Source organism: Rhodococcus sp. IEGM 1307 (assembly GCF_030056915.1).
GTDB lineage: Bacteria > Actinomycetota > Actinomycetes > Mycobacteriales > Mycobacteriaceae > Rhodococcus_F > Rhodococcus_F opacus_D.
In genome coordinates this window covers 1-229,782 of the sequence record NZ_JASHKW010000003.1, presented here as the reverse complement: position 1 = coordinate 229,782, position 229,782 = coordinate 1, and the positions used below count along the sequence as shown (strand labels likewise).

The 229,782-nt window shown below is 67.4% G+C and carries 221 protein-coding genes, 2 tRNA genes and 4 pseudogenes (1 of these 227 only partly in view); 139 read left to right on the top strand and 88 right to left on the bottom strand.

Annotated features, from left to right (window positions below):
* From mfd to QM841_RS07260, 13 genes are all read left to right on the top strand, one after another.
* On the top strand, positions 1-173 hold the end of the coding sequence (gene mfd / locus QM841_RS07320; RefSeq protein WP_283331448.1) for a transcription-repair coupling factor. 3,475 nt of this gene lie to the left of the window's left edge; 173 of the gene's 3,648 nt are visible here — the last part of the coding sequence; its start codon lies beyond the left edge, outside the window; the stop codon is at positions 171-173.
* Positions 174-177: 4 nt separating this feature from the next.
* Complete coding sequence (locus tag QM841_RS07315; RefSeq protein WP_283331447.1) at positions 178-1,044, top strand: nucleoside triphosphate pyrophosphohydrolase; 867 nt, start codon at positions 178-180, stop codon at positions 1,042-1,044.
* A 289-nt stretch (positions 1,045-1,333) separates the two neighbouring features.
* Entirely contained in the window at positions 1,334-2,179 is an 846-nt protein-coding gene (locus QM841_RS07310) for a glycosyltransferase family 2 protein (RefSeq protein WP_283331446.1), read from the top strand.
* A 6-nt stretch (positions 2,180-2,185) separates the two neighbouring features.
* Positions 2,186-3,136 carry a glycosyltransferase family 2 protein gene (locus QM841_RS07305; RefSeq protein ID WP_283331445.1) on the top strand — a complete coding sequence of 317 codons (951 nt, stop codon included), beginning with the start codon at positions 2,186-2,188 and terminating at the stop codon, positions 3,134-3,136.
* Entirely contained in the window at positions 3,133-4,443 is a 1,311-nt protein-coding gene (locus tag QM841_RS07300; RefSeq protein WP_283331444.1) for a glycosyltransferase family 2 protein, read from the top strand. The genes QM841_RS07305 and QM841_RS07300 overlap by 4 nt, the downstream gene beginning before the upstream one ends.
* On the top strand, positions 4,427-6,202 hold the full coding sequence (locus tag QM841_RS07295) for an alpha/beta fold hydrolase (RefSeq protein ID WP_283331443.1): 1,776 nt from the start codon (positions 4,427-4,429) through the stop codon (positions 6,200-6,202). Before QM841_RS07300 ends, QM841_RS07295 begins: the two co-directional genes overlap by 17 nt.
* A 2-nt stretch (positions 6,203-6,204) precedes the next feature.
* Complete coding sequence (locus QM841_RS07290) at positions 6,205-7,578, top strand: lipopolysaccharide biosynthesis protein (protein ID WP_283331442.1); 1,374 nt, start codon at positions 6,205-6,207, stop codon at positions 7,576-7,578.
* On the top strand, positions 7,565-8,809 hold the full coding sequence (locus QM841_RS07285) for a hypothetical protein (RefSeq protein WP_283331441.1): 1,245 nt from the start codon (positions 7,565-7,567) through the stop codon (positions 8,807-8,809). The genes QM841_RS07290 and QM841_RS07285 overlap by 14 nt, the downstream gene beginning before the upstream one ends.
* Before the next feature lie 2 nt (positions 8,810-8,811).
* Positions 8,812-9,483 (top strand): DUF998 domain-containing protein, encoded by a 672-nt coding sequence (locus QM841_RS07280; RefSeq protein ID WP_283331440.1) that lies wholly within the window; start codon positions 8,812-8,814, stop codon positions 9,481-9,483.
* A 31-nt stretch (positions 9,484-9,514) separates the two neighbouring features.
* Positions 9,515-10,312: a glycoside hydrolase family 16 protein gene (locus QM841_RS07275; protein WP_283331439.1), complete on the top strand. Its 798-nt coding sequence runs from the start codon at positions 9,515-9,517 to the stop codon at positions 10,310-10,312.
* Positions 10,305-12,413 (top strand): hypothetical protein, encoded by a 2,109-nt coding sequence (locus QM841_RS07270; RefSeq protein ID WP_283331438.1) that lies wholly within the window; start codon positions 10,305-10,307, stop codon positions 12,411-12,413. Before QM841_RS07275 ends, QM841_RS07270 begins: the two co-directional genes overlap by 8 nt.
* Positions 12,414-12,468: 55 nt before the next feature.
* Positions 12,469-13,308, top strand: a complete 840-nt coding sequence (locus QM841_RS07265) for a glycoside hydrolase family 16 protein (RefSeq protein ID WP_283331437.1) — start codon at positions 12,469-12,471, stop codon at positions 13,306-13,308.
* A 395-nt stretch (positions 13,309-13,703) separates the two neighbouring features.
* Complete coding sequence (locus QM841_RS07260; RefSeq protein ID WP_283331436.1) at positions 13,704-17,660, top strand: diguanylate cyclase domain-containing protein; 3,957 nt, start codon at positions 13,704-13,706, stop codon at positions 17,658-17,660.
* Between the two features lie 37 nt (positions 17,661-17,697).
* Here the strand turns inward: QM841_RS07260 and efeB are convergent, their stop codons facing one another.
* Genes efeB through efeU form a run of 3 tightly spaced genes read right to left on the bottom strand, consistent with a single transcriptional unit; the run spans position 17,698 to position 21,063 of the window.
* Positions 17,698-18,978: an iron uptake transporter deferrochelatase/peroxidase subunit gene (efeB, locus tag QM841_RS07255; RefSeq protein ID WP_283331435.1), complete on the bottom strand. Its 1,281-nt coding sequence runs from the start codon at positions 18,976-18,978 to the stop codon at positions 17,698-17,700.
* 2 nt (positions 18,979-18,980) lie between these two features.
* Positions 18,981-20,120, bottom strand: a complete 1,140-nt coding sequence (efeO, locus tag QM841_RS07250; RefSeq protein ID WP_280781462.1) for an iron uptake system protein EfeO — start codon at positions 20,118-20,120, stop codon at positions 18,981-18,983.
* A 16-nt stretch (positions 20,121-20,136) separates the two neighbouring features.
* Positions 20,137-21,063: an iron uptake transporter permease EfeU gene (efeU, locus tag QM841_RS07245; protein WP_283331434.1), complete on the bottom strand. Its 927-nt coding sequence runs from the start codon at positions 21,061-21,063 to the stop codon at positions 20,137-20,139.
* Positions 21,064-21,307: 244 nt separating this feature from the next.
* Between efeU and QM841_RS07240 the strand changes: the two genes are divergently transcribed.
* From QM841_RS07240 to QM841_RS07210, 7 genes are all read left to right on the top strand, one after another.
* Positions 21,308-22,078 (top strand): lytic transglycosylase domain-containing protein, encoded by a 771-nt coding sequence (locus tag QM841_RS07240; protein ID WP_280781464.1) that lies wholly within the window; start codon positions 21,308-21,310, stop codon positions 22,076-22,078.
* Between the two features lie 196 nt (positions 22,079-22,274).
* Positions 22,275-23,561 (top strand): phosphopyruvate hydratase, encoded by a 1,287-nt coding sequence (eno, locus tag QM841_RS07235; RefSeq protein ID WP_164059063.1) that lies wholly within the window; start codon positions 22,275-22,277, stop codon positions 23,559-23,561.
* 33 nt (positions 23,562-23,594) lie between these two features.
* On the top strand, positions 23,595-24,320 hold the full coding sequence (locus QM841_RS07230; protein ID WP_280781466.1) for an FtsB family cell division protein: 726 nt from the start codon (positions 23,595-23,597) through the stop codon (positions 24,318-24,320).
* A complete protein-coding gene (locus QM841_RS07225; protein ID WP_280781467.1) occupies positions 24,317-24,871 on the top strand; it encodes a DUF501 domain-containing protein in 555 nt (184 codons plus the stop codon). The genes QM841_RS07230 and QM841_RS07225 overlap by 4 nt, the downstream gene beginning before the upstream one ends.
* Positions 24,868-25,812, top strand: coding sequence for a Ppx/GppA phosphatase family protein (locus QM841_RS07220; protein ID WP_280781468.1), 945 nt, complete (start codon positions 24,868-24,870; stop codon positions 25,810-25,812). The genes QM841_RS07225 and QM841_RS07220 overlap by 4 nt, the downstream gene beginning before the upstream one ends.
* A 50-nt stretch (positions 25,813-25,862) precedes the next feature.
* A tRNA-Leu gene (locus QM841_RS07215) sits at positions 25,863-25,936 on the top strand.
* A gap of 152 nt (positions 25,937-26,088) precedes the next feature.
* Complete coding sequence (locus tag QM841_RS07210; protein ID WP_283331431.1) at positions 26,089-26,214, top strand: hypothetical protein; 126 nt, start codon at positions 26,089-26,091, stop codon at positions 26,212-26,214.
* Positions 26,215-26,259: 45 nt separating this feature from the next.
* Here the strand turns inward: QM841_RS07210 and QM841_RS07205 are convergent, their stop codons facing one another.
* Complete coding sequence (locus QM841_RS07205; protein WP_283331430.1) at positions 26,260-27,621, bottom strand: glycosyltransferase family 39 protein; 1,362 nt, start codon at positions 27,619-27,621, stop codon at positions 26,260-26,262.
* A gap of 551 nt (positions 27,622-28,172) precedes the next feature.
* Here QM841_RS07205 and QM841_RS07200 point away from each other — a divergent pair.
* Entirely contained in the window at positions 28,173-28,460 is a 288-nt protein-coding gene (locus tag QM841_RS07200; RefSeq protein ID WP_283331429.1) for a hypothetical protein, read from the top strand.
* A 14-nt stretch (positions 28,461-28,474) separates the two neighbouring features.
* Here QM841_RS07200 and QM841_RS43360 read toward each other — a convergent pair.
* The 6 genes and pseudogenes from QM841_RS43360 to QM841_RS07185 all read right to left on the bottom strand — a co-directional run.
* Positions 28,475-28,570: pseudogene (locus QM841_RS43360) on the bottom strand (DUF2510 domain-containing protein); the annotation flags it as partial.
* A gap of 101 nt (positions 28,571-28,671) precedes the next feature.
* On the bottom strand, positions 28,672-29,628 hold the full coding sequence (locus QM841_RS07195; RefSeq protein WP_283331428.1) for a restriction endonuclease: 957 nt from the start codon (positions 29,626-29,628) through the stop codon (positions 28,672-28,674).
* Between the two features lie 9 nt (positions 29,629-29,637).
* Positions 29,638-29,727: pseudogene (locus QM841_RS43355) on the bottom strand (hypothetical protein); the annotation flags it as partial.
* Positions 29,728-30,163: 436 nt separating this feature from the next.
* Positions 30,164-30,730 (bottom strand): DUF4352 domain-containing protein, encoded by a 567-nt coding sequence (locus QM841_RS07190; RefSeq protein ID WP_283331427.1) that lies wholly within the window; start codon positions 30,728-30,730, stop codon positions 30,164-30,166.
* An 81-nt stretch (positions 30,731-30,811) separates the two neighbouring features.
* A pseudogene (locus QM841_RS43350) lies at positions 30,812-30,910 on the bottom strand (DUF2510 domain-containing protein); the annotation flags it as partial.
* Positions 30,911-30,994: 84 nt separating this feature from the next.
* The gene (locus QM841_RS07185) at positions 30,995-31,552 is read right to left on the bottom strand and encodes a hypothetical protein (RefSeq protein WP_283331426.1); all 558 of its coding nucleotides are present in this window, start codon (positions 31,550-31,552) and stop codon (positions 30,995-30,997) included.
* A 146-nt stretch (positions 31,553-31,698) separates the two neighbouring features.
* Here QM841_RS07185 and QM841_RS07180 point away from each other — a divergent pair, with 146 nt between their 5' ends.
* On the top strand, positions 31,699-32,046 hold the full coding sequence (locus QM841_RS07180) for a hypothetical protein (RefSeq protein WP_283331425.1): 348 nt from the start codon (positions 31,699-31,701) through the stop codon (positions 32,044-32,046).
* Between the two features lie 104 nt (positions 32,047-32,150).
* Here the strand turns inward: QM841_RS07180 and QM841_RS07175 are convergent, their stop codons facing one another.
* A complete protein-coding gene (locus tag QM841_RS07175) occupies positions 32,151-33,083 on the bottom strand; it encodes a restriction endonuclease (RefSeq protein ID WP_283331424.1) in 933 nt (310 codons plus the stop codon).
* Between the two features lie 478 nt (positions 33,084-33,561).
* Entirely contained in the window at positions 33,562-34,038 is a 477-nt protein-coding gene (locus QM841_RS07170; RefSeq protein ID WP_283331423.1) for a DUF2637 domain-containing protein, read from the bottom strand.
* A gap of 205 nt (positions 34,039-34,243) precedes the next feature.
* On the opposite strand from QM841_RS07170, the gene QM841_RS07165 reads away from it, so the two are divergent.
* Positions 34,244-34,301 (top strand) — tRNA-Ser (locus QM841_RS07165).
* Positions 34,302-35,022: 721 nt separating this feature from the next.
* Here QM841_RS07165 and QM841_RS07160 read toward each other — a convergent pair.
* The 8 genes from QM841_RS07160 to QM841_RS07125 form a co-directional block, all read right to left on the bottom strand.
* On the bottom strand, positions 35,023-35,811 hold the full coding sequence (locus QM841_RS07160) for a 2-keto-4-pentenoate hydratase (RefSeq protein WP_283331422.1): 789 nt from the start codon (positions 35,809-35,811) through the stop codon (positions 35,023-35,025).
* Between the two features lie 169 nt (positions 35,812-35,980).
* Entirely contained in the window at positions 35,981-37,006 is a 1,026-nt protein-coding gene (locus QM841_RS07155) for a VOC family protein (RefSeq protein WP_283331421.1), read from the bottom strand.
* 116 nt (positions 37,007-37,122) lie between these two features.
* Positions 37,123-38,733 (bottom strand): fatty acyl-CoA synthetase, encoded by a 1,611-nt coding sequence (locus QM841_RS07150; RefSeq protein ID WP_283331420.1) that lies wholly within the window; start codon positions 38,731-38,733, stop codon positions 37,123-37,125.
* A 100-nt stretch (positions 38,734-38,833) separates the two neighbouring features.
* A complete protein-coding gene (locus tag QM841_RS07145) occupies positions 38,834-39,793 on the bottom strand; it encodes a PDR/VanB family oxidoreductase (protein WP_349307392.1) in 960 nt (319 codons plus the stop codon).
* A gap of 221 nt (positions 39,794-40,014) precedes the next feature.
* Entirely contained in the window at positions 40,015-40,515 is a 501-nt protein-coding gene (locus tag QM841_RS07140) for a hypothetical protein (protein ID WP_283331419.1), read from the bottom strand.
* Positions 40,516-40,517: 2 nt separating this feature from the next.
* The gene (locus QM841_RS07135) at positions 40,518-41,258 is read right to left on the bottom strand and encodes a dienelactone hydrolase family protein (RefSeq protein ID WP_283331418.1); all 741 of its coding nucleotides are present in this window, start codon (positions 41,256-41,258) and stop codon (positions 40,518-40,520) included.
* A 140-nt stretch (positions 41,259-41,398) separates the two neighbouring features.
* Positions 41,399-41,893, bottom strand: a complete 495-nt coding sequence (locus QM841_RS07130; RefSeq protein WP_283331417.1) for an aromatic-ring-hydroxylating dioxygenase subunit beta — start codon at positions 41,891-41,893, stop codon at positions 41,399-41,401.
* Between the two features lie 16 nt (positions 41,894-41,909).
* On the bottom strand, positions 41,910-43,094 hold the full coding sequence (locus tag QM841_RS07125; RefSeq protein WP_283331416.1) for an aromatic ring-hydroxylating oxygenase subunit alpha: 1,185 nt from the start codon (positions 43,092-43,094) through the stop codon (positions 41,910-41,912).
* Between the two features lie 332 nt (positions 43,095-43,426).
* On the opposite strand from QM841_RS07125, the gene QM841_RS07120 reads away from it, so the two are divergent.
* The 4 genes from QM841_RS07120 to QM841_RS07105 all read left to right on the top strand — a co-directional run bounded on the left by QM841_RS07120 (position 43,427) and on the right by QM841_RS07105 (position 48,171).
* Positions 43,427-44,215 (top strand): SDR family oxidoreductase, encoded by a 789-nt coding sequence (locus tag QM841_RS07120; protein WP_283331415.1) that lies wholly within the window; start codon positions 43,427-43,429, stop codon positions 44,213-44,215.
* Between the two features lie 81 nt (positions 44,216-44,296).
* Positions 44,297-45,550, top strand: coding sequence for a styrene monooxygenase/indole monooxygenase family protein (locus QM841_RS07115; protein ID WP_283331414.1), 1,254 nt, complete (start codon positions 44,297-44,299; stop codon positions 45,548-45,550).
* A complete protein-coding gene (locus QM841_RS07110; protein WP_283331413.1) occupies positions 45,547-47,247 on the top strand; it encodes a flavin reductase in 1,701 nt (566 codons plus the stop codon). The genes QM841_RS07115 and QM841_RS07110 overlap by 4 nt, the downstream gene beginning before the upstream one ends.
* Before the next feature lie 72 nt (positions 47,248-47,319).
* Positions 47,320-48,171: an alpha/beta fold hydrolase gene (locus QM841_RS07105; RefSeq protein WP_283331412.1), complete on the top strand. Its 852-nt coding sequence runs from the start codon at positions 47,320-47,322 to the stop codon at positions 48,169-48,171.
* 75 nt (positions 48,172-48,246) lie between these two features.
* Here the strand turns inward: QM841_RS07105 and QM841_RS07100 are convergent, their stop codons facing one another.
* Positions 48,247-49,104, bottom strand: a complete 858-nt coding sequence (locus QM841_RS07100) for an AraC family transcriptional regulator (protein WP_283331411.1) — start codon at positions 49,102-49,104, stop codon at positions 48,247-48,249.
* Between the two features lie 318 nt (positions 49,105-49,422).
* Complete coding sequence (locus QM841_RS07095) at positions 49,423-50,166, bottom strand: IclR family transcriptional regulator (protein WP_283331599.1); 744 nt, start codon at positions 50,164-50,166, stop codon at positions 49,423-49,425.
* A gap of 62 nt (positions 50,167-50,228) precedes the next feature.
* On the opposite strand from QM841_RS07095, the gene QM841_RS07090 reads away from it, so the two are divergent.
* Genes QM841_RS07090 through dmpG (QM841_RS07080) form a run of 3 tightly spaced genes read left to right on the top strand, consistent with a single transcriptional unit; the run spans position 50,229 to position 53,054 of the window.
* Positions 50,229-51,068 (top strand): 2-keto-4-pentenoate hydratase, encoded by an 840-nt coding sequence (locus tag QM841_RS07090; RefSeq protein ID WP_283331410.1) that lies wholly within the window; start codon positions 50,229-50,231, stop codon positions 51,066-51,068.
* Positions 51,061-52,008, top strand: coding sequence for an acetaldehyde dehydrogenase (acetylating) (locus tag QM841_RS07085; RefSeq protein WP_283331409.1), 948 nt, complete (start codon positions 51,061-51,063; stop codon positions 52,006-52,008). The genes QM841_RS07090 and QM841_RS07085 overlap by 8 nt, the downstream gene beginning before the upstream one ends.
* Entirely contained in the window at positions 52,005-53,054 is a 1,050-nt protein-coding gene (dmpG, locus tag QM841_RS07080; RefSeq protein ID WP_283331408.1) for a 4-hydroxy-2-oxovalerate aldolase, read from the top strand. The genes QM841_RS07085 and dmpG (QM841_RS07080) overlap by 4 nt, the downstream gene beginning before the upstream one ends.
* 323 nt (positions 53,055-53,377) lie before the next feature.
* Here dmpG (QM841_RS07080) and QM841_RS07075 read toward each other — a convergent pair whose 3' ends face one another.
* From QM841_RS07075 to QM841_RS07065, 3 genes are all read right to left on the bottom strand, one after another.
* Entirely contained in the window at positions 53,378-54,154 is a 777-nt protein-coding gene (locus tag QM841_RS07075) for a class I SAM-dependent methyltransferase (RefSeq protein ID WP_283331407.1), read from the bottom strand.
* Positions 54,155-54,175: 21 nt separating this feature from the next.
* Positions 54,176-54,547 carry a hypothetical protein gene (locus QM841_RS07070; protein WP_280781470.1) on the bottom strand — a complete coding sequence of 124 codons (372 nt, stop codon included), beginning with the start codon at positions 54,545-54,547 and terminating at the stop codon, positions 54,176-54,178.
* 154 nt (positions 54,548-54,701) lie between these two features.
* Positions 54,702-55,145 (bottom strand): hypothetical protein, encoded by a 444-nt coding sequence (locus tag QM841_RS07065; protein WP_280781471.1) that lies wholly within the window; start codon positions 55,143-55,145, stop codon positions 54,702-54,704.
* 167 nt (positions 55,146-55,312) lie between these two features.
* Here QM841_RS07065 and QM841_RS07060 point away from each other — a divergent pair, with 167 nt between their 5' ends.
* Positions 55,313-55,747, top strand: a complete 435-nt coding sequence (locus QM841_RS07060; RefSeq protein ID WP_283331406.1) for a hypothetical protein — start codon at positions 55,313-55,315, stop codon at positions 55,745-55,747.
* On the top strand, positions 55,744-56,346 hold the full coding sequence (locus QM841_RS07055; RefSeq protein WP_283331405.1) for a metallophosphoesterase: 603 nt from the start codon (positions 55,744-55,746) through the stop codon (positions 56,344-56,346). Before QM841_RS07060 ends, QM841_RS07055 begins: the two co-directional genes overlap by 4 nt.
* Here QM841_RS07055 and QM841_RS07050 read toward each other — a convergent pair.
* From QM841_RS07050 to QM841_RS07030, 5 genes are all read right to left on the bottom strand, one after another.
* On the bottom strand, positions 56,318-57,304 hold the full coding sequence (locus tag QM841_RS07050) for an AraC-like ligand-binding domain-containing protein (RefSeq protein WP_280781475.1): 987 nt from the start codon (positions 57,302-57,304) through the stop codon (positions 56,318-56,320). The two genes, QM841_RS07055 and QM841_RS07050, sit on opposite strands and share 29 nt — an antisense overlap.
* 8 nt (positions 57,305-57,312) lie before the next feature.
* Positions 57,313-57,852 (bottom strand): MarR family winged helix-turn-helix transcriptional regulator, encoded by a 540-nt coding sequence (locus QM841_RS07045; protein WP_280781476.1) that lies wholly within the window; start codon positions 57,850-57,852, stop codon positions 57,313-57,315.
* Positions 57,853-57,942: 90 nt separating this feature from the next.
* On the bottom strand, positions 57,943-58,776 hold the full coding sequence (locus tag QM841_RS07040) for a mycofactocin-coupled SDR family oxidoreductase (RefSeq protein WP_283331404.1): 834 nt from the start codon (positions 58,774-58,776) through the stop codon (positions 57,943-57,945).
* A gap of 23 nt (positions 58,777-58,799) precedes the next feature.
* Positions 58,800-59,543, bottom strand: a complete 744-nt coding sequence (locus QM841_RS07035) for an SDR family NAD(P)-dependent oxidoreductase (protein ID WP_283331403.1) — start codon at positions 59,541-59,543, stop codon at positions 58,800-58,802.
* Between the two features lie 25 nt (positions 59,544-59,568).
* Positions 59,569-60,504 carry a 3-oxoacyl-ACP reductase gene (locus QM841_RS07030; RefSeq protein ID WP_283331402.1) on the bottom strand — a complete coding sequence of 312 codons (936 nt, stop codon included), beginning with the start codon at positions 60,502-60,504 and terminating at the stop codon, positions 59,569-59,571.
* Between the two features lie 244 nt (positions 60,505-60,748).
* Between QM841_RS07030 and QM841_RS07025 the strand changes: the two genes are divergently transcribed.
* The gene (locus QM841_RS07025) at positions 60,749-62,212 is read left to right on the top strand and encodes an MFS transporter (protein ID WP_280781480.1); all 1,464 of its coding nucleotides are present in this window, start codon (positions 60,749-60,751) and stop codon (positions 62,210-62,212) included.
* 69 nt (positions 62,213-62,281) lie between these two features.
* On the opposite strand, the gene QM841_RS07020 is transcribed toward QM841_RS07025, so the two are convergent.
* Together QM841_RS07020 and QM841_RS07015 are read right to left on the bottom strand one after the other, a co-directional pair.
* Positions 62,282-62,764, bottom strand: coding sequence for a nuclear transport factor 2 family protein (locus QM841_RS07020; RefSeq protein WP_128639302.1), 483 nt, complete (start codon positions 62,762-62,764; stop codon positions 62,282-62,284).
* Positions 62,761-63,657, bottom strand: a complete 897-nt coding sequence (locus tag QM841_RS07015) for a TIGR03619 family F420-dependent LLM class oxidoreductase (protein ID WP_283331401.1) — start codon at positions 63,655-63,657, stop codon at positions 62,761-62,763. The genes QM841_RS07020 and QM841_RS07015 overlap by 4 nt, the downstream gene beginning before the upstream one ends.
* Before the next feature lie 202 nt (positions 63,658-63,859).
* Here QM841_RS07015 and QM841_RS07010 point away from each other — a divergent pair, with 202 nt between their 5' ends.
* Entirely contained in the window at positions 63,860-64,753 is an 894-nt protein-coding gene (locus QM841_RS07010; RefSeq protein ID WP_280781481.1) for an IclR family transcriptional regulator, read from the top strand.
* A 33-nt stretch (positions 64,754-64,786) separates the two neighbouring features.
* On the opposite strand, the gene QM841_RS07005 is transcribed toward QM841_RS07010, so the two are convergent.
* Positions 64,787-65,323, bottom strand: coding sequence for a flavin reductase family protein (locus tag QM841_RS07005; RefSeq protein WP_283331400.1), 537 nt, complete (start codon positions 65,321-65,323; stop codon positions 64,787-64,789).
* A gap of 197 nt (positions 65,324-65,520) precedes the next feature.
* Here QM841_RS07005 and QM841_RS07000 point away from each other — a divergent pair, with 197 nt between their 5' ends.
* The 12 genes from QM841_RS07000 to QM841_RS06945 all read left to right on the top strand — a co-directional run bounded on the left by QM841_RS07000 (position 65,521) and on the right by QM841_RS06945 (position 77,272).
* Positions 65,521-66,396 carry an alpha/beta fold hydrolase gene (locus QM841_RS07000; protein WP_283331399.1) on the top strand — a complete coding sequence of 292 codons (876 nt, stop codon included), beginning with the start codon at positions 65,521-65,523 and terminating at the stop codon, positions 66,394-66,396.
* Positions 66,393-68,105 (top strand): FAD-binding protein, encoded by a 1,713-nt coding sequence (locus QM841_RS06995; protein ID WP_283331398.1) that lies wholly within the window; start codon positions 66,393-66,395, stop codon positions 68,103-68,105. Before QM841_RS07000 ends, QM841_RS06995 begins: the two co-directional genes overlap by 4 nt.
* Positions 68,105-68,890 (top strand): 2-keto-4-pentenoate hydratase, encoded by a 786-nt coding sequence (locus tag QM841_RS06990; RefSeq protein ID WP_280781485.1) that lies wholly within the window; start codon positions 68,105-68,107, stop codon positions 68,888-68,890. Before QM841_RS06995 ends, QM841_RS06990 begins: the two co-directional genes overlap by 1 nt.
* A gap of 11 nt (positions 68,891-68,901) precedes the next feature.
* On the top strand, positions 68,902-69,804 hold the full coding sequence (locus QM841_RS06985; RefSeq protein ID WP_283331397.1) for an acetaldehyde dehydrogenase (acetylating): 903 nt from the start codon (positions 68,902-68,904) through the stop codon (positions 69,802-69,804).
* Between the two features lie 35 nt (positions 69,805-69,839).
* On the top strand, positions 69,840-70,898 hold the full coding sequence (gene dmpG, locus QM841_RS06980; RefSeq protein WP_280781487.1) for a 4-hydroxy-2-oxovalerate aldolase: 1,059 nt from the start codon (positions 69,840-69,842) through the stop codon (positions 70,896-70,898).
* 40 nt (positions 70,899-70,938) lie between these two features.
* A complete protein-coding gene (locus tag QM841_RS06975; protein WP_283331396.1) occupies positions 70,939-72,117 on the top strand; it encodes an acyl-CoA dehydrogenase family protein in 1,179 nt (392 codons plus the stop codon).
* Positions 72,118-72,205: 88 nt separating this feature from the next.
* Entirely contained in the window at positions 72,206-73,117 is a 912-nt protein-coding gene (gene bphC, locus QM841_RS06970; protein ID WP_283331395.1) for a biphenyl-2,3-diol 1,2-dioxygenase, read from the top strand.
* Positions 73,114-74,268 (top strand): alpha/beta hydrolase family protein, encoded by a 1,155-nt coding sequence (locus tag QM841_RS06965; protein WP_283331394.1) that lies wholly within the window; start codon positions 73,114-73,116, stop codon positions 74,266-74,268. Before bphC ends, QM841_RS06965 begins: the two co-directional genes overlap by 4 nt.
* Positions 74,269-74,346: 78 nt before the next feature.
* Positions 74,347-74,733: a hypothetical protein gene (locus QM841_RS06960; protein ID WP_283331393.1), complete on the top strand. Its 387-nt coding sequence runs from the start codon at positions 74,347-74,349 to the stop codon at positions 74,731-74,733.
* A gap of 2 nt (positions 74,734-74,735) precedes the next feature.
* Positions 74,736-75,812 (top strand): PEP/pyruvate-binding domain-containing protein, encoded by a 1,077-nt coding sequence (locus tag QM841_RS06955; RefSeq protein ID WP_283331392.1) that lies wholly within the window; start codon positions 74,736-74,738, stop codon positions 75,810-75,812.
* Positions 75,812-76,411: a hypothetical protein gene (locus QM841_RS06950; protein ID WP_283331391.1), complete on the top strand. Its 600-nt coding sequence runs from the start codon at positions 75,812-75,814 to the stop codon at positions 76,409-76,411. Before QM841_RS06955 ends, QM841_RS06950 begins: the two co-directional genes overlap by 1 nt.
* Positions 76,412-76,429: 18 nt before the next feature.
* Positions 76,430-77,272, top strand: coding sequence for a DUF427 domain-containing protein (locus tag QM841_RS06945; protein WP_283331390.1), 843 nt, complete (start codon positions 76,430-76,432; stop codon positions 77,270-77,272).
* Here the strand turns inward: QM841_RS06945 and QM841_RS06940 are convergent.
* Together QM841_RS06940 and QM841_RS06935 are read right to left on the bottom strand one after the other, a co-directional pair.
* On the bottom strand, positions 77,269-78,504 hold the full coding sequence (locus QM841_RS06940) for a low temperature requirement protein A (RefSeq protein ID WP_283331598.1): 1,236 nt from the start codon (positions 78,502-78,504) through the stop codon (positions 77,269-77,271). The genes QM841_RS06945 and QM841_RS06940 overlap by 4 nt on opposite strands.
* 69 nt (positions 78,505-78,573) lie before the next feature.
* Positions 78,574-79,389, bottom strand: a complete 816-nt coding sequence (locus QM841_RS06935; RefSeq protein WP_283331389.1) for an alpha/beta hydrolase — start codon at positions 79,387-79,389, stop codon at positions 78,574-78,576.
* Positions 79,390-79,619: 230 nt separating this feature from the next.
* Here QM841_RS06935 and QM841_RS06930 point away from each other — a divergent pair, with 230 nt between their 5' ends.
* Positions 79,620-80,405: an SDR family NAD(P)-dependent oxidoreductase gene (locus QM841_RS06930; protein ID WP_283331388.1), complete on the top strand. Its 786-nt coding sequence runs from the start codon at positions 79,620-79,622 to the stop codon at positions 80,403-80,405.
* 9 nt (positions 80,406-80,414) lie between these two features.
* Here QM841_RS06930 and QM841_RS06925 read toward each other — a convergent pair whose 3' ends face one another.
* From QM841_RS06925 to QM841_RS06915, 3 genes are read right to left on the bottom strand one after another with little or no spacing between them, the layout of a single operon-like run.
* A complete protein-coding gene (locus tag QM841_RS06925) occupies positions 80,415-81,206 on the bottom strand; it encodes an SDR family NAD(P)-dependent oxidoreductase (RefSeq protein ID WP_283331387.1) in 792 nt (263 codons plus the stop codon).
* A 22-nt stretch (positions 81,207-81,228) separates the two neighbouring features.
* Positions 81,229-81,483, bottom strand: coding sequence for a hypothetical protein (locus tag QM841_RS06920; RefSeq protein WP_280781498.1), 255 nt, complete (start codon positions 81,481-81,483; stop codon positions 81,229-81,231).
* Entirely contained in the window at positions 81,461-82,624 is a 1,164-nt protein-coding gene (locus tag QM841_RS06915) for a 3-ketosteroid-9-alpha-monooxygenase, oxygenase component (RefSeq protein ID WP_283331386.1), read from the bottom strand. Before QM841_RS06915 ends, QM841_RS06920 begins: the two co-directional genes overlap by 23 nt.
* Before the next feature lie 167 nt (positions 82,625-82,791).
* Here QM841_RS06915 and hsaA point away from each other — a divergent pair, with 167 nt between their 5' ends.
* Positions 82,792-83,958: a 3-hydroxy-9,10-secoandrosta-1,3,5(10)-triene-9,17-dione monooxygenase oxygenase subunit gene (hsaA, locus tag QM841_RS06910; RefSeq protein ID WP_283331385.1), complete on the top strand. Its 1,167-nt coding sequence runs from the start codon at positions 82,792-82,794 to the stop codon at positions 83,956-83,958.
* On the opposite strand, the gene QM841_RS06905 is transcribed toward hsaA, so the two are convergent.
* Positions 83,959-85,497 carry an FAD-dependent oxidoreductase gene (locus QM841_RS06905; protein ID WP_283331384.1) on the bottom strand — a complete coding sequence of 513 codons (1,539 nt, stop codon included), beginning with the start codon at positions 85,495-85,497 and terminating at the stop codon, positions 83,959-83,961.
* 184 nt (positions 85,498-85,681) lie between these two features.
* Here QM841_RS06905 and QM841_RS06900 point away from each other — a divergent pair, with 184 nt between their 5' ends.
* From QM841_RS06900 to QM841_RS06875, 6 genes are all read left to right on the top strand, one after another.
* Complete coding sequence (locus tag QM841_RS06900) at positions 85,682-86,293, top strand: TetR/AcrR family transcriptional regulator (RefSeq protein ID WP_011597920.1); 612 nt, start codon at positions 85,682-85,684, stop codon at positions 86,291-86,293.
* Positions 86,294-86,475: 182 nt separating this feature from the next.
* A complete protein-coding gene (locus QM841_RS06895; protein WP_283331383.1) occupies positions 86,476-87,639 on the top strand; it encodes a steroid 3-ketoacyl-CoA thiolase in 1,164 nt (387 codons plus the stop codon).
* Between the two features lie 24 nt (positions 87,640-87,663).
* Positions 87,664-89,892: an acyl-CoA dehydrogenase family protein gene (locus QM841_RS06890; protein ID WP_283331382.1), complete on the top strand. Its 2,229-nt coding sequence runs from the start codon at positions 87,664-87,666 to the stop codon at positions 89,890-89,892.
* 6 nt (positions 89,893-89,898) lie between these two features.
* Positions 89,899-90,771 carry a MaoC/PaaZ C-terminal domain-containing protein gene (locus QM841_RS06885; protein ID WP_283331381.1) on the top strand — a complete coding sequence of 291 codons (873 nt, stop codon included), beginning with the start codon at positions 89,899-89,901 and terminating at the stop codon, positions 90,769-90,771.
* Positions 90,768-91,418, top strand: coding sequence for a PaaI family thioesterase (locus QM841_RS06880; RefSeq protein WP_283331380.1), 651 nt, complete (start codon positions 90,768-90,770; stop codon positions 91,416-91,418). The genes QM841_RS06885 and QM841_RS06880 overlap by 4 nt, the downstream gene beginning before the upstream one ends.
* 19 nt (positions 91,419-91,437) lie before the next feature.
* The gene (locus tag QM841_RS06875) at positions 91,438-92,253 is read left to right on the top strand and encodes a mycofactocin-coupled SDR family oxidoreductase (protein WP_283331379.1); all 816 of its coding nucleotides are present in this window, start codon (positions 91,438-91,440) and stop codon (positions 92,251-92,253) included.
* 82 nt (positions 92,254-92,335) lie between these two features.
* Here the strand turns inward: QM841_RS06875 and casG are convergent, their stop codons facing one another.
* On the bottom strand, positions 92,336-93,997 hold the full coding sequence (casG, locus tag QM841_RS06870; protein ID WP_283331378.1) for a steroid-24-oyl-CoA synthetase: 1,662 nt from the start codon (positions 93,995-93,997) through the stop codon (positions 92,336-92,338).
* Positions 93,998-94,151: 154 nt separating this feature from the next.
* On the opposite strand from casG, the gene QM841_RS06865 reads away from it, so the two are divergent.
* The 3 genes from QM841_RS06865 to QM841_RS06855 are packed head-to-tail and all read left to right on the top strand — an operon-like array spanning position 94,152 to position 97,940.
* Entirely contained in the window at positions 94,152-95,345 is a 1,194-nt protein-coding gene (locus QM841_RS06865; RefSeq protein WP_283331377.1) for an NADH:flavin oxidoreductase, read from the top strand.
* A 26-nt stretch (positions 95,346-95,371) separates the two neighbouring features.
* Positions 95,372-97,039 carry a steroid-22-oyl-CoA synthetase gene (gene casI, locus QM841_RS06860; protein WP_283331597.1) on the top strand — a complete coding sequence of 556 codons (1,668 nt, stop codon included), beginning with the start codon at positions 95,372-95,374 and terminating at the stop codon, positions 97,037-97,039.
* Positions 97,040-97,052: 13 nt separating this feature from the next.
* Positions 97,053-97,940: an LLM class F420-dependent oxidoreductase gene (locus tag QM841_RS06855; protein ID WP_283331376.1), complete on the top strand. Its 888-nt coding sequence runs from the start codon at positions 97,053-97,055 to the stop codon at positions 97,938-97,940.
* Here QM841_RS06855 and QM841_RS06850 read toward each other — a convergent pair.
* A complete protein-coding gene (locus QM841_RS06850; protein ID WP_283331375.1) occupies positions 97,924-98,364 on the bottom strand; it encodes a nuclear transport factor 2 family protein in 441 nt (146 codons plus the stop codon). The genes QM841_RS06855 and QM841_RS06850 overlap by 17 nt on opposite strands.
* A 139-nt stretch (positions 98,365-98,503) precedes the next feature.
* Between QM841_RS06850 and QM841_RS06845 the strand changes: the two genes are divergently transcribed.
* From QM841_RS06845 to QM841_RS06820, 6 genes are read left to right on the top strand one after another with little or no spacing between them, the layout of a single operon-like run.
* A complete protein-coding gene (locus tag QM841_RS06845) occupies positions 98,504-99,670 on the top strand; it encodes an acyl-CoA dehydrogenase family protein (protein WP_283331374.1) in 1,167 nt (388 codons plus the stop codon).
* On the top strand, positions 99,667-100,605 hold the full coding sequence (locus QM841_RS06840; protein WP_283331373.1) for a bifunctional MaoC family dehydratase N-terminal/OB-fold nucleic acid binding domain-containing protein: 939 nt from the start codon (positions 99,667-99,669) through the stop codon (positions 100,603-100,605). Before QM841_RS06845 ends, QM841_RS06840 begins: the two co-directional genes overlap by 4 nt.
* Positions 100,605-101,717 carry an acyl-CoA dehydrogenase family protein gene (locus tag QM841_RS06835; protein WP_283331372.1) on the top strand — a complete coding sequence of 371 codons (1,113 nt, stop codon included), beginning with the start codon at positions 100,605-100,607 and terminating at the stop codon, positions 101,715-101,717. The genes QM841_RS06840 and QM841_RS06835 overlap by 1 nt, the downstream gene beginning before the upstream one ends.
* Positions 101,714-102,145 (top strand): MaoC family dehydratase, encoded by a 432-nt coding sequence (locus QM841_RS06830; RefSeq protein WP_283331371.1) that lies wholly within the window; start codon positions 101,714-101,716, stop codon positions 102,143-102,145. Before QM841_RS06835 ends, QM841_RS06830 begins: the two co-directional genes overlap by 4 nt.
* Positions 102,142-103,320 carry a lipid-transfer protein gene (locus QM841_RS06825; RefSeq protein ID WP_283331370.1) on the top strand — a complete coding sequence of 393 codons (1,179 nt, stop codon included), beginning with the start codon at positions 102,142-102,144 and terminating at the stop codon, positions 103,318-103,320. The genes QM841_RS06830 and QM841_RS06825 overlap by 4 nt, the downstream gene beginning before the upstream one ends.
* 2 nt (positions 103,321-103,322) lie before the next feature.
* On the top strand, positions 103,323-104,135 hold the full coding sequence (locus QM841_RS06820) for a MaoC/PaaZ C-terminal domain-containing protein (RefSeq protein ID WP_283331369.1): 813 nt from the start codon (positions 103,323-103,325) through the stop codon (positions 104,133-104,135).
* A 77-nt stretch (positions 104,136-104,212) separates the two neighbouring features.
* Here QM841_RS06820 and QM841_RS06815 read toward each other — a convergent pair whose 3' ends face one another.
* A complete protein-coding gene (locus QM841_RS06815; RefSeq protein ID WP_283331368.1) occupies positions 104,213-104,986 on the bottom strand; it encodes an SDR family oxidoreductase in 774 nt (257 codons plus the stop codon).
* A 120-nt stretch (positions 104,987-105,106) separates the two neighbouring features.
* Here QM841_RS06815 and QM841_RS06810 point away from each other — a divergent pair, with 120 nt between their 5' ends.
* Together QM841_RS06810 and QM841_RS06805 are read left to right on the top strand one after the other, a co-directional pair.
* A complete protein-coding gene (locus QM841_RS06810) occupies positions 105,107-105,868 on the top strand; it encodes an SDR family NAD(P)-dependent oxidoreductase (protein ID WP_283331366.1) in 762 nt (253 codons plus the stop codon).
* Positions 105,869-105,974: 106 nt separating this feature from the next.
* Positions 105,975-107,027 (top strand): ferredoxin--NADP reductase, encoded by a 1,053-nt coding sequence (locus QM841_RS06805; RefSeq protein ID WP_283331365.1) that lies wholly within the window; start codon positions 105,975-105,977, stop codon positions 107,025-107,027.
* Between the two features lie 12 nt (positions 107,028-107,039).
* Here the strand turns inward: QM841_RS06805 and QM841_RS06800 are convergent, their stop codons facing one another.
* From QM841_RS06800 to QM841_RS06785, 4 genes are all read right to left on the bottom strand, one after another.
* Complete coding sequence (locus QM841_RS06800) at positions 107,040-107,909, bottom strand: class II glutamine amidotransferase (protein WP_280781519.1); 870 nt, start codon at positions 107,907-107,909, stop codon at positions 107,040-107,042.
* A 24-nt stretch (positions 107,910-107,933) separates the two neighbouring features.
* Positions 107,934-108,665, bottom strand: a complete 732-nt coding sequence (locus QM841_RS06795) for a flavodoxin family protein (RefSeq protein WP_283331364.1) — start codon at positions 108,663-108,665, stop codon at positions 107,934-107,936.
* Between the two features lie 115 nt (positions 108,666-108,780).
* The gene (locus QM841_RS06790; RefSeq protein WP_283331363.1) at positions 108,781-110,244 is read right to left on the bottom strand and encodes a catalase; all 1,464 of its coding nucleotides are present in this window, start codon (positions 110,242-110,244) and stop codon (positions 108,781-108,783) included.
* 200 nt (positions 110,245-110,444) lie between these two features.
* Positions 110,445-113,942: a serine/threonine-protein kinase gene (locus QM841_RS06785; RefSeq protein ID WP_283331596.1), complete on the bottom strand. Its 3,498-nt coding sequence runs from the start codon at positions 113,940-113,942 to the stop codon at positions 110,445-110,447.
* Positions 113,943-114,045: 103 nt separating this feature from the next.
* On the opposite strand from QM841_RS06785, the gene QM841_RS06780 reads away from it, so the two are divergent.
* From QM841_RS06780 to QM841_RS06765, 4 genes are all read left to right on the top strand, one after another.
* A complete protein-coding gene (locus tag QM841_RS06780; protein WP_280781522.1) occupies positions 114,046-114,753 on the top strand; it encodes a nitroreductase in 708 nt (235 codons plus the stop codon).
* Between the two features lies 1 nt (position 114,754).
* Positions 114,755-115,897: a class I SAM-dependent methyltransferase gene (locus QM841_RS06775; RefSeq protein WP_283331362.1), complete on the top strand. Its 1,143-nt coding sequence runs from the start codon at positions 114,755-114,757 to the stop codon at positions 115,895-115,897.
* Between the two features lie 165 nt (positions 115,898-116,062).
* Entirely contained in the window at positions 116,063-116,917 is an 855-nt protein-coding gene (locus QM841_RS06770) for a Bax inhibitor-1/YccA family protein (protein ID WP_280781524.1), read from the top strand.
* Positions 116,918-117,066: 149 nt separating this feature from the next.
* Positions 117,067-117,387: a DUF1330 domain-containing protein gene (locus QM841_RS06765; protein WP_280781525.1), complete on the top strand. Its 321-nt coding sequence runs from the start codon at positions 117,067-117,069 to the stop codon at positions 117,385-117,387.
* 66 nt (positions 117,388-117,453) lie between these two features.
* Here the strand turns inward: QM841_RS06765 and QM841_RS06760 are convergent, their stop codons facing one another.
* On the bottom strand, positions 117,454-118,671 hold the full coding sequence (locus QM841_RS06760; protein WP_283331361.1) for an acetyl-CoA C-acetyltransferase: 1,218 nt from the start codon (positions 118,669-118,671) through the stop codon (positions 117,454-117,456).
* A gap of 107 nt (positions 118,672-118,778) precedes the next feature.
* Positions 118,779-119,801, bottom strand: coding sequence for an SGNH/GDSL hydrolase family protein (locus tag QM841_RS06755; protein ID WP_283331360.1), 1,023 nt, complete (start codon positions 119,799-119,801; stop codon positions 118,779-118,781).
* Between the two features lie 135 nt (positions 119,802-119,936).
* Between QM841_RS06755 and QM841_RS06750 the strand changes: the two genes are divergently transcribed.
* From QM841_RS06750 to ilvA, 4 genes are all read left to right on the top strand, one after another.
* Positions 119,937-121,322, top strand: coding sequence for a cystathionine beta-synthase (locus QM841_RS06750; RefSeq protein ID WP_280781528.1), 1,386 nt, complete (start codon positions 119,937-119,939; stop codon positions 121,320-121,322).
* 79 nt (positions 121,323-121,401) lie between these two features.
* On the top strand, positions 121,402-121,926 hold the full coding sequence (locus QM841_RS06745; protein WP_280781529.1) for a hypothetical protein: 525 nt from the start codon (positions 121,402-121,404) through the stop codon (positions 121,924-121,926).
* Between the two features lie 21 nt (positions 121,927-121,947).
* Positions 121,948-123,120: a cystathionine gamma-synthase gene (locus QM841_RS06740; RefSeq protein ID WP_283331359.1), complete on the top strand. Its 1,173-nt coding sequence runs from the start codon at positions 121,948-121,950 to the stop codon at positions 123,118-123,120.
* Positions 123,121-123,192: 72 nt separating this feature from the next.
* The gene (gene ilvA, locus QM841_RS06735) at positions 123,193-124,425 is read left to right on the top strand and encodes a threonine ammonia-lyase (RefSeq protein ID WP_280781531.1); all 1,233 of its coding nucleotides are present in this window, start codon (positions 123,193-123,195) and stop codon (positions 124,423-124,425) included.
* A 6-nt stretch (positions 124,426-124,431) separates the two neighbouring features.
* On the opposite strand, the gene QM841_RS06730 is transcribed toward ilvA, so the two are convergent.
* Together QM841_RS06730 and QM841_RS06725 are read right to left on the bottom strand one after the other, a co-directional pair.
* A complete protein-coding gene (locus QM841_RS06730; RefSeq protein WP_280781532.1) occupies positions 124,432-125,202 on the bottom strand; it encodes an FAD:protein FMN transferase in 771 nt (256 codons plus the stop codon).
* Positions 125,203-125,227: 25 nt separating this feature from the next.
* Positions 125,228-125,419: a hypothetical protein gene (locus QM841_RS06725; RefSeq protein ID WP_164059019.1), complete on the bottom strand. Its 192-nt coding sequence runs from the start codon at positions 125,417-125,419 to the stop codon at positions 125,228-125,230.
* A 294-nt stretch (positions 125,420-125,713) separates the two neighbouring features.
* Here QM841_RS06725 and QM841_RS43345 point away from each other — a divergent pair.
* From QM841_RS43345 to QM841_RS06715, 3 genes and pseudogenes are all read left to right on the top strand, one after another.
* Positions 125,714-126,016, top strand: a pseudogene (locus tag QM841_RS43345) (hypothetical protein); the annotation flags it as partial.
* A gap of 42 nt (positions 126,017-126,058) precedes the next feature.
* Positions 126,059-126,619, top strand: coding sequence for a hypothetical protein (locus QM841_RS06720; RefSeq protein ID WP_280781534.1), 561 nt, complete (start codon positions 126,059-126,061; stop codon positions 126,617-126,619).
* Between the two features lie 146 nt (positions 126,620-126,765).
* On the top strand, positions 126,766-128,115 hold the full coding sequence (locus QM841_RS06715) for a C40 family peptidase (RefSeq protein ID WP_105421467.1): 1,350 nt from the start codon (positions 126,766-126,768) through the stop codon (positions 128,113-128,115).
* 80 nt (positions 128,116-128,195) lie between these two features.
* Here the strand turns inward: QM841_RS06715 and greA are convergent, their stop codons facing one another.
* Together greA and QM841_RS06705 are read right to left on the bottom strand one after the other, a co-directional pair.
* The gene (gene greA / locus QM841_RS06710) at positions 128,196-128,690 is read right to left on the bottom strand and encodes a transcription elongation factor GreA (protein ID WP_005238978.1); all 495 of its coding nucleotides are present in this window, start codon (positions 128,688-128,690) and stop codon (positions 128,196-128,198) included.
* Between the two features lie 227 nt (positions 128,691-128,917).
* A complete protein-coding gene (locus QM841_RS06705; protein ID WP_105421465.1) occupies positions 128,918-129,343 on the bottom strand; it encodes a DUF4307 domain-containing protein in 426 nt (141 codons plus the stop codon).
* Positions 129,344-129,534: 191 nt separating this feature from the next.
* Between QM841_RS06705 and mca the strand changes: the two genes are divergently transcribed.
* The 3 genes from mca to QM841_RS06690 are packed head-to-tail and all read left to right on the top strand — an operon-like array spanning position 129,535 to position 132,763.
* Complete coding sequence (gene mca / locus QM841_RS06700; protein ID WP_011597950.1) at positions 129,535-130,413, top strand: mycothiol conjugate amidase Mca; 879 nt, start codon at positions 129,535-129,537, stop codon at positions 130,411-130,413.
* A complete protein-coding gene (locus QM841_RS06695; protein ID WP_009479102.1) occupies positions 130,410-130,730 on the top strand; it encodes a hypothetical protein in 321 nt (106 codons plus the stop codon). The genes mca and QM841_RS06695 overlap by 4 nt, the downstream gene beginning before the upstream one ends.
* Positions 130,731-130,747: 17 nt before the next feature.
* Positions 130,748-132,763, top strand: coding sequence for a thioredoxin domain-containing protein (locus tag QM841_RS06690; protein ID WP_283331358.1), 2,016 nt, complete (start codon positions 130,748-130,750; stop codon positions 132,761-132,763).
* Between the two features lie 6 nt (positions 132,764-132,769).
* Here QM841_RS06690 and trhA read toward each other — a convergent pair whose 3' ends face one another.
* The gene (gene trhA, locus QM841_RS06685) at positions 132,770-133,438 is read right to left on the bottom strand and encodes a PAQR family membrane homeostasis protein TrhA (protein ID WP_283331357.1); all 669 of its coding nucleotides are present in this window, start codon (positions 133,436-133,438) and stop codon (positions 132,770-132,772) included.
* A gap of 161 nt (positions 133,439-133,599) precedes the next feature.
* Here trhA and QM841_RS06680 point away from each other — a divergent pair, with 161 nt between their 5' ends.
* Entirely contained in the window at positions 133,600-134,367 is a 768-nt protein-coding gene (locus tag QM841_RS06680) for an isoprenyl transferase (RefSeq protein ID WP_283331356.1), read from the top strand.
* A gap of 41 nt (positions 134,368-134,408) precedes the next feature.
* Here QM841_RS06680 and coaA read toward each other — a convergent pair whose 3' ends face one another.
* Entirely contained in the window at positions 134,409-135,341 is a 933-nt protein-coding gene (gene coaA / locus QM841_RS06675; protein ID WP_009479106.1) for a type I pantothenate kinase, read from the bottom strand.
* A 169-nt stretch (positions 135,342-135,510) separates the two neighbouring features.
* Between coaA and QM841_RS06670 the strand changes: the two genes are divergently transcribed.
* The 3 genes from QM841_RS06670 to phoH2 all read left to right on the top strand — a co-directional run bounded on the left by QM841_RS06670 (position 135,511) and on the right by phoH2 (position 139,769).
* A complete protein-coding gene (locus QM841_RS06670; RefSeq protein WP_280781539.1) occupies positions 135,511-136,731 on the top strand; it encodes a DUF885 domain-containing protein in 1,221 nt (406 codons plus the stop codon).
* Positions 136,732-136,797: 66 nt separating this feature from the next.
* Positions 136,798-138,093 (top strand): serine hydroxymethyltransferase, encoded by a 1,296-nt coding sequence (glyA, locus tag QM841_RS06665; RefSeq protein WP_005253714.1) that lies wholly within the window; start codon positions 136,798-136,800, stop codon positions 138,091-138,093.
* 308 nt (positions 138,094-138,401) lie between these two features.
* Positions 138,402-139,769 carry an RNA 5'-3' helicase PhoH2 gene (phoH2, locus tag QM841_RS06660; protein ID WP_025432159.1) on the top strand — a complete coding sequence of 456 codons (1,368 nt, stop codon included), beginning with the start codon at positions 138,402-138,404 and terminating at the stop codon, positions 139,767-139,769.
* A 63-nt stretch (positions 139,770-139,832) separates the two neighbouring features.
* Here phoH2 and QM841_RS06655 read toward each other — a convergent pair whose 3' ends face one another.
* Both QM841_RS06655 and QM841_RS06650 read right to left on the bottom strand, forming a co-directional pair.
* On the bottom strand, positions 139,833-140,264 hold the full coding sequence (locus tag QM841_RS06655) for a limonene-1,2-epoxide hydrolase family protein (protein WP_105421450.1): 432 nt from the start codon (positions 140,262-140,264) through the stop codon (positions 139,833-139,835).
* A gap of 26 nt (positions 140,265-140,290) precedes the next feature.
* Entirely contained in the window at positions 140,291-141,898 is a 1,608-nt protein-coding gene (locus QM841_RS06650; protein WP_283331354.1) for a serine hydrolase, read from the bottom strand.
* 156 nt (positions 141,899-142,054) lie between these two features.
* Here QM841_RS06650 and QM841_RS06645 point away from each other — a divergent pair, with 156 nt between their 5' ends.
* Complete coding sequence (locus QM841_RS06645) at positions 142,055-142,912, top strand: acyl-ACP desaturase (protein WP_011597957.1); 858 nt, start codon at positions 142,055-142,057, stop codon at positions 142,910-142,912.
* Between the two features lie 58 nt (positions 142,913-142,970).
* Here the strand turns inward: QM841_RS06645 and QM841_RS06640 are convergent, their stop codons facing one another.
* Together QM841_RS06640 and glpX are read right to left on the bottom strand one after the other, a co-directional pair.
* Complete coding sequence (locus QM841_RS06640; protein ID WP_283331353.1) at positions 142,971-144,374, bottom strand: class II fumarate hydratase; 1,404 nt, start codon at positions 144,372-144,374, stop codon at positions 142,971-142,973.
* A gap of 98 nt (positions 144,375-144,472) precedes the next feature.
* The gene (glpX, locus tag QM841_RS06635; RefSeq protein WP_280781545.1) at positions 144,473-145,513 is read right to left on the bottom strand and encodes a class II fructose-bisphosphatase; all 1,041 of its coding nucleotides are present in this window, start codon (positions 145,511-145,513) and stop codon (positions 144,473-144,475) included.
* A 190-nt stretch (positions 145,514-145,703) separates the two neighbouring features.
* Between glpX and QM841_RS06630 the strand changes: the two genes are divergently transcribed.
* Positions 145,704-146,273, top strand: a complete 570-nt coding sequence (locus QM841_RS06630) for a DUF4245 domain-containing protein (protein WP_009479114.1) — start codon at positions 145,704-145,706, stop codon at positions 146,271-146,273.
* 14 nt (positions 146,274-146,287) lie between these two features.
* Here the strand turns inward: QM841_RS06630 and QM841_RS06625 are convergent, their stop codons facing one another.
* From QM841_RS06625 to QM841_RS06615, 3 genes are read right to left on the bottom strand one after another with little or no spacing between them, the layout of a single operon-like run.
* A complete protein-coding gene (locus QM841_RS06625) occupies positions 146,288-146,518 on the bottom strand; it encodes an exodeoxyribonuclease VII small subunit (RefSeq protein WP_280781546.1) in 231 nt (76 codons plus the stop codon).
* Positions 146,519-146,521: 3 nt separating this feature from the next.
* Entirely contained in the window at positions 146,522-147,778 is a 1,257-nt protein-coding gene (gene xseA / locus QM841_RS06620; RefSeq protein WP_283331352.1) for an exodeoxyribonuclease VII large subunit, read from the bottom strand.
* Positions 147,775-148,410 carry a lipid droplet-associated protein gene (locus QM841_RS06615; protein WP_283331351.1) on the bottom strand — a complete coding sequence of 212 codons (636 nt, stop codon included), beginning with the start codon at positions 148,408-148,410 and terminating at the stop codon, positions 147,775-147,777. The genes xseA and QM841_RS06615 overlap by 4 nt, the downstream gene beginning before the upstream one ends.
* Positions 148,411-148,552: 142 nt before the next feature.
* Between QM841_RS06615 and QM841_RS06610 the strand changes: the two genes are divergently transcribed.
* A complete protein-coding gene (locus tag QM841_RS06610) occupies positions 148,553-149,563 on the top strand; it encodes a 4-hydroxy-3-methylbut-2-enyl diphosphate reductase (RefSeq protein ID WP_280781549.1) in 1,011 nt (336 codons plus the stop codon).
* Between the two features lie 28 nt (positions 149,564-149,591).
* Here the strand turns inward: QM841_RS06610 and QM841_RS06605 are convergent, their stop codons facing one another.
* Positions 149,592-150,434, bottom strand: a complete 843-nt coding sequence (locus QM841_RS06605) for a DUF6542 domain-containing protein (protein ID WP_283331350.1) — start codon at positions 150,432-150,434, stop codon at positions 149,592-149,594.
* A 23-nt stretch (positions 150,435-150,457) separates the two neighbouring features.
* Positions 150,458-151,621 (bottom strand): DNA recombination protein RmuC, encoded by a 1,164-nt coding sequence (locus QM841_RS06600; protein ID WP_283331348.1) that lies wholly within the window; start codon positions 151,619-151,621, stop codon positions 150,458-150,460.
* 101 nt (positions 151,622-151,722) lie between these two features.
* On the opposite strand from QM841_RS06600, the gene QM841_RS06595 reads away from it, so the two are divergent.
* Positions 151,723-152,907 carry an exonuclease SbcCD subunit D gene (locus QM841_RS06595; RefSeq protein ID WP_283331347.1) on the top strand — a complete coding sequence of 395 codons (1,185 nt, stop codon included), beginning with the start codon at positions 151,723-151,725 and terminating at the stop codon, positions 152,905-152,907.
* Positions 152,904-155,885, top strand: a complete 2,982-nt coding sequence (locus QM841_RS06590; RefSeq protein WP_283331346.1) for an AAA family ATPase — start codon at positions 152,904-152,906, stop codon at positions 155,883-155,885. Before QM841_RS06595 ends, QM841_RS06590 begins: the two co-directional genes overlap by 4 nt.
* A gap of 7 nt (positions 155,886-155,892) precedes the next feature.
* Here the strand turns inward: QM841_RS06590 and QM841_RS06585 are convergent, their stop codons facing one another.
* The 4 genes from QM841_RS06585 to QM841_RS06570 form a co-directional block, all read right to left on the bottom strand.
* The gene (locus QM841_RS06585; RefSeq protein ID WP_009479123.1) at positions 155,893-157,104 is read right to left on the bottom strand and encodes an AI-2E family transporter; all 1,212 of its coding nucleotides are present in this window, start codon (positions 157,102-157,104) and stop codon (positions 155,893-155,895) included.
* 77 nt (positions 157,105-157,181) lie between these two features.
* Positions 157,182-157,373 (bottom strand): YbdD/YjiX family protein, encoded by a 192-nt coding sequence (locus tag QM841_RS06580; RefSeq protein WP_005239019.1) that lies wholly within the window; start codon positions 157,371-157,373, stop codon positions 157,182-157,184.
* Positions 157,366-159,669 carry a carbon starvation CstA family protein gene (locus QM841_RS06575; protein WP_283331345.1) on the bottom strand — a complete coding sequence of 768 codons (2,304 nt, stop codon included), beginning with the start codon at positions 159,667-159,669 and terminating at the stop codon, positions 157,366-157,368. Before QM841_RS06575 ends, QM841_RS06580 begins: the two co-directional genes overlap by 8 nt.
* 126 nt (positions 159,670-159,795) lie before the next feature.
* A complete protein-coding gene (locus QM841_RS06570) occupies positions 159,796-161,373 on the bottom strand; it encodes an FMN-binding glutamate synthase family protein (RefSeq protein WP_283331344.1) in 1,578 nt (525 codons plus the stop codon).
* A 120-nt stretch (positions 161,374-161,493) separates the two neighbouring features.
* Between QM841_RS06570 and QM841_RS06565 the strand changes: the two genes are divergently transcribed.
* Both QM841_RS06565 and ychF read left to right on the top strand, forming a co-directional pair.
* Entirely contained in the window at positions 161,494-161,904 is a 411-nt protein-coding gene (locus QM841_RS06565) for a CD225/dispanin family protein (RefSeq protein WP_283331343.1), read from the top strand.
* Positions 161,905-161,951: 47 nt separating this feature from the next.
* On the top strand, positions 161,952-163,031 hold the full coding sequence (gene ychF / locus QM841_RS06560) for a redox-regulated ATPase YchF (protein ID WP_105421424.1): 1,080 nt from the start codon (positions 161,952-161,954) through the stop codon (positions 163,029-163,031).
* Here ychF and QM841_RS06555 read toward each other — a convergent pair.
* Positions 163,028-163,774, bottom strand: a complete 747-nt coding sequence (locus QM841_RS06555) for a tyrosine-type recombinase/integrase (protein WP_283331342.1) — start codon at positions 163,772-163,774, stop codon at positions 163,028-163,030. The two genes, ychF and QM841_RS06555, sit on opposite strands and share 4 nt — an antisense overlap.
* A 5-nt stretch (positions 163,775-163,779) precedes the next feature.
* On the opposite strand from QM841_RS06555, the gene QM841_RS06550 reads away from it, so the two are divergent.
* Positions 163,780-164,415, top strand: a complete 636-nt coding sequence (locus QM841_RS06550; protein WP_283331341.1) for an aggregation-promoting factor C-terminal-like domain-containing protein — start codon at positions 163,780-163,782, stop codon at positions 164,413-164,415.
* A gap of 113 nt (positions 164,416-164,528) precedes the next feature.
* Entirely contained in the window at positions 164,529-165,104 is a 576-nt protein-coding gene (locus tag QM841_RS06545; protein ID WP_283331340.1) for a hypothetical protein, read from the top strand.
* A gap of 541 nt (positions 165,105-165,645) precedes the next feature.
* On the opposite strand, the gene QM841_RS06540 is transcribed toward QM841_RS06545, so the two are convergent.
* Positions 165,646-167,046: an MFS transporter gene (locus QM841_RS06540; RefSeq protein WP_283331339.1), complete on the bottom strand. Its 1,401-nt coding sequence runs from the start codon at positions 167,044-167,046 to the stop codon at positions 165,646-165,648.
* Between the two features lie 55 nt (positions 167,047-167,101).
* Between QM841_RS06540 and QM841_RS06535 the strand changes: the two genes are divergently transcribed.
* Positions 167,102-167,638, top strand: a complete 537-nt coding sequence (locus QM841_RS06535; RefSeq protein ID WP_283331338.1) for a winged helix-turn-helix transcriptional regulator — start codon at positions 167,102-167,104, stop codon at positions 167,636-167,638.
* 12 nt (positions 167,639-167,650) lie between these two features.
* Here QM841_RS06535 and QM841_RS06530 read toward each other — a convergent pair whose 3' ends face one another.
* The 3 genes from QM841_RS06530 to QM841_RS06520 form a co-directional block, all read right to left on the bottom strand.
* The gene (locus tag QM841_RS06530; RefSeq protein ID WP_280781560.1) at positions 167,651-168,520 is read right to left on the bottom strand and encodes a cutinase family protein; all 870 of its coding nucleotides are present in this window, start codon (positions 168,518-168,520) and stop codon (positions 167,651-167,653) included.
* Between the two features lie 68 nt (positions 168,521-168,588).
* Positions 168,589-168,993 carry a DUF1304 domain-containing protein gene (locus QM841_RS06525; protein WP_283331337.1) on the bottom strand — a complete coding sequence of 135 codons (405 nt, stop codon included), beginning with the start codon at positions 168,991-168,993 and terminating at the stop codon, positions 168,589-168,591.
* On the bottom strand, positions 168,990-169,457 hold the full coding sequence (locus tag QM841_RS06520) for a cupin domain-containing protein (RefSeq protein ID WP_283331336.1): 468 nt from the start codon (positions 169,455-169,457) through the stop codon (positions 168,990-168,992). Before QM841_RS06520 ends, QM841_RS06525 begins: the two co-directional genes overlap by 4 nt.
* Positions 169,458-169,543: 86 nt before the next feature.
* On the opposite strand from QM841_RS06520, the gene QM841_RS06515 reads away from it, so the two are divergent.
* Positions 169,544-170,587: a helix-turn-helix transcriptional regulator gene (locus QM841_RS06515; RefSeq protein ID WP_283331335.1), complete on the top strand. Its 1,044-nt coding sequence runs from the start codon at positions 169,544-169,546 to the stop codon at positions 170,585-170,587.
* A 37-nt stretch (positions 170,588-170,624) separates the two neighbouring features.
* On the opposite strand, the gene QM841_RS06510 is transcribed toward QM841_RS06515, so the two are convergent.
* A complete protein-coding gene (locus QM841_RS06510) occupies positions 170,625-172,652 on the bottom strand; it encodes an elongation factor G (protein ID WP_280781564.1) in 2,028 nt (675 codons plus the stop codon).
* 138 nt (positions 172,653-172,790) lie between these two features.
* Between QM841_RS06510 and QM841_RS06505 the strand changes: the two genes are divergently transcribed.
* A complete protein-coding gene (locus QM841_RS06505; RefSeq protein ID WP_283331334.1) occupies positions 172,791-173,261 on the top strand; it encodes an SRPBCC family protein in 471 nt (156 codons plus the stop codon).
* Here QM841_RS06505 and QM841_RS06500 read toward each other — a convergent pair.
* Positions 173,255-174,910: an alkaline phosphatase D family protein gene (locus QM841_RS06500; protein WP_283331333.1), complete on the bottom strand. Its 1,656-nt coding sequence runs from the start codon at positions 174,908-174,910 to the stop codon at positions 173,255-173,257. The genes QM841_RS06505 and QM841_RS06500 overlap by 7 nt on opposite strands.
* A gap of 174 nt (positions 174,911-175,084) precedes the next feature.
* Between QM841_RS06500 and QM841_RS06495 the strand changes: the two genes are divergently transcribed.
* The 7 genes from QM841_RS06495 (at position 175,085) to QM841_RS06465 (ending at position 179,956) form a co-directional block, all read left to right on the top strand.
* Entirely contained in the window at positions 175,085-175,288 is a 204-nt protein-coding gene (locus tag QM841_RS06495) for a CopG family transcriptional regulator (RefSeq protein WP_095867225.1), read from the top strand.
* On the top strand, positions 175,285-175,659 hold the full coding sequence (locus tag QM841_RS06490; protein ID WP_283331332.1) for a type II toxin-antitoxin system death-on-curing family toxin: 375 nt from the start codon (positions 175,285-175,287) through the stop codon (positions 175,657-175,659). Before QM841_RS06495 ends, QM841_RS06490 begins: the two co-directional genes overlap by 4 nt.
* Positions 175,660-175,725: 66 nt before the next feature.
* On the top strand, positions 175,726-175,938 hold the full coding sequence (locus QM841_RS06485) for a DUF4287 domain-containing protein (RefSeq protein WP_087556750.1): 213 nt from the start codon (positions 175,726-175,728) through the stop codon (positions 175,936-175,938).
* Positions 175,939-176,089: 151 nt separating this feature from the next.
* The gene (gene htpG, locus QM841_RS06480; RefSeq protein ID WP_283331331.1) at positions 176,090-178,018 is read left to right on the top strand and encodes a molecular chaperone HtpG; all 1,929 of its coding nucleotides are present in this window, start codon (positions 176,090-176,092) and stop codon (positions 178,016-178,018) included.
* A 6-nt stretch (positions 178,019-178,024) separates the two neighbouring features.
* Positions 178,025-179,014 carry an SDR family NAD(P)-dependent oxidoreductase gene (locus QM841_RS06475; RefSeq protein ID WP_283331330.1) on the top strand — a complete coding sequence of 330 codons (990 nt, stop codon included), beginning with the start codon at positions 178,025-178,027 and terminating at the stop codon, positions 179,012-179,014.
* Positions 179,011-179,580: a mismatch-specific DNA-glycosylase gene (locus QM841_RS06470; RefSeq protein ID WP_280781570.1), complete on the top strand. Its 570-nt coding sequence runs from the start codon at positions 179,011-179,013 to the stop codon at positions 179,578-179,580. The genes QM841_RS06475 and QM841_RS06470 overlap by 4 nt, the downstream gene beginning before the upstream one ends.
* A 25-nt stretch (positions 179,581-179,605) precedes the next feature.
* Entirely contained in the window at positions 179,606-179,956 is a 351-nt protein-coding gene (locus QM841_RS06465; RefSeq protein ID WP_280781571.1) for a hypothetical protein, read from the top strand.
* A 13-nt stretch (positions 179,957-179,969) separates the two neighbouring features.
* Here the strand turns inward: QM841_RS06465 and QM841_RS06460 are convergent, their stop codons facing one another.
* Positions 179,970-181,364, bottom strand: a complete 1,395-nt coding sequence (locus tag QM841_RS06460; protein WP_283331329.1) for an acyl-CoA dehydrogenase family protein — start codon at positions 181,362-181,364, stop codon at positions 179,970-179,972.
* A gap of 131 nt (positions 181,365-181,495) precedes the next feature.
* On the opposite strand from QM841_RS06460, the gene QM841_RS06455 reads away from it, so the two are divergent.
* Positions 181,496-182,305, top strand: a complete 810-nt coding sequence (locus tag QM841_RS06455; RefSeq protein WP_283331328.1) for a class I SAM-dependent methyltransferase — start codon at positions 181,496-181,498, stop codon at positions 182,303-182,305.
* A gap of 53 nt (positions 182,306-182,358) precedes the next feature.
* Entirely contained in the window at positions 182,359-183,027 is a 669-nt protein-coding gene (locus tag QM841_RS06450; protein ID WP_283331327.1) for a L,D-transpeptidase family protein, read from the top strand.
* Between the two features lie 60 nt (positions 183,028-183,087).
* Here the strand turns inward: QM841_RS06450 and QM841_RS06445 are convergent, their stop codons facing one another.
* Positions 183,088-184,785: a fumarate hydratase gene (locus tag QM841_RS06445; RefSeq protein WP_005239073.1), complete on the bottom strand. Its 1,698-nt coding sequence runs from the start codon at positions 184,783-184,785 to the stop codon at positions 183,088-183,090.
* 177 nt (positions 184,786-184,962) lie between these two features.
* Here QM841_RS06445 and QM841_RS06440 point away from each other — a divergent pair, with 177 nt between their 5' ends.
* Positions 184,963-185,733, top strand: coding sequence for a CPBP family intramembrane glutamic endopeptidase (locus QM841_RS06440; protein WP_283331326.1), 771 nt, complete (start codon positions 184,963-184,965; stop codon positions 185,731-185,733).
* A 9-nt stretch (positions 185,734-185,742) separates the two neighbouring features.
* On the opposite strand, the gene QM841_RS06435 is transcribed toward QM841_RS06440, so the two are convergent.
* On the bottom strand, positions 185,743-186,987 hold the full coding sequence (locus tag QM841_RS06435; protein ID WP_283331325.1) for an esterase/lipase family protein: 1,245 nt from the start codon (positions 186,985-186,987) through the stop codon (positions 185,743-185,745).
* 324 nt (positions 186,988-187,311) lie between these two features.
* Positions 187,312-187,449 carry a hypothetical protein gene (locus tag QM841_RS06430; protein ID WP_280781578.1) on the bottom strand — a complete coding sequence of 46 codons (138 nt, stop codon included), beginning with the start codon at positions 187,447-187,449 and terminating at the stop codon, positions 187,312-187,314.
* 304 nt (positions 187,450-187,753) lie between these two features.
* Here QM841_RS06430 and QM841_RS06425 point away from each other — a divergent pair, with 304 nt between their 5' ends.
* A complete protein-coding gene (locus tag QM841_RS06425; protein ID WP_280781579.1) occupies positions 187,754-188,272 on the top strand; it encodes an OmpA family protein in 519 nt (172 codons plus the stop codon).
* A gap of 9 nt (positions 188,273-188,281) precedes the next feature.
* Here QM841_RS06425 and QM841_RS06420 read toward each other — a convergent pair whose 3' ends face one another.
* On the bottom strand, positions 188,282-189,412 hold the full coding sequence (locus QM841_RS06420) for an NADH:flavin oxidoreductase (RefSeq protein ID WP_280781580.1): 1,131 nt from the start codon (positions 189,410-189,412) through the stop codon (positions 188,282-188,284).
* 138 nt (positions 189,413-189,550) lie between these two features.
* Between QM841_RS06420 and QM841_RS06415 the strand changes: the two genes are divergently transcribed.
* The 20 genes from QM841_RS06415 (at position 189,551) to QM841_RS06320 (ending at position 212,777) form a co-directional block, all read left to right on the top strand.
* On the top strand, positions 189,551-191,182 hold the full coding sequence (locus QM841_RS06415; RefSeq protein ID WP_283331324.1) for an amidohydrolase: 1,632 nt from the start codon (positions 189,551-189,553) through the stop codon (positions 191,180-191,182).
* Positions 191,179-192,582, top strand: a complete 1,404-nt coding sequence (locus QM841_RS06410) for a chloride channel protein (RefSeq protein WP_280781582.1) — start codon at positions 191,179-191,181, stop codon at positions 192,580-192,582. The genes QM841_RS06415 and QM841_RS06410 overlap by 4 nt, the downstream gene beginning before the upstream one ends.
* Before the next feature lie 42 nt (positions 192,583-192,624).
* Positions 192,625-193,524 (top strand): restriction endonuclease, encoded by a 900-nt coding sequence (locus QM841_RS06405; protein WP_005253670.1) that lies wholly within the window; start codon positions 192,625-192,627, stop codon positions 193,522-193,524.
* A gap of 166 nt (positions 193,525-193,690) precedes the next feature.
* The gene (locus QM841_RS06400) at positions 193,691-194,899 is read left to right on the top strand and encodes a serine hydrolase domain-containing protein (RefSeq protein WP_280781583.1); all 1,209 of its coding nucleotides are present in this window, start codon (positions 193,691-193,693) and stop codon (positions 194,897-194,899) included.
* A 106-nt stretch (positions 194,900-195,005) separates the two neighbouring features.
* On the top strand, positions 195,006-195,428 hold the full coding sequence (locus tag QM841_RS06395) for an Rv3143 family two-component system response regulator (protein ID WP_280781584.1): 423 nt from the start codon (positions 195,006-195,008) through the stop codon (positions 195,426-195,428).
* A gap of 218 nt (positions 195,429-195,646) precedes the next feature.
* Positions 195,647-196,006 (top strand): NADH-quinone oxidoreductase subunit A, encoded by a 360-nt coding sequence (locus tag QM841_RS06390; protein WP_005239104.1) that lies wholly within the window; start codon positions 195,647-195,649, stop codon positions 196,004-196,006.
* A gap of 49 nt (positions 196,007-196,055) precedes the next feature.
* On the top strand, positions 196,056-196,610 hold the full coding sequence (locus QM841_RS06385) for a NuoB/complex I 20 kDa subunit family protein (RefSeq protein ID WP_005239105.1): 555 nt from the start codon (positions 196,056-196,058) through the stop codon (positions 196,608-196,610).
* A 132-nt stretch (positions 196,611-196,742) separates the two neighbouring features.
* Positions 196,743-197,465, top strand: coding sequence for an NADH-quinone oxidoreductase subunit C (locus QM841_RS06380; protein ID WP_418342158.1), 723 nt, complete (start codon positions 196,743-196,745; stop codon positions 197,463-197,465).
* Positions 197,465-198,781, top strand: a complete 1,317-nt coding sequence (nuoD, locus tag QM841_RS06375; protein WP_280781585.1) for an NADH dehydrogenase (quinone) subunit D — start codon at positions 197,465-197,467, stop codon at positions 198,779-198,781. The genes QM841_RS06380 and nuoD overlap by 1 nt, the downstream gene beginning before the upstream one ends.
* 67 nt (positions 198,782-198,848) lie before the next feature.
* The gene (gene nuoE, locus QM841_RS06370) at positions 198,849-199,808 is read left to right on the top strand and encodes an NADH-quinone oxidoreductase subunit NuoE (protein ID WP_418342157.1); all 960 of its coding nucleotides are present in this window, start codon (positions 198,849-198,851) and stop codon (positions 199,806-199,808) included.
* 1 nt (position 199,809) lies between these two features.
* Entirely contained in the window at positions 199,810-201,108 is a 1,299-nt protein-coding gene (gene nuoF / locus QM841_RS06365) for an NADH-quinone oxidoreductase subunit NuoF (protein WP_280781586.1), read from the top strand.
* 76 nt (positions 201,109-201,184) lie between these two features.
* Entirely contained in the window at positions 201,185-203,650 is a 2,466-nt protein-coding gene (locus QM841_RS06360; RefSeq protein WP_283331323.1) for an NADH-quinone oxidoreductase subunit G, read from the top strand.
* The gene (nuoH, locus tag QM841_RS06355; protein ID WP_283331322.1) at positions 203,647-204,999 is read left to right on the top strand and encodes an NADH-quinone oxidoreductase subunit NuoH; all 1,353 of its coding nucleotides are present in this window, start codon (positions 203,647-203,649) and stop codon (positions 204,997-204,999) included. The genes QM841_RS06360 and nuoH overlap by 4 nt, the downstream gene beginning before the upstream one ends.
* The gene (gene nuoI, locus QM841_RS06350; RefSeq protein WP_164061114.1) at positions 204,992-205,558 is read left to right on the top strand and encodes an NADH-quinone oxidoreductase subunit NuoI; all 567 of its coding nucleotides are present in this window, start codon (positions 204,992-204,994) and stop codon (positions 205,556-205,558) included. The genes nuoH and nuoI overlap by 8 nt, the downstream gene beginning before the upstream one ends.
* A gap of 19 nt (positions 205,559-205,577) precedes the next feature.
* Positions 205,578-206,399 carry an NADH-quinone oxidoreductase subunit J gene (locus QM841_RS06345; protein ID WP_283331321.1) on the top strand — a complete coding sequence of 274 codons (822 nt, stop codon included), beginning with the start codon at positions 205,578-205,580 and terminating at the stop codon, positions 206,397-206,399.
* Positions 206,396-206,695 carry an NADH-quinone oxidoreductase subunit NuoK gene (nuoK, locus tag QM841_RS06340; protein ID WP_005239116.1) on the top strand — a complete coding sequence of 100 codons (300 nt, stop codon included), beginning with the start codon at positions 206,396-206,398 and terminating at the stop codon, positions 206,693-206,695. Before QM841_RS06345 ends, nuoK begins: the two co-directional genes overlap by 4 nt.
* A gap of 72 nt (positions 206,696-206,767) precedes the next feature.
* Positions 206,768-208,690 (top strand): NADH-quinone oxidoreductase subunit L, encoded by a 1,923-nt coding sequence (gene nuoL, locus QM841_RS06335; protein WP_280781590.1) that lies wholly within the window; start codon positions 206,768-206,770, stop codon positions 208,688-208,690.
* Positions 208,687-210,258, top strand: coding sequence for an NADH-quinone oxidoreductase subunit M (locus tag QM841_RS06330; protein WP_280781591.1), 1,572 nt, complete (start codon positions 208,687-208,689; stop codon positions 210,256-210,258). Before nuoL ends, QM841_RS06330 begins: the two co-directional genes overlap by 4 nt.
* A complete protein-coding gene (nuoN, locus tag QM841_RS06325; RefSeq protein ID WP_283331320.1) occupies positions 210,255-211,877 on the top strand; it encodes an NADH-quinone oxidoreductase subunit NuoN in 1,623 nt (540 codons plus the stop codon). The genes QM841_RS06330 and nuoN overlap by 4 nt, the downstream gene beginning before the upstream one ends.
* A gap of 165 nt (positions 211,878-212,042) precedes the next feature.
* The gene (locus QM841_RS06320; protein WP_280781593.1) at positions 212,043-212,777 is read left to right on the top strand and encodes a DUF1906 domain-containing protein; all 735 of its coding nucleotides are present in this window, start codon (positions 212,043-212,045) and stop codon (positions 212,775-212,777) included.
* Between the two features lie 3 nt (positions 212,778-212,780).
* Here QM841_RS06320 and QM841_RS06315 read toward each other — a convergent pair whose 3' ends face one another.
* The gene (locus QM841_RS06315; RefSeq protein ID WP_283331319.1) at positions 212,781-213,284 is read right to left on the bottom strand and encodes a nuclear transport factor 2 family protein; all 504 of its coding nucleotides are present in this window, start codon (positions 213,282-213,284) and stop codon (positions 212,781-212,783) included.
* A gap of 103 nt (positions 213,285-213,387) precedes the next feature.
* Between QM841_RS06315 and QM841_RS06310 the strand changes: the two genes are divergently transcribed.
* Both QM841_RS06310 and QM841_RS06305 read left to right on the top strand, forming a co-directional pair.
* Positions 213,388-213,534, top strand: a complete 147-nt coding sequence (locus tag QM841_RS06310; RefSeq protein WP_009479175.1) for a hypothetical protein — start codon at positions 213,388-213,390, stop codon at positions 213,532-213,534.
* A 75-nt stretch (positions 213,535-213,609) separates the two neighbouring features.
* Entirely contained in the window at positions 213,610-214,080 is a 471-nt protein-coding gene (locus QM841_RS06305) for a MarR family winged helix-turn-helix transcriptional regulator (RefSeq protein ID WP_280781595.1), read from the top strand.
* 10 nt (positions 214,081-214,090) lie between these two features.
* On the opposite strand, the gene QM841_RS06300 is transcribed toward QM841_RS06305, so the two are convergent.
* Positions 214,091-214,441 carry a hypothetical protein gene (locus QM841_RS06300; RefSeq protein ID WP_280781596.1) on the bottom strand — a complete coding sequence of 117 codons (351 nt, stop codon included), beginning with the start codon at positions 214,439-214,441 and terminating at the stop codon, positions 214,091-214,093.
* A gap of 110 nt (positions 214,442-214,551) precedes the next feature.
* Positions 214,552-215,334, bottom strand: a complete 783-nt coding sequence (locus tag QM841_RS06295; protein ID WP_198602241.1) for an Rv1157c family protein — start codon at positions 215,332-215,334, stop codon at positions 214,552-214,554.
* Between the two features lie 318 nt (positions 215,335-215,652).
* Here QM841_RS06295 and QM841_RS06290 point away from each other — a divergent pair, with 318 nt between their 5' ends.
* Complete coding sequence (locus QM841_RS06290) at positions 215,653-216,984, top strand: mannosyltransferase (RefSeq protein ID WP_280781597.1); 1,332 nt, start codon at positions 215,653-215,655, stop codon at positions 216,982-216,984.
* Here the strand turns inward: QM841_RS06290 and QM841_RS06285 are convergent.
* Positions 216,932-217,216 (bottom strand): 4a-hydroxytetrahydrobiopterin dehydratase, encoded by a 285-nt coding sequence (locus QM841_RS06285; protein WP_005239148.1) that lies wholly within the window; start codon positions 217,214-217,216, stop codon positions 216,932-216,934. The two genes, QM841_RS06290 and QM841_RS06285, sit on opposite strands and share 53 nt — an antisense overlap.
* Positions 217,217-217,274: 58 nt before the next feature.
* On the opposite strand from QM841_RS06285, the gene QM841_RS06280 reads away from it, so the two are divergent.
* Positions 217,275-217,655, top strand: a complete 381-nt coding sequence (locus QM841_RS06280; RefSeq protein WP_280781620.1) for a (deoxy)nucleoside triphosphate pyrophosphohydrolase — start codon at positions 217,275-217,277, stop codon at positions 217,653-217,655.
* 2 nt (positions 217,656-217,657) lie between these two features.
* Here QM841_RS06280 and QM841_RS06275 read toward each other — a convergent pair whose 3' ends face one another.
* Positions 217,658-217,825: a hypothetical protein gene (locus tag QM841_RS06275; protein WP_162130660.1), complete on the bottom strand. Its 168-nt coding sequence runs from the start codon at positions 217,823-217,825 to the stop codon at positions 217,658-217,660.
* A 342-nt stretch (positions 217,826-218,167) separates the two neighbouring features.
* On the opposite strand from QM841_RS06275, the gene typA reads away from it, so the two are divergent.
* From typA to QM841_RS06245, 6 genes are all read left to right on the top strand, one after another.
* Positions 218,168-220,075, top strand: a complete 1,908-nt coding sequence (gene typA / locus QM841_RS06270) for a translational GTPase TypA (protein ID WP_009479182.1) — start codon at positions 218,168-218,170, stop codon at positions 220,073-220,075.
* A gap of 122 nt (positions 220,076-220,197) precedes the next feature.
* Complete coding sequence (locus tag QM841_RS06265) at positions 220,198-222,018, top strand: ABC transporter family substrate-binding protein (RefSeq protein ID WP_283331318.1); 1,821 nt, start codon at positions 220,198-220,200, stop codon at positions 222,016-222,018.
* A complete protein-coding gene (gene mshB / locus QM841_RS06260) occupies positions 222,015-222,893 on the top strand; it encodes an N-acetyl-1-D-myo-inositol-2-amino-2-deoxy-alpha-D-glucopyranoside deacetylase (RefSeq protein WP_283331317.1) in 879 nt (292 codons plus the stop codon). Before QM841_RS06265 ends, mshB begins: the two co-directional genes overlap by 4 nt.
* Positions 222,894-222,992: 99 nt before the next feature.
* Entirely contained in the window at positions 222,993-223,151 is a 159-nt protein-coding gene (locus QM841_RS06255; RefSeq protein WP_005239161.1) for a hypothetical protein, read from the top strand.
* A gap of 14 nt (positions 223,152-223,165) precedes the next feature.
* Positions 223,166-223,594 carry a hypothetical protein gene (locus QM841_RS06250; RefSeq protein WP_283331316.1) on the top strand — a complete coding sequence of 143 codons (429 nt, stop codon included), beginning with the start codon at positions 223,166-223,168 and terminating at the stop codon, positions 223,592-223,594.
* 30 nt (positions 223,595-223,624) lie between these two features.
* Positions 223,625-225,142: a catalase gene (locus QM841_RS06245; protein ID WP_280781601.1), complete on the top strand. Its 1,518-nt coding sequence runs from the start codon at positions 223,625-223,627 to the stop codon at positions 225,140-225,142.
* Here QM841_RS06245 and QM841_RS06240 read toward each other — a convergent pair.
* Positions 225,139-225,516, bottom strand: a complete 378-nt coding sequence (locus tag QM841_RS06240) for a VOC family protein (protein ID WP_280781602.1) — start codon at positions 225,514-225,516, stop codon at positions 225,139-225,141. The genes QM841_RS06245 and QM841_RS06240 overlap by 4 nt on opposite strands.
* A 39-nt stretch (positions 225,517-225,555) precedes the next feature.
* On the opposite strand from QM841_RS06240, the gene QM841_RS06235 reads away from it, so the two are divergent.
* Positions 225,556-226,389 carry a uroporphyrinogen-III synthase gene (locus QM841_RS06235; protein ID WP_283331315.1) on the top strand — a complete coding sequence of 278 codons (834 nt, stop codon included), beginning with the start codon at positions 225,556-225,558 and terminating at the stop codon, positions 226,387-226,389.
* 66 nt (positions 226,390-226,455) lie between these two features.
* Here the strand turns inward: QM841_RS06235 and QM841_RS06230 are convergent, their stop codons facing one another.
* The 3 genes from QM841_RS06230 to QM841_RS06220 are packed head-to-tail and all read right to left on the bottom strand — an operon-like array spanning position 226,456 to position 229,192.
* Positions 226,456-227,169 (bottom strand): uracil-DNA glycosylase, encoded by a 714-nt coding sequence (locus QM841_RS06230; protein ID WP_283331314.1) that lies wholly within the window; start codon positions 227,167-227,169, stop codon positions 226,456-226,458.
* Entirely contained in the window at positions 227,154-228,695 is a 1,542-nt protein-coding gene (locus QM841_RS06225; protein ID WP_283331313.1) for a PH domain-containing protein, read from the bottom strand. The genes QM841_RS06230 and QM841_RS06225 overlap by 16 nt, the downstream gene beginning before the upstream one ends.
* A complete protein-coding gene (locus QM841_RS06220; RefSeq protein ID WP_283331312.1) occupies positions 228,692-229,192 on the bottom strand; it encodes a PH domain-containing protein in 501 nt (166 codons plus the stop codon). The genes QM841_RS06225 and QM841_RS06220 overlap by 4 nt, the downstream gene beginning before the upstream one ends.
* Before the next feature lie 83 nt (positions 229,193-229,275).
* Here QM841_RS06220 and QM841_RS06215 point away from each other — a divergent pair, with 83 nt between their 5' ends.
* Positions 229,276-229,461, top strand: coding sequence for an Rv3202a family protein (locus QM841_RS06215; protein WP_005566848.1), 186 nt, complete (start codon positions 229,276-229,278; stop codon positions 229,459-229,461).
* 100 nt (positions 229,462-229,561) lie between these two features.
* Positions 229,562-229,782, top strand: a 221-nt coding sequence (locus QM841_RS06210) for a hypothetical protein (protein WP_283331595.1), incomplete at its 3' end; no start/stop codon positions are given.

Genomic DNA, 229,782 nt, shown 5'->3' with positions numbered 1-229,782 from the left:
CGAGCGCGCAGTACCGTGCCACCACCGGAATGGTGCAGCTGCCGCTGCCCCGGGCGGGGTCGGGCGGAATCGGCGCGGAGCGGGTGCGTGACGTGGAGTTGCTGCAGTACATCGCCGACTTCGTGGTCGCGCTGGACGGCAAGGCCGCCGGGTCCGTGGTGATGGAGGCCTGACCCGATGACGGTGGTCCTGCTCGACCCGTTGCGGCCCACGACGATCCCGATGGAGGCCGTCGGGGTGGTCGGTGACGGGGTGGAGTTCACCGACGAGGTACCCGACGGCGTGCGGACCCTGCTGACCGAAGCACCCGGGGCCGCCGTCCTGGTCAGTACCGACCCCGACCACCCCACGGTGCGCGAGTGGGTCGCGTCGGGGTCACGCGTCATCGCGGCACCGAAGGTCCCGGGCGACAATCTCGTCGAGGCCGCCGAGGTGATGGACCGATTGTGGAGTTACGGCGGCTGGGAAGTGACGCAGACGCACCGCACCCTGTCGCACTACCTCGTCGAGGAGACGTACGAGGTTCTCGACGCGATCGAGTCGTCCGAACCCGGCGATCTGCGTGAAGAGCTCGGAGACCTGCTGCTGCAGGTCCTTTTCCACTCACGCATCGCCTCGGCGTCGGGCAATTTCGACGTCGACGACGTGGCCGCGACCCTGGTGGCCAAACTCGTGCACCGCAGTCCCCACCTCGGGGAGGACGTCGTGGGACCGATCGACATCGCGGAGCAGGAACGGGCATGGGAGATCCGGAAGGCGGCGGAGAAGGCGCGGAGTTCCTGCCTCGACGGCGTCGCGATGAGTCAGCCCGCGGCGTCCCTCGCGGCGAAGGTGATCGCCCGCGCGAGCAAGGCCGGCCTGCCGCCGGAGCTCGTGCCCGTGGAGATCGAGTCCGGGCTGGTAGCTGAGGCGGAAGCCGAGACGAGACTCCGGGCGGCGGCGCACGCGTTCATCACCCGGATCCGGGCAGCCGAGAATGCGGCGCGTGCGCAGGGCAAGTCCTCGCTCGGAGCAGCGGACTGGGTGGGTCACTGGCCGTCGTGAGAACGTCTGGTCCGCGCGATCGCTTCGGTTTGCCAAAATGTAACTGAGTTTTAAATCACTTCGCGTTAACTGGTGCGCAAGAAACAAACTTGAGATAGGTTTACCCCTGCAAAGAAGACCGATAGTCGAAAACATTGATGTTTTCTGAACTGCGGGGGTTCGAACGGTCTCTGCTTCCTTTGCACGCTGCACGTGGTGAGGACATCACTCCAGACACGGGGTGGTCAGTGCTCGCATGGGACGACTGTGATGCTGCCGGGCCATTCGCCCGACGAGGAAAGACGGACAAATGAGCCTCTACACGCCTGATCGCCTGGAACCCTCCGACGGTACCGACGTCGTAGGCGTCGACCAACGCAAAGGCGAAGACAACGGTCGCAACGACGTGGACGGGTCGCAGCGGCCGACGGTCACGGTCGTCGTGCCTGCCATGAACGAAGCCAAGAACCTCCCGCACGTTGCCGCGCGAATGCCGGCCGACATCGACGAGATCGTTTTCGTCGACGGACATTCCGTCGACGACACGGTCGAGGTGGCCAAGAGTCTCTGGCCCGACGCCACGGTCGTGACGCAAAGCCGAAAAGGCAAGGGCAATGCCTTGGCGTGCGGGTTCCTCGCTTCCACGTCGGACATCATCGTGATGATCGACGCCGACGGATCCACGGACCCGGCCGAGATCCCGCTGTTCGTCGGGGCACTCGTGGCAGGCGCGGACTTCGCGAAGGGCACGCGCTTCGCCGCCGGCGGCGGAAGCTCGGACATCACGTTCAGCAGGAAGCTCGGAAACAAGGCGTTGAACGCCATCGTCAACCTCAAGTTCGGGGCGTCGTTCAGCGATTTGTGCTACGGCTACAACGCATTCTGGCGCCGCCACGTCCCGGTGATGGCATTGCCGTCCGTCGACGCGACCGAGGCGCAGTGGGGCGACGGCTTCGAGATCGAGACACTCATCAACGTGCGGGTCGCCAACGCGGGCCTGAAGATCACCGAGGTGCCGAGTTTCGAACAGGACCGCATCCATGGCGAGAGCAATCTCAACGCGGTACGTGACGGGCTCCGGGTGCTGCGCACCATCAGGAGCGAACAGCGCACCTCCGCACCGGACGTGTCCCCGACTCCCGTCGCGCGAGGCTGAGCAACCATGACGGTGTCCACCCTCGTGTCCTGCTCCGTCGTGATCTGCGCCTACACCACCGAACGGTGGACCGACCTGTGCGCCGCAGTCGACTCGGTGCTCACCCAGAACGTGCCCGTGCTCGAGGTGCTGGTGGTGATCGACCACTCCGAGGAGCTGTTCTCGCGTGCCGAACGGCACTTCGCCGGGCCGACCCGGGTGACCGTGCTGCGTAACTCCGGATCGAAGGGGCTCTCCGGAGCCCGCAACACGGGTGTGCGCGCGGCGCGTGGCGACATGATCGCGTTCCTCGACGACGATGCGCGCGCCGAACCCGACTGGTACCGCGTGTCCGCCGCCCACTATTCCGACCCCGACGTGCTCGGCGTGGGGGGATTCGCCAGTCCCGTGTGGCCCGCGGACCGCCCCGTGTGGATGCCCGCCGAGTTCGACTGGGTGGTCGGCTGCAGCTACGTCGGCCAACCGACGCGTATCGAGCCGGTGCGGAACTTCATCGGCTGCAATATGTCTCTGCGGCGCACGGTGTTCGACGCCGTCCACGGATTCAGCGACGGGATCGGCCGGGTCGGCAAGACACCGGTCGGGTGCGAGGAGACCGAACTCTGCATCCGGATCCGCGCCCACCAGCCCTCTGCGCAACTGCTGTTCGACCCCGCGATGAGGGTGGAGCACCGCGTCAGCGACGACCGCGCCACGTTCCGATACTTCCTCTCGCGGTGCTTCCACGAGGGCGTGTCGAAAGCGCTGGTCTCCGATCTCGTCGGGGCCGGCGACGCGCTCAGCAGCGAGCGGGCGTACACCGCACGCGTTCTCCCGCGAGCTGTCGTCACGGGGATCGCATCCCCGCGGCACGGCGGGCTGGCCCGGGCCGGTGCCGTGGTCGCGGGGCTCACGGCGACCACCGCCGGCTACGTCCGCGGTCTCGTCGGTCTGCGATCGAAGCGGGTGACGGCATGACCGGAACGCTCGATCGCCGGATCGACCTGGTGCCTGCTCTCGTCAGCGATCACGCGCCGACGTGGGACGGGGCCGTCTGGGTCGGCGAACTGCGCGGTCCCGTGCGAGACGACACCGAATACCGGCTGGAGCGTGCCGAGGGGTATCAGCGTGCCCGGCTGCTCGTGCGGGAAGACCGCACCCTGCTGGGATTCGTCGAAGTGGACATCGAGGACGGCCGACTCGAGGCCGGCGCACTGCGGCGCGCACTGGACGGGCTCCTGCCGGGAGCGGTGGCCGAAAGCGCCGCCGCCACCGCCGCATCCGGCCCGTCCGTCACCGTGGTGGTGTGTACCCGGGACCGGGTCGACAGCCTGAAGGTCGCCCTCGAATCGATCCTGTCGCTCGATCATCCCGATTACCAGGTGATCGTGGTCGACAACGCATCCCGCACGGACGCCACGCAGCGGTACGTCGCCGAACTCGGTGACCCCCGTGTACGCGTCGTGACCGAGCCCCGCCCGGGCCTGTCCCGGGCGCGCAATGCGGGCGTCCGCGCGGCGAACACGGAGATCGTCGCGTTCACCGACGACGACGTCGTCGTCGACCCGCACTGGCTCACCGAACTCGTCGCCGGCTTCGGCGCCGGCAATGCGGTGGCGTGCGTGTGCGGAATCGTCCCGAGCGGGGAGATCCGCACACCCGCACAGGCCTACTTCGATCAGCGGGTGGGATGGGCGAGTTCCTGTGTCCCACGGTTGTTCGACCTCGCGCACCCGCCCGCCGACGTGCCGCTCTTCCCGTTCCAGGTCGGCGTCTACGGCACCGGTGCGAATTTCGCGGTCGATCGGCAGGCCGTGTTCGCGCTGGGTGGTTTCGACGAGGCGCTCGGGGCGGGAGCCCCTACCGACGGTGGCGAAGACCTCGACATGTTCTTCCGCGTGCTGCACTCCGGGCGGCAGCTGGCGTACCGGCCCGGGGCGGTCGTGTGGCATCGGCACCGGGCGGACAACGAGGCGCTCGCCGTCCAGGCGCGCGGCTACGGGCTCGGACTCGGCGCGTGGCTGGCCAAGATCGCCGTCGACCCCCGCACCGCCTGGCTCGCCGCGCGCATCGCCGTGCGGCAGGCGCCGACGTTTCTTCATCTGTCGCGGAAGATGTCCCGCGTCGCCACCCCTCCGGACGGTCTCGCCGACGACCTTCCCGTGGGGATCGGGGCCACCGAACTGCGGTCCATCGCGCGTGGCCCGTTCGCCTATCTGAAGGCCCGCGTGGAGGGCCGGGATCCGGCGCCGATGAGAGGGATGACCCATGACAGCCCATCCTGATCTCGCCGGCCGCAGCGACGGCACCCGGTTCGCCACCTGGTTCGGACCGGAGGACGCGCCGCTGTTCGGCGTCGTCGACCTTCCAGCCGACGGCCGCTGCCGCGGTGCCGTCGTCCTGTGCCCGCCGATCGGCAAGGAACAGGTCGACTCGTATCGCGGAATGGTCTACCTCGCCCAGCAGTTGCGGGCCCGGGGGCTTCTGGTGTTGCGGTTCGACTACCGCGGCACCGGTGACTCGCCGGGCGCCCAGGACGAGTCCGACGCGGTCGCCGGATGGCTCGACAGCATCCGGACGGCCGTCGACTTCGTGCGCAGCTGCGGCATCACTGACATCGGGCTGGTCGGCCTCCGGGTAGGCGCCCTGCTCGCCGCGCAGGTCGCCGCGACGTGCGGTCCGGTGCGGGCCGTGACCCTGTGGGATCCGGTGGTGCGCGGCCGCGCCTACCTGCGCAAGCAGACCGCGCTCCACCAGATGGTGGTCGGTCCCGAGGACGCGGACGATCCGCGGGTCACCCTCATCGGTGCGGTGCTCGCACCGGCCGCGGCTACGGCCCTGTCGGCGATGAGTCTGCGAACCGCCACTCCGCCGCCGGGCGCGAAGGTCCTGATGGCGTTGCGGGACAGCGAGGTCGACTCCGTCGGGATGCGTGAGGCCGTCGCGGCCTGGACCGCCGAGCACTTCACAGTTCAGGACTACGAATCGTTCCTCGAGCCGGCGGACTTCGTGGTCCGGCTCCCGTTCGGCGACATCGACCGGATCGCCGACTGGATGTCCGCGTCCTTCGGCAACCACCACACCGGTGCCACACTCGATCTCCGCGCCACCGCCGTCGTGGATCGGACCGTCGACGGCAGGCAGGTCACCGAGACTCTGGGCTTCGAGGGGGCGTCCGAACTCTTCACGATCCGCACGTCCGTCGCGGCCGAGCGGGATGCGGCGCACACCCCTGCGGCGCCGACGGTGATCTTCCACGGCACCGCCGGCGAGCACCGCGTCGGGCCCGTCCGGCTGTGGGCCGAGACTGCCCGCGAACTCGCGGCCCACGGGATCGTCAGCGTTCGCTTCGATCGCCGCGGCACCGGCGACACCGGCACGGTGCAGCACGGAGAATCCACCACCATCTACACGGACGAATCCCGGGACGACGCCGTCGACATCATCTCCGTCAGCGGTGCGCAGCCCGAATCGGCTGTGCTCGTGGGCATGTGTTCGGGGGCGTGGAACTCGAGTTACGCCGCCCTCCGCCGTCCGGTCCGGGCGGTGGTCCTGGTCAACATGGCGGACTGGACCATTACCCGTAAAGCCTTCGTGAAGCAGTCGACGATGGACGCCGGCCAGGGTTCCCTGAAGGGTGCCGCGCTCGCGCTACTCCACCGGCACGCGGCGACGGCGAAACAGTACCTGCGGGTGTGGATGCCGTACCGCGGCTGGTTGTGGCTGGGCCGGGCCGGGTTGCTGCAGGTGCCGGAGGTCATGCTCGCTCCGCTGAACGACCGTGGCGTGCACACCACCGTCCTCCTCTCACCGATCGACTACGCCGCGTTCGTCGAGAACCAGGGAGAGCGCAGCCTTCGCCGGCTCCGGCGCGCCGGGTGGAACGGACGCCTGGTGACATACCCGTCCGGCGATCACTCGCTGTACAGCACCGCCCTGCGGGACAGGGTCCTGCGGGACGTCCTCGCCACCGCGCTCGGTGAATTGACCGTGGACAGCGTCGACGACGCCCGTGACGATTCCCGGCCGGAGTTGGTCGGGTAATCATGGGATCCCCGACAGCGACGCAGTCGCACCTACGCGCGAAGCACCGTGCCGAGCAGCCACCGCGCTCCGCGGGGCGGAATCTGCAACTCAACTCGATGGCACTGATGCTGTCGAGTGTCGTCACCGGTGTACTCGGCCTCGCCTTCTGGGGTGCGGCCGCGCGATTGTTCCCCGCCGATCAGGTGGGCGTGGCGTCCGCACTCATCTCGACGGCGATCATGCTGTCGACGCTGTCGAATCTCAGCCTGGGCTCGATGTTCGAGCGCTTCCTGCCCGTGGCGGGCCACCGCGCGGGACCGTTGCTGGTCAAGGGTTTCGCCGCCGTCGCCACGCTGGCCTTCGTGTCGGCAGTCGGACTCATCGTCCTCGGTCCGCGGGACACGCTGTTCGAGAACAACCTGGAAATCGCGATCTATCCGGTGTTCGTCGTCGTGCTCGCGCTCTTCGCCCTGCAGGATCAGACCGTCTCCGGGCTGGGTGTGGCCCGCTGGGCGGCGTCGAAGAACGTCTTCCACGCGCTGGCCAAACTTCTCGCGGTCGTGGTGCTCGCGGCGTCGGGGTCGGCGCTCGCCATCGTCGCGTCCTGGGGGGTCACCGCGGCGATCGCCGTTGTGGTCGTATTGACGTCGATGGGCCTGCGCATCCGGTCCGACCCTCGATACCGGCAGGTGCCCGCTCTGCCCTCCAACAAGGAACTCGGTGTGTACTTCGGTTCCTCGTACGGCATTTCGGCGCTCGGGGCCATCGCCCCGCTCGTCGTCCCGCTGATCGTCGTCACCCGGGTCGGCACCGCGGCTAACGCGTACTTCGCAGTGACGTGGTCGATCGTCAGCGCCCTCTACATCATGGTGAACCTCATGGTGGGCCCGTTCGTCGCCGAAGCCGCCGCGCATCCGGACAAGATCGTCAGCCTGTCCCGCCGGTTCGTCCGCACCATTGCCGTGGTCGCGGTGGTGGGCGGATTCGGGCTGGCCTTCGTCGCGCCACCGGCGCTCGGATTCATCGGCGACGAATACCGTGCGGAAGGAACGCCTCTGCTCCATCTCGCCGCGGTGTTCGTGCCTCTCACCGTCATCGGTGCCGTCTACGACGGTCTCGCGCGGGTGTACCGCCGGCTGACCCTCGCCGTCGTCACCCAGTGCCTGGCCACGGTGGTCATCATCGTCGGCAGCCTGGTCTTCAGCGCGTCGATCGGGGTCGCGGGGGTGGGCTGGGCGTATCTTGCCGCGGAGACGCTCACCGCCGTGATCCTCGCCGGACCGCTCATCTCCTGGCTCCGCCGACTCCAGAACCGTTCCAAGTGGGAGCGGTGGCTGGCGAAGAAGAGCATGAACCAGAAACCGATGTGGCAGGTGTCCGATGTCGACGCATAGAGCAAGTTCCCGCGACCTGATGCGCAGCGGGAGCCGGATGATCACCGCGATCGGTCCCGTCCGACTGCCGAGCGTCGGCGAGATCCGGGACACGCTGACGCTGCTCGCGCACGCGGGCGGGCGGCACACCCCGATCGGCCTCGTCCCGACCACCGAGTCACGCCGGTGGGAGCACCGACCGCAGGACTTCCTCGGGCAGGTACGGGAACTCGGACCCTGTACCCGGGAGGAGGTGCCGCAGCTGCTGACCCGGCTGGCACGGTCGGGTGCGTCCGCATACCCGCTGAACGTCGCGGTCGCGGGCGATTTTCTCCTGCTCGACATTTCCCACGGACTCGGCGATGGCAGGCTCGCGCTGTCACTCGTCCGTGCCGTTGCCGGTGGACGCATGGGGACGCCGGTTCCGGAATGGGCGCGGACACGCGACAGCGCTCTGCCGCTCGCGTGCGCCCTGGCCCGGACCTTCGCGTCGTCCCCCACGCGTGTCGCGAGGCTCCTCGAATCCCGGCCCGCTGCCGCGCACGGTTCCGGATCGGCCGAGGTGGTCGTGCCGTGGCACGGCGCGCCCACCGCGGTCATCGCGTCGACAGCGCCCGGCACCACCGCAGAACTGCGTCGCTGGCGGGATCGGGAAATGCCCCGGGCGTCGGTGTCGTCGTTGCTGTTCGCGGCCGTCTCGCGGGCGATGCGCAGTTGTGGCCTGGCGATCGACGACGAGGTCGACGTTCTCTTCGACTGCCGCCGGTACCTCCCGGAGGCGGCGACGGTGAACGGCAACTTCGCAGCCCTGGTGCGGTTCTCACTGTCGGACCCGGGTGATGCCGCCGAGATGAGTGCGGCGATCGCGCAGGCCACGGCGTCGGGCCGGCCGCTGGCCTCGCTCGCACTCAGCACCGCCACGTTCCGCAGGCGGGTGCGTGCCGGTGTTGCGCACGCGCGGGCCACTCACGTCGCCGCGGACCCCCGGGCGAGGCTCGTGTACTCCGACATGGGACAGGCCGCGCTGCTGGCCGATCTCGACTGGACCGACGGGCCCGGCCGGCGTCTCGTCACCGCGCTGAGCGAACCGGCCGACCCTGCGTCGATCGTCTTCACCGCGGTGCGCCACGGTCCCGACCTGGACGTGTCGGCGTCGCTGCACGACAACGTTTTCGACCCCGAACTCGTCCGCAGCGCCCTCTCGGACGCACTGTGCGACCCACTGTCTCTACTGTCTCGAAGGATGTTCTGACCATGCCCTCACACGTCCTCGAGACCTCGAAGCGGACTCCGCTGTACCTCACCGTTGCCGTACTGCAGTTCTTCGTCGTCGAATTCCTCGTCGCCGGCACGTGGCGCGGTCACTACAGCTACTCTGCCAATTTCGTCAGCGACCTCGGCGTCCCGTTCTGCGGCACGGACGGAAACGCGCCGTGCAGCAAGACATCCCTGCTGATGGACGCGTCGTTCGTGGTGACCGGACTCGCCTATGTGGTGGCCGCCGTCCTGTGGCACCGCATCGAACGGGTGCTGCCGCCGGCCCCCGTCGTCTTCCTGGTGGTGGCCGGGATCGGCGGAACAGTGGTCGGTCTCGCGCCGTCGAACACGCACTGGGAAGTGCATTCGCTCGGTGCCACGCTGTTCCTGATCTTCGGCAGTCTCTTCACGCTCACGACGGCACTCACCGTCTGGCCTCAGATGTCCGGACCGGCAACGTACGTCGCCCTCGCACTGGGGGTGCTCGGACTGGTGGGGTACTTCTGCTTCACCTACTCCTGGGACCTCGGTCTCGGCGTGGGCGGTATCGAACGGGTTGCGGCCTACTCGGCGATCCTCGGGTTCGTCGTGTGCGTCCACCTCGTGACGCAGCTGCAGTCGGTTCGACGTTCGGCTGTCGTCCCGGTCGGAGACGGTGCCGGTGCATAGGCAGCTGAACCGTCCACGCAGGATCCGCGCCGTGTCTGCGGTGACGGTGTTCCTCGCGCTCGTCTGCATCGGCGCCACCGGGTGGTACGCGTCGAGCGATGTCGCGCAGGCGTCGAGGAAGGGTGAGTCGGTGCTCATGTTCGACGATTTCGTCGGGCCCGCCGGAACCTCGCCCGACCCCCGCTACTGGGGACACGCGGTCGGGGGAGGCGGCTGGGGTAACGACGAGGCGCAGGTGTACACGGACGATCCCGTCAATTCCAGGCTCGACGGTGAGGGCAACCTCGTGATCGAAGCCCGTCCCGACGGATCGGGGTACACGTCCGCCCGGCTTGTCACCCTCGACCGCTTCGCATTCCAGTACGGACGGGCCGAGGCCCGCATCAAGCTGCCGAGCGGACAGGGCCTGCACCCGGCGTTCTGGTTGATGGGCACGGACGTCAACCGTGTGGGCTGGCCGCAGTCGGGGGAGATCGACGTGATCGAGACCATCAACGACGCGTCGTTCTATCACAGTGCGCTGCACGGCCCGTCCGCGGACGGCACACCCTGGGAGGTGAAAGCCGAAGGCAGCGGAACCATGTCGGACGATTTCCACGACTACTGGGTGGAGCGGTCGCCGGACCGGATCACGTTCGGCATCGACGACGCGGTGACGGGCGAGTTCTCGCGTGCCGACGTGGACCCGGGGCAGGAGTGGGTGTTCGACAAGCCGTTCTTCCTGTTGCTGAATGTCGCCGTCGGTGGACGGTGGCCGGGCGACGTCGGAGCCGACACAACGTTTCCGGCCGCGATGCTCGTCGACTGGGTGCGGGTGACCGATGAGTGATCTCCTCACTGCGGAGCGACTCGACGCGAGGGCTCCGGAGCTGACCCGGTACTACGACGTCGCCGCGCTGGCCTCGGCGGTCGCGGGACTGACGTCCCTGGCGCCGCTTCCGTCGTCGGTGAATGCGGTACTGCTGACGGTATTCGTGTTGATCGGACCGGGGCTCGCGATCGTGACGTGGTTGCGGATACCGCTTGCCGCAGCCGTCGCGGCCGTCCCCGTTCTCGGGCTGTCTGTGGTGACTGCGGCCACGACCGTCCTGGCCTGGTTCTACCGATGGCCCGCGACGGGTCTGCTGCTGGTGATGGTCCTGGCCGTCGTCGCGTCCGCGCTGCGGCATCGCTGGCAGGACACCGGCGCAGAGCCGGTTCGCGCGGTGACCGTGCAGCAGGTGTCGTTCCGTCTGTCGCAATGGTGGTATGCCGCTCGCCGAAACCGGCCGCTGATCCTCGTTGCCGTGGCCCTTGCCGCGTGGGTGGTGGTGCTCTTCGGTCTCGGCTCCACCGCGTATTCACAGTTCGGTCTGCTGTTCGTCGGAAGTGGGCCCGGCCTCGTGGTGTGCGCCGTGATGATGCTCGGCGCGTTCGGCTGGGCTCTTCGCGAGAGGGCTGTCGGGACCGCTGCCGTTGCCGTGCTGGGCGTGATCGGGGTGGAACGGCTCACCCCGACCCTCGTCACCGACGTTCCCATCTACGGGTGGACGTACAAGCACCTCGGCGTGGTCGACTACATCCAGCAGTTCCAGACACTGCCGCCGAAGGGCGTCGACATCTACGGCGAGTGGCCGGGCTTCTTCACCGCATTCGCGTGGTTCGGCGACATCACATCCGTGGACATGATGTCGATCGCCCACTGGTTCGCGCCGGTGATCCACGTGCTGCTGGCCGTCGTGATCGCCGCGATCGCCCGGCTCCTCGGGTTCGGCATGCGGGTGGCACTGACGGCCGCGATGGTGGCGGAACTCGCCAACTGGGTGGGGCAGGACTACTTCTCGCCGCAGGCTGTCGCCCTCGTCATGGCATTGGGTGTGGTGGCACTGCTCGTGGTGTCGACGGAGCACCGCTCTGCGGCGTACCTGTCGATCCTCGTGTTCGCTGCCCTGGTGCCCACCCATCAGCTGACCCCGTACTGGCTGTTCGGCGTGACGGTTGCCCTGGCGGTGACGCGGAAGATCCGCCCGTGGTGGCTCCCCGTTCCCTACTTCGCGATCCTCGTCACCTATCTCGTTCCCCGGCTGGACATCGTGGCACCGTACGGGTTGCTGTCCGGTTTCAACCCGGTCGACAACGCCGCCAGCAACGTGACCGCCGTCGGCACGTTCGGGAAGATCTTCACCTCCGCCGTGTGCCGCTCCCTGTCCGCGGGCATCATCCTGCTCGCCGTGGTCTGTGCGATCCTCCTCTGGCGTCGCAAGCGTTCCGCCTGGGTCGGGACCGTCATGGCGTTCAGTTCTTTCGCGCTGCTGGCCGGTCAGAGCTACGGCGGTGAGGCGATCTTCCGGGTCTATCTCTACGCCGTGCCCGGGTGCGCGATTCTCATCGCGCCGATCCTCGTGGACGCTCTCACGGTCAGGTTCCGGTCCGGAGTGCTTCGCCGAGTCGTCCCGGTCGGACTCGCGAGCGGACTGGCCTACGTGACGTTCGCCGGCCTGCAAGGCTATTTCGGGTTGTGGTCGCTCGTCATCGGCTATCAGTCCCAGGTGACGTTCGCGAAGGACATCCTCGCGAACGAGAAGCCGCCGGTGACGATCATGTCCCTCTATCCCGCCGGCCTCCCCACCCGGATCAGCGCCGACTACATCAAATTCGCCGTCGTCGACAAGGATTTCGATCAGCCCTTGCTGGCCTTGCCCCCGGCCGTGCTGGAGGGCTTCCCGCACGGGGGCCAGATCGAGATGCTCACCGCGGATGCGGCGGAACGCGACGGCGACACGTATCTCGTGTTCAACACGCAGGGCACTGCCGCCATCCGCTATTACGGTTATCTGCCGGACGGATCCGTCGAGAACTTCGAGGACCAGATGCGGTCCAGCCCCGACTGGTCCGTGTACGCGCAGGACGACAACAGCACGATCTTCCGTTACACGGGGCCGCGCCGGTAACGGCCACGTCGCGTATTCGGTCACGACCGATCGCGGCGACACTTAGTATCGGCACATGCAGCGGATGCGCTCGGCCCTGGTCGAGATTGCGTTGACGTGCTCGGTGGCGCTGTGCGCGCTGTCCCTCACCCCGGCTGCTGCCGCTGCCGCGCCCGGCGGTGGAGGCGTCCGGACCGCCTACCCCGGATACACCGTGATCGGCAGCGACGAATTCGACGGACCCGCAAACGCGGCGCCCAATCCACTGTTCTGGGGTTACGACCTCGGCGGCGGTGGGTGGGGCAACAACGAGAAGCAGGTGTACACCGACTCCCGCCAGAATTCGCGACTCGACGGTAACGGTCGTCTCGTCGTCGAGGCCCGCAGAAACGGTGGCGGCTTCACGTCGGCTCGGCTGGTGACGCGTGGAAAGTTCGAATTCACGTACGGGGTGATCGAGGCCCGGATTCAGGTACCGTCCGGCCCGGGAATCCATCCCGCGTTCTGGACGCTCGGGAGCAACATCACCAGCGTCGGGTGGCCTGCCTGCGGGGAGATCGACATCCTCGAGGTGGTCGGGGACGGTTCCCGATACCACGCGGGAGTGCACGGCCCGACCGTCGGCGGCGGACACTGGGAACGCTCGACGGACGGTTCGATCGGTGCGAACCTCAGCGCGGGTTTCCACGACTACGCCCTGATCAAAGCGCCCGGCCGCATCTCGGTGGGCATCGACGGGAACATCGTCGGCACGGTCACCACAGCGGATCTGCGACCCGAGGAACGCTGGGTGTTCGACTCCCCGGCGTACCTGCTGCTCGATGTGGCCGTCGGCGGGAACTGGCCAGGCCCGGTCACGTCGTCGACACGCTTTCCGGCCACCATGCTGGTGGACTGGGTGAGGTTCTCCCAGTGACGTCCGGGACGAGTTTCGGGTGTGAATAGAATCAGGTTCATGGCCGTGTCGAAGTCAGAGTGCCGCTGCGGCCACCCATTCGCCGCTCACGAGCATTACCGCCAGGGCACGTCCTGTGCTCTCTGCGACTGTCCGCGGTTTCGGCGGCGCCTTCCCCGGTTGATCCGGAAACTCGTGGGCCGCTGACCGATCTCGAACGCGCGCCGGCTGGAGTTCGGGATTCGGCAGCGTTGAACGTGCGTGCGGAGTGACGAGTACCGGCATAGGGCAGCCCATAAACAAACCATAGGTTTGTTTATGGGCTATATTTCAGTATGCATGTCGTGCAAAGATGGACTTCTGGAAACTTTGAATCCAATTCTTCCTGACGGCAGGCGGCAGTTCGGGTGGTGGCGATGGAACATCGGACAGCCGCGCGGGTGGGGACGTCGTCAAGCGCCGAGGCCCTCTGGAAAGGCGGTCTGTGGGCGATCGCGGTCGTATTCATCGTCCCAGCGCTGCTGTTCGCGCTGGCGCTGTGGCGAGGGTGGGGTGGCACGTTTACGACCACGGTGGTTGTCGACGTGGGCCTGCTGGTGTTCGCTCTCGTCGCGACCGGGTGTACCGCGTGGGCTGCCTGGAGAGGACGCGGCAGCCGCCGCCGCAGCTGGCTGGCGTTGGCGGGTGGGCTGGCGGCCTGGTCGGCCGGCCAAGCCATCTGGTGCTACTACGTGGTGTGGCAGGGAAGTGATCAGATACCGTTTCCTTCCTCGGCGGCTGCTGCGTACCTGCTGTTTCCGGTCGGCGCATGCGCGGCGCTGTTGCTGTTCCCGACCGGCGACAGCGGACAGTCCCGTACCCGGCTGATTCTGGACGGAATCATCGTGGCCGGTTCACTGTTCGTGATGTCGTGGGTGAGCGTGCTCGGCAGCGTCTACCGCGCGGGGAGCGCCACACCGGTCTCCCTCGTGTTATCCCTCGCCTATCCTGTCGCGGACCTGGTGATTGCGACGATGGCGATTGTGGTGCTGACCCGAGCGCGGGCCGGGCAACGCTTGACCATGGGACTGCTGTGCATCGGGATCATTCTGATGGCGTTGTCGGCCAGCGCAGTCTCGTACCTGACCGCGCTGGGCACGTATCACAACGGCGGCGTTACCGACCTGGGCTGGGTGGCCGCCTTCGCCGCGATTGGTCTGGCGGCGCTGTCGAGCACCCGCGAGCCGTCACCCGAACCGGTTCCGGCCCAGATTCCGTCTCGAACACGGTTGTGGTTGCCGTACCTTCCGTTGCTGCTGGCCGCCGCCGTCGGCCTACAGCAGGAGCTGCCCAGCCTGGGCTCCGGGCCGATTCCCGCTGCGATCATCGTCCTGGTGATCGCCTTGCTGGCACGGCAGTTCATCGTCTTGGCCGAGAACCGACGGTTGTTGCTCACCGTGGCCCGGCAGGCCTTCCGCGACCGACTGACCGGACTGGCGAACCGTGCCTTGTTTCTCGACCGGCTCGACCAAGCAGTGCAGCGCCAGCGCCGGGAACTCACCCCGATCGTGGTGCTCTGTGTGGATCTCGACGATTTCAAAACTGTCAACGACAGCCTCGGCCATCCCGCCGGGGACGAGCTGTTGATCCGCGTCGCCGAACGGCTCACCGGGTGCATGCGGAGCACCGACACCGTCGCCCGGCTCGGAGGCGACGAGTTCGCGGCACTGGTCGAAGGCAGCGTCCAAGATGCCCTGTCGGCCGCGGATCGGGTACTGGAGGCATTCACCCCGCCGTTCATCATCGACGGTGTCGTGCTCTCCATCCGCCCCAGCATCGGGCTCACCATTTCCACTGTCGCCGGCGCGACGACCGAGAGCCTGCTCAAACAGGCAGATCTGGCAATGTACGCGGCCAAGCGCTGCGGTGGTGGTTGCCTGCGCAGTTACGTGCCGGACCCGGCCGACTCCGACGCGAAGGACGCGCTGACCTGCGACGACAATCCGACTCGCAGCCTCGGACCCGGGGAAGCCACGAACACACCGCGACACGCACGACCCGTGACGGATCAGGTTGTAGCGGGAGGGGACGTCGTGTCGGTGCCGAGGTCTGCACACAACCGACACCGACCGGCTCGGGTGAGCTGGGTGTCGCCATCCGATCGGGCGCGGCGTGGCGTCATGGCGGGGCTGGGGATTCTGCTGATCGGTGTGGTCCTGTTCGGGATCGTGCTGGGGGCAGGTGATCAAGCGGGTTGGATCGTGCTGCACGGAGTGCTCTACAACGGACTGGCTTTGTCGGCCGCCTTTCTGGTTGCGGCTCGCGCGTGGTGTATTCCGACCGAGCGGCGGGCGTGGTGGCTGATCGCGCTGGGAATGACCAGCTGGTGTGTGGGCGATGTCGTGTCGATGTCGTGGCTGCCTGACGGCCAGTCACCATCGGTGGCCGATCTGCTGAAACTGGCGTTCTACCCACTTGTGTACGCCGGGTTGGTGGTGCTCCTGCGCTCGCGAGCGCGGCGGTTGCCGACCGAGATCTGGTTGGACGCCATCACCGCAGGGTTGACGCTGGCGGCGCTGGCAACGGCCGTCGCATTCGGTCCGATCGACTCGGCCGCCGAAAGATCACCCGCGGCGGTGATCGTCGGGTTGGCCTACCCGGCGGGAGACGTGCTGCTGTTGGCACTCGCGGTCGGGGCACTCGCGGTGCTGGGGTGGCGGGCCGAGCCGCGGTGGGTGCTGCTGGTCGCGGGGTTCGTGCTGTTCGCGGTGGCCGACACTGTCAACCTGTTCCGCACTGCTGCCGGTCACGTGGAGGTCACGTGGATCGATGCGCTCCCGTACGCCGCCGCGATGCTCGTGGCCGTGGCCAGTTGGCGAGCCCCCGGCCGAAGACAGTCCGGTCAGCTACCGGGACTGGGTATCTGGGTACCTCCACTGGTGTGCACTGCCGCTTCGGTGGGGCTGCTGGTCCTCGACCACGATGCACGGTTGCCTGGGCTCGCGGTGGTGCTCGCCGCGCTCAGCCTCGTCACGGTTGCAGCCCGATTCGCGGTGACGTTCCGGGAAGTCGTCGTCCTGGCCGACAGCCACCGCCAGGCGAGCACCGATGACCTCACCGACCTGGCCAATCGTCGGGCGATCATGGCGGCGCTGACGGCCGCATACTTCGACCAGGCGGCACAGCCTGGGACGGGGCAGGGGCCGGGGCCGGGCCTGCTGCTGATGGATGTGGACCGCTTCAAGGAGATCAACGACTCGTTCGGACGTAACGTGGGCGATCAATTGCTGTGCCAGATTGCCGACCGGCTGGCTCGGTCCGTGCGACCGGGTGATCTGCCGGCACGCCTCGACGGAGACGCCTTCGCGGTCCTGCTGCCGGCAGGGATCGACCTCACGGACGCCCGGGCACTGGCCGGTCAGCTCCTCGAGGCAGTAAACGAGCCTTTCGACCTCGACGAGGTCACGGTGCGCGTCGAGGCGCGGATCGGGATCGCCCTCTGCCCCCAACACTGCACAAACCCTCAGGATCTGCTGCAGTGCGCCGGAGTGGCTGTGTATCGCGCCAAGTCCACCCGCCGCACGATCGCGGTGTACGACACCGCCGAGTACCAGCGCAGCATCGAGGAGAGGCAGACCATCGACGAGCTGCGCACGGCGATCGATGGTGGCGAGCTCACGTGCTACTACCAGCCGAAGGTCAGTGCCTGCGACGACCAGGTGCACGGCGTCGAGGCTCTCGTTCGGTGGGAGCATCCCCTCCGCGGCTTACTCCTACCCGATCAATTCCTTCCTCAGGCCGAGCAGTCAGGATTGATGCGTCCACTGACAGCGAGAGTGCTGGAGCTTGCGCTGGGTCAGGCGCGGAGCTGGCTCGATCACGGTATATCGCTGACCGTCGCAGTGAACCTGTCGGTCACGAATCTGCTCGACGCAGACCTGGTCGCGGAGATCGACCGACTCCTGGACGACCTTCGGTTACCCGCCGACACGTTGATCCTCGAGATCACCGAAAGCGTCCTGATGACCGACTACCGGCGCGCCAGAAGGGTGGTCGAGGCGCTGCAGGGTCTGGGAATCGGATTGTCGATCGACGACTACGGCACCGGCTGGTCCTCTCTTGCCTATCTGCAGGACCTCGCCGTCGATGAGCTCAAACTCGACAGGGTCTTCGTCGCCCGCCTCGCCAGCGATCCTCGATCGGTCGCGATCGTCCGATCGACCGTGGAGCTCGCACACAGCCTGGGCGCGTCTCTGGTCGCGGAAGGCGTCGAAGACGAAGACACCCTGCGTGCCTTGCGTCGATACGGCTGCGACGTCACCCAGGGGCATTACCACGGCCGCCCTCTGCCCCCCGACCAGCTCGACCTTCGGTTGCTCGGCCGACACCGTTGATGCATACGCGGTGTCAGGTGCGCGGGATCGGGAGGCTCTACGTGAACAGGCCCTGACCCCAGTACTGCCCCTCGGCGAGGCCGGGCGGGCAGGCGAAGAGGGCGGAACCGACGTGCTGGATGTACTCGTTCATCGCGTCGGTCCTGGACAGGTTGAGCTGCATCGGCACGAACTGTTCCTGCGGGTTGCGGCAGTAGGCGATGAAGAAGAGTCCGGCGTCGAGGTGGCCGAAACCATCGGAGCCGTCGGTGAAGTTGTATCCGCGACGCAGGATCTGGATGCCGCCGAGTTCCTGAGCGGACGCCAGTCGCACGTGCGCGTCGACGTCGATCACCGGGTCGTGACCCTTCTTGGAATCGAGGTCGAGTTCGTCGAATTCCGCCTTGCCGCTCAGGGGGGCGCCGGTGCCCTTGGACCGTCCGATCACTCGTTCCTGCTCGCCGAGCACGGTGCGGTCCCACTGCTCGATGAGCATGCGGATCCGCCGCGCCACGAGGTATGCGCCGCCGCCCATCCACGCCTGGTCGTCGCCGGAGCCCACCCAGACGTGCTGGTCGAGGACGCCGGGTTCCTCGGCCTTGATGTTGTTCGTTCCGTCCTTGAACCCGAACAGGTTTCGCGGCGTGTCCTGGGTGGTCGAGGTCGACGAGGTGCGGCCGAACCCCAGCTGCGACCACCGGACCGAAGCCGTGCCGAACGCGACGCGCGCCAGGTTGCGGATGGCGTGCACGGCCACCTGCGGGTCGTTGGCACACGCCTGGATCGCGATGTCGCCGCCGCTGCGCGCCGGGTCCAGGTTGTCCGCCCGGAAGTGCGGAAGGTCGACGAGCGCGGCAGGCTTCTTGGCCGCGAAGCCGAACCGGTCGTCGAACAGTGAGGGCCCGAATCCGATGGTGAGGGTCAGCTGGGACGCCGGCAGGCCGAGCGCCTCCCCGGTGTCGCTGGGCGGAACGTAGATGCCGTCGCCGATGGCACCGTCCGGGGTGGCCTCCTCGCCGGCGGTCATCCGCTCGGCCATCACGGTCCACTTCTTCAGCAGCGCTTCGAGTTCCTCACGGGACTTCGTGGTGACGTCGAACGCCACGAAGTGCATCCGGTCCTGCGCGGGCGTCACGATGCCCGCCTGGTGTTCGCCCCGGAAGGCGACGACGTCGGCGTGCGAGAACGGGGGTTCGGCGGCGGTGGCTCGCCCGACCAGTGCACCGGCGCCGGCGAGGGCGGCTCCCGCCCCGACGGCGCCGAACAGACGTCGTCGGGACATTCCCTTGCGCTCGTCCGCCGAGGTGGTCGTGTCGGTCGTACCGGTTGGATCAGTCATGATTATGCGCCTGCTACCACGCCTTGAACCTGGCTGACCTCGGCCGAGAGGGCGTCGATCTTGCGCGACAGTTCCTGGCGCTGTTGTTCGTTGACGGTGTCGTAGAAGACGAACCCGTCACCCTGGCGGTATTGAGCGAGTTCGGCATCGAGGTCCGCGAAACGCTGGGTGATGTTCGCGGCCAATTCGGGATTGCGTTCGTCGATAATCGGCTGCAGTGCGGCGACCGCGGCCTGCGAGCCGTCGACGTTGGCCTGGAAGTCCCACAGGTCGGTGTGCGAGAAGATGTCTTCCTCACCCGTGATCTTCGACGTGGAGATCTCGTCGAGCAGCCCCTGCGCGTCGCCGGCGATCTTGGTGGGGTCGATCGTGTAGTCCTCGGCGTTCACCTGGTCGGCGAGGTACTGGACGTCGACGACGAGTTGGTCGGCGATCGCGTTGGTGTCGGGTTGGGGACCGGTGACCCACAGATCCTTCTCGAGCCGGTGGAAGCCCGTCCATTCCTGCCCGGGTTCGAGGTCGGCCTCCCGCAGGTCGAGCTTGGGGTCGAGTTCGCCGAAGCTCTCCGCCTCGGGCTCGATGCGCTCGTAGTAGGTGCGGGAGACGGGGAAGAGTGCCTTGGCCTGCTCGACGTTGCCCGCCTTGACGGCGTCGACGAACTGCTGCGTCGTGTCCTGCAGGGCGACGACCTGGCTGCGGATGTAGCGGCGGTAGCCGTCGGCGGCCTCGGCGAGCTGTCCGCTCTCGTCGGACGCGCTCATCGAGTCGCCGGTGACGGTGAAGTCCTGACGGATGCCGTTGCCGACCATGCCGGGCTTGCACGCGAGCTGGTAGGTGCCTGCGTCGGGCAGCGACACGATGAGCTGGCGGGTGAGCCCGGGACCGATGTTCTCGACCTCACCCATCGCACGGTCGCCCTCGGCGAATACGTAGAACTCGGTGACCTTGCTGCCGTTGTTCGTGACTTGGAACGTGCTGTTCCCGGTGGTTCCGGAGTCGGCGCTGACGTCACACGTGTCGTCGTTCGCGGTGACGGTGATGTCGTCGGTGCTCGCGGTCGACTTCTCGGTGCAGCCTGCGAGCGCCAGCGGCAGCAGGGCGGCCGAGGCGAGGGCGAAGGTGGTTCGGCGCGTGGTCTTCATGGGCGGAAGGTGCCTTTCATGAAACGGTCTCGTCGGGGGTGGGGGAGGCGGTGCGCTCGGGTGCCGTATCGGTTGCAGGAGCCGCGGGGGCCGGTGTGGGTGCGGAAACGGGCCGGAGGAACAGGAACAGGACCACGACGATGTACACGACCCAGGCGACGGCCTGCAGGACCGTCGGGTCGGGCCGGAAGTTGAAGATCCCGGCCAGGACGGTGCCGTACCAGCTGGACGCGTCGTAGCCGTCCGAGATGTCGAAGGCGAGTGCCGAGCCGCCGGGCAGGACTCCGCCGATCTGCAGGGCATGAATGCCGTACCCGAGGATTCCGGCGGCGACGATGATCAGGAAGATGCCGGTGTACTTGAAGAATTTCGCGAAGTCGAGCCGGACGGCGCCGAAGTACAACAGGACCGTCACTATCGCGGCGGCGACGATACCGAGCAGGAGGCCGACGAGAGGCCAGGCGCTACCCGCTGTGTTCTCGGCGTACCCGACCATCAGGAGCGCCGTCTCGACGCCTTCCCGGCCGACGGCGAAGAACGCGAGGGTGAGCACCGCGATGGGCCCCGCGACCAATGCTTTCTCCATGCCCGCCTTGAGATCGTGGGAGATGGTCCGCGCGGCCTTGCGCATCCACAGCACCATGACGGTGACGATCGCGACCGCGACGAGGGACGCGACGCCGGCGATGACCTCCGCGGTGAGTCCGGTGACGGTGGACGTTCCGTAGTGGATGACGAGGAAGATCGCGGCCACCATCGCGACGGCGATGCCGACGCCGAGCCAGACCCACTTGAGTGCGTCCTTGCGCTCCGCTTTCACGAGGAACGCGGCAAGGATCATGACGACGATGCCTGCCTCGAGGCCCTCGCGCAGACCGATCAATCCACTGCCGAACAGCTGTGTGGCGATCGACGGCGCGGTCCCTGCGGCAAGGACGGACATGCACACTCCTGGGCGAGGCGGGGTCGAGCCGAGTGGTCCGCAAGGTTGGGTAGGCAACCTTGCGATAGGCAAGGCGAACCTTAGGCCTGTGGAAAACATACACCGCGCCTCCTTGTCCGAAGAAGCCCTCACCAGCACTTTTACAACCCTTTACCTTTGGTGTGTTGTCACGCCGTGACCCGGCTCGGTGTGGGAGCGGTCTCGGGTGGCCGGGATCGACGAGTTTCGTGTGGATGATGGAGACGTGAACCGATATCCCGTGCGTCCGAAACGTCGTTCCCGATGGCCCGGACCGCTGTTCGCTCTTCTCGCGGCGACGGTGGTCGTGGTTCTCGCCTACGGCGCATGCTCGCGGGAGCAGCAACCGAGGATCGCGATTCCGGAAGGCATCCCACCCGGGCCCGGCGCGGCGACCCCGCCGATCGACATCAACGCACCCGGGCGTTCGGCGGATCAGCTGCACGGATGGTCTGCCGGGCTGGCCGACTCGATCGGCGTCGGGAGTACCGCGCTCGAGGCGTACGGCTACGCGGCGACGGTGATGGCCGAGACGAAGCCGGAATGCGGAATCGGGTGGACCACCCTCGCCGGAATCGCGAGTGTGGAGAGCCGGCACGGCACCCACGCCGGTTCGGCGGTCGGGCCCACCGGTCAGGTGACGCCCGAGATCCGGGGCATCCCCCTCGACGGGGGACCCGGTGTCGCCGAAATCCCCGACACCGACGGCGGGGCGATGGACGGCGACCCGGTGCACGACCGCGCGATGGGACCCCTGCAGTTCATTCCCGAGACCTGGAAGCGGTGGGGGGTCGACGCCAACGGTGACGGCGTGGCCGACGCCGACAACATCGACGACGCAGCGCTGACCGCCGCCCGCTACCTCTGCGAGCGGGGCGGCGACCTCACCGCTGCGGAGGGCTGGCAGTCGGCGCTGATGGCCTACAACCTGTCGGGCGAGTACCTCACGCTGGTACGCGACCGTGCGTCCGCCTACTCGGTCGGAGTGCGCCCGTAATCCTTCCGCCGCCGGTTCGTGACGTGATCGACGCCACATCGGTAGGCGCCCCGCGGGCGGCTCGCCGTCCGCGGGGCGCGCCATCCCGCGCCGGTTTCGGTGTGCCGTTACGCTGTGTGCTGGCACGATCTGGTGTCCCTGGCACGATCGGACCGGTCGGTGCACAGTGCGAAGCCCATATAAGGAGAATCAGCAAGTGGCCATCATTGAGCAGGTCGGAGCCCGTGAGATCCTCGATTCCCGTGGAAACCCCACGGTGGAGGTCGAGGTGCTGCTCGACGACGGAAGTTTCGCTCGCGCCGCGGTTCCGTCGGGCGCATCGACCGGTGAGCACGAGGCCGTCGAATTGCGAGACGGCGGCGACCGGTACGGCGGCAAGGGTGTCGAGAAGGCCGTCGAGGCCGTCCTGAGCGAGATCGCTCCGGCCATCATCGGGATCGACGCCACCGAGCAGCGGACCGTCGACCAGGCCCTGCTGGACGCCGACGGCACCCCGGACAAGTCGCGTCTGGGCGCCAACGCGCTCCTGGGTGCGTCGCTGGCGGTGGCCCGCGCGGCCGCCGAGTCGTCGGGTCTGGATCTCTTCCGTTACGTCGGCGGCCCCAACGCCCACGTCCTTCCCGTCCCGATGATGAACATCCTCAACGGTGGCGCGCACGCCGACACCGGTGTCGACGTCCAGGAGTTCATGGTCGCCCCGATCGGTGCCGCCACGTTCAAGGAGTCGCTGCGCTGGGGCGCCGAGGTGTACCACGCCCTCAAGTCGGTGCTGAAGGAGAAGGGCCTGGCCACCGGTCTCGGTGACGAGGGCGGCTTCGCCCCCGACGTCGCGGGCACCAAGGAAGCACTGGACCTGATCAGCGTCGCCATCGGCAAGACGGGCCTGGTCCTGGGCACGGATGTGGCACTGGCACTCGACGTCGCCGCCACCGAGTTCTACACCGACGGCACCGGCTACAAGTTCGAGGGCAGCAACCGGACCGCGGCCGAGATGTCGGCGTTCTACGCCGAGCTGGTCGACGCGTACCCGATCGTGTCCATCGAGGATCCGCTGGACGAGGACGACTGGGACGGCTGGGTCGCCCTGACCGATCAGATCGGCAACAAGGTCCAGCTCGTCGGTGACGACCTGTTCGTCACCAACCCGGAGCGTCTGGAAGAGGGCATCGTCAAGGGCGCCGCGAACGCTTTGCTGGTGAAGGTCAACCAGATCGGCACGCTGACCGAGACCCTCGACGCCGTCGACCTCGCCCACCGCAACGGCTACAAGACGATGATGAGCCACCGGTCCGGTGAGACCGAGGACACGACCATCGCCGACCTCGCGGTCGCCGTGGGCAGCGGTCAGATCAAGACCGGTGCTCCCGCCCGCAGCGAGCGCGTCGCCAAGTACAACCAGCTGCTGCGCATCGAGGAGAACCTGGGCGACGCCGCCCGCTACGCCGGCGAGGTCGCGTTCCCGCGGTTCGCGTTCGAAGGCTGACGTTCGACAGTCGAGTAAGGGGTGTTGGAGTAGGTGGCACAGCGCGGCAGGCCGCGGTCGTCCGGAGCAAGTCCGGGCGGCCGGGGCTCCGGGCGTGGTGAACGGGCCCGCGGAAACCGGGCGGACGGCACTCCCGGCGGAGCGCGGCGCCCCCGCACCACCAAGTCGACGACGCCGGGGCAGGCCGACGGCAAACCGGACGCCGTCGACGGCTCCGACACCGGCAAGGTGCTCCCCGGTCGCGCTCGCCCGAGACGGGTAGGTGCGGCCGGGGCCGCCCGCGCAATTCGCTCCGAGCACACGATCCTCGGACTGTCGACGGGCAAGGCGCTCGTCCTCGTCATGGTCGTGCTGCTTCTCGCGCTCACCCTCGCGGTCCCCCTGCGCAACTACCTCACCCAGCGTGGGGAAGCGGATCGTATTGCGGCGGAACAGGTTCAGCTCGAGAAGGATCTTCAGGAGCTGCGGATCCTCGAGGAGCGCTACTCCGACCCCGCCTACATCGAGGCGCAGGCACGCGGCCGGCTCCGGTGGGTGAAGCCCGGCGACACCCCGTTCCAGGTGCAGTTGCCCGGCGACTACAAGGAGCCGGAGAAGCCGGAGGAGAAGGACGCCGAGATGGCAGGCCCCTGGTACTCCGACCTGTGGAAGACCATTTCAGAACCGCCGGCCGCGCCCGAGGTGCAGCCGGCACCGGCTCCGGCGCCCCCCGTGGTGCCGCCGCCCGTACCGCCAGAACCAGGAGAACCCACCGGGTGACTAATTCGTCCGACCCGTCCAGCCCCGTGCCGCAGGAAGACCTCGACGCCGTCGCCGCCCAGCTGGGCCGCGAACCGCGGGGAGTGCTCGAGATCGCGTACCGCAGTCCCGACGGCACGCCCGGCGTCGTGAAGACCGCGCCCAAACTTCCCGACGGAACACCGTTTCCGACGCTGTACTACCTGACCGATCCGCGACTGACCGCGGAGGCCAGCCGGCAGGAGTCTGCCGGGGTGATGCGTGAGATGACCGAGCGTCTCGGACAGGATCCGGAGCTTGCGGCCGCGTACCTGCGCGCCCACCAGTCGTATCTCGCCGAGCGCGACGCCATCGAGCCCCTCGGAACTGACTTCACCGGCGGCGGAATGCCCGAGCGCGTCAAATGCCTGCACGTGCTGATGGCCCACTCGCTGGCGAAGGGGCCGGGCGTCAACCCGCTGGGCGACGAATCGGTGGCACTCGCCGCGTCCGCGGCAGGCGGAAAGCTGAGGGGCACCGCGATTCCCGCGGACTGGCCCGGCATCGACGACGTCGAAAGTCCCGAGCAGTGACGCGCGTCGCCGCCGTCGACTGCGGCACGAACTCCATCCGTCTGCTCGTCGCCGACGTCGACGAGCAGGGCGCACTGCACGACGTGTGTCGCGAGATGCGCGTCGTCCGGCTGGGACAGGGCGTGGACGCCACCGGGCGCCTGGCGCCCGAGGCCATCGAACGCACCCGAGTCGCGTTGAGCGAGTACGCCGGAATGATCGCGGACGCCGGCGCCACCGCCGTCCGCATGGTGGCCACATCCGCCACCCGCGACGCATCCAACCGGGAAGACTTCTTCTCGATGACCCGCGAGGTGCTGGGCGCCGTCATCCCCGGCGCCGGGGCCGAGGTCATCACCGGCGACGAGGAAGCACGGCTGTCGTTCAACGGGGCCGTCGGGGAACTCGATCCGTCGCAGGGACCGTTCGTGGTCGTGGACCTCGGCGGCGGTTCCACCGAAGTGGTGCTGGGCGACGAATCCGGCGTCCACGCCGCCTTCTCCACCGACATCGGGTGCGTGCGCATCACGGAGCGCTGCCTCCATGACGATCCGCCGACACCCGCACAGGTCGAGGAGGCCCGCGCGTTCGCGCAGGACCGCCTGGACGAGGCGTTCGCGCGTGTCCCCGTCGAACAGGCCCACACCTGGGTCGGCGTCGCCGGAACGATGACCACCATCGCCGCGCTCGCCAAAGAACTGCCCGAATACGACGCCGAGCAGGTGCATCTCTCCCGCATCCCGATGCCCCGGCTGCGGGAGGTCTGCAACTCGCTGATCGCCATGACCCACACCGAACGGGCCGCCCTCGGCCCGATGCACCCGGGGCGGGTCGACGTCATCGGCGGCGGCGCGATCGTGACCCTCGCACTGGCCGACGCATTCGAGAAGAAGGCCGGCATCGACCAACTCGTCGTCAGCGAACACGACATCCTCGACGGAATCGCATTGTCGATCGCCTGAGCTAGGGTGATCTGCGCACGGTCGCCGAGCGGCACCCTCGGCGACCGGTAGCCCCTATAGCCCAATTGGCAGAGGCAGCGGACTTAAAATCCGCACAGTGTCGGTTCGAGTCCGACTGGGGGCACAGGTCAGAGGCGGTTTCCGTCTCAGTTCCCGGGTGCCTCCTTCCCTGATTTGTCACGGATTGTCACATCGGCGGCTAACTGGCGCCGCGAAGCTGAAGATCGTCGGCAGGAACGCATCAGGAACGATCGTGAATGGAGAGGTGGCTCTGTCGTGAATGGTGTGATCTTCGCGCTCGATCAGATCGGTCAGCTAGCTCAGGAGCAGGCACGCATTATCGCCGAGAAGGATGCCCTGATCCAGCAGCTGCAGCAGCGCCTCGGCGAACTCGAGAAATAGAAACGCCCCGCACCCCTCCCCTGGGGTGCGGGGCGTTTCGTCGTTTCAGCTGCGATACAGGCTAACGAGCACACCGCCGTGCTGAGTCGTCGTCACGAGTGTGAGCGGGCTACCACAGAGACGCGGTCCTGTGCGGTCGATCAACGGGGACCCAAGTACGTGAACATCCCACACCCGATCGACGCCAGCGAGCGCGGCCGCGGTGCAGGGCTTGCTGAGGTTGCCGAACGTCTTCAGGTCTTCCTGGCCGGGGGACACATTGAGCGGGTCGGCCAAGGGCGGGGCGGGGCTCCGGTCGTTGTAGTAGTCGAATCCTGCGCGGATTGCAGTGAAGTCGAAGATGATCGCGTCGCCGGGGCGAGCCTGCTGGGCGACGGCGGCCTGTGCCGATCGGAGGTCGTCGCCATGCCCTGCGAAGCCGCGCACCTTCACCTGCTCTGGATAGGCCAGATGCGAAACGAGGATGAGGAACGCGAGTGCCGCCACCACATTGGCTCGGGTGAGAACCATCGCCGCGATGAGCGCGTAGAACGGCACAACGAACAGGACGTACCGGGCCACGAAGATGTTCTGCACGTGGCCGACGAGCCACAGCGTCACCGGAAGTGCCGCGACGATCAACAGCCAGCCGTGCGCCTGCCACTGCCGCGAGAATCCTGTCCAGACAGCGAAGGCGAGAACCGCGGCCACGAACAGTAGGGCGATCGTCTCAGTGCCAGCAAGTTGCCCGCCGACCATCTTCAACCGTGGCCACGTGGCCGGAGGGATCCACTCCGTTGCATTCTTCCGCCAGAAGGAGAGGCCGAACATCGTCGCCGCTACACCGAGCGCCGGCGACCATGCCAGCGCTGCGGTGCGCCACGGCACTCGCCGCCACATCAGCGCAGCGTGTCCAGCGAGGATCATCAGCGCCATGAAGCTGCAGAGTGCTCCGAAGGTCAGCGCGAGGGCGTAGCCGATCCAGCGGGCCCGTCGGTCGTCGGCGAGAGCCAGGTGCAAGAGGAGTGTTGCGACGACGATGGCCGCAAGGATGAACGCCTGTGCGCGAACCTCTTGCGCGTAGCGAGTGGTCGACGGCAGCACGAGGAACAGTGTGGCGGCGACAAGGGCGCCCCTGGTCGTGGTGTACCGGACGGCGATCTGAAACAGAGCAGCGACCGCGATGGCGACCGCGATGGCCGAGATCGCCCGCAAACTCGTCTCGGACGTGCCGAACAGTGTCGACCAGGCCCACATCATCAGGTAGTACGGGGCCTGAACCGTGTCGCTGTTCTGCGCTAGGACGACGATGCCGTGCGGTCCGCGCTCGGCCATCAGCGCGGTGACAACCTCGTCTCGCCAGAGCGACGGCCTTCCGATGTTGCGCAGGTTGAAGAACAGGGCGACGAGAGCGACTGCTGCGGTCAAGAGTACGAGGTGAGTGTCGCGGGCCTGACGGGATTCAAGTTCGACGGAGGCAGCCACTCGGAACATGATGCCTCACGTTGCGCGCGCGAATGACTAACGCCCCCACCTGTCAAGATGGGGTAAGACGTTCTGTCGTGGGGAACTATCGCCAACGCGCGAGCGCCGAGACACACTCCTGAACTTTGGAGCCGTACCGATCGCCCGCCGAGGCATCAAGAACGCCACGCCCCGACGGCAGCGTCGAGACCGTCTTCGTGTTGCTGGAGAGACCCATCACTCCAAATCCCGGCGTGATCCACACCGCGCCAGAGACGGACCGTGACCCGTCAGCCCGGAACACATTCGCTGCGGTATACGTGTACTCGATTCCATCCGTCTGTGCCGACACTGCCGCGATGTGGTTCAGAGTCCGCCCCTCTGTCAGTGAGGCCTGAATGGCCGAAACGATCTCGGGGTCAGGCTCCTCGCAGCCCGCCGCCGAGGCGGTCTGAGCTGGCGGCAGAAGCCCTGCGCCGCCCGGCGTCGCCGTCGAAGGCGGCGCCACCAGCGTTGTGGATGTGAGGGTTGGCGTGCTCGGCCGTGTGGTTGTGGGCGCCGCCGCCGGCGCCCGGGTCGCCGCCGACGCCCGGGTCGCCGTAGGCGTCGTCGCCGACGTGGAGCTCGTCGTGGTTGAGGTTGTTGCGCCCGAGGCTGACGACGACGTGTCTTCATTGGGTCGGAAAAAGGTGAAGGCAACGGCCAGGACAGCGATCGCGGCAACCAGGCCGAGGGCGAGGCGGTTGTTCCGCTTCTTGGCGTCCGGGGCGGTCGGCGGGGGTGGGGTCTTCGGGCCTTCCTGAATGGCGCGCGGCTTGGTTGCAGAGGTCCACTGTCGCCCATCCCACCAGCGAAGCTGAGGTCTACCCTCCGGGTCGGGATGCCAGCCTGGTGGGGGAGTCGGTGTCGTCACCTGCGCATCAAACCAGGCGAACTGGACGTACGGTATAGATCGGTTGAATGTATCGGCGGGTACCGCGATCCTCGGTTGCCCGCGCCCTTGAGTAGGTCCGGTCAGGTGGCCGAGTCACCCCAAAGCTGCTCGTGTGTTCGAGAGTTCCATTTGATGCGAAGTTCCGATTGCGTACGCCCATCGGCTGTCTCTGTAGCGACGAAGAAGACCTGGTCGCCGTCGAGGTCGGCGGAGCCGTGCGAGAACCCTGTTCCCCCGAGCTCTCCGTGTGTAAGCGGCAGCTCTGTCAGGTGAACCTGAAGTTCACCGTTAATAACCGCGTTCACTACCCGTAAGAGAGCGTTACTCGACGATTCGTAGACGAACAACTCAATCGGTTCGCCTGTTTGGGCATCCTTCGCGGTCGGTAGATCGGAGTCAATCGAGAACTTTCGTTCGTGTCCCTCCGCGTCGCGATACGCCGAATTGTCGGCGGGTACGCTGGACATCACTGTGCTGACCAAGTCCGCGGCAGTCATCCGAAACGTGCCATCGGGATAGAAGAGCGAAAGTGGACTCTCGCTCTCATCGATACGATTGCTGACGTGAACTACTGTTCCGTCAGACTGCTGAATCGATAACACGACTTCTTGCGGCCGCGCCCTGAACGTCTTAGCCCACACCGAGTTGAGGTTGTTCACGATGTCGGTACCCCATCCATCGGGATCCTCGTGGGGCGTCACGGTCTTGATGTTGAGAGCGGCCGCCTTTGCCTCCGCTTGCCTCGTGAATCCCGATTTCGAGACCAAAATAAGCTTATGTGTCGGTAGCGTGGCATGTTTGCCGTGCATCTGTTCTACCCATTCGACACTCTGCGGTGACCGTTTATGGTCCCGGCATTCCACACTCACGACAACGGGGTCCCCAGCGACATCACGCTCGATATAGACGTCTACCTCGCGGCGTTTGCCTGTAGCTCGATCGATCACCATGGCGGACTCGGTGACCGTCGCATCATCACTGATGTGGGCATGGATGATCGCGACTAACTCCTGGAAAAGGTTTGACCTTTGAGGCACGACGCAACGCTACCGAAAGTGGGCCCAGTGGACTAGGAGCAGGTGCGATCGCGTTTCGCGGAATCCGTACCTCTTGAGGAAAACCTGCTGGCCAATCTCGTCGCAGCTAGCATCGCTGGTCGCGTGATGTCATTAAGAGCCACGGCGACGAAACTTATCTTGGCAGGCATAGCTGAGATGAGTGCGGGATACTCAGATCAGATCGCTTTCAACTTGGGTAGGTTAGTCGGCCGAAAGTACCGATTCCGGAGTCTCGGATGGGTCGTGATCGCAATCGGTATGACCATTTTCCGCCGCGCCAGGAACTTCGAACGAGGATCGTCGCTCCCGAAAGGCCCGATCTAGAACGACCATTCCATCCGCCACCGCCGCCAATCGATGGGCGGAACTGCAGCACCCCTGTCGGACTCTTTGAGTCGAACGCGAGCCGAAACCGGTACTTGGCCGCCGGCGTCATATCCCTCGGCCATTCGGCGGGTATGCAGTATGCGCTCGCATCGGATGAGGCCAAGGGAGTGCAAGTATTCGTCGTGGCTTACCTGAAGGTCACCCTCGCTCCATTCGAGAACATCGAGTCGTGCACTTCCAGGGCGACTGGCACAGTTCCGATCGGGACGTCGAAGACCACCCTTGTCGAGCGTGTGATCCCGGGATTGAGGTCACCGTCGCCTTCGTCGTCGCCGTCGAGACTGAACTCAGCCGAGCTGTCGTTGGTGAACTCGCGTCCCTGGTCGTCGACCAATACCTGATTCAGACTGGAGTAGTACTGGGGCTGCTTCGAGATATTCGTGACGTCCACGTGAACGATCACGAACTCGCCCTCGGCCTTCTCACTGAACATCGACGATTCACGTCCGATGGTGGACAGCCCAGATTCCATGTCAGTCAACACAAATGCGAACTTGCCATCACGGACTTCGGTTCCGAACCCGTGCGCGGCCGCAGCCGTCGACGTCGCTGCCCCCGCAGTCGGCCGGATGGCATCCGTACCAGCTGGCTGGACTTGAGTAGTGGTTGATGTGCGCGCCGAATTGGACGAGGGTTCGTCCCCTCCCGTGAGGGCTGTGCCGATGATGACAACACCGACCAGAGCCCCTGACACACCAAGCACTGCGTTTCTAAATGAATGGGGGTTCTTGGGAGGCGTAGCAGCGAAAGGCTGCGCTCGCATGCGCGGTGGAGCAGGATGCGTAGCCCCGGTCCAACGGAATCCATCCCAGTACCGAAGGGTCGCTGGATTCGAGGGATCCGGGTACCAGCCTGGGGGAGTCGGAGTCGTCACCCGCGCATCATTCCAGGCGAACTGGGAGTTCGGTATCGATCGTTTGAATGTATCGCTACGTACGACCTATCCGCACGCTATCAACTACTCCGTAACCACTGTCCAAGTCTTCAGCTCTGCAGAAGGCGAGGGTTTGCCGTTCCAGAGGTGTGCTTGGAAGTCGGGGTCTTTCACTTTGACTTCGCCGGCTACCTTGCTGTTCTCCATGAAATAGCTTGCGACGTAGACCGCGAACAGCGATTCGGAAATCGGCGAGGCCTTGAGCGCCTTGGCGTACAGCGTTGCGATCTGCCGGATTCCATCTGCTGACTTGATCGAGGGGTCGCAAATGTCGATTGCGGCAGCCTGCATTCCCGGGTGACCACTGTCTTTGCTCAGTCGTCCGGTCGTGACGCGCGCACCGTTCGGAAGTTGAACCGACGCAACCGCTGAGGCGAATACTGGGTCAGTGATAGCCAGCGGGTTGGGGCATTTGTCGACTGGCGCTGCCTGCACAGTCGTGGTCGATGTCGACGCTGCCGTCGACGCGGCCGGGGCCGCCGAAGTGACCGACGAAATCTGCGTCGAGGAGCCGTTGCTTGAACTACATCCGGCCACAGCAAGGGTGCACATGGCGGCGCCGACCGCGATCATCTTCTTCACCTGCGCATCAAACCAGACGAACTAGACAGGCGGTATATACCGTTTGAATGGTCTCGACGGCCCGGTCTTTTGCAACTGGACGTGGAGCAGATCTCTTGTTCCTGCGAACTTCTGCGCGATGGCCAGACTCTCGGTACGTTGCGGCAATGACGAATACCCAAGAGGGCGACCTCTATCTACCAATTCGCAACTATGTCTCTGCGCGGCGAGTGGACGTGGAGTCGCTGGGACAGACAGCGGCATGGCTTGAGCGAAACGATCACCCTGTTACGCATCAGCGCACCGAAGGTCAGTCCGGAAAGGCGACGATTACGTTCCAAACCGGGCCTGACAAGTGGACAAGCGAGACAAGGACTGTCGACGCCGGCAACTGGATTGTCATAGGCGCAAACAAGGAGATCATCGCAATACTGAACGACGATGAGTTCACCAGCAGATATCGGAAGCCCTTTCCTGGCGAAGGCGATGACATCACACTGGGTGGGCAAGGCTAGGTCAACGAGTCAACTCTGATCGCGCGTGCCCGCCTGGTCGATCGACCGGGCGGGCATTGTCGTTGATGGCGTGACATCCGTCTACACGATCCGAGTGTTTGCGCTCATCTCTCCGCGGGTGCATCACGCCAGTCGACGCGAACCTTGGTTCGCCGACCGCCGTTCGGTGCCTGTGTCGCGACGAAGAAAACAGTATCGCCCTCGAGATCTGACGATCCGTGGGCAAAACCTGTTCCTTCGAAATCCCCGTGTTTGAGTGTCATCTCGCCGACCCGCACCTCGAGAGAGCCTTTGACAACCGCACTCGCGATGCGAATCAGGGTGCCACTATCGGCTTCCTTTATGTGAAAGTCGATTGGTTTGCAGGTGATAGTGTCAGTCGCTCTTGATAGGAATTCGGTGCAGTCGAGCTCGAAGGTCTGCTCATGTCCAAGGGCATCGCGAAAGGCGTCGTTGTTGGGGTCGATGCTGCTTACAGCTGTGCTCATCAAGTCGGCCGCATTGGTCCGAACCACTCCATCGGCATCGTAAAGCAGCGGAGAGCCGTCGCCGACGAGGCTACTGACGTTTTTCTCTGCTCCATCCGGCCAATCCAGAGTGAGCACTAGCTGTTTTGGTGACGTTCTAAACGTCTTCGCCCAAACTGACCTGAGGTCATTCGCGATCTCGGTGCGCCACGAATCCGGTTTGTCGTACGGCGAGATGGTTCGAATGCCGAGGCCTTCCGCCCGCAGTTTAGCTTCTTTCGAGAACCCTTTGCTGGAGACCAGAATCAATTTGTCAGTTGGCAACGAGGCGTGCTTCCCCCACATCGCGTCGACAAACTCGACACTCTGAGGTTTGTTGTAATCCCTGCATTCCACGCTCACGACGACTTCGTGCCCCGCTACTTGCTGCTGAATGTAGATATCGACCTCGCGGGCATTCCCAGTAATACGACATATCGGCATCGCAGATTCGGTGACCGTGGCATTTTCGCTGGTGTGTTCGTGAATGATCAGGATGAGTTCCTGAAACAGATTCGTCCGCTGTGGCACATCGGGAACGCTACCTAAGTTTCAGTCTGACTGCTCAGGCAAGGTGCGGGTCGATCGCTTCCCTCGTCGACCCGCACCAGCGAACGCAGGCTATCAGCGATCGAACGCATGTGCGAAGATTTTGTCATGAAGTCCGTCGAGCCCGCGCCGCATCGATGTCCGAACGGGCACTCGCTCGGGCCGAACGCATGCATCGTCGGCTGGGAGGTATGCGCCTGCGACTCCGCCGGCAATGGTGGCCATCGAACGCACTACTGCCGCGAGTGCGGGGCAACTGTGCGGACGCCGCCGTGCACGGGTGCCGCTCCGCAGACGGACCGTTGGTCTGGTCGTCCGTGATGCCTGCGATGTATAGGGCGGGGTGCCCGGGAGGATCTCGGGCGCGCGCACGGCGCACGGGAGACACACGCCGCCGGCCCCCGACCGCACGCGGTCGAGGGCTGAGTGGCAACGCGCTGGGTTTACCGGCCGGGCGGTTTCAAGCCGCGGCGAGCAGCTCCCCGTCGACCTCCTCGGACAGAAGCTCGGGCGCGGCGGCCGAGCTAGTGGTGCGACGCGCTTCCTCGTGCGCCAGCGTGATGGCGAGGTGAATGCTGGCGAGTTGGACGAGCGGCGGGATGACGGAGATAGCGACCGCGATCGGACCGCCGCCGTTGGTGACGGCGTGTGCCGAGTTCCCAGCGACGGAGACCGCGGTGCCGAGCACCAGCAGCATCCACGCGTAGGCCTGCGGCCAACCCTTCGAGAGGGTCGCGGCGGCGATGGTCGACACGATCGTGAGGCCGTCGACGATCAACGGGAAAGCGGCGCTCTGGTGGTCCGCGATTCCGTTGTTCGCGGCGAGATCCGACAGCGCGGTGAAGCTCATCCACGATGCGAGTGCGGTGACGGCGACGGCGCCGACGGCGGTTCCTCGAGCGGGAGTGGCGTCGGGCAGGCGTGAAAGAATTCTCATGGCCGGGGTGATCTCCTGGCTGATAGGTCCCCTCGTTGGTCTGACCACCTTCGAGGGGATTTCTGTTGGGGGAGCATGCCCTAGCGGAGCCGGGCGCTGCACGAAAGTTGTCACTGAGTTGTCACAACTCGTGCCGCGCCGGGACTTCTTCTGACTCGCTCAGGGGTGCAAAGCGGCAGGTCGCCGCGCTCCGCCTCGTCTCAGCGCGCCCATCGGACGGACTTAAAATCCGCCAAGTGTCGGTTCGAGTCCGACTGGGGGCACTGGAGTCCATATGGATCCAGATTTCTGGACCAGGACAGTGGTTTTCGGGTGGTAGTGTGGACGTCGGTGGGCTTCCATAGATCTGAGTGGACAACCAAGACAGCGGATTTCAGATCCGTAGTGGATGGCATCCTCTCCGCCGTCACGGCTCCGCATTCGCGCAGCTCAGGGGCGGTTTTCTCGTTTAATGGTCGTTTCACCGGGTGGCTCAGTGTCACGAGGCTGTCACAACTAGGGCTGTTGACCTCGTCGACGTCGGCAACCTCTCAGCTGGTCTTGTCGAAGAGGCTGTGCGGAAACAGATTTCGCGAGTAGACAGGCAGGGCGACGAGAACGATAGCTTCGATGAAGCATTCCTGGATATCGCCATCGTAAACTGGGATCTAAATCCTCGGGGAGAGGGAGTGGGCCGAGACCCAGGTGTTCTTCGCTGCTGCCGATGCCGAGGCTGCGGCAGCAGGTGCCGAGGGCGACGGCTCAGCATCGACGACGCCAGTCCGGCGGTCGCCGGGCATCGTCGGTACAGCCCGCGCCGCTGAACTCGAGCGCATCAGCTCACAGCGAACGAAGCGGAGAATCCCCGCACTGAACGCCGGCTCGACGCGGGTCGTACCGGAGTGTGCGGTTGTTCCGGTAGTGCTGCGGACAGTCGCGGAGAGAGCTGGTGCGGCGGCGTCAGTGGGGGACGAACGCGGACACGCGAGCCAATTTGCTGTCGGACTACTCGCTGAATCCGGCCGTAACAGATCCAATTCCGGAAATAGTTGCGGTGTAGGTGGCGCCGGGCTTAACCGTTACCGCGGGACCGAGAGCTCCGGTGAGGACGATGTCGTAGGTACGCAGACGAGTCCCATGCTCGAGTGCTGTGTTGGCGAGCCATGTCAAAGCATTCCACGGGCTACCCCAGCAGTCGGAGCCGGTTCCCCGGGAAACGGGGATGCCGTCCTCGGCCATCGACATCTGTACCTCGTCGAGGTCGGGTGCGTCCTCGATTCCGCAGTACCCGCCGAGGACGTACAGCCCGGAGGAGGCATTGTCTGCAACAGTGTCTGCCAGGCTGATATCCCACTCGTTGATCCGACTGTCGACGATCTCGAGGGCCGCCCGCATATACGTGACGAAGCTGGGCGCCTGCTCTGCAGTGATCGGGGCCACGATGTCGTGCGAGAGCACGATCGCGATCTCGGCCTCGATCCGCGGCTGGAGCAGTCGATCCGACGTGATCGTCTTTTCGTCGGTGCAATCCATATCGTCGAACAAGGTGCCGAAGTGGGGGAGGCTCGCTCCGACTCGATCCTGTGCGGCCGGTGACGTCAGTCCGATCTTGCGGCCGACCACCCTCGAAGCGAGGCGGTTCTCGGCATTGATCGACTGAACGCGGTACGCGGTCGCGATATCGTCACCGATGAGATCGCGCACCGGTGCGCACGGGATCCGTGTTCGCTCCGATGTGGCAAGCCGCCTCGCCGCGGTCGGGATGGCTTGTTGCTCTGCCGGGGTCACAGTCACGGCACTACCCTTCTTGTCTTCGTGGGTCTCGATGATCGAATGGCTCCTCCCGCCGCTCGCTCGACGGTCAGGTGTTCCGACTCGGGAACACCTGACCGTCGGTGGCTCACCTCGGTCGTAGCCCCGACGGGGGATACGACGATAGCGAGTCGCCGAAATACATACTCCGTCAGAGGGGTACCGGCGCGGATCTGAGCTCGGAGTGCAAGGGTGCCGCGTCGGTGGTCGGAGCCATCGGATCGTTTTCGGCATCCCACTCCGCCAGCGAATCGCCGTAGAAGGTCAGACCGTCCCGTACCGATGCTGGGGTCCATTCGATGGCCTCCCAATCCGGATCGAAGATCAGGTAACCGCCGGCGTACAACTCGATCCGGTGGCCCGAACCCGGGTCGCGGACGTAGAGGTAGAGTGCCTGACCGATTCCATGTTTGCCTGGGCCGACATCGAATTGGACGTCGTGGTCCTTGAGGATGTCGGCGGCAGTCAGCAGATCGGAGAAGTTCTCCAGATTGAACGCGACGTGGTGGAGCTGGCCGGGCTTCTCGTTGGGATTGGCCACCAGCGCGATATCGTGTACCTGCGGAGTGACCGACATCCACGACGCCAGTAGTGTGTCCGATTCCGGTATGCGAATGAACTCGCGCCGCTTGAATCCGAGTGTCTCACGCAACCACTGTTCGGCCGGACGCACCTGCTGAGGTTCGCACTGGACGTTGAAGTGATCGATGCGGCGCACTCCTAGTCCGCGCCGCTTGGAGCTGTTGCTCGGCAGCTTCGAGCGCAGTTCCGCTGGGGCTGCCGGCTTGGTGATGTCGTAGAACAGCTCGATCGGGTGTCCCGCGCCCGGCCAAATGAACCTGATCGCTTCACCGCGGCCGGTTTCCCGTCCACTGGGCAGTTCGAGCACCTCGATCTCCTGCTGGAGAAGTTTCGAGTGGAACCGTTCGACGTCTTCTCGTCGTTGCACGCGCAGGCTGTAGGAGTCGACCACCGGGGTGGGGTTCTCGAACAGAATCAACGAGTGGTGGACCAGTTCCATGTAGCCGCGTAGATAGACTACGCCGCCCGTGCGTTCGACGACTTCCATGCCCAGCAGGTCACGGAAGAAGGTCAAGGACTTTTCGAGATCGGGGGTGCCGAGGCTGATCGCACCGATCTGTGCGATCTGGGGGCCCGGGTCAAAGTTCGACGTCATTGTTTTTCACTCCTGTTCGACGGCCGACCGTTCCAGGCGAGGAGCGATCGGAGGGTTGGTAGTGGCTGCGTACGCTCCCGCTGGTCGTTGACCGGAGAGTGCGGGTTCGTGCTCGGCTAGGTGAGATCCTGTTGCCCCAGATCGGCGTATAGAAGGCGAAGTTCCTTCTTGAGGATTTTCCCGCTGGGATTCTTGGGGAGCGAGTCCGTGAGTATCACGTACTTGGGGCGCTTGAAGCCGGCCAAGGTCTGTGCGGTATGTGCGGTCACAGCTTCCGGCGTCAACGCGGAACCTGATCGGGGGACCACCACGGCGACGACGGCCTCGACCCAGTAGGGGTGACTGACACCGAACACCGCAGCTTCGGCGACGCCGTCCAGAAGATAGAGGGCCTCTTCGATTTCCCTGGACGCGACGTTCTCGCCACCGGTCTTGATCATGTCCTTCTTGCGATCGACCACGGTGAGGAAGCCGTCCTCGTCGATGTGTCCGAGGTCGCCGGAATGGAACCAGCCGTTGACGAAGGCCGCATCGGTCTTGTCCTGATCGAGGTAGTACCCGAGAGTCGCGTGCGGTGAACGGTGCACGATTTCGCCGACCTGGCCGGAGGGGAGTTCGACGTCGTTGTTGTCGACCACTCGGGTTTCGACATTGAGTGCTGCGCGGCCCGCCGATCCGGCGTGCGAGAGCTGCTCGTTCGGTCCCAGGATCGCCGCGACCGGCGACATCTCGGTCTGCCCGTACAGATTCCAGAGCGCAACGTCTGGGAGGCGGGAGCTGAGTTCCTTGAGCACTTCCGCAGGCATGGGTGAAGCTCCGTAGTAACCTTTTCGCAGACTCGACAGATCCCTGGTCTCGAAGTCGGGATGCCGCAGCAACGAGATCCACACGGTGGGGGGACAGAACAGCTTGGTGACCTTTTCGCGTTCTATCGTCGCGAGCAGTTCAACCGGGTCCGGACTCGGCAGTATGATGCTCGTCGCGCCGAGATAGACGTCGACGGAGAAGAAGCAATCAAGCTGCGCGCAATGGTACATGGGCAGGCTGTGCAACTCTACGTCGTCGACGCTCATGCCGCCGTCGATCGCGCAGGAGACGTACTGACTGATTAGTGAACGAGAAGACAGCACAACCCCTTTGGGTCGTGATTCGGTTCCGGAGGTGTACATCAGACGTATCGGATCCTCGTCGTCGACCGATACGTCGGGCGCTGTGTTATCACCCTGGTCGATCCACGCGTCCACGAGTTCCCACGGCCCGCTCGGCTGCCCGTCGGACAGTGTGATCGACCCGCACAGCGCATCGGAGACCTCTGCCAGTGTCAGAGCCAGTTCTACCGTGGGAACCAGTACGTCTTCGACAGCCACAGCCCGTGCGCCCGAGTGCGCCAGTACGAATGCGATCTCCTCGGCGTTCAGCATAAAGTTGACCGGGACGAGTACCACCCCCAGTCGGGCGGTCGCGAAGGCCAATACCGCGAACTCCCAACAGTTGTGCGAGACGATCGCAAACCGGTCGCCCTTACGCAGCCCCTTCGCGGTGAGGTTGTTGGCGCATCGGTTGACCGCCTCGTCGAACTGGCGGAAGGTCACTCGTCGCTGCGCCGTGATCACCGCGATCTTGTCCGGATAGCGAAGCGCTGTCCGGCGAAGCAGGTCTCCGACCGACTGGCGGCGGGCCTGCCTGACCGGCGTATCGATCAGCGATGCGGGTGGCGTGCGAATCATGTTGTGTCGTCCTTCAGCGGTATCGAAAGGTGAAGTGAAGGGTGGGATGATCAGTGGCAGAACAGAAGTACTCGTATCGGGACTGCGTCCGCCGCTTCGGCTACAGATCCAGCCGTAGTCGAGTGGACTCAGCGCGGCTGACGCAGATCATGATGGTCTCGTTGCCGGTTCGCTCCTCAGGTGTGAGGACGGTGTCGCGATGATCGGGTGTTCCTTCGAACACCGCTGTCTCACAGGTCCCGCAGTAGCCTTCTTTGCATGAGAACGGGGTTCCGGGAAGACGCTCTAGAACTACGTCCAGAATCGATCGGTCCGGCGGTATCTCGAGTACTTCCCCGGTGCTGGCCATTTCGACTTCGAAAGCCGCATTGACCTGATCCAAGGCGGAAAGAGCGGCCGGATCTGCTGAGAAGTGTTCCAGATGCAGAGAATCGGGCGACAGCAATTCCGCGCACTTGTCTTGCACGGCTACCAACATCGGCTCTGGCCCGCAACAGTATACGGCCGTGCCGGCTGGACAGTCCCCGATGGCCCGCGCGAGATCTGGGATTCCGCGTTCGTCCTGTGGAACGATCTCGACATCCCCCTCGCACGCGCTGAGTTCGTCGAGATACGCCATGCTCCCACGGCTTCGCCCACCGTAGATCATCGACCAGTCCTGCCCGCGCCGGTCCAGTTCTCGGGCCATGGCAAGGAGCGGCGTGACGCCGATTCCGCCTGCGATCAAGAGGTAGCTCTTGGCTTCGATCAGCGGAAAGTGGTTGCGTGGTCCCTGCACACTCAGCTCGCGGCCGAGGAGATCGCCGTCGTGAATCTCCACCGAACCGCCCCGACCGTCAGCAACTCTGAGCACGCTGATTCTGTAGTGTGTCAAATCCTTCGGGTCCGAGCACAGTGAATACTGGCGAATCAAGCCCGAGGGAAGCCAGAGATCGATGTGTGAACCCGGATCCCACGGGAGCACTTCGGTTCCGTCGGAGTTTCGCAACTCCAGCGAGAGGATGCCCTCGGCTTCGGACGACACGCGAGTCACCGTCATGAGGCGCTGCGGTCCGGTCACGGCGAGCTCCGGCAGGGCGAGGCCGACGTCGGCGATCCGGTCGACCCGCTGCGCCGGCCGACCGGGCTCAACGCATCAGATCTCGACCGGACCCCCGGTATCGACAGGATGTGGTTGTCCTGCATAGCTACTCCTGCTGATCTTTGGTGCCGAAGTCGAATCGGATTTTGCGCGGATGCGTATAACCAAGCTTCGGGCGCGGGGGTGGAGGCGGTGCGGTATCAGGCGTTGATGACCTGGTCGCGGAGGAACTTGCTGACCTCACTGACCGGCGCGAACGGCAGGCTGGAATCGATCAGCCCGAGTTGGCTCAGGACCGCTGCCTGGTCCCAGTAGAGACGTTCGCTCTGCATCAGGCCGTCTCGGAACTGGACCATGACGAGGAAATCGACTTCGACGACCTTGCCGGTCGGTTCGAGCCCGGGAAGCAGGAAGGGAACGACCTGATCGTGTGTCATTCGCATGATGGATTCTTCGAGGAGAAAGGTATCTCCCACTGATCGCGCGACCGTCTCCTGTGTTGTGTCCGCCGGGATTCCAGGAATGAAGTCTTCACGGTAGTACCGTCGAAGCGCCTCCTTGCCGAAGTCCCCGCTCATCGTCGGCAGGTGCATCACACTGGCGTCGTCGACCATGGTCGAGACGGTCTTGTCGGCGTCTTTGATAATGAACTCGTACGCGGCGTGCTGTTCCCAGAGATCGACCATTTCATCGCGGTTCATTGTCACTCCTTGAAGGTGTTGTCGAGGAAGGTAAGCAGTTCGGTCCAGGCATGGGTGGCCGCGGGCTCGACGTAGGTGGGTCGGGAATCGTTGAAGAACGCGTGTCCGGCGTCCTCGAGGACGACCTCCACAGGCTGTCCGGAAGACTTGGCCCTGGATGCGAATTCGAGTGCAAGTTCCGCGGGAATGTGATCGTCGTGGCGCCCGTAGAACAATCGCGTTGGACACGACAGATTCTCGGCTCGTGTGAGTGGATTGGGTTCATCCGACACCCCGAATGCGCCGTAACCTGCTGGGGGACCGTAAAACGGTGCCGCAGCAGCCCATCCGCCGTCCGGGTCTGTCGCCGCCAGGAGTGTCAGGTAGCCGCCGAGGCAGAAACCGATGACGGCGACCTTCGAAGGGTCCACCTCGGAGTGGCGGACCAGAGTGTCGCGGGCGGATTTCAGATCGCCGAGGAGACGTTCCGGACCGAGTTCGTAGACTCGGTGTACCGCGGAGCCGTAGTCGCCGGCCGCGACGTCGTCGACTATCCGAGAGTCGCGGGCGAAGAGGTCGGGTGCGATGGCGGAATAGCCCGCTTCGGCGAGTCTGCTGCATAAGTTTCCGAAATGCTCTGTCAGTCCCTCGATTTCGTGAATCACCACGACGCCGGCGCGGGTGTCGTTTGTCTGGGCGGTGGCGAGGTAGCCGTTCACCTCGAGCTCGCCGATCGGAATGGTCGTCTGTTGAAACTGTGACATGATGTTGTCCTGTCCGTTGTGTCCTTGCGGCCACTCGTCCGCAGTTCGCTGCAAGTCGGCGACCGGCCGCCGCTCTGGTAACCGAAAATCGGTTGTACATAGGGAATTTCAACTGTCCTGCAGACCGGACGAGTTGTTCGTCAGAACGGGTAGGTGACCTCGTGCGTGAGGAGGTCGTTGTCATGGACCGCGGTTCGATTCCGCAAGCGCAACTCTCCGCTTTCTGAGGTGATGGTGTCGTAGTAGACGCCAGTGACCTGGGTTTGGACACGTCCGTCAGGGCCCGTATGGAAGATGACGAAGGAAGACTTCACCTTCAGTACGTCCTCACCCGGCAAGAAATCGATGTCGATGTTGCCGGTGATCCGTCGGCTGCGTCCTGGTTCGATCGACCAGTACTTGTCGATCATTTCCGCGCGGTCGGCCATAGTCGCGCGGTTGTCGTTGATGATGGCGAGCGGCCAGTTGTTCTCCCGGTTCTCGGCGGAAGTCGCGACATAGGTTCCGTCCGTGGTGAACAGGCCGACCCAGTCCCGGTACCGCTTCTCGTCGAGCGCCGAGCTCGCGGTGTTGAGGAGTCGGACGACCTTCTCCCTCAGGTCTGCGCCGACAACACCGACAGTGTCAGAATTCATTGTATGGACCATGAGATCAGAACCCCATTCGTTCTCGGTAGTTGCCGTAGAATCCGCGAACGGTGTATTCGCCTTCCAGATCACCACTTTTGGCGTCGAGGTCGCCCAACGCCATGAAACTGGTGTCGATGCTGGTGACTCCTTCGGTCGCCTGCACTGCCTTGACAGCGACGACGTCGTCGCGGCCGGCAAATCCCGCCGGGCCGAAGAAGTTTCCGTAATCGCGGGCGCGTTTGGCGCGGATCTCGGCGGAATCACCCTTCAAACCCAGTGCCACGGTGTGCAATTCCGCTCGATCGACTCCCTTGGGCACGATGTGCCGGACATTGAGCATGTCCCATTCCTCGAGAACGAGGGCGTTCGGGAAGACACCCATGACTCGGTTGAATCCACCCGGCCCGGGCTGGGTGGCACTCTGGAAGAGCTTGTAGTCCTTCATCTTGAAGGCTTTGTCAGCCAGGTGTCGTTCCATGATCTCGTCGGTCAACGAGACCATGTCCCATTTGATCGCGCCGTGACCGTTCTCGAAGACGAGGTTGTCACCGACTGTGTAGATCCCCAATGCCTGCGAGAAGTTGTGAAGCAACGACGCGTGGTAGGCATCCTGGGTGTTCTCGAAGAACAACTTCCAGTTTCCCTGGACTTCGTAACGGTGATATCCGAGTATCTCAACCTCACCCCCACGTAGCACGGCATCGAGATGAGGAGCGGCTTCGGCCAGGTAGCCGATCAGTGGTTCCACCTCGCCGAAGGTCGCCCACACGAGGCCGGCGAAGGTCTCCACCCGCGCGGCTCGTAGACCGCCACGGTCCTTGTGTTGCCCGTCCGTGTAGTTCTTCCGCAGAGGAACGCCCAACAGCTTTCCGTCAGCGCCGTATACCCACTGGTGGTAGATACAGGTGAAGGTCGAGCAGTTGCCCTTCGACTCCAGAGCGACGAGAGCGCCGCGGTGACTGCACGCATTCTCGACCACCTTGACCGATCCGTCGCGTGCGCGGCTCATGATCACAGGCAGTTCACCCATCCAGGATCTGCGGAAGTCGCCTGGATTCGGAATCTCGGCCTCGAGGCCGACGAAGGTCCATCCGTCCTGGAACAGGATCTTCATTTCCTGCTTGTAGACCTCTTCGTCGGAGAAGACTCGCCGATCTACCTTCGTCTGCGTGATGGAAGGACTGGGCCTGGGGCTGACAGCAGTCATGCCGTTCTCCTTTCGCGGAGTAACTGGGGCTCTGTTTCAAGTGGCAAGGTCGGTGTCGGCCTCGTGCCGAGACGGTGGCCGGGAGCCGCTGTGAAGGCCGTGTCCATCGTTGACGTGCATCATTTGCTTGAAATTGAACTTATGTGCGGGCACGGTGCGTTTCTATCCCACCTGCGCACAGTTCTGTCCAGACGCCGCCAATGCGGTACCCGGAGTCGGGTGGGGCGCCGGATTGGATAGGAACATGCGCAGTGGGGATAGCAGGGCCGCGGACCGATCAACTAGCTTTGGCCTCTATCAATCGGCTGCACAACAACTTGGAGAGGCCAAGCATGCCAGAACTGGCAGGGCGCACTGTGCTCGTTACCGGTGGAGCCACGCTCGTGGGACAGGGGGTGGTCCGTTCGCTGCACAAGGCGGGGGCCAACGTGCTCATTGTCGACGTGAACTCCGACGGCGGTCACGAGCTCGCCGAAAGTCTGGGGGAGCGGGTCGCCTTCGAGCAGACCGACATCACGGACGAGCGCCAGGTGGTTCGCGCCGTTGCCCGCGCCGTCGAACTCTTCGGAAGTCTGGACGGGCTGGTGAACCTCGCGTGCGTCTACAACGACGACGGACCGAACTCGACTCGCGAGCAATGGCTCGGCGCCTTCGACGTCAACCTCGTCGGCACCGTTTCGGTGACGAGGCAAGCACTTGCGCACCTGGCGGCGTCGGATCAGGCCGCGATCGTCAATATCACGTCGATTTCCTCGAAAGTCGCTCAGATCGGGCGATGGGTATATCCCGCCACCAAAGCTGCCCTGGTGCAACTGACGCGGTCGATGGCGATGGATCTGGCCGGTGAGTCGATCCGTGTCAATTCGGTCAGCCCCGGTTGGACGTGGTCGTCGGGTATGGAACAGCTGGTGGCCGGCGACCGGAGCAAAGTCGACGCTGTCGCCGCACCCTTTCACCTGACAGGTCGGGCGAACGATCCCGAGGAGGTCGGCGAGGTGGTCGCGTTCCTGTTGTCGCCGTCTGCATCCGGGGTCACTGGCGCCGACTGGGCCGTCGACGGTGGATATTCGGCAATGGGCCCGGAACAGGCGGTCCCGGCAATCAGCAAGCTGCTCGACTGAACTGGCGCTGGACCCGTTCGGGTGCGCAGTGCACGCACAAATCCCTCGTTCACTTCCCCTATATTTTGGAGTCGACATCAAATGACCAGTCGCAGTGTCACCATCGTCGGAGCCGGCCAGTCCGGGCTACAACTTGCCATCGGGCTGTTGGAGCAGGGATTCTCAGTGACGGTAGTCAGCGATCGGACGGGCGACGAGATCGCTGCCGGCCGTGTCAGTTCGAGCCAGTGCATGTTCGACGAAGCACTGACGCACGAGAGGCGTCTCGGCCTCGACTTCTGGGGCGAGGTGTGTCCTGACGTCGACGGTATTTCGGTAGCCGTGCCTCTTCCGCCCCAAGACGGTGGGAACGGTGGCTTTGCTATCAACTGGGCGGCGCGCCTGGAGCGGAGCGCGCAATCGGTGGATCAGCGGGTGAAGATGCCGCGTTTCATCGAGGAGTTCATCAGTCGTGGTGGTGAGTTCGTCGTCCACACCGCCACTGTCGATGATCTGGAGCGATACTCCACGGAATCCGATCTGGTGATCGTTGCCGCCGGAAAGGGTGAGATCGCCAAACTGTTCTGCCGGGACGCCGAGCGTTCCGTCCTGGATGGGCCGCAGCGCGCCCTAGCCTTGACCTACGTACATGGAATGCGCGCGCGCGAGGACTTTTCCACGGTGGGTTTCAACATGCTTCCCGGTATCGGCGAGTACTTCTCGTTCCCCGCTCTGACGACCAGCGGGCCGTGCGACATCATGGTATTCGAGGCGGCCATCGGCGGACCCATGGACCGCTGGACACCCGGCATCTCCGCCGAGCAGCACCTGGAGACCTCACTGGGCGTACTTCGGGATTTTCTGCCCTGGGAGGCCGAGAGGTGCGAAAGTGTCTCGCTGACCGATGATCTCGGAGTTCTCGCCGGACGATTGACGCCCACGGTCCGTCGCCCCGTCGCGACGCTCCTCTCCGGGACCCCGGTCCTCGGTATGGCCGATGTGGTCGTGCTCAACGATCCACTCACGGGGCAGGGGTCGAACAATGCCAGCAAATGCGCAGCCAGCTACCTCGACAGTATCGTCGCGCGCGGTGACCGGGCGTTCGATGCCGAGTTCCAGCAGAGTACCTTCGAGAAGTATTGGGAATACGCGCAATACGTGACAGCCTTCACCAACTCCATGCTTGCGCCCCCGCCGCCGCACGTTCTCGAACTACTCGGCGCTGCCGGCTCCGCACCCGAGCTTGCCAGCCGCTTCGTCGAAGGCTTCAACAACCCGACGACATTGTTCGACTGGTTCACCGACCCCGATGAAGCGCGCAAGGTGTTGGATACCTCCTACGCGAGTTCACGGTGAACCGGATCGCAATAGTCGGAGCTGGACAATCAGGTTGCCAACTCGCGCTCGGATTGCTTCAGTCCGGGCACGAGGTCACGCTAGTCTCCGACAGATCGCCCGAAGAGATCCGCAACGGTCCTATCCTGTCGAGTCAATGCATGTTCGATTCCGCCCTTGCTACCGAAAGTGAACTCGGAATCGATCGGTGGAGCCAGACGTGTCCGGATATCGACGAGCTGTCGATGACGGTGCTCGGAGCGGAGCCCTTCGTTGTCCAGGCTGCGCTGACAGGGCCGGCTCGTGCCGTTGACCAGCGGATCAAATGTGCGACGTGGGCCGAGGAGTTCGCCGCCGCAGGCGGCAACCTCATCGTGCATTCGGCGGAGGTAACCGATCTCGAAGAATATGCGATTACGCATGATCTCGTCGTCGTGGCCTCTGGACGAGGAGACATCGGACGCCTCTTTCCGCCCGATCACGAACGTTCGCCCTTCGATCGACCACAACGCGTCGTTGCCCTGACTTACGTCAACGGAATGCAGCAGCCGACCGGCAAAGCAGCCATTCGGTACACCTTCGTTCCCGATGTCGGTGAGTTCTTCACATTTCCGGCACTGACGACCACGGGTCCGTGCGACATCATGGTGTTCGAAGGACTTCCCGCTGGCCCGATGGACTGCTGGGACGACGTGACCGATCCGGAAAGCCACCTGGAGCGGTCTCTGGAGTTGTTGGAGAAGTTCGTACCGGACGAGTTCGAGCGCTGCGCGCACGTGAGATTGACCGACGCCGGCGGGACACTGCGAGGCAGGTTCACACCACGGGTACGTGTGCCGGTCGCTACCTTGCCGTCGGGTAAACCTGTTCTTGCTATGGGTGATTCGGTAGTGCTCAATGACCCGATCACCGGTCAGGGTGCGAATCTCGCGGCCAAGGCGGCGACGTACTACCTGGAGAGTATCAACCGCACACGCGGTGGCGTCTTCGACGAAGCATGGATGCGGGGAACTTTCGAGAACTTCTGGCGTGGCTGGGCACATTGGGTGGTGGACTGGACGAACTCGATGTTGGTGGGGCATTCTCTGCACCAGACCGACTTGCTTCGCGAGGCAGCTCAGGCCCCGGCGCTGGCCTCCGCCATCGCCAGTGGCTTCGATGATCCGCGCGAGTTCTATCAGTGGTGGTTCGACGCTGAGGCAGCGACTCGATTCCGCGCCGAGAAACGCATCGGTGATTCCGGACGATTCGATCTACGTGCCCTGCGCGGTGCGCTGGGGCAGTACGCCACAGGAGTCGCGGTGATTACCGCGCGAGCAGCGGACGGCCGACGGGTAGGAATGACGGCAAACTCGTTTACCTCGGTCTCGATGGACCCCCCTCTCGTGCTGTGGTGTCCGGGCAAGAACGCCCCGAGCCTGCCTGCCTTCACCGAGGCTACGCACTTCGCGATCAATGTTCTCGGCGCGCACCAAGAACATCTCTCACGGCAGTTCTCGACTCCCGCCGCCGACAAATTCAGCGAGATCGAACTTGTGGACGGAAAGGGCGGCACTCCGACTTTGCCCGGTGCGGTTGCACGGTTCGAATGTCGAATGCTGAGGTCGTTCGACGCGGGTGACCATGTGATCGTCTTGGGGGAAGTGGAGCATTTCGAATCACCAGGAGGGAGTCCGCTGATTTTTCACGCGGGCGCTTTGCGTGCCGGTTCGTGGTGAGGTCACGAAAAGCCCAGGGAAGTAACTGATGTCGGAACGACGGTCCAATTCACTCAGATCGAAGGAATGCTCATGACGTTGACAAAAGCGCACGCGGCTCGAGAGGTGCGCACGAAGAGTTGGACGCTGCGGTACTACGAAGCCGGCGCAGCGGATGCTCACCCGATGATCTTGCTTCACGGCAGTGGGCCGGGCGCGACGGGGTGGAGCAACTTTTCCGGCAACATCGAGTCTCTCGCCGAGCAGTTCCACGTTTACGCGGTCGACATGCCCGGTTGGGGTGAATCCGATGCCGTCACGATCGACGAACTCGATCACACCCAGGCGGCCGTCGAGTTTCTCGATGCACTCGGTATCGACAAGGCGGCGTTCGTCGGGAACTCGATGGGTGGACACACCTCGACCAGGCTGGCGACATTGCATCCTGATCGAATCTCACATCTGATCACTATGGGAGCGCCGGCTAATCCTGGCCCCCGTCTCTTCGGGCCCGGCGGCGGACCGTCGGAGGGGATCAAGGTGCTGGTGCAGGCATACCAGAATCCGGACGCACAGAACATGAAGCGGCTCGTCGAGATCATGACTTTCGACAGCGAGCGTTTCGCAACGGACGAGTTGACGCAGGCGCGCTCCGATGCGGCCCTGGCCCGCCCGGACCACCTCGGCAACTACCTGGCGGGCTTGTCACGAGGGGGTCCGGTCCCTACGTGGGTCGACGTCGAGGACTTGGGGGGAATCGACGTACCGACTCTGCTCGTTCACGGCCGCGACGACCGTGTCGTGCATTACGAGCATTCGCTGTTCGCGCTTGCTCACATCCCCAATTCGAGACTGGCATTGATCAATCGCTGCGGGCATTGGGCGATGATCGAACATGCCGACGAATTCAATCGGCTCGTCGCTGATTTCATCTCTCACAACTGAATTCGCGAGTCCCACCCCCGGGTTCGGATGTCTCGTCTCGGACGCACTGTCGCTGATTTCGTCGAGCGGCGTTGGCTACTTCCGCAGTGTTTCCGAGGGCAATTCCCCCCACTGTTGTTTGTACTGCAGGGAGAATCGTCCGAAATGGTGGAAGCCCCACCGCGTCGCCACTGCGGACACGGTGGTGGTGGTCCGATCGGCGGCCAACAACTGTGCGCGTACCCCGATCATCTTCTGATTCCGAAGTCGATCGAGCGGCGTCGTATCGAGATAGCGGCAGAATCCGTCTTGGAGGCTCCGGATGGACAGCCCGACCGATTCGGCGATCTCACCCACCGAACTGAGGTCGCGGGCGTGGTTGGCGATCAGATCGTCGGCCTCCTGGATTGCGCGTGGCGTCGACGGTACCGGGTCGTTCAGCATCGCCGAGGAGGCCGAATGAGGCAAGGCAAGTAATAGCTGACTCATCAGCAGTTGTTCGGTCTGATTCTGGATCAGTGGGTTGCGAAACGTTGCGTCGCTGTTGAGATCCTCGAGGAGGGTTCTGACGCTGGTGAGCCATGCCTGGCTGGCGCTGGTGGTCAGATCCAGCCCCGTTGCAAACCGTAGCGGACCGAAATTGTTGGGGCCGATGAGCCTCCGCAGCTGTTTTTCCAACGCCTGGCGTTCGAGGCGAATAATCAAGTGAGAACTCTCGCCCATCGTGCGCATGCACAGATCCTGGTCTGGATCAGGGACCGAGGCCATGTGAGAGCCGGAAACCACCTCGGTGTTCCCGGTTTGAACGATGACCTGCCCGGTCAACGGAATCTGCACTACAGCAAACGTTTCCAGGTGCTTGGGCCGTACCTGCACTTCTGATCCGAAAGCCAGGTAACAGAGTTGCAGGCTGCCGAACGGAGCCATGTCAATCGTGCGGTCGGGGCGGACCATTGCCCCAGACCCTCCAGATCGTGCTGACAGAGCACTTCGGTGAGGCGCGCATGGAGTTCGTCGAACTCACCCGATTCGAGCATGGAAAAATTGCTGAGTACCTCGGTCATCGTTACTCCAATCGGAGGGCATAGATACCGGTCTCCCACCGAAGACGTGCGCTCCGACCGGAAGGTGCTCACTCGGATTCCGGTCTTGATCCGTCACGTGTGCCTACCCTGCTGTTATGTAGAACACACTACCGTAGACGGCTCGTCACGCCAGCCGTAGCCGGGCAGCGAGGGTGCAACCACGTGGAATGCGTCTGCGGCTCGCGCGTCATCCCGACGCGCTTCCAGTCGCATTGCGTGCGAGTGCTCGTCCCAAAGCGAGCGCTGCCGTGCGGACGGCAGGGGCGAGCAACTCGGGTTTGAAGCTGTCTTTGGGTACCGACACCGACAGCGCCGCAATGGGTTCACCGGCAAGCAGTACAGGAGAAGCGAGACAGCAGCCACCCAGTGCGGCTTCCTCTCTCTCGATCGCGATGCCGGTGCGGCGAATTGCGTCCAGTTCGCGAGCAAGCGTCTTCGGATCGGTGATGGATTGTGGCGTGTATCGACGCAGCGGACGGGAAAGGACCTCGTCCTGCACTGCTGGGCTCTCCGGGGCCAGCAATGCTTTCCCGACGGCGGTACAGGTCAACGGCAATCGTCCGCCGATCTGCGAAGGCAAGGGGAGTGAAGAATGGCCGTGTATTTTCTCCACGTACACCGCATCGTGACCGTCACGGACCGCCAAATGCACGGTCTGCCCGGTCACCGCGAACAAATCTTGCATGAACGGCACTGCGGCAGTGCGCAATCGGTGTTTGATCCCGACGCGTTCACCGAGTTCGAACAATGCCATTCCCAGCTCGAAAGTGTTCCCCCGGCGAGTGAGCCACCCGAGTTCGGCCAGGTCGACCAACAACCGGTGCGTGGTCGAGCGCGGCAAACCCGTGCGGGTCGACACCTCGGCCAGCGTCAAAGCGCAGCCCCCGGGAAAAGCCTCCAAGATCAACGCGGATCGCTGCAACACCGACATGTCGTCCCGTTTCATGGGACAGATCCTATCGACGATGACCGAGCGAGAATAGCGTGAAAATCATGACCACAGTGGAGCAGCACACGATCAGTGAAGCGGCCGACCGTCTTGCCGACGCGGCGATGACCGGCACGCCCTGTGTCCCGGTTCGTGATATCATCGGACGCGAGGACATCGACGCCGCCTACCGAATTCAGACACGAAACATCGACGCGCTCCTCGCTGACGGCCGTACCGTCGTCGGGCGCAAGATCGGGCTGACCTCGCCCGCGGTGCAGAAACAGCTCGGGGTCGATCAGCCCGATTTCGGTGTCCTGCTCGACGATTTCGACGTCTCCGGCGACGGCCCGGTCGACTCCGCACGGTTGTTGCAGCCGCGCATCGAAGCAGAAGTCGCGTTCATCTTGTCCTCCGATATCGACGAGAAGATCACAGCGGAGCGAGCACCGTCGTTCGTGGACCGGGTGTTTGCTTCGTTCGAGATCGTGGACAGCCGGATCGCGGGTTGGGACATCAGCCTGGCCGACACCGTCGCCGACAATGCATCATCGGGGCTTTATGTCCTGGGGGAGAGCATTTCTCGCGCTGACGCACCCGACCTCGCCGAGGTCATCATGACCATGACCGCAGACGGTGAACAGGTCTCTGAAGGCAAGGGGTCGGACTGCCTGGGAAGCCCGTGGGAGGCGCTGGTGTGGTTGGCCAACACCAGCTTGTCGTACGGATCACCGCTACGCGCCGGCGAAGTGGTCCTCTCCGGTGCCCTAGGCCCGATGGTTGCTGTGACACCGGGCTCGACATACACGGCCGAAATCTCCGGAATCGGCAACGTCACAGCGACATTCACACCCTGTAGGCCGCGGTACGAACCTCGAAACAGAATCGAAGGACACCATGAGTAAGACCAAAGTAGCGGTCATCGGATCCGGCAACATCGGCACCGACCTCGTCATCAAGTTGAAACGCGTAGCCAAGAACGTCGACATCGCGGTCCTCGTCGGAATCGACCCGGCGTCCGACGGTCTCGCACGCGCCCGCCGCTTGGGTATCAGCACCGTGGATTCGGGAGTGCAGGGTCTGATCGAGCACCCCGAATTCGCGAACATCGACATCATCTTCGACTCCACCTCCGCCAAAGCGCATGTTGCCAACGAAGAAGCGCTCAGGCCGTTCGGCAAGCGGTTGATCGACCTCACTCCTGCGGCGATCGGACCGTACGTCGTCCCCGCGGTCAATCTCGACGAGCATCTCGGTGCGCCCGATGTGAACATGGTGACGTGCGGTGGGCAGGCAACGATTCCCATCGTCGCCGCCATCTCTCAGGTAACCGCTGTCCACTACGCGGAAATCGTCGCGTCGATCGCCTCCAAGTCCGCAGGTCCCGGAACTCGCGCGAACATCGACGAGTTCACCGAAACCACGTCCGAGGCAATCGAAAAGGTCGGCGGAGCGGCCCGCGGCAAAGCCATCATCGTACTGAACCCGGCGGAGCCGCCGTTGATCATGCGCGACACCGTCCTCGCGCTGGTGTCGAACCCGGATCAGGACACGATCCGCCAGTCCATCCTGGACATGGTCGCCAAGGTCTCGGCATACGTGCCGGGCTACCGGCTCAAGCAGGAAGTGCAGTTCACCCAACTCGACGACGCAGAATCCGTTGCAACCTTGACCGGCGGCGTCGACAAAGGGCCCGGCCTGTGGAAGGTCTCGGTGTTCCTCGAAGTCGAGGGTGCCGCGCACTACCTGCCCGCGTACGCAGGCAACCTCGACATCATGACCTCCGCTGCCCTACAGGTCGCGGAGAAGATCGCAGAGAACAAGTCTTTGGAGGCGGCACGATGAGCGAGACGACAACTACCCGCCCGAACGTGGCAGACGGTGCCGCCCTGTACATCCAGGACGTGACCCTGCGCGACGGCATGCACGCCATGCGGCACCGCATCAGCCCCGACAACGTCGCCCGTATCGCCAGTGCCCTCGACAGCGCGGGCGTCGACGCGATCGAGGTCACTCACGGTGACGGCCTCGCCGGCCACAGCCTCACCTACGGCCCGGGCAGCAACACCGACTGGGAATGGATCGAAGCGGCGGCGGCAGTGGTGCACCGCGCCAAGCTCACCACCCTGCTGCTCCCCGGAGTGGGAACGGTGAAGGAACTCGAGCATGCCTTCAAGCTCGGTGTCACCTCGGTCCGCGTTGCGACGCACTGCACCGAAGCCGACGTCTCCGCCCAGCACATCGGCAAAGCCCGTGAGCTCGGTATGGATGTGTCGGGCTTTCTGATGATGTCCCACCTCGCAGAACCCGAACAGCTTGCTGCGCAGGCAAAACTGATGGAATCCTATGGCGCGCAATGTGTGTACGTCACCGACTCGGGCGGCCGGTTGACTATGAACGGTGTCCGTGATCGGGTGCGCGCGTATCGGGACGTGCTCGATGCCGACACTCAGATCGGCATCCATGCACACCAGAATCTATCGTTGTCGGTCGCGAATTCTGTGGTGGCAGTCGAAGAGGGAGTCACCCGCGTCGATGCGTCCCTCGCCGGTCACGGCGCAGGCGCCGGAAACTGCCCGATCGAGCCGTTCGTCGCCGTCGCCGATCTGCACGGCTGGAAGCACAACTGCGACCTGTTCAACCTGCAGGACGCAGCCGACGACATCGTTCGACCCCTGCAGGACAGGCCGGTCCAGGTCGACCGCGAAACACTGACCCTCGGCTACGCCGGTGTCTACTCGAGTTTCCTTCGCCACGCCGAGAGTGCCGCGAAACAGTACGGACTCGACACCCGCGTAATACTTCTCGCAGTCGGAGAACGCGGACTCGTCGGTGGACAGGAAGATTTGATCACCGACATCGCGCTCGACCTGGTGGCGTCGAAGAGCTGATTCTGCGTTCCTAAAATCAGCAGCACTCATCGCAGAGGCAATGGACCCGACAGTCTCATGTCCGATTCGAGCTACCACGGTCCTTCGTTGTCCAGGACGGTCCGATCCTGCGAGTTCGAGCGAAGCTCGGTGTCACGAGAGTGTCACAAGTCAGTACGACTGACCATGAACTTACCCGGACTGTGATGCACGAAATACGTTGCATATAAACGAATATTGAGTCCAGCAGAGTCTAGGTGAATCCACTTCCAGGGACTTAAAATCCGCATAGTGTCGGTTCGAGTCCGACTGGGGGCACCACCGTGCGGGCGTGCTTCGGCGGGTCAGGGCGTTCGGACGAGCTCCGCCCGCATCTGAGTGAACAGGAACAGCCCGGGGCGGCCGGAGATCTGCTCGTACTCGCGCACGACGTCGTCCATGAACTCCGGCACGGCTGCGTCGTCGAGGTGCGTGGTCCAGTCGGTGGATCCGACGGTGCACCACCGCGCGAATTCCTCCCGGGAACCGAAATCCCATTCGACGTCGCGGACGACGAGGTCGGTGGTGCCGAGTCCTGCTGCCTTCGCGACGTCGCGGAACTTCTGCGGTTCGATGTGGATGAACGGCGCCGTGAAGTCGGTGAAGAACTCGGCCCATCGCGGGCGTGCCGCCGCGGCCATCAAAACGTCTTCGACACTGGTCCGCAGGCTCGCGCACACCATCTGGATGATCACACGCCCGCCGTCCACGACGCTGCGGGCGATTCCGGCCAGTGCCACCTGCAGGTCGGGGACCCAGTGCAGGGCGTTGAACGACACCGCGACGTCGAACGCGCCATCGAACGGGAGGGCGCGTGCATCGGCGATACGGAACTCGGCGCGGGTGCCGTCCGGCAATGCTCTGGATTGGGCCTTCGCGATCATCCGCGGCGACGCGTCCACTCCGACCACCGAGCCGCCGGGGAGCCGTTCGGCGATCCGGAGCGTGACGAAGCCGTCGCCGCATCCCACGTCGAGCACCCGTTCACTGCCCGCGAGGGCGAGGTCCGCGATCGACTTCTCCGCGACGGCGCGCTGGAGGGCGCCGACATCGGCGTAGCCTTCGCCGTCCCAATCGACCATGACGGCCGACCCCGGCCGACCTCAGGCGCCCTGGTGGTGCGGGCTCGGGTGTGCACTGCCGCCGGATCGCGCGATGGACGCGCGGACGCGGGCCGTGGCCTGCCAGATCTGGGTGCTGTCGTGGACGCTGATCACCGGTATGCCCTGCTCACGGGCGTGCTGAACGCTCAGTGCGTCCTGGGGTGAGCCGATTCCGTCGAGGACGTCCTCGGTGACGATCGCGCAGAGCGCGGGGCCGTCGATCTTCCGGACGGGCTCGAGTCCGTGGACCACCATCCACTGCTTGACCATCGCCCAGTGGGACACCTCTTTGTACCGCGTGGGGTTGCCGATGAAGAGAACCCGACGGGAGCGGCGGGCGCGAGCGATATCGATGTGCGTGACGGTAGCCATGGCGGAGGGTTCCTGTCCGTTGCGGGATTCCGTACTGTCAATCCCCAATCGCAGCGGTTTCGTTACGCGCCGGTCCAAGAAGTTCGCCATTCCCGCGTACGTGAGTGCGAAAGAGTGCTCGAACACGCTTTGCCGCTCACGTACGCACGGTCCGTCAGCTGCCGAACGGACTGCCGGACGAGCCTCCGCCGCCCGGCCCCGACGTCTCGGTCACGGTGACGACGGTGGGTTCGACGGTGCCGTTGTTCAGCGGCGGGACGCTTCCCCACTGCTCGAAAGACGGCACGCTCGAGCAGGACCATTGCACCGCGTACTCGCCGGGGTCGACGGTGGCCCGCAGTTCGCCGTCGTCTCCGCCCATCACGACGGTCGGGCCCACGGTGGCGGCAGGCACGGTTCCGTCGACGGGGACGATGTTCATCACGCACACCACTGCCCCGGACACGTCGTACCGGACGTCCATGATGACCGCATTCCCGTCGACGCCGATGTCGACCGTGACGTCTTCGGGTGCCGCGGACGCGGTGGGGGCGGCGAGGAGACCCGCGCCGGCGACAGCGGCGGCGATACCTACGGTTCGTGCAATCGTGACCTTCATCGGTGCATCCTTCCGGACTTCTCGGTTGCCGGGTGATACGAGGCATGAGCCACCCGGGAGTATCGCACCTCGAACCCTCATCTGCTGGGATGTTGAAGGTGGAACACTGCTGGTCTGGGAATTCGGCGTGTCGATCCGACACCCGGTGCATCGAAGGAGACGGCGAAGTGCTCGGACGGAAGAACTACACGAAGGAAGAAATCGATTACGCCGAGGCGTCCGTCGCGGAGCAGGTCGCCGCGTACACGTCGCTGACGGGGGCGATTGCGGGCGAGGTCACGGGCAAGAAGGTCTTCGCCGCACTCGAGGACTTCGAGCCACTGTTCTTCGACAACATGGTCCTGGTGCTGGACCGCTACTTCGTCCATCGGATCCGGGCGGTGACGGGCAAGGACGGGAACCCGCTCAACGAAGTCGAGATCATTGCCGACTCGTTGATGAACAACGACGGCGTCCTGCGGGGTATCAGCGTCCTGAAGTATGTCTCCGGCCAGTCCGTTCTGAAGCTCGAGATCGGCGACCGGATCCGTGTGAGCGCCGACGACTTCGAGCGGTTGTCGGCGGCGTTCTTCGCGGAACTGCGGTCGCGGTTCCTGGCATGAGCGTGTGGTTCACGTCCGACCTGCACCTTCGTCACGCACGGCTGGTGGAGATCCGGGGCTTCGAGGCGGAGATCGACGCGCACGACGAATCCATTCTCGACGCGCTCGGCACCGCCGTCGGGAGCGGCGATCAACTCTGGATACTCGGCGACATCACCGTCGGTGGTAAGGCCGCCGAGGACTGGGCGCTGCGCGCACTGGGCGAGTTCGCGCGGACGCGGAACGTCGAACTGCATCTGATCCCCGGCAATCACGACTCGTGCCACCCGATGGCGAACCGCAACAGTCACGTCCGGCAACGGGTGTTCCTGGAGACGTTTGCGTCGGTGCAGTTGTTCGCGCGGCGGAAGCTCGCGAGCGAGACCGTGCTGCTCTCCCATTTCCCGTACGTCGGCGACCACACCGCGGAGGACCGGGGCGTGAAGTACCGGCTGCAGGACGAGGGAGATTGGTTGCTGCACGGGCACACTCACCAGGACTGCGTGCTCGACCCGTCCGTGCACCCGCGGCAGATCCACGTGGGCTGGGACAGTTGGCGCAGGCCCGTGCACGTCGACGAGATCGCGGAGATCATCGGGTCGGACGCGTCGACTCGGTGACCGGTGTGGCGTCGGCGCGGTATCGGCCGGGTGTCGATCCGTGCGCGTTCTTGAACAGCCGGGAGAAGTGGGCGGCGTCGGCAAAACCCCAGCGGGCACCGATGGCCGAGACGGGTAGGTCGCGGTAACGGGGATCGGCGAGATCGCGTCGGCACTGCTCGAGGCGACGGCGTCGAATCCATCCGCTGACCGTGTCGCCGTCGGCTTCGAACATCTTCTGCAGGTGCCGCACCGAGATGTGATGCGCGGCGGCGATCGAGTGCAGATCCAGTTCCCGGTCGGCGAGCCGCTCGTCGAGGAAGGCGGTCACCCTGGCGCGCAGTGCGTCCCCGCGCGACTGCGGGAGCACCCCGCCGGCGAGGTGAAGTTGCTCCGCGAACGCGGCCGCGACCAGATCGAGGACGGCATCGCCGAGGTGCACCGCGACGGTGGGGGAGGCGTCGGCGATCTGCTCGCCGAGCCCGCGCAACAGTGGGGTGACGACGGCACCGAGCCCCTGCCTGCCGGGCACACGGCGTGCGGTGAGCTGGGCGATGCCGTCGGGCGGAACGCGGAGGAGGTGCCGGGGGAACATCACGACCAGCATCCGGAAGCGGTCGTCGAACGACAGCTGATACGGCCGGGTCGTGTCGTAGATCGCGAAGTCGCCGGGGGTGAGCGCGGTTTCGCGGCCGTCCTGGCTCAGGACGCTGTTCCCGCGCACCTGCAGTCCGAGTTTGAAGTAATCGGGGTTGGCGGCGCGGATGGTCCGGGGCGTTCGCCGAATAACGTGCGGGGCGGCCGTGACCTCGCTGATCCGGATCGCACCGACCGTCGCGCCGCGCACGACGCCACGGAAGTCGTCGTGGTCTGCCGACGTCATCTCGAGGGGGACGAACGCGTCGCTCACCGACTCGCGGAACTCGTCGAACGAGACGAGGCGCTGTTCCCCCGGACGGATGAGACTGCTCACGGCCATCGTCTACCTCAACTGCGTTTGACGGCTTCGCGGGCGGCGGTGCCCGACGCCAGCTTCTCCAGCAACCCGATCAGGACGAGCCGTTCCGACGGTGTCAGCGTCTCGGTCCACGTCTGCTCGCGCTTGTTGTGCGCCGAGTACGTGCTGACGATGGCGTCGTGCCCGGCGTCGGTCAACTCGAGGTCGACCGCCCGGCGGTCGCCTGCGGACGGTCGCCGTGTCACGAGGCCGTCGCGCTCGAGCGTGTTCACCAGCGCCGACACGGCAGACCTGCTCATCCCCGACAGTGAGGCCACCCGCTTGGCCTCGCACGGTCCGGCGAGCCACAACACGAACAGCACCCGGAACCCAGGCCAGCTCCACCCGCTGGGCCGGTGGACCGTCGACTCGAGGTCGTAGACGAGGGCACTGGTCACGCGGTGCAGCGCGAGAACCAGCCGCATGGACACCGGGTCGACCTCTGGCAGTTCGTCGACGGTCTTGCCCACCGCGAAGTCCACGAAGGACAGGAAGTCCAGGTTGCTCTGGTCGGTCGTCTCCTCGGGCATGAGCACAGGTTAGCGGCCGAACGGGTGTAATCAAAGCCTTGACCAATAGCGCCCGTAAGTACTTATCAACGTCGGGCGGTTAATAAGTACTCACAGGCCGCGCGCGGCATTGCCCGCGTCGACGGGCAGGACGATGCCGCTGATGTGCGCGCTGCCCTCGGCGGCGAGGAAGAGTACGACCCGGGTGATCTCGGCGGCGTCCAGCCACGCCACCGGTTGGGCGTGCAGGCTGCGGAACACCGGTTCCACGTCCTCCGCTGCGGGCGCGTCGAGGTCGGGACGCATCATCCGGTAGAGGGCGTCGTTGTGAATCATCGGTGTCGAGATGTTGCCCGGCGCAATCGCATTCACTGTGATGCCGTGCGGGGCGAGGTCGAGCGCCGCGCTCTTGGTGAGCCCGATGACGCCCCACTTCGACGCCGCGTACGCTGCCATGTTGGTGTTGCCGGCCCGGCCGAGCATCGACGAGATGGTGACGATCCGGCCGTATCCCCGCCGGATCATGCCGGGCGCCACCGCTCCCACGGTGTTGAAGACGCCGGTGAGGTTGGAACCGATCGCCTCCGACCACTGTTCCTGCGTGAGCGACTGCACCGGGGCGGCCACCGAGACGCCGGCATTCGCGACCGCGACGTCGATACTCCCGAACTCGGACTCCGCCTCCGCGACCAATGCGTCCATCGCCGCCCGGTCCGCGGTGTCCGCCTCGGCGGTGATGCACCGGCGACCGGTGGCGCGCACCAGTTCCGCGGTTTGGTCGAGATCGGCGGCAGTGGCCAGGGGATAGTTCACGGCCGGGCTGTCCTCGCAGCGGTCGCACAGAACTATGTCTGCTCCGCGTTCCGCCAGTGCGACCGCGTGGCTGCGGCCCTGACCGCGGGCACCGCCGGTGATCAGGGCGACCCGGCCCTCGAAGTCTTCCATCGTCGTTCTCCTGTCCGGGCGGATCAGCGCAGCTTGATGCTGCCGCCGTCCGCCATCAGTGTCTGTCCGGTCATGTACCGCGAATCTTCGGACGCGAGGAACACCGCGACGGGCGCGATGTCGGTCTCGGGATCGCCGATCCGCTGGAGCGGAACCTTCGCCACGGACGCGGCGGCGCGTTCGGGGAATCGTTCCTGCCAGGCGAGGACGCCCTCGGTCGCGGCGAACGGGCAGATCACGTTCACCCGGATCTGATCGGCCGCCCACTCGTTGGCCGCCACCCGGCTGACGCCGCGGATCGCTTCCTTCGCCGCGGCGTACGACGTCTGGGTGGGCATGCCGTCGAGCCCGGACCCGGACGCGAAGTTGATCACCGAACCCTTCGCCGCCTTCAACTGCTCGTAGCAGGCCTGCATGAGGTGCACGACCGGATAGAACCCGGTCCGGAACGAGAGATCGAACATCTCCTGGGTGTGGTCGATCAGCAGTGCCTGCCGGGAGGCGTGGGCGTTGTTGACCAGCACGTCCACGGATCCGAACGCGGCGACGGCGGCGTCCCGGATCTGCTCGGCGGACTCGCGCCGGGAGATGTCGGTGTTCAGGAAGCGAGCGGACGATCCCAGTTCCTGCTCGAGATCCTTGCCGCGTTCGTCGTCGATGTCGACGAACAGGACGTTGGCGCCCTCGCGGACGAACACCGTCGTCACGGCGCGGCCGATGCCTCCGGCGCCGCCCGTCACGATCGCCGTCTTTCCGTGCAGCCTCATCGTGTGCTCCTTCTGCGGGTGTGGCTCAGACACCGGCGGTGTCGCCGGTCGCCAGCGCGACCTTCTCCAGTTCGGCGACGCTGAACGCGGCATAGTTCTCGTGCGGTCCGCGGCCGGCGAAATAGGGTGTGAGAAGCTCCTCGAGCTCCTCGGGTGAGAAGGCGGAACCTGCTGCGTCGAAGCGGTTCTCGACCTTCGGCGCTGCCATCAGCGCGACCATCTTGCCGTACACGACGAACACCTGCCCGTTGATCTCGTCGGAGGCGGGGGAGGACAGGTAGTGGACGAGCGTGGCGACCCGGCCGGGGGACAGGGGGTCGGGTCCCGCGTCGGCCGTGTTCTCGCCGAACGCGTCGGCGGTCATGGCCGTCCTGGCGCGCGGGCAGATCGCGTTGGCGCGCACCCCGTAACGCGAGAGGCCCTGTGCCGTCGACAGTGTGAGCGCGGTGATCCCGGCCTTCGCGGCCGAGTAGTTGGGCTGGCCCGCCGATCCGAACAGGAACGCCTCGGACGATGTGTTGACGACCCGCCCGTACACGGGGCCTCCGGCGGTCTTGCTCGCCTCGCGCCAGTGCACGGCCGCGGCCCGCGACGTGGCGGCGTGCCCCTTGAGATGGACGCGGATGACGTCGTCCCAGTCGGATTCGGAGAGGTTGAAAATCATCTTGTCGCGCAGGATTCCGGCGTTGTTGACGAGGATGTCCATCGATCCGAATGTGCGGACGGCCTCGTGCACGAGGCGTTCGCCCAGCGACCAGTCGGAGACGTCGCCGGTCACGGCGGTGGCGCGGCCGCCTGCTGCCGCGATCTCCGCGGCCACCGCGTGTGCGCCGTCGCCCATGTCGTTGACGACGACTGCCGCGCCTGCGGCGGCGAGTGCGAGGGCTTCGGCCCGGCCGAGGCCTGCGCCCGCGCCGGTGACGACGGCGGTGCGTCCGGCGAGGCTGAGTGATTCCGTCATGGGAACTCCTGATTGCGAGAAGAATTAGATTTCATTCTAGTTGTATCGCACGAACTACTGATCAGTCACTACATAGGCACGATTCAATGGGGGAATGTTTTCTACTTTCCCTGCCGATTCGGCATCGACGACACCGGCTGCGGGCAGGTCTCGGTGAGTGGGAACTGTGGTCGACGTCACTGGGCGGCATGCCAGGTTGGGCGTGCTGATCCTCTCGAATCCCCCGGAGCCACATATGCATAACATGCCCCTGTCCCCAGGTGAGGCGGAGCGCGCACCGCTCTCACGCGGGAAGGCGTTCGCCCTGCTGGCCTTGATCATCCTTCTGGTCGAAGTCATCCCGCTCGCCTACAACTTCGTCACCCCGGCGCTGCCGGAGATCGCGAAACACTTCGGCACCGCGAACGTCGGCTGGGTGATCACGATCGTCACCCTGATGCTTGCCGCCTCGACTCCGCTCGTCGGCAAACTCGGCGACATCTACGGCAAGAAGCGGATGATGCTCGTGTCCGCCGCGGTGTTCGGCGCCGGTTCACTACTCGGCGCGCTGGCCCCCAACTTCGAACTCTTCCTCGTGGGCCGCGGCTTGCAGGGTGCGGGCATGGCGATCCTCGTGCTCGCCTACGGGTTGATCCGAGACATTCTGCCCCCGTCGATCATTCCCGTGGCCGTGGGATTCGTCGCCACCGGAATGGGCGCCAGCACCATCCTCGGCCCGATCATCGGCGGTTACCTCATCGACCACTTCGGCTACACCGGCGTGTTCTGGGCGCAACTCCTCCACGTGGCGGTCGTCGGAATCGCGGTCGCGATCTTCGTTCCCGAGACCACGCTGCGGACGCGATCGAAGCTGGACGTGCTCGGCGCGGCCATCCTCGGCCTCGGTGCATTCGTGCTGCTGTTCGGTATCGGCAAGGCCACCGCGTGGGGGTACACGGCCCCGCAGACATTGCTGTGCGTTGGCGGCGGGCTCGCCATCCTCGCCGGCTGGCTGCTCTACGAACGCACGCCGAAGGAACCGCTCATCGACCTGCAGATGCTGAAGCACGGACCCGTCGCGAAAACATTGGCCGCCAGCGGTTTCGTCCAGTTCGTCCTGGTCAGCCATTCGATGCTCATCCCGATGTTCGTGATGACCGATCCCGACCTCGGTCTCGGTTACGGATTCGGAGTCACCGCACTCGCCGTCGCCATCTACACCGTCCCCACGGGCGTCGTGTCGATGATCGCGGGCCCGGTCGGCGGATACTTCACCCGCCGCATCGGCCCGGCACCGGTTCTGGTGTTCGGCGGCGCGTCCCTCGCGCTCGGATCGTTCCTGCTCGCCACCCTGCACGACTCGACGGTCCAGATGATGTTCGGGCAGTTGGTGATCGGCCTCGGGCTCGGTTCCGCATCGGCGACGCTGCCGAACCTCATCATGCGCACCGTGCCCGCGCAGACGCAGGGAATTGCAGGCGGGATGCTGAACCTCTCCGGCTCGCTGGGTAGTGCGATCGGCAGTCAGGTGATGATCGCCATCGTCGCGATCCCCGGTGTCGTGCTGGTGGGCCGCGCCGCGCAGTACTCGGAGAGGGGCTTCGTCTACGCCTTCTTCACACTCGCCGTCGCCGGACTGCTGGCCTCGGTGATGGGACTTCTCCTCATCCGCAACAAGATCGAGCGTCCGGTCGACGTGGCGTCGCCGAAGTCGGAGATGGTCGCCTGACAGTTTCCTTGCCCGACCACGAGGCCCGCAGCATCTGCGGGCCTCGTGTCGGTGTGGCAGTCCAAGTGTTCAGGCGCGCACCCCAGCCGCCAGCAGGGTGCGCGCCTCCTCGCGACCGTCGAGCAGCCGATTGACGCGCCGGGTCACCTTCCACTCGCCGTCGATCTTGGCGAGCTCCCACCGGTTGGCGGTGATCCGGTGGACGCGGAATCCGTCGTCGTCGTGAATGATCAGCTGCGACTTGCACGTGGCCACCGCGGTGTCACCGTCGACGCGCACGTGCCCGGGCTCGAGCATGTGCGCGCAGCCGCCGCCGATCCAGCCCTGGTGCGCCTGCGACTGCACCATCGCCGTGATGGCCGCATGCCCGCGCATCACCCCGGTGTCGACGTCGTACACACCGTCCTCGGTCCACAGGCGTGCGACCGCGTCGGCCGAACCGCTGTCGATGGCGGGACCGTAGGCGGTCATCAGCTCGAGGATGGCGAGCTTGTCTTCGAGCGCGGTGACGCGTTCGGCGAGTGCGCGGACGAGTTCTTCGGTGCCGGTCATGGACGGATCCTGTCTTCGGTTGCGGTGCGGAAGGAGAGGTCGAGTTCGTCGCCCAGCTGCCGGAGGGCCTCCAGTTGCTCGCAGTAGTGGGCTGCGCTCGTGGACGCGAGGGTGGCGCTGACGACGGTGGTGCCGGCGTCGCGTCGTCGTTCGAGGGCGCGGGTCACGGTGTCGCGGGAGCCGATCGGATCGAGGGGCGCGCCGGCGCTGAGGACCACCTCGAAACCCTCGGGGAGGTCGACTCTGGCGAGCAGCGTGCACAACTCGTCGAGCGACAGGCCGAACGGCACCCACCCGTCGCCGAGCGTCACCGCGCGGCGCAGGGATCGCAGAGTCCGTCCCCCGATCCACAGCGGAACCCGCGGCTGGACGGCGTGCGGCTCGACGACGACGCCGTCGAAGTCGTAGAACGTGCCGTGGTACTCGGGCCGAGGTTGTGACAGCGACGCACGGAGCGCCGCGAGGGCGTCGTCGGCGCGGGCGCCCCGGTCGTCGAAATGGGCGCCGAGCAGGTCGAATTCCTCGCGCAGGCTGCCCACGCCCAGCCCGAGGACGAGTCGGCCGCCGCTGACGACGTCGAGCGTGCCGTAGCGCTTCGCGATCTCGAGGGGGTGGTGATAGCCGAGTACCAGGACCTGGGTGGCGAGGCGGATGCCGGTGGTCTGGGCGGCCAGGAACCCGAGGGTCGCGAGCGGGTCCCAGTAGGTGCCGCCGCGCTCGACCGCGACGTCGGTGGGGACGGCGACGTGCTCGCTGCAGGTGAGGTGGTGGTAGCCGAGGCGGTCGGCGGTGCGGGCGATCGCGGTCAACTCCGCGATGCCGGCGCCGAGTTCCCAGTCCTCGCGGACGGCGGGGTGCGCGATGACGATGGGTGGCGCGATTCCTATGTGCATCAGGTGGTTACTCCGCTGTCGGGGGTCGGTCTGTCGTCACCGTTGTAGTGGAGGTGCCCCGGGGGTCGCGCGGGCGTTCCCGCTGACCGGGCGCGGCGATTGTCCGATTTCTTCCCCGCGGCGGGCACGGCTGGTACATTTTAAGAATTCATTTCAATTTTTGTCGGGCGTATGCGTGTGACCAGGATATTTGGAGGCGTCGATGACTGTCGTCGATTCGGATGATGCACTGTCGGTACCCGCTGCGAAGAAGGATCTGCCACCGTCGATGGTCGAGCGGATGACGCTGATCCTCGACGCCTTCGACGGCCGCACGTCGCGCCTGACCCTCGAGGAGGTCGCGTGCCGCACCCGGCTGCCGCGGTCCACGGTGCACCGCATCCTCGATCAGCTGGTTCGCCTCGACTGGGTCGACCACGCCAGCTTCGGCTACTGCCTCGGACGGCGCGCGATGGGGCTCGGCGGCGGCGACAACGGGCACAGCCAGGTCCGGGCCGCGGCGGCCCCGCTGCTGCACGACCTGCACATGCAGACCGGAATGGTGGTGCACCTGGCCGTGCTGGACGGTGCGGAGAGCGTGTACCTGGACAAGGTGGGCGGACGGATGGCCGCGAGCCTGCCGTCGCGGGTGGGTGGGCGCGTGCCCGCCTACACGACGGCGGGCGGCAAGGCGATGCTGGCGTGGGTGGACCCGGAGCAGGTCGACAGCATGTACGGGCCGCGACTCAACCGGAGCACGGACCGCACGATCACCGAACTGTCCACACTGCACCAGGAGCTCAACCGGATCCGGCAGCGCCGCGGCCTCGCGTTCGAGCGGGGCGAGGCGGTGCGCGGAATCGGCTGCGTCGGTGTCGCGGTCCGCAGCGCCGACGGGCCGGTGGCCGGCATCTCGCTGTGCGGCGACACGCGCACCGTCCAACTCGAGCGCGTCGCCCCGCTCGTCGTCGACGCCGCCCGGGAAGTCACCCGGACGCTCCACCCCGAACTGGGAACACCCCGTCGCGGCCGCCGGACCCCGGAGATCCCGGACAGCTCGTGGTCGACCGAGACGCTGGACCAGCTCCTCGCGGTGCAGTCCGGCCAATGGCTGTAGCGCCCGTGCGCGTGTGACGAGTCGCTGGACTCGTTACGCGCGCACGGGCCGCGGAGCGGCGTCGATGCCGAAACCGCCCCGGAAGAACACCATCGGACGCTCCTCGCACACCGAGTCGAGTTCCCGGACGCGTCCGATCACGACGTCGTGGTCGCCGGCGGTGTGCACCGACTGCACGTCCGCGTGCACGCGGACGAGGACCCCCGGCAGCGACGGCGTCGACCACCGCGACGGCTCCCAGGCGAGCCCGTCGAACTTGGTGCCCCGGCTCGAGCCGAACCGGACACAGAGGTCCGTCTGGTCCTCGCGCAGCACGTTGATCGTGAAACGCCCCGACCGTCGGATGCGCGGCCATGCTCGCCCGCGGTGATCGGCGCAGAACAGGATCAGCGGCGGCTCCAGGGACACCGACGCGAACGACTGACACGTGAAACCCACCGGACCCTCCGTGTCGAGGCCGGTCACCACCGTCACTCCGCTGGCGAATTGGCCGAGGGCACGGCGCATCTCGTCCGGTGACGGTGCGTCCGAGCGGGTCCCGGGCTGGGTGCCGGCCGGTTCGATTGCCATCAGACCGCCTCCGATTGCTCTTCCGTCGCCGACCCGTTCGACGATCGTCCCCGAGGCTAGGGACGGCCCAGAACCGTCACGAGATGCCGTCTCGGTCAGTGGAAATCCCCGGCCGATGCCTGCGCGCACAGGGCGATGTCTCGCTGACCGGGATCGCTTCTGTCCGAGCCTGGAGCGCGCTGGCAACGTGACCGACCATGACGACTGACTCGAGTTACGAGGGCACCCTGAAGGAGCTGAAGACCGACCTCGGCGTGCTTCGCTACCATGAGGCCGGCGACGGCCCGCCTCTTCTGCTGCTGCACGGCTCCGGCCCCGGCGTGACGGGGTGGCGCAACTTCCGCGGCAACCTCGGCGTCTTCGCCGAGCACTTCCGCACCTTCGTCCTGGAGTTCCCGGGATTCGGGGTCAGCGACGACTTCGGCGGTCATCCGATGCTCACCGCAGGCGACGCGGTACTCCGCTTCCTCGACGGGCTCGGACTGGACGAGGTGGCAATGCTCGGAAACTCGATGGGCGGCATCGTCGCCACCCAGTTCGCCATCGCGCACCCCGACCGGGTCGGCAAGCTGATCACCATCGGCGGCATCGGCAGGAACCTCTTCAGCCCCGGCCCCGGTGAGGGCATCAACCTCCTGATGGAGTTCACGGACGACCCCACCCGGGAACGACTGATCGCGTGGCTGCACTCGATGGTGTTCGACCCCGCGATGGTCACCGAGGAACTGATCGAGGAACGCTGGACGCAGGCAACCGACCCCGAGACCCTCGCCAGCGCCCGCAAGATGTACAGCAGGGCGGCGTTCGAGGCCGGCGCCCGGGCTGCACTCGAGTCCGATGCGACGCCGTACTGGGCTCAGCTGCACAAGGTGAAGGCGCAGACACTGCTCACGTGGGGTCGCGACGACCGAGTCAGCCCGCTGGACATGGCGATCATCCCGATGCGGTCGATTCCCCGGGCGGAACTGCACGTGTTCCCGAACTGCGGGCACTGGGCAATGATCGAGCAGAAGACGGCGTTCGAGAGTGCCGTCCTCGCCTTCCTCCTCCGCAAGGACGGCACCGGACGATGAGCGGCACCGAAGAAAACTTCGACACCACAGTCGATTTCCTCGTCGTCGGCAGCGGTGGCGGCGGTATGGCCGCGGCGATCACCGCGGCCGACCGGGGAATCGACACTCTCGTCATCGACAAGGGCGCCACGTTCGGCGGATCCACCGCCATCTCCGGGGGCGGCATCTGGATTCCCAACGCCCCGACACTGCGGGAAAAGGGCGTGATCGACTCACGGGAGTCGATCCGCCGCTACCTCGACATCATCACCGAGGGCACGGTTCCCGCCGACCGTCTCGACGCGTTCGTCGACAAGGGCCCCGAGCTGATGGAACTGCTCGACCGCAGCCCGCACATGAAGCTGTACTGGGTGAAGGGCTACTCCGACTACCACCCGGAGTATGACGGCGGCCGTCCGCTCGGACGCACCATCGAATGCACGCCGTTCGACACCCGGGCGCTGAAGGAGGACGAGCAGTATCAGCGGCCGAACAGCATGAAGGGTCCGCTGGGACTGTGGGTCACGTCCAAGGACTACCACGACCTCGCCATGGTCAAGCGCACCTGGAAGGGCCGCAAGGCATCACTGGTCGCGGCGTGGCGGGTGGCGTCCAACGTGATCCGCCGACGCCACATGGCCACCGGCGGCCGCGCACTCGTGGCGCGGATGCGGATGGTCCTCGAGGATGCCGGGGTGCCGCTGTGGCTGAAGACGTCGATGACGGAACTGATCGTCGACGGCACCGGAGCGGTCGTCGGTGTTCTCGCCGAACGCGACGGGCACACGGTCCGGATCGGCGCCCGCCACGGCGTGCTGCTCGCGACCGGCGGATTCGACCACAACCAGGACATGCGCGCGAAGTATCTACCCAAGCACGGCGTCCCGGACGTCAGTGCCGGCGCCCGGGAGAACACCGGCGACGGCATCGTCGCCGGCCAGAAGCTCGGCGCGGCAGTCGACCTCATGGACGACGCCTGGTGGATGCCGTCGGTGCTCCACCCGATGGGCGCCGTGATCCCGCTCGTCTCGGAACGGTGCATTCCGCCGTCGGTGATCGTCAACGGCCGCGGCGAACGCTTCACCAACGAGTCGTCGCCGTACGTGAACTTCGTCCACGACCAACTCGACGGCGGTCACGTCCCGGCGTGGTTCGTGATGGACGGCAAGGCGAAGTCGCGGTACCCGTTCGCGCAGGTGCTGCCGGGTGTGCCGTTCCCGCAGGGGTTCTACGACTCCGGGGTCGTGCACAAGGCGGACACGCTGCGCGACCTCGCCGACGCGATCGGCGTCAAGGCCGACACCCTGGTCGCGACCATCGACCGGTTCAACGGCTTCGCCCGCACCGGCAAGGACGAGGACTTCGGCCGCGGCGACAGCGCGTACGACCGGTACTACGGCGACCCGACGATGAAGAACCCGTGCCTCGACGAGATCGTCGAGGGACCGTTCTACGCGATCCGGTGCGAGGCCGGCGACCTGGGGACCAAGGGCGGACTCGTCACCGACGCCGACGCGCGGGTGCTCCGCGAGGACGGTTCCGTCATCGACGGCCTGTACGCCACCGGCAACACGTCGGCGTCGGTGATGGGCAACGAATACGCCGGTGCGGGCGCGACCATCGGTCCCGCCATGGTGTTCGGCTACATCGCCGCGCTGCACGTCGCCGACGTGAGTGGCGAGGCGTCCCGGACCACGCGACAGCACTCACGTGCGGGAGAGGTGGCGTGATGCTGAGCGATGCGCAGCGACTGTCCGCCGCCCACCTGCTGCGGAACGCCGAACAGGACCGTGCGCCGATCGACCCGTTGACCACCGTGTTCCCGGGCATCGACGTGGTCGACGCCTACGAAATCGCGCTGATCAACATCCGCGCGCGGCTGGAGGCGGGGGAGACGGTGTACGGCCACAAGGTCGGGCTGTCGTCCGAGGTCATGCAGAAGATGATGGGCGTCGACGAACCCGACTACGGACATCTGCTGTCGAGCATGGTGTACGCCGAGGGGACGCCGATCGACACTGCTCGATTCTGCTACCCGCGCATCGAGGTGGAGATCGGGTACGTCCTCGGCGAGACCCTGCCGGGGGAGGGATGCACCGAAGAGGACGTGCTGGCGGCTACCGAATACATCGTTCCCAGCATCGAACTGATCGACTCCCGCATCACCGACTGGAAGATCGGGCTCGCCGACACGATCGCCGACAACGCGTCCTCGGCCGGGGTGATCCTCGGCGCCGGACGGGTGGAACCGGCGAACGTCGACATCGGCGGGATCTCCGCCGTGCTGTTTCAGGGCGAGGAGGAGATCGCGCGGGGCGAGGCGTCGGCGGTGCTCGGCAATCCCACGAAGGCCGTGGCATGGCTGGCCCGGAAGGTCGCGAGCTTCGGAGTGCGACTCGAGGCCGGGCACGTCATCCTGCCCGGCTCGTGCACCCGCGCGATCGACGCCCGGCCCGGTGACGTGTTCCGCGCCGATTTCAGTGACATCGGTTCCGTATCAGTAGAATTCAAGTAAAGGCGACAACTGTGACCAAGGCTCTCGCCGCGATCGTCGGATCCGGCAACATCGGCACCGACCTCCTGTACAAGCTCCTCCGCTCGGAGATCATCGAGCCCCGCTGGATGATCGGCGTCGACCCGGACAGTGAGGGACTGAAGCGCGCCACGGACCGGGGTGTGATCGCCAGCGCCGAGGGTGTCGACTGGCTGCTCGCCCAGGACGAGCGTCCCGACATCGTCTTCGAGGCCACGTCCGCCTACGTGCACCGGGCGAACGCCCCCCGCTACCGGGAACTCGGCATCCAGGCCGTCGACCTCACCCCCGCCGCGCTCGGACCCGCCGTCGTGCCCGCCGTGAACATGGGCGAGCACCGGACGGCGCCGAACGTCAACCTCATCACGTGTGGCGGCCAGGCAACCATCCCGATGGTGTACGCCGTCTCCCGGATCGCCGAGGTGGCGTACGCCGAGATCGTCGCCAGCGTGGCGTCGCCGTCCGCAGGCCCGGGCACCCGCGCGAACATCGACGAATTCACGATCACCACGAGCCGGGGCATCGAGACGATCGGCGGGGCGAAGAAGGGCAAGGCGATCATCATCCTGAACCCGGCCGAACCGCCGATGTTCATGAAGGACACAGTGTTCTGCTCCATTCCCGCCGACGCCGACCGGGACGCGATCACCGCGTCCATCCACGACGTCGCAGCGTCCGTGCAGGCGTACGTCCCCGGCTACCGACTGCGCGCCGAACCGCAATTCGACGACCCGACGCCGATCAGCGGTGGCCTCGCCCGGGTCGGCATCTTCCTCGAGGTAGAGGGAGCGGGCGACTTCCTGCCGCCCTATTCCGGCAACCTCGACATCATGACCGCCGCCGCCACCAAGGTCGGCGAGAGCTTCGCGACGCAGATCCTCGGCGCGAGCGTCTGACGCGTCCGCCCCATTCACTCTTCGAAGGAATACCGATGCCTTACAGTGCCGATCTCGACATCCGGGTGACGGACTCGTCCCTGCGCGACGGATCCCACGCCAAGCGACACCAGTTCACCGTCGACCACGTCCGCTCGATCGTCGGGGCGCTCGACGCCGCCGGGGTCCCGGTCATCGAGGTCACCCACGGCGACGGACTCGGCGGTTCCTCGTTCAACTACGGCTTCAGCCACACCCCGGAGCAGGAACTGATCAAGGCCGCGGTGGAGACGGCGGAGCGGGCCAGGATCGCGTTCCTCATGCTCCCCGGACTGGGCGTCCAGTCCGACATCCGGGAGGCTGCGGACAACGGCGCAAGCATCTGCCGCATCGCCACGCACTGCACCGAAGCCGACATCTCCGTGCAGCATTTCGGTCTCGCCCGCGAACTCGGGCTGGAGACCGTCGGCTTCCTGATGATGTCGCACAGCCAGCCGCCGGAGGTTCTCGCGAAGCAGGCCCGGATCATGGCCGACGCCGGCTGCCAGTGCGTGTACGTGGTGGACTCGGCCGGGGCGCTGATCCTGAACGCCGTCAGCGACCGGGTGTCCGCCCTGGTGGCCGAACTCGGCGACGACGCGCAGGTCGGCTTCCACGGGCACGAGAACCTCGGGCTCGGTGTCGCCAACTCGGTGCTCGCCGTCGAGTCCGGCGCCCTCCAGATCGACGGCTCCACCCGGCGCTTCGGTGCGGGCGCGGGCAACACCCCGGTCGAGGCGTTCGCCGCCGTCACCGAGAAGCTCGGAATCCGCACCGGCATCGACACGCTGAAGATCATCGACGCGGCCGAGGACGTCGTCCGGCCGATCATGGACGGCGACTGCCTGCTCGACCGGCTGTCGCTGACGATGGGCTACGCGGGTGTCTACTCCAGCTTCCTCAAGCACGCCGACTCCCACGCCCGCCGGTACGGCGTGTCCGGTGCGGAGATCCTCATCGAGGCCGGCCGACGCAAGCTGGTCGGGGGTCAGGAGGACCAGCTGATCGAGATCGCCCTCGGTCTCGCAGACCGGGAGTCCGCGGGTTCCGCAGTCGCCGAGAAGAAGTCCGCCTAGGCGTTTCGCCGGGTACCGACACCAGAAAGCCGAGATCATCATGGGCCAGGTTCTTGACAGGATCGAACAGTACGCGGACGAGATCCGAGCGGAAGGCGCCGAGGGCGACAAGCTGATGCGCCTGTCCGACACCTCCGCGAAACGGTTGCGCGACTCCGGAGTGATGCGGATGCTGCAGCCCAAGGAGTACGGCGGCTACGAATCGCATCCGCGCGAGTTCGCGGAGACCGCGATGGGCATCGGCGCCATCGACGGGGCCGCGGGCTGGGTCAGCGGCATCGTCGGCGTCCACCCGTGGGAACTCGCGTTCTTCGACCGCACGGCCCAGGACGAGGTGTGGGGCGAGGACTCCGACATGTGGATGGCCTCGCCGTATGCGCCGATGGGTGTGGCCGTGCCCACCGACGGCGGCTACGTCCTCAACGGCCGGTGGTCGTTCTCCTCGGGCACCGACCACTGCGGGTGGATCATGATCGGCGCCGCGGTCGGCGACCGGGACGGCAACCGGGTGATGCCGCCGCAGATCCTGCACGTGCTGCTGCCACGCCCGGACTACGACATCGACCAGGACAGCTGGAACGTCGTCGGACTGCGCGGCACCGGGTCCAAGGACCTAATCGTCAAGGACGCGTTCATCCCGCAGCACCGGACCCTGCAGGCCGACAAGGTCTTCGACGGGTCCGCGCCGAAGGAGTTCGGCCGCACCCAGACGCTCTACAACTTCCCGTTCTCGTGCATCTTCCCGCTCGGCATCACGTCGTCGCTGATCGGCATCGCCGAGGGCGCGCTGGCCTGCCACCTGAATGCGCAGCGTGAACGTGTCACCGTGTCGGGTACCGCGATCAAGGACGACCCGTACGTGCTGTTCGCGATCGGCGAGGCGGCGGCGGAGATCGCGGCGTCGCGCGCGGCGATCCTCGAGACGGTCGACCGGTTCTGGGACATGACCGAGAAGGGCCGGGACGTCTCGTTCGAACTCCGCTCCATCGGCCGGCGCACGCAGACGGCCGCCGCGTGGCGGGCGGTGCGTGCCGTGGACGAGATCTTCGCACGCTCCGGTGGCGGTGCGCTCCAACTGAAGACACCCCTGCAGCGCTTCTGGCGGGACGCCCACGCCGGCCTCTCCCACGCCATCCACGTGCCGGGGTCGATCTTCCACTCCTCGGCTCTGACCCAGCTCGGCGGGGAACCCCAGGGCATCCACCGCTCCATGATCTAGGCGCTCCGCGCCCGTGCGCCTTTCTGGTAGTCCCTGCTACCAGAAAGGCGCACGGGCGGCGGAGCCGCCTCCAGGAAAGGACTTTCACATGACCGACATTCGCGGGCTCGGCTACCTCAGGATCCAGACGAAGGACGTGCCACGCTGGCGTGAGCTGGTGGTGGACGGGCTGGGCATGGCCGAGGGTTCCGGTCCCGAGCCCGACGGCCTGTACCTGCGCGTCGACGAGCGGCGGTCGCGGCTGATCATCCTCCCGGGTGACACGGACACGGCACTCGCGGTGGGGTGGGAGGTGCGCGACCAGTTCGCCCTCCAACGGGTGCGTGAGCAGGTGGAGAAGTCGGGTGTCACGGTCGACGTCCTGTCCGAGGAAGAGTCGCGCTACCGCGACGCAGAGCAGGTGATCGCGTTCGACGATCCGTCCGGCACACGGGTGGAGGTGTTCTTCGGACCCGTCCTCGACCACAGCCCGGTCGTCACCCCGCACGGCGGGCGGTTCGTCACCGGCGCACAGGGTCTGGGGCACGTGGTCCTCCCGACGCCGGCGTTCGAGGAGGCCTACACGTTCTACACCGAGGTGCTGGGCTTCCTGCCGCGCGGGGCGATCCGGCTCGGACCGGCCGACGCCCCGGGACCGGCCCGCCGGGTGCGGTTCATGGGTGTCAATCAGCGCCATCACAGCCTCGCGTTGTGCCCTGCGCCGCACAGCGGCGAACCCGGGATGGTGCATCTGATGACGGAGGTCGACACGCTCGACGCCGTCGGGCAGGCACTCGACCGGCTCGGTAAGCTGGGCTTCTCCATCTCGTCGACCCTCGGCCGCCACACCAACGACCGCATGGTGTCGTTCTACGTGCGTGCCCCCGGCGGCTGGGACCTCGAGTTCGGCACGGAGGGCATGCTCGTCGACGAGACGCACTACACTGCGGAGGAGATCACGGCGGACAGCTACTGGGGTCACGACTGGTCGGGTTCCGAGCCGCTGGCGGCGTTCTCATGACGTTGTCGCGCGCCCGGATCGGCGCGGTGGCCGCACTCGTCCTCCTCGGTGGAACCGCCTGTTCCACTGCGACTTCCGAGACGGCGACGGATCCGGCTGCGCTCCGGCCGGGACAGCTGCTGTCGTCCCGCGCCGTCGCGGACGGTCCGGCCCTGCCGAGCGCCGGACGGAACGAGGTGATCACCTACGCGTCGCAGGACGGCAACGGCGATCCCGTCGTGGTGTCGGGCGCCGTGTCGATTCCTCGCACGCCGGCACCCGAGGGTGGATATCCGGTGATCAGCTGGGCGCACGGCACGACCGGCGTCGCGGACGCCTGCGCCCCGTCCGCGGATTTCGCCGGCGGCCCCGCCCACGGCTATCTCTCCGGGGTGAACGCGTCCCTCGACGACTGGGTCGCCAAGGGATATGCGGTGGTGAGCACGGACTACCAGGGTCTGGGCACGCCGGGCATCCACCCGTACGTCAACGGTGACACGGAGACGAACGCTGTCGTGGACATCGTCCGCGCCGCCCGTGCGATGGATCCGGCGGTCGGCTCGACGTGGTTCGTGATCGGCCACAGTCAGGGTGGGCAGGCGGCGTTGTTCACCGCCGCGCAGGGCGGGGAGCGCGCCCCGGAACTGCACCTCGGTGGCGCCGTGGCGATCGCGCCGGGCAACGGGCTCGACCAGACGCCGCAGTACTTCCGTTCGGGTGTTCCGGGTATCGAAGCGGCCGAGGCGTTCCTCCCGCTGATCCTCCTCGGGGCCCAGGCCGCGGATCCGGCCATCGTCCCGTCGGCGTTGCTGACGGAGCGGGCGCAACCGCTGTTGACGGTGGCGCGGACCGGGTGCATCGACGACATCCGGAAGGTGCCGCCCGTGCCCGCCGGTCAGGTCTTCCGTCCCGACGCCGACCTGGGACCGCTCACCGAGTACCTGGCCCGGCAGGAGCCGTCGAGGGTCCACGTGCTGGTCCCGACGCTGGTCGCGCAGAGCTCCGGCGACCTGGTGGTGAGCAAGCCGTCGACGGATCTGATGGTGAAGACGTTGCAGGACAACGGGAACGAACTGACATATCGGACGTACGAGGGTGCGGACCATCGCGGGACGATCGGCGCGTCGCAGAAGGACGCGCAGGAGTTCGTCGCCGGGATCCTCGCCGGCTGAGGATGCCGGGACCTCGCCCGACGACACGACTATCAACAGAATGTTGACAACAGACTGTTGATGGCGTGAGCTGGTCGGGTGACCACCGACGACCAGACACACGCCGCCGAGCTCGATCAGGCACGCACGACGCTGAACGAGGCCGGTGCCGCGCGGCTCGAGCGGCGTCCCTGGGAGCATCCCGGGCAGCCACGTTCAGACACCGATCTCGTCAGGTTCGCGGCGTGGGCCGGCCGGGACGCACAGGGCACGGACCCGGCAGTGCTCGCGGCCGGGCTGCGGCTGCTGTCGTCAGCTCGGGTCGAGCTCGATCAGATCGAGTCCGGCCTGCTGTTCGCTGCCCGTGCCAGTGCGATGACCTGGCCGCAGATCGCGCAGGCACTCCGCCTGGGTTCGGCGCAGGCTGCCCAGCAGCGCCTGAACCGGGTGCTTGCCCGGGCCGGCGACCGCGACGCGGAGGCCTGAACGTGCCGATCGTGCCCCTGCCGGACGCGTCCGAGCGTTGCGGTGCCAAGGCCCGCAACCTCGGCCTGCTGCTGCGTGCCGGATTCCGGGTGCCCGCGGGATTCGTGATACCCGACCCGCTCGGCGACCCGGGTTGGGAGCGGGCGATCGAGGCCGGACTGCACCGTCTCGGTCCGGGTCCGTTCGCGGTGCGCTCGTCCGCCCTCGCGGAGGACGGCGCCGAGTCTTCGTTCGCCGGACAACTGGCCACGACGCTCGGGGTCACCACCACCGCCGAGGTGATCGAAGCGGTGCATCGCAGCGCCGCGTCGTGCTCCTCACCCGAAGCCGTCGCCTACGCGGCTCGCACCGATCGGGAAGCTCCGGCGTCGGCCGGGGTGATCGTGCAGGTGATGGTGCAACCCGCGACGGCCGGAGTCATGTTCACCCGGCACCCGGTCACCGGGGCCGAGCAGGTGGTGATCGAGGCTGCGCGGGGCCTCGGCGAGGCAGTCGTGGCCGGGACCGTCACTCCGGAGGCGTACCTGGTCGACGGTGTGCACGTGCAGGTCGCCCGGCACCGGGGCGGGCAACTGCTGACCACTGCCCAGGCTCTGGCCCTCGCGGCGCTGGGACGCGACGTCGAGAGCCTGTTCGGGTGCCCGCAGGACATCGAGTGGGCGATCGCCGGCGACGACATCTGGGTCCTGCAGGCCCGCCCGATCACGACCGCGTCCTCCGCCGCGCTGCCGGTGCGAGCAATGCCGGGGGAGATGCTGCTGACAGGCGTCGCAGCCAGCCCGGGCACCGCTGCCGGGCCTGCGCGGATCATCGGCAGCCTGGACGACTTCGCCCGCTTTCGTTCGGGCGACGTGCTGGTTTGCCGAACGACCTCGCCGGCGTGGACGCCGCTGCTGGCCCGCGCGTGCGCGGTGGTCACCGAGACGGGCGGGATGCTCGCCCACGCCGCGATCGTGGCCCGCGAATTCGGCATCCCGGCAGTCCTGGCAGCGGCGGGGGCCATGACCACCCTGACCGAGGGCCGACGGGTCCGCGTCGACGGCACCCACGGGCACGTCGGCGCCGCGGGGAGGATGTGATGTCGCACCGCACACCGACGGACATCCTGGTGCTGCACGCCGTGCGGATCCTGGGCTACGCGGAGACCGCGCGCATCGCTGCCCGGTTCGCGCTGCCTGCAGGACTGGCAGCCGAGCACCTGCTCGATGCCGAGGCCCGTGGGTGGGTCACCCACACCGACTTTGCCGGGGACGGCGGCTGGTCCCTGACCGAAACCGGGAAGGTGCACGGCGAGCGACTGCTCGCCGCCGAGCTCGACCGGTGCGGCACCCGCGCCGTGGTGGTGCAGGTGCACCAGGACTTCCTGCCGCACAACGTCGCCGTGGCGGACGCGTGCACCGCCTGGCAGCTGGCCGAGATGGGCCTCGGCGAGGCGACCGTGACCCTCGACGAGACGATCACCCGACTGGCGACCGCGGCGCACGACCTGGGCGAACTCGAGGCGCGCCTGGTCGCGGGCATGGACCGGTTCGCCGGCTATCACCATCGGTTCGCCGGCGCCGTCGAGCGAGCGGGTACCGATCCGGGCTGGATCACGGCAACCGACCGCGACTCCTGCCACCGCGTCTGGTTCGAGTTCCACGAGGACCTCGTCGCTTCCCTCGGCCTGGCCCGATGACAGGCCTAGTCTCGACTCATGGGCCTGCGACTGCGAGACAGCATCGGACGTCAGCTATGCGAGCTTCGCTACGAGCCGACGGCGAAGCGGATCCGTGCCGTGCTCAACGGGACCACCGTGGTCGACAGTGACCGTGCGGTCCTGGTCTGGGAACCGCGGCGCGTCGTTCCCACGTACGCGGTACCGTCGGAGGACATCGACGCGGAGTTGGCGCCGGAGCCAACGGATTCGGTGGCTGCGGAGGGGACCGGCGACGTCGGCTTCGCCCTGCCGGACGTGACGACGATGCCGGTACTCGACCCGCGGGTGCCGTTCTCGGTGCACAGCACGGCGGGCGAACCCGTCGTGCTCCGTACCGCCGGCGCAGAGCACGCCGTGGGGTTCCGGCCCGGCGACGAGGATCTGACCGGGTACGTGGTTCTCGATTTCGACGGCTTCGACCGTTGGCTCGAGGAGGACGACGAGATCGTCGGTCATCCGCACGACCCGTTCCAGCGCATCGACGTTCGCCGCACGTCCCGCCACATCCGGGTGATGCTGGGCGGCACCCTCCTCGCCGACACGCGGCGGGCGAAAATGCTGTTCGAAACACTGCTGCCGGTCCGCTACTATCTGCCGCCCGGCGACGTCGTCGCGGAACTGCAACCGAGTGCGACGACGTCGTACTGCGCCTACAAGGGCGAGGCCGCCTACCGGTCCGCGGTCACCACAGGCGGAGTGCTTCACGACATCGCGTGGCGATACGACGAGCCCCTCGTCGACGCGTCGGAAGTTCGGGGGCTCGTGGCCTTCTTCGACGAGCGGCTCGATCTGGTCGTCGACGGTGTGGCCCGGCCTCGGCCGGTGACTCCCTGGTCCTAGTACTCCTCGCCGGCGCCGGTGTCGGCGCGCCCGAGGACGATCTCGAGCGCACGGGCCTCGTGCGCGTGTCCGAGCAATTCGTATCCGACGACCGTGACGACCGGTGCCAGCATCACCACGATCAGACACCACGCCATCGACACGCCTTGCGCCGCCAGCACCAGTGCGAGCGCGATCGTGGCTGCGGTCAGGACGAGGAGCAGGATGTGGAACGGGTCGGGCACCCGCAGCAGATACGTGTACAGCGCGTAGACACCCGCGAGGAAGATCGCGACGGGTGCGGCGACGGAGAGCACCGTCGCCGTCGCGCCGATATGGGAGGCGTGTTCGATGTAATACGCCGCCACGTGTAGTCCGGCCCCCACCGCGGCCAGCGACGCGAAGAGCGCGATGTGGCTGTAGCCCCAGACGAACGACCGGCTGCGATACACCGCGAGCACCTCGGCCGACGGCAGGGTGTAGTACACCCACCACAGTCCGAACGTGAGTCCGATGCCGGCGACCGCGACGAGTATCGCATCGAGTGTCCAGCCCTGGTGTTCGACCACGGCGGACAGCGATGCCACGGTGCCGATCACGCCCTCGCCGAGGGTGATGATGACGAGCAGCCCGTGACGCTCGACGATGTGGTGTGCGTGCCAGGGTGTTCCGCCCTTGTACCGTTCGGCGATGACGGGGCTGGTCAGCTCGACGAGGATGAGGATCGCGCCGAGGCCGAACGCGTACTCGACGGTGAGGGGCGCGATCACCAGTGCGACCCAGCCGATCTGCGCGAGGACGAGCATCGTGGCATACGTCAGTGACGCGGAACGGTGCTCGGGGTCGTGTTTGGCGGCGCGCAGCCATTGGAACACCATGGCGATGCGCATGACGATGTACCCGGACACCATCACGGAATTGTCGAGTTCGACTCCGCGGTCGATGGACGCGAACATCGGAGGCATGCCCAGCGCCAGGATGACGACGCCGATCATCTGGATCATGGTGGTGACCCGGTAGATCCAGTCGTCGGTGTCGTAGGCCGACGCGAACCAGGAGAAGTTGATCCACGCCCAGATGATCGAGAACATCGCGAACGCGAATCCCGCCAGCCCGGCGGCGACGTGTCCTTCGGCAACGAGGTGCGCGAACTGATCGCCCGCGACGCCGAACGCGACGACGAACGTCAGGTCGAACAGCAGCTCCAGCGGCGTTGCCGCACGGTGTTCCTCGTGCGGATCACGCCCGACCATCTTCTGGACACGGTGGGCGAGGTTCCTGCTGTTCGGTGCCGGTTGTCCGGGCGTGTTCACGGCGGCCCGCTACGGAGTTCCCTGGTCTGCCTGCACCACGAGGTCCGCGACCGCGCCGGGCTGGGACACCAGGACGGCGTGCGACGCCGAAACTTCCGTGATCCGGGCTCCCGCGCGCGTGGCCATGAACCGCTCCGCGGCTGCCGGAATCACGCGATCGTTCTGAGCGACCATGGCCCAGCTGGGGGTCGACGCCCACGACGGATCGGCGGTCGGCTCGAGGTTCGCGACGAGCGCAGCCGACTTCTGGTGCGCGATCATCCCGGCGACGGTGGCGTCCGGGACGTCCTGGGCGAACACCTCGTGGAATCGGCCGGGATCGATGTACCCGTCGAGGTTTCTCCCGGCGATTCCGGTGGGATCGTTCTCGACGACCTTCACCTGCAGCACCGGCGGGAGCAGCTGGCTGCCGGGGAACCGGATCGGGTCGAGGTTCAGCATGACCGGCTCGCCCTGCGCCGGGGCGAAGGCCGCCACGTAGACGAGGGCCTCGACGTTCGGCGAATGCACATTGGTGATGACGGCGCCGCCGTACGAGTGACCGACGAGCACCACCGGTCCCGGGATGTCCGCGAGCACCTTCTCGATGGCGGCGGAGTCGTAGGCCGGTCCGCGCAACGGGTTGTCCGGGACCACGACTTCGTACCCTCGGCCGCGCAGTTCCGCGGCCACCGCATCCCAGCTGGTGGTGTCGGCGAACGCGCCGTGTACCAGCACCACCGTCGGCAGATCCTGGGCGAGGGCCGGTCCGGCCCCCACGGTCAGCGTGCCGGCAGCCGCGATCGCGCACGCGGCAACGGCGGTTCGAAGTCGAAGAAGTCGCATCACTCGTCTCCGGAGTCAGGAAAGAACACAGTGGTTAGGGGTGAAGGGGCTTGCGCGCCAGGTGTAGTCGCGTGACGACAGGCATCGCCGTACGAGAGCAACGCCGTGGCCTGGCCCTTCGTCGCTGAGATTACTCGCCCGCAGCGCGGTCGGCACCATTTCGGCTAGCGTGATCGGAGGGGGACGTTCCGCTCGTCTGTGCACGCTCCGCCGTCGTCAGGAGGAACCCCGTGGATCTCGCCTTACGTGGCACCGTCGCCGTGGTCACCGGAGCCAGCAAGGGAATCGGGCTCGCCATCACCCGCGCGCTCGCCGCGGAAGGCGCGTTCGTGGTGGCGGGGGCGCGTTCGCCCAGCCCCGAACTGGAAGAACTCGTCCGCGGCGGAACGGTGGAGGCGGTGCACGTCGACCTGTCGACCCCCACCGGTCCGGGCGAACTCGTCGCCGCCGCCACTGCTCGGGGCAGTCTCGGCATCGTCGTCAACAACGTCGGCGCCGCCCACCCCAGACTGACCGGGTTCCTCGACGTGACCGACGAAGACTGGATCACGACGATGAATCTCAACCTGATGTCGGCGGTGCGGACGATCCGCGCCGCCCTGCCCACGATGATCGCGGCGGGCCGGGGAAGCATCGTGACCACGAGTTCGGTCAACAGTTTCCTGCCCGACCCCACCGTCATCGACTACTGCGCGTCCAAGGCCGCGCTCACCAACTTCTCGAAGGCCCTGTCGAAAGAGTTGGGACCGTTGGGTATTCGGGTGAACACCGTCAGCCCCGGTCCGGTGTCGACCGCCCTCTGGCTCGGCGACGACGGGGTCGCCGCCACGGTGGCGCGCGCCGCAGGCGGTGACCCGGAGGCAGTGGCGGAGCGTGTCGCGGAGCAGGCGGTCACGGGCCGGTTCACCCGCCCGGACGAGGTGGCGGATCTCGTCGTGTTCCTCGCGAGCGGCCGGGCGGGCAATGTGACGGGCTCCGATTTCGTGATCGACGGCGGACTCGTCACCACCCTCTGACGTCCGCGGCTACCGGCGGCCCAGAAGTTTCCGCATACCCTCGGCTGCCCCGCGCACGAGTGCGTCGCGGGGGAAACCGCTGCGCTTGCGCGCCGCGTCGTAGTTGCCGCCCGCCACCCAGACCGGGCCGTCGGCGATGTGCGCGAGCCCCTCACGGGCAACATCTTCGGGTTCGGCGACGTTCATTCCGGGAAGATCGAAGTTCAGGCCCGCCCGGACCATCGCCGGTGTGCGGGTGACGCCGAGGACCAGTTCGACCACGTGGACGCCGAACGGCGCGAGTTCGAGCCAGAGGCTTTCCGCGAAGATCCGGCCGAACGCCTTGGCTGCGGCGTAGATGCTCTGGTCTTCCGAACCCAGGTACCCGGCCAGCGAACCGACCAGCATGACGCCACCGTGGCCGCGGTCCTTCATCCTCGCGGCGAAATGCTGCGAAAGGTGCAGCTGCGAGGTGATGTTCAGGTCGATGACGCGCTGGAAGCCGGCGAGGTCGCCGCTGACGAACTCGTGTCCGTAACTGTTGGCTCCGGCGTTGAAGATCAGCAACCCGACCTCGACGTCGTCGGTGGCCGTGCGGATCCGGTCGAGGGCGTCCGGATCAAGGAGATCGAGCGCGAGTGTGCGCACCAGGACGCCGTGGGCGCGGACCGTGGCCGCGGTCTCCTCGAGCGGCCCGGGCTTACGGGCGATCAGCACGAGGTTGATCCCCGCGCGGCCCAGTTCCTCGGCGAAACTCGCGCCCACACCCTCGGAGCCGCCCGCTATCACGGCCCACGGACCGTAGTGCTCGGTGTCGATCATGTTGTGTCCTTCCGAAAATCGTTCAGTGGGCGACGGTTGGGGTCGGGACGGGGTCGGGATCGCGCACCGGGACGACGCCCGCCTCCGCGGCTCGGGTGATCGACGCCGTCAGCGCCGAACATCCTTTCCGGGGAGCGCCGGGGCCCCCCGGTCCGGCGCTGCCGATCTCGCGGCACCGGGCGCGGGCCGCGTCGTCCCACTGAACGGAAGTGTGTTCCCAGCTGTTCTTCTGGACCAGCACGCTCGCGCCGCACTCAGTGCACTGCAGCGGTTGCATCGGCTTCGCGCGCCTTTCGTGCGAGGTTCTCTTCGACTTCCCTCTTCCACGACTCCACGGGGCGGGTGGTGTCGAGTTCGAATTCGAACCGGTCGGTCATCTGCGGGGTCACCGCGTCGACGTCGACGTAGAACTGCTCGTACCACCGTCGCAGCTGGTAGACTGGGCCGTCCTCCTCGCACAGGAGCGGATTCTCGATGCGGGTCTTGTTCTTCCAGATCTCGATGTCCTGCTCGAAACCCTTCGCGATGAACGTGCCGAAATTCTTCGCCATCTCGGTGGCCGCGTCGCCGTCGAGTTCCTTCGACTTCTTGACGATGATGCCGTACTGCAGCACGAACTTGTCGGCACTGACGGGGTAGTGGCAGTTGATCAGCACGGAGTCGACGTCGTGTGTCTCGTAGCGGTACGTCAGGTCGTCGACCATGAACGACGGACCGAAATACGTCGCATCCGAGCGGCTTCCGAGCATGCGGGGCTGACCCGACGCGTGCGGGCGCATGTCGTCGCGGGCCTGGCCGCGCATGAACTGGCTGGCGACGTGGCCCTCGAAGATGTTCTTGAAGTAGGTGGGGAACGAGTAGTGCACGTAGAAGAAGTGCGCCATGTCGACGATGTTGTCGACCACCTCGCGGCAGTGGGTGTCGACCGTGGTCCGGTACCAGACCCAGTCCGTCCACCCGTCGTCGAGTGCGCCGTCGATGCGGGGAATCGTGACGTCCGCGGGCGGCGGATTGCCCTCCGGATCGTTCCACACGAACAACATCCCGTCCTGGTCGAGCGCGTGCCACGACCGGGTCCGGGCGAGCGGCGGAACCCGGCGCGCGTACGGAATCTTCTTGCACCGGCCGTCGCTTCCCCACCGCCAGTCGTGGAACGGGCACGCCACCTCGTCGCCCTTGACCGTGCCCTGGCTGAGGTCGCCGCCCATGTGCCGGCAGTAGCCGTCGAGCACGGCGAGATCGCCCGCACCGTCGGCGAAGACGACGAGTTTGGTTCCGAACGCTTCGACGGAATGGGGCTTGCCGTCCCGGAATGCCTCGGACAATCCGATGCAGTGCCATCCACGGGCGAATCGGGTGGGCGCTGCGCCCGCGTCGATTTCGCGTACCTCGACTGTCTCGGACTGTTGGGTGGTCACGATGCGTCCCGTCCTCTCCTGGGCTTGTGCGGTGCCCTGCACGCTAAGTGAGCGCGGACGGCGCGCATCGCGTGGTCCCACTGGACGGGACCGGGCGGTGGGGCGGTGTTTCCCGTTGAGCGAGACGCACATCCACGCGCGGGTGTGATCGCCCTACCCTCCGACAGATGACGAACGAGGTCCTGAGATCGGTCCGCGGCCTGCTGCCGATGATCGCGGAACGCGCGGACAAGGTCGACGAGTCGCGGCGGGTGTCCGAACAGGTGATCCGTGAGCTCGGCGACGCCGGATTGTTCAAGATGCTGCAGCCCAGGCGGTACGGCGGCACGGAAGGCGATCCGGTGCACTTCTACGAAGTGGTGCGCGCAGTGTCCGGTGTGTGCGGTTCGACGGGCTGGCTGGCGTCCGTGCTCGGGGTGCACCCGTGGCACCTGGCGCTGTTCGACGACCGGGCGCAGCGGGACGTGTGGGGCCACGACGATTCGGTGCTCGTGTCGTCCGCCTACGCACCCGTCGGGCGGCTCGTTCCGGTCGAGGGCGGTTACCGGCTGACGGGGGACTGGCATTTCTCCTCGGGCTGCGAGCACGCGTCGTGGGCGCTGCTCGGCGCGATGGTGGTCGGGACTGCGGGCCGCCCGGTCGATTTCATGACCGCGCTGGTGCCGCGGTCGGACTACCGCATCCACGACGTGTGGGACGTGGTGGGGATGCGCGGCACGGCCAGCAACGAGATCAGTGCCGAGGACGTGTTCGTTCCCGACTACCGGATCAAGAGGAACTACGAGACGGCGCAACTGCGCGGACCCGGACAGAAGGTGAACCGGGGACCGCTGTACCGGCTGCCGTTCGCCACGCTCTTCACGACCGCCGTCGCGGCGCCCGGGGTCGGCATCGTCGCGGGGTGCTACGAACGCTATCTGACGTTCATGCGGGAACGCGTGCGGCTCAGCCTCGGTGGCGGAAGATTCGTCGACGACCAGTTCGCCCAGGTCGCGGTGGCCCGGGCGTCGTCCGAGATCGACGCCGCGATACTGCAGATGGATCGCAACGTGCGTGAACTGTGGGAACTGGCCGAGGCCGGGGAGGAACTCCCCATGGGTCTGCGCCTGCGGGTGCGCCGCGATCAGGTTCGCGCGACCGAGCGAGCCCTCGACGCGATCGACCTGCTGTTCAAGACCGCCGGCGGAAGTTCGCTGTCGCGCGGCAACGCGATCGAACGGTCGTGGCGCGACGCCCACGCGGGCAGCGTGCACGTGGCCAACGAGCCCGAACGCGCCCTCGCCCTGTTCGGCAGGGGCGCGTTCGGACTCCCGGTGGAGGACAACCTCGTGTAGTCAGCTCCGCATGTGCTGAACTGCCCGGTAGGAGAAGACCATCGCGGTGCCGAGCGGCACTCCGGGACCAGGATAGAACCGGCCGCTGAGCGATGCGCTGGTGTTGCCCGCCGCATACAGTCCGTCGATGGGCGTGCCGTCGGCGCGCAGGACGCGGGCGTCGGCGTCGGTCCGGACACCGCCCTTGGTGCCGAGATCGCTGAGCACGATGCGGGCCGCGTGGAACGGGCCCTGCGACACCGGGCTCAGTGCCGGGTTCGGGGGCGCGTCCGCACCCGTGCCCGGAGGGCAGAAGAAGTTGTCATACGGGTCCTCTCCCCGGTGGAAGGCCTCGTCGACGCCGTGCTTGGCGAAGTCGTTGAACTGTTCGACGGTGCGGCGCAGAGCGTCTGCGGGGACGCCGATCTTCTCCGCGAGTTCCTCGATCGTGTCGGCCGAGACCCAGGTTCCGGCCGCGTGATGCTTCTCTGCGGAGATGTTCGGAATGGAGATGGCAGGCAACACGGGCCCGCCCTCCTTCGAGTCGAACACGAGATACGAACTGCCGCTTCCGTGCTCGATCATCGCTCGACCGAACTGGTCGTACGGCAGCGACTCGTTGAGGTACCGCTCTCCGGACGCGTCGACGAGAATGCCGCCGCGCACGCCCACCATGAAAGCGCCGGAGCCGTCCGGAAGTTCGACCCCGGGGCACCACCACGCCTCGTCGAGGAGTGCGGTGTCGGCACCGATCTCCACCGCCGCCCGCAGGAGGTCGCCGGTGTTCGCGCCGCGCGGGCCCATGCTCCAGTCCGCCTTGCCCGGCGTTCCGTTCTCGGTGCGCAGGGCCGCGTTGCCCTCGATCCCGCCGGCCGCGAGCAGCACGCCGCGGGCCGCCCGGATCCGGACGGTCTCACCGGCGGCGTTCGTCGCCTCGACGCCGACGACCCGGCCGTCCTCGACGATCAGCGAGCGCGCGGCGGTCTCGGTGCGCAGTTCCGCGTGCCCGGTGCCGTGCAGAGCCATGAGAAGGCGGCCGATCAGGGCGCGGCCACCGTTCAGCGTTCCCTCCGGATGCGGTTTCCCGGCCCGGTCGACGTCGGCCTCGGGCCGGATGACCTCGCGCAGGTCCCCGACCTCGTCGCCCGGCAGGTCGAGCGGGTTGATCGCGCGACCGTAGTCCATCCGGCCGGGGGCCTTGTAGTAGTCGGGGAACGCGCGCCACTCGAACTCGATGTGGGGATCGCGTTCGAGAAGGTCGACGAGCTCGGGCGCCGTGGCGACGTACGCCTCCTGACGGTCGATCTCCTCGTCGCCCACCACTGCGCGCAGGTACGTGCGCGCCTTGTCCGTGGAGTCGCCGATGCCGGCGCGCTCCTGCACGGCGGTGCCCGGCAGCCACACCGCGGCGCCGGAGTACGCGGACGTGCCGCCGAACAGTGGGGTCTTCTCGAGGACGAGGGTGCGCAATCCCTGCGAAGCGGCCGTGTAGGCGCCGGTCAGCGCGCCGCCCCCCGAACCGACCACCAGCACGTCGCACTCGGTTGTCCAGTCCTGCATCGTCGTTTCCTCCGTTGATGGTCTGTGGAGACTGGCGGTCCAGTCGTAGGGTTCACGCAATCGCATCCGGGCGACCTGCGGCACGTGCGGTCCCACTCACCGGACGAAATTCGATGGTTTCCCGATCCAATGCGAGAATCGACACCGGATCCGGGGCTGTGTGCGGAGTGAAGGGGGATCGAGGGTGCCGAGAATCGCCGAAGTGCGGGACGCTGCCGAACCGAGTTCGGAGGAACAGCGGGCACGCCACGTCCGCATGCTCGAAGCCGCGATCGAACTGGCCACCGAGAAGGAACTCGCCCGAGTCCAGATGCACGAGGTGGCCAAACGCGCCGGCGTCGCGATCGGGACGCTGTACCGGTATTTTCCGTCGAAGACGCATCTGTTCGTCGCCGTGATGGTCGACCAGATCGACCGGATGGGTGTCGGGTTCAAGAAGAGCGCGCCCCCCGGCGAATCGCCGCAGGATGCGGTGTACAACGTTCTCGTCCGCGCCACCCGCGGCCTGCTGCGGCGGCCCGCACTGTCCACCGCGATGATCCAGTCCACGAGCACCGCCAACGTCGCGTCCGTGCCGGACGCGGGGAAGGTCGACCGGGCATTCCGGCAGATCATGCTGGACGCCGCCGGGATCGAACATCCGACGGAGGAAGACCTCACGGCGCTGCGCCTGCTGGTGCAGTTGTGGTTCGGCGTCATCCAGTCCTGCCTCAACGGCCGGGTCTCGATTCCCGATGCCGAGTCCGACATCCGTAGGGCGTGTGACCTGCTGCTGGTCAATCTGTCGCATCGCTGACAGCCCGCCGGCGTGGGGCGGCCTCACCGTAGAGATCGAAGTGAAATTCATTCCTGGCCTCTGAGCTGCGCGGAGAACTATTTCGCACGGCAAAGGGCATTGATGTCTCCTCAAAAATAGAATACATTTCAAAAATTAGCCGCGGGCGCGTCCGCGAGCCAGAAGAACCCAAGGAGCGGAACATGGGCAACGCCGTCATCGTCGACGCGGCACGGACACCGATCGGGCGCCGGCGCGGGGCGCTGTCCGGACTACACCCCGCCGCACTGCTCGGCGCCGCACAGCGGGGTGTCCTCGAACGTGCCGGTGTCGCCCCGGCGGACATCGGGCAGATTGTCGGCGGATGCGTCACCCAGGCCGGTGAGCAGTCCAACAACGTGACCCGGCAGGCATGGCTGCACGCGGGACTGCCGTACGCGACGGCGGCTACGTCGCTCGACTGCGCCTGCGGATCGTCCCAGCAGGCCGTGCACGTCGTGGCGGGTCTCATCGCGTCCGGCCAGATCTCCGCCGGAATCGGGTGCGGTGTCGAGGCGATGAGCCGGGTGTTCCTCGGCCAGGCCGTCACACCGGAGACCGGCAACCCGTACCCCGACGACTGGTCGATCGACATGGGCGACCAGTTCACGTCCGCCCAGCGCATCGCCGAACTGCGCGGACTCGGGCGCGGCGACGTCGACGCGTTCGGCCTCGAGTCGCAACGACGCGCCGCCCAGGCCTGGGCGGACGGACGGTTCGACCGCGAGATCGTTCCCGTCACCGCTCCCGTCGTGGACAAGTCCGGCACACCCACCGGTGAACTCGCGGTGGTCACCCGGGACGGGGGACTGCGCGAGACGACGGCGGAGGCCCTGTCGGCCCTGAAGCCCGTGATCGACGGCCACGTCCACACCGCGGGCAACTCGTCCCAGATCAGCGACGGCGCCGCCGCCGTCCTGCTCATGGACGGCGGCCGTGCCCGCGAACTCGGATTGCGGCCGCGCGCGAGGATCGTCGCGTCCGGCATGGTCGGCTCCGACCCGTACTACCACCTCGACGGGCCGATCGAGTCGACGCGCATGGTCCTCGAACGCGCCGGAATGTCCTTGGGCGACATCGATCTCGTCGAGATCAACGAGGCGTTCGCGTCCGTCGTGCTGTCGTGGGCGCAGGTGCACGGGGCCGACATGTCGAAGGTGAACGTCAACGGTGGCGCCATCGCACTCGGACATCCGGTGGGCTCCACCGGGGCCCGGCTGATCACGACCGCCCTGCACGAACTGGAGCGCTCCGACACCTCCACCGCGCTGGTCACGATGTGCGCCGGTGGCGCGCTGTCCACCGCAACCATCATCGAACGCATCTGACCCCGAACGATCGACGAGGCCGACATGACAATGGGATTGACCGAAGAAGAGCGCGACCTGCGCGACTCGGTGCGGGGCTGGGCCACGCGGACCGTGACCCCGGCCGTGCTCCGGGAGGCCGTCGAGGCCAAGACCGAGCAACGACCGCTGTTCTGGAAGTCGTTGGCAGACCTGGGCGTACTGGGACTCCACCTGCCCGAGGACGTGGGCGGGGCGGGGTGCGGGCTGGTGGAACTGGCAGTGGTCACCGAGGAACTCGGCCGGGTCCTGCTACCCGGTCCCTTCCTCCCCACCGTGCTGCTCGGTGCCGTCCTGCACGAGTCCGGGCGTACGGGTGAGCTCTCCGGGCTGGCCGACGGTTCGACCCTCGGCGCGGTGGCCCTGCAGCCGGGCTCGCTGCGTCTCGTCCGGGACGGCGGAGTGGTGACGCTGGACGGTGAGTCCGGGTACGTCCTCGGCGGGCAGGTGGGCGACCTGTTCCTGCTCGCGGCAACCGATGGCGACGAGACCGTCTTCGTGGTGGTCGCCCGCGACCGGCTCGACGTCACCGACCTGCCCAGCCACGACGTGGTGCGTCGCAACGCGACCGCGGCGGCGAACGGATTGTCGATCGCCGAAGACGATGTGCTGCAGATCGATTCGCAACGCGTTCGCGATCTCGCGGCCACCTTGTTCGCCGCCGAGGCGTCGGGTGTCGCCGACTGGGCCGTTGCCACCGCCGCCGACTACGCCAAGGTGCGCCACCAGTTCGGCCGCCCGATCGGCCAGTTCCAGGGGGTGAAGCACCGGGTGGCCCGCATGCTCAGCGTCGCGGAGCAGGCCCGCGTGTGCGCGTGGGACGCGGCCCGTGCGATGAATCCCGGAAGCAGTGCCAGGGCCGCCACGGCTGCGCCGCGCTGCAGTGCGGCGGAGGCATCACTCGCGGCCGCGGTCGCCGGGGCCACCGCACTCGACGCTGCGTTCTCCGTCACCAAGGACTGCATCCAGGTGCTCGGCGGCATCGGCTACACCTGGGAACACGACGCCCACCTGTACCTGCGCCGAGCGCAATCGCTGCGGATCCTGCTCGGGTCCACCGCATCGTGGCGGCGACGCGTTGCCCGCGCGACCCTGGGCGGCGCCCGCCGGGTGCTCGGTATCGACCTACCTCCGGACGCCGAGGGCATCCGCGCCGACGTTCTCGCGGAACTCGCGCCCGCGGCCGCGATGGGCGAGGCAGAGCGCAGGACGTACCTGGCCGAGAAGGGCTACACCGCACCGCACCTGCCCGCACCGTGGGGCAGGGGTGCAGGCGCCGTGGAACAACTCGTGATCGCGGAGGAACTGCGCGCGGCCGCGCTGAAGCCCCACGACATGATCATCGGCAACTGGGTGGTGCCCACGCTCATCGCGCACGGCAGCGAAGAACTGTTGCAGCGCTTCGTGCCCCCCTCATTGCGCGGCGACCTCGTCTGGTGCCAGCTGTTCTCCGAACCCGGCGCCGGATCGGACCTCGCCGGCCTGACCACCAGGGCCGCCAAGGTGGACGGCGGCTGGATGCTGCAGGGGCAGAAGGTGTGGACGTCGATGGCCCGGGACGCGGACTGGGGCATCTGCCTCGCCCGCACGGACGGCTCGGTGCCCAAACACAAGGGACTGTCGTACTTCCTGATCGACATGTCGGGCAGCAACGGTCTCGATATCCGGCCGCTGCGCGAGATCACCGGCGAGGCCCTGTTCAACGAGGTGTTCTTCGACAACGTGTTCGTCCCGGACGAACTTCTGCTGGGCGAACCGGGCGACGGCTGGAAGCTCGCCCGGACGACCCTCGCCAACGAGCGGGTGTCGCTGTCGCACGACTCCTCCCTGGGCTCCGGCGGCGAGGCTCTGCTGACCTTGGCAGGCGAACTGCCCGGCGGCATCGACGACGAACAGCTGACCGTGCTCGGCAAGGTCCTCTGCGACGCACAGTCCGGCGGCCTGATGGGGCTGCGCACCACTTTGCGATCGATCGCGGGCGGGCAACCGGGCGCCGAGTCGTCGGTCGCGAAACTGCTCGGTGTCGAACACATCCAGCAGGTGTGGGAGGTGGCGATGGACTGGGCCGGACCGCGCGCCCTGCTCGGCGACCAGCCCCGCACGTCCGGCACGCAGATGTTCCTGAACTCGCAGTGCATGTCGATCGCGGGCGGCACCACCAACGTCCAGCTCAACATCATCGGCGAACGACTGCTGGGTCTGCCCCGCGACCCCGAGCCCGGAAAGGGAGCGTGACCTGGCATGGCGATCGACGTGGAGGCCGCGCTGACCGTGAAACCGTCCGTACGCGACGTGTCGTGGACCGAGCGCGACGTGATTCTCTACCACCTCGGCCTCGGTGCCGGCGAGAACGCACAGGACCCCGGGGAACTGCGCTGGGTGTACGAAAAGGACTTGCAGGTGCTGCCGACGTTCGCGCTCGTCGCGGGGCAGGGGATCTCGGCCGGCGACGCACCGGCTGCCGGGCTGAGCCTGCCCGGCATCGACATCGACCTGCGCAAGATCCTTCACGGCGGCCAGTCGCTCACCGTGCACGCGCCGATTCCTCCGTCGGGTGAGGCCCGGGTGTCCTCGCGGGTGACCGATGTGTGGGACAAGGGCAAGGCTGCCGTCATCGTGCTCGAACAGACGGCCACCGACTCGGGCGGGAACCCGCTGTGGACCACGGGGATGCAGATCTGGGCCCGCGATGAGGGTGGGTTCGGCGGCTCCCCGGGACCCGAGTCGGTGGCCACGGTGCCGGACCGCGAACCCGACAAGGTGATGGTGTCGCGCACCGGGACGGCGCAGGCCCTGCTCTACCGGCTCAGCGGCGACCTCAACCCGCTGCACGCGGACCCCGATTTCGCGGCCGCGGCCGGGTTCGAAAGGCCGATCCTGCATGGGCTCGCGTCGTACGGTGTGGTGTGCAAGGCCGTCGTCGACGGAATGCTGGACGGCGATCCCACGCGACTGCGCCACTACGCGGTGCGGTTCGCGGGCTCGCTGTACCCGGGCGAGACCGTCGAGACCGCGGTCTGGCACGACGGCGACCGGCTGACCCTGCGCGCGACGTGCCCCGACCGTGACGGGCAACCGGTGCTGACCCAGGCGACGATGGAGGTGAGCGGATGAGCGTCGGTACGCACCCCACGTTCGAGAACAGCCCGTCGGGAACGGTGCTGACGTCACCGCCCGACGGTTCCGCCGTCGACCGGGCGACCGAGGCCGCCCGGCGCGTGGTCGACGCGCTGCTGCGGACCGATCGCGGCAACGCCAACCTCGACCGCGTCGCGGAAGAGCTGAACAGCATCGCCGGGCACCTCGAGGAACACGCGCCCGCCGTCGCCGATCGGCTGATCGACATGTGGAACGGGGAGGGCGTCACCCGGCACGATCCCGTCACCGGACCCGAGAACGCGCTTGCACCGCCCGTGGTCCTCGAGGGGCTGTCCGACGGATCGGTCCGGGGCACCGTCACACTGACCATCCCGTACCAAGGGCCGCCCGGGCACGTCCACGGCGGCGTGTCCGCGCTCCTGCTCGACCACGTCCTCGGCGTCGCCAACGCCTGGGGTGGAAAAGCCGGCATGACAGCGCAGTTGAGCACCCGCTACCACCGCCCGACGCCGCTGTTCGAACCGCTCACCCTGACCGGGAAGCTGATGTCGGTCGACGGCCGCAAGATCACCACCGTCGGTGACATCCGGACCGCGGACGGCCAGGTGTGCGTCTCGGTCGAGGGATTGTTCGTCGACAAGACCGTGCCCCGCCCACGATGACCCCGATCAGGAGCAGACAATGACGTCACCCGGCCGTTTCGAGAACAAGGTCGTCTTCGTCACCGGCGCGGCGCGCGGGCAGGGCCGCGCCGAGGCCGTCCGGTTCGCGTCCGAGGGCGCCGACGTCATCGCGATCGATGCCTGCACCGAATTCGCGTCCACCGCCTATCCCGGCGCCACCCGGGACGACCTGGCCGAGACGGTCCGGCTCGTCGAGTCCACCGGGCGGCGGATCGTCTCCGCCACCGCGGACGTGCGCGACTTCGACGGACTCTCGCGCGCCCTGGCCGACGGCATCGAGCAGTTGGGCCGCCTCGACGTCGTGATCGCGAACGCGGGCATCTGTTCAGGGGCGTTGTCGTGGGAGATCACCGCCGAGCAATGGCAGGAGACGGTCGACGTCAACCTCACGGGAACGTTCCACACCGCGAAGGCGGCGGTTCCGTATCTGATCGAACAGGGTGAGGGCGGCGCCGTCGTCTTCACCAGTTCGGTGTCCGGGTTGAAGGGCACCCCGTTCACCGGCCACTACGTCGCCACCAAGCACGGCATCACTGGGCTCGCCAAGACGATGGCGAACGAGCTCGGGGAGCACCGCATCCGCGTCAACACGGTGCACCCGGCGGGCGTGGACACCGGCATGAAGGTGCGCGACCTGCACCCGCTCATCGCCCGGTACGCGTCGACGCTCGGCTCCATCTACCAGAATTCGCTGCCCTACCGCATCACCCAGCCGGAGGACGTCGCCGCCGTCGTCGCGTGGGTGTGTTCCGACGAGGCGAAATACATCACCGGGGCGCAGATTCCCGTCGACCTCGGCAACCTCATTCGCTGAGGTTCGCGGTTTGTGTTCGCCGAATGTCACAGTGGTGCAGTTCGCCTGCACCACTGTGACATCCGGCGCTCAGCTGCCGGTGTCAGACGGTGATGTCCCGGCGGACCATCTTGCCGGTCGCGTTGCGGGGCAACAGGTCCGTGGTGATCCGCCAGCGGGTCGGGACCTTGAAATACGACAGGCGATCCGCGGCGTACTCGCGCAGTTCCGCCTCGGTGGCCGCGGCCCCCGGTCGCAACACCACGACGGCCGCCACCTCCTGCCCCAGATCCTCGTGGGGCGTCCCGATCACCGCGCACTCGAGCACATCGGGGTGTTCGTCGAGGCACTGCTCGATCTCGGTGGGATACACGTTCTCCCCGCCGCGCAGGATCAGATCCGAGCGACGTCCGGTCAGCCGCAGGCGACCGTTCTCGACGAGTCCGTAGTCGCCGGTCCGGAGCCATCGGCCCGGCGCGATCGCCGCAGCGGTGGCGGCCTCGTCCTCCCAGTAGCCGAGCATCACGAACGGGCTGCGCACGCACACTTCACCCTCGACGCCGTCGGGCAGCCACTCCCCGTACGGGTCGCGGATCTCCATGCTCACCGTGATGATCGGACGGCCCAGAGTGCCCGGAAACTGTTCGAGTTCGGGGGCGGTGGCGACGGCGATCGCGGTACTGCACTCGGTGAGTCCGTAACTGTCCACGAGGGCGTTGCGCGCGAACGGCACCTTCTCGCGCAGCCGTTCCTTGAACGCCACCGACGACGGTGCGGACGCCAGCGAGAACGACGTGAGCGACGACAGGTCGTACTTGTCGAGGTCGTCGTGCTCGACCAGGCGGGACGCCATCGTGGGCACCGCTCCCCAGTTGGTGACCCGTTCCCGCTCGACGAGTCGGAGCACGGCGTCCACGTCGAATCCGCCCTGGTGCATGACGACCGCGCCGCCCGTCGCGAGCCGCGGAACCACCAGATTGTGCAGGCTCGCGATGTGGAACAGGGGAGAGGTCAGGAGGTAGCGAAGCGGACTCGGCATCGCCGGATCGACAGGGCGTCCACTGAACTCGCCGACCACGGCATCGCTGAACCGGTGGTAGTCGACGACGGCCAGAATGTTGCGCTGAGAGTGCAACGCTCCCTTGGGTCTGCCGCTCGTGCCGCTGGTGTAGAGGATGGCGGCGGGATCGTCCTCGTCGACGTCGGTGTGCGGCATCGGGGACCCTGCGTACCGCGCGAAGAGCGCGGGCAGATCCTCCTCCATCGTGAGGACCGGAAGGTCGGTGCCGACCGCCGCGAGCGTCTCGGCGCGCTTCGCGTCGGCGACCACCACAGTGGGGCGACTGTGCGTCAGTCCGTACTCGACTTCCCGCGGAACCCACCAGCCGTTCAACCCGACGCTGATGGCGCCGAGCACCTGCGTGGCCCAGAACGCGACCACCCACTCGGGGGTGTTCGCGGCCAGGATCGCCACCCGGTCACCCTTCCGGACGCCGTGGTCGTCGCGCAGCGCCGTCGCGAGGGCCGCGACCGCGGCGGCGTGCTCGGTGTAGGACATGCGGCGGTCGGCGGTCACGAGGTAGTCGCGGTCGCCCCACCGGAGCGACGTGGTGAGGAGTTCGCCCACCGACCGCCCACGGTTCTTCATCACCGGCATCCGGGTGCCGAGCACCGGCTCCTCGACGAGTTCGAACCGGCCACCAGGTCCGGTGAGACGGGACATCACCTGATCCAGGTGCAACTGTGGATCTGTAGGGGCAGTCATCGGGGCGACCTTTCGTCCTCGGGCACTCGTACCGACACAAGATGGCACGCCGTGACGGGCGCCCGGACGTGGTTACCACTCAGCGAGACTGCCGCGATCCGCGACATCCCGGCGCCGTTACGTTCGACAGCGAATCGCAGCTGGAGGAACTCATATGACGATAGATCTCGACCCGCCCACAGTGAAGGTCGATCCGCTCGCCCCGGCCACACTCGGGCCGATCACTCTGCGCAATCGTGTGATCAAGGCAGCGACGTACGAGGGGCTGACCCCGAAGGGGCTGGTCACCGACGAGCTCATCGAATTCCATCGGCAGCCCGCCGCCGGGGGCGTGGGCATGACGACCGTCGCGTACTGCGCGGTCGCCCCCGACGGCCGGACGTCGCCGGGCCAGATCCAGTGGACCGACGAGACGATGCCGGGCCTGCGGAAGCTGACCGACGCCATCCACGACGAGGGCGCGGCAGTGTCGGCGCAGATCGGCCACGCGGGACCGGTCGCGGCCGCGAAGTACATCGGATCCCCGGCGTTGGGCCCGTCCCGCGCGTTCCGGATGACGACCCAGAACTTCTCCAAGCCGGCCTCTATGGCAGACATCGCCCGGATCGTCGAGGCACACGCCAACGCGGCTCGCCGCGCGGTGGAGGCGGGGTTCGACGCCGTGGAGATCCATTTCGGCCACAACTACCTGATCAGCTCGTTTCTCAGCCCGAAGGTCAACAAGCGCACGGACGAGTACGGCGGATCCCTGGCGAACCGCGCCCGGTTTGCGCTCGAGACCGCCCGCGCCGTCCGCGACGCGGTGGGGGACAGGATCGCGATCCTCGCCAAGCTGAACATGGACGACGGTGTGCCCGGGGGCTTCTGGGTGGACGAGGCCATCCAGGTGGCGCGGTGGCTCGAACGGGACGGTTCGCTGGACGCGCTCGAGCTCACCGCGGGCAGTTCCCTGCTGAACCCGATGTACCTGTTCAAGGGCGACGCGCCGCTCCGTGAGTTCGCCGCCGTCATGCCGCAGCCGACGAAACTCGGAATCCGGTTGGTTGGCAAGCACTTCCTGAAGGAATACCCCTATCGTGACGCCTACCTCCTCGAGGACGCCCGCCAGATCAGAGCCGCCGTGACGATGCCGCTCGTCCTACTCGGCGGCATCACCGGCAAGGCGACCATGGACCTCGCGATGGAGGAAGGATTCCAGTTCGTGGCCGTCGCACGGGCACTCCTGCGGGAACCCGACCTCGTCAACCGGATCACGGACGAGACCCACAACCCCGGTCTGTGCATTCACTGCAACAAGTGCATGACGGCGATCTACGGTGGCACCCACTGCGTGCTCCGCGTGCCGTGAGCGTGCATACCGTGTCGACAGGAGAGATGGAGTTGGAACGCACCACGATCGCCGAGATGCTGCTCGACCGGCTGGGTGACGACAGGCTGGGAGTCCGAACCAGGGAACAGGATTGGACCTGGGACGAGGTGGTCCGCGAGAGTGCGGCCCGCGGGGCCGTCGCGTCCTCGTTGCGGCGCGACGGACCGTTCCACGTCGGAGTCCTGCTCGAGAACACCCCCGAGTTCCTGTTCTGGCTGGGCGGCGCCGCGCTCGCCGGCGCCACGATCGTCGGCATCAATCCGACCCGCCGCGGCGCGGAACTCGAGGCCGAGATCCGGTACGTCGACTGCCAGCTGATCGTCACGGACACCGCGGGGAAGGCGCAGCTCGCCGGTCTCGACCTCGGGCTGTCCGACGACCGGTTTCTGCTGGTCGACGATCCGGCCTACACCGAACGCGTCGCGTCCCACACCGTCGAGAGTCCGGCCTGGGATCCCGGGATCGACGCGTCGACGCTGTTCCTTCTGCTGTTCACGTCCGGCACCACCGGCACGTCGAAAGCGGTGCGGTGCAGTCAGGGCCGGCTCGCCCGGCTGGCGTACGCCAACACCGTCAAGTACGGGCACGTGCGCGAGGACGTCGACTACTGCTGCATGCCGCTGTTCCACGGCAACGCGCTGATGGCGCTGTGGGCGCCCGCACTCGCCAACGGCGCCACCGTCTGCCTGCCGCGCAAGTTCTCCGCGTCCGGATTCCTGCCCGACGTCCGGTTCTTCGGCGCCACGTTCTTCACCTACGTCGGCAAGGCGCTGGCGTACCTGATGGCCACACCGGAGCAACCCGACGACCGGGACAACACGCTCGTCCGCGGTTTCGGGACCGAGGCGTCCCCGGAGGACAAGACCGAATTCGTCCGCCGGTTCGGCGCCGAACTGTACGAAGGGTACGGCTCGAGCGAGGGCGCCGGTTCGGTGACGCTCGACCCCGACGCCCCCGACGGTGCGCTCGGCAGACCCGCGAATGAGAACATCGTCATCGTCGACCCCGACACCCGCGCGGAAAAGGCGCGGGCGCGGCTCGACGAGCACGGTCGCGTACTCAACCCGGACGAGGCGATCGGCGAAATGGTCGACAAGGCCGGCGCGTCGCGGTTCGAGGGCTACTACAAGAACGAGGACGCGATCGCGGACCGCATCCGGCACGGTTGGTACTGGACGGGCGACCTCGGGTACGTCGACGAGGCCGGCTTCATCTACTTCGCCGGCCGGAAGGGCGACTGGATCCGCGTGGACGGGGAGAACACCTCGGCGTTGATGGTGGAGCGGATTCTGCGCCGCCACCCGAAAGTGGTCGCCACCGGCGTGTTCGCCGTCCCGGACCCGCGGTCGGGCGATCAGGTGATGGCGGCCGTCGAGGTGTCGGATCCGACCGATTTCGATCCGGCGGAGTTCGCCACGTTCCTCGGTAGCCAGGACGACCTGGGCACGAAGGCCGCACCGCGCTTCGTCCGGGTGTCGACGGACCTGCCGGTGACGGGATCGAACAAGGTGCTCAAACGAACGCTGCAGGAACAGCGCTGGCGTTGCGACGATCCGGTCTTCCGGTGGGTGGGACGCGGTGTTCCCGAGTACCACGAGATGACCGACAGTGAGAAGGCCGCGCTGGAGCAGGAGTTCCACACGCACGGCCGGCAACGATTCCTGCACGTGTGACGGTGAGGGTGACATGAAACTGGGTGTGGTGGTTCCCGTCGAGCTGGGACGGGCGGGCGAGCCCGAATGGATACTCGAATTCGCGAGGGCCGCCGAATCACTCGGATTCGACGAGATCTCCGCCGTCGAGCATTCGGTCGTTATCGCGGACACGGCGAGTGCCTATCCGTACTCGCCCACCGGCAAGTCGCACCTGCCCGACGACTGCAGCCTGCCGGACCCGCTGGAACTGCTGTCGTTCGTCGCCGGCGCCACGACGACCCTGGGACTCGCGACGGGAGTGCTGGTGCTGCCCAACCACCACCCGGTGGTGCTGGCGAAGCGTCTCGCCACCCTGGACCGGCTGTCCGCGGGGCGTCTCCGCATCTGCCTCGGTCTCGGCTGGATGCGCGAGGAGATCGAGGCCTGCGGCGGCGACTTCGACCGGCGCGGCGCGGTCGCCGACGAGGCGATCGCGGTGATGCGGGCGCTGTGGTCGGGTACCGGCGCCGTCGACTTCGCGGGTGAACACTTCTCCTTCCGCGGTGCCCAGAGCTGGCCCAAACCCCACCGGAATTCGGGAGTGCCGCTCTTCATCGGCGGACACAGCCCGGCGGCCGCACGGCGGGCCGGGCGGCTCGGCGACGGGTTCCAGCCGCTCGGCCTGGCCGGCGACGACCTGGACCGGGCGATTTCCCGGATGCGGGCGGCGGCAGCGGACGCCGGCCGCGATCCCGCCGACGTCGACCTCGTGCTGGGTGCCACGCTGCCGCGGCTGGACGAGGCCACACTCGACCGGTCCCGGGACCTGGGCGCGAATCGGCTCGTGCTGTCGGCGTCCCGGCACGCGCAGTCCCTCGGCCAGGTCATCGACGAGATGGCCGCCTGCTCGGCGCGGTTGGGGCTCAGTCCGGCACGGTGACCGGCAGGTCCTCGCTGAAGTCGACGATCAGTTCGCGCCGGGAGAACTGCCAGCCGGTGTCGCCGAGCACGTACCGGTCGTGGTAGCGCAACGCGATCCGGTTGTCGCGGAATCCGTTTCGTCCGGCATAGACGTGGTGTGCCGTGCAGTACGTCTCGCCCGACGCCGTCGACCCGTCCACGTCGATCACCTGCTGGTGCACGACGTGCCGGGTGGACTGCAGATGCGAGACCGCGTCCACGACGGCGGACGCGAGCACGCCGCTGCCGCGGAGTTCCGTTGCCGCGCCGGTGCCCGTCAACGCGGGCGGGAGGACGAACGTCGCGTCGGGGTCGAACAACGCCGCGAGCGTCGCCGCCTCGCGCCGGTCGACGGCCCGCGCATAGCGGGCGGTGAGTTCGGTGAGAGCGAATCCGGTGGCCATTCCACCATTCCAGCGGACGTGCGGCATCGGCGACAGCCGCCTCCCGCTGACCGAGACATCGGCACCGAGGCGTGGGAGTGCTGGTTAGCGTCCAGAACACCCGTGGCGACAGCCACGAACAGGTTTGAGGAGAACGCCGATGGATGTGAGGGAATCGCCCGGGCAGCGGGAACTCCGGCGGGAGTTGCGCGCCTATTTCGCGGCGCTGTTGCCGGAGGAGACGCGGCGGACCGCGGGTGAGGAGGGTGTGGGCGGAGAGCATTTCCGCGACATCGCGCGGCTGCTGGGCAAGGACGGCTGGCTGGGTGTCGGCTGGCCGGTGGAGTACGGCGGACAGGGACGGTCGATCGAAGACCAATTCGTGTTCTTCGACGAGGTGCAACGCGCCGGACTGCCGTTCCCGTTCGTCACCGTCAACACGGTCGGCCCCACCCTGATGAAGTACGGCACCGAGGAGCAGAAGGCGCGGTTCCTTCCCGGAATCCTGGCCGGCGACATCGTCTTCGCCATCGGCTACACCGAACCGGAAGCCGGCACCGACCTCGCCTCGCTGCAGACCCGGGCCGTGCGCGACGGGGACACGTGGGTGGTCGACGGCAACAAGATCTTCACCAGTGGCGCCAACACGGCCGACTACGTGTGGCTGGCGTGCCGCACCGATGCGGATGCCCCCAAGCACAAGGGCATCTCGATCCTCATCGTTCCCACCGACGATCCAGGCTTCAGCTGGTCACCGATCCACACCGTGGGCGGGCTGACGGTCACGTCGACCTACTACAGCGGGATCAGGGTCGGCGATCAGGACGTCGTGGGCGACGTCGACGGCGGGTGGCAGCTGATCACCGCGCAGCTCAATCACGAACGCATCGGGCTCGCCGCGCTCGGCGGCCGCACGCTCGGCCTGTGGCACCAGGTCCTCGACTGGGCCGGGCAGAACGGGGCACTCGACACTCCGTGGGTGCAGATGGACTTCGCGCGCACGCACGCGAAGCTCGAGGCGATGCGACTACTGAACTGGAAGATGACCGCCGCGGTCGCGCGGGATGCGTTGTCGGGGGCCGACGCCGGCGCCACCAAGACGTACGGCACCGAAACCCACGTCGACGTCTATCGCACGCTGCTCGGGATCCTCGGTGCCGCCGGACGGCTGCGTCCGGGTTCGCCGGGCGCGATCCTCGCCGGCCAGATCGAACAGATCTCGCGTCAAAGCGTGGTGAACACGTTCGGCGGCGGCGTCAACGAGGTGCTCCGCGACATGGTCGGCACCCTCGGCCTCGGACTCGCCCGCGAGACGAGGGTGAAATGAGCGAACTCCTCACCCGGCTCCGCGCCTTCGAGGGACGGACGATCGTCCCGGCCACCTGGGGTCCCGACCCGGTGAACACGCCCATGATCCGGCACTGGGCCGAGGCGATGGGCGACACGAGCCCGGTCTACCTCGACGACGACGCCGCGCGCGCCACCGGCCGCGGCGGCGCCGTCGCACCCGCCCAGATGCTGCAGGTGTGGACGATGCGCACATTCGCCGACAAGATGTCCGGCGCCGACCCGTCACCGGTCTGGACGGAACTGATCGCCACACTCGACGAGGCGGGATTCACGTCCGTCGTCGCCACCGATTCCGACCAGGAATACTTCGCCGAACTGCGCCCCGGCGACCGGGTGAGCACGACCGAGGTGGTCGAGTCCGTCTCCGCGGAGAAGCAGACCGGTCTCGGTGCCGGACATTTCGTCACCACCCTCAAGACGTACCGCAACGGCGACGGCGAGATCGTCGGAACCCAGCGGTGGCGGACACTCCGATTCCGGCCTGCCGAACGTCCGGCCCCGCGCCCGCTTCGCCCGCGGCCCGCTCTCAACGACGACAACGCCTTCTGGTTCGCGGCCGCACGCGAGCACCGCCTCGTCATTCAGCGGTGCACGAGCTGCGGTGTGCTGCGGCACCCGACCGGACCGATGTGTGGGGAGTGCCGCTCCATCGAGTGGGACACCGTCGACGCGTCGGGGCGGGGCACCGTCTACACGTTCGTCGTCAATCACCACCCGAAGATCGATGCCTTCGACTACCCACTGATCGTCGCGGTGATCGAACTCGAGGAAGGCACCCGCCTGATCGCCAACATGACAGGCGTCGAACCCGGTCACGTGCACATCGGAATGCCCGTGGAACTGGACTGGATCGACGCCGACCCGGAACTCACACTTCCCGCGTTCCGGCCCGCTGCATCGGAGGACCACTGATGGATTTCACATTCGGCGAGGAGCAGGAAGCGGTGCGCGGACTGGCCGCGGACGTGTTCGCTGCCACGTCGCGACCCGAGCGGATCAAGGACGTCGAATCGAGCGCCGACCGGATCGACCGGGAACTGTGGCGCGAACTGGCCACCACCGGGCTGCTCGGCATCGCCCTGCCCGAGAATCTCGGCGGCGGCGGCATGGGACTCGCCGAACTGTACGTCCTGCTCGAGGAGCAGGGCCGGACCGTGGCGCCGGTTCCGTTGTGGCCACACATGCTCGGCGCGCTCGCGATCGCCGAGTTCGGGACGCCGGACCAACGCGCCGCGCTGGTCCCCGCGGCGGCCGACGGCGGCCTGATCCTCACGGTCGGGCTCGAGGAGTTCGGACCGTACGTCGCGGGCGATCCGGCGACGACGGCACGCGAGGTGGACGGCCGGTGGCAGGTGCACGGCGCCAAGGCCGCGGTGCCCGTGGCGCACCTGGCCGAACGCCTCCTCGTCTCCGCGACCACACACAGCGGTCCGGCGCTGTTCCTGGTGCGCCCGGGGGCCGCGGGCGTGACTGCGCAGCAGGCGGAGTCGACCACGCACGAGATCTGCGCGAACGTCACGTTCGACGCGGCGCCCGCGGAACCGGTCGGCCCGGCGGACGGTAGCGCGGTGCGGTGGCTGATCGAACGAGCGGAACTGGCGGTCGCTGCCCTGCAACTGGGCGTGGGGGAAGGCGCGGTGCGTCAGGCCGTCACGTACCTCAACGGGCGCACCCAGTTCGGCCGCCCGCTTGCGACGTTCCAGGCCGTCACCCATCAGCTCGCGGACTGTTACATCGACCTCGAGGCCATGCGGGTGACGCTGTGGCAGGCCGTGTGGCTCCTCGCGAGCGGGGAAGATCCGGGAACCGCTGTGCTGGTCGCGAAATGGTGGGCGACCGACGGCGGGCAGCGGGTCGTCCACCGCACCCAGCACGTGCACGGCGGAATCGGCGTCGACACCGACTACCCGGTGCACCGGCACCTGCTGTGGGGCAAACAGCTCGCCGCCACCCTCGGCGGAGCCGGCTCTGACCTGGCACGTCTGGGCGCGCAGCTGGCGGCCGGGGTCGAGGTGGTCGCATGACCGCGACCGTCGGCGCCACGACCTACGACGCCGTCACGATCGGCGACCGGCTGCCGGAGTTGGTGATACCGCTGACCCGCACCCTGATCGTCGCCACCGCCCTCGCCACCCGCGACTTCCAGGACGTCCACCACGACCCGGCGCTGGCGGTGGAGAGGGGGTCGAAGGACGTGTTCATGAACATCCTCACCACCAACGGGCTGGTGGGGCGGTTCGTCACCGACTGGGCCGGACCGGGCCCGTCGCTGCGCCGGATCGCGGTGAAGCTCGGTGCCCCCAACTACCCCGGCGACGCGATGACCCTGACCGGAGAGGTGGTCGCGAAGGACGACGGCCTCGTCACCGTGAAGATCCGCGGCGCGAACAGCCTCGGTGATCACGCCACCGGCACCGTCGTCGTCGCCTGGCCTGCACGAGGAGACCTGTGACCAGCCCCCTGTCGGGCGCCGCCGCCATCGTCGGCATCGGCGCCACCGAATTCTCCAAGCACTCGGGACGAAGCGAACTGCAACTGGCGTGCGAGGCGATCGTCGCCGCACTCGCCGACGCGGGCATCGACCCGTCCGAGGTCGACGGACTGTCCACGTACACCGCGGAGATGAACGGGGAGGTGCTCGTCGCCCGCAACACGGGCATCGGTGAGCTGAAGTTCTTCTCCCGCACCGGTTACGGCGGCGGCGCCGCGTGCGCCACGGTCCAGCAGGCGGCGATGGCCGTCGCCACGGGCATCGCGGACGTCGTCGTCTGCTACCGCGCGTTCAACGAACGGTCCGGTGTGCGTTACGGACTCGGGCAGCACGACCGCCCGATGGACAGCACCGCGGACCGGGCGGCGTACGCCTGGCTGACCCCGCAGGGACTGTCGACGCCCGCCCAGTGGGTGGCGATGTTCGCCCGTCGGTACATGCATCGGTACGGCGCCACGAGTGAGGACTTCGGCCGGGTCGCGGTCGTCGCACGCAAGCACGCCGCCGACAACCCCGCCGCCTGGTTCCACGGGCGGCCCATCACCCTCGACGACCACCAGAAGTCGCGGTGGATCGCCGAACCGCTGCACCTGCTGGACTGCTGCCAGGAAACCGACGGCGGCCAGGCCCTCGTCGTCGTCTCCGCCGAACGCGCGAAGGACCTCCGCACCATCCCGGCGATCGTCAAGGCCGCCGCGCAGGGCTCGGGCAAGGACCAGCACATGATGGCCAGTTACTACCGGCCCGACATCACCGGAATACCCGAAATGGGCCTCGTGGCCAGGCAACTCTACCGGCAGAGCGGTCTCACGCCCGACGACGTCTCGGCGGCGATCCTCTACGACCACTTCACTCCGCTCGTCCTCCCGCAACTCGAGGAACTCGGGTTCTGCGACCCGGGCGAGGCGAAGGACTTCATCCGGGACGGCAACCTCGAGGTCGGCGGCCGACTCCCGGCGAACACCCACGGCGGCCAGATCGGCGAGGCCTATCTGCACGGCGTCAACGGGATCGCCGAGGCGGTTCGCCTGATCCGGGGAACGTCGACCACCCAACCGGACGGCATCGGCAACGTGCTGGTGACCGCGGGCACCGCCGTGCCCACCAGCGGCCTGATCCTGGGCAGAGAGGACTGATCATGACGACAACCGAGCGCACGACGGCAGGAGCGTGGCGAGGGACCGACCTCGGCACCCGCACCGTGAGGTACGACGAGCGCGACGCCATCCTGTACGCACTGTCGGTGGGTGCGCGGGCCACCGAACTGGACCTCGTCTTCGAGGAGCGTCTGCGGGTGCTGCCGACGTTCGCTCTCACCCTGGCACAGTGGGCGCCGGACGAACTGGGGTCGCGGGGCGCCTTCGACACGAAGACGGCGCTGCACGGATCGCAGGAACTGGCGGTGCTCGCGCCGCTTCCGCGTCGCGGTGAGATCGCGTTGTCGGCGTCGGTCGGCGAGGTGTGGGACAAGGGTTCGGCGGCCGTGTTCGAGGTGCGCGTCGAGTCCGAGTTCTTCGTCGCCACCTGGTCGTTGTTCGCGCCCGGTGCCGGCGGTTTCGGTGGCGATCGCGGTCCCGCGAAACCGGCTCGGCCCGGGGGGGAACCGGTCTCGACGACTGTGCTGCAGACCGCGGCGAACCAGGCGGCGCTGTACCGGCTGACCGGCGACCGGCACCACATCCACATCGACCCGGCGGCGGCCGAGCGGATCGGGCAGCCCCGGCCGATCATGCACGGGCTGTGCACCCTCGCCGCGAGCACGCTGGAACTCGCGCGGGCGCTGGACGTCCACCCGGCCGACCTCGTCCGGCTGGAGGGACGGTTCGCCGCACCGGTCTACCCGGGCGACGCGCCGTCGTTGCGGGCGTGGGGTGATGCGGGTGATGCGTCGTTCGAACTCGTCCGGGACGACCGGCCGCTCATCGCCGGCGCTCGCGCCGCATTCGGCTGACCGCACGTTCGTCCTTTCGTCGCCGAATGTCACATCGGCGCAGTTCAACTGAACCGATGTGACATTCGGCGAGGAGGTCAGGAGTGGGTGGCGAGATACCGCGCGGGATACTCGCCGCCGCCGTGGACGGCGAGATCCGCGCCGCTCACGTACGACGCCTGCGCGCTCGCCAGGAACAGGCAGGCGTCCGCGATGTCGGACGGCACCGCCATCCGCCCCATCGGCAGGGTCCGGGTGACGGCGGCGCCGCCGTCGTCACCGTAGACGGACGCCGCGCTCTCGGTGCGGATGAGACCCGTGGTGATGTGGTTGATGCGGACCTTCGGAGCCCACTCGAGCGCAAGCGCTTTCGTCAGAACCAGCAGGCCGGCCTTCGCGGCGCTGTACGCGGCGGTGCCGGGTTGCGGATCGTGGGCGGAGACGCTGCCGATGTTGACGATGGCACCGCCGTCGGACTGCTGTTGCATCACCGCGTTGGCGGCCTGGGCAACGGTGAAGGGCGCCAGCAGATTCAGCGCGACGATCTTCTCGACGAACCGCGGCGAGACGGTGGCCGCGTCGGCGTCGGGCGAACCACCCGCATTGTTGACGAGGACGTCGAGGCGGCCGAACCGCGCGACGGCCTCGTCGATCAGAGCGGCGGCGTCGGCATGGTCGCGGACGTCGGTCGCGCGGAACGCGGCGGTGCGCTCACCGCGCGCGGGCAGCGTGTCCGGTGCGGTCCGGCCGCACACGAGCACGTTCGCACCCGCGGCAAGAAACGATTCGGCGACGACGAAACCGATGCCCTTGGTTCCGCCGGTCACGACGACGGTGCGGCCACTGAAATCGAGAGGAGGGGGGATTGTCACGGGAAACCTTCGGAGTGAGGGAGCGCGAGGAGAACTGGCGCTCGAACGAGATCGGGTGAATCGGCACGAAGCCGAGAACAAGCAAATGCTTGGTTCGATAGTAGGGGAACGGGAGTGGACATGGGCAAACTCGACGGCAAGGTCGCGCTGATCACGGGTGCGGGTCAGGGGATCGGGCAGGGAATCGCCCTGGCCCTCGCCCGGGAGGGCGCGGCGATCGCCGTCGCCGGCCGGACCGAATCGAAACTGCACGGCACGTGCGAGCGACTCGCCGAACTCGGCGCCCGCGGCGAACCGGTGGTGTGCGACGTCAGCAGGCGCGCGGACATCGAGTCCGCCGTCGAGCGGACCGTGGACGTGTTCGGCGGCGTCGACATCCTGGTCAACAACGCCAACGACTGCACACCGGGACCGATCCTGTCGGTGATCGACGAGGAGTACGAGCGGTCCTTCGCGACGGGACCACTCGCGACGCTGCGCATGATGCAGTCGTGCCATCCGCACATGAAGTCGCGCGGTGGCGGCGTGATCGTCAACCTCGTCACGTCGGCGGCCGTGCGCTGGGACGCGAGCAACTACGGCGCCTACGGCTCGATCAAGGAGGGGATGCGTTCGCTGACCAGGTCGGCGGCGTGCGAGTGGGGCCGGGACGGCATCCGGGTGCTGTCCGTGGCCCCGCACGCCAAGAGTCCGGCCCTCGCGCGGTGGATGGAGCGGAACCCGGACGAGGCGGCGGAGTTCGTGGCGGGCATCCCGCTCGGACGCGTCGGCGACGCCGAAACCGACATCGGGCGCGCCGTCGTGTTCCTGGTGAGCGACGACGCCGGGTACCTCACCGGGGCCACCATCCCCCTGGACGGCGGGCAGTCCCGTTGGGGGTGACGGCGATGATCCGGGTCCCGCACAGCGGGAAGAGCTGCGGCCGCCGCCGTCGATGTGCACTAGTTTCGGCAGGATCGAATTACCGTAGCGAGAGGGCACCGTCGCGATGACGACCGTTGAAACACCACGCAGTTCGCGATCAGTAGTGGTCACCGTGGCCGCTGTCGTGGAGGAGACGTCCGACGCCCGGTCGCTGGTGTTCGACGTCCCCGACGAGCGTCGGCACGAATTCGCCTACAAGCCCGGGCAGTTCCTGACGTTGCGCATCCCGAGCGACCGGACGGGATCCGTCGCCCGGTGCTACTCGCTGGCCAGTTCGCCGTTCACCGACGACCTGCCGAAGGTGACGATCAAACGCACCGCAGGCGGGTACGGTTCGCACTGGTTGTGCGACAACGTCGGCGTCGGCGACCGCATCGAGGTCCTGCCTCCCGCGGGCGTGTTCACTCCGGCCAGCCTGGACGAAGACCTGATCCTGTTCGCCGCGGGCAGCGGAATCACCCCGGTGATGTCGATCCTCAAGTCGGCGCTCAGCGAAGGCAACGGGAAAGTCGTTCTGGTGTACGCGAACCGGGACGAGAAGTCGGTCATTTTCGCCGACGAGTTGCGGGAGCTCGCGGCCCGCCACGAACACCGGCTGACCGTAGTCCACTGGCTCGAGAGCGTGCAGGGCCTGCCGACACCGCGCCAGCTGGCGAATCTGTCGGACCGGTTCCGGGATCACCGCGCCTACCTGTGCGGACCGCGTCCCTTCATGGACGCGATCCACGAGTCGCTCGCACTCGCCGGCGTCCCGCGCGACCGGGTGCACGCCGAGGTGTTCACCTCCCTGTCCGGGGATCCGTTTGCAGAGGTTGTGGTCGAGGAACTGCCGGACACGGAAGCGGGAACGTCGACGGTCGAGGTGCAACTCGACGGCGAAGCGCACAACCTGAGCTGGCCGCGCCAGGCGACACTGGTCGACGTCATGCTGTCGAAGGGCCTCGACGTCCCCTTCTCGTGCCGCGAGGGCGAATGCGGTTCCTGCGCATGCACGGTGGTCCAGGGAGAGGTGGACATGGACAACGCGTCGATCCTCGATCCCGAGGACATCGCGAGCGGCTACATCCTCGCGTGCCAGGCCCGCCCCGTCAGCGAGCACGTGCGGATCGAGTTCTGATCGACGCCGGTATTACTTCTCGGTCTGCGCGGCCGCGGCGCGGGCATTGAGGTCGGCGAGGCGGATCGGGTAACGGGGTGGGCGATCGACGATCACCTCCCGGGTGACGGTGAGGTCGCGGTCGACGTGGAGCAGTTCGCCCGACTGCAGCGGCGTCCAGCCGGGATCCTCGTCCATCTGCTCGCTGGCGACGACCACCGCCGGATGCTCGGCGAGATGCTCGGACCTGGCACGGATCCGGCCGGGAGTGCTCGCGTGCTGGAGGTGGCGACCACCGCTCGGACCGCCCGCGCGCCGCTCGAGGAAAAGCAGGTCGTGGGTGTCTGGGTACCGTAGCGCCCACAGTTCGCCGGGTGTGGTCAGCAGGATGTTGAGCGCGTAGATCGGCACGTTGTCGGCCAGCCATCGGGCGGCCGAGGTGATGCCGGCGGTGACGTCGCCGCCGTTCCTGCCGATGTGACTGGTCACGAGGGCGAAGACGCGTTCGGAGTCGGTGTCGCCGTGAACGAGCGCGAGGTCGGGGCCCAGTTCCGCCTCGAGTTTCGGCAGGTCCTCGACCACGCCGTTGTGGGCGAAGACGCGACCGTCCTGGGCGAACGGATGGGTGTTCTGGGGAAGCAGGTCACCCGTGGTCGCGAAACGGATGTGCGCGACGAACGTGGCCGAATACCGATGCTTCGCCTCCTGCGCGAACTCTGTGTCCTCGTATGCGGCGAGCGGTTGCTTCTCCACCATCGGAGTTCCGTCCTCCGCGAACGTGCCGAGTCCGGTGCCGTCCGGCTCGCGGTGACTCTGCTGCGCCAGGCTGTCCGGGGCGTCCAGCAGCCAGAACGAGGCGCGGACGCGATGAGGGGCGGCGGACAACCCGAACAATCGGCACATGATTTCCCTCTCGGATGGGACGGATCAGCGGTAGTCCGGGTTGGCGAAGTCGGGGCGGCAACCCGCATCCCACTCCGAACGTTGATTTCCGTACGCGGGGAACCCGCCGGCCTGCTTCAGCATCGCGGCGACGTGCATCAGGTTGTACGTCATGAACGTGGTGTTGCGGTTGGTGAAATCGTTCTCCGGGCCGCCCGACCCTTCGTCGAGATACGAGGGGCCCGGGCCGGCCTCACCGATCCATCCGGCGTCTGCCTGCGGTGGGATCACGTATCCGAGATGCTGGAGGCTGTAGAGGACGTTCATCGCGCAATGCTTGACACCGTCCTCGTTGCCGGTGATCAGACAACCCCCGGCGCGCCCGTAGTAGGCGTACTGGCCGTGGTCGTTGAGAATCGACGAGCAACCGTACAGTCGCTCGATCACCTGCTTCGTGACGGAACCGTTGTCGCCGAGCCAGATCGGACCGGCCAGGACCAGGATGTCGGCGTCCAGCACCCGCTGAAACAGTGGGGGCCATTCGTCGCTCGGCCATCCGTGCTCGGTCATGTCCGGGTACACGCCGGTCGCGATGTCGTGGTCCACCGCCCGGATCTGGTCGACCGAGACCCCTTCCTGCTCCATCAGGCCGACACTGCGGTCGATCAGCCCCTGGGTGTTGCTCACTTCGGGAGACCGCTTCAGGGTGCAGTTGACGAACAGGGCACGCAGACCGCTGAAACGGGGGGTCCCGTCCTGCGGCGACGGATCGGTCATCAGTCCTCCCACGAAAAGAGTCCGGAAGTCCACGATATGCCGCGGCGGACCCTGTTCGTGGCAGAAGAGTCCGCCCGGTCCGGGGCGATCCCGGACCGGGCGGACCCGGGTGTTCTCAGCCCAGCGCGGAGATCGCCTTCGCGACGCCCTCGCCGTAGGCCGGGTCGCACTGGGTGCAGTTGTCGATGTGCCGCTGCACGACCTGCTGCGACGCGCCGTTGATGGCCCGCGCGGTGTTCTCGAACAACACCTGCTTCTGCTCGTCGCTCATGTTGTTGAACAACACGCGCGGCTGCGAGAAGTAATCGTCGTCGTCCTCGCGGAAGTTGAACCGGTCGGCGAACGCGCCCACGCCCTGCGCGGGATCGCGGTACCGGCTCTGCTCCTGCCACTTGCCGTAGCTGTTCGGCTCGTAGTGCAGGGTGCCACCGTTGTTGCCGTCGACCCGCATGGCACCGTCGCGGTGGAAGTTGCTCACCGGGCAACGGGCCGCGTTGACCGGGATCTGGTAGTTGTTCACACCGAGGCGGTAGCGCTGCGCGTCACCGTAGGAGAACAACCGGCCCTGGAGCATCTTGTCCGGGGAGAAGCTGATGCCGGGCACGACGTGCGCAGGGTTGAACGCTGCCTGTTCGACCTCGGCGAAGTAGTTGTCGGGGTTGCGGTTGAGTTCCCATTCGCCGACCTCGATGAGCGGGTAGTCGGCCTTCGGCCACACCTTCGTCAGGTCGAACGGGTGGTAGGGGACCGTGTCGGCGTCGGCCTCGGGCATGATCTGCACGCACAGCTTCCACTTCGGGAAATTGCCGGCCTCGATGGCGTCGAAGAGGTCCCGCTGGTGGCTCTCGCGGTCGGCGCCGACCAGGGCCTCGGCCTCGGCGTCGGTGAGGTTCTCGACACCCTGCTGCACGCGGTGGTGGAACTTCACCCAGAAGCGTTCGCCCTCGGCGTTGATGAAACTGAAGGTGTGCGAACCGAATCCGTGCATGTGCCGGTACGACGAGGGGATGCCGCGGTCACTCATCACGATGGTGACCTGGTGCAGCGACTCGGGCAGCGACGTCCAGAAGTCCCAATTGTTGTCGGGGCTCCGCAGATTCGTGCGAGGGTCACGCTTGACGGCGTGGTTGAGGTCGGGGAACTTCAGCGGGTCGCGGAAGAAGAAGACCGGGGTGTTGTTGCCGACGAGGTCCCAGTTGCCTTCTTCGGTATAGAACTTGACCGCGAAGCCGCGGATGTCGCGCTCGGCGTCGGCGGCGCCGCGTTCACCGGCGACGGTGGAGAAGCGGGCGAACAGCTCGGTCTTCTTGCCGACCTCGGAGAAGATCTTCGCGCTGGTGTACCGGGTGATGTCGTTCGTGACGGTGAACGTTCCGTACGCCCCGGAACCCTTGGCGTGCATGCGACGTTCCGGAATGACCTCGCGGTCGAAATGTGCGAGCTTCTCGAGGAACCAGACGTCCTGCAGCAACTGCGGCCCGCGTGGCCCGGCGGTCACGACGTTCTGGTTGTCGGGCACGGGTGCGCCTACGGCCGTGGTGAGCTTGTCGCTGGTGTTCGCAGTGGTCTCTCGGCTCACAGTGGATCCCTTCGTTGCTGGCTGTCGCTCTGGGTTTTCTGGAACTGACTGTCGGGCAAGAGGCTTCGCCGACGGGCAGTCGACGTGGCGGATCGAACCACACTCACGGCGTGCGACGTGGTGGTGGTCGCCTCCCGCCCTCGTGTGTGTTCACGGTCACACTGCACCACCGTTTCTTGAATTAGTCAAGAAAGCGCGGGCTAACTTTCGATCGGGGTCGCCGTCTCCAGCGCCGCAACCAGGAACTCTTCCGGAACATTCGGCCAGTCGGACTGCCAGCGGCCGGCCCGCCTGTCCTCGAGGAGAGCCGTCAGCGCGGGCACCATGCGCGGCCCGCCGTCGATCAGATAGCGCACGAAGCCGATTCGTGCACACGTCGCTGCGATGGACGCGAGCACCGGCTTGGCCTCGTCGACCCGGCCCGCCGCGACCAGGCATGCGACGAGCAGGCGACTGGCCTGCATGGCCGCCCTCGGCCGGCTCTCCCGTTCGACCCGGCGCACCCATTCCTCGGCGCGGCGACACGCGACGTCGGGCTCGACGGCCGACTGCTTCCGGATCTCGGTGGCGTCGTCGAGCTGCGCAACGATCTCGGCGAAACCGAAATCGGGTACCCGGGTCGCCTTCCCGTCACCGGCCGCCGGCTGGGGTGACGCGGGCAGACCGAGCCGGACTCGCTCGTTCTCGACCCGGGCCCGCAGCCGGGGAAGTCCCAGCGACGCCGCCGCGGACGCACCCTCGTCGAGGTGGCGGGCAGCGGACACGACGTCGCCACGCCCCGCCTTCAGTCGCGCGCCCGTGACGAAGCGGGCGATCATGAAATCGACTATGCCGCCCTCGGGCCCGAGCTCGTAGCTCTCGTCGAGGAGTCGTTCGGCCTCGTCGAGATGGCCCAGTTCGTACATCAGCTCGCCGAGGAGTGCGCCTGCAAGTCGTGCGGCATGCGAGTGGGTGCCTGCCGACTTCGTCGCGGTCTGCACGGCCAGCCGGAAGTTGTCCTCGGCCGCGGCGATGTCGAGTTGTTCCATCGCGGCGATGCCGGCGAAGCTGTACCCGTACATCGTGCTGAACGGTCCGACGGTCCGCTGGTGGTACCCGGTCGCCCACTCCTGCAGGCGGCGCGCCTCCACGAAATCGAATTGGGCGATCGCGACGGCGGATGCGAGATTCGACCCCGCCGAAACCACCCACGCGCGTAAGGTTTCCGGGCGGGCCAGGCATTCGGCGATGAGGTCGGGGACTCCGGCGATGCGATCGGACGACACCGCGATCACGGCGCGGACGATGTCGGCCTCGACTCGGATGTCCGCCTGCTCGGTGTCACTCAGTGTCGAGGACTCGAGGGCCGACGCGACCAACGACAGCGACCGCAGCGTCGGCGCCACCCGTTGCAGGAGGATGTTCGCCCACGCGACCGCGATCTGGATGCGGGGACTGGACTCGACCAGCGGCCGCGGCAACTTGTCGACGAGGCCGAGCAGCGCAACCATCCGCGAGTGCTCCACCAGGTACATGCCCTGCTCCTCGACCACCGCGACGGCCACGTCGCGATCGCCCGCCGCCAACGCGTGATCCACTGCGTCGCTGACGTAGTGGTGGTCGGCGAACCAGTGCGCGGCCGCGCGGTGCAGGTCCGCGATGCGCGACGGATGATCGCGTTCGAGGCGCCGGCGGAGGTACTCGGCGAACAGATGGTGGTATTCGAACCACTCCCGGTCCTCGTCGAGGCTGCGCAGGAACAGGTCGCGCGATTCGACCTGCTCGAGCAGGGCCTGACCGCGGGTCACGTTCGCCAGCACGCAGGCGAGGTCGCCGCACACCCGCTCGGTGACGGACGTGGCCAGCATGAAGTCGAGCAGCGCAGGCTCGAGCGTGCTGAGCACGTTCTCCGCCAGGTACTCTCCGATCGCGTGGTGCCGGCCCGACATGTGCCGGATGAGGTCGCCGGGATCGGTGCGATCACGCAGCGACAGCGACGCCAGTTGCAGCGCCGCCACCCACCCGTCCGTGGTCTCCTCCAGTGCCTCCACGTCGGAGTCCTCCAGGTGCAGTCCACCGAGGTCGACCAGGAACCGCTGTGACTCGGTGATGTCGAAGCGCAAAGCCACGGAATCGATTTCGACGAGCTCGTCACGCACCCGCATCTTGGCCAGCGGAAGCCCTGCCTGGCTTCGGCTGCTCACCACCATCTGCAGGTGGTGGCAGCCGTTCTCCAGGATGAAGTCCATCGCGGCGATCGTGTCCGGCGACGTGACGCGATGCCAGTCGTCGATCATCACCACCACGTGACGCCTGCTGTCGTGGACCTGATTCACCAGCGAGGTCAGCACATACCGTTCCGCTTCGGCGCCGTTCTCGTCGAGCGCCTGCCCCAGCTCGTCCGCCAGGGTCGGCTCGGCCCGGCGGATCGCCTCGACGAGATGGGACAGGAACCACACGACGTTGTTGTCGTCGTTGTCCACCGTCAGCCAGGCGACGGCGGCGCCGTCCTCGATCAGCACGTCGCGCCACTGGGCCGCTACCGTGCTCTTCCCGAAGCCGGCGGGCGCGTGGATGAGCGTCAACCGCCTCCTCTGACCCATTCGGAGCAGATCCAGGAGGCGGGTGCGCTCCACCAGGGACCGCATCGGGGTCGGCGGCCGGAAGCGGGCCGCGGCGCTCGGCGGGGTGGCACCCGACCGCCGCCGGTAGCTGCGACTGTGCCCGGACGTCGAGGACTGCGTGGTCGGCGTCGACGTGTGCTCGGTGCGCGGAAACTCGTCGGCCGCGGCGGGGAGCGCCATCTCGTCGACATCGAGCCCGTGCCTGCGCTCGATGTCGCGGAGTTCCTGGCCGAACTCCGCGGCCGAAGCCGGGCGGTCGGTCGGTTCCTCGGACATGGCGCGCTCGACGGCCGCGCACACGTCGTCGGGAATGTCCTCGCCCCGCAGGTCCGGAACCGGTTGCGTCGCGATACGGAGGAACTGCGCGACGAGCCGCTCCCCGCTCCGCCGCTCGAACGCGGCATGCCCGGTGAGCAGGCAGAACAGGGCGGCGCCCAGGCTGTACACGTCGGAGGCCGCGGACGGTGCGTCACCCCGGAGGACCTCCGGCGCCGTGAACGCGGGCGAACCGGTGATCATGCTCGACGTGGTCTCGAATCCGCCCGTGACCCGCGCGATGCCGAAGTCCGTGAGCTGCGGTTCGCCGTATCCGGTGAGCAGGATGTTGGCGGGTTTCACGTCGCGGTGCAGGGTACCGAGCCGGTGCGCCGTCTCCAGAGCGCCCGCCAGCTTCACACCGACGCGCAGCGTTTCACTCCACGGCAGCGGCCCTTCACGGCGAATCCAGGCGTCCAGCGAATTGCGCGAGTGGTACGGCATCACGATGTACGGCCTGCCGCTGCGCGTCACCCCGGACTGCAGGATGTCGACCACGTGGGGATGCCCCGACAATTTTCCCATCGCACGCTGCTCCCGCAGGAAGCGTTCGCGGTCCTCGCCGTCCAGATCGGAGGACAGCACCTTGATCGCGACCGTGCGGTCGAGCGCTGTCTGAAGGCAGCGGTAGACGACCCCGAACCCTCCCCGGCCGATCTCGCGGGCGTCGTCGAATCCTTCCGACGACAGTTCCGCGACGATGTCGGTCACGACGATCCGCTTGGTAGCCTGCGGATCCGAGTCGGTCGGCCCGGAACTGCTTCCCGGGTGTCGTGGCACACTCAATGAAATCACCTTCTCGGTGCACTGACGCCAGCATATCGCGGTCGCACGACACAGAGAGCGGTGTTCGAGAACGAGTAGACCCGAGGAGAATTCGACGGTGACGGATACCGGCATTGCGGCAGCGGACACGAGCCTGGCCGAGCGGACCCTGGCCCAGCTCCTCGACGCGCGGATCAGTTGCAGGGCTTACCTACCGACGCAGGTGCCGCGCGAGGTGATCGAGCGGATCCTCGAGCTCGCCCAGCAGACACCGTCGTGGTGCAACACGCAGCCATGGCAGGTCGCGATCACCGAGGGGGAGGGGACCGAGCGGTTCCGTTCCGGGCTGGCGGAGTACGTCCGCACCCACCCGCAGGAGTCCGACTTCGAGTGGCCCCGCGAATACGTCGGCGAGCACAAGCAACGCCGCCGGGAGTGCGCCATGCAGCTGTACTCCAGCGTCGGCATCGCGCCCGGCGACCGGGCCGCGTCGGCCGAGCAGACGATGAAGAACTTCGACCTGTTCGGCGCGCCGCACGTCGCGATCGTCACCACCCACGAGGCACTCGGCACGTACGGCGCCGTGGACTGCGGCCTGTACGTCGAGACGTTCCTCCTCGCCGCGCAGAGCCTCGGGGTCGCGACCATCCCGCAGGCCGCCGTCGCGGGAAGTTCGCGGTTCATCCACGACTTCTTCTCGCTCGACGAGGACCGCAGGGTCGTCTGCGCGATCTCGTTCGGCTACCCCGACACCGAGAACCCCGTCAACGGATTCCGCACCCACCGGGAACCCGTCGCCAACGTCGCGCAGTGGGTGTCGCAGTAACGTGCTCGACTCCGAAGTGTTCGACCGGGACGCACTGTTCGCCCGCCTCCGCCGCCGTCCCGACGTCGAGGCCCCCAACCTGACGGCCGTCGACGCCGCCGACCGGCTGATCCTCGACGAGGCCGCGGCTGCCCTGTCGGCGGCACCTGCCGGTGCGCTCGCCGTGATCGGCGACCACTACGGTGCGCTCACCCTCGGCGCCGCGGCGGCGAACGGCTCCACCGGGATCCGCGTGCACCAGGACCCGCTGACCGGCGAACTGGCGCTCGCCGCCAACGCCGCGACGGTCGGGCTCGCCGACCGCTACCGGGCGTGTGCGCTCGGTGAGGAGCTGCTCGCGGGCGCAACGGTCGTGCTGATGCAGTTGCCGCGGAGCCTCGCCGAACTCACCGAGGTTGCCGAGGCGATCGCCCGCCACGCCGACCCGTCCGTCGTCGTCTACACGGGTGGACGCAACAAGCACATCTCCACCGCCATGAACGACGTGCTCGGGCGCTCGTTCTCCGACGTCCGCGCGACCCTCGGCAGGCAGAAGTCGCGGGTGCTGATCGCGAGGGGTCCGGTGGAGGTGGCGCAGCAGACATACCCCGTCACCGATCATCTCGCCGAGATCGGGCTGGACGTCGTCTCGTACGGGGCAGCGTTCGCCGGCCCCAAGCTGGACATCGGGACCCGGTACCTCCTCGACTTCCTTCCGCGCGTGAACCCCGGTGCGCGGGCCGCGGTCGACCTCGGCTGCGGAACGGGCATTCTCGCCGTCAGCCTCGCCCGGCTCCTCCCGGAAGTGTCGGTGATCGCCACCGACCAGTCGTCGGCCGCGGTGGCGTCGGCGGCCGCCACCGCCCGCGCCAACGGACTCGACGGACGGGTCAGCACGCTGCGCGACGACGCCATGTCCACCCTCGCCACCGACAGCCAGGACGTCGTCCTGTGCAACCCGCCGTTCCACGTCGGCGCGGCCGTCCACACCGGCGGCGCGTCGAAGATGTTCACCGAAGCCGGGCGGGTGCTCCGGCCCGGCGGAGAGCTGTGGACCGTGTACAACTCGCATCTCGGGTACCGGGGCCGGTTGCAGCGGCTCGTCGGTCCGACGGACGTCGTCGGCCGGAATCCCAAATTCACCGTCACCCGATCGGTGGCCTGACCGCCGCGCCGACCCGTGCCTCGTCTGGCGGGTGTCCCCACGGCACCGGTAGAGTCCGAATTGTCCGACCCGAAAGCGACGAACGGGAACTTGCGGTGGGTGCGGGACGTTCAACGTACAAGAAACCCGGATCCACCCGGCGAGCCACGAGAAGGGATGTGCACGGTGCGCACCACCAGTAACCCGGTGTTCCGCAACCTGCCCAAACAAGAGGGCAGCGGCGGATACGCCTCGTTCGGATCTACGACGGCCGGCGCAGCGCAGGTCACGCAGCAGTTCGGCCAGCCCCAGTACACGCAGGCCGAGCCCTACCGGACGGGCCCCGACTACCGTTCGATGACCATCGACGACGTCGTCACCAAGACGGGTGTCACGCTCGGCGTGCTCACGGTATCGGCGATCATCTCCTACTTCCTGGTGAGCAACGACGCGAACCTCGCGACCCCGCTGGTCATCGGTGGTGGCCTCGTCGGTCTCGTGCTGGTCCTCGTGGCCACGTTCGGCCGCAAGATGGACAACCCGGGCATCGTCCTCGCCTACGCGGTTGCGGAGGGCCTGTTCCTCGGCGCCCTGTCGTTCATGTTCACCGACATCACGTTCGGCGGAGTCGGCGGAGCGGCGCTCATCGCCCAGGCCGTACTCGGCACGTTCGGCGTGTTCTTCGGCATGCTCGTCGTCTACAAGACGGGCGCGATCCGAGTCACACCCCGCCTGACACGGATGATCATCGGCGCCCTCATCGGTGTCGTCGTCCTCGCCCTCGGCAACGTGATCGCCAGCTTCTTCACCGAAGGCGGCCTCGGCCTCCGCGACGGCGGTCCCGTGGCGATCATCTTCAGCCTCGTCTGCATCGGCATCGCCGCATTCAGCTTCCTGCTGGACTTCGACGCCGCCGACCAGCTGATCCGCGCCCAGGCGCCGGAGAAGGCCGCATGGGGCGTCGCATTCGGACTGACCGTCACCCTCGTGTGGCTGTACGTCGAGATCCTGCGACTCCTGAGCTACTTCAACAGCGACTAGCAGTTCCACGAGAAGGCCCCCGAGAGCATGCTCTCGGGGGCCTTCTCTGTTGTGCGGGCCCGGTTCGATTACCTCGGAGGTAATCGACGCGCGTACCCCGGCGGAGGAATGTCGTGTGCAGCAACCAGCCCCACCCGAAGGTGCACGACATGAGCGCGTACGGAATGGCCCACCTCGAGAACGTCGACATGGGTCCGCAGATCGTCGAATACCTCGAACGCATCGACGGCACCCTCCGCCCGTTCTCCGGCAAGTTCATCGTCCACGGCGGACGCCAGGACGTGGTCGAGGGAACGTCCGACGGCGCGTTCATCGTCATCGAGTTCCCCGACCGCGAGCACCTCGAAGGCTGGTACACGTCCGACGCGTACCGGGAGATCCTCCCGCTCCGCGCCGAGCATTCCGACGGACTGGTGGTCATGGCCGACGGCGTCGACGCCGACCACAAGGCCACCGACATCCTCGGGTAGGCGCTTCGCGCCCGTGCGCCTTTCTGGTCGCTACCGCTACCAAAAAGGCGCACGGGCCCGGAGGGCCTAGCTCAGGCGCTCGAGGACCATGGCCATGCCCTGCCCGCCGCCGACGCACATGGTCTCGACGCCGAACGTCTTGTCCTGCTCGCGGAGGTTGTTGAGCAGGGTGTTGGTGATGCGGGCACCGGTCATGCCGAACGGGTGACCGAGGGCGATGGCGCCGCCGGAGATGTTCAGCTTGTCCTCGTCGATCTTCAGTTCGCGAGCCGATCCGAGAACCTGGACCGCGAACGCCTCGTTGATCTCGAACAGGTCGATGTCGGAGATGGACTTGCCGGCGATGGCGAGGGCCTTCTTGACGGCCTCGATCGGGCCGAGACCCATGATCTCGGGGGACAGTCCGGACACCCCGGTGGACACGATGCGGGCCAGCGGCGTCAGGCCGAGGGCCTTGGCCTTGGTGTCGGACATGATGACGAGCGCGGCGGCGCCGTCGTTGAGGGGGCACGCGTTGCCGGCGGTGACGGTGCCGTCCGGCCGGAACACCGGCTTGAGCTGGCTGATGCCCTCGTAGGTGGTGCCGGCGCGCGGGCCGTCGTCGGCGGACACGACGGTGCCGTCGGGGAGGGTGACCGGGGTGATCTCCCGCTCGAAGAAGCCGTTCTTGATCGCTTCCTCCGCGCGGTTCTGGGAGCGGACGCCCCAGCGGTCCTGCTCCTCACGGGTGATGCCGGTGGCCGAGGCGACGTTCTCGGCGGTCTGGCCCATCGCGATGTAGACATCGGGAATCTGCTCGTCCTCGCGCGGGTCGGTCCAGGCGACGCCGCCCTCGGCGAGCTTGCCGGTACGCGCCTCGGCGTCGGCGAACCTCGGGTTCTTGGTGTTCGGCAGGCCGTCGGCGTTGCCGGTGACGAAGCTGGACACCGACTCGACGCCGGCGGAGACGAACACGTCGCCCTCGCCGGCCTTGATCGCGTGCAGTGCCATGCGGGTGGTCTGCAGCGAGGAGGAACAGTAGCGGTTGACGGTGACGCCGGGCAGGAAGTCGTAGCCCAGTTCCACCGCGACGACGCGGGCGATGTTGAACCCCGACTGGCCTGCGGGCTGGCCGCAGCCGAGGAGCAGGTCGTCGATCTCGGTGGGATCGAGTTCGGGGACCTTCGCCAGAGCCGCGGCCACCATCTGCGTCGTCAGATCATCCGGGCGGATGGTCTTGAGTGAGCCCTTCATGGCTCGGCCGATCGGTGAGCGTACTGCGGAGACGATGACTGCCTCGGGCATGAAAACTCCTTTGTCAACTGCGGGGGTCTGCACTGTGTTGCAGACCACCCGTTCTGTGGCCTTCCCGACAACTTACGTTGCCGGGCGGCACCGGGGACATCGCCATCTCACTCAGCGACCCGTCGCGTCCTGGACGCGGACGCCTCCTCGATCGCGAGGAGTTCGTCGAGGCGGGCAGGTGTGCGTCGCCGGGCACTGAGTCGCCACAGGAAACGGTTGAGCGAGGCGGTCATTCGGGTCGACAGCTTGCGTGATTCCGCGGCCTCCGACACCTCGGGCAGGTCGGGCAGCGGTCCGCCGTGCCACATGCCCAGAGCGGTCGCGAGAACGGGCACGATCTGCATCGCCGCCAGTTCGTACCCCGCCGCGGACGGGTGGAAGTGGTCGGAGGAGAACATCCGGTCGGGGGCCGCCAGGAACTCCGGCGCCAGCAGGTCGGCCAACGCCACCGGGTGGCCACCCGCCGCGCTGGTCGCGGCCGCCTGCGCCCTCGCCAGGCGCAACCCCCACGTCCGGACGACGGTCCGCAGGGGCTGGGGGATCGCGGTCACCACCCCGAGGTCGGGGCACGTTCCGACGACGACTGCGCATTCGCGGGCGCGGAGCCGTTCCACCGCTTCCCCGAGTCTGCGCGCCGACGCCCGAATCGAGTTCTTCGATGTGACGTCGTTGGCGCCGACCAGGATCACCGCGGCGTCCGGCGGCGGTCCGGCAACGAACATCGCGTCCACCTGCCCGCTGAGTCCGCGGGACGTGGCGCCGCCGATGGCCTTGGTGCTCAGCCGGATCCGCTTGCCGGTCTCGTCGGCGAGGCGCCTCGCGATCTGCACGCCGGGAACTTCGTCCGCCGACAGGCATCCCACCCCGGCGGCCGTGGAGTCGCCGAAGATCATCAGATGGACGTCGTACGGGGTGGTCCGCAGCCAGCGTTCGGGGACGGCGTCGCCGGGGGAGTAGACGCCGTCGGCCTCCGGCGGCTTGGCGACGTTGCGCCCGATCACACCGCGGGCCGCCGTCGCCTGGGACATCAGATAGGAGTACGCCACCCACGACAGCGTGCCTGCGCTCGAACCTGCCACGACAGCCGCGGCGCCGGCCTTCACTCCGCTCTGCCAGGTCCTCTTGGGCACTGGTCTCACCTTTCCGCTACCTGGTGCTCATCTCACGGGTTCCAGCGGACTGCGTCCGCACCAATCTAGTCGGATCAGGGCCCCCGTGCCGGACGTCTGTGAGCATCGGATCAGGGCATCTGGGAGCATGGAGGCATGCGCATCGCGGAACACGTCGTCGACCTGATCGGCAACACCCCTCTCGTCAAGCTCTCTTCTGTCATCGGCGAGAACCACGGGACCGTTGCAGCCAAGATCGAATACCTCAACCCGGGTGGAAGCTCGAAGGACCGCATCGCGGTCAAGATGATCGACGCCGCGGAGGCGTCCGGTGAGCTGAAGCCGGGCGGGACCATCGTCGAGCCCACGTCCGGCAACACCGGCATCGGCCTCGCCCTGGTGGCCCAGAAGCGCGGATACAAGTGCGTGTTCGTCTGCCCCGACAAGGTCAGCGAAGACAAGCGGAACGTCCTCAAGGCCTACGGCGCCGAGGTCGTGGTGTGCCCCACCGCGGTCGCGCCCGAGCACCCCGACAGCTACTACAGCGTCTCCGACCGGCTCGCACGCGAGCTCCCCGGCGGCTGGAAGCCCAACCAGTACTCCAACCCGGGCGGCCCGCAGAGCCACTACGAGACCACCGGCCCCGAGATCTGGGCCGACACCGACGGCAAGATCACCCACTTCGTCGCGGGCGTCGGCACCGGCGGCACCATCACCGGCACCGGCCGCTACCTCAAGGAGGTGTCCGACGGCAAGGTCAAGGTCATCGGCGCCGACCCCGAGGGTTCCGTGTACTCGGGTGGCACCGGCCGTCCGTACCTGGTCGAGGGCGTGGGCGAGGACTTCTGGCCGAGCGCCTACGACCCGTCCATCCCCGACGAGATCATCGCCGTGTCCGACGCCGACTCCTTCGAGATGACCCGACGTCTCGCCCGCGAAGAGGGCCTGCTGGTCGGCGGCTCCTGCGGCATGGCCGTCGTCGCCGCACTCGAGGTCGCCAAGCGCGAGGGCCCCGACGCCGTCATCGTCGTCCTGCTGCCCGACGGTGGTCGCGGATACCTCTCGAAGATCTTCAACGACAAGTGGATGGCGTCCTACGGATTCCTCCGCACCCCGCTCGACGGCAAACCCGACGAGAAGACCGTCGGCGACGTGCTGCGCGGCAAGTCCGGCGAACTCCCGGACCTCGTCCACACCCACCCGTCCGAGACGCTGCGCGACGCCATCGAGATCCTCCGCGAGTACGGGGTGTCCCAGATGCCCGTCGTCGGCGCGGAGCCGCCCGTCATGGCCGGTGAAGTGGCGGGCAGCGTCACCGAGCGCGACCTGCTCAGTGCCGTGTTCGAGGGCCGCGCGCACCTGGCCGACCCGGTGGAGAAGCACATGAGCAAGCCGTTCCCGCTCATCGGTTCCGGCGAGCCCGTGTCGGCCGCCACGAAGGCGCTCGGCGACACCGACGCGCTGATGGTCGTCGACGACGGCAAGCCCGCCGGGGTCATCACCCGCCACGACCTTCTCGGTTTCCTCAGCGCCGGTTCCTAGACAACACTGGTCCCCGCTGCGCACGGAACGTACGGTGCACAGCGGGGCGCCGGTGCGGTGTCCGTGAGGGGGAATCACAGTGGGTGCTCGTCTGCGTCGTGTTCTGGTGGTCCCGGCCGTCCTGCTCGGGTTCGCCGCCGCCGGATGCGGGAACAGCATCGAGGGTGCCGCGGTCGCGCAGTCGGACATCGACTCGGTCTCTTCGGGTACGTCGCCTTCGGAGGCATCCGCAGACTGCACCGCGCTGACGAAGGCACTCGGCCGCCTGGTGTCGGACCGGCCGCATCTCACCGAGGCCGTACTGCCCGGATCGACCGATCCGACGTGCTCGTGGTCCAAGGGACCGACCAACGTCATGAGCACCATCACCGCGTCGGTCAAGCCGCAGGTGACGGATCCCGCCGTCCTCGTCGAGATGCGGAACGGAACCAACGTCGTCCCCGACCCCCGTTCCGCCGAGTTCGGCGGGGTGGTCCTGGACGTCGTGGCCATGGCGCTGCTCACCCCGGAACACAGCATCATCGTCAACGCGCTCGACCCCTCCGTCAGCGACGCGACCAAGCTCGACGTCGCGTTCGCGATCGCGGAGTATCTGGAGAATTAGGTCCCCACTAGGCTGGGGGCCATGAGTGAGCAGCGCAGCAAAGCGGACAACATCAGCTGGCAGGGGTTCTCCACCAAGGCCGTGCACGCAGGATTCGACCCGGACCCGCAGACGGGCGCCGTCAACGTCCCGATCTACGCGAGTTCGACGTTCGCGCAGGACGGCGTCGGCGGCATGCGTAACGGATTCGAATACGCCCGCACCGGCAACCCCACCCGACGACCGCTCGAGGCCAACCTCGCCGCCCTCGAGTCGGGCACCTACGGTCGCGCTTTCGGCTCGGGCATGGCCGCCACCGACTGCCTGCTCCGTGCCGCGCTCCGCCCCGGCGACCACCTCGTCATCCCGAACGACGCCTACGGCGGAACGTTCCGCCTGATCGACAAGGTCTTCACCCAGTGGGGCATCGAGTACACGCCCGCCGCGGTGTCCGACGTGGACGCGGTCCGGGCAGCCATCCGCCCCAACACCAAGCTCGTATGGGTGGAGACGCCCACCAACCCGCTCCTCAACATCGGTGACATCGAGGCACTGTCCGACATCGCGCACGAGGCCGGCGCGAAGATCGTCGTCGACAACACGTTCGCCTCGCCGTACCTGCAGCAGCCGCTGCAGCTGGGCGCCGACGTCGCGCTGCACTCGACCACCAAGTACATCGGCGGACACTCCGACGTCGTCGGCGGCGCACTCGTCACCAACGACGAGGAACTCGACACGGCGTTCGCGTTCCTGCAGAACGGTGCAGGCGCGGTCCCCGGCCCCTTCGACGCGTTCCTCACGCTCCGCGGCATCAAGACCCTCTCCCTGCGCATGGAGCGGCACAGCGACAACGCCGAGAAGGTCGTCGAACTGCTCACCGGGCACTCCGCGGTGTCGCAGGTCATCTACCCCGGACTCGAGTCGCACCCCGGCCACAAGGTCGCGGAGAGGCAGATGCGCCGCTTCGGCGGCATGATCTCGGTCCGCCTCGCCGGCGGCAAGCAGGCCGCGCTGGACTTCTGCTCGCGCACCGAGATCTTCACGCTGGCCGAGTCGCTCGGCGGCGTCGAGTCGCTGATCGAGCACCCGGGTGCCATGACCCACGCCTCCACCGCCGGTTCGCTGCTCGAGGTTCCGGACGACCTGGTGCGTCTGTCCGTCGGCATCGAGGATGCCGCCGACCTCGTGGGCGACATCGAGCAGGCACTGAAGTAGTAGGCGGCTTCGCCGCCCGTGCGCCTTTTTGGTTGCCGCCGCTACCAAAAAGGCGCACGGGCCGAAGGCCTTATGCTGGCCCGCGTGGAGCCTGTCACGCTGGATCAGATCAGAGCAGCTCGTAAGCTGCTGGACCCCGTCATGCGCCGGACGCCGGTGATCGCGTCCCGGGCGCTGTCGGAACGCTGCGGGCACGTCGTGTCGTTGAAGTGCGAGAACTTGCAGCGCACAGGGTCTTTCAAACCGCGCGGTGCGTACAACCGGATCGCGAATCTGTCGGTCGCGGAACGGGCTTGCGGGGTCGTGGCGGCCAGCGCCGGCAATCACGCGCAGGGCGTGGCCTGGGCGGCCACGGAACTGGGCATCCCGTCCACCGTGTTCATGCCCACCGGCGCACCCCTGCCGAAACTCGTCGCCACCAAGGCGTACGGCGCCACCGTCCACTTGACCGGCGACACCGTGGACGACGCGCTCGTCGCCGCGAAGGAGTTCGCGGACGAGACCGGCGCCGTCCTCATCCATCCCTTCGATCACGTCGACATCGTCGCCGGGCAGGGGACCGTCGGGCTCGAGATCCTCGAGCAGGAACCCGACGTCGGCACCCTCGTCGTCCCGACCGGCGGCGGTGGGCTGATCGCGGGCATCGCCGCGGCGGTCAAAGCCACCCGGCCGGACGTGCGGATCGTCGGCGTCCAGGCCGAGCAGGCGGCCGCCTGGCCGCGTTCGCTGGCGGAGGGCCGCCCGATACCGCTGGAGACCATGTCGACCATGGCCGACGGCATCGCAGTCGGCCGGCCCGGCGACGTGCCCTTCGCCCACGTCGGCTCGCAGGTCGACGCCATCGTCACGGTCAGCGAGGACGCCCTGTCCCGGGCGCTGCTGCTGTGCCTCGAACGCGCGAAGCTCATCGTGGAGCCTGCGGGCGCGGCGGCGGTGGCCGCGTTGATCAGCTGCTCGACGGACGAGCTGGGACTCACCGGGAAGGTGTGCGCGGTGCTGTCCGGCGGCAACATCGACCCGTTGCTGCTCACCCACGTCGTCAATCACGGTCTCCGGGCGGCCGGACGGTATCTCGGTGTGCACGTGACCATTCCGGACCGACCGGGTGGTCTGGTCAGTCTCCTCGGCGTGATCAGCGGCAACGGCGCCAGTGTGGTGGACGTCGTCCACTCTCGCACCGGCGGTGCGCTCGCGCTCGACGAGGTGGAGGTGTTCCTCACCGTCGAGACCCGTGGTCCCGGCCACCGGCAGGATCTCCTCGACGCCCTGCGCGACGCCCAGTACGCGGTTCGCCTGCAGGAGTAGGCGGACCTAGCTCGGCCACCCGCCCAGGGTGGTCACCCGGAACTCCTGATCCACCAGCCGGGCAGGCAGCTCGAGGTTGGTGAGCCAGTCGATCGCACCGCCGCCCATCCCGACCGCGGCCGTGCTGGACGCGTGCGCGGTGGTGCACGACCCGGCCACCACGGACACGGTCCGCCACAACGAGATCGAGTCGGGGTGCAGCGGCTTGACGGTGCTGGCGGTCGCCACGGCCGCACCCGACGGGATCGACACCTGGCAGGTGGGGTCGCCCGGCAGGTCCTGGACCTGGACCTGCCAGCCGCCCGGTGGTGTGGTCCCGGCGGTGGCGATGTCTCCGCCGAGCGCCACCAGGACGCCACACCCGAGAAGTTCCGCCGTCGTCGATGCGCAGTGGTCGGCGGAACTCGCCCGCGCGGTGGCCGTCAGGTCGAGTTCCACCCCGGCGGGGAGCGTGACCTCGGTGCCGTCGACGGTGATCGACCGCCACGACTGGGGTGCGGGGGCCGACGCCGTGGGGTCGAGTGCGCCCTCCGTGGTCCGCGCTGCGGCGAGGGCGTCGGTGAGGAACCGGGCGAACATCGGGGTGACCGTGTTCGGGCCCTCGTCGAGCGAGCGGATCTCGGCGTCCGCGCGGTCCCGGTTGACGGCGGCATCGGCGGCCGCGAGGTAACCGCGGATCAGGTTCGACGCCGAGCTCAGGGCGTCGGGGTCGGTGACGACGATGCGTGCGTGCACACCCCAGGTGGACCATTCGGTTGCGCTGCGTGCGCTGGTCATGTGGTGGTTCTCCGGTCGCGCGATGTCAGGAACCGCTGGACACGGCGTCCGGAGTGCCGAATCCGGCCGAGACGAGGGGCGCGGCCACCGTCGAATCGGGGGTCGCGGGGTCCGCTGCCGCCGCCATACCACCACCGGCGACCAGTCCGGCGATTCCGGCTGCCGCCAGGACGCGGCGAACGGGAAGCAGGCGGGAAATCCGTCGGTCTTCACTCATGCCGACCAGCTTCCCCGAAGAACCTTAGAACAACCTGGGAAGAATCTGTCTCTCCTCGCCGAGTGCGCACTAGTGCAGCGCACGCCCGGCGTGTCACATGCAGTTGTGCGCAGTCGTGCCGGACAGCCGTCGGCGTGACGGAGTCGTCACTACGATCGGATCCGTGATCGCAGACCATGACGAACTGCTCGATGCCGCTATGGGTTTGCTGCGGGAGCGCGGCCCCCTTTCCGACCGGGAGCTGACGGTCGCGCTTGCGGATTCGGGTAGGGGAGACATCGACGAGCTGATCGAATTCGTCGAGGACTTCGACGCGCGGCTTCTCGGGATTCTCCCCGACGACCGAAAGGTCGCACTCGACGTTCTGCTCGCGGGCCGCGTCCTCACACACCGCCTCACCGCGCGGGAGATCTCGGCCGACGTCGTGGAGGTGGAGGATTTCGAGCCGATCCTGCACCTCGCATCCGGGGAGCCCGACGTCGATGGATTCGAGTTCTCGGTCGCGGACGAGGGCGCGGACAGGTTCGCGGACGAGACAGTCAGCCGACTCCCAGGCCGGGACTGGGCCGAAACCATCCCTGCTGGTGCGGGTCGGGGAAGAAGTACAAGATATGTCACCTCGGAAAGGGCGACCATCCGTTGTCCGAGCGGGCCGCGTGGCTGTACCAGAAGTCGAAGCTGCACGCGGAGGAGCTCGGCTGGCGGGATCGGATCTTGGAGTTCGCCGAAATTCGGTCCGAGTACTGGGTGGGTGAGGAAGCGCTGTTCGAGGCGTTGGACGACCCGCTGGTTGCCGACGTCGCGCTGTTCGAAGGCGGTGCGTTCACCGACTTCGTCGACAGCCGTGGCGACTTGCTGCCCCCGGACGAGTTAGCACTCGCACGGCAGTGGCAGGAGATCGAACGGTCGGTGCACGAGGTGGAGGAGGTCCGGCCGGGTGTGGGTCTGACACCGCGGGACCTGCGCACCGGTGACCTGCACGCGATCAGGGAACGTACCGCGAGCCGGCAATTGCACGTCGGGAATCTGATCTGTGCCCGCGTCGTCCCTGCGGGTGACACATGGCAGATCTTCGGAGAAATCGAACCGATCGCGCCGGCTCAGCGCACGACACTCCTCGAGATGTTGGACGACGAGACCACGGATCCGGCCGACCTGGTCGCGATCCTCAGCGAACGTTTCGTGCCGGTGCGTGGGTGACCGAGGCGACGTGATTCGCCAGGTGCCGCGCTCCCGCAGGTCACGGTAGGAAACGGATCAATCCCGCAGAATCGCCTCGCACCTGCTGTGCCCCGTCGTAACGTGAACTCACTCGGTTAGGTGCACCGAGGAGGAGGAGCGCACGTATGTCAGTTGATGCAGCGGCGATCATCGTGGCGATCACCACCGCAGCGGGGGCAATCGTTCAGGGAGCGGACATACCGCAGCCGGTGAAAGATCAAGCAGCCGAAGCAATTCAGGTGGTCGAGCAGGCCTCACCCGACGTTCAGAAACAAGTAAACGACGCGATATCGACCCTCCCGGAACCGGCCCGCGTGCAGGCCGAGCAGATGGTGGCCCAGGCCTCGGATGTGGTGAAGCAGGCAACCGACCCCTACATTCCACCGCCGCCCGCCGTCGAGGCGGCGCCGCCGCCCGCCCCGGTTCCCCCACTGGCACTCCCGGACACTCCACTCGACCAGCCGCCCGCGATGAGCGCCCCCGACGTCGGCACGGCGATCGGGGGCCTCGCCGCTCTGCCCGGGGTCCCGGCCCTGATCAGCGGACTCGGATCGCTGATCCCGTCCGTCCCCGCCGGCTTCCCCGGTGTCTCGCTCGCGCCGGTCGGCGCCATCGCCGTCTTCGCTCCGTGGATCCGCAAGGCCGGGTCGCTGTGCGAGGGCATCAAGCCGCCGACCCTGGCGGCCCTGTACTCCGTCGAGAACGGCTTCCGCTACGGCGCGAACTCACCGGTGTCCCGGGCGGGCGCCCGCGGACCCGGCCAGTTCATGCCCCCGGCCTGGGCCAAGTACGGCAAGGACGCGGACGGCGACGGCAAGGTCGACATCAACGGCGTCGCCGACCCGATGATGGCGTCCGGTCAGATGCTGTGCGACCTGTTCGGGCAGATCGAGGGCTGGAAGAAGGAAGGTGTGGTCAAGGGTGACACCCTCGACCTCACGATCGCCGCCTACAACGCCGGGGCGGGTGCGGTCCGGACCGCCGGTGGCATGCCCGCAGGCAAGTTCGACTACGAGCACGAAACGCAGCCGTACGTCGCGCGGATCCGATCGCTGGAGGAGTCGTTCGCGCGGATGCTGTCGCCGTTCTTCTACGGTGCGGCCGCCGGTGACACGAGCCGCGTCGTCGAGGCGGCCATGCGGTTCATCGGGCTGCCGTACGTGTGGGGCGGCGGCAACATCAACGGACCGTCCGGCGGCGGTTTCGACTGCTCCGGACTGACCTCGTTCGCTGTGTACGCCGCAACCGGCGTCAAACTGCCCCGCACGTCGGAAACGCAGTGGCATGTGGGTGTGGAGGTGCCGCTGTCGCAGGCCAGGCCCGGTGACCTGCTGTTCGGTAACTGGCAGTCGGGTGGTCCGGGACACGTGGCGATCTATGTCGGGAACGGCCAGATGCTGCACGCCCCGACGACGGGTGACGTGGTGCGCATCGGCCCCGTGTTCGCCGACATGAAGGCCCGCAGGGTCTTCTGATCCCGATCCCGGGTGTCACAGCAGAAAACTCCGGCCCGGGCACTGGGCCCGGACCGGAGTTTTCGGCGGTGGATCCGAGATCAGCTGTGGTACGGCTCCGCGCTGACGAGCGTCACCTTCATGCTGCTGCCGTTGGGCAGCGTGTATTCGCGGGTTTCGCCGACCTTCGCCTCGAGCAGTGCCCCACCCAGCGGGGAGTTGGGGGAGTAGACCTCGAGCTTGTTGTCGCGTGCACCCTCTTCGCGGGTGGCGATCAGGAACGTTTCGGTGTCCTTCTCGTCGCCGTCGTAGTACACCTTCACCACGGAACCGGGCAGTGCGACACCGGACTGGGTGGGCGCTTCGCCGACCTTCGCGCTGTTCAGGAGTTCCTGAAGCTGGCGGATGCGTGCCTCCTGCTGGCCCTGCTCTTCGCGGGCCGCGTGGTAGCCACCGTTCTCCTTCAGATCGCCCTCTTCGCGACGCTCGTTGATCTCGGCGGCGATGACCGGACGATTGGCAATGAGCTGGTCGAGTTCGCTCTTGAGCCTGTCATGTGACTCCTGGGTCAGCCAGGTCACCTGGGTCTCGGTCATCTCGATCACTCCCTCGTAGTTGGAGCCGCCGGGCTCCCTCGACAGACCACTGCAACAGCAGTGATCAACGGCTCGGCGGAATTCGACGGCCGGGGCCGTTCGATTTCCGCCTTGCCGCCAATGCAGCAATACACGGTTCCAAACCGGAACCGTGTACCAGGCGATTCTAGCACGATCGGGGAGCGCAAACCCCGAATAACCCGAACGGTCGCTCGGGTGCGCCGGTGTCAGCCGCGGGTCAGATAGGCAGGAACGTCCAGGCTGCAGCCGTAGATGTCGCCCATCGCGGGCGGGCGCGACGTGTAGACGGGGGCGGTGACTTTCACCGTCTGGTCCTCGCCGCCGGCGATGTAGACCTCGCGCCGACCGGTCTCGGAACCGTCCTTGGACCGGGAGCGGACGATGCAGACCGCCGCCTGTGACGGATCCTCACGGGTGACGGTGAACGTGATGTCCAGCTGCGAATCACTCACCAGATCGAACGACGTGGCCTCACTGTCGATCTCGGAGACGGCGAACTTGTCGTAGGCGACGAACGCCACGATCACACCGACGACCACGACCGCCGCGGTCAGCGCCCACACGAGCCAGCGCTTCGGGCGCGCAGGCTTTGCTGCGGCTGTGTATCGGCCCGGGGGAAGCGTTCTCGTCATCTCTCAACTCTCGTACAGCTCCGGTTCCACGTAACTCACAGCACTCGAGCGGGGGCACGGCTGCAAGCGGAACTCTCGGGTGGAACTATAGAGGACGTGCGTCAGTGCGCCGTCAGTGATGGCGGAGGGCGAGAGCGCGCGACACGGACAAGCCGGCAACGGCTACTGGCGAAGTTGAGGTGAACGAATACGTGAGCGGATTCCGGCTCATGGCCGTCCATGCCCATCCCGACGACGAGTCGAGCAAGGGTGCCGCGACAACGGCCCGTTACGCCGCAGAGGGCAACGAAGTGAAGGTCGTGACGTTGACCGGGGGTGAACGTGGCGACATCCTCAACCCCGCGATGGACGTGCCCGGGGTGCGTGACCGCATCCACGAGGTCCGCATCGAGGAGATGGCCGAGGCCGCGCGCATCCTCGGAGTCCAGCACCAGTGGCTGGGATTCGTCGACTCCGGTCTGCCCGAGGGCGACCCGAAGCCGCCGCTGCCGGAGGGCTGCTTCGCGCTCGTTCCGCTCGAGGAGTCGACCGAGGCCCTGGTGCGGGTGATCCGCGAGTTCCGTCCGCACGTCATGACCACGTACGACGAGAACGGCGGCTACCCGCACCCCGATCACATCCGCTGCCACGAGGTGTCGATGGCCGCGTACGAGGCCGCTGCCGACCCGGAGCGGTTCCCCGACGCCGGGGAACCGTGGAAGGTGCAGAAGGTCTACTACTCGCACGGCTTCATCCGGAAGCGTCTGCTGCAGTTCCAGGAGGAGTACGACCGCCGGGGCGAAGAGTTCCCGATGGCCGAGTGGCTCAAGAAGTGGAAGACCGAGCAGGGCGACCTGATGGCACGCGTCACCACCCAGATCACGTGCGGCGACTACTTCCCGCAGCGTGACGACGCGTTGCGGGCCCACGCGACGCAGATCGATCCGAACGGCTCGTTCTTCGCGGTTCCGCTGGAAATCCAGCAGAAGATCTGGCCGACCGAGGAATTCGAACTCGCCAAGACCCGGGTCACCACCTCCATCCCGGAGAACGACCTGTTCGCGGGCATCACCGAGGACGGACAGCCGTGAATGCGTTGACCGTGAACCTGTTGGCCGGCACGGCGGACGTCCTGGCGCAGACGCCGAGCACCCCGTCGGGCCCCGAGTTCGGCAAGGCGTCGCCCATCGGCCTCGTCGTCATTCTCGCGCTGCTCGCGGGTGTGGTGCTGCTGGTGCGTTCGATGAACAAGAAGCTCAAGAATCTGCCCGAGACGTTCGAGCCGGAGCATCCCGAACCGGACCAGGAAGTGGACGAGGGCACCGACCGCGGCGCGATCCACGGTGGCGGGGCGAGCAGCACCGAACCGCCGAAGCCCACGGACACCCCACCCAACCTGCAGAAATAGTCGAACAGGAGCTGGAGATGGACCCACGCGCACAGAACACACTCGGTGGGTCCACCAGCCCCTATCTGCGACAGCACGCCGCCAACCCCGTGCACTGGCAGCAGTGGGGTCCGGAGGCGACCGAGTGGGCGCGCGAGCGGGACGTCCCGATCCTGTTGTCGATCGGATACTCGGCGTGCCACTGGTGCCACGTGATGGCCCACGAGTCCTTCGAGGACGAGGCGGTGGCGTCGCTGATGAACGAGCATTTCGTGTGCGTCAAGGTCGACCGTGAGGAGCGTCCCGACCTCGATGCCGTGTACATGAACGCCACCGTCGCGATGACCGGTCAGGGTGGCTGGCCGATGACGTGCTTCCTCACTCCCGACGGCGCCCCGTTCTACTGCGGCACCTACTACCCGGCCGAGCCGCGCGGCGGCATGCCGTCGTTCACCCAGCTGCTGAGCGCCATCGCCGACACGTGGCGGGACCGCCGCGGTGACGTCGACGACGCGGCCGCCTCGGTGGTCGCCGAACTGCGGCGGGGAGCCGGCGGCATCCCCGAGGGTGATGTCCGAGTGGACGCGGCCCTGCTGGATGCGGCCGCCGGAGCCGTGCTGCGGGACGAGGACGCCGACCGCGGCGGGTTCGGCGGAGCCCCCAAGTTTCCGCCGTCCGCGCTGATGGAAGGCCTGCTGCGCACGTACGAGCGGTCCGGTGCCGAGGAGGTGCTCGGCGTCGTGGCGCGGACGGCGTCGGCGATGGCGCGCGGCGGCATCTACGACCAGCTCGGCGGCGGTTTCGCCCGCTATTCGGTCGACGCCGCGTGGGTGGTGCCGCACTTCGAGAAGATGCTCTACGACAACGCCCAGCTGCTGCGCGCGTACGCGCACCTGGGCCGGCGCACGGGCTCGGACCTGGCCGTCCGGGTCACCGAGGAGACCGTCGAGTTCCTGCTGCGCGATCTGCGCACCGACAACGGGTCGTTCGCGTCCGCCCTCGACGCCGACACGGAGGGTGTCGAGGGACTCACGTACGTGTGGACCCCTGGGCAGCTCGTCGAGATCCTCGGGACCGAGGACGGGGAGTGGGCGGCCCGGGTGTTCGCGGTGACTGCGGACGGGACGTTCGAGGCGGGCACGTCCGTCCTGCAGCTTCCGCACGATCCGGACGACTGGGACCGCTGGCGCCGGATCCGGGGCACGCTGCTCGCCCGGCGTGCGATGCGGCCGCAGCCGGGACGCGACGACAAGGTGGTCACCGCCTGGAACGGACTCACGATCACCGCGCTCGCCGAGGCCGGTGCCGGGCTCGGCAGGCCGGAGTGGGTGGCCGCGGCCGCCGACTGCGCGCGTGCGGTGCTGGGATTGCACGTCGTCGACGGGCGCCTGCGGAGGGCGTCCCTGGGAACGTCGGTGGGCGAATCGGCGGGGGTACTCGAGGACTACGCCTGCCTGGCGACGGGCCTCCTCGCGCTGTATCAGGCGACCGGCGACAGTGAGTGGCTGACGCACGCGCAGGCGCTGCTGGACCGCGCCCTGATCCATTTCGCCGACGACGAGCGGCCGGGAAGCTGGTTCGACACCGCCGACGACGCCGAGTCCCTGGTGACCCGTCCCCGCGACCCGGTCGACGGTGCGACGCCGTCCGGGGCGTCGTGTCTGGTCGAGGCGCTGCTCACCGCGGCTGCGGTGGCCGACGCGGAGGCGTCGGGACGGTACGCGACCGCGGCCGCCGAATCGCTCGACCGGGTGGCACTGCTTCTGGAGCGCGCACCGCGATCGGCCGGGCACTGGCTCGCAGTGGCGGAGGCGTCGGTGCGCGGCCCGATCCAGGTGGCCGTCGCAACCGACGGCGATTCCGCCCTGCTCCGGGAGGCGCGCAGACTCGCTCCCGGTGGTGCCGTCGTGGTAGGCGGCGCACCGGACTCGTCACCGCTGCTCGCCGACCGGCCGCTGGTCGGCGGCGCGTCCGCGGCGTACGTGTGCCGCGGGTTCGTGTGCGACCGCCCGGTGACGACGATCGAGGACCTGGGTGCTGCGTTGAGCCGGTAGTCCGGCCTACCGGAACACCACCAGCCACACGGCGATGTAGTGGCACAGGGCCGCGATGACGGTGGCGGCGTGGAAGAACTCGTGATGACCGAACGTGGTCGGCCAGGGGTTGGGCCACTTGGTGGCGTAGAGGATCGCGCCCACCGAGTACAGGATGCCGCCGATCAGCAGCAGCACCATCGGTACGACGCCGACCTCGTGCGTCAGTTCGGGTGCGACCGGCACGATGGCCCAGCCGAGCAGCAGGTAGAGCGGCACCCCGACCCAGCGCGGTGCCGTCGGCCACAGCATTTTCAGTGCGACCCCGGCGAGCGCCCCCGCCCACACGACGATCAGCAGCGTCCGGCCCGTGTCGGGCGGAAGCCCCAGTACCGCGAACGGGGTGTAGCTGCCGGCGATGAACAGGAAGATCATCGAGTGGTCCGCGCGTTTCATCCACGTGCGGGCCTTGACGGTGTTCCAGTGGATGCGGTGGTAGGTGGCGCTGACCCCGAACACACCGCACACCGTGAGGCTGTAGACGGCGGTGGCGAGCGCCGCTTTCCCGGACACTTGGGTGCCGGAGAGAGTGACGAGGACGATGCCGGCGATCACGGAGACGCCGAACGCCCACAGGTGGATCCACCCTCGCAGTCGGGGTTTGACGGGCAGTTCGTCGAGGCCGAAAGCGGTCACTGAACACCTCTTCTCGCTGTGCGTGGCGCTAACCTACGCAACCGTAGGTTAGCTTGTGGTGAGAGCGTACCCGTCGGTAGCGGCAAGCCGTGTGCTGTGTGACGGCCGTCGCGGATCACCTTCGGGTGCGGCGTACTCTTGCGTGTCATGGTGATCTCCAGGTGAGTGCGCGAGGACTGCTGTACAGCATCTACGAGCGTCGGCTACTGAAGCGGCTCGACGGTCTACAGCACCCTCGGCACATTGCCGTGATGTGCGACGGCAACCGGCGGTGGGCCCGGGAAAACGGCTTCGAGGACGTCAGTCACGGCCACCGCATGGGTGCCCTGAAGATCTCCGAGATGCTCGGGTGGTGCGACGCCGCGGGCATCGAGATGGCCACCATCTACCTGCTGTCCACCGAGAATCTGCGCCGCGACCCCGGGGAACTCGACACGCTGCTCGAGATCATCACGGACGTCGTCGAGGAGATCTCCGGCCCCGACAAGAACTGGAGCGTCAAGATCGTCGGCGCCCTCGACCTTCTGCCCGCCGAGCAGTCGCGGCGTCTGCGTGACGCGGCTGCCGGGACCGAGGGGCGCACCGGCACCCACGTCAACGTCGCGATCGGCTACGGCGGCCGCCAGGAGATCGCCGACGCCGTGCAGTCGCTGCTGAGCGAGAAACTCCTCGCGGGACTGTCGGGGGACGAACTGGTGAAATCGATCACAGTCGACGGCATCGACGGTCACCTCTACACGTCCGGCCAGCCCGACCCCGACCTCGTGATCCGCACGTCGGGGGAGCAGCGGCTGTCGGGGTTCCTGCTGTGGCAGAGCGCCTATTCCGAGATCTGGTTCACGGAGGCGTACTGGCCCGAGTTCCGCCGCGTCGACTTCCTCCGCGCGCTCCGCGACTACGCCGCCCGGCACCGCCGCTTCGGCGTCTGACGTGAGTGGCGAAGCGTGCCGGAACACACTTCGCCACTCACCTACAGCTTCCGCAGCCGCAGCCGGTTGATCGAATGATTGGCGTCCTTGCGCAGCACGAGCGTGGCACGCGGACGCGTCGGCAGGATGTTCTCCACGAGGTTCGGCCGGTTGATGTTGTGCCAGATCTCCTGAGCGGCAGCCGTCGCGTCCCGGTCGGACAATCCCGCATAGTGGTGGAAGTGCGCGTCGGGGTCGGAGAACGACGTCTTCCGCAGCGCGAGAAAACGCTGGATGTACCAGTTCTCGATGTCCTCGATGCGGGCGTCGACGTAGATCGAGAAGTCGAACAGATCCGACACCATCAGCCGTGGTCCGGTCTGCAGCACGTTGAGACCCTCGATGATGAGGATGTCGGGCTGCCGGATCAGGTGGTACTGGCCCGGGATGATGTCGTACGAGATGTGTGAATAGACCGGTGCGGCCACTTCCTCTGCCCCCGACTTCACCTCGGTGACGAACCGCAGCAACTTCCGGCGGTCGTAACTCTCGGGAAAGCCCTTGCGGTGCATGATCCCACGGCGGTTCAGTTCGGCCGTCGGATACAGGAAGCCGTCCGTCGTCACCAGGTCGACGCGCGGGTGGTGCTCCCACCGCGCGAGGAGGGCCTGGAGGACACGGGCCGTGGTGGATTTGCCGACCGCCACACTGCCGGCGACGCCGATCACGAACGGCACCTGCTGGTCGGGGTGCTTCTCGCCGAGGAACGTCGCGGTCGCGGCGAACAGTCGCTGCCTGGCCGCGACCTGCAGGTGGATGAGACGCGACAGCGGCAGGTACACCTCCGCGACCTCTTCGAGGTCGATCTGCTCGCCGAGGCCCCGCAGTCCGTACAGCTCTTCCTCGGTCAGGACGAGTGGCGTCGACTTACGCAGTGTGCGCCACTGCTTCCGGTCGAATTCGACGTACGGACTGGACTCGCTCGTCCGCGCCATCAGTTCCGCTCACACTCGGGTACACGGGGGAGTGAGCGGTCCATGCCCAGAATCTCTGCCGTCGTCGTTGCGCTGGCGAGTAGCGGTTGCATAGTCGGATTGTGCTTGGTGCCACAGGCTGCGCTGTCGGCGGGTCGGGAACACGCGTCTGCGACTAAGGTCGGACGGCATGGAATCCGTTTCGTTCGTACGCGAATACTTGCTGCTCGGGCTGGGTTTCGACCGGCTGGAGGAAGGATTCGTCGACGCGTATACCGGCGATCCCGCGCTGCGCAGGCAGGTGGAGAACGCGCCGAAGCCCGATCCGCGCGACCTCGCGCGCACGGCGGCGAACCTCCGCGCGGAATTGCCGTCGGCCGGATTGTCCGAGGAGCGGACCCGGTTCCTCGACGTCCATCTCCGTGCCCTCGAATGCTCGGGGCGAAAGTTCGCGGGCGACGACGTCGGTTTCGTCGACGAGGTCGAGGCGTACTTCGACGTCCGCATCGAACGCGGCGACGAGGAGCAGTACCGGGAGGCGCACCGCAAGATGGACGCCGTGCTGCCCGGAACGGGGCCGCTCGCCGAACGCATCCAGGCCCACCGCGCGAAGGACGAGATCCCCGCGGACCGGTTGCAGGAATGTGTCGACGCCTTCTCGAGTGCCCTGCGCGACCTCGTGCGGGAGCATTACGCACTGCCCGACTCGGAGGTCGTGGAGTACGAGGTGGTGGGCGACAAGCCGTGGTCGGGGTTCAACTACTACCTCGGCGACTACCGGTCCCGGGTCGCGATCAACTCCGACCTCGAGCAGCACATGTCGAACCTGCCGCGGCTGATCGCGCACGAGTCGTACCCCGGCCACCACACCGAGCACTGCCGCAAGGAAGCCGGACTCGTCGGGTCGGGACAGCTCGAGCAGACGTTGTTCGTCGTCAACACCCCGCAGTGCCTGATGGCCGAGGGCCTCGCGGACCTCGCGCTCGAATCGATCGTCGGGTCCGACTGGGGGCTGTGGGCGCAGGAAATCTACGCCGACCTCGGCCTGCGATTCGACGGTGAGCAGGCGCAACGTTTGTCCGGGGCGTCCGGGCAGCTGCTCGGTGTGCGGCAGGACGCGGCGATGATGCTGCACGACGAGGGTCGCAGCCACGACGACGTCGCGGCGTTCCTGCAGCGGTGGAGTCTGTCGACCCCCGAGCGGGCCCGGCAGTCGCTGCGGTTCCTGTCCTCGCCGCTGTGGCGGGCGTACACCAGCACCTACGTGGAGGGATACCGCCTGCTCGGCGGCTGGCTGGCCGAGGTGCCCGTCGGCGCGGAGCGGTCGGAGCGGTTCCGTCGACTGCTCGACGAGCCGCTCGTTCCCAGCGTCCTGCGCGCCGGTGAGGGGTACCTCACCGCGGGCGGTTAGGAAGTCCTCACGGATACTTCGTAGACTGGGAGCATTCGTTTCCGCATCCAGCTTGGAGATCCCTCGATGACCGCTGTGCCCGGTACCGACGTCAACACGGCCCCCCTCGCCGAACTCGACCCCGAAGTCGCCCAGGCCATGGCAGGTGAGCTGGCCCGTCAGCGCGACACGCTGGAGATGATCGCGTCGGAGAACTTCGTTCCCCGCGCGGTCCTCCAGGCTCAGGGCAGCGTCCTCACCAACAAGTACGCCGAGGGATACCCGGGACGCCGCTACTACGGCGGCTGCGAGCACGTCGACGTCATCGAGGATCTCGCCCGCACCCGCGCCAAGGAACTGTTCGGCGCCGACTTCGCGAACGTCCAGCCGCACTCCGGCGCACAGGCCAACGCGGCGGTCCTGATGGCCCTGATGAACCCGGGTGAGAAGCTCCTCGGCCTCGACCTGGCGCACGGCGGCCACCTCACGCACGGCATGAAGCTGAACTTCTCCGGCAAGCTCTACGACGTCGAGTCGTACGGGGTCAGCAAGGAAGACCACCGCATCGACATGGACGAGGTCCGCAAGATCGCTGTCGCCGCGCAGCCGAAGGTCATCGTCGCCGGCTGGTCCGCGTACCCGCGTCACGAGGACTTCGCCGCGTTCCGGTCGATCGCCGACGAGGTCGGCGCGTACCTGTGGGTCGACATGGCGCACTTCGCGGGCCTGGTCGCTGCCGGGCTGCACCCGTCGCCCGTGCCCTACGCCGACGTCGTGTCCAGCACCGTCCACAAGACGCTCGGCGGGCCGCGCTCCGGCCTGATCCTCGCCAAGCAGGAGTGGGCGAAGAAGCTCAACTCCGCCGTCTTCCCCGGCCAGCAGGGCGGGCCGCTGATGCACGCCATCGCCGCCAAGGCAGTCTCCCTGAAGATCGCGGGCACCGAGGAGTTCAAGGACCGTCAGCAGCGCACCCTGACCGGCGCCAAGATCCTCGCCGAGCGTCTGACCGGCGCCGATGTCGTCGACAAGGGTGTCAGCGTCCTCACCGGCGGCACCGACGTGCACCTCGTGCTCGTCGACCTGCGCAACTCGCAGCTCGACGGCCAGCAGGGTGAGGACCTTCTCCACGAGGTCGGCATCACCGTCAACCGCAACGCGGTGCCGTTCGACCCGCGCCCGCCGATGGTCACGTCCGGCCTCCGGATCGGCACCGCGGCGCTCGCATCGCGTGGATTCGGGGACGAGCAGTTCACCGAGGTCGCCGACATCATCGGCACCGCACTCGCCGGATCGTCCGACGTCGAGACGCTGAAGTCTCGCGTGTCCAAGCTCGCCGCCGACTTCCCGCTGTACGAGGGACTCGAGGACTGGCGCCTGATCTAGGCGGCTCCACCGCCCGTGCGTGGCCTGCGAGTGCAAGGACTCGTTAACCACGCACGGGCGCCGCAGGCGCCTCCGCGTAACTTGATGTTCACCGACACGCCCGCCGCTCGCACGGCCGTCCGGCGTGTTTGGCAGTACCGTCGGGGGTAACAGGCAGCGGGGAAGTTGCTTGTACGGGAGGTCCTGATCGTGGCTGACACACTCAGTGCGAGGGGGCCGGCGCCCGGCCCTCGTGTGGTGACACACCAGGGACGGACCGGTCCAGCGAACCGAGTTTGCGTGGGTGCCACGCAGACCTAGGAGCCAACGTGACTGCTTCACGCTCCGTCTCAGCCCGCGTCGGACGTTCGTCCGCCGCCCCCAGGAAATCGTCGGATTCTGCAGTTCGTACATTCGTACTCGACACCTCCGTACTGCTGTCCGACCCCTGGGCCGTCACCAGGTTCGCCGAGCACCGTGTGGTGCTTCCCCTCGTCGTGATCAGCGAGCTCGAAGGGAAGCGGCACCACCACGAGTTGGGATGGTTCGCAAGAGAATCGCTGCGCATGCTCGACGACCTCCGTCTGGAGTACGGTCGTCTCGACCAGCCCGTGCCGATCGGCACCGAGGGCGGCACCCTGCAGGTCGAGCTGAACCACACCGACCCGTCGGTTCTCCCGGTCGGATTCCGCACGGACAGCAACGATTCGAGGATCCTGGCCTGCGCCCTGAACCTCGAGGCCGAGGGCGGTGACGTCGTCCTGGTCAGCAAGGACATCCCGCTGCGTGTGAAGGCCGGTGCGGTGGGTCTTCCCGCCGACGAGTACCACGCCCACGACGTCGTTCCGTCCGGTTGGACGGGTATGACCGAACTGGATGTGGCGTCCTCATCGATCGACGAACTGTTCTCCGAGGGTGTCGTCGATCTGGAGGAGGCTCGGGAACTTCCGTGCCACACGGGTATTCGGCTGCTGGGCGGTTCGTCGAGCGCACTGGGCCGGGTGAACGCCGACAAGCGGGTGCAGTTGGTGCGGGGGGAGCGTGAGGCATTCGGTCTGCACGGACGTTCGGCCGAGCAGCGGATCGCCCTGGACATCCTGCTGGACGACAGTGTGGGCATCGTGTCGCTGGGCGGCAAGGCGGGCACCGGCAAGTCGGCGCTGGCGTTGACGGCGGGGCTGGAGGCGGTGCTCGAGCGCCGTACCCAGCGGAAAGTCGTTGTCTTCCGGCCGCTCTACGCGGTGGGTGGGCAGGAACTCGGCTACCTGCCGGGTAGTGAGAGCGAGAAGATGGGCCCGTGGGCCCAGGCGGTCTTCGACACTCTCGACGGCCTCGCCAGCACCGAGGTGATGGACGAGGTGATCAGCCGCGGCATGCTGGAAGTGTTGCCGCTCACGCATATTCGCGGCCGGTCACTGCACGATTCGTTCGTGATCGTGGACGAGGCGCAGTCCCTGGAACGCAACGTGCTGCTCACGGTGCTGTCCCGGCTCGGCACCGGCTCCCGGGTGATCCTCACTCACGACGTCGCGCAGCGCGACAACCTGAGGGTCGGACGTCACGACGGTGTGGCCGCGGTGATCGAGAAGCTCAAGGGGCATCCGCTGTTCGCGCACATCACGTTGACGCGCAGTGAGCGTTCGCCGATCGCGGCGCTCGTGACGGAGATGCTGGAGGAGTTCGGGCCGACGCCGTAGGCGCCTGCCCCGCAGCGTGATCCGCCCGATGTCGCACGGTCCGTGCGGCATCGGGCGGAAACGTCAGAAGGCGCGCACGATACCTTTGAGCGTGCCCCACAGGAAGTCTCGGTTGCTGAAGTAGTCGCGCCAGACGGCGATCTTGCCGTCCTTCATCTCGAACGTGCCGCACACCCAGAATTCGCTGCGCAGCCGCTTGTAGATCAGGACGTCCGTGCGTTCGGTCAGCACGGCCGTACCGTCGCCGGCGATGTGGTGCAGGCGCACGTCGAATCCGACACCGGGGCGGCTCATTCCGCGGAGTATCCGCATGACGGAGCCGAGGCCGCGGATCTTGGGCAGGGACACGTTGTGCCACACGATGTCCTGGTGCAGATACTGCTGCGCGGCGTCCGGGTCGCCGGCGACGAGTGCGTCCAGGAATGCCCGGACCACCTGGACATCTGCCGTGTCCGTTCGAGCGGTTCCCGTGGGTGCGTGCGAGTTCGTGCTCATGATCTTCTCCCGGTCGATGTGTCGGCTCAGCGGACGAATGTCCCCCGGCCTTCCGTGTCGTAGAACTCGAGTGTGACGTTGTTGCCGGCGAACGTGGCCTTCGAGATGGTTCCGGGTGGGGCGTTCTCACCGCGGGGTGTGAAAGTGAAGGTGTCGCCGTCCCAGTGGGTGAGTGGGAAGGTCTGCCCGGCGGGTCCGAGTTGGAGCGTCAGCGCACCGTTGCTCTCGGTGACGACGGCGGGACCCCAGTACGGGTTGCCGTAGGTGCCTGCGTAGGTCGGGAGGGGCTGCGGCGGTGCCGGGTTCGTGGGGGCCGTCTGGCCGACGAGACTGCCCTCGGGCTCGTCCATCGGCGCGATGGCCTGCCGGTACAACGACCTCCAGTCCTCGCGGATCTCCCCGAACTGCACGAGGTCGGCGAACTCGGCGGTGAGGGATTCGGGGATGCCGATGGGCGACCCGTTGGTCAGCGCGACGATGGCGACGTCGGCGGACGGTATCGCGACGAAATTCGTCGCCACCCCGAGCTGGAACCCGCCCGAATGGCTGAGGGAAACCCGCCCTGCCGGGGTGGTCGAGACGTTGAACCCGTACCCGTACGACCCCGGACGGCTGTCCATCGACCGCGGTGGGCTGGACACCATCTGAGGACTGACCGCGGGGAGCAGTGCCTCGGGTGACACGATCTCCTTGCCCTCGAACGTTCCGTCGGCCAGCAGCATCGCCAGCCATTTGCCCATGTCGTTGACGGAGGAGCTCACCCCGCCTGCGGGGGACTGCGCGTCGGGGTCGCGTACCGCGTCGGCGACGTACTTGCCGTCGACGAGTTGGTGCGCGACAGCGCGGTCGCTGCGGGCCTGATAGTCGGCGAATCGCGAACTCGTGGACGACATCCCCAGCGGCTGGTAGATCGTCTGCTCGGACAGCGTGGCCCAGTCCGTCCGGGACGCCGCCGCGACGGCCTCCGCCGCCGCGGTGAGGCCGAAGTTGGTGTACTCGTAGGTGATCCGGAACGGGTTCAGCGGTTCGAGCCGGAGCTTGTCGAGCACCTGCTGCTGGTTGTAACCCAGGTCCTCGAGCAGATCGCCGGCATGGTCGGGCAACCCGGACCGGTGCGAGTACAGATCGCCCACCGTGACGTGCTCGGTGACCCACGGGTCCGCGAGGGCGAAACCGGGCGACTTGGACACCACGGGAGTGTCCCAGCCGACGACACCGGCATCGACCTGGTGGGCCACCACCGTGGACCCCACCGATTTCGACATCGACGCCAGCTGGAACACGGTGTCGGCGTCCACCTTCTGATCGGTGCCGGCCTCGCGCACGCCGAATCCCTTCGCGTACACGGTCTGCCCACCGTGGACGACGGCGACCGCCATGCCCGGAAGTCCGGAACTCTCCATCAGCTCGTTCGCCAGGTCGTCGAGACGGCCCACGGCGTCGTCGATCTGACCGTCCGGGATATCGACGCCCGCGACCGTCCCCGGGTTCGGTTGCGACGACTCCGAGGTGGGGTTCGCGCCGGACGTCGAGACGGAACCGGCGTCGTCTGCGTCGGAGCCGCAACCCGTCACCAGTGACCCGCCGAGCGCGAGAGCCGACAGAAGTATCGTCAGGTTCCGCTGTCTGCGCATGGGTGATCCTCTGCTCGGGCCCGGGGTAACCGTGAACTGCCAGCGTAACGACTGCAAGCCCATGACCAGGCTGTTTTCGTCACAACGCCGCCGTTGTTCCCGTCGAATTCACCAGTGGTCGACCCGGCGCCCGGGCGCGGACGCTACGGTGTGCGGATGCCGATTGAAAAGAATGACTCGCAGCTGCTCAGTGAGCTGGCCCCGGTGGTGGACGAAAACCTCACACGTCACATCGCCGAGGCGGACGGCTGGCAGCCGCACGATCTGGTCCCGTGGGACCAGGGCAAGAACTTCGCGTTCATGGGTGGAACGGATTGGTCGGCAGATCAGTCGACCCTGAGCGACGTCGAGGCGCTCGCACTGACGGTGGGTGTGCTGGTGGCGGACAACGTCCCCGCGTACCACCGGGAGATCGCCAAGCACCTCGCCCAGGTGGGCCCGTGGTGGCGCTGGGTGGGCCGCTGGACTGCGGAGGAGAACCGGCACTCTATCGTGCTCCGGAACTACCTGATGGTGACGCGCGCCGTCGACCCCGTCGCCCTCGAGCGCGCCCGGATGGACGAGATGGTCCGCGGCTACGCGATGCCGCCGATGCACCTGCTCGAGATGCTCGCGAACTCCGCGTTCGAGGAGAAGGCCGCGGCGGTGCGTCATCACAACACGGCAGCACTCGGCGAGGACCCGCTGGTGGCCGTGATCGCCGAGCGGCTGGCCACGGACGACGAACTGCAGTCGCTGTTCTACCGGAACATCGTCGAGGCCGCGTTCGAGCTGGTACCCGACCAGACGATGCGGGCCATCGCATCGCGGATCGAGGCCTTCGACGTGCCGAGCGTGGCCCTGCCCGGCGGAACCGACAGCACCGCCGTGCTCGCCGAGGCCGGCATCTACGACCCCGCCCAGCAGGGGGAGAAGGTGTTCGCGCCGCTGCTTCGCTCCTGGAACATCGCTGGGCGCTCCGATCTCGGCCCGGAGGGCGAGAAGGCCCGCGACGAGCTGTCCGCGCTGCTGTAGGACTTCTGCGCGAGAGGGCCCGCACTCCGGCGAGTGCGGGCCCTCTCCGTCGGCAGGGTCAGTCCTTGACCTTCGCCATCGCCAGCACGTCGAGACGCTTGTCGAGTTCCTCCTCGCTCAGCTTGTCGCCGATCAGACCGCGGGCGACGACGGTCTCGCGGATGGTCTTCTTCTCCTTCAGCGCCTGCTTGGCGACAGCCGCGGCCTCCTCGTACCCGATCGCGGAGTTCAGTGGCGTCACGATGGACGGCGACGATTCCGCGAGGGTCTTGAGGTGCTCGGTGTTCGCGACGAGCCCCACGACACACCGGTCGGCGAACAGCCGCGTGACGTTGGCCAGCAATTTCAACGATTCGAGCAGGTTCCGCGCCATCATCGGGATGTAGACGTTGAGCTCGAATGCGCCCGCGGCACCGCCCCAGGCGACCGCGGCATCGTTGCCGACCACCTGAGCGGCGACCTGGGTGGCCGCCTCCGGAAGCACCGGATTGACCTTGCCGGGCATGATCGAACTGCCGGGCTGCAGGTCGGGGAGTCGGATCTCGCCGAGACCGGTGAGCGGTCCCGATCCCATCCAGCGGATGTCGTTGGCGATCTTGGTCAGGGACACCGCGATCGTGCGCAGCGCGCCGGACGCCTCCACCAGCCCGTCCCGCGCCGCCTGCGCCTCGAAACTGTTCTTCGCCGGTGTGAGGGCGTCGACACCCGTCGCCTTGACCAGTTCGGCGACGACCTTCGGGCCGAACCCGTCGGGGGCATTGAGCCCCGTTCCGACCGCGGTGCCGCCGATGGGCAGCTCACCGAGTCGGGGAAGGCAGGCCACGACCCGCTCCATCCCCGCCTCCATCTGACGGGCGTAACCGCCGAACTCCTGGCCGAGGGTCACCGGGACGGCGTCCATGAGGTGGGTGCGGCCCGACTTCACGACGTTCTTCCACTCGGTGGACTTGTCGAGCAGGGCCAGGCGCAGGTGGTCGAGGGCGGGGAGGAGGTCCTTCACCGCGGACTCGGTGGCCGCGACGTGCGTCGCGGTGGGAAAGGTGTCATTGGACGACTGCGACATGTTGACATCGTCGTTGGGGTGGACGACCACACCGTTCGCCGCGGCGATCGACGCGATCACCTCGTTGGCGTTCATGTTGGAACTGGTGCCCGAGCCCGTTTGGAAGACGTCGATGGGGAACTGATCGTCGTGCTTGCCTTCGGCGATCTCGCCCGCCGCCGCGATGATGGCATCCGCCTTCTCGGCGTCGAGGAGGCCGAGATCCTTGTTGACCTGCGCACAGGCTGCCTTCAGCAGACCCATCGCACGTATCTGGGTGCGCTCGAGACCTCGACCGCTGATCGGGAAGTTCTCGACGGCGCGCTGAGTTTGCGCGCGCCACAGGGCATCCACGGGCACCCGCACCTCGCCCATGGTGTCGTGTTCGATCCGGTACTGCTGCTCGTTGCTCTCGGTCATGCGTCAAACATGCCACTTCCGAGCGCGTCGTGGGGCGCTCCCCGTGCGCCTTTCCGGTAGCCGGAGCTACCGGAAAGGCGCACGGGCAGCGGAGCTGCCTAGAACGTCGGCGGAACGGCGCCGTCTTCGCCCGTGAAGTCCACGGACGAGTACTCGCGCAGCTTCTCGAGACGGTGGTACGCGTCGATCATGCGGACGGTGCCCGACTTCGACCGCATCACGATCGACTGGGTCGAGGCGCCGCCGCCGTAGTAGCGGACACCGCGGAGCAGGTCGCCGTCCGTGACGCCGGTGGCGCAGAAGAAGACGTTCTCACCCGACACGAGATCTTCGGTGGTGAGCACACGGTCCAGGTCGTGGCCTGCGTCGATGGCCTTCTGACGCTCGGCGTCGTCGGTCGGGGCCAGCCGGCCCTGCAGCGAACCACCCATACAGCGCATGGCGGCTGCGGCGATGATGCCCTCGGGCGTGCCACCGGTGCCGATCAGGATGTCGGTGCCCGACTCCGGACGCGCGGCGGCGATCGCACCCGCGACGTCGCCGTCGGAGATGAGACGGATCCGGGCGCCGGTGTCCCGGACCTCCTGGATGAGCCGGGCGTGCCGCGGACGGTCGAGGATGCAGACCGTCACGTCGGAGGGGGACGCCTTGCGGACCTTCGCGACGCGTTTGATGTTCTCGGCGACGGGCGCTGTGATGTCGATGACATCGGCGGCGTCGGGGCCGACGGCGATCTTCTCCATGTAGAACACGGCAGACGGGTCGAACATCGCGCCGCGCTCGGCGACCGCGAGGACGGCGATCGCGTTGGGCATGCCCTTCGCCATCAGGGTGGTTCCGTCGACTGGGTCGACGGCGAAATCGCATTCGGGTCCGTCGCCGTTGCCGACCTCTTCGCCGTTGAACAGCATCGGGGCTTCGTCCTTCTCGCCCTCGCCGATGACGACGACGCCGCGCATCGAGACGGAGCTCACGAGCTGGCGCATGGCGTCGACGGCGGCGCCGTCGCCACCCTCCTTGTCGCCACGGCCGACCCAGCGACCGGCAGCCATCGCACCAGCCTCGGTGACTCGGACCAATTCCAGAGCAAGATTTCGGTCCGGGGCCTCGCGGCGACTCGAAGTGGTGCTAGCCGTCATGGGCAGTGCCTCCTGGTGCAGTCACGGTCGACGTTGTACGTCGACGCTGTGTCGGTGGCCGTCGGCCGCCGAGTGTCGGGTGGATCTCGCCTGCTGATTCTCCCAGAAAGAAGTGTGACGTGCGCTGCTGGGGCGCGAATCACGGGACCGAGAATCGTTGTTCCGGGACCGACCCTGGATACTGGTGGGCGTGGCATCCGATAAACCCCGCATCCTGCACAACAACCGCGACATGGTGTGGTCGCTCGTACCCCTTGTCCTGTTCTGCGTACTGATCGCGGGTATCGCCAGCCAGTGCACGTTCAGCCCGGGCGGGCCCACCAGTGGCCCGATCCCCAGCTTCGACGTCGACGCGGCGCTGAAGTACGACGCCCAGGACCTGCCGTTCCCGGTGCGCAAGCCGGAGACGCCGGAGGGCTGGACGCCCAACTCGGGCAGCCGCAGCATCGTCAGCGGCGACGGCGGCGGCGATTCGAGCACCGTCGGATTCATCACCGAGGCCGGCCGCTACATCCAGCTGACGCAGAGCAATGCCGTCGAGACGGTGCTCGTGCCGTTTGTCGCCGGTGGTCCGCGTACGGCGACGGGAACCGAGGACGTCGCAGGTCACAGCTGGATCGTGTACGGCGGGGAGGGTGTCGAGCCGATCTGGGTCTCCGACTTCGGCGACGTCCGGCTCCTCGTGACGGGCAGTGCGTCACCCGAGGCGTTCGAGCAGCTCACCACCGCCGCGGCCGACGCCCCGATCCTCGCCGCCTGACGATCGAGGGAGGGTCAGCCCTCGTCCTCGGCGTGGGCGAGGGCCGTCTCGACGCGCTTGCGCGCCCCGGCGAGGTGTTCCTCGCAGCGTTTGGCCAGGGCCTCGCCCCGCTCCCACAGTGCGAGTGACGCGTCGAGGTCGAGGCCGCCCTGTTCGAGCACCTTGACCACGTCGACGAGTTCGTCGCGCGCCGCCTCGTAACCGAGCTCCGCGATGTCGGTGTCGTTTCCGGTGGGCTTACTCATGTCCTACTTGTCCTTTCCCATCACCGCGGCACGGATTGCGCCGTCGGCGACTCGAACGCGAATCTGGGTGCCCGGTGGGGCGTCGTCGACCGAACGCAGTACCTCGGGATCGCCGTCGGGCACGATCCGCTGAACCACGGAGTAGCCGCGGGCCAGGGTCGCGGCGGGCCCGAGGGTCGTCAGCCGTGCACGAAGGTGCTCGATCGTGGTGCTTTCCGCGGCGATCGCCCGGCTGACGTCGCGTCGCCCGGCCTCCCGCAGTCGCTCGACCTCGTCCGACCGGTGGTCGAGTGCGCGCAGCGGGTCGGCGAGTACCGGCCGGCTCCGCAGCTGGGAGATCAGGTGCGACTCGCGCTGCACCCAGTTGCGCAGCGCAGCCGCGCTCCGCGACCGCAATTCGCCGACGAGTGCCTGCTCGGCGACCGCGTCCGGCACCACCCGCTTGGCGGCATCCGTCGGTGTTGCGGCCCGCAGGTCGGCGACGTGATCGCTGAGCGGACTGTCCGGCTCGTGGCCGATGGCGCTGACCACCGGTGTTCGGCAGGCAACGATCGCGCGGCACAGCGTCTCGTCGGAGAACGGCAGCAGATCCTCCACACTGCCGCCGCCGCGCGCGAGGATGATCACGTCGACGTGCGGGTCGGCGTCCAGTTCCTTCAATGCGTCGAGGATCTGCGGAACGGCGGTCGCGCCCTGCACCGGGGTGTTGCGCACCTCGAAGCGCACGGCGGGCCAGCGGCGCTGCGCCACACTGAGGACGTCGTGCTCGGCGGCGCTCGCGCGACCGGTGATCAGCCCGATGGTGCCCGGTAGGAACGGCAGCGGACGCTTCAGCCGAGGGTCGAACAGACCCTCCGCGGCCAGCAGCGCGCGCAACCGCTCGATTCGGGCGAGGAGTTCACCGATCCCGATCGCGCGGATCTCCGTCACCCGCAGCGAGACCGACCCTCGGCCCGTGTAGAACGACAACTTGCCGAACATCACCACCCGGCTGCCCTCGGTGAGCGGGACGGGGGAGTTCTGCAACAGCTGCGGGGAACAGGTCACCGACAACGACATGTCAACGGACGGATCCCGCAGCACAAGAAACGCGGTCCGGGTTCCCGGACGCGCGTTGATCTGGGTGATCTGCCCCTCGACCCAGACACTCCCGAGCCGGTCGATCCACTGTGCGACCTTGGCCGACACGGTGCGGACCGGCCAGGGCTGCTCGGCGGTACTCGGTCCGGTACTGGCTGCGCGGGGCTGTGCGGAGGTCACTTGGCCTTGGCGGAGGTGATGCGGTTGGTCAGCATGGTCTGGAACGGCGCGCGTGCCAGGGTCGCGTTCTCGTAGTCCAGCAGCGTCGTGAGGTCCTCGACGGACAGGCTGCGCAGGCGCGCCCGCAGCTGGGCGAGCGTCAGCGTGCCGTAGTCGAGTACGACGGCGATCTCGGGTTCGGCCACCGTCGGCGCGGAGGTCGCGGCTTTCTTGCTCGCCGACGTCACGGGGGCCGAGCCGTTGGTCGTGGCGGCGGGAGCAGCCTTCGGGGTCGAGACCTTCTCGGGAGTGCTCTCTTCCTGCGGGCTCAGCGAGTACAGGGCGAACCGGCCCGGTCCGGCCGGCCGCTCGTCGGTCACGCCGTCGACAACGGGTTCCGGATCGGTGTCGTCGTCGAAGACGGCCCAGGCCGGCTGCTCGTCGTCGTGGGTCCAGTTGATCAGTGCGAAAGCCTGGTCGCCCTTGATGGCCAGCGCCGTCATGGACTGCTGAACACGCATCGTGGTCTGCAGCACCTGACTGACCGCGGTCATGGGCAGGGTCGCTGCGGTGGTCGGCAGCTTCCTGGCCTCTTCGACGGCCGTCACGGCGATTCCAGCGGCGACACGCGCCACGAAGGGGGGACGAATCATTCCCACAGCCTGCCTGACAACGGCACGTTTGGGTAGCCGACGTGCCCACAGCGCCGACGACTTCGGTGCGACGATGCGCACACTACCCGGCCGAGACCCCGCGAAAGTGTCGTCCGTTCGGGGTGACCCGTAGTCTGGAACCATGTCTTCGGCTGTTCCACTCAATGTGGGTATCACACGTTCGGCAGATTCGGGGGCGTCGCGTGCCGACGGCGAGAAGCGGGTACTGCTCGCGGAGCCCCGCGGCTACTGCGCCGGCGTGGACCGCGCCGTCGAGACGGTGGAGAAGGCGCTCGAGAAGCACGGCGCCCCGATCTACGTCCGCAAGGAGATCGTCCACAACCGGCACGTCGTCGAGACGCTCACCGATCAGGGTGTCGTCTTCGTCGACGAGACGGACGAGGTTCCGGAGGGCGCGCTGCTGGTGTTCTCCGCCCACGGCGTGTCTCCCGCGGTCCACGAATCGGCCGCGGCGCGCAACCTGCGCACCATCGACGCCACGTGCCCGCTGGTCACGAAGGTCCACCAGGAAGCCAAGCGCTTCGCCCGCGACGACTTCGACATCCTCCTGATCGGCCACGAGGGCCACGAGGAAGTGGAGGGCACCGCCGGTGAGGCCCCCGATCACGTGCAACTGGTCGACGGACCCGACTCCGTCGACGCCGTGACGGTCCGCGACGAATCGAAGGTCATCTGGTTGTCGCAGACCACGTTGAGCGTCGACGAGACGATGCAGACGGTCGCCCGGCTGCGGGAGCGTTTCCCCAATCTGCAGGACCCGCCGAGCGACGACATCTGCTACGCCACCCAGAACCGTCAGGTGGCGGTCAAGGCGATGGCACCCGAATGCGACCTCGTCATCGTCGTCGGATCCCGCAACTCCTCGAACTCCGTTCGTCTCGTCGAGGTCGCACTGAACGCGGGCGCGAAGGCGTCGTACCTGGTCGACTACGCGCGCGAAGTGGATCCGGCCTGGCTCGACGGCGTCCGGACGGTCGGGATCACGTCCGGTGCGTCCGTGCCGGAGATCCTGGTGCGCGGTGTGATCGATCTGCTCGACGAGCACGGATTCCACGACGTCCAGCCGGTCACCACGGCCAACGAGACGCTGGTCTTCGCACTGCCGCGCGAGCTGCGCGCCGCGCGGACCTGATCGGCCCGCTACCTGCCGCGTCCCTGCTCTAGCGGGGCTGCTCCGTCTCGAACGGCGGCTCGTACCGGTCGCGGTAACGCACCTGCGGAATGGGGTGGGCCGGCACGTCGGGGTTCGGCCGGGGTCGCGGCGTCGTCCGCGGCGGGACCGAACGCGGCGCCTGACTGGTGCGCGGAGGCGCCGAGCGGGGTGCCTGCGCTGCCCGGTCGACCATCGGTGGTGGGGGCGTGGTGCGTCCCCCCGACGACGACGATCGGCGAGGCGGTGGGGTGGCTGCCCGTCGCCCCGAGCGGGGGTGTTCCCGCGCAGCGTCCCTGTCACGCGCCCGGCGCGACGGCGGAGACTGCTCGGACTCCTCGGCTGCGCGCCGAGGGCGGGCGGCGCGTGGCGCCCGCTGCGCGCGTCGCCGCTCGGACGTGCGGGCGGGACCGGTCTTGCGTTGCTGCAGCAGGAAGAGGCGGAGGCCACCGATCAGCAGGGTCACCACGGTGGCGGCGAGCATCACCGGGAAACGGTTGACCAGCGGATATGCGACGTTGATCGCCAGGTCTTTCAGTGCGGTGCTGTTCTCCTCCGCGATGAGACTCTGCCCGAGCGGCACCGCGACGAACAGGATCAGCGGCGGCTGGACGATCGCGGTGAACAGCGCCCGATTGCCGGCAGCAGCCACGGCGAGAACGCAGCCGAGGAAATAGAACGTGGAGAACGCAGCCGTGAGTTCCGTGCCACGAGCCGCATCGACAGCGAATCCGACGAAGGTGACTCCGACGGCCAGGAGAATGACACCCCACCAGGGGAGACCGGGGACCGTAGGGACAATCGACCGCCTGTCGAGCGGCACCCCAGAGCGAGCACGTTGGGTTGCAGACACACAACGACAGTAGCGGCAACTTGTTAACTAGCCTCGTTGGCGTGACCGGTAGAGCCTGAGAGATCCTCGAGATTTGTGCGTCGCGGCCACGAATCGACGGCGCTGACCTCGGTGACATCGCCGTCGAACACATCGAGGTCGTGGAGCTTGCGGGCGGTGACTGTGACCCGGGACTCCATCGACGCGACGGTGAGATTGAACGAGTCGACGGACTTGCCGAGTTGTGAGCCGAGGCGGTCGAGATGTGCACCGACCGTGCCCAGCCGCGAATACAGCTCCCGGCCGAGTTGGTGGATCTTCGCGGCGTCCTGCGACAGCGCCTCCTGGCGCCAGGTGTGCGCGATGGTCCGCAGCAAGGCGATGAGAGTGGTGGGGGTGGCGAGGATCACGTTCCGCGAGAACGCGTGCTCGAGCAGCCCGGAGTCGGCGGTCAGCGCCGCGTCCAGGAACGGATCACCGGGCACGAACAGCACCACAAACTCCGGCGTCGGGTCGAACGACTCCCAGTACGTCTTGTCGGCCAACTGGTCGACGTGCGTCCGCAGCTGCCGGGCGTGTCTGGAGAGGTGCTGTTCCCGGGCGGCCGGGTCTTCCGTCTGCGCGGCGTCCAGGTACGCCGCGAACGGGACCTTGGCGTCGACCACGATCTGCTTGCCGCCCGCGAGGTACACGAGCAGGTCGGGACGGACACCGTCCTTCGACACCTGGGTGTCGAAATCGCAGTGCCGGACCATCCCGGCGAGTTCGACCACCCGCTCGAGCTGGATCTCGCCCCACCGGCCCCGGATCTGCGGCGCCCGCAGCGCCGTGACCAGCCGGCTCGTCTGCGTGGACAGCATCTGAGAGGTGCGGTACATGCCTTCGACCTGCTCGCTGAGCCCCGCATACGCGTGCAGGCGGTTGCGTTCGACGTGGTCCACCTGTTCCGCCAGGGCGCCGACGGCCTCGTGCAGTGGCCCGACCAGTCGCGAGATCTGCTCGCCGATCGCACCCGAGTGGCGGCGGGCGGAATCCTCGCTGACCGCGCCGAGCGACTGCTGCAGCAGGGCCTCGTTCTCGCGCAGCGCGGCGAGCTGTGCCTCCGCACGCGCCGCCCGATCACCGCTCCGCGCCGCGTGCAGCAGCCACCCGAGGGCGGTGCCCGCGGCCAGCGCCAGGAGCATTCCGAGTGCAGCGAGTGCATTCATGTGGCTCATGGTGCACCGCCCCACCGACATGTCGAATCGCCCGGACGCCACGCGGCCGAGGTGTTCGAGGTTGTCGGCACGGTGCTCTACGGTCTCGGGACATGAGGATCCTGCACACTTCGGACTGGCACATCGGACGCACGTTCCACGGGGTGGACCTGCTCACCGACCAGGCCCGTGTGCTCGACGCGATCGCCGCCCTCGTCGCCGAGCACGGCGTGGACGTCGTCGTCGTTCCCGGTGACGTGTACGACCGGTCGATCCCCAGCGCCGACGCCGTCACCGTGTGCAACCGCGGATTCGAAGCGATCCGGGACGCCGGTGCGGTCATCGTCGCCACGTCCGGGAACCACGACTCCGCGGCGCGGCTCGGGGCGGGTGCCGCGTTCTCCCGCGCGGGCGGGCTGCACCTCATGACGACGGTCGCCGGGATCGGCTCGCCCGTCGTGCTCGAGGACGCGCACGGTCCCGTCTCGTTCTACGGCATTCCCTATCTCGAGCCCGAGATCACCCGCGCGCAACTGGACGTGCCGACCGCCCGCTCGCACGCCGAGATCCTCGACGCCGCGATGGACCGTGTCCGTGCCGACCTCGACGGGCGGAACGACACCGGTCCGCGCACCAGGTCCGTCGTCCTGGCGCACGCGTTCGTCGTGGGCGCGGAGGCCACCGGATCGGAGAGGTCCATCTCCGTCGGCGGCGTCGAGACGGTGTCGGCGTCGGCCTTCGGCGGGGTCGACTACGTCGCGCTCGGCCACCTGCACTCGCCGCAGACTCTCACCGAGAACATCCGGTACTCGGGTTCGCCGCTGCCGTACTCCTTCGGCGAGCGCACCCACAGCAAGGCGGTCTACCTCGTGGATCTCGACGCCGACGGACTGCGGGCCGTCGAGCGGGTCGACCTGCCGGTGGTCCGTGGTCTGCGGCAACTGACCGGGACGGTGCAGGCGTTGCTCGAGGACGACGCGTTCCGCGACGCCGAGGACTGCTACGTGTCGGCGGTGCTCACCGACCCGGAACGCCCGGTCGACGCCATGCGCTCACTCCAGACCCGATTCCCGTTCGCCGTGCACCTCGAGTGGCAACGCCCCGAGGGCGGCGACGATCTGCGCTACCGCGACAAGGTGCACGGGCGCAGCGATCTGCAGATCACGCGCAGCTTCCTCACCGACGTGCGCAGCGAACCGTCGACCGGCGAGATCCGATTGGTGGAGGCCGCACTCGGCTTCGCCGGCCGGTCCGGCGAAGACACCGCCGAGGTCGTCGCGCTGGAACAGACGGCATGAGGCTGCATCGACTCGAGGTCGAAGCCTTCGGGCCGTTCGCAGGATCCGTGGAAGTCGACTTCGATCGGCTCGGCGCGGACGGGCTCTTTCTGCTGCACGGTCATACCGGCGCCGGTAAGACGACAGTCCTCGACGCGGTGGCGTTCGCGCTGTACGGCACGGTGCCCGGGGCACGGAAGGACGGCAAGCGCCTCCTGTCCGACCACGCGCCCGCCGGTTCCGTTCCGACGGTGACGCTCGAGGCGACGATCGCGGGCCGGCATCTGCGACTCGTCCGCAGCCCGGAGTTCGAGCGTCCCAAGCGCCGTGGGTCGGGGACCATCAAGGAGAACGCGAAGGCCACGCTCACCTGGCTCGACGGCCGCGGGGAGAACCTGTCACGGATCCCCGACATCGCCGACGAGGTCGGGCGGCTGATGGGCATGAGCGCCGACCAGTTCTTCCAGGTCGTCCTGCTGCCGCAGGGAGAGTTCGCGAAGTTCCTGCGAGCCGACAACGAGGAACGCGGTCAGCTTCTGGAGAGGCTGTTCGACACCACCCGATTCGGGACGGTGGAGGAGTGGTTCCTCGCCCGCAGGCGTACCAGCGCCCACGACCTGGACGAGCATCAACGGGCCGTCGACGTCCTGCTGGCGCGGGTCGGGACGGCCGCAGGCATCGAGGGGGGCGCCGACGCCGATCCGGTGACCTGGGCCCACAAGCTCGAGGCCGAGGCGCGCGAGACCCGCGACCTGGCCGCGGACGACCTGCAGAAGGCCAAGAGCCAGGCGAAGGTGACCCAAGATGCGCTCGCGGAGGCGCGCCGTGTCCTCGAACTGCAGAACCGCAGGCGGCGAGCCGAGGCGGAACTCGAGGCCCACGCAGCGGAGGCGGACCGGCGGGCGGTCCTCGTCGCCGAATTGGCGGATGCGCGCCGGGCCGCACCGGTCGCGACCGTGGCACGCGACGCCGACGCCGCCCGGGCCAAGGCCGCAGCCGCCGCGCGGAACGTCGAGGCGATCACGGACGGATTGCGTTCGACGGTGGGCGGCGCCGATCTCGTGGCGGAGTTGCCGTGGCCTCCGACCGCCGACGAACGGGAGCACATCCGGTCGAGTATCCGGGCCTGGCGTGACGAGATCGTGCGCCTCGACGGGGCACTCGCCGAATCCGTCGCCGCCGACCGGCTCGCTGTCGAACTGAAGCGGCTACGTGCCCGGCAGGTCGAACTCGCCGAGGCCGGCGACGCGCTGTCCCGGGAGCGGGAACAATTGCCGCTCGCTCTGAGGGAAGCGGAGAAGGCGCTCGACTCGGCGCAGAAGGCCCGCGACGCAGTGCCCGCGCTCGTCGATGCCCGGGACCGGGCGGCCGACGCTGCCTCGGCGGCGGCGGATCTCCGCACCCGCCGGGCCGAGCGTGATCGGCTCGAGCGCGGCGTGCTCGATGCCCGGCAACAGCACCAGGACGCGCGCGAGCACTGGCTCGACCTGCTGCAACGTCGGATCGCAGGCATGGCCGCCGAATTGGCAGGCACGCTCGAGGACGGTGTCCCGTGCCAGGTGTGCGGTTCGCCCGAGCACCCGCAGCCTGCCGAACCGTCCGAGCTGTCGGTCACGAAGGCCGACGAGGACAAGGCCCTCGCGGCGGAGCAGAAGGCCGCGGCGGCGCTGACGACCGCGACCGAGAAGCTGGGCGCGGTGGAGCGCGCGATCGACGTGCTCGTCCAGCGCGGCGGCGACGGTGACGCGGACGAACTCGCGCAGGCACTCACGACCGCGGAGGCGGCGGTGGGGGAGGCGACTGCGCTCGGCGACGAGGTCGAGCGTCGGTCCGCATCACTCACCGAACTGCGGGACCGCGAGAGTCACCTGCAGGAACGGTCCCGGGACCTGGGCGTCGACGCCGCCACCGTGGCCGAGAGGATCACGGCGAACACGACACAGCTCGGGGAGATCCGGGCCCGGGTGAGCGAGGCGGCGGGCGACGACCCGAGCGTGGAGGCACGCCGCGCACGACTCGACGCGCTTGCGGAGTCCGCATCCGAACTGCTCGACGCGCGGGACGCCGGTGCCGGAGCCGAGTCGGCGGCCCGTGAACTCGCGGCCAAGGCCGAAACACTGGCCGGGGATGCCGGTTTCGACAGCTCTGCCGACGCCGTGGCCGCGGTCCGGACGGCCGCCCGTCAGGGTGAGATCGAGGCCCTCCTCACGGCGGCGCGGGACGCCGAGGTCGGGGCGCGCAGCGTGCTCGACGACCCCGAGGTCGTTGCCGTCGCCGAGGCAGATCCCGTGGAACTGGCGTCCGTCCAGCACGCGCACGACATGGCCGCGGAGGTCGTGAACGTCGCCGTCGCGGCGGCATCCGACGCCGAGCGCCGACTGCTCGATCTGGAACGGTTCGTCGGTCAACTCGACAAGGCCGCCGAGGCGATCGCGCCGATGCAGGCCGCGCACGAGGAGTTGGCCGCCCTCGCCGAGGTGATCGCGGGCCGTGGCCAGAACGCCAGGAAGATGTCGCTGCGGTCGTATGTGCTGGCGGCCCGGCTGGAAGAGGTGGCCGTCTCGGCATCCGCGCGGCTCGGCCGGATGTCGGCGGGACGGTACGAGTTCGTCCACAGCGACGAGGCCGGTCCGCGAGGCCGCCGCGGTGGCCTGGGGCTGGACATCCGCGACGACTACACCGGAGTGGTGCGTTCGGCCAAGACCCTGTCCGGCGGTGAGTCGTTCCTGGCGTCGCTGTCGCTGGCGCTCGGTCTCGCCGATGTCGTCGCGGCGGAGTCGGGAGGCGTTGTCCTCGACACGATGTTCATCGACGAGGGATTCGGCACCCTCGACGCGGACACCCTCGACTCGGTGATGGGCGTCCTCGACGAGCTTCGTGACGGTGGCCGGGTGGTCGGGATCGTCAGTCACGTCGACGAGATGCGTCAGCGAATCCCGAGCCGGCTGCACGTGATTCGCGGACGCACCGGCTCCACGGTGGAGGTCGTCGCGGGTTGAGTGCCGGTCAGTCCGCCTTGGGCGCGACGGCGGCCTCGTCGACGGTGACGCCCTCCCGTTCGGCGTCGTCGAGGTCGTCGTTCGCGGCGACGGCGTCGGCGATGTTGCTTTCGGCGCTGTGCTCGTCGATCTGCTCACCGATGTAGCGCACCACCACGGCGGCGACGGCGGCGGTGGGCACCGCGAGGAAGGCGCCGACGATCCCGAACACGGAGCCACCGGCGGTCACGGCGAGCAGAACCACGACGGCGTGAAGTTTCATGCTCTTGCTCTGGAGTACGGGCTGCAGCACGTTGCCCTCGATCTGCTGCACCACGAGGATGATGATCAGCACGATCACGGCGGTGGTGAGACCGTTGGCCACCAACGCGACGAGCACGGCGAGAGCACCGGCGACGAACGCACCGACGATCGGGACGAAGCCACCGATGAACGTCAGGATCGCGAGGACCGGTGCAAGCGGCACACCGAGAATGAGCAGTCCGGCGCCGATGAAGACGGCGTCGATGAGGCTGACCAGTGCCTGCGTCCGGATGAACCCTCCGAGCGTGTCCCACATGCGGCCCAGCACCACTTCGAGGTGACGGCCCGCGCGGCCGCCGCCGACGGAGTGCAGCCACGGGATGAACCGCGGGCCGTCCTTGATGAAGAAGAACGACAGCACCAGCACGAGGCCGAGCGTGAGCAGCAGGGAGCTGGCGGTGCTGACCCCGGTGAACACACCGGACGCGATGACCGTCCCACTTTCCTGCACCTTCACGACGATCGTGTGGATGCCCTGGTCGATCTGATCGTCCTGCAGGTTGATCGGCGGACCCTTCAACCAGTCCTGCACCTGGTTGATGCCCTGGGTGGCCTTGTTGGCCAGCTCGGGTGCCTGGTTGACGACGGACGGCACGATGCCCGCGATGATTCCGGCGACGACGGCGATGAACACGACGAGCGACGTCGCGGCGGCCGCCGCCGGGGGGATACGCCGTCTCGTCATCGCCCGCGTCGGCGGCCACAGCACCGTGCACACCACGACGGCCAGCAGCACGGGGAGGACGATCACCCACAGCTTTTCGATGATCCACCCGAACAACAACGCGCCCAGCGAGATGGCCACGAGGACCAGCGACCACTTGGCCACCCACATCGCACCCACCCCGATGAGATGCCCGCGGTCCGGTTTCGTGATTGCGGTCCCGGACGGCGCCGGGGCTTCCTTCTCCGTCACAGATGGTCCTCCCTGCCGTGTCTGCTCAGCCGATCAGTACTGACAGTACTGGGGGACGCCGGGACGGCCCGGTGAGGTCAGCAGCAGCGGGCGCCCGGGTTCGCGTCGGCGTCCGCGTAGCGCGCCTTCCAGTACTCGCGCTCGGTCGGCACCTCGGCGTCCGGATGGTTCCGGCGAAGGTGTTCGACATACCTGCTGTAGTCGTGGTCGCCCATCAGCGACCCCGTCCACCACCAGGCGGTCCGGACGGCCCCCACAACCCTATTCATCATGGTGATGTGCCCTGTCCGTGTGAGTGTGTGCAGCACCGGGTGCGCGCACGACGCCCGACGCGATGAGTTCGTTCCATTCCTTGTCGAGTTCCTTCTCGGCGGCGGTGGGGACGAACCCGGCGGGAGCGAAGATTTTCGACGGCTGCTCGGGTGACTCGGTGGTCGGCAGTCCACCTGCCCGGAATGCCTTGATGCAGACGAGCGCTCCGGCCACCACGACGACGAGGACGAGTGCGGCGAACACGATCGACAGGGTGCCCTGGATGAAGGTGTTGCGGATGACGGCGTCGATGGCCTCGGGGGTCTTGGCGGAACCGAAGCTGGTCTTGCCGGCTTCCTTCGCTTCCTTGAACGCGGCGTGCTGGGACCAGTAGCCGACGGCGGTGTTGCCGGAGAAGATCTTCTGCCAGGACGCCGTCATGGTGACGATCAGGTCCCAGACGAGGGGAACGCCGGGAATCCATGCCCATTTGAAGAGACCCCTCTTCATGACGATGGCGAGGACCACCGTCAGGGCGATCGCGGCGAGCAGCTGGTTCGCGATGCCGAAGAGCGGAAACAGGGTGTTGATGCCGCCGAGCGGGTCGGTGACGCCCATGAGCAGGATGGCGCCCCACAGTCCGACGACGGCCAGCGAGCACACCCAGGCTCCGACGCGCCACGACGGATCCTTGAACTTGCGGGCGGGTCCACCGAAGTTGCCGAGCGAGTCCGACAGCATGAACCGGGCGACACGGGTGCCTGCGTCGACGGTTGTGAGGATGAACAGCGCCTCGAACATGATCGCGAAGTGATACCAGAACGACTTGAGGGCGGCGCCGCCGAGGAACTGGCTGAGCACTTCCGACATGCCGAACGCGAGCGTCGGGGCACCGCCGGTGCGGGAGATGATCGACTCCTCGCCCACGTTCTCCGCGGCCTGCGAGAGGGTGTCGGGGTTGATGTTCGGGCTGGACAGTCCGAGGCCGTTCACGTATGCGGCGGCCGTTTCGGGGGTCCCGCCGGTGAGGGTGGCCGGCGCGTTGAGCGCGAAGTACAGGTGCTGGTCGATGATGCACGCGGTGACGAGCGCCATGATCGCGACGAACGACTCGGTGAGCATGCCCCCGTATCCGATCAGCCGCATCTGCTTTTCCTTCGCCAGCAGCTTGGGCGTGGTGCCGGAGGAGATGAGGGCGTGGAAGCCGGACAGCGCGCCGCACGCGATCGTGATGAACAGGAACGGGAACAGGGAGCCCGCGAACGCGGGGCCGTTGCCCTGGATGGCGAACGTCGTGACGTCGGGCATCTTGATGGTGGGCTGCGCGACCAGGATGCCGATGGCCAGCAGGATGATCGTGCCGATCTTCATGAACGTCGACAGGTAGTCGCGCGGGGCCAGCAGCAGCCACACGGGCAGGACGGATGCGGCGAAACCGTAGGCGATCATCAGCCAGGCGATGGTCACCTTGGAGAGCGTGAACCAGTCGGCGCCCCAACCGGTGTCGGCGACCCAGCCGCCGGACACGATGGCGAGGAGCAACAGCACGACGCCGATCAGCGACACCTCCGCGACCTTGCCCGGGCGCAGGTACCGCAGGTAGACGCCCATGAACAGGGCGATCGGGATGGTCATGGCGATCGAGAAGACGCCCCACGGGCTTTCCGCGAGCGCGTTGACGACGACGAGGGCGAGCACTGCGATGAGGATGATCATGATGACGAAGACGCCGATCATGGCGGCCACACCGCCGACGAGGCCGAGTTCGTCGCGGGCCATCTGACCGAGGCTGCGTCCGCGGCGTTTCGTCGAGATCCACAGGACGAGGAAGTCCTGGACCGCTCCGGCGAAGACGACTCCGATGATGATCCACAGCGTGCCGGGCAGGTAGCCCATCTGCGCGGCGAGGACGGGACCGACGAGGGGACCTGCGCCGGCGATGGCGGCGAAGTGGTGCCCGAACAGCACCCGCCGGTCCGTCGGCATGTAGTCCTTGCCGTTCTCCAGGATCTCGGCGGGGGTGGCCCGGTCGTCACGGGGCTGGACGAGTTTGCGTTCGATCAGCCGCGCGTAGAAGCGGTAGGCGATGAGGTACGTGCAGACGGCGGCCACCACGAACCAGACGGCGTTGATGTTCTCGCCGCGGATGAACGCGATCATCACCCAGGCGATGCCACCGAAAAGGCCGAGGACGGCGAACGTGATCCGTGCCGCCGGTGAGATGGGGGTGCGGTCCACGACGCCGACCGCTGGCAGATCCGGATCCGTTTTCAGGTACTCGATCTCGGATTCGGGGGCGGCTCTCAGGGCCATCGCGAACTCCTTCCCAGCGCCCCCGTCGTCATTGTGTGCCAGGGGTGACGCCGTCGACAGATGCCACATCTTTTGTGGCCCCCGTCACCCTATTGTGCCGACGTTCGGTTCGACGAAAAAACGACGTCAGAAGCGAGACGAATCGGCGTCGATCCAGTCGGTGAGCCAATCCGACGGCGGATCCTCGAGCAGTTCGCCGGGCATCAGCCACTCGTACAGTTCCGCGTAGGTGCGCGTGGCGACGCCGTCGATCCGGCGGTTGAGCATCGACGGCGTCAGTTGGTCGAAGCTGTCGAGACCCATCGATGCCACCATCTGCTGGGCGCCGGCCACCGTCGACTTCTGGAACCGGAACACCCTGGCCGCCTTGTCGGGGACGTCGAGCGCGCGGGTCCGCGCCGGGTCCTGCGTCGTCACCCCGACGGGGCAGCGGTTGGTGTGGCACATCTGCGCCTGGATGCACCCGACGGCGAACATCATCGCGCGGGCGGCCAGGGTGAAGTCGGCGCCCTGGATGATCCGTTTGACGATGTCGGATGCGCTGGCGACCTTACCGGACGCGCCGATCTTGATGCGGTTCCGCAGTCCGGCGCCGGTGAGCGCGTTGTGCACGAGCATCAGCCCCTCGGTGAGGGGCATGCCCATGTTGTCCTCGAATTCCACTGGGCCTGCACCGGTTCCGCCCTCGGAGCCGTCGACGATGACGAAGTCCGGGGTGACGTCGCGTTCGAGCATCGCCTTGCAGATGCCGAGGAACTCGGTGCGCGATCCGACGCACAATTTGAACCCGACGGGTTTGCCGCCGGAGAGCTTTCGCAGGGTGACGATGAAGTCGATCAGCTCGTTCGGGGTGGAGAACGCGGTGTGCGAGGGCGGGGAGATCACCGTCTTCCCGACCGGCACGCCGCGCGTCTCGGCAATCTCCCGCGACACCTTCGCCCCGGGCAGCACACCGCCGAGCCCGGGTTTCGCGCCCTGCGACAGCTTGATCGAAATCGCCTTCACCTGCTCTGAGGCCGCATGTTCGGCGAACTTGCCGGGATCGAAGTGGCCGTCGTTCGTCCGGCAGCCGAAGTAGCCGGACGCGATCTCCCAGATCAGGTCGCCGCCGTGCTTGCGGTGGTACGGGCTGATCGCGCCCTCGCCGGTGTCGTGCGCGAACCCGCCGCGCGCGGCCCCGGCGTTGAGGGCTTCGATGGCGTTCGCGGAGAGCGAGCCGAAGCTCATCGCCGACACGTTGAGAAGCGCGATGTCGTAGGGCCGTTCGCAGTCGGGGCCGCCGATGCGGACGGTCGGCGGCTCGGGCGGTGCCATCCGGGCGCGCAGCGAATGGGCCATGAACTCGTAGCCGACGGCGTGCACGTCCCGCTCGGTGCCGAACGGCTCCTCGGCGAGGGTGCCCTTGGCGCGCTCGTAGACGAGGTCGCGGGTGTCGCGGTCGAAGGGCGTTCCATCCGTGGACGATTCGACGAAGTACTGCTGGATCTCGGGGCGGATCTTCTCGAGCAGGAACCGTGCGTGCCCCAGCACCGGGTAGTTCCGCAGAATGCTGTGCCGCCGTTGCAGCAGATCCCATGTCCCGAGGGCTGCGAGTGCGAGGAGGACGACCGCGGCGAACCACCACCCGGTGGCTACGCCGAGGGTCACGGCGAGCGCGCCCAGTCCGAGGATCCATATCGCGAGGACGATCAACCAGCGGGTCACTCGCTGAGACTAGAACCTCACGTGAGTGCCGACGCGTACTCCGGCGCACTTTCCCACTCACATGGGGAGGCAGGTGGGATAGTGGACGCACGAGGTCAGCTGCCACGACAGGGGGATGTCATGTCGGAGTCACCGAGCAATCCGGAATCGTCGAGCAATCCGGTGCCGCCGAAGCCCGGCGACACGGGTGCGTACGGCTACCAGTACCCCACGCAACAGCAGCCGACGCAGTCGCAGGCGTACCCGGGCCAGTACGGCCCACCGCCGCTGCCGCCCTCGAACGCCGGGTGGGCGGTGGCCGCCGTCCTCTTCTTCTGGCCGCTCGCATTCGCCGCGTTCAACCACGTCCACGACGTGTACCCGAAGTGGGCGATGGGCGACTACCAGGGCGCCCAGTACGCGTCCGACCGCGCCAAGGCGCTCGGCAAGATCGCCCTGTGGATCTGGGTGGCGCTGATCGTCGTCTTCGTCATCGGGTACGCCATCCTGATCATCGCCCTCGTCGCGAACAGCAATACCTCCAGCTGGTGAGGCCGATGGTCGTTGATCGGACGCCGACGCCGTAGAATCCAACGACCGTGAGCCTTACCCTCGGAATCGTCGGACTGCCCAACGTCGGCAAGTCCACCTTGTTCAACGCGCTGACCAACAACGACGTGCTGGCCGCGAACTACCCGTTCGCGACCATCGAACCCAACGTCGGCCTGGTCGAACTGCCCGATCCGCGGCTGTCCGAGCTCGCCCGGATCTTCGGTTCCGAGCGCATCCTGCCCGCCACGGTGTCGTTCGTCGACATCGCCGGCATCGTCAAGGGCGCCTCCGAGGGCGCCGGCCTCGGCAACAAGTTCCTCGCCAACATCCGCGAGGCCGACGCCATCTGCCAGGTGGTTCGCGTCTTCAACGACGACGACGTCGTGCACGTCGACGGCCGCGTCGACCCGGCATCCGACATCGAGGTGATCGAGACCGAGCTCGTCATCGCCGACATGCAGACGCTGGAGAAGGCCCTGCCGCGCCTGGAGAAGGAAGCGAAGAAGAACAAGGAACTCAAGCCCATCCACGAGGAGGCGCTGAAGGCGCAGGAAGTCCTCGACGAGGGCAAGACCCTGTTCAGCGCGAAGGACAAGCTGGACTTCGCGCTGCTGCGCGAGCTGAGCCTGCTCACCACCAAGCCGTTCCTCTACGTGTTCAACGCCGACGAGGCCGTGCTCACCGACGACGCGAAGGTCGCCGAACTGCGCGCCTCCGTCGCCCCCGCGGACGCCGTGTTCCTCGACGCCAAGGTCGAGCAGGAGCTGCTCGAGCTGGACGAAGAGGACCGGCAGGAGATGCTCGACTCCATCGGACAGTCCGAGCCCGGCCTGCACGCACTCGCCCGCACCGGCTTCCACACCCTCGGCCTGCAGACCTACCTCACCGCCGGTCCCAAGGAATCCCGCGCCTGGACCATCCACAAGGGCGACACCGCCCCGCAGGCCGCCGGCGTCATCCACACCGACTTCGAGCGCGGCTTCATCAAGGCCGAGATCGTCTCCTTCGACGACCTCGTCGCCGCCGGATCCATGGCCGCCGCCAAGGCCGCAGGCAAGGTCCGCATGGAGGGCAAGGACTACATCATGGCCGACGGCGACGTGGTGGAGTTCCGCTTCAACGTTTAGAACCCCTGGTCACCACCCTGTTTTGGGTCCTCGGTACGCAGTGGGTACGCAGCGGACTGCAGCGACGACCGGAAGAGTGCCTCGGCCGCGTTGCGAGTACGGTCGCTCGCGTCCGGCCACAGGTGGGCGTAGGTGTTCAGCGTGACGGTGGGGGAGCTGTGCCCCAGCGCCTTCTGCACCGTCACGACGTCGCAGCCCGCCGCGATGAGGCCGGACGCGTAGAAGTGCCGCAAGTGATGGAGATGCAGATCGTCGACTCCGACGGCTTTGCGCGTCTTGCGCCATCTGTAGCCGACCGAGTTCTGGTGCCAGGGGTGCTCGCCCTCGCCGGGGAACATCCAACCGGCAGGGTCGGTGCCAGCTCGCCAGTGGGCGATGTGGAGCGACAGCAACTCGAGTAGCCCGTTGGGTGCGGGGATCACGCGCTCGGAGCCGTACTTCGGTGCCCGGAGCTCGACGGCCCCGCCGTTGGCTCGCTGCACCTGACGCCGAACGTTGACCTCGCGACGCAGGAAGTCGACGTCGCCGACCTGTAGCGCCGCGGCTTCACCCAGTCGAAGGCCAGCGTAGGCGCAGAGCCCGACGAACGCGTCGAAGTCCACGTCGGCGGCCTGGACGAGCGCGCCGACCTGTTCTGCGGTGGGGATGATCATCGCGGAATCGGCGCGGCGCCGGCGGGGGAGCGCGATCTTCTCGGACGGGTCTTCGGCGAGGACCTTGTCTCGGCGCGCTGCGCGCAGCACCGAGCGTGGGACAGGAGTCGAGCTGGAACCCCCTCGCGCGCAACCCAAGCTCGGGAGCGTTCGGCCTCTTCCAGTTCCTCGGCTCGACGAAGGACGCCTACCTACCTGACGAGAACCCCAACCCAGGGATTCAGGGCGCGGCCGGCGCCCGCTACATCCGCGACCGGTACGGCCTCCCGACCGCAGCAAAGGCGTTCGGGGAGAACCACAACTGGTACGACAACGGCGGGATCTTCTCGAACAACTCGATCGGCATCAATCAGTCCGGCAAGCCAGAGGCCGTTCTCACGAACGACCAGTGGAACCTTTTCGCAGCGTTCAACAAAACGCTCGCCGAGGTCGGACCGAAGTTCATCGAGAAGGTCGGCGACATCGTGCCCTCGGCCGCGACGGACATCTTCGGCATGGAGGGCACCCTGCTCGATCCGGGGCACCGGTACTGGCAGGCCGCACGCGACGTCGCGAAGGGATTCGCGGACAAGCGCGCCGAGATGGACAAGGCCCAAGTCGAGCAGGGCGCACCGCAGAAGATCGACAACTCGATCAACATCGGTCAGGTCCAGACGATGAGCCTCGAGGAAATGCGTCGTCAGCTCCAACTCATGCAGGCGCAGCAAGTCGCGTCGTTCTCCAGGCGATAACGGCGACATCCCCAGCAGCACAGCCACACACAGGAGGTATGAAGGATGGCCTACACGAAGCGGACGTGGATGAAAAAGCCGCACGTCGTCACCGCGTCCGACGGGGGTGTCCTGTGAAGAACGTCGAGCGGATCGAAGGCACCGACTTCTACGGGCTGCACACGGGCAACCACGGGAAGATCGGCGACCCCCATCCCCAGTACGGCCAGAAGCTCCGCAAGGCGGGCGCGACGTCGACGGGCACCATGCCCGACAGCACGACGGCCGCGGACATCGCCGGTATGGGGTTTACGTTCACCGTGCCGGTCGACGGCACGACCTACGAGGTCGCGGCCGAGATGGACCTGGAGACCCCCGGCGGCGTCACGGTGTACGTCGCGACCCTCTACCTCGGCAGCGTCGCGCAGAGCCCGAACCTGGCAGTCCAAGTCGACCAGCGCCACGCGGATGCTGCCCCGGAAGACCTGGGTGCTGACCGGGCTCACGCCCGGCGTACACAGCGTGCTCCTGCGGCACCGCAAGCTCGCCACTGGCGGCAACACCTGGACGGTCTACAACAACAGTCAGCTCCTGGTCAAAGGGCCGTAGGCGGCAAAGGCCCTCGTCCGCACGATGGACGGGGGCGTGCTGTCGAGCATTCGTCGCCACACGGACGCCGACAGGTCGATAATCGAAACAGGTCGGGGTGACCGCGAGATAGGTGGTATTCCGATGATCGGATTCGGCCCGGACTGGAGTTACTGGTTCCCGTTCCTTGTGCCGCTCGTGCTGTGGTGGAACTCCTGGCACTGACCAGCCCTTCTCGGTGACAGCAACGAAGGAGGAACCATGCAACTGCAGATGTGGATCTGGCAGCAGCTCGGCGACCACGTTTGGTACATCCCGATCCCCGGCTTCCGGGAGTGGATGGGGATCGGGTAGGTGCCGAACGAAAGGGAGATCGAGATGGATGCCTTCACTCACCTGGTCGGGGATAGCTGGAGCATGTGGTCGCCGTTTCCACCGGTGGTCACTTCTTGGCTGGTCGACGTAGTGGATCAACTGTGGAGGATGGGGATCATCGCCGGGTGATCGGAGTGCAGTGGTGTGGCACCGCTCGGTACGCAGCGGGTACGCAGCACTCCCGAGGCCTGTCGGTGCTCGCCAACGCTATCAACGGTCGAATTCGCAGGTAGGTGCGATTTGCCAACAATCGCCAACTCCAGCAAACGCCCAGCGCTGAGTTCCGCTTCAACGTCTGACGGCGGTTCCTCGCACGAGCACGCCGACCACCCCTGCGCCGACGAGTGAGATCAGCCCCGTGGTGACGGCGGCGTAGTTCCAGCCCGACACCATGCCGTCGACGGTGCCTACCGGGTCGAGAGCGATGATGCTGACGACGGTGACGCCGATGGACGAGCCGAGGTAGCGGGCGGTGTTGTTGGCGCCGCTGCCGAGTCCGCCCTGATCGGCGGGCACGCTGGCGACTGCTTGGCGGCCGAGGCCGGCGTTGAGGAGCCCGCTGGCGACGCCGGCGAGTAGCAGTCCCGGGACGAGGCGCAGCAGGGACGAGTCGGGGGTGAGGCCCGTCATCGTGAGCATCGCGAGGCCGACACCGGCGAGTCCGAGGACGAGTTGCGGTGACCCGGCGAGCCGAGCCGGCAGTGTCCGCGCCAGCAGCGATGCCACGACGCTGGTGCCCGACCACAGCGCGATCACCCCGGCTGCGGCCAGCGTGCTGACGTGCATCGTCTTGACCAGGAACGTGCACGCGAACGACATCAGACCGATGATGCCCGCCCCGGTCGCGAGGGCCGCGAGGGTGGCGGCCAGGAAGTCGCGTCGGCGGAACAACGCGAGGTCGAGCATCGGGAACGGTCGTCGCCGCTCGACCGCGACGAAGGCGAGGGTGAACACGGCAGCGCCGACGCCGCAGAGCACGGTGGCGGCGAGGTTGCCCTGCCTGCCCTCGACGAGTGCGACGAGCACCAGGACCATCGCGGCGCACAGCGTGACCGCTCCCGGGACGTCGATCCGCTTCGGGACGGCGGAGCGTGACTCCGCGAGCGCACGCGTCGCGACCTGTCCGATCACGAGCGATGCGACGGCGAGTGCCCAGTACAGGCCGCGCCACCACCCGGCGAGGTCGAGGAGGCCGGCGAGGACCGGACCGACGGTGATGCCGGCGCCGACGCTCGCGCCCCAGATTCCACTCGCCGTCGCCCTTGCCGCCGGCGTGGTGAAGGCGTGTGCGACGGCGCCGAGGCTGGCCGCGATCAGTGCCGCGCCCGCCACTCCCTGGATCAGTCGTCCGACGATGAACAGGACGGGTTCCTGACTGACCGCGCCGACCACCGCGCCCAGGGCGAGAAGCCAGGCACCCCAGTGGAACACCCGGCGCCTGCCGTAGTCGTCGGCGAGTGCGCCCGCAGTCAGTAGGACCGCGGCGAGGCCGACGCTCATCGAACTGAGAATCCACGTCTGCGCTGCCGGCCCTGCCGACAGTGCCGCGGCAACGGTGGGCATGTTGCCGAGCGGGGCGCAGAACGCGACCAGGGCGACGAACGTCCCGAGCGACGCGACGGCCAGCGTGGTCCTCGGGCGGGGTGTGCGTGCGCGGATCGGTGGGGCAACCGCAGTTGGTCTGTTCACAAGACTGAACTTAGAACCAATTTGGTCTGGTGACAAGACTGAATTGCGATAGCATGTGGGCGTGGCACTGGGAACCGGGTACTCGCAGCAGAACTGCAACCTCGCTCGCGCCCTCGAAGTGGTGGGTGAGCGGTGGACGATGCTCGTGCTGCGCGACTGTTTCTACGGGGTCCGCCGCTTCAGTGATCTGCTCGCCCATCTCGACATCTCGCGCGCCGTCCTGACGGATCGGCTGACCGCTCTCGTCGAGGCCCGTGTCCTCGTCCGTGTCGCCGACGGCGGTCATCCCGAGTACGAGCTCACCGAGGCCGGAAAGGCGCTGTGGCCGAGCATCTATGCGCTGTCGCAATGGGGTGAGCAGTACGTGTCGCCCGGCAGTTACCCGGGCCGCGTGTTCTCGCACGCGGAGTGCGGAACGCAACTCGATCGTTTCGGGCGATGCCCCGACTGCGGCACGATCCCGGGCCCCGAGGACCTGGTGGTCGCGCCCGGGCCGGGGGAGGCCGTCCGTCCCCGCAGCGACGCCGTCGCCGTGGCCCTGCGTGCACCCCGCCGGATGCTCACTCCGCTGCGTCCGCGCAGCGACGCCTGATCGGCGCGACCCTTACGCCGCGACGGGCAGGGCCGGTTCGAACGTCGCCCGCACCTGCAGCCATTGGGCGAGGATCTGGCATCCGGTGAGCCCGCTCGCATCGAGGGGTTCGCTGGCGTACGCGACGTGCCGCCCGCCCCGCGCATTGACGACGCGCACACCGCGCCAGGCGAGGCGCGGCGGTAGGTAGCCGAGCACCTCGATCGCCGCGGTCCGCAGTCGACGCAGGTCGGTGCGCCACTGCCGAGGGCTGACGCGGGTCTTGGTCGCGTTCTGGAAGCTGTTGTTGCGGATCAGTTCCCACGTTTGGGCGAGCCACGTCCGCAGCGCGCGAAACGACATCCACCGGGTGAGGTCCGCGATGTCGCGGACGTAGCTGTCTTCGCTGGCATTGCAGATCATGTCGTCCGGGTGCGCGATCCACTGGACCGGTACGGAGTCGGGGATCGGGGCGCCGTCGCCCGCGACACCGCGCCCGCGGCAGCCCGGCACCACCCCTGCGGGTTGCTCGGGGTCGGAGACGAGACCCACCGCGGAGAGGTTGTCGGCGCGCAGGGCGCCGGTGGCGATCTGCCCGAGCACCTCACGGATCACGGTGCATCCCTGCGAGTAGCCGATCAGCATGACCGGTCCCGGAGCGTCCTCCATGGCGTCGATCAAGCGGCGGACGCCGACCTCGGTGCTCTGCCGGTAGCTGAGCCCGCCCGCGGCGACCGGCCCGTACGACGCCGGATAGCCGACCCACCGCGACACGAACCGGTCGTCGAGGGCATCGGTGACGTCACGCAACAGTCCGGAGACGTGGCGTCGGTGGTCATCGGGGTGGGACTCTCCGGTGCCACCGACGGCGAGAACGGTCACCTGGAACATGGCTCCCATCATGCCGACCGCGAGTAAGGATCCGTTCGGTCGACCCTGAGAAGTTCCTGGCAATCGGACGCCGTGGGTTGTCACCCGATCGCCAGCGCGATCAAGGCCACCAGCGGGGGCACACTCTGCGACAGTGCGCCGACGACGCCGTCCCCGCGCTGTCGGCTGAGCGCCATCCGGTCCGACACGGCCAGGGCGATGCCGGCCAGGAACATGAAGAGGCAGGTGTAGACGACGAGGGTGCGACCCGGAGTGTCGTGACCCGCCCACCACAGGACGACGCCGGCGATGGCGCCGGAACCGAGGAGCAGGTTGTAGAAGCCGACGTTGAACGCCCACAGATGGGCGGCGGGCACATCGCTGCCGGGGATGCGGAAGATGCCCTCGTGCACCGACGGCCTGCGGAACAGGACCGATTCCCACACGAACGCCAGCAGGTGCACGCCCGCGGCGACCAGTGTGGCGATCTGCGCGACGATGGTCACGGCGCACCCGACCCGGCCGTGAGTTCGACGCCGTACCGCTCGGAGACCTCGTGCAGCAGCCGGTCCATTTCCCCCGGCGCGTGCCTGTCACGGCCGACTGCGTCGAGATCACCGAAGAAGCGGCTGTGGGATGCCCCGGCGGAGACGAGGAGGAAGCCGGCGGACTCGGAGAGGACCGTGAACGTATTCATCGTTCCCGCCTCGATGGCGAGGGTTTCCCCCGCCGCGAGTTCGTACCCGGTGTCTCCGGCCTGGACCAGTATCCGGCCGCGCAGCACGTGGTAGGACTTCGACCACGGCTCGGCGTGCAGTGGGCCGTCCGGTGCGGTCCGGGACGCTTCGACGAGGAAGACTTCGTACGCCCCGCCGGTGTGATCGCCGCCGACCAGGAGCGTGATGTCGGCGTCCGGCGCGGTGAGGCGCCTGCCGTCGCCTGCTCTGTTTACGTGAACGTGGGTGGACATACTGCGACGGTAGGACCGGTGCACCCCGCTGCCCATCCCCGGAATCTGGGATGGTGGTGTGCCTGTGACCAGCGCATACTGTGTTCATGCTGGAGGTCCGGGCGGAAAAGCTGCGCCGGGAGGTGCTCGCGGTCGCGGGATCGGGCGCCGGTGTCACGCAGCTGCACGAGCGCGCCATCGAACTGGTCGGTGAGACGGTGCGCAGCGACCTGACGTGCTGGGCGATGCTCGACCCGGAGACACTCGCGATCAGTTCGATGACCAGTGGGCGCAGCCGGATACCGCAGCAGTACGAACCGCTGCTCGCCGAATCCGAGTACAACGGCGACGATCCGGGCACGTTCGCCGAACTCGCCCGCAGTGGCCGAACCGTCGCGCGGGCCTCGGACCTACCCGCGGACGAGGTCGCGCACAGCCTCCGCCACGGCGCGGTGTGGGCGCCGCTGGGGCTGGGCAGCGAGGTCCGAATCGTGTTTCGCGTCAATGGCGTGTGCTGGGGTGCAGCCGGATTCGTGCGGTCCGGGCCGGATTTCACCGACCGTGAGCTCGAGTTCCTCACACTCGTGGCTCCCGGCTTGGCGGTCGCGACGCGGGCCGCGTCCGTACACCCCCCGGCGGTCTCCGGTCGCGGCGACCAGGGTCCCGCGGTAGTGGTCACCGACGCCGCCGGCGATCCGATTGCGCTCACGGCCGCTGCCCGCGGCTGGCAGGACCGCTTCGACGAGGTCGCCCCGGGCAGGCTGACCGTGGTGTTGCGGGCCGCGACGTTCGGGGCGCGGTCGAGCGGGTCGGGGATCTTCAAGGCGCGGGTGCGCGACGCGGAAGGTGGCTGGATTCTGGTGCGCGCCACGGCCTTGATCGGCGGCGACGAACCGCAGACGGTGGTCACCCTCGAACCCGCCGTCGACGGCGAGCTGACGGGACTGCTGCTCGCGGCGTATGCGGTGACCGCACGCGAGCGTGACGTGTGCGCCGATGTGATGGCCGGCTACGCGACATCCGAGATCGCGGACCGCCGCGGCATCACGGTGAACACCGTCCAGGACCACCTGAAATCGGTGTACGCGAAGGCCGGGGTCCGCAGTCGCGCGGAACTCGCCGCTCGGCTGCGGACCGGTCGAGAGCACTAGCGGCGGCTCACGAACCGGCCCCGCCCTCCACGGCGACTCAGCGCGGTTCGGGCCGCTCCTGGTAACACTTGAAACTCAGTGCGAGACGGCCACGCCCGTGTGTCATCGAGCGCAGGGCGACCGGATAGTCGGTGACCTCGCTCGTCGGCACCGACGCGATCACGGTGACCTCGCCGTCCCCTGCCGGTTCGGTGCCCTCGATCTGGCCGCGGCGCCGTCCGAGATCCGCCATCACGTCACCCTGAAGCGCCGACGGCACCGTGACTTCGACGTGGTCGACGGGTTCGAGGACGAGGGTGCCCACCTTGTCGATGGCCGCACGGAGGGCGAGTGCCCCCGCCATCCGGAAACTGAAATCGTCGGAGTCGACCGAGTGATGCTTGCCGTCGAGAACGGTGGCCCGCAGGTCGACGAGCGGAAACCCGTGCCGGCCTCCGCGTCCCATCGATTCGGCGATCCCCTTGCCGACCGCGGGGATGAGGGATTTGGGTATCACTCCACCGCGGGTCTCGTCGACGAACTCGTAGCCCTCGTTGCGGGGGAGCGGCTCGAAGCGGACCGTCGCCACCCCGAACTGGCCGTGGCCGCCGCTCTGCTTCTTGTGGCGGCCCTCCGTCTCCACGGTGCCGAGCAGCGTCTCGCGGTACGCGATCTTGACAGGTTCGGTCTGGAGGGTGATGCCGTACCGCCGCTTCAACCGGGTCAGCGCGACCTGCACGTGCACGTCGCCGGCGCCCCGGACCACCGTCTGGTGGGTTTCGCTGTCGCGGGTCACCTCCAGCGTCGGGTCGTCGCTGACGAGCTCGGCGAGGGCCGTCGCCAGTTTGTCCTCGTCGCCCGCGCTCTCGGCGGCCACGGCGATCCCGTAGACGGGACGCCGGTGCACGATCGGAGGAACGGTGAGGGACGAGCCGATCGGGGCGAGGGTGTCGCCTGTCGAGACGTCGGTCAGCTTGATGGCGCCGACGATGTCGCCTGCTTCCGCGGTGTCGATCGCCGTGTGTTTGCTACCGAGGACGCGAAGGAGGTTGTGCAGGCGCTCCTTCGCGCCGGTGCGCTGGTTGACGAGAATGTCGTCGGCGTGCACGGTGCCGGACAGGATCTTCACCAACGCCACCTGCCCGACGTATTCGTCGGTTTGCGTCTTGAAGACGTACGCGAGCGGGTCGCCGGACGGATCGCACCGCACCTCGGCGACCCCGTCGCCGTGAACCTCGATGCCCGGGACCTCCGACGGTGCGGGCGCGATCCGGCACACGAAGTCGAGCAACCGGTCGACGGCGATCGCATCGACAGCCGACCCGCACAGCACCGGCCACAGCGAGCCCGCCGCGAAACCCGCGCGGAGCGCGTGCTCGAGTTCGGCCACGGAGATGTCCTCCCCGTCGAGATACTTCGAGAGCAGGTCGTCCTCGATCTCGACCACGTCCTCCACGAGATGCTCGTGCTGTTCGTGCTCGCGGTCGGCGATGTCGGCGGGCAGTTCGTCGCTCGTGTTCGCGGACCCGCTGTCGTAGAGGATGACGTGCTCGGTGAGGAGATCCGCGACCCCGGTGAACGCCGACGCCTCGCCGACGGGCAGGTCGACCGGCTCGACCCCGGACCCGAAATGGTCGCGGATCCCGGCCAGGACGACGTCGAACGACGCCCGCTCCTTGTCCATCTTGTTCACGAACAGGATGCGCGGAATGGAACGCTCACCGGCCGCCTGCCACAGCAATTCGTCGTTCACCTGCAGGCCGCTGACGCCGTCGATCACGAACACGGCGACGTCCGCGACCCGGAGCGCGGTCATCGCGTCGCCGACGAAATCGGCGTAGCCCGGCGGGTCGAGCAGGTTGATCCGGTAGTCGCCCCACGAGAAGGAGGCCAGGCCGAGCGCCAGCGACTGCGTGCGGTCGTGTTCTTCCGGTTGGGTGTCGAGCACGGTGTTACCGCTCTCGACGCGTCCGGGCCGGGTGACGACACCGGCGCGGAAGAGCATCGCCTCCGCGAGCGTCGTCTTCCCGTTACCCTGATGTCCCATCAGAGCGATATTGCGGATCAGATCCGTCTCGGTCGTCACTGCTACCCCCACCACAGCACTGTCGTTGGGTCGCTCCCGACGATACCGCGCGAGCGACCGCCGGTGAGGCGTTATCTTCCACCTGGACAGGTGGGCGCGACCCCGTTCCACCACACCCGACACCGAATGGAGACCGGCATGGCTTCGGACGACTTCCTCGTCGAGCGTTCCACCGTCATCGATGCGAGCCCCGACGCCGTTCAGCCGCTCCTCGACAACTTCCGGCAGTGGCAGTCGTGGTCGCCGTGGGAGAACGTCGATCCCGACCTGAAGCGCACGTACTCCGGCCCGGCCTCGGGTGTCGGCGCCGCCTACGCCTGGGAGGGCAATCGCAAGGCGGGGGCGGGGTCGATGGTGATCACCGAGTCGGTGCCCGGTTCGAAGGTCGTGCTCGACCTGAAGTTCCTCAAACCGTTCAAGGCGGACAACGTCACGACGTTCCTCCTCGAACCGAACAGCGCCGGGACCACCGTCCGCTGGCAGATGACCGGCAAGACCAACCGCTTCTTCAAGATCGTGGGCGTCTTCTTCCCGATGGACAAGATGGTGGGCAAGGACTTCGAGAAAGGGCTCGCACAACTGAAGGCGACGGCCGAGCAGCGTCAGTAGTCGTTTCCCGTCGTCAACTCGAGGTCGGTCATGGTCTTGAACCGCGGCGTGCCGTCGCGGTCGTTGCGTGCCTGTTCCATCACGAGGCGGGCGGTCCGTCCGTTCAGGTGGAGCGTCGCGACCTGATCGCCGAAGAACGGTCCGGCGACCTTCGACCAGTGGATGGGTACGGGTGGCACTCGCGACACCCGGCCGAGGATGAAACGCACGGTCCGCTCGGTGGCGCGCCGCCACGAGATCCGGAATGCCACTTTCATGGCGGCCGGAACGTAGTTGTGCAGGGGAGAGCACGTCAGCTGATACACCAGTGACTGCAGCTTCTCGGCGTAGTGCGCCTGCGCGACGTAGGCGTGGTGGACGTCCCCGGACAGCACCGAGATGGTGGACGGCGCCCGCCCGGCCGGCCCGGCCTTGCGGCCCGCGCCGACCTCGGCGAAGAGGCGGGCCAACCGGTCGAACGAGTCACGGAACGCCGCCCAGTGCTCGAGGTCCGCCCCCCGCCGGATCTTCTCCGCCACGGCCGCCACCCGCGGGCCGCGGGACCCGGCGGCGAGCCGTTCGTCCCAGGACTCCAGGTCGTGAAGGGCGCGGGGCAGCAACCACGGCAGAGACGTCCCGACGAGCAGGTGGTCGTAGTCGCCCTCGGTCTGACGTTCGATCCAGGAGAATTCGGGGTCGGACACCATCTCGCGGCGACCGCCGGAGAGGACACGCCCGCACCGCGAGTCGATGACGAGCAGCCGCGCGACCCCGAGGTCCCGGCGATACGACCATTGCGTGCCCTGGGCCCCGTCCGCTTCCTCGTCGGCGGCAGACGCGAATTCGCGGAGCATCGGCTCGACGTCGCCACCGTGCTTCCGAACCCGTTGATACAGTTCGTTTTCGGCTAGGTGGCTCGGCGCCAGGTTCCCGAGGTGCTGGTACACCCAGTACGAGGACAACGCGCCGACGATGCGCTCCTCCCACCACGACGTGGCCTCGAGTTCGGCGCGCCAGGATTCCGAGGTGTTCCAGTCGTCCCGGACGTCGTGATCGTCGAAGATCATCGACGTCGGCACGGTGGACATCAGCCAGCGCACCTGAGGGTCCGTCCACGACTCGGCGTAGAGCCAGGTGTACTCCTCGAAATTGCGCACCTGCGGCCCCGGTGGCTCGTTCACGTCGTGGATCTCGGCGACCCGGGCCTCGGTCTCGGGGGAGAGTTCGTCGGCGTACACCTGATCCCCGAGCAGCAGCAGGGCGTCGGGCCACTGGTCCGGGGACTGTTCGGCCATCCGCACCGCATACGCGTCCAGGGCGTCGGCGCCGAGGTGCCGGTTGCCCTCCGTCGTGGACATCGTGGCGAACCGGCACGACCCGAACGTGAGAACCAGCGTGTCGTCGTCCTCCCGGAGCGTGCGGATCATCGACGGGACGGCACTCGGCAACGGCCACACCGGGCGGCCGTCGAGGGTCACCTCGTACGGGGTGCTCGACCCGGGCTCCAGACCCTCCACGACGACGAGCGCATAGTGGTGACCCGACACGTTCCACGTGCGTTCCTCGTGGCCGAGGACCCGGACGGTGCACGCCTCCGACGTCTCGACCCACACCGTCGCGTCGCACGTGCCGACATGTCTCAGCAGTGGCCCCAGAATCAGCTCCGCCATGACGTCACCCTGCCGGAATTCTCTTCGCGCGTGACGGATACATACGCTCAGCCTACGGATCCCCGAGCAAACCCGAGAAGGCTTCCGTCGCGAAAGAGTCGTGCGGTTCGCGGCGGCTCGTGGTGATTCGCCGGGAGGTGCCGTCAGCTGGTACCACTTTGGTATCATTGGTACATGGCCATGACATTGCGACTGACCGAGGAGCAGGAGCGCGCGCTCACGCTTCTCGCCGACGCTCAAGGTGTCAGCAAACAAGAGGCGACCGTCCGCGCGATCGTGGAGGCTGCTGCCCGACACACCCATGACGAGCGGGTTCGCGCGCTGTCCCGTCGCGGCCGCGACCGGTATGCCACTTTGCTGGACCGCCTCGCTCAGTGACGATCGACTACCTGACTCTCGAGGACTTGCTCGCGCTGGCTGAGGATCTCGGCGTTGCGTCCGTCCGGGACCTCGGACTGCTCGACTCGGCGGCTCATCGTCCGCAGGCGTCATTGCTCGGCGAGGAGGCGTACCCGTCGATTCACGACAAGGCTGCCGTTCTGCTCGAGTCCCTGACCAGGAACCATGCGCTAGTCGACGGGAACAAGAGGCTGTCCTGGCTGGCGGTTCACGTGTTCTATGGACTGAACGGTTACGACCTGGATGCTCCCGAAGATCCGGCGTACGACTTGGTCATCGCTGTGTCGAGCGGGGAGCGGGGGTACCGGGAGGTGTCGCGGCAGCTCGCCGATTGGGCGCGTCCCGTCTGAGTGTCGCTACATCCGAAGATGCTTGTCGGACAGTATGTGTCGGAGGGTTCGGCTAGCCTGTCGCGCATGGCTGAACCAGTGAAGGGCCCCGCGTCCTATTTCCCGTCGATCGAGGAGAAGTACGGTCGGCCGATCAGTGAATGGCAGACGCTCATCCGGTCGTCCGAGCTGACCAAGCACATGGAGTTGGTGAGCTGGCTGAAGTCCGAGCACGGCCTCGGTCACGGCCACGCCAACGCGCTGGTCGCGCACACCCTGAAGGAGGACGCCGCCGGCTGACGGTCTCGGTCCAGGTCGGCGCCGGAGGTCCTCGCCGCCCTGGCGCAGCTATATCCGGACCTCTCGCCGCGATGAATCCGGTATTCGGCCGCGGGCTATCATTCCGACGACGAATCTGGTGTCGAGGGTTCTGCTGTCGAAGGGAATCGAAGTGAGCACGAAAATCGAACAACTGGAGTTCCAGGCGGAGACCCGCCAGCTCCTGGACCTCATGATCCACTCGGTGTACTCCAACAAGGACTCGTTCCTGCGGGAGCTCATCTCCAACGCGTCGGATGCGCTGGACAAGTTGCGGCTCGAAGCCTTCCGCAACAAGGAGCTCCACGTCGACACGTCGGATCTGCACATCGAGATCGAGGTGGACGCGGAGCAGCGCACGCTGACCGTCCGCGACAACGGCATCGGCATGTCGCACGACGAGGTCGTCGACCTCATCGGCACGCTGGCCAAGTCCGGCACCGCAGACCTGCGCCGCAAGTTGAAGGAAGCGAAGGACGCCGCCGCCTCCGAGGAACTGATCGGACAGTTCGGCATCGGCTTCTACTCGACGTTCATGGTCGCCGACAAAGTGACGTTGCTGACGCGGAAGGCCGGCGAGAGCGAGGCCACGCGCTGGGAGTCGAGCGGCGAGGCCACCTACACGATCGAGGCGGTCGACGACGCCCCGCAAGGCAGTTCCGTCACCCTGCACCTCAAGCCCGAGGACGCCGAGGATCACCTGCACGACTACACGTCGGAACGGAAGATCAAGGAACTCGTCAAGCGCTACTCCGACTTCATCGCGTGGCCGATCCGGATGAACATCGAGCGCACGGTTCCCGCGGAGGGTGACGGCGAGGACGAGGTCACCACGACGTCCGAGACGATCAACTCGATGAAGGCGCTGTGGGCGCGCTCGAAGGACGACGTCTCCGAGGACGAGTACAAGGAGTTCTACAAGCACATCGCCCACGCCTGGGACGATCCGCTCGAGGTCATCCCGATGAAGGCGGAGGGCACGTTCGAGTTCCAGGCACTGCTGTTCATCCCGTCCCACGCCCCGTTCGACCTGTTCATGCGGGACGGGAAGACGGGTGTGCAGCTGTACGTCAAGCGCGTCTTCATCATGGACGACTGCGACCAGCTGATGCCGGAGTACCTCCGCTTCGTCAAGGGTGTGGTCGACGCTCAGGACCTGTCCCTCAACGTGTCTCGTGAGATCCTTCAGCAGGACCGCCAGATTCGTGCCATCCGGCGCAGGCTCACCAAGAAGGTCCTCACCACGATCAAGGACCTCAAGGCCGGGCGGCCCGACGACTACCGCACGTTCTGGGCGGAGTTCGGCCGCGCGGTCAAGGAAGGCCTGATGTCGGACACCGACAATCGGGATGTGCTGCTGGGAATCTCGTCGTTCGCGTCCACCCACAGCGAGGAGGAGCTGACCTCGCTCGAAGACTACGTGGCACGGATGAAGGACGGTCAGGAGCAGATCTTCTACGCGACCGGCGAATCCCGGCAACTGCTCGAGAGCTCACCGCACATGGAGGCCTTCCGCGCGAAGGGCTTCGAGGTGCTGCTGCTCACCGATCCCGTGGACGAGATGTGGGTCGGCGCCGTGCCGGAATTCGACGGCAAGTCGTTCCAGTCGATCGCCAAGGGCGAGGTCGATCTCGACACCGAGGAAGACAAGAAGGCGCACGAGTCGGAGCGGGAGGAGCAGGAGAAGGACTTCGCCGGCCTGCTCTCCTGGATGGCCGACGCCCTGAGCGAGCAGGTCAAGGAGGTGCGACTGTCGACGCGGCTGACCACGTCCCCGGCCTGCATCGTCGGCGATGCGTTCAGTATGTCGCCGGCACTGGAGCGGATGTACCGGGCATCCGGGCAGCCCGTCCCCGTCACGAAGCGCATCCTCGAGCTGAACCCGACCCACCCGCTCGTCACCGGGCTGCGGGAGGCGCACGGCGAACGCAACGAGGATCCGGCGCTGGGGGAGACCGCGGAGCTCCTCTACGGGATGGCGTTGCTGGCCGAAGGCGGCGAACTCGAGGATCCGGCCCGGTTCACCACCATGCTCGCCAACCGTCTCGCCAGGACGGTGTAGTTCACCTTGCTGGTATTGGTCACGGGGGGAACAGGGTTCGTCGGGGCGTGGAGCGCGAAGGCGGCGGTGGACGCCGGTCACCGGGTGCGCTTCCTCGTGCGGGATCCTGCTCGCCTCGTGACCAGTGCCGCGGCACTCGGACTCGACACGTCCGATCACGTGGTCGGTGACATCACGGACGCCGAGTCCGTGCGCCGCGCGCTCGACGGCTGCGACGCCGTCATCCACGCCGCGGCCGTGGTCGCGGTCGACCCGCGACGGGCGGAGGAGATGCTGCAGACCAACCTGGCAGGTGCGCAGAACGTGCTGGGAACCGCGGTCGAGCTGGGCCTCGATCCGATCGTCTACGTCTCGAGTATCGCCGCGCTGTTCCAGCCGGGGGCCCGGCTGCTCACTCCCGAACTGCCGGTGTGCGGGCCACCCGACGCGTACGGCCGGAGCAAGGCACGTGTGGAGCAGTACGCCCGCGACCTTCAGGCCGACGGCGCACCGATCGCGATCACCTATCCGGGCATGATCGTCGGCCCGCCGGCGGGGACCCAGTTCGGTGAGGCCGCCCAGGCGGTCGAGGCCGCCGTCCACCTGCGGGGTCTGCCCGGGCGGGGCGCCGCGTGGACGATGGTCGACGTCCGGGAGGTGGCGAGCGCGCACGCAGCGCTCCTCGAGCCGGGAGGCGGGGCCCGCCGGTACATGCTCGGTGGTCCCCGGATTCCGATCGCGGGGATCGCCGAGATGCTGGGCGTGATCACCGGCAAGTGGATGGGGGTGTTCCCGATTCCGGACGCCGCGTTGCGCCTGGTGGGCAGGCTGGTCGACGCCGTCGACCGGTTCGTCCCTATCGACACCCCGATCTCGGAGGCCGCGATGGAGTACTACACGCGGATGCCGGACACCGACGACCGGCCGAGCGAGAGCGAACTGGGTGTGAAGTACCGCGATTCGGCGGAAACCCTGGCCGACACCGTCGCGGGATTAGCGGAGGCGGGCCGGCTGTGAGCTTTACGCGTGCGGAGTTGGAGTCGTTCCGCGACGCGGAGGTTCCGGACCTCATCGGACCGGGCTGCCGTCTGCTGTTCGTCGGCATCAACCCGGGACTGTGGACGGCCGCGACCGGGGCGCATTTCGCACGCCCGGGCAACCGCTTCTATCCGGCCCTGCTGGCCGCCGGAATCATCGAGCGTCCGATCGATCCGACGGCCGGGATGTCGGACGCGGATCGCGATCACCTGATCGGGCGGGGCGTCGGCATCACCAACCTGGCCCCGCGGGCCACGGCGAAGGCGGACGAGTTGTCTGGTGAGGAACTGGCCGTCGGCGCCGAGCGCCTGCGCGCGGTGGTCCGCGACACCGCTCCCCGGGTGGTCGCCGTCGCCGGAATCACCGCCTATCGCACGGCTTTCGGGGAGCGTGCCGCGAAGAAGGGTAGGCAACCCCGCGATCTCGAGGGCGTGGAGTTGTGGCTGGTGCCCAATCCCAGCGGGCTCAACGCTCACGAAACAGTCGCCACGCTGGCCGCGTCGTACCGGGAGGCGGCGATCGAGGCGGGAATCGTCTCCGGTTGACCGGGCAGATCGCTAGGCTGCGGAGATGACCGTCGTCTACAACCTCTTCCTCGTCTGCCACCTGCTCGGCATGGCTGCCCTCGTCGGCGGTTATTTCGCGGTGCTCGGAGCGCCGCGGATCTCCGAGGTGATGGTGTGGGGTGCGCGGCTCCAGTTCGTGACGGGACTGATCCTGGTCGGGCTCGGGGAGGCAGTGCTGGACAAGGACTACAACCACGTCAAGATCGGCGTGAAGCTTCTGCTCTCACTGGTGGTGGTCGCGCTCGCCGAGATCGTCCGGGGCAAGCAGAAGAAGGGGCAGGAGAACCCGAACCTGGTCCACGTGACCGGTGGGCTCGGCATCGTCACCGTCTTGGTGGCCGCCCTCTGGACCTGATCTCGGGCGGGTATCACTTCTTCGGCGGGGCAAGGATTTTCATCGCCAGTCGCTGCGCGGAGTCGGGCATCCGGTCTTTCATCGACATCGCGAACTCGCCCGCCTTCGTGCGCACGGACGTGCCCCTGCCGAACCGCCGGTTGAAGGCGGATCCCTCGGTCGGCTGATCGAAGTGGAGGGGCGGGGCCCCGTCCGCGGCGCCGAGTGCGCGCCCGATCACCATCCGCTGAATCTCGCTGGTGCCCTCGAAGATGGTGTACAGCTTGGCGTCCCGGTACCACTTCTCGACGGGGTGGTCGCTGATGTATCCCCACCCGCCCATCGTCTGCAGTGCGCGTTCCGTGGTCTTCACCGCGACCTCCGACGCCGCGAGTTTCGCCATCGAGCCCTCGCCGTGGCGGAACTCCACGCCCGCCGCCGCCATCCACGACGCCCGCCACGTGAGCAGTCGCGCGGCGTCGATCTGGGTTGCGAGGTCGGCCAGCGGAAACGCGATGCCCTGGTTGTCGATGATCGGGCCGCCGAACGCCTCGCGGCGGTTCGCGTACTCGGTGGCGTATTCGAGCGCGGCGCGGGCGATGCCCAGCGCCTGAGCGGCGACCATGGGGCGTGTCTGCTCGAACGTGCCGAGGGTGGCCGACTTCCGCCGGGGCGCGCCGGTGGCCACCTCCTCCTGCACCTCACGGGCCTTCCGCATGCGGTTTTGCAGCTTGTCGTCGCCGCCGAGCAGATGGTCGGCGGGGACCCGCACCTGATGGAATTTCAGCTCCGCCGTGTGCGACGCGCGGCAGCCCAGCTTGTCGAGCTTGCGGACGAGTTCGATACCCGGGCTTCCTCCGGGGATCACGAAGAGCGCCTGCCCGCGATGGCCCAGATCCGGATCGACGGTCGCGTTCACGACGTGCACGTCGGCGATGCCCCCATTGCCGATCCACATCTTGTGGCCCTCGATCACCCACTCGTCGCCGTCGCGCGTCGCGGTGGTCCGCAGATTGCGGACGTCGCTGCCGCCCTCGGGTTCCGAGATACACAGTGCGGCGAGTTTCAGGTTGCCGGGCTCGCCGAAGCATTCCGGTGCCCACCGCAGCATCTGCTCCGGCGTGGCGGCCTGCCCGATCGACGACAGCGCCAGCGCGGGCATCACGACGGCCAGCCCGATTCCGGCGCAACCCCAGAACAACTCCTCCATGAACAGCGGGAGGGACAGCCCGGTCGGGTCGCCGATGAGGTCGCGGTAGAACAGCGGACTGTAGAAGCCCTCTTGCGCGGCCTTCTCGAGAACGTCCCAGGGGAACTCCTGCGCGCGGTCGTGCTCGGCCGCCACCGGCCGGATCACGTTCTCCGCGAAGGCGTGCGTCCGCTCGACGAGGTCTTTCTGCGCCGGTGTGAGAGCGAGGCTGAAAGTCATGGCAGTCCCTCGGTTGCCGCGTTGGTGTGCAACAACGTAACACTCACGACTCGCCGCTACCGGAATTCACGATATCTTGAAGGGTGAGAGGACTATCCCATTATCTGGTCGACATTGCTAGCGTCGAAGACATGAACGGCGACGAGACGGTCTACACCCACGGTCACGACGAATCGGTGCTGCGAAACCATCGATGGCGCACCGCCGAGAACTCCGCCGGTTATCTGCTCCCGCACCTGCGCGCAGGCATGACCCTGCTCGACGTCGGGTGCGGGCCGGGCACGATCACCGCCGACCTCGCCGGACTCGTCGCACCCGGAGTCGTCACCGCCGTCGAGATGAACGACGAGGCGCTGTCCCTCGCCCGGAACGAGTTCGCGAAGCGGGGAGTCCCGAACGTCTTGACCGTGGTCTCGGATGCCCATGCCCTCGACTTTCCCGACGACAGCTTCGACATCGTGCACGCGCATCAGGTCCTGCAACACGTCGGTGACCCGGTGCAGGCACTGCGCGAGATGAAGCGAGTGTGCAAGCCCGGTGGGATCGTCGCCGCCCGCGACGCGGACTACGGCACCTTCACGTGGTTTCCGGCGACACCGGAACTCGACGAATGGCTGACGCTCTACAAGAAGATCGCTCGGGCGAACGGTGGTGAACCGGGCGCCGGTCGACGCCTGCGGGCCTGGGCACATGGGGCGGGTCTCGGCGACGTCGTGAACACCGCGAGCACGTGGTGTTTCTCCTCCGACGAGCATCGCGAATGGTGGGGAGGATCCTGGGCCGATCGCTCGGTGCAGTCGAGCTACGCGGACCGGGCGCTCGAACTGGGGCTCGCCAGCGGGGCGGACCTGGAACGCATCGCTGCGGGCTGGCGTTCGTGGGTGCGGGAGGACGACGGCTGGTTCGCGCTCCTGCACAGCGAGATCCTCTGCCGCGTGTAGGAGCGCGGGGGGAAAGTCTCGCGACGAGTGCCCGAGGATGGAACACTCGCCCCATGACGACGTTACGAGTGGGTCGACTGTGGTTGGCGGGACTGATGGTGGCTCTGATCGGGCTAATGCTCGTACCCGGCGCTTCCGCGGCACCGGACCGAGCAGTCTTCTCCGGCGGCTCGGACCAGGTGATCACCGTCTACGCCCCGTCCGCGGGGGCAGTGGTCGCCGAACTGACCGCCTGGGAACGGAATGCGGACGGCACGTGGAAGGTGTTCGCGGGCCCCGTCCCCGCCGACGTCGGCGCGGAAGGAATCGGCGCGGCGAACGAATTCTCCACCCGCACGCCTGCCGGTGTCTTCCCGCTGTCGCAGGCATTCGGCCGGCAGCCCGCACCTGAGACGGCGATGCCGTACTTCCAGTCCGATCGACGTGACTGGTGGGATGCGAATCCGCTCTCGCCGACCTACAACACGCACGTCCGTCAGGACGCGAGCCCCGGTGGGAACAGCGAGAACCTCTACGCGGCTGGACCGCTGTACGACTACGCGGTCGCGATCGGCTACAACGCCGCCCGCATTCCCGGCCTGGGTTCGGCGATGTTCCTGCACGTCACGGACGGCACCACCACCGAAGGGTGCGTCGCCATCGACCGCGACACGCTGACCTCACTCCTCGGCTGGCTCGACCCGGCGAAGAACCCCGTCATCGAGATCGCCGTAGGCGCGTAGCGCCCGTGCGCCTTTCTGGTTGCTCCAGCTACCAAAAAGGCGCACGGGCGGCGGAGCCGCCTACAGGCCGGGACGCTTGCCGATGGTGAGGGTGGGGGTGGAGACACCGGCGAAGAAGTCCTCGCCCTTGTCGTCGACCACGATGAACGCGGGGAAGTCCTCGACCTCGATCTTCCAGACCGCTTCCATGCCGAGTTCTTCGTACTCGACGATCTCGACCTTCTTGATGCAGTCGAGGGCGAGACGCGCCGCGGGACCGCCGATGGACCCGAGGTAGAAGCCGCCGTACGACTTGCACGCGTCGGTGACTTGCTTGGAGCGGTTGCCCTTCGCGAGCATCACCATCGAGCCGCCCGCGGCCTGGAACTGCTCCACGTAGGAGTCCATGCGACCGGCGGTGGTGGGTCCGAAGGAACCGGACGCCATGCCGTCGGGGGTCTTGGCCGGACCGGCGTAGTACACCGGGTGGTCCTTGAGGTACTGCGGCATGTCCTCGCCGGCGTCGAGCCGTTCCTTGATCTTGGCGTGGGCGATGTCGCGTGCGACGACGAGCGGGCCGGTCAGTGACAGCCGTGTCTTCACCGGGTGCTTGGACAGCTCGGCGAGGATCTCCGGCATCGGCTTGGTGAGGTCGATCTTCACGGCGGCGCCCTTGCCGGTGCCGGAGACGCCGTCGGTCTCGGCGTCGAGTTGGGCGTCGGTGACCTCAGGGAGGAACCGGCCGGGGTTGAATTCGAGCTGCTCGAGGAAGACGCCCTCGGGGGTGATCTTCGCCTTGGCCTGGCGGTCCGCCGAGCAGGACACGGCGAGAGCGACGGGCAGTGACGCGCCGTGGCGGGGCAGGCGGATGACGCGGACGTCGTGGCAGAAGTACTTGCCGCCGAACTGTGCGCCGATGCCGATCTGACGGGTCAGCTCGAGCACCTTCTCCTCGAGTTCCAGGTCGCGGAAGCCGCGGCCCGTGATCGCTCCCTCGTTGGGGAGTTCGTCGAGGTAGTGCGCGGACGCGTACTTGGCCGTCTTGAGCGCGAACTCCGCGGACGTGCCGCCGACGACGATCGCGAGGTGGTACGGCGGGCAGGCTGCGGTGCCGAGGGCGCGGATCTTCTCCTCGAGGAACCGCATCATGCCGTCCGGGTTCAGGATCGCCTTGGTCTCCTGGAACAGGTAGGACTTGTTGGCGCTGCCGCCGCCCTTGGCCATGTACAGGAACTTGTAGGCGTTCTCGTGGCCGGTCGCCGTGTCGGCGTAGAGCTCGATCTGGGCGGGGAGGTTGCTTCCGGTGTTCTTCTCGTCCCACATCGTGATCGGCGCGTTCTGCGAGTACCGCAGGTTGAGCCGGGTGTAGGCATCGTAGACGCCCCGGGCGATGGCCTTCTCGTCGTCGCCGGGGGTGAGGACGTGCTGGCCGCGCTTGCCCATGACGATCGCGGTGCCGGTGTCCTGGCACATCGGCAGCACGCCGGCCGCGGAGATGTTGGCGTTCTTGAGCAGATCCAGTGCCACGAACTTGTCGTTGCCCGATGCCTCGGGGTCGTCGAGGATGCTCGCGAGCTGCGTCAGATGGTCGCTGCGCAGGTAGTGCGAGATGTCGTGGAGTGCGGTCTCGGTGAGCAGGCGCAGCGCCTCGGGCTCGACGGACAGGAAGGTGCGGCCGTCGGGTCCTTCGACGGTCGACACCCCCTCGGTGGTCAGCAGCCGATATTCGGTGGGGTCCTCACCGATGGGCAGCAAGTCCTCGTAGAGGAAGTCGGCCATTCTATCTCCTGGACAGCGGGTTGTGTGAAGTTCGTATCCAGGCTAGACGCGGGCTCCGGCGGCCCTGTGACGCGGGGGCATGCTTCGACCTGCGCAGTGGCGTGGCTCACAGAGGTTTCACAGACGAATCCGTACACTTGACTTGATGCGTGTTCACGAACCAGATCGGCCGGCCGAATGACCCTTGAAGTCCAGTACGCCGGAGCTGTCGACGGCGAGACGTCCGGTGCACGCGCGAAGCGGCCCGTGCTGCATGCCTACCTCGACATCGCGATCGTGGTGGTCGTCCTTGTGGCCACGAATCTGATCGCACACTTCACCACCGCGTGGGCGAGCATCGCCACCGTTCCCATCGCCGCTGTCGTGCTGCTCGTGCTCACCCGCCGCCGCGGACTCGGCTGGGTCGAACTGGGGCTCTCGCCCCGGCACTGGCGAAAGGGTTCGTTGTACGCGCTGGCGGCGATGGGACTCGTGATCGGCGTCGTGGCGATCGGCGCGGCCCTGCCGATCACCCGCCCCTTCTTCATGGCCGACCGGTACGCCACCCTGTCCGGTGCGCTCGTCGCGTCGATGATCGTCATCCCGTTGCAGACCGTCATCCCCGAGGAGCTCGCGTTCCGCGGCGTGCTGCAGGGCACCCTCGGCCGGGTCTACGGCGCACGTGGCGTGTTCGCGGCCGGATCGCTGATGTTCGGTCTCTGGCACATCGCGTCGTCGCTGGGACTGACGTCGGGCAACAAGGGACTGTCCGGGTTCCTCGGAGGCGGGGTTGCCGGTCAGGTGCTGGGCATCCTGGGGGCGGTCGTCGCCACCGCAGCCGCGGGCGTCGTGTTCACCTGGCTCCGCCGCCGCAGCGGCAGTCTGATCGCGCCCATCGCGCTGCACTGGTCACTGAACGGTGCGGGCGCGCTGGCCGCCGCCATCGTGTGGCACACGACCATGGCCTGAGTCCGGACGTCAGCCGGCTTGCGGCGTGCCCAGCCATTCGAGCAGCTTCTCGTACACCGACTCGTGGTTGAGCATCGTGAAATGGTTCGCGGGCGCGAGGTGCATGCCGTGCTCGTCGCGGAAGCCGATCATCCGCGTCCTGTTCCGGCCGGACGCACTCGGCACGAGCACCATGCCGTCGCCGAGCAGACGACCCAGCGGATGCCTCGGGCTGCGCGTGATGGTCGCGGAGACGAAGTAGTACGTCACGCCGTCGAGGAGTGGGACCTCGCTGCACGCCGCGGCGCGGAGTGCGTCCGGATCGCGATCGCGCCAGTCCTCGTCGACGAGTGAACCCTGGTTCAGATCCCGGATGCCGGCGCTCCTTCTGCGCAGGAGCCCGGAGATCGCACGCGTCTCCGGCAGTGCGGCCAGGCCGGCACTCGCATAGTGGACGGCCTGCTCCAACGGGGCGCCGAGGTGGGGTGAGCCGAGACTCACGACGTGCCGAACCCGGTCCACCCACGGCCGGTCGTCGAGGAAGGCGATCCGGCAGGCGCTGCGGGCCACGAGGCCTCCCATGGAATGCCCGACGAGTGCGATCGACTCGACCTCGACCGGCCAGTTCTCGGTGACCGCGTCCAGAAGTTCGGACAGGCTCCTGCCGTTGTCCGAGATGTGCCTGCCGGAGTTGTACCGGATCTGTAGCGCCGTGTACCCCAGGTCGGTTCCGAGCCGTTCACCGTAGGTGGGACGGCGGCCCAGCGCCCACGCGTCCTCGGTCTCGACGAGTCCGTGCAGGAAGACGACGATGCGGCCGCCGGCGTGCGGGAAGGCGTCGGCGAGCGCGGATCTGTCCGGCGCGAGCGCGACACCGTTCACCCGTATCGCCAGGGGTTCGGCGAGCGGCGATCCCTCGGCTTCCAGTACGTCACCGATCAGCCCCTGGATCGCGGCGATGGCCTGGGCTCCGCGGCGTGTCTGGGACGGGGCGAGGTTCTCCGACGACGGGAGGTCGAGGAACCGACCTGCGAGGGAGCCGCCGAGACGCGCGGTGTCGGCGACAAGTGCGTACACGGCGCCCGAGATCTCGTCGTGGAGCAGCTTGGCAGGAAGGGCGTGGGAGCCGACGCCGAGCCGGACGCCGGCGAAGACGCGATCCGAGATCGCGCGGTGGATGCTGCCGATGCCGGTGGCGGCGCCTCCGATTTCCTCGAGGGCCAGCCGGGCGAGGGCCCGTACCTCGGAGCGGCGTCTAATCTGCGCATCGGTCACGAAATTTGAGTGTACGCATGTGCACTGAGATGTGCGCGTGTTACGGAAGTGTCGAGAATATGCAGTGCAGTCGATTATTTCGAGAATAAATCAACCGTGAAGCGGAAAACCTGATCTTCGACGCTCGGCTCAATTGGTCGCCCGACCAATTCCGGCGAAAATGCTGGTGACGCGGATAATGAACATGTTCACCCTGGGATTACTCGTCGTGATAGATACGTGATTGAGTCGATCGAAGGGCGCCCGCAACGCCGTGACGGGGTTCGCGCGCCTGGAGCGTGCGAACCCCGTCTCGGGTGTTCAAGTCTTGTGCCAGCGGAAATGCTAGCCAATCGTGGCCGAGGCCGCGGTTGCGGCGTCTGCGCCACCGCCCAATGCATCGGCGGAACCCGAGAAGAAGTCCAGGGCACCGGCGAGGTCGGAGAAGGCGGAGAAGAATTCGGACAGGAAGGCGAGATCCATGCTTTTAACTCCTTGCTCGGTTGTGGGCATTTATGTCGGCGCTGAGCGGGCGCCGGATTCATTCCTACCGTTATTGAAATGAGATCGCAATCCGAAGGTTTAACCGAAATGAAACGCGGGCTGAATTACCGGGTTCCGACCAGGTGAGAAGCCCGTGTCCGGATTCACATCCGACGACTCGGATCCCACGATGTGGGAGCCGGGACACTGCCCGAATACCGCCGTCGACGAGCGTCGGCGGGGCTATCCTCGTCCCACGACGTGTAGCGCCTTCCGGACATACCGACGTATAGGGGAATCCATCATGCGCAAGACAATCGTCACCGGTATCGCGGTCGCGGCCATCGCGCTGCTCGGCGCCGCCGGCTGTTCCGACGACTCGAACGAGGCCCCGATCGCGACCACGACGACCTCGTCGGCGTCCGAACGGGTGGAGGGCGCGATCAGCAGCGTGCAAGCCACGGCGTCGTCCGCCGTCAACACCGCGCGCGAGGCCACCCAGAACGCGATCAACTCGGCCATCGCGGCGGTCCCGATCGGATTCGAGTCGGGAACCGCCGAGCTCAACGCCGTCTCGGACGTGACGATCAAGGCGGTGGCCGCCGCGATGAAGGCCGGCGACAGCAAGATCGAGATCGAGGCGTACGCCACCAACTCGGACGAAGCGGCCGCCGAACTACTCGCCGATCAGCGCGCCCAGGCCGTCGCCAACGCGCTCGAAGCGCAGGGCGTCGACAAGGGCCGCATCTCGGTCGACGGAACGGCCAACCCGCCCGAAGGTGTCAACGTCGATCAGGCGAAGATCACCGTCGAGGACAGCTGACCGGCCCGGTCAGTGCAGGACCGCCCGGTGCTCGTTGCTGTACGGGATGTGCTCGGCGGTTCTGCCTTCGCGGAGTTTGAGCACCCACTCGGGATCGGACAGCAGTGCGCGGCCGACGGCCACGAGATCGAACTCGCCGTTCTCGTACTGCGCGAGCAGGCGGTCGATACCGGCGGTGTTCGACGCGCCGTCCGAGGTGAAGGCCGTCGTGAACACGTCGTCGAGACCCACCGAACCGACCGTGATGGTGGGTAGTCCGGTCAGCCGTTTGGTCCAACCCGCCAGACCGAGTTCCCCGTCGTCACCGGCCAGCTCGGGGAAGGCAGGTTCCCAGTGCCTGCGGGTGGAGGGGTGCAGCACGTCGACACCGGCGTCGACGAGGGGTGCGAGCACGGCCGCGAGTTCGTCGGGGGACTGCGCGATCCGCGAGTCGTAGTGGTTCGACTTCCACTGGCTGAAGCGGTAGACCATCGCGAAGTCCTCGCCGACGGCCTCGCGAATCGCTGCAACCACCTCGACGGGGAATCGGGTGCGGGCCTCGAGGGATCCGCCGTAGCCGTCGGAGCGGACGTTCGTCCGATCCCACAGGAACTGGTCGAGGAGGTAGCCGTGCGCCCCGTGCAGTTCGATGCCGTCGAAGCCCACGTCGCGCGCGTTGACGGCGGCCGCCACCCAGGCCTCGCGCAGCGCGTCGAGATCGGACGCGGTGAATTCGCGTCCCAGGCGGGTCCCGTCCAGGGCGAGTCCGGACGGGCTGGCGGTGATCACGTCCGGATTCATGCGGGGCTGCGGGCCGCGTTCGACGCCCAGATGCCACAGCTGCGGGATGATCTGCCCGCCCTCGTCGTGGACCGCGTCCACCACCGATTTCCAGCCCGCAAGGCTGTCCCGCCCGTAGAGGACCGGCACCCGGGTGTGCGATCCGGCGGCCGGGTCGGGAATGTACGTGCCCTCTGTGATGACGAGTCCGACCCCGCCCGCCGCGCGTCGGCGGTAGTACGCCGCCACATCGTCCCCGGGAACGCCGCCGGGGGAGAAAGCTCTGGTCATGGGTGCCATCGCGAAGCGGTTCCGTAGCCGGAGAGATTTGACGGCGAACGACTCGAAGAGCCCGTCCACGGGTAGCGGTGTTTCGGTCATGCCTGTCTGCAACTGATCTTGGTTACGCACTATTCCTGCGTACGGCCTGCTGTGTAGTTGTAATCTGAAGTCACAGTCGACACTCGCTGCCGGCGCGTGGGCTCTCGCCCACGCCCGGTCTGACGGGAGGGTGCACTGATGGGCACGAACGACGGAAAGCCTGCCGATCTGGTGCTGTTCGGTGACGTGGTCACCATGAACGACGCCGCGCCACGCGCTCGGGCAGTCGCGGTGCGCGACGGGCGGATCGCCGCCGTCGGCAACGATTCCGCGGTGTTCCCGCTGATCGGACCGGCAACGATCACGGTCGACCTGCACCGCGCATGCATACTCCCGGGCTTCATCGAGGCGCACGGCCACCCGCTGAACTCCGCGGTGTTGCTCGGCGAACCGGTGGTGGACATCAGGCCGGTGACCATCGCCGATGCGGGGGAGGTGGTCGACGCCGTGCGCCGCGCCGTCGACGAACACCCCGACGGCGCCGTCCTCAACGGCTGGGATCCCCTGCTCCAGAAGGGACTGCCCGAACCGACCCGTGAATGGCTCAATTCGATCGCTCCCGACACGTCCCTGGTGATCCTGCACAACACCGGCCACGTGGCCTACTTCAACGACGTCGCCGCGCGGGATTCCGGATTGACCAAGGACACGCCGGACCCCGAGGGCGGTAGTTTCGGCCGCGACGAGTCGGGTGAACTGGACGGTTCGGCGTTCGAGGCGCCCGCGGTGATGGCGGTGGCCGCCACGATCCTCGCCGGCGCCAGCACCCGGCTCCCGGAGCTCCTCGCCGCGGAATGCGCGCGGATGAACGCGGCAGGGATCACCACCGCCAGTGAGATGGCGTTCGACCCACGCTTCCGTAGCGCCCTGACCGCGTTCGCGCGGTCCGGCGCTCTCACCACCCGGCTGCGGCTGTACGAGATGTCGAACCCGGAGCGCGCCACGGACGTGTCACCCGGAGTCGGAAACGACCTGCTGCGCCAGGTGGGCATCAAGATCTGGTCGGACGGCTCGCCGTGGGTGGGCAACGCCGCCACCAGCTTTCCGTACCTCGACACGGACGTCACCCGGTCGCTCGGCCTCGCCGGAACGCGTGGTGAGGCCAATTACACGACGGACGAGATTCTCGAGATCAGCAAGCCGTACTTCGAGAAAGGCTGGCAGATCTCCTGTCACGCCAACGGCGACGCCGCGGTCACCCTGGTACTCGACGCATGGGAGCGGATGCTGGCCGACTCCCCACGTGAAGATCACCGGCTCCGGCTCGAGCACGTCGGTGCGATGACCCCGGACCAGTTCCGCCGAGCGACCGAACTCGGCGTCACGTGCAGCATTTTCGTCGACCACCTCTACTACTGGGGCGACGTCCTCGTCGACGATCTGTTCGGTCCCGAGCGCGGAGCACGTTGGGCGGCTGCAGGTTCCGCGATCAAGGCGGGGCAGCGGATCTCGTTCCACAACGACGGCCCGGTCACCCCGACAAACCCGCTGCGCAACATCGCCGACGCCGTCACCCGCCGCACCCGGTCGGGACGTGTGCTCGCTCCCGAGGAACGGATCTCCGTCCCGGACGCCCTGCGGGCCGAGACGATCAACTCGGCGTGGCACCTCCGGAGTGAGGACGCCATCGGGGCGATTGCCCCCGGTATGCACGCCGATCTCGTCGTGTTGTCGGCCAATCCACTGCTGGTGGATCCCGACGACATCGCGGACCTCGAGGTGCTCGCCACGATCCTGGAGGGTCGGACGGTCTTCGGGAAGCTGGAGTGATCCGGGTGGCGCCCGGGTCGAGGGCTCTGCGGTCGATCGGGACGTCAGCCGGAAAGTGGATCCGGACTTCGGGTTACACCCGCAAATGGCTGGTTCTCGGCGTCGTGATCGGGATCGTCGCCGGGCTCGGAGCGGTCGTGTTCTACGTCGCGCTGAGGGAGGCGACGCAACTGCTGATCGTCGGCATCGGGGGCTACACCCCGCCCACTGCGGCGGGCGATGGTGGGGCGGTCGGCAGCCGGGAGTTCACGAGACCGTGGGCGATCCCGCTCGTGGTGTGCCTGGGTGGTCTGGTGTCGGGCATCATCGTGTTCACGCTGGCGCCGGAGGCCGAGGGGCACGGCACCGACGCGGCGATCGACGCCGTTCACCGGGACCCTCGGATGATCCGCGTCCGCGTCGTCCTCGTGAAGCTGGTCGCGTCCGCGATCACGATCGGGTCCGGCGGGTCCGGCGGTCGCGAGGGACCCACCGCGCAGATCTCGGCGGGTTTCGGATCGCTTCTCGCCCGCAGGCTGGACCTGTCCCCACGGGACGGTCGGATCGCCGTGGCGATCGGGATCGGCTCCGGCATCGGCGCGATCTTCGGGGCCCCGCTCGGCGGCGCGGTGTTGTGCTGCACGATTCCCTACAAGGAAGACTTCGATTTCGAGGTGCTCGTGCCGGCGCTGGTCACGTCGATCGTCAGCTACACCGTGTTCGGCAGCTTCCTCGGTTTCGGTCCACTGTTCGGGTATGCCGCTCAGGACTACGTCTTCGACAACCCGGTCCAGCTGGTGTGGTTCGCGCTCATCGGTGTGCTCGGCGGCCTGATCGGATTGCTGTACAGCGGGACGTTCTACACGGCCGTCGATCTCACTCACCGTCTGCCCGGCAGCCGGATCGTCAAACCGGCGGTCGGCGGACTGCTCGTCGGGCTGATGGCGCTCGTGTTGCCGGAGGTGCTGGGCAGCGGTTACGGCTGGATCCAGCAGTCGATGGCCCGCGGCGACCTCACGGCCATCCCGTTGTGGGTGGTGCTGCTGTTGCCGTTCGCGAAGATCCTCGCGACGTCGCTGTCCATCGGCTCGGGGGGATCGGGCGGCATCTTCGGCCCGGGAATGGTGATCGGGGCGTTCACCGGCGCCGCGGTGTGGCGACTGCTGGAACCGATCGCCCCGGGCGTCCCCGACAATCCGGCGCCCTTCGTCATCGTCGGAATGATGGCCTGCTTCGGGAGCATCGCCCGCGCGCCGCTCGCGGTGATGCTGATGGTCGCGGAGATGACGGGAAGCGTCGGTGTGCTGGTGCCGGGGATGATCGCCGTCGGCCTCGCCTATCTCATCGTGCGCCGATCGGGGAAGACGATCTACCGGGCGCAGCTCGAGAACCGCGCGGAGGCTCGGCTCGCCCCGGGATGATCGGATCGGGGTCCGTGTGTGGAGGGCCGGGTGGATTCCGGCATGCTTGTGGCCATGACTGTTCACGTTCCTCAGTACGTCGACCTCCTCTGGCCAGCGCTTCAGGCTGCCATTGCTCTCGGTGGTTCGGCGTCCAACGAGGAACTCGACAGCGCCGTCGTTGAGCGAGAAGGACTTTCGTCCGACGTGCAGGGGGTGCTGCACGGTGACGGTCCGAGCACCGAGATCGAGTACCGCTTGGCGTGGGCACGCACCTACCTCAAGGGGATGGGTCTGCTCACGAACAGCCGGCGCGGGGTGTGGAGCGTGACGGAGAAGGGCCGCGAGGTCGCCGAGAGCGAGATCCGCCCCCTGCACGCCGAGTTCTCCGCCGAGAACCGCAAGAAGAATGCTGCCCGCAAATCGGCGAAGGCGGCGTCCCGACGCAACGACGAACCGGATGCCAACATCGCCGAGGCCGAGAACGACGCCGACTGGAAGGACCTCCTGCTCGACACGGTCCTGAAGATGTCGCCGCCCGCGTTCGAGCGGCTGACCCAGCGGTTGCTGCGGGAGGCCGGGTTCTCGAGCGCATCCGTCACCGGTCGCGGCGGCGACGGGGACATCGAGGGACTCGGCGTGTACCAGTTGTCGCTGCTCAGTTTCCCCGTGTTCTTCCAGTGCAAGCGCTACAGCGGCAGCGTCGGGGCGGGTGCGGTGCGCGATTTCCGCGGCGCGATGGCGGGCCGCGGCGAGAAGGGCCTGCTCATCACCACCGGAACCTTCACCGGTGACGCCCGCACGGAGTCCAAGAGGGACGGTGCGCCGCCGATCGACCTCATCGACGGCGACCGGCTGTGCGACCTGTTGAAGGAGCATTCACTGGGTGTCCAGACCACCACGCGTCTCGTCGAGGACGTCGAGGTCAGGTCCGATTATTTCCACTCGCTGGAGCCGAAATGATGAGCGCCGGGTCACCTACCCGGCGCCCGGACACTCTTTCCCGTTGCGGTATGGCCACGAAGCGATCACGCAGGCCCTGAAGCGGTGCCGACACCGTCTTCTCGTGTGTAAAGAGGAAGTTAAATACACATGTCGCTGACGTGAAAGACGATCGAGGGAAGTCGTAATGACGACCACGGCGCCGTGGCCGTTGAAGGGCCACAGGGCACGGCCGCCCGCCGGGATGCTCGCGGACCGTCGCTTCGGGATGCTCGTCGACCAGTTCTTCCGACTCTTCCACGACAGCAGCCAGGGCGGCGGCGCGCTGGCCGTCTATCTCCACGGTGAACCGGTCGTCGACGTGTGGGCAGGATGGGCCAGCCGCGACACGTTCTGGCAGGACGACACCGTCACCCTCACGTTCTCCACCGGCAAGGGTGTCGCGTCCACCGTGCTGCACCGTCTCGCGGGACGCGGGATCGTCGACTACGACACGCCGGTGGCGCAGTACTGGCCCGAGTTCGCCGCCGAGGGCAAGGACGAGATCACGGTGCGCGAACTGCTGTCGCATCGCGCCGGGCTGCACCGGGTACGCGGGCTCGTGCCCGGACCGCTGAGTCTGATGGACCATTCCCTGGTCAGCGCCGCACTGGCCGCGGCAACCCCGGATCAGCGGCGGCTGAAGGTCCCCGGCTATCACGCGGTGACGTTCGGTTCGCTCGTCGCCGAACTGACGTCCCGCGCGGCCGGGAAACCCTTCACGGAACTGGTCCGCACCGAGGTCGCCGAACCGCTCGGGGTGAAGGAGTTCTGGTACGAGGTGCCGCCGGCCGAGCGTGCCCGGATCGCGAGGACCTTCCCGCACATCAACCCGTTCGGCGTTCCGTGGGGTGCCACGTCGTTCGCGATGTCGCGGCTGCCCGGTCTGCGCAACGTGGCCGACGCCGGCATGCCCGCCGGATTCGATGCCCTCGTCCGCAACCCCGCGATCCACGACAGCGTGATGCCCGGGTGGAACGGCGTGTTCAGCGCCCGCGCGCTGGCGCGGATGTACGGGGCGCTGGCGAACGGCGGAACCGTCGGCGGTGGGGAGTTCCTCCCACCGGACGTCGTGGCGCAGCTGAGTCAGGTGCAGACGACGGCCCGCGACTACGTCCTGGGCATTCCGATGAACTGGCGGCTCGGCTACCACGCGGGGATGGTGGCACGTCGCAGGCAGCCGTCGAATACTTTCGGGCACTACGGGTTGGGTGGGTCGGGTGCGTTCGCCGACGCCGACTCCGGGCTGTCGATCGCCTTCGTCACCAACCGGCTCGGCAACATGCTGACCCCCATCGCAGATCTCCGCCTGCCGAAGCTCGGCTCGACGGCGCTCGCCATCGCCGAGAAGCTGTAGCCGGGCGGCTCGCGCCGCCGGTGGAACCAATTCGATGTCGACGCGCCGTTTTTCGATCGACGCGAGCCGCCGGTCTGGAGGGCGGGGTACCGGTAGCATCGGGTCCGTGACCGACGCGACCGCCCACACCAGCCGTCCTGATCGGTTGCGTGTCCTCGTCTACAGCGACGATGCGACCACTCGCCAGAAGGTCGTTCTGGCGCTGGGGACGCGTCCGCACCCCGACCTTCCGGAGTTGGAGTACGTCGAGGTGGCGACCGCAGCCGTGGTGATCCGGCAGATGGATGCCGGCGGTATCGACCTTGCCGTCCTCGATGGGGAAGCGGTGCCCGCGGGCGGGATGGGGATCGCGAAGCAGTTGAAGGACGAGATCGACGACTGCCCCCCGATCCTGGTCCTGACCGGCCGCCCGGACGACGCCTGGCTGGCCACCTGGTCGCGGGCCGAGGCCGCGGTGCCGCACCCGCTCGACCCGATCCGGTTGTCCGAAGCGGTCATAGCGCTGCTGCGCACCCGCCTCTCAGCTTAGGCTCGCCTGACTCCGTTTCCCGCCGCGTGAAGGTGCATCGAGCGCCTGTGCCGCAGGGGTTTTCCGTGCTTCGAGATCGCCTGGAACTCGCACGGTCAAATCGACCGGGCTCGACGACTTCCCTTGTACGCTGTGGCATAACTCACAAGAGCGTAGCTTCGGAAACGACCGTCCGGGAATCGGGCGGACAGGCTCGGGAAGAGGGGAGCTGAGACGGCATGAATGTCTATGTGCCGATCCTCGTGCTCGGGGCGATTGCGGTCGCGTTCGCGGTCTTCTCCGTGATCGTGGCGAGGATCGTCGGTCCGAGGCGCTACAACCGTGCCAAGCTCGACGCCTACGAGTGCGGCATCGAGCCGACACTCTCGCCTCTGGGTGCCGGCCGCATCCCGGTGAAGTATTACCTGACGGCCATGCTCTTCATCATTTTCGACATCGAGATCGTGTTCCTCTATCCGTGGGCAGTTCACTTCGATGCTCTCGGCTTCTTCGGTCTCGGGGCCATGGCCCTGTTCATCTTCAACGTCTCCGTCGCCTACGCGTACGAGTGGCGGCGTGGCGGTCTCAGTTGGGACTGATCGGTCCCGTCAGCGATCCAAAAGCTAAGTCGGAAGAGAAGAGTCGGATATGGGCATCGAGGAGAAGCTGCCGAGTGGCTTCCTGCTGACCACGGTCGAAGGGCTCGCGGGCTATGTCCGCAAGGGCTCGCTGTGGCCGGCGAGTTTCGGGCTCGCCTGCTGCGCGATCGAGATGATGGCCACCGCAGGCGGACGCTTCGACATCGCCCGTTTCGGCATGGAGGCGTTCCGGGCGTCGCCGCGGCAGGCGGACCTGATGATCGTGGCCGGCCGGGTGAGCCAGAAGATGGCGCCGGTGCTGCGGCAGATCTACGACCAGATGGTGGAGCCGAAGTGGGTGCTGGCGATGGGCGTCTGCGCGTCGTCGGGCGGCATGTTCAACAACTACGCGATCGTGCAAGGCGTCGACCACATCGTGCCGGTGGACATCTATCTGCCGGGGTGCCCGCCGCGGCCGGAGATGTTGCTGAACGCGATCCTCACCTTGCACGAGAAGATCCAGCAGATGCCGCTCGGCGTTCATCGCGAGGAGGTGGCGCGGGCGGCGGAGCAGGCGGCGCTGGCCGCCACCCCCACCATCCAGATGAAGGGCCTCCTGAGATGACCGGCGCGGAAACGAGGGAGCGAAGCGAACCGGGCAGGTTGGAGCCGGGCCGTGGTTCGAGGGAGCGAAGCGAACCGAGCGGTTGGTGCCGGGGCCGTGCGGTCTGGACCGAGGAGCGAGGGAGCGTAGCGAGTGAGTGACGAAGGAAGACCGCACGACCAAGCCCCGGCACCCGCGAGCAAAGCGAGCCGAGTTACAGAACAGATCGGTGTGCGCAAGGGACTGTTCGGGGTGCGGGGTAGTGGGGATACGTCGGGGTATGGGCGGTTGGTGCGTCCGGTGTTGTTGCCGGGAAGTACGCCGCGGCCGTATGGCGGGTATTTCGACGAGGTCGCGGATGGGCTGGGGGCGGCGTTGGCGGACTCGGGTGTGGGTTTCGAGGTGGCGATCGAGTCGGTTGTGGTGTTTCGGGGTGAGGTGACGTTCGGTGTGCGGCGGGAGTTTTTGCCGTTGGTGGCGCGGGCATTGCGTGATGAGCCGGATCTGCGGTTCGAGATGTGTCTGGGTGTGAATGGTGTGCATTTCCCGCAGGATGCGGGCCGGGAGTTGCATGCGGTGTATCCGTTGTTGTCGATCACGCACAATCGTCGGATTCGTTTGGAGGTGGCGGCACCGGATGCGGATCCGCACATCCCGTCGTTGTACGAGGTGTATCCGACGAATGATTGGCACGAGCGGGAGACGTACGACTTCTTCGGGATCGTGTTCGATGGTCATCCGTCGTTGACCCGGATCGAGATGCCGGATGACTGGCCGGGTCATCCGCAGCGGAAGGATTATCCGCTCGGCGGCATTCCCGTCGAGTACAAGGGCGCGGAGATCGCGCCGCCGGACGAGCGGCGGGGGTACAACTGATGAGCGAGGACACGGTTTTCACTGTCGCCGGTCAGGATTGGGACGAGGTCGTCGATGCGGTGAAGGCGTCGTCGGGTGATGCGGGTTCGGAGGGCGCCGAGGAGCGGATCGTCGTCAATATGGGTCCGCAGCATCCGTCGACGCATGGGGTGTTGCGGCTCATCTTGGAGATCGAGGGTGAGACGGTCACGGAGGCCCGGTGCGGTATCGGTTATCTGCATACGGGGATCGAGAAGAACCTCGAGTACCGGACGTGGACGCAGGGCGTGACGTTCGTGACGCGGATGGATTACCTGTCGCCGTTCTTCAACGAGACGGCGTATTGCCTCGGTGTGGAGAAGTTGCTGGACATCACGGATGAGGTGCCGGAGCGGGCGAGTGTCATCCGGGTGATGTTGATGGAGCTCAACCGCATCTCCTCGCATCTGGTGGCGTTGGCCACGGGTGGTATGGAGTTGGGGGCGGTCACGGCGATGTTGTTCGGTTTCCGGGAACGTGAGCTGGTTCTGGACGTGTTCGAGATGATCACGGGTCTCCGCATGAATCATGCGTATATCCGGCCGGGCGGGTTGTCGCAGGATCTGCCGGAGGGTGCGGTGGAGAAGGTGCGCGAGTTGCTCGCGTTGATGCCGGAACGGCTGCGGGACATGGAGAATCTGCTCAACGACAACCGCATCTGGAAGGGGCGTACGCAGGGTATCGGGTATCTCGATCTCACGGGGTGCATGGCGCTCGGTATCACGGGTCCGATGCTGCGGGCGACGGGTCTGCCGCACGATCTGCGGAAGTCGCAGCCGTATTGCGGTTACGAGAACTACGAGTTCGACGTCAGTACCGATACGGGGTGTGACGCGTACGGCCGCTATTTGATCCGGGTCGACGAGATGAAGGAGTCGCTGAAGATCGTCGAGCAGTGCCTCGACAAGTTGCGACCGGGCCCGATCATGGCGGAGGACAAAAAGATCGCGTGGCCGGCGGATCTGACGTTGGGTCCCGACGGTCTGGGTAATTCGCCCGGGCACGTCCGCGAGATCATGGACTCTTCGATGGAGTCGCTGATTCATCACTTCAAGTTGGTGACGGAGGGTTTCCGGGTGCCGCCGGGGCAGGTGTATGTGGCGGTGGAGTCGCCGCGGGGTGAGCTCGGTGTGCACATGGTGAGCGACGGCGGCACCCGCCCGTTCCGGGTGCATTTCCGGGATCCGTCGTTCACGAACCTGCAGTCGGTGGCGGCTACGTGTGAGGGCGGCATGGTTGCGGATGTCATTGCGGCGGTTGCGAGCATCGATCCGGTGATGGGGGGCGTGGACCGATGAGGCCCCTGCCAAGGAGCTCGGTGGGTGGGCCGTGTGGTCTGGATCGAGGAGCGAGGGAGCGCAGCGAGTGAGTATCGAGGGAAGAGCGCACGACCAAGCCCAGGGACCCGCGAGCGTAGCGAGCCGAAGCGCACAAGTCTTCATCGAGTTCGGACCCCGGCCGGAGGAGAACGGGCTGTTGGTGCGGCCGGGTGCGCGTGAGGAGTATCCGCCGGAGGTCGGTGCGCGGCTGGACGCCGATGCCGACGTCGTCATCGGGCGTTACCCGAATTCGCGGTCCGCGCTGCTGCCGCTGCTGCATCTGGTGCAGGCGGAGGACGGGTGTATAACGCCGGCGGGGATCGAGTTCTGTGCCGGCCGGCTCGGGTTGACCGGCGCGGAGGTGGCTGCGGTGGCGACCTTCTATTCGATGTACCGGCGCGACCCGACGGGCGACTACTACGTCGGAGTGTGCACCAACACGTTGTGCGCGATCATGGGCGGCGACGCGATCCTCGCCGCGCTGGAGGAGCATCTCGACCTGCCGCACGGTGGCACGTCCGAGGACGGCAAGGTGACGCTGGAGCACATCGAGTGCAATGCGGCGTGCGATTACGCCCCGGTGGTGATGGTCAACTGGGAGTTCTTCGACAATCAGACCCCGGAGTCGGCTCGATCACTCGTCGATTCCCTGCGTTCGGGGGAGCGGGTGTCGCCGAGCCGCGGTGCGGCGCTGTGCACGTTCCGGGAGACGGCCCGCATTCTCGCCGGGTTCCCCGACGAGCGTCCCGGCGCGTCGGCAGAGGGCGGCACCGCGGGCGACGCCACACTGGCCGGCCTGCGTGTGGCGCACGAACGGGGCATGACGGCGCCGGATCCGGCGGAGACGTCGCTGATCCCGGAGCCGTCGTCGCGGAACACCGAGCCGGTGGCGGCGGAATCGGCGAAGGACCAGCCGGCGCCTGCCCCGTCCGCGACGGTGCCTGCGGAGCGGTCCACCTCGGAGACGGATCCGGCGGCCACCGACCCGGGTCGAAAGGGAGACTGACATGCCGCTGACCCCTGTCCTGAGCCGCTACTGGGACGAGCCCGAGTCGTGGACCCTCGACACGTACCGTCGCCACGACGGGTACGAGGGCCTGCAGAAGGCGCTGCGCATGGACCCGGACGAGGTCATCTCGACCGTCAAGGAGGCCGGACTGCGGGGTCGTGGTGGTGCCGGGTTCCCGACCGGGATGAAATGGTCGTTCATCCCGCAGGGCGACGACAAGCCGCACTACCTCGTGGTCAATGCCGACGAGTCGGAACCCGGCACCTGCAAGGACATGCCGCTCATGCTGGCGACGCCGCACGCGCTCGTCGAGGGCGTCATCATCGCGGCGTACGCGATCCGCGCAGGGCACGCCTTCATCTATGTGCGCGGTGAGGTGGTGCCGGTGCTGCGCCGGCTGCAGGCCGCGGTCGCGGAGGCGTATGCGGCGGGCTACCTCGGCACGAACATCCTGGGCAGCGGTTTCGACCTCGAACTGGTCGTGCATGCGGGTGCGGGGGCGTACATCTGCGGGGAGGAGACGGCGCTGCTCGATTCGCTGGAGGGTCGCCGCGGTCAGCCTCGGTTGCGTCCGCCGTTCCCCGCGGTGGCCGGTCTCTACGCGTCACCGACCGTCGTCAACAACGTCGAGTCGATTGCGAGCGTCCCGCCGATCATCGTGAACGGCATCGAGTGGTTCCGGTCGATGGGCAGCGAGAAGTCGCCCGGCTTCACCCTGTATTCCCTGTCCGGGCACGTGACGAAGCCCGGACAGTACGAGGCCCCGCTCGGAATCACCCTGCGGGAGTTGCTCGAGTACGCGGGTGGAGTCCGCGCCGGGCACCGGTTGAAGTTCTGGACTCCGGGCGGTTCCTCGACACCGATCTTCACCGACGAGCACCTCGACGTCGCCCTCGACTACGAGGGTGTGGGGGCCGCCGGGTCGATGTTGGGCACCAAGGCTTTGCAGATCTTCGACGAGACCACGTGCGTGGTGCGTGCCGTGCTGCGCTGGACCGAGTTTTATGCGCACGAGTCTTGTGGCAAGTGCACGCCCTGCCGGGAAGGCACCTATTGGCTGGTGCAGATCCTGGAGCGGCTCGAGCGAGGGGAGGGGACCGACGCCGATCTGGAGAAGCTGCTCGACATCGCCGACAACATTCTCGGCAAGTCGTTCTGCGCTCTCGGTGACGGTGCGGCCAGCCCGATCATGTCTTCCATCAAGTACTTCCGCGACGAGTACCTCGCACACTTCGAGCAGGGCGGCTGCCCGTTCGACCCGCATCAGTCCACGCTCATGGCGGGAGTACACGCATGAAGCCAGCGAGCGTAGCGAGCGATGTTACGGCGCGGAGGCCGCGCGTTCTGGACCGAGGAGCGAGGGGGCGCAGCGAATGAGCGACGAGGGAAGGGCGGGCGTGAAAGCCCCGGTGCCCGCGAGCGGAGCGAGCCCTGACGCAGTGAGCGTTGTCATCGACGGTGTCGAGGTCAGTGTTCCCAAGGGCACGTTGGTGATTCGTGCCGCGGAGATGATCGGCATTCAGATCCCGAGGTTTTGCGACCACCCGCTGCTCGATCCGGTCGGCGCCTGCCGTCAGTGCCTCGTCGACGTGGAGGGGCAGCGCAAGCCGCTCGCTTCCTGCACCACGACCGTCACCGACGGCATGGTCGTCCACACCCAGCTCACGTCGCCCGTCGCCGACAAGGCGCAGAAGGGTGTGATGGAGTTGCTGCTGATCAACCATCCCCTGGACTGCCCGGTGTGCGACAAGGGCGGCGAGTGCCCCCTGCAGAATCAGGCGATGTCCAACGGGCGCGCGGAGTCGCGCTTCGGGGAGGTCAAACGCACGTTCCCCAAACCGATTCCGCTGTCCACGGAGGTCCTGTTGGACCGCGAGCGGTGTGTGTTGTGCGCGCGGTGTACCCGGTTCTCGCAGCAGGTCGCCGGCGACCCGTTCATCGAACTCATGGAACGGGGCGCGCTGCAGCAGGTCGGGATCTACGCGAAGGAACCGTTCGAGTCGTACTTCTCCGGCAACACCGTCCAGATCTGCCCGGTGGGTGCGCTGACGGGTTCGGCGTACCGGTTCCGGGCCCGCCCGTTCGACCTGGTCTCCAGCCCCAGCGTCTGCGAGCACTGCGCGAGCGGGTGCGCCCAGCGCACCGATCACCGGCGGGGGAAGGTGCTGCGCCGGTTGGCGGGCGACGATCCCGAGGTCAACGAGGAGTGGAATTGCGACAAGGGGCGGTGGGCATTCGCCTACGCCACCGAGCGCGACCGGATCACCGCCCCGTTGGTCCGCGGCGACGACGGCACGCTGGCACCCGCCTCCTGGTCCGAGGCCCTGGCCGTCGCGGCGCGGGGATTGGCCGCCGCGCGGGGCAACGCGGGTGTTCTGGTCGGGGGCCGGTCGACATGGGAGGACGCCTACGCCTACGCGAAGTTCGCGCGAACAGCGCTCGGCACCAACGACATCGACTTCCGCAGTCGCGCGCACTCCGGCGAGGAGGCCGAGTTCCTGGCCGCCCGGGTGGCGGGACAGCGACTCGCGGTCACGTACGACGATCTCGACGCCGCGCCGGTCGTCCTTCTCGCCGCGTTCGAGCCGGAGGAGGAATCACCGATCGTCTTCCTCCGCCTGCGCAAGGCCGCGCGGGCGAAGGCCGTTCCGGTCTACTCGATCGCGCCGTACACATCCCGTGGCCTGGAGAAGACGTCCGGCCGGCTGCTCCGGTCCGCGCCGAATGCGGAGGCGGAGGTCCTCGACGGACTCCGCACGGGTGATCTGGACTCCGGTGTCACCGAGCTGTTGCGCAGGCCGGGTGCGGTCATCGTGGTCGGGGAACGACTCGCCGGGGTGCCGGGGGCCCTGTCTGCAGCGGTCCGGCTGGCCGACGAGACCGGGGCCCGGCTGGCCTGGGTGCCGCGACGGGCCGGCGAACGCGGTGCGCTCGAGGCGGGCGCGCTGCCCGGACTGCTCCCGGGTGGCCGACCGGTGGACGATCCGGAGGCGCGGCGGCAGGTCGCGTCGGTGTGGAACGTCGCAGACCTGCCGGAGACGGCAGGCCGGGATACCGCGGGCATCCTCGCCGCGGCCGAGGCGAAGACGCTGGGGGCGCTCCTGATCGGCGGTGTCGAGGCCGACGATCTCCCCGACCCGCAGGCCGCGTTGGCCGCCGTCGAGACGGCAGGTTTCGTGGTGAGTCTGGAACTGCGGCACAGTGCGATCAGCGAGCGCGCGGACGTGGTGTTCCCCATCGCACCGGTCATGGAGAAGCCGGGCACCTTCCTCGACTGGGAAGGGCGCGCACGCGATTTCGACGCCGCCCTCCGCGCCACCGGGTCGATGCCCGATCAGCGGGTGCTGCACGCGATCGCCGGCGAAATGGGTGTTCCGCTGGGTCTTCCGGACGCCGCGACCGCACGGCGCGAACTGGAGAGGCTCGGCGCCTGGGACGGTGACTTCCCGGATCCGCCCGGCCACCCGCAACCGCCGCGGCGGGAACCCGGGCCGGGGGAGGCGGTGCTCGCCACCTGGCGGATGCTGCTCGACTCGGGACGACTGCAGGACGGGGAACCGCACCTGGCGGGCACTGCCCGGACGCCGGTCGTGCGGATGTCCGCGGCCTCGGCGGCCGAGTCGGGTGCCGGTGACGGAGATCCGGTCACCGTGACGACGGAACGGGGCGCCGTCACCCTGCCGTTGGTGATCACCGACATGCCGGATCGAGTGGTGTGGCTGCCGCTCAACTCGCCCGGATCGGCTGTCTACCCGCAACTGGCTGCCCGGGCGGGGGACGTCGTGAACGTCCGCCGGGCGGCCGGCACCAACGGGATGGTTCCGGGAGGTCCGCTGTGACGATCGAGGGCGTCTACCCCGACCCGGCGCTGTTCGGGCACGACCCGTGGTGGCTGGTGCTCGGCAAGGCCCTGGCCATCTTCGTGTTCCTCGTCCTCACCCCGCTTCTGACGATCCTGGCCGAACGCAAGGTCATGGCGTGGATGCAGATGCGCGTGGGCCCGAACCGGGTGGGCCCGCGGGGAATGTTGCAGAGTCTCGCCGACGGCATCAAGCTCGCGCTGAAGGAGGGGATCGTCCCGAAGGGTGTGGACAAGCCGATCTACATCCTGGCGCCGGTCATCGCCGCGGTACCTGCGTTCATGGCGTTCGCCGTGATCCCGTTCGGCCCGGCGGTGTCGATCTTCGGGCACTACACGCCACTACAGCTGACGGACCTCCCGGTGGCCGTCCTCTACGTCCTCGCGGCCACGTCGATCGGCGTCTACGGCATCGTCCTCGCCGGCTGGGCGTCCGGCTCCACGTACCCGTTGCTGGGAGGGCTGCGCTCGACGGCGCAGGTGATCTCGTACGAGATCGCGATGGCGTTGTCGTTCGCGGCCGTCTTCCTGGACGCCGGAACGATGTCCACGTCGGGCATCGTCGCCGCCCAGGAACACACCTGGTACGTCTTCCTACTGCTGCCGTCGTTCCTCATTTACGTCACGTCGATGGTCGGCGAGACCAACCGGGCGCCGTTCGACCTGCCCGAGGCCGAAGGCGAACTGGTCGGCGGGTTCCACACCGAGTACTCCTCGCTGAGCTTCGCGATGTTCATGCTCGCCGAGTACGTGAACATGGTGACGGTCTCGGCGCTCGCCACCACGCTGTTCCTCGGCGGCTGGCACGCCCCGTTCCCGCTGAGCCTGTGGGACGGCGCGAATTCCGGGTGGTGGCCGGTGCTGTGGTTCACGCTGAAGGTCTGGGGCTTCCTGTTCGTGTTCGTCTGGCTGCGCGCCACGCTGCCCAGGCTGCGGTACGACCAATTCATGGGTCTCGGCTGGAAGATCCTCATCCCGATCTCGCTGGTGTGGGTCATGATCGTCGCCACCGTCCGGGCCTTCCGCAACGAGGGGTACGACGCCCGGACGATCGCGCTCGTCGTCGCGGGCCTCGTCGTGGCCCTCGTCGTGGTGGTGCTGTTGTGGAAGCGGCTGCGTCCGGGCCCCGTTCGCGCAGCCGAGAAGCCGGTCGAGCCGCGGGGACGCGCCGAATTGTCCCCGGAGACACTCGAACCGTTCGACCCCATGGCCGGTGGATACCCGGTTCCTCCGATGCCGGGTCAGACGCTGCCTGCGTTCCGGCGCACGCCCGTCTCCGTCACCGGCGCGCACTCCACCGGATCGACCCAGGAGAACAGCGATGACTAAATTCCTCGGCCCCATAGCGGGTTTCGGCGTGACCTTCTCGACGATGTTCAAGAAATCGAACACCGAGTTCTACCCGGAGGAGAAGGTGCCGACGGCGGCCCGCTACCACGGCAGGCACCAGCTCAACCGTTACGCGGACGGGTTGGAGAAGTGCATCGGGTGCGAACTGTGTGCCTGGGCGTGCCCCGCCGACGCCATCTACGTGGAGGGCGCCGACAACACGGACGAGGAACGCTTCTCGCCCGGCGAGCGGTACGGCCAGGTGTACCAGATCAACTACCTGCGCTGCATCGGGTGCGGGCTGTGCATCGAGGCGTGCCCGACGCGGGCGCTGACGATGACCAACGAGTACGAGATGGCCGACGACAACCGGGCCGGCCTGATCTACGAGAAGGATCGGCTGCTGGCCCCGCTCGAGCCCGGCATGGTCGAGTCGCCGCACCCGATGGCCCCGGGCACCACCGCCGAGGACTATTACCGCGGCACGGTGACCGGGGGAGCGGCGGCTGCGGCTCAGGACGAGTCCGAGGTCGAGGACACGGCGGGGGACAGGCCGTGATCGCGGGAGGAGAGCCGACGTGGTGAACACGGTGCCGTCCGCGGTCCAACTGGTCGCGGAACCCTTCACCCAGACCTCGACGGGCGAGGGTGTGCAGTTCTGGGTCCTCGCGACCGTGGCGGTGATCGGCGCGCTCGGGGTGGTCAGCGCAACCAAGGCCGTCTACTCGGCGATCTTCCTCGCGACGACCATGATCATCCTGGCCGTGTTCTACATCGCCCAGGGCGCGCTCTTCCTCGGTGTCGTACAGATCGTGGTGTATACCGGCGCGGTCATGATGCTGTTCCTGTTCGTGCTCATGCTCATCGGTGTCGATTCCTCCGAATCCCTCGTCGAGAACCTCCGCGGTCAGCGGGTGGCCGCGATCGCGGCGGGGCTGGGATTCGGACTCCTGCTGATCGGCGGCATCGGCAGTGCGTCCGTCTCCGCGTTCACCGGTCTCGATCAGGCCAACGCGGGAGGCAACGTCGAGGGGCTGGCCGAACTCGTGTTCGTCCGGTACGTGTGGGCTTTCGAACTCACCGGCGCGTTGCTGATCACCGCGACCATCGGTGCGATGGTGCTGGCCCACCGGGAGCGTTTCGAGCGGCGGAAGGACCAGCGCGAGCTGTCCCAGGACCGCGTCCGCGAGGGGGCCCGGGTCACACCGCTGCCCAGTCCGGGTGTGTACGCGCGGCACAACGCGGTCGACATACCGGCGTTGCTGCCCGACGGCACATTCTCCGAGCTGTCCGTCAGCCGGTCGCTCGAACGGCGGCCGAGCCTGCCCGCGAGGGCGCTGGGCACCGCGGACGTCGCGACTCCCGAACCCGGTGCGACAGACGAGGAGGGTCGGCGATGAACCCCGAGAACTATCTCTACCTGTCGGCGCTGCTGTTCACGATCGGTGCGGCCGGGGTGCTGATCCGGCGCAACGCGATCATCGTGTTCATGTGCATCGAACTGATGCTCAACGCCTCGAATCTGGCGTTCGTGACGTTCGCCCGGATGCACGGCAACCTCGACGGTCAGGTCTTCGCGTTCTTCACGATGGTCGTCGCGGCCGCCGAGGTCGTGGTCGGTCTGGCGATCATCATGACCATCTTCCGTTCCCGCCGTTCGGCTTCCGTCGACGACGCCAACCTCCTCAAGAACTGACGGGTCCCCGATGACGCACATCCTCGAGAAGGTGACTTTGCCCGACGACGACGCCCCGATCGGCGGTGCGGCATGAGCGGAACGCTCTCGTCGGCCGTGTGGCTGCTGCCGGTTCTGCCCCTCCTCGGCGCCGCCGTGCTCCTGCTGGTGGGCCGCCGCAGCGATGCGTGGGGCCATCTCCTCGGCTGCGCGACGGCATTGGTCTCCTTCGCGCTCGGCGTCGTCTTCTTCGTCGACATGCTGGGCAGCGATGCCGCCGAGCGGGTCGTGCACCAGACCCTGTTCAGCTGGGTGCCGGTCGGCGAACTCCAGGTGGATTTCGGTCTCCAACTCGACCAGCTGTCCGTGTGCTTCGTTCTGCTGATCACCGGGGTGGGTTCGCTGATCCACATCTACTCGGTCGGCTACATGGCGCACGATCCGGAGCGCAGGCGATTCTTCGCCTACCTCAACCTGTTCCTCGCGGCGATGCTGCTGCTGGTGCTGGCCGACAACTTCCTGGGCCTGTACGTCGGCTGGGAGGGCGTCGGTCTCGCCTCGTACCTGCTCATCGGGTTCTGGCAGTACAAGCCGTCCGCGGCGGCGGCCGCGAAGAAGGCGTTCGTGGTCAACCGCGTCGGCGACATGGGCCTGGTCCTCGCGATCATGATCATGTTCTCGACTTTCGGCTCGATCGAATTCGCCGACGTGTTCACGCGTGCCGACGCCGCCAGCGAGGGGGTGCTCACCGCGATCGGGCTCGCGCTGCTGCTCGCCGCCTGCGGCAAATCGGCGCAGGTCCCGTTGCAGTCCTGGCTCGGTGACGCGATGGAGGGCCCGACACCGGTGTCGGCGCTCATCCACGCCGCGACCATGGTCACGGCGGGTGTGTATCTGATCGTCCGGTCCAACGCGATCTTCGACCTGGCCCCGAATGCCCAGCTCGCCGTGGTGATCGTCGGGGCGGTGACCCTGCTGTTCGGCGCGATCATCGGCTGCGCGAAGGACGACATCAAGAAGGCGCTGGCGGCGTCCACGATGAGCCAGATCGGGTACATGGTGCTGGCCGCCGGTCTGGGACCGGCCGGGTACGCGTTCGCGATCATGCTGCTGCTCACCCACGGCTTCTTCAAAGCCGGCCTGTTCCTCGGCGCAGGCTCGGTGATGCACGGCATGAACGACGAGGTGAACATGCGCCGCTACGGCGGTCTGCGCACCGTCATGCCGATCACGTTCGTCACGTTCGGGCTGGGATACCTGGCCATCATCGGGATTCCGCCGTTCTCCGGCTTCTTCTCCAAGGACAAGATCATCGAAGCGGCGTTCGCCGCCGAGGGCGTCCAGGGCGTCGTCCTCGGAACGGTCACGTTGCTCGGCGCGGGACTCACCGCCTTCTACATGACCAGGGTGATGCTGATGACCTTCTTCGGACAACCGCGGTGGGCTTCCGGGGCGGGCGACGAAAAGGGGGATGTTCCCGTCGCCGACCCACACGAATCGCCAGGGGTGATGACGGTGCCGATGATCCTGCTCGCGGTGGGCTCGGTCGCCGCCGGCGCCCTACTCGCCGTCGGCTCCTCCCTGCAGCACTGGCTGGAACCGGTGGTCGGTGCCCACCACGGCGAGCCCGCCCTGCCCGTGTGGGCGATCACCGCACTCACGCTGGTGGTGGTGCTCGCGGGAGTCGCGGTGGCCTACCGGCAGTACGCCCGGCAGCCGATCCCCGAGGTCGCGCCTGCCGACGTCACCGCGTTCACTGTTGCGGCCCGGAAGGACCTGTACGGCGACGCGTTCAACGAGGCGGCGCTGATGCGTCCCGGGCAGGAACTGACGCGAACACTCGTGACCGTCGACGGCAGCGGCGTCGACGGTGCCGTCAACGGGTTCGCCGCGCTCGTCGGCGGAACGTCGATGCGGGTGCGGCGCCTGCAGACCGGGTTCGTCCGGTCGTACGCGCTGTTCATGTTCGCGGGTGCGGCCCTCCTGGTCGCCACGATGCTGGTGAGGCTGTGGTGAGCGGCTTCCCGTGGCTGACCGCCCTCTGGGTACTGCCACTCGTCGGCGCCGGTGTGGTCCTGGCATTGCCCGTCCACAAGCGCGCCCTCGCGAAATCCGTCGCCGTGGGCGTGTCCGTGGTGGTGCTGTGCCTGGCAGTCGTGCTGGCGATCCGGTTCGATCCGACCGGCGAGCAGTACCAGTTCGTGGAATCCCACGCCTGGATCCCGGCGTTCGGCACCCGGTACATCCTGGGCCTGGACGGAATAGCGCTCGTCCTGGTGCTCCTCACCACCGTTCTGGTGCCGCTGCTGTTGCTGGCGGGGTGGAACGACGGTGACACCGCGCCCGACTACGGGCAGCGGCGGATGGCCCACACGTACGTGGCGCTGACGCTGATGGTCGAGGCGATGGTGATCGTGTCGTTCACCGCCCTCGACGTCCTGCTCTTCTACATCTTCTTCGAGGCCATGCTCATCCCGATGTACTTCCTGATCGGAGGATTCGGCGGGGTGGGGAGGTCGTACGCCGCGGTGAAGTTCCTGCTCTACAACCTGTTCGGCGGCCTGATCATGCTCGCCGCGGTCATCGGGGTGTACGTGGTGACGGCGCGTCAGGACGTCTTCGGCGGCGGCACCTTCGACTTCCGGGTGATCGTCGCCGAAGGGCTGGACGCCGACCCCGGCGTGCTGAAGGCACTGTTCCTCGGTTTCATGTTCGCGTTCGCGGTCAAGGCGCCGTTGTGGCCGTTCCACACGTGGCTGCCGGGCGCCGCGGTGGAAGCCACCCCTGCGAGTGCGGTGCTCATGATGGCCGTGGTGGACAAGGTCGGGACGTTCGGCATGCTGCGGTACTGCCTGCAGATGTTCCCGGAGGCGTCCGCATACTTCGCTCCGTTCGTCACGGTGCTGGCGGTAATCGGAATCATCTACGGCGCGGTACTGGCCATCGGTCAGACCGACGTGATGCGACTGATCGCCTACACGTCGATCTCGCACTTCGGGTTCATCATTCTCGGCATCTTCGCCATGACGAGCCAGGGACAGGCCGGTTCGACGCTGTACATGGTCAACCACGGCATCTCGACCGCGGCGCTGTTCCTGATCGCGGGGTTCCTGGTGTCGCGGCGCGGCACCCGCCTCATCGCCGACTACGGCGGCGTGCAGAAGGTCGCGCCGGTGATGGCCGGGACGTTCCTCGTGGCGGGCCTCGCAACGCTGTCGCTGCCGGGGCTGGCACCGTTCATCAGCGAGTTCCTCGTCCTGGTGGGCACGTTCTCGCGCTACCAGATCGCTGCCGTGGTCGCGACTTTCGCGCTCGTCCTCGCCGCGATCTACGTGCTGTGGCTCTATCAGCGGATGATGACCGGGCCGCTGAAGGAGGGCAACGAGACCGTCCGCGATCTCGTGCGCCGTGAGATCGCGGTGGTGGCACCGCTGATCGCCCTGCTGCTCGTCCTCGGCGTCTACCCCAAGCCCGTGCTGGACGTCATCACCCCCGCGGTCGGCCACGTCCTCGTCACCGTCGGTCAGCACGATCCTGCACCCACCGTCGCCGGGCAGGACCCAGAGGGAGGCACACACCGATGAGTACCTCCGAACTCGTACTCGCCCAGTCCACGACGCTGCGAGCGCCGGACATCGAATACGGTCAGCTGGCACCCATGTTGATCGTGTTCGGCGTGGCCGTCGCCGGTGTGCTCGTCGAGGCGTTCCTGCCCCGGCGCGGCCGCTACTCGAGCCATCTCGTCCTCGCGCTCGGGGGACTCACCGCCGCGTTCGTGGCCGTCGTCATGCTCGCCGGGACCCGCGACTCCGCGGTCGGGGGCGCGGTGGCCGTCGACGGTCCGACGCTGTTCCTCCAGGGGACGATCCTGCTGATCTCGATACCCGCGATCCTGCTGATCGCCGAGCGGAGCGTCGACAGTGGGGTCCGAGTGGCGACCGCGGAGGTCACAGCCGCGAGCGGAGCCGAGCCGGAAGGCGGAACCGACGCCTTCACCCCGCAGGCGTTCGCCGTCCCCGGCAGTGTCGCCGAACGGGAGGCCACCAAGAACGCCCCGGGGCATACCGAGGTCTTTCCCCTCACCCTGTTCGCGGTCGGCGGGATGCTCCTGTTCCCGGCGTCCAACGACCTCCTCACCATGTTCGTCGCGCTCGAGGTGCTCTCGCTGCCCCTGTATCTGCTGTGCGGGCTGGCGCGGCGTCGCCGTCTCCTGTCGCAGGAGGCCGCCCTCAAATACTTTCTGCTCGGGGCGTTCTCGTCGGCATTCTTCCTGTTCGGTGTGGCGTTGCTGTACGGCTACGCTGGCACCGTCGAGTTGCCGCGGATCGCGGACGCGCTCGCCCGGGGCACCGACGACAAGACTTTGGCGCTGATCGGTACCGCGCTCCTGTCGGTGGGCCTGCTGTTCAAGATCGGCGCCGTCCCGTTCCACTCGTGGATTCCCGACGTCTATCAGGGTGCGCCGACTCCGATCACCGCCTTCATGGCGGCGGCCACCAAGGTCGCGGCCGTCGGCGCGATGCTGCGCATCTTCTACGTGGCTCTGCCCGACCTGCGCGCAGACTGGCGGCCCGTGATGTGGGGCGTCGCCATCCTCACCATGGTGGTCGGTGCGGTCATGGCCGTCACGCAGAACGACGTCAAGCGGATGCTCGCGTACTCGTCGGTCGCGCACGCCGGGTTCATCCTCACCGGTCTGATCGCGGCCAACCGGGCGGGTCTGTCGTCCACGATGTTCTACCTCCTGGCATACGGATTCAGCACACTCGGCGCGTTCGCCGTCGTCACCCTGGTGCGGGACAGCCGGGGCGAGGCGACGGACCTGTCGCGGTGGGCGGGGCTGGGTCGGCGTTCGCCACTGGTCGGCGGGGTCTTCGCACTGTTCCTGCTCGCATTCGCCGGAATCCCGCTGACGAGTGGGTTCGTCAGCAAGTTCGCGGTCTTCCAGGCCGCCATCGAGGGCGGTGCCGTTCCGCTCGTCCTCGTCGGTGTCGTCAGCAGCGCGATCGCGGCGTTCTTCTACGTCCGCGTCATCGTCCTGATGTTCTTCTCGGAGCCGCAGAGCGACGCCCCGACGATCGTGGTGCCCAGCATGTTCACCGCCGCGGCCATCGCCGTCGGAGTGGTGGTGACGGTGGTGCTCGGAATCCTGCCGCAGGGGGCACTCGATCTGGCCGACCAGGCTGCGGTGTTCTTCCGCTGACGCGTTGCGCCGCCCGGTTCGGCGCGGGTCGCGAGTGTCCGATGTGACGGATGTAGTCCAAGTGGCTGGCGGGACCCGTGTGAGTGTGGTGGAATGCAAACCGGACAACATACCGACTGAGCGAGAGTGAATGTCGGAGACACGCCGGAGCGCGACCGATCGGATATGGGGGCCACAGTGCAGATTTCTCGGAGAGACCTGTTCCGGTACGCGGCAGCGGGATCCGCCGTGGCCGGGATCGCGGCGCTCACGTCCACCACGTCCTCGGTCGCCGTCGCGAAGGCGGACAGTCTCGGCATCCTGATCGACTACGCCGGTGGGGTGCCGTCGGCGGACGCCATCCTCGAGGCCGGTTATGCCGGCGCCATCCGCTACGTGTCCGACCGCCGTCCCGGCGCCGAATGGATGGAAGGCAAGCCGATGCTCGCCGACGAGGCGCAGGCGTTGCTCGACGCCGGACTGTCGGTCGTCTCGTGCTATCAGTTCGGCAAGGGTCCGACGGCCGATTGGCGCGGCGGTCTCGAGGCGGGCAAGCGGCACGCGGAGCGTGGGCTCGAATTGCATCTCGCCGCAGGAGGTTCCGAGGATCGACCCATTTACGCGTCCATCGACGACAATCCCACGCCCGCCGATTTCCTCACCATGATCGCCCCGTACCTCGCCGGGTGGGAGTCAGTGGTCGGCAAGGCGAACACCGGCATCTACGCCAACTCCACGACGCTGGATCTGGCGGTGCTCGCCGGCCTCGGGTCGTGGTACTGGCAGCACGACTGGGGCACACCCGAGGGGTACGTCCACCCGTCGGCGCACCTGCACCAGTACGAGATCGACGCGAGCAACGTCGACGGGATCGGTATCGATCTCAACGACATCCTCAAGCCCGACTACGGCCAGTGGTGACCGCTAGGCCGCCGGTTGCCCACCCATCCTCGTGAGCCACTCCCGGGCGTCGTCGGGTAGCGTGCCAGCGGCTTCCGCTGCGCGACACCACTTCTTGGCCGCGGCGAGGAAATTCATCGGGTTGTACGCGTCTTCCTCACGCGACCACAGGTTGTCGCCGGCGTAGTGCAGGATCGTGATGTTCGCTGCGGCGTGCTCCGAACCGTCGCCGGGATCCTCCATGGGGTTGTCGATCTCGCAGATGACCCATCCGCGGTCCTCGTCGAGCACGTACCAGTTCGCCGGGAACGCGGTCATCCGGCTACCGGGGAAGGCCGACATGGTGCGCGTGACCCATTTCCGAATGGCCTCGCGTCCGTCGAAGTGTCCGAAGGCGTGCTCGACGTACACGGCGTCCTCCGTGAAGAGGTCGGCGAAGCCGTTCCAGTCTCCGAGTTCGACGCAGCGGCTGACGGTTCGCTGGTAGTGCGCGAAGGCCTCTTCGAGCTCGGCACGACTCCACGGCATGTGTGCATCCCCTTCTCTCGTCCGGCACCCGAGCGCGAGCGCCTCCGGAAATAAGAACACGTTTCAGTTCGTGGGTGGGGCATTTTCCGGTGGATGGGACGGCGTGAAACGCTCCTCGGCGCAACTCCGATTACCTGTTGTCACTCTTTTCACTCTGGAACCCGGAGGTTCTCCCATGGAGCTGCTCGTCAATTTCGTGTACACCGTCGCCTCGGTCCTCTACACCGCGCTGTTCGTCAACGGGTCCTGATCGGGATGTGCACGCTACACATCTTGTGTATGGTGCACAATAATGCCTCGGGCAGAATGACGGTAACTACGGGAGGTGTCGGTGTCCGAACGCGACGAGGTGGCGGCTGCTGTCGAGAACGAATTGACATTGCTGTCGCGCTATCACGCCCATGCGCAACGGGCGGGATTCCAACTCGACCGTTCCGCCTACCTCCTCCTCGGACGACTGGAACTGGAACATCCGCTCAGCCTGAAACAGCTCGCCGAGGCCTTCCGGCTCGACATCTCGACGATCAACCGGCAGATCGGCGCCTTGCTGAAGCGCGGCCTCGTCGAACGCGTCCCCGACCCGGACGGGGGAATGGCCCGCAAGGTCGAGGCCACCGCGCTGGGACTCGAACAGCTTCACGCCGACCGGGCGCTGGGCCGAAAAGGCGTCGAGCGCATCATCGCCGAGTGGAGCGACCACGACCGGGGCGAGCTGCGCCGGCTGCTGACGAAGTTCAACGGCGAAATCGAGAAGTACGACGGCAACTCCTGGCCGCGCACCGGGCGGACGTCCTGACCGGACCGAGTCAGGACTGGACGTGCGCGGTCGCGTCCCGGGCGAGGTCCGGTTCCTCGGCGATGACCGTGAGGTGAGGGTGTTCCGGCGGCGAGTCGTGCCACCCCCTCCAGGACATCAGGGACCACCGCGACAGCCCCGACAGCGCAGACCCGAGGCTGGCGAACGAGGCGGTGCTCAGTGCCGAGCCGGCCGACCCGACCGACCCGATCGAGAGCACTGAGCCGACACTCCCGATGGACAGGATGGAGTAGGCGGAGCCGATCGAGAGAATCGACCCCTCCGAACGGATCGACAGTATCGAACGCCGGGCGTGTCGCGATCGCAGTGAGTGGTCGGGTGTGTGATGCGTCGAGGGCATTCCTCGGTCTACCACGGTGGTGCCGTCGGCAAACAGTGAACCGGTGCAGACGTGAGTGAAGGGCCCTTCCGAATTTTCCGGAGGGCCCTTCACTCGTCAGCTGTGAGGAGTTACGCGACCTGGAACATGCCGACGGTGGGGAGGAAGCTGCACGTGATCGGCGCGGCGCCCTCTTTCTGCGTGGTCAGTCCACCCGACACGACCGCGAGGACGCGGCCGGGGCCGGTGTCCGCGATCGCCGACAGGGTTGCCGGTCCGTCGGGGTTGATCTTGGCCTCGTTGGTGAGGTTCTGGGTGGCGCGGCGCTGGTTGTCCAGGTTGATCCACGTCACGGTCAGCGGCTCGGGCTGTTCGGCGGCAACGGAACTGGTTCCGAGGGCGGTGAACACGAAACCGGCCTGACCTGCCTTGGGTCCGGGCGGGGGCAGCTGGGCCGGACCGGGGACCGCGAGTGCGGTGCCCACGGAGTCGGCGCCCTCTCCGATGCAGCCCTTGCCGATCGTCGGGTAGAGGAACTGCGCGATGACGGGTGCGTTCTCCTGCGGGATCTCGGGGCCGCCGCCGCCGCTGCCGTCGAGGAACGTGATGACGCGCTCGAGAGTGGACTTGAGCTCCGGCGGGATGCCGGGGGACTCGAGGAGGATGCGGGCCTGGTCCAGGATCGCGTCCTGAGGTCCTGCGGCGATGTCTTCGGTACCAGCGGCTGCGCCGATGATCGCGGGTGCGAACGATGCGAGCATCTCCACGGGGATGCCTTCGGGCACGGGCGGCGGCGTCGGCTGCGCATTCGCCTGGGCCGGCACTGCCATTGCGGCTGCTGCGGCAACAGCGAGAGCAGTTACTGCTCTGCGCATACCTCGGGTTCGAAGCACAGTCTCCCCATCCTTAGTCATAACAGCGTGGACGACAACTCAATCCACGTCTGACGGCTCGGGGGGTCACTCTATGTACAGCGCCCCCGGGTTGTACAGCTCACGAGTTCGTTCACCGATAGCTGCGGCATCCCGGTGGGAGTGTATGGCATACAGACCCCGACGGTGATCTTCCGGTGACCATAGCTTGTGGCACGTGTGGTTCGTGTGATTGGTGATGCAACTGTTACGCGCGGCTACGGACACCTCGGGGTCCGCGGCGGGCGCCGTCTACGCTGTGCGGGACCGTTTCGGGATCGGCTGAGACATCTACACACCTCACGGGGAGAGCACCACACTGTGTCCGACCATGCAGCGTCCGACGACGGAGCAGCCTCCGACGACCCGTCATCCGAGCGTTCTCCCACGTCGTCCCGGGGAGCGTCCGCCCTGCACGGCCTGTTACGGTGCGCGCCTGTACTTCTCGTGCTGTCGGTGCTCGGGCGAATGGCGTGGACGCTGTTGAGTCCCAACGGGATGAACCTCGTCGACCTGCACGTCTACGTCGACGGTTCCGAGGCGCTCCGCGGTGGCAGTCTCTACGACTTCACCTATTCGGAAGTGACACCGGACTTTCCGCTGCCGTTCACCTACCCGCCGTTCGCCGCGCTGGTCTTCTTTCCCCTGCACTACCTGCCGTTCCCGCTGGTCGGGGTCGGCTGGCAACTGCTCACCATCCTCGCCCTGTACGCGCTGGCGCGCATGAGCCTCGGGCTCGTGCTCGGTGACGCCGCGCGCAGCCCGCACTGGCGGGCGGTCGCGGTGCTGTGGACCACGGTGGGGGTGTGGGTGGAACCGGTGCGCACCACGCTGGACTACGGCCAGATCAACGTGTTCCTCGCGCTGCTCGTGATGACCGCGGTCCGCAGCTCCCGGTGGTGGCTGTCCGGTGCGCTCGTCGGTTTCGCCGCCGGGATCAAGCTGACCCCCGCGATCACCGGCCTCTACTTCCTGATGCAGCGCCGATGGAAGGCCGCGGTCTTCTCGGGTGTCGCGTTCGCCGCGACCGTCGGAGTCAGCTATCTCCTGATCGGCTCGGAGGCGCGGGAGTACTTCACCCACCTGCTCGGCGACGCCGACCGCATCGGGCCGGTCGGCTCGGTGTGGAATCAGTCCCTGCGCGGCGCGTTGTCGCGGCTGCTCGGGTACGACGTCGAGACGGGCGCCCTCTGGCTGCTGGCCGTGGCGGTCACGGTGGTCCTCGCCGTCCTGGCCTGGCGGGCGATCGCCCGGGACGATCGGCTCGGCACCCTCGTCATCGTCGAGCTCCTGGGGCTGCTCGTCTCACCGATCTCGTGGTCACACCACTGGGTGTGGGTCATTCCGATGCTGATCTGGCTGCTGCACGGCCCCTACGGATCGATGCTGGGAACCCGGATCCTCGCCGGATACTGGCTCGTCACCACCCTCATCGGCGTGCCGTGGGTGCTCAGCTTCTTCCAGGACTCGATCTGGCTGATCTCCCGGCCCGCGGTACTCGCGTGGCTGGGCACGGTCGACGTGGTCGGCGCGTTCGGTGTCTACGCCTGGGTGGCCTACGCCGGGCGCCGCCCGAAGCGTGCCGTGGCCGCCGCCCCGGTCAGCCCGCCAGTGAGTCGATCTGCGCAGCAAGATCCAGATCCAGCTGCGTGAGCCCGCCCGCGGAATGCGTCGACAGCGTGTAGGTGACCTTGCGCCACCTGATGTCGATGTCCGGATGGTGGTTCGCGGCCTCCGCCGCCTCCGCGACCTTCCGGACCAGCTCGACGGCTTCGGGGAAACTCGGCGACTCGACGGTGCGGACGAGGGAATCACCCGCCCGCCGCCACCCGGGCAGTTCTGCGAGCGCGGTGTCGATCTCTCCGTCTGACAGCAACTCGGCCATACCCCATGATGGTGCGGTGCCAGTGGAACGTGCAAGGCCTGTCGACCACGCCGGCGAGGTGGTGGCGGCCGCGATCATCGTCGACGGCCGGCTGTTGCTCGCGCAGCGGACGCGGCCACCGGAACTCGCGGGACTGTGGGAGCTGCCCGGCGGCAAGGCGGAGGCGGGGGAGACCGCCGAGGACGCGCTGCGCCGCGAACTGCGGGAAGAACTCGGGATCGAGGTGTCGGGCGGCGACCGGATCGGCGACGACGTGCCGCTGCCCGACGGCCGGGTGCTTCGCGCGTACCGGGTGGAACTGGTGTCGGGAACACCCGTCGCGCTCGACCACGCGGACCTGCGGTGGGTGGACGGACGGGAACTGGGGGAGATCGACCTCGTCGGCAACGACCGCGGGTGGGTGCCGGACCTGCGGCTGCACCTGAACGGGTGGGGCTGACCTCAGGCCGCGCGGGCCTTCTTGAGCCCCTTCTTCAGTTCCTTCTTGGACGCGCCCTCGTTCTCGAGCTTCTTCATGCGCATGATGACCACCGGGCACTTGATGCAGCGCGTCTTGCTGCGGCAGCACTTCTTCTTCGGCTTGAGACCCGAGACCTTGCTGGCCTTCACCTTGCCCATACTCGGCTCGGCCTTCCTACTACGGGGAACACCGGTATCGCCGGCTCCACCCAGGTTAGCGTCCCCTCAGCTTTCGGCCCCGACTCACGCGCGATTCGGGCCGAATTCGACGTGGCGCAGATCACTTTACGCTGGTCGGGCAGGGCTCGGGCAGCCGGCGATGCGCGAAGTAGCCGCTCGGGCGGGTAGTATTCACGTGGCCGCGATGCCTGCACTGGGCGATTTACCATCGCCTCGACGAGGATTCTGAATCGAGATGACAAGGCGGCCGCCAGAAAGCCGTGCGAGGGAACTTTCGCGTGGCCGAATCAACTCAGCCAGGAGAGCCACCGCGTGACCATCACCAGCTTCCGTAACGTTGCCATCGTCGCACACGTCGACCACGGCAAGACCACTCTCGTCGACGCCATGTTGCGTCAGTCGGGGGCATTCGAGGAGCGCGCCGAACTGGTCGATCGCGTCATGGACTCCGGCGACCTCGAACGCGAGAAGGGCATCACCATCCTCGCGAAGAACACCGCCGTCCACAAGCATCACGCCGACGGCAGTGTCACGGTCATCAACGTCATCGACACCCCCGGTCACGCCGACTTCGGTGGCGAGGTCGAGCGCGGCCTGTCCATGGTCGACGGTGTCGTCCTGCTCGTCGACGCATCCGAGGGCCCGCTGCCCCAGACCCGCTTCGTGCTGCGCAAGGCGCTCGCCGCGTCGCTGCCCGTCATCCTCGTGGTCAACAAGACCGACCGTCCCGACGCCCGCATCGAAGAGGTCGTCTCCGAGAGCCACGACCTGCTGCTCGACCTGGCGTCCGACCTCGACGACGAGGCCGCGGAAGCCGCCGAGCTCGCCCTCGACCTTCCCGTTCTGTACGCCTCGGGCCGCGAGGGCAAGGCGTCCAAGGTTCAGCCCGAGAACGGTCACGCACCGGACGCCGAGAACCTCGACGCCCTGTTCGAGGTGCTCCTCAACTACGTGCCCGCACCCAAGGGCAACGTCGACGCGCCGCTGCAGGCCCACGTCACCAACCTCGACGCCTCCGCGTTCCTCGGCCGCCTCGCCCTGGTCCGTATCCACAACGGCGAGCTGACCAAGGGCCAGACCGTCTCCTGGTGTCGCGAGGTGGACGGCGAGCCCGTCGTCACCAAGGCCAAGATCACCGAACTGCTCGCCACCAAGGGCGTCGAGCGTCAGCCCGCCGAGAAGGCCGTCGCCGGTGACATCGTCGCCGTCGCCGGTTTCCCCGACATCATGATCGGCGACACCCTCGCCGACCTGGAGAACCCGGTCCCGCTGCCGCGGATCACCGTCGACCAGCCCGCCATCTCGGTGACCATCGGCACCAACACCTCACCGCTCGTCGGCCGGGTCAGCGGACACAAGCTGACCGCCCGCATGGTGAAGTCGCGTCTCGACCAGGAACTCGTCGGCAACGTCTCGCTCAAGGTCCTCGACATCGGTCGCCCCGACGCCTGGGAGGTTCAGGGCCGTGGTGAGCTCGCGCTCGCCATCCTGGTCGAGCAGATGCGCCGCGAGGGCTTCGAGCTGACCGTCGGCAAGCCGCAGGTGGTCACCCGTCAGGTCGACGGCAAGGTGCACGAGCCCTTCGAAGAGCTCACCATCGACAGTCCCGAGGAGTACCTCGGCGCCATCACCCAGCTCCTCGCCAACCGCAAGGGCAAGATGGTGCAGATGGCCAACCACGGCGCGGGCTGGGTCCGGATGGAGTTCATCGTCCCGTCGCGCGGCCTGATCGGTTTCCGCACCGACTTCCTCACCGAGACCCGCGGCACCGGCATCGCGAACGCCGTGTTCCACGGCTACGCGCCGTGGGCCGGCGAGATCCGCGCCCGCCACACCGGCTCGCTCGTCTCGGACCGCACCGGTTCGGTCACCCCGTTCGCGATGATCCAGCTCGCCGATCGCGGAACGTTCTTCGTCGAACCCGGCGCCGACACCTACGAGGGCATGGTCGTGGGCATCAACCCGCGCCAGGAGGACCTCGACATCAACGTCACCCGCGAGAAGAAGCTGACCAACATGCGTCAGTCCTCCGCCGACGTGATGGAGACCCTCGCCAAGCCCATCAAGCTCGAGCTCGAAGGCGCGATGGAGTTCTGCGCCGGCGACGAGTGCGTGGAGGTCACCCCGGAGGTCGTGCGCGTGCGCAAGGTGCACCTGTCGGCCACCGACCGTGCCCGTGAGCGTTCACGCTCCAAGGCCCGCGACAAGGCTGCTCTGTAGTCGGCACGTCCGACCACGTCATACACAACCGGGCGAATGTACCTTCGGTCGATCGCCGGCCGAAGGTACATTCGCTCGTGGGTTTCCGGAGCCTTCCGGTATCTCTGAGGAAAGGCGGCGCGGTGGTTGCTGGGGGTCGACTCGCGAGAGTTCGAGGAGTACGGGGCCGAAGGCGCGGGAACGGTGCGGCGGTGACCGCGCTCCTGCTGGCAGTGTCGACGGCGATGCTCACGTCGTGCACCGCCGATCCGCCCCCGCCGGTCGAGAGCACCGACAGCCCCAAGCCGACGGTGTCGCCGACCGAGAAGCAGCCCGTCGTCGTCGCCATCGACGACGTGGGCAGCGGATTCAACCCGCACCTCCTGTCGGACCAGTCGCCGGCGAATTCCGCGGTCAGCGCCCTCGTGCTGCCGAGCCCGTTCCGGCCGGTGCCCGATACTGCCCGCCCAGGCGGCAGCACCTGGATTCCCGACTCCTCGCTGGTGATCTCCGCGGACGTCACGTCGCAGGAACCGTTCACCGTCACGTACCAGCTGCGGAACGAGGCGCAGTGGTCCGACGGCGCGCCCATCGCCGCCGAGGACTTCCGCTACCTGTGGCAGCAGATGATCAGTGCCCCCGGCGTGGTCGACCCCGCAGGCTACGAGCTGATCGAGGACGTCAGGTCGTCCGGTGGCGGCAAGACGGTCAGCGTCGTCATGAAGGCCGCCTACCCGGCGTGGCGTGAACTCTTCACCGACCTGCTGCCGTCGCATCTCATCAAGGATTCCCCCGGCGGCTTCGCGACCGGACTGTCCGAGAACATCCCGGTGTCGGGCGGGCACTTCCACATCAAGTCGATCGACCGCGGACGCGACGAGATCCTGCTCGAACGCAACGACCGGTTCTGGGACAAACCGGCGACGCCCGACCAGATCCTGATGCGCCGCGACGGCACCCCGTCGCAGCTCGCCGACTCGATGCGCAACAACGACACGCATATCGTCCAGATTCACGGGGGCACAGCCACTTCCGCCCAGCTGGCGGCGATCCCGACGGTGCGGACGGGTTCGTCTTTCCAACCGCGCGGACTCGACCTCACGCTGAACGGCCGGGTTCCCGAACTCGCGGACGTCCGGGTGCGGAAGAGTCTTCTGGAGCTGCTGGACACCGACCTGCTCGCCGTCGTCGGGGCCGGCAGTGAGGCGGCGGCGGTCCCGGCGCGCTCGCAGGTCTACGCCCCCTCCGATCCCGGTTACACCGCGACCGCACCCGCACGGCCGGGCCGCGAACAGGTGCTCGCGCAGCTGGCCGAGTACGGATACGTCGCCGAAACTTCCACGGGCACCGTCGTTCCCACAGGCGTGGCGCCGTCGACCCGGCTCGTCCGCGACGGCGTCCCGCTGACGCTCGCCATCGGGACACCCGAGGGTGACGACACCGCCAGTGCAGTCGCCAACACGGCCGCCGACCAGTTGCGCGGCGCCGGTGTCGACGCCACCGTGACGTCGCTGCCCGCTGAGGAGTTGTACGGGGAGTCGCTGAGCAAGGGTGAGATCGGGGCGGTCGTGGGTTGGTCGCGCGCCGGATCCGACCCGGCGACGGCGCTGGCCTCCCGTCACAGTTGCCCGCCCGCAGTGGTCGCGGCAACGCAGCCGAACACCGAAACCGCCGACCCCGAACGTGATTCGGTTGCGGACGCCGAGGCCCCGTCGAATCTGTCGGGAGTCTGCGACCCCACCCTTCAGCCGTCCATCGACGCCGCGCTGCGGGGGGTCGGTGATGTGCCGCAAGCTCTCGCCGACGCCGACCGCAAACTGTGGGATCTGGCCGCGGTGCTACCGATCATGCAGGACCGCACACTCGTCGCGGCGGGACCCGGCGTCGACGGGGTGTCGCTGTCGGGGGCCGTGCCGGTCGGAATATTCAGTGACGCAGCGGACTGGAGCAGGATCAAGGAATGAGTGAGCGGCGACTTCTGCTGGTTCATGCCCATCCCGACGACGAGACCCTCACCACCGGCGGCACCATCGCCCGCTACGCCGCCGAGGGCGCCGACGTTCACGTCCTGACGTGCACGCTCGGCGAGGAAGGCGAGGTGATCGGCGACGAGTGGGCGCAGCTGGTCGCCGACGCCGCCGATCAGCTCGGCGGTTTCCGGATCGGCGAACTGACGTCCGCGCTGTCGTGTCTCGGTGCGGGAAGGCCGCGGTTCCTGTCGGGGGCGGGGCACTTCCGTGATTCCGGCATGGCGGGCACGGCGTCGGCAGCCAACCCGCGCGCCTTCGTCAACGCCGACCGCGACTCCGTGACCGCCGCGATGGTGGCCGTCATCCGGGAACTGCGGCCGCACGTCGTGGTCACCTACGACCCGGACGGCGGGTACGGGCACCCCGACCACATCCAGGTGCACACGGTCACCACCGCGGCCGTCGAGGCGGCGGGTTCGGCGCAGTACCCGGACTGCGGCGAACCGTGGGAGGTCGCAAAGCTGTACTGGACGGTGACCGAGGCGAGCGCGCTCGAGTCGGGAATCTGCCGTATCGGAGACATCCCCGACGGCTGGCGGTTGCCGGAGCCCGGCGAATTGCCGAGCGTCCCGGACGCGGACGTGACGACGGTGATCGACGTGCGGGGCGTGCTCGACGCGAAGAGGGAAGCGTTGTCGGCGCACGCCACCCAGGTGACGGTGGCGCCGAGCGGCACCGAGTACGCGCTCTCCAACGACATCGCACAGCCGATTCTGGCGGAGGAACACTTCGTGCTGGTCCGCGGCGCCGCCGGGGAGCGGGACGCCGACGGCAGGGAACGGGACCTCTTCGGTGGCATCGGTCACTGACCGCAGGTATCTGTGACGAGCCTTACGTATTACACTGTGGCCCACGTCACGCAGCGGCCCCGGTCGAGTCCGTGTGACACCCGTCAGGAGAGGCGATAGATGTACAACTGGGATGTTCAGAACGCCATCGTCGCGTTCGTCGATACGCTCCGGCCGTCGTGGCCGGCCCAGCACGACCTGTACTACAGCGTGCTGTACGGATTCGCCGACATGCAGAGCCATTTGCTGACCCTGCTGGGCTACCCGCCCGTCGCCTGATCCACTATTGACACATGACCGTCGGCACCGCAGCGAAACCCGGGCACCTCGATGTTCTGGGGAGGGTCACCCTCGCGCTGCTGGTGTTCGACGGTTTTCTGTGCGCCGTCCTCTCGGTGCTCTTCCTGCCCACCTACCTCGGCGCCACGCCGTTCCCGATCAGCATCCTCGCCGCCGCGGTCGCCAACCTGGCGCTGGTGATCGCAGCCAAGTCGACGACCGGCCGGGTGGGCACGGGCGTGCTGCCGCTCACGGGGTGGGGGTTCGGTTTCCTGCTCTGCATGTTCGGCGGTCCGGGCGGCGACGTGCTCATGCTCGCGTCCGTCTGGACGCTCCTGCTCCTGATCGGTTCACTGGTCCCGGCGGCGGTCTACCTGTGGAAAGTCAGCGCGAAGGCGGCGTTCGGATCTGTTTCACCGACGGTGGGCGAGGGTACGCGGTAGCGACCAGCAGTCTGCTGAAGGAGCACCGCGATGACAGATCAGAACTTCACGACCGACGACGCCGGCATCCCGGTACCGAGTGACGAGCACTCGCTCACGATCGGGACGGACGGGCCGATCCTGCTCCAGGATCACTATCTGATCGAGAAGATGGCCCAGTTCAACCGCGAACGCGTTGCGGAGCGCCAACCGCACGCCAAGGGAGGCGGGGCGTTCGGACGGTTCGAAGTTACCGAAGATGTCTCCGCCTACACGAAAGCCGATCTATTCCAACCCGGCAAGAAGACGGACCTGCTGATCAGGTTCTCGTCCGTGGCCGGCGAGCGCGGCAGCCCGGACACGTGGCGCGACCCACGTGGATTCGCCGTGAAGTTCTACACCGACCAGGGCAACTACGACATGGTCGGGAACAACACACCTGTTTTCTTCGTGCGCGACCCGATGAAGTTCCAGGACTTCATCCGCTCGCAGAAGCGACGTGCCGACAACAACCTCCGCGACCACGACATGCAGTGGGACTTCTGGACGTTGTCCCCGGAGTCGGCGCACCAGGTCACGTGGCTCATGGGCGACCGCGGCATCCCGCGCACCTGGCGGCACATGAACGGGTACTCCAGCCACACGTACATGTGGGTGAACGCCGCCGGCGACAAGTTCTGGGTGAAGTACCACTTCAAGACCGACCAGGGCATCGAGTTCTTCACGCAGCACGAGGGCGACCAGATGGCGTCCATGGACACCGATTACCACACGCGAGACCTGTGGGAGCACATCGAAGGTGGCGAGTACCCGAGCTGGACCTTGAACATGCAGATCATGCCGTTCGCGGATGCCGACGACTACCGGTTCAACCCGTTCGACCTCACCAAGGTGTGGCCGCACAGCGACTACCCGCTGATCCCCGTCGGCCGGATGACGCTCGACCGCAACCCCACGGACTACCACTGTGAGATCGAACAGGCCGCGTTCGAGCCCAGCAACCTGGTCCCCGGCATCGGCCCGAGCCCGGACAAGATGCTGATCGGCCGACTGTTCTCCTACCCGGACGCCCACCGCTACCGTATCGGCGCCAACTACAAGGAGCTGCCCGTCAACAGGCCGCACGTGCCCGTCCGCTCGTACTCGAAGGACGGCAACATGCGGCACCACAACCCCGGGGATCCGGTCTACGTGCCGAATTCCAAGGGCGGCCCGCACGCCGACCCGTCGCAGGTGGGGGAGACCGCCACCTGGTACAGCGCCGGCGACATGGTCCGCTCGCCGTACGCGCTCCACAGGGAGGACGACGACTGGGGGCAGGCCGGGACGATGGTCCGTGAAGTGCTCGACGACGCCGCCCGGGACCGCTTGGTGGACAACATCGTCGGCCATCTGCTGAACGGCGTCAGCGAACCGGTTCTGGCGAAGGCGTTCGAGTACTGGCGCAACGTCGACAAGACCCTCGGCGATCGGATCGCCGACGGTGTCGGGAAGAAACAATCGGAGACCGACCCGAAGGCGGGCGAACAGGCCAATGCGGCGCGCAGCAGCGCGCAGGCGAAGGCCTAACGCTCGAACGCCACCGGGTGCCGAGGCTGGTACAGCATCATCTCGCCCGCACCGGGAATCTTCACGGACGTGGTGAGGCCGTACCCGTCGTCGCGGATTCCGCGGGTGAACTCGGCACCCTTGGCCTCGAGTTCCGCGACGGTCGACTCGATGTCGTCGCACATCAGGGAGATCTCATGGTGCGGCCGCGTCGACCACGGCTCACCGCCCCGATCGTCCGAGGTGGGGTGCACACCCATCTCGGACGGTCCGGTGCGGAAAATCAGCCAACCGCCGCCGGCGTCGACGTGTGACCAGCCGAGCACGTCGCGGAAGAAGTCGCGGGCCGCCTCGGCGTCGTCGGCGTAGACCAATGTGTGCACAGCAGTGATCATGTGGGCAGCTTAGTGCGATTCGTCCGTCACACTGGGAGAATGTCGAACGACGAACTTTCCGGACTGACCATCGCCGTCACCGCCGAACGCCGGGCCGCCGAGTTCATCACGCTCCTCGAACGGCACGGGGCCGCCATCGTCCACACACCGGCCATCCACGTGCTGCCGCTCGTCGACGACACCGATCTGCGGTCCCGCACCGCCGACATCATCGCGTCGCCGCCGGACCTACTCGTCGTCAGCACCGCCGTCGGATTCCGCGGATGGCTGGACGCGGCGCGGGCCTGGCACGAGGAGGACGCACTGCTCGCCGCCCTGCAATCGGCGCGGATCATCACCCGCGGTCCCAAGGCGAAGGGCGCCGTCCGCGGCGTCGGCCTGCGCGAGGAGTGGTCGCCGGAAACCGAATCGTCCGAAGAGGTGCACCAACACCTCGTCGCCGAGGGTGTGCGCGGTCTACGAGTCGCGGTCCAGTTGCACGGCACCATCACCGAATGGGAACCGATGACCGACCTGAGCGTCTCCCTCGCCGGCGCCGGGGCCGAGACGACGGCCGTGTCGGTGTACCGGTGGATCAGACCCGAGAACCAGCAGCCGCTGCTCACACTGCTCGACCAGATCATCCGAGCCGAGGTCGACGCCGTCACCTTCACCAGCGCACCCGCCGTGTCGTCGCTCCTCAGCACCGCGAAGGACACCGACCGCGTCGAGCCCCTCCTGCACGCATTCGCAGGTCCGGTCGCACCCGTCTGCGTCGGCTCGGTGACCGCCTCGCCCCTCACCGCCCTCGGCGTCGACACCATGCAACCCGCCCGCCCCCGGCTCGGCAGCATGGCCAAATACATCATCGAGGAACTCCCGAACCGGCGGTAGCTGGGTGAACGGCACCTTCGGCGCTTCAGGCAGGTCGGATGTACCGTTCGCCCCCCGGAGGTGTGGTCACCCGATCAAGCCGGCGACGCGGGCGGCCTCGGACAGCACCGACTCGAGCATGGCGGGCGTGAGGCGGCCGGTGAAGGTGTTCTGCTGGCTGACGTGGTAGCAGCCGAACAGGTGCAGGGGACGTTCGGCGCCGGGGAGTTCGACGTGCGCGCCGTGCCCGAACTTGGGTCGCGGCCGGGGGACGGCCCAGCCGGCGTCGTCGAGGACGGGGAGCAGCGACTGCCAGCCGAATCCGCCGAGCACGATCACCGACCGCAGGTGGGGTTGCAGGATGCGCAGTTCGGCGTCGAGCCAGTGGCGGCAGTTGTCGCGTTCGTCCGGGGTGGGCTTGTTCGCGGGCGGCGCGCAGTGCACCGGGGACGTGATGCGGACGCCGAACAGTTCGAGGCCGTCGCCGATGTGGGTGGCGGTGGGCTGGCTTGCGAGTCCCACGGCGTGGAGTGCGGCGTAGAGGAAGTCGCCGCTGCGGTCGCCGGTGAACATGCGCCCGGTGCGGTTCGCGCCGTGGGCGGCGGGGGCGAGACCGACGATCAGCAGGGACGCGTCGGGTGGACCGAATCCGGGAACCGGACGTCCCCAATAGGTTTCGTCGCGGAACGACGCGCGCTTCTCGCGTGCGACCTTCTCCCGCCATTCGACGAGGCGGGGGCAGGCTCGGCATTCGATCAGCTGCGCGTCGAGACCGGCGATGTCGGTCAGCGCCGCGCCCACACGTCACCTCCGCCGGGTGTCACCGACTCGACGAGCGACCACGCCTGGTCGGCAGGCAGATCGATCACCAGGTATTTTCCGGTGCCTGCGGGTGTGGCGGCGATGATGGTCGCCACCCCGGCCCGCCGCTGGAAGAATGTCTGCCGGACGGTCCACCCGATGATCCCGTCGGCTTCGAGGCTGTCCCGGGCGCGGTCGAGGGAGCCGCTGCGGGTGATCAGCCACCCGGGGAGCACCGCATGGCCGAGGCCGCGGTACCGGTCCCACGCCAGCAGCACACCGCCGACGGCGAGCGCGACGATCGCGGCCCACGCGGCCCAGAACACGGGCCGATCGAGGATCACGAAGACCAGGGCGACGGCGAGCGCGATCTCGGCGGGAATCAGGGCCCGCGTGTAGCGCCGCCGCTGGGCGACCGGTCCGTGCGGGGTGAGCGGTGCGGCGGCCTGGCGGTGGTCGCCGATGACGGTGGCCATCACCCGTTCCGCTTCCGCGCGCGGTGCCTGGGGGAGCAGGAGTGACGACTCCCGTCTCTCGGCGCTGACGCCGGTCATGACGGCATCCAGTCGGGCGCCGCCGGCGAGTCGGAGGAGGAGTGGTTCCTTGAGGGTCGTCCCGCGCAGGCGGGCGCGGTCCAGGGTGGTCTGACGGGTCTTCAGCAGGCCGTGGCTGACGTGCAGGGTGCGGCCGTTGTCCGTCAGCGCCATGTTGCCGTACGTCAGGAGGTACCGGATGCACGCCAGGGCGCTGGCGGCGATCAGGAGGACGACGATCCCGACGACGACGGCGATCGCGATCCCGACGCGCTCAGCGGATTCGATGCCTTCGGCCACCGTCGACGAGCGGGCGATCTTCGCGCCGATCCCGTACTGGAACGCGAGACCGACGATCGCCGCGATGGTCACCACGCCCGTCACCGAGAACGGGGCGTAGCGGACCCAGGCCGGTGTCCAGTGGCCGATCTCGGTGACCGCGGGCTCCCGCGCGATCGCGGTCGGCTCGACGTCGGGGGAGGGCTTCCGGGTGAGGAGCGCGGCCCGCAGGTCGGGAACCAGCCCGGTGGAGAGGGCGTTGAGTTCGAACTTCGCCGCGTCGGGTTTGGAACCCACCTGCTGGCCGGTGCCGATGCGCACGATCGACAGCCCGAGCAGGCGATGCAGGACCCCCGCCTCCACGTCGACGGACCGGATGCGGTTGCGTGGTACCGACAGCAGGCGTTTGCGGAACAGGCCCTGCCGCAGTTGCACGTGGACCGGGCCGATGCGGTAGCTCGTCGTGAACCAGCGCGAGATGCCGAACACCACGAACACGACGATGGCGACGAGACTCCACACGTGGTTGCCGCTCTGGGTGCCGATCACCAGCGAAATCAGCAATACGGGCAGCAGTTTGACGATCTCGTTGACGGGGTGGACGAGCAGCATCCGGCGGTCCAGGCGCAACCAGGGCTGTTCCTCCTCGGCGGCGACCGCAGCCTCGCCGTGCGCGATAGGGGGAGCGATTCCCGGTTCCGGTGCCGCACTCATGTGGCGTCACCGACATTGGTGCCCGCGATCTCGGTGAGCCGCGCGACGGTGCGGTCGGCGGTGTCCTGATCGAGGGCGGAGATCTTGACGGCACCGGCGGACGACGCCGTCGTGACGGTGACGGTCGCCAGCCCGAGCATGCGGTCGATGGGTCCGCGTTCGGTGTCGACGGTCTGGATGCGGGAGATGGGCGCGATGCGTCGTTCCTGGGTGAACCAACCGCTGCGGGTGTAGACCGCGGTATCGCTGATCTCCCAGCGGTGCACCCGGTACCGCCAGAGCGGGACGACGGCGACGTGGAGGACCGCGAGCACGACGGTGACCGTGAGGACCGTGACGTGTACCCACACGGGCCACCAGTGGAAGACGAGAGCGACGACTTGCACGACGAACAGCGGAAGCCAGAGCAGGGCGGCGTTGATCGCCCACAGTTGCTTGGCCTTGGGGCTGGGCCGCCACAGCGGGTCCGCCATCGTGACGGTGGTGGGCACACTCATGCCCCTACTTTGGCCGTGCCCCGGCATTCTGTCGAGAACCGTCCTATCGTGGGAGAACCCCCCGAAGTGAAAGGAGCGCAGACATGACGTCATTCGATGCGGCCGATTCTCCGGAGGTTCCCGAGGCAGACCGGCTCGAGCAGGAACTCGCCGTGGACGACGACAGTTCCGACGAGGTCGAAGAAGTGTCGTCACTGGAGGTGAACGAGGCGGACGTGGCCGAACAGAGCCGGGCGGTTCCGGTCGACGAGGACTACCCCCGCGAATAGCGATCCGCACGGTTCGCGGGAGTCTGGGTGGCAGTAGCCGTCGTCGATGGCGCATGATCGCTGGGTGACCCATTCAGGTGAAGAATCCGGCCGGCCCACGATGCTTCCCATGCCCGGTGTTCCGGCACCAGCTCCGTCCGGCGCCTCTGCGCAGGAAGTGGCCCCCTCCGCCTCCGCCATGCGGCGGGTGCTGCGACGTGCCCGCGACGGCGCCACTCTGAACGTGGACGAGGCGACGACCCTGCTGCAGGCCCGCGGCGACGACTTGGCCGATCTGTGTTCGTCGGCGGCGAAGGTCCGGGATGCCGGGTTGCTGGCGGC

Bases quoted from the DNA above. Each gene is read 5' to 3' on its own strand.
- QM841_RS07315 (WP_283331447.1), top strand. From the start codon at position 178: ATGACGGTGGTCCTGCTCGACCCGTTGCGGCCCACGACGATCCCGATG.
- QM841_RS07310 (WP_283331446.1), top strand. From the start codon at position 1,334: ATGAGCCTCTACACGCCTGATCGCCTGGAACCCTCCGACGGTACCGAC.
- QM841_RS07305 (WP_283331445.1), top strand. From the start codon at position 2,186: ATGACGGTGTCCACCCTCGTGTCCTGCTCCGTCGTGATCTGCGCCTAC.
- QM841_RS07300 (WP_283331444.1), top strand. From the start codon at position 3,133: ATGACCGGAACGCTCGATCGCCGGATCGACCTGGTGCCTGCTCTCGTC.
- QM841_RS07295 (WP_283331443.1), top strand. From the start codon at position 4,427: ATGACAGCCCATCCTGATCTCGCCGGCCGCAGCGACGGCACCCGGTTC.
- QM841_RS07290 (WP_283331442.1), top strand. From the start codon at position 6,205: ATGGGATCCCCGACAGCGACGCAGTCGCACCTACGCGCGAAGCACCGT.
- QM841_RS07285 (WP_283331441.1), top strand. From the start codon at position 7,565: ATGTCGACGCATAGAGCAAGTTCCCGCGACCTGATGCGCAGCGGGAGC.
- QM841_RS07280 (WP_283331440.1), top strand. From the start codon at position 8,812: ATGCCCTCACACGTCCTCGAGACCTCGAAGCGGACTCCGCTGTACCTC.
- QM841_RS07270 (WP_283331438.1), top strand. From the start codon at position 10,305: ATGAGTGATCTCCTCACTGCGGAGCGACTCGACGCGAGGGCTCCGGAG.
- QM841_RS07265 (WP_283331437.1), top strand. From the start codon at position 12,469: ATGCAGCGGATGCGCTCGGCCCTGGTCGAGATTGCGTTGACGTGCTCG.
- QM841_RS07260 (WP_283331436.1), top strand. From the start codon at position 13,704: ATGGAACATCGGACAGCCGCGCGGGTGGGGACGTCGTCAAGCGCCGAG.
- efeB (WP_283331435.1), bottom strand. From the start codon at position 18,978: ATGACTGATCCAACCGGTACGACCGACACGACCACCTCGGCGGACGAG.
- efeO (WP_280781462.1), bottom strand. From the start codon at position 20,120: ATGAAGACCACGCGCCGAACCACCTTCGCCCTCGCCTCGGCCGCCCTG.
- efeU (WP_283331434.1), bottom strand. From the start codon at position 21,063: ATGTCCGTCCTTGCCGCAGGGACCGCGCCGTCGATCGCCACACAGCTG.
- QM841_RS07180 (WP_283331425.1), top strand. From the start codon at position 31,699: ATGACGAATACCCAAGAGGGCGACCTCTATCTACCAATTCGCAACTAT.
- QM841_RS07170 (WP_283331423.1), bottom strand. From the start codon at position 34,038: ATGAGAATTCTTTCACGCCTGCCCGACGCCACTCCCGCTCGAGGAACC.
- QM841_RS07155 (WP_283331421.1), bottom strand. From the start codon at position 37,006: ATGACGTCGAACTTTGACCCGGGCCCCCAGATCGCACAGATCGGTGCG.
- QM841_RS07150 (WP_283331420.1), bottom strand. From the start codon at position 38,733: ATGATTCGCACGCCACCCGCATCGCTGATCGATACGCCGGTCAGGCAG.
- QM841_RS07140 (WP_283331419.1), bottom strand. From the start codon at position 40,515: ATGAACCGCGATGAAATGGTCGATCTCTGGGAACAGCACGCCGCGTAC.
- QM841_RS07135 (WP_283331418.1), bottom strand. From the start codon at position 41,258: ATGTCACAGTTTCAACAGACGACCATTCCGATCGGCGAGCTCGAGGTG.
- QM841_RS07130 (WP_283331417.1), bottom strand. From the start codon at position 41,893: ATGAATTCTGACACTGTCGGTGTTGTCGGCGCAGACCTGAGGGAGAAG.
- QM841_RS07125 (WP_283331416.1), bottom strand. From the start codon at position 43,094: ATGACTGCTGTCAGCCCCAGGCCCAGTCCTTCCATCACGCAGACGAAG.
- QM841_RS07120 (WP_283331415.1), top strand. From the start codon at position 43,427: ATGCCAGAACTGGCAGGGCGCACTGTGCTCGTTACCGGTGGAGCCACG.
- QM841_RS07115 (WP_283331414.1), top strand. From the start codon at position 44,297: ATGACCAGTCGCAGTGTCACCATCGTCGGAGCCGGCCAGTCCGGGCTA.
- QM841_RS07105 (WP_283331412.1), top strand. From the start codon at position 47,320: ATGACGTTGACAAAAGCGCACGCGGCTCGAGAGGTGCGCACGAAGAGT.
- QM841_RS07100 (WP_283331411.1), bottom strand. From the start codon at position 49,104: ATGGTCCGCCCCGACCGCACGATTGACATGGCTCCGTTCGGCAGCCTG.
- QM841_RS07095 (WP_283331599.1), bottom strand. From the start codon at position 50,166: ATGTCGGTGTTGCAGCGATCCGCGTTGATCTTGGAGGCTTTTCCCGGG.
- QM841_RS07090 (WP_283331410.1), top strand. From the start codon at position 50,229: ATGACCACAGTGGAGCAGCACACGATCAGTGAAGCGGCCGACCGTCTT.
- QM841_RS07085 (WP_283331409.1), top strand. From the start codon at position 51,061: ATGAGTAAGACCAAAGTAGCGGTCATCGGATCCGGCAACATCGGCACC.
- dmpG (WP_283331408.1), top strand. From the start codon at position 52,005: ATGAGCGAGACGACAACTACCCGCCCGAACGTGGCAGACGGTGCCGCC.
- QM841_RS07075 (WP_283331407.1), bottom strand. From the start codon at position 54,154: ATGGTCGATTGGGACGGCGAAGGCTACGCCGATGTCGGCGCCCTCCAG.
- QM841_RS07070 (WP_280781470.1), bottom strand. From the start codon at position 54,547: ATGGCTACCGTCACGCACATCGATATCGCTCGCGCCCGCCGCTCCCGT.
- QM841_RS07065 (WP_280781471.1), bottom strand. From the start codon at position 55,145: ATGAAGGTCACGATTGCACGAACCGTAGGTATCGCCGCCGCTGTCGCC.
- QM841_RS07055 (WP_283331405.1), top strand. From the start codon at position 55,744: ATGAGCGTGTGGTTCACGTCCGACCTGCACCTTCGTCACGCACGGCTG.
- QM841_RS07050 (WP_280781475.1), bottom strand. From the start codon at position 57,304: ATGGCCGTGAGCAGTCTCATCCGTCCGGGGGAACAGCGCCTCGTCTCG.
- QM841_RS07045 (WP_280781476.1), bottom strand. From the start codon at position 57,852: ATGCCCGAGGAGACGACCGACCAGAGCAACCTGGACTTCCTGTCCTTC.
- QM841_RS07040 (WP_283331404.1), bottom strand. From the start codon at position 58,776: ATGGAAGACTTCGAGGGCCGGGTCGCCCTGATCACCGGCGGTGCCCGC.
- QM841_RS07035 (WP_283331403.1), bottom strand. From the start codon at position 59,543: ATGAGGCTGCACGGAAAGACGGCGATCGTGACGGGCGGCGCCGGAGGC.
- QM841_RS07030 (WP_283331402.1), bottom strand. From the start codon at position 60,504: ATGACGGAATCACTCAGCCTCGCCGGACGCACCGCCGTCGTCACCGGC.
- QM841_RS07025 (WP_280781480.1), top strand. From the start codon at position 60,749: ATGCCCCTGTCCCCAGGTGAGGCGGAGCGCGCACCGCTCTCACGCGGG.
- QM841_RS07020 (WP_128639302.1), bottom strand. From the start codon at position 62,764: ATGACCGGCACCGAAGAACTCGTCCGCGCACTCGCCGAACGCGTCACC.
- QM841_RS07015 (WP_283331401.1), bottom strand. From the start codon at position 63,657: ATGCACATAGGAATCGCGCCACCCATCGTCATCGCGCACCCCGCCGTC.
- QM841_RS07010 (WP_280781481.1), top strand. From the start codon at position 63,860: ATGACTGTCGTCGATTCGGATGATGCACTGTCGGTACCCGCTGCGAAG.
- QM841_RS07005 (WP_283331400.1), bottom strand. From the start codon at position 65,323: ATGGCAATCGAACCGGCCGGCACCCAGCCCGGGACCCGCTCGGACGCA.
- QM841_RS07000 (WP_283331399.1), top strand. From the start codon at position 65,521: ATGACGACTGACTCGAGTTACGAGGGCACCCTGAAGGAGCTGAAGACC.
- QM841_RS06995 (WP_283331398.1), top strand. From the start codon at position 66,393: ATGAGCGGCACCGAAGAAAACTTCGACACCACAGTCGATTTCCTCGTC.
- QM841_RS06990 (WP_280781485.1), top strand. From the start codon at position 68,105: ATGCTGAGCGATGCGCAGCGACTGTCCGCCGCCCACCTGCTGCGGAAC.
- dmpG (WP_280781487.1), top strand. From the start codon at position 69,840: ATGCCTTACAGTGCCGATCTCGACATCCGGGTGACGGACTCGTCCCTG.
- QM841_RS06975 (WP_283331396.1), top strand. From the start codon at position 70,939: ATGGGCCAGGTTCTTGACAGGATCGAACAGTACGCGGACGAGATCCGA.
- bphC (WP_283331395.1), top strand. From the start codon at position 72,206: ATGACCGACATTCGCGGGCTCGGCTACCTCAGGATCCAGACGAAGGAC.
- QM841_RS06965 (WP_283331394.1), top strand. From the start codon at position 73,114: ATGACGTTGTCGCGCGCCCGGATCGGCGCGGTGGCCGCACTCGTCCTC.
- QM841_RS06950 (WP_283331391.1), top strand. From the start codon at position 75,812: ATGTCGCACCGCACACCGACGGACATCCTGGTGCTGCACGCCGTGCGG.
- QM841_RS06945 (WP_283331390.1), top strand. From the start codon at position 76,430: ATGGGCCTGCGACTGCGAGACAGCATCGGACGTCAGCTATGCGAGCTT.
- QM841_RS06940 (WP_283331598.1), bottom strand. From the start codon at position 78,504: ATGGTCGGGCGTGATCCGCACGAGGAACACCGTGCGGCAACGCCGCTG.
- QM841_RS06935 (WP_283331389.1), bottom strand. From the start codon at position 79,389: ATGCGACTTCTTCGACTTCGAACCGCCGTTGCCGCGTGCGCGATCGCG.
- QM841_RS06925 (WP_283331387.1), bottom strand. From the start codon at position 81,206: ATGATCGACACCGAGCACTACGGTCCGTGGGCCGTGATAGCGGGCGGC.
- QM841_RS06920 (WP_280781498.1), bottom strand. From the start codon at position 81,483: ATGCAACCGCTGCAGTGCACTGAGTGCGGCGCGAGCGTGCTGGTCCAG.
- hsaA (WP_283331385.1), top strand. From the start codon at position 82,792: ATGACGAACGAGGTCCTGAGATCGGTCCGCGGCCTGCTGCCGATGATC.
- QM841_RS06905 (WP_283331384.1), bottom strand. From the start codon at position 85,497: ATGCAGGACTGGACAACCGAGTGCGACGTGCTGGTGGTCGGTTCGGGG.
- QM841_RS06895 (WP_283331383.1), top strand. From the start codon at position 86,476: ATGGGCAACGCCGTCATCGTCGACGCGGCACGGACACCGATCGGGCGC.
- QM841_RS06890 (WP_283331382.1), top strand. From the start codon at position 87,664: ATGACAATGGGATTGACCGAAGAAGAGCGCGACCTGCGCGACTCGGTG.
- QM841_RS06885 (WP_283331381.1), top strand. From the start codon at position 89,899: ATGGCGATCGACGTGGAGGCCGCGCTGACCGTGAAACCGTCCGTACGC.
- QM841_RS06880 (WP_283331380.1), top strand. From the start codon at position 90,768: ATGAGCGTCGGTACGCACCCCACGTTCGAGAACAGCCCGTCGGGAACG.
- QM841_RS06875 (WP_283331379.1), top strand. From the start codon at position 91,438: ATGACGTCACCCGGCCGTTTCGAGAACAAGGTCGTCTTCGTCACCGGC.
- casG (WP_283331378.1), bottom strand. From the start codon at position 93,997: ATGACTGCCCCTACAGATCCACAGTTGCACCTGGATCAGGTGATGTCC.
- QM841_RS06865 (WP_283331377.1), top strand. From the start codon at position 94,152: ATGACGATAGATCTCGACCCGCCCACAGTGAAGGTCGATCCGCTCGCC.
- casI (WP_283331597.1), top strand. From the start codon at position 95,372: ATGGAGTTGGAACGCACCACGATCGCCGAGATGCTGCTCGACCGGCTG.
- QM841_RS06855 (WP_283331376.1), top strand. From the start codon at position 97,053: ATGAAACTGGGTGTGGTGGTTCCCGTCGAGCTGGGACGGGCGGGCGAG.
- QM841_RS06850 (WP_283331375.1), bottom strand. From the start codon at position 98,364: ATGGCCACCGGATTCGCTCTCACCGAACTCACCGCCCGCTATGCGCGG.
- QM841_RS06845 (WP_283331374.1), top strand. From the start codon at position 98,504: ATGGATGTGAGGGAATCGCCCGGGCAGCGGGAACTCCGGCGGGAGTTG.
- QM841_RS06840 (WP_283331373.1), top strand. From the start codon at position 99,667: ATGAGCGAACTCCTCACCCGGCTCCGCGCCTTCGAGGGACGGACGATC.
- QM841_RS06835 (WP_283331372.1), top strand. From the start codon at position 100,605: ATGGATTTCACATTCGGCGAGGAGCAGGAAGCGGTGCGCGGACTGGCC.
- QM841_RS06830 (WP_283331371.1), top strand. From the start codon at position 101,714: ATGACCGCGACCGTCGGCGCCACGACCTACGACGCCGTCACGATCGGC.
- QM841_RS06820 (WP_283331369.1), top strand. From the start codon at position 103,323: ATGACGACAACCGAGCGCACGACGGCAGGAGCGTGGCGAGGGACCGAC.
- QM841_RS06810 (WP_283331366.1), top strand. From the start codon at position 105,107: ATGGGCAAACTCGACGGCAAGGTCGCGCTGATCACGGGTGCGGGTCAG.
- QM841_RS06805 (WP_283331365.1), top strand. From the start codon at position 105,975: ATGACGACCGTTGAAACACCACGCAGTTCGCGATCAGTAGTGGTCACC.
- QM841_RS06800 (WP_280781519.1), bottom strand. From the start codon at position 107,909: ATGTGCCGATTGTTCGGGTTGTCCGCCGCCCCTCATCGCGTCCGCGCC.
- QM841_RS06795 (WP_283331364.1), bottom strand. From the start codon at position 108,665: ATGACCGATCCGTCGCCGCAGGACGGGACCCCCCGTTTCAGCGGTCTG.
- QM841_RS06765 (WP_280781525.1), top strand. From the start codon at position 117,067: ATGAGCGCGTACGGAATGGCCCACCTCGAGAACGTCGACATGGGTCCG.
- QM841_RS06760 (WP_283331361.1), bottom strand. From the start codon at position 118,671: ATGCCCGAGGCAGTCATCGTCTCCGCAGTACGCTCACCGATCGGCCGA.
- QM841_RS06750 (WP_280781528.1), top strand. From the start codon at position 119,937: ATGCGCATCGCGGAACACGTCGTCGACCTGATCGGCAACACCCCTCTC.
- QM841_RS06740 (WP_283331359.1), top strand. From the start codon at position 121,948: ATGAGTGAGCAGCGCAGCAAAGCGGACAACATCAGCTGGCAGGGGTTC.
- ilvA (WP_280781531.1), top strand. From the start codon at position 123,193: ATGCTGGCCCGCGTGGAGCCTGTCACGCTGGATCAGATCAGAGCAGCT.
- QM841_RS06730 (WP_280781532.1), bottom strand. From the start codon at position 125,202: ATGACCAGCGCACGCAGCGCAACCGAATGGTCCACCTGGGGTGTGCAC.
- QM841_RS06725 (WP_164059019.1), bottom strand. From the start codon at position 125,419: ATGAGTGAAGACCGACGGATTTCCCGCCTGCTTCCCGTTCGCCGCGTC.
- QM841_RS06715 (WP_105421467.1), top strand. From the start codon at position 126,766: ATGTCAGTTGATGCAGCGGCGATCATCGTGGCGATCACCACCGCAGCG.
- greA (WP_005238978.1), bottom strand. From the start codon at position 128,690: ATGACCGAGACCCAGGTGACCTGGCTGACCCAGGAGTCACATGACAGG.
- QM841_RS06705 (WP_105421465.1), bottom strand. From the start codon at position 129,343: ATGACGAGAACGCTTCCCCCGGGCCGATACACAGCCGCAGCAAAGCCT.
- QM841_RS06690 (WP_283331358.1), top strand. From the start codon at position 130,748: ATGGACCCACGCGCACAGAACACACTCGGTGGGTCCACCAGCCCCTAT.
- coaA (WP_009479106.1), bottom strand. From the start codon at position 135,341: ATGGCGCGGACGAGCGAGTCCAGTCCGTACGTCGAATTCGACCGGAAG.
- QM841_RS06670 (WP_280781539.1), top strand. From the start codon at position 135,511: ATGGAATCCGTTTCGTTCGTACGCGAATACTTGCTGCTCGGGCTGGGT.
- glyA (WP_005253714.1), top strand. From the start codon at position 136,798: ATGACCGCTGTGCCCGGTACCGACGTCAACACGGCCCCCCTCGCCGAA.
- QM841_RS06655 (WP_105421450.1), bottom strand. From the start codon at position 140,264: ATGAGCACGAACTCGCACGCACCCACGGGAACCGCTCGAACGGACACG.
- QM841_RS06650 (WP_283331354.1), bottom strand. From the start codon at position 141,898: ATGCGCAGACAGCGGAACCTGACGATACTTCTGTCGGCTCTCGCGCTC.
- QM841_RS06645 (WP_011597957.1), top strand. From the start codon at position 142,055: ATGCCGATTGAAAAGAATGACTCGCAGCTGCTCAGTGAGCTGGCCCCG.
- QM841_RS06640 (WP_283331353.1), bottom strand. From the start codon at position 144,374: ATGACCGAGAGCAACGAGCAGCAGTACCGGATCGAACACGACACCATG.
- glpX (WP_280781545.1), bottom strand. From the start codon at position 145,513: ATGACGGCTAGCACCACTTCGAGTCGCCGCGAGGCCCCGGACCGAAAT.
- QM841_RS06625 (WP_280781546.1), bottom strand. From the start codon at position 146,518: ATGAGTAAGCCCACCGGAAACGACACCGACATCGCGGAGCTCGGTTAC.
- QM841_RS06615 (WP_283331351.1), bottom strand. From the start codon at position 148,410: ATGATTCGTCCCCCCTTCGTGGCGCGTGTCGCCGCTGGAATCGCCGTG.
- QM841_RS06610 (WP_280781549.1), top strand. From the start codon at position 148,553: ATGTCTTCGGCTGTTCCACTCAATGTGGGTATCACACGTTCGGCAGAT.
- QM841_RS06600 (WP_283331348.1), bottom strand. From the start codon at position 151,621: ATGAATGCACTCGCTGCACTCGGAATGCTCCTGGCGCTGGCCGCGGGC.
- QM841_RS06595 (WP_283331347.1), top strand. From the start codon at position 151,723: ATGAGGATCCTGCACACTTCGGACTGGCACATCGGACGCACGTTCCAC.
- QM841_RS06590 (WP_283331346.1), top strand. From the start codon at position 152,904: ATGAGGCTGCATCGACTCGAGGTCGAAGCCTTCGGGCCGTTCGCAGGA.
- QM841_RS06580 (WP_005239019.1), bottom strand. From the start codon at position 157,373: ATGAATAGGGTTGTGGGGGCCGTCCGGACCGCCTGGTGGTGGACGGGG.
- QM841_RS06575 (WP_283331345.1), bottom strand. From the start codon at position 159,669: ATGGCCCTGAGAGCCGCCCCCGAATCCGAGATCGAGTACCTGAAAACG.
- QM841_RS06565 (WP_283331343.1), top strand. From the start codon at position 161,494: ATGTCGGAGTCACCGAGCAATCCGGAATCGTCGAGCAATCCGGTGCCG.
- QM841_RS06530 (WP_280781560.1), bottom strand. From the start codon at position 168,520: ATGATGGGAGCCATGTTCCAGGTGACCGTTCTCGCCGTCGGTGGCACC.
- QM841_RS06520 (WP_283331336.1), bottom strand. From the start codon at position 169,457: ATGTCCACCCACGTTCACGTAAACAGAGCAGGCGACGGCAGGCGCCTC.
- QM841_RS06515 (WP_283331335.1), top strand. From the start codon at position 169,544: ATGCTGGAGGTCCGGGCGGAAAAGCTGCGCCGGGAGGTGCTCGCGGTC.
- QM841_RS06505 (WP_283331334.1), top strand. From the start codon at position 172,791: ATGGCTTCGGACGACTTCCTCGTCGAGCGTTCCACCGTCATCGATGCG.
- QM841_RS06500 (WP_283331333.1), bottom strand. From the start codon at position 174,910: ATGGCGGAGCTGATTCTGGGGCCACTGCTGAGACATGTCGGCACGTGC.
- QM841_RS06495 (WP_095867225.1), top strand. From the start codon at position 175,085: ATGGCCATGACATTGCGACTGACCGAGGAGCAGGAGCGCGCGCTCACG.
- QM841_RS06485 (WP_087556750.1), top strand. From the start codon at position 175,726: ATGGCTGAACCAGTGAAGGGCCCCGCGTCCTATTTCCCGTCGATCGAG.
- QM841_RS06465 (WP_280781571.1), top strand. From the start codon at position 179,606: ATGACCGTCGTCTACAACCTCTTCCTCGTCTGCCACCTGCTCGGCATG.
- QM841_RS06460 (WP_283331329.1), bottom strand. From the start codon at position 181,364: ATGACTTTCAGCCTCGCTCTCACACCGGCGCAGAAAGACCTCGTCGAG.
- QM841_RS06455 (WP_283331328.1), top strand. From the start codon at position 181,496: ATGAACGGCGACGAGACGGTCTACACCCACGGTCACGACGAATCGGTG.
- QM841_RS06450 (WP_283331327.1), top strand. From the start codon at position 182,359: ATGACGACGTTACGAGTGGGTCGACTGTGGTTGGCGGGACTGATGGTG.
- QM841_RS06445 (WP_005239073.1), bottom strand. From the start codon at position 184,785: ATGGCCGACTTCCTCTACGAGGACTTGCTGCCCATCGGTGAGGACCCC.
- QM841_RS06440 (WP_283331326.1), top strand. From the start codon at position 184,963: ATGACCCTTGAAGTCCAGTACGCCGGAGCTGTCGACGGCGAGACGTCC.
- QM841_RS06430 (WP_280781578.1), bottom strand. From the start codon at position 187,449: ATGGATCTCGCCTTCCTGTCCGAATTCTTCTCCGCCTTCTCCGACCTC.
- QM841_RS06425 (WP_280781579.1), top strand. From the start codon at position 187,754: ATGCGCAAGACAATCGTCACCGGTATCGCGGTCGCGGCCATCGCGCTG.
- QM841_RS06420 (WP_280781580.1), bottom strand. From the start codon at position 189,412: ATGACCGAAACACCGCTACCCGTGGACGGGCTCTTCGAGTCGTTCGCC.
- QM841_RS06415 (WP_283331324.1), top strand. From the start codon at position 189,551: ATGGGCACGAACGACGGAAAGCCTGCCGATCTGGTGCTGTTCGGTGAC.
- QM841_RS06405 (WP_005253670.1), top strand. From the start codon at position 192,625: ATGCTTGTGGCCATGACTGTTCACGTTCCTCAGTACGTCGACCTCCTC.
- QM841_RS06400 (WP_280781583.1), top strand. From the start codon at position 193,691: ATGACGACCACGGCGCCGTGGCCGTTGAAGGGCCACAGGGCACGGCCG.
- QM841_RS06390 (WP_005239104.1), top strand. From the start codon at position 195,647: ATGAATGTCTATGTGCCGATCCTCGTGCTCGGGGCGATTGCGGTCGCG.
- QM841_RS06385 (WP_005239105.1), top strand. From the start codon at position 196,056: ATGGGCATCGAGGAGAAGCTGCCGAGTGGCTTCCTGCTGACCACGGTC.
- nuoD (WP_280781585.1), top strand. From the start codon at position 197,465: ATGAGCGAGGACACGGTTTTCACTGTCGCCGGTCAGGATTGGGACGAG.
- nuoF (WP_280781586.1), top strand. From the start codon at position 199,810: ATGCCGCTGACCCCTGTCCTGAGCCGCTACTGGGACGAGCCCGAGTCG.
- QM841_RS06360 (WP_283331323.1), top strand. From the start codon at position 201,185: ATGAGCGACGAGGGAAGGGCGGGCGTGAAAGCCCCGGTGCCCGCGAGC.
- nuoI (WP_164061114.1), top strand. From the start codon at position 204,992: ATGACTAAATTCCTCGGCCCCATAGCGGGTTTCGGCGTGACCTTCTCG.
- nuoK (WP_005239116.1), top strand. From the start codon at position 206,396: ATGAACCCCGAGAACTATCTCTACCTGTCGGCGCTGCTGTTCACGATC.
- nuoL (WP_280781590.1), top strand. From the start codon at position 206,768: ATGAGCGGAACGCTCTCGTCGGCCGTGTGGCTGCTGCCGGTTCTGCCC.
- nuoN (WP_283331320.1), top strand. From the start codon at position 210,255: ATGAGTACCTCCGAACTCGTACTCGCCCAGTCCACGACGCTGCGAGCG.
- QM841_RS06320 (WP_280781593.1), top strand. From the start codon at position 212,043: ATGGGGGCCACAGTGCAGATTTCTCGGAGAGACCTGTTCCGGTACGCG.
- QM841_RS06315 (WP_283331319.1), bottom strand. From the start codon at position 213,284: ATGCCGTGGAGTCGTGCCGAGCTCGAAGAGGCCTTCGCGCACTACCAG.
- QM841_RS06300 (WP_280781596.1), bottom strand. From the start codon at position 214,441: ATGCCCTCGACGCATCACACACCCGACCACTCACTGCGATCGCGACAC.
- QM841_RS06295 (WP_198602241.1), bottom strand. From the start codon at position 215,334: ATGACTAAGGATGGGGAGACTGTGCTTCGAACCCGAGGTATGCGCAGA.
- QM841_RS06285 (WP_005239148.1), bottom strand. From the start codon at position 217,216: ATGGCCGAGTTGCTGTCAGACGGAGAGATCGACACCGCGCTCGCAGAA.
- mshB (WP_283331317.1), top strand. From the start codon at position 222,015: ATGAGTGAGCGGCGACTTCTGCTGGTTCATGCCCATCCCGACGACGAG.
- QM841_RS06255 (WP_005239161.1), top strand. From the start codon at position 222,993: ATGTACAACTGGGATGTTCAGAACGCCATCGTCGCGTTCGTCGATACG.
- QM841_RS06250 (WP_283331316.1), top strand. From the start codon at position 223,166: ATGACCGTCGGCACCGCAGCGAAACCCGGGCACCTCGATGTTCTGGGG.
- QM841_RS06245 (WP_280781601.1), top strand. From the start codon at position 223,625: ATGACAGATCAGAACTTCACGACCGACGACGCCGGCATCCCGGTACCG.
- QM841_RS06240 (WP_280781602.1), bottom strand. From the start codon at position 225,516: ATGATCACTGCTGTGCACACATTGGTCTACGCCGACGACGCCGAGGCG.
- QM841_RS06235 (WP_283331315.1), top strand. From the start codon at position 225,556: ATGTCGAACGACGAACTTTCCGGACTGACCATCGCCGTCACCGCCGAA.
- QM841_RS06225 (WP_283331313.1), bottom strand. From the start codon at position 228,695: ATGAGTGCGGCACCGGAACCGGGAATCGCTCCCCCTATCGCGCACGGC.
- QM841_RS06220 (WP_283331312.1), bottom strand. From the start codon at position 229,192: ATGAGTGTGCCCACCACCGTCACGATGGCGGACCCGCTGTGGCGGCCC.
- QM841_RS06215 (WP_005566848.1), top strand. From the start codon at position 229,276: ATGACGTCATTCGATGCGGCCGATTCTCCGGAGGTTCCCGAGGCAGAC.